Consider the following 187793-nt stretch of genomic DNA (forward strand, 5'->3'; position numbering starts at 1 on the left):
CACCCCGATGCAGGAGTTCAGCAGTCCGATCTGCGTGGGCGACCAGTCGACCGTGTCCATCGCCAGCACGCTGTAGTTGTTGACGAAGAAGCTGAACGGGATCGCCACGAGCAGCAGTCCGGTCAGCAGCATTCGCAGCGACGGACGGGCGAAGGCCTGCCGGAAGACGCGCAGCGGGTGGATCTGCCCCACGGTGAGCCGGTCCGTCCTGTTCTCCGGGGCGTGGCTCTCGGGCAGGGCGACGAGGGTGACCACGCCGACGGTCAACGCCACCGCGGCGGTGGCGAGGACGGGCAGGTCCACACTGTGCGCGGCGAGCAGACCGCCGAGGGCCGGCCCGATCATGAAGCCGATGCCGGTGAGGGCGCCGAGCATCCCGTAACGCTTCGCCCGCTGCTCGGCCGGGGTGATGTCGGCGACGTAGGCGAACAGGGCGGGCATGTCACCGGCGGTGACGCCCTGGACCACGCGTCCGAGCAGCAGCAGCCAGATCGCCCCGCTGAGTGAGCCGGCGAGGAACCCGCCGAGGGCGAAGATGAGGAATCCGGCGGCGGCGCCGAAGGCCCCGATCACGATGACGGGGCGTCGGCCCCACCGGTCCGATATCCCGCCGAGGACGGGGGCGGCGAGGAAGGCGCACAACGCGTTCACCGCCTCGAGCAGGCCGACCCACAGGGCCAGGGTGCCGAAGGACGGCATGGCGTCGCGCACGACGAAGGGGAGGATCGGCAGCACGATGGTCATGCCGATCACGTTGAGCATGGTGACGGTGACGAGCATGGGCCAGGCCCAGCGGGAGGTCGCCGCGGTGTCATTGGTTGTCATGGTTCGAAACTGTACTCGGTACAGTTTCGAAGTCAATCCAGTGTTGTATCAATTACACTTCCGGCGCTAGTGTGGTGCCCATGCCAGAAGACAGCAGAGGTACCGCCCCCACCCGTCGCGAGCGCAAGAAGGCCGCCACCCGACGCGCCATCGCCGACGCCGCCCTGGAGCTCTTCCTCGCCCGCGGCTTCGACAACGTCAGCGTCCGCGAGATCGCCGACGCCGCCGACGTCTCCCCCACCACCGTCTTCGCCCACTTCCCCTGCAAGGAGGCCATCGCCGTCGACGAGGACGACGAGATGCGCGAGAGTCTGATCGCCGCCGTCACCGACCGGCCGGACGGCACGAGCATCCCCGACGCATTGCGGCAGTTCTACCGCGACGACGCCTGGCACGACGACGCACCCGCCGGCTCCCACGAACGTTTCATCAAACTCATCGACGACTCCCCCTCCCTCAGCGAGTACGCCCAGCGGATGTGGCTGCGCCACGAGGACGCCCTCGCCGACGCCATCACCGCCGACCTCGGCCTCGACGGGCCGGACGACACCATCCGCGCCTTCTGCCGCTTCGTCCTGCAGGTCCAGCTCCTCAACGCCGAGTCCGGCGAGTCCACCTCCCTCACCGACGCCGCCTTCGACCTGCTGACCCCCGGCTGGGAACGCTACCTCGCGCGGTAGGGGCTGCGGCGACTGCGGTATCCCCGACCCCGCGCCGCGTGCCGGATTCGCGTCTGCGCTGCCACGAAAAGACCGTATCCGGCACGCGGGCACGGCCCCTGCCTGGCCGCCGCGCCCTCCCGTACGCTCGGGGTCACGCGAGACACCACCTCAAGACACCACCGCGAGACACCAGGGAGACCCGCCATGGGACAACTGATCTACTCGATGCTCGTCTCCGTCGACGGTTTCGTCGCCGACCGGGACGGCAACTTCGACTGGGCGGTGCCGGACGAGGAGGTCCTCGCCGCGATCAACGCCGACGCCGCGGACGTCACCACCTACATCCACGGCCGCAGAACGTACGAGATGATGCACGTCTGGGAGACCGACCCGGCGGCCGCCGCGCAGTCACCGCGCTCGGCGGAGTGGGCGCGGCTGTGGTGCGCGGCGCAGAAGGCCGTCTTCTCCACCACCCTGGATGACGTATGGACGAGCCGCACCCGCCTGGAACGCGATCTCCGCGCGCAGGACGTCCTGGCGTTGAAGGACGGTGCCGGCGACATCACCGTCGACGGTCCGACGTTGGCCGCCGAGGCGCTGCGCCTCGGCGTCGTCGACCAGGTCCACATGCTGGTCTGCCCGGTCACGGTGGGTGGTGGGTTGGCGATGCTGCCGGATCTCGCGATGGACCTGTCGTTGCGCTCGTCACGCAGCTTCGGCAACGGGATGGTGCAGCTCAAGTACGACGTCCGCGCTGTCGGGGGCGGCGATGACTGACCCGGTCCGCACCTTCATCGACCATCTCGAGGACTCGCCCACGCTCATGACGCTCGCCACGGTGGGCGAGGACGGCTACCCGCGCACCCGCACGGTGAACGTCAACGGCGTACGCGCCGACGGCGGAGTCCTGTTCCACACGGACGCCAGGTCACGCAAGGTGCGTGACCTTGACGCGCGCCAGAAGGCGTCGCTGACGGTGCTCACGCAGGACGCCTCACGCCAGGTCACCGTTGTCGGCGACGTGGTGCGCGCCGACGAGGAGACCGAGCGCGCGGTGTACGCCGGCCAGCCGCGCTACCTGCAGCTGCTGGCCTGGTTGAACGACCGGGGCCTGGCGTTGGAGGAGCGCGAGGAGCGGCGCCTGCGGTGGGCCGAGTTCGACCACGCGCACCCCGACCTGGCCGGACAGGACCCGCCGGACGCCTGGGCGGTGTTCGCGGTGGTGCCGCGCGAGTACCTGTTCTGGGAGGGCGACGACGAGGGGCCCTCGCGCCGCCTGCGGTACACCCGTACCAACGTCACCGACTGGCAGGTCGACGTCCTCCCCGGCTGAACGCCGCCCACACGAGGACGGCCACCAACGCGAACACCGCGCTGGTCACCAACGGTCCGCGCGGTCCTACGGCGTCAACCGCCACACCACCGGCCACCGGCCCCAGCACCGCACCCACGTTGAGCGCGACCGTGGCGAAGGAGCCTGCCATCGTCGGTGCGTCCTGCGCGGTGGCGATGATGCGGGTGATCAACGTGCTGCCCAGCGTGAACGACAGGATGCCCATCACCGGTACCATCACCCAGACGGCAGCCGGGGAGCCGGCACCCACACCGAAGACGATCCAGCCAACCACGAGCAACGGGCCCGCCACTGCGACGAGCAGGCGCCAGTGCGCGTCGGCGAGGGAACCGGTGAGGGCGACACCGGCGAAGGCCCCGGTACCGAAGAGCGCGAGCAGCACCGGAACCTGAGCCCCGCTGAGCCCGGCGGAGTCGTCGGCGACCACGGCGAGGTAGGTGAAGGAGCAGAAGGTCGCGGCGTTGACGAGCACCGCCAACGTCGCGAACAACTGGACGGGCCGATGCCGTAGGACGCCCAGCTCCGCGCGCAGCGTACCGGGTTCCCCGTCCCCGCCACCGGCAGGACGCACCGGCGTCGCGAGGAGCACGGCGACCAGCGCCGGCAGGCACGCCACGGCGATGGCGGCGAGGGTGACCCGCCAGCCCACCGCACCACCGACGAATGCGCCGGCGGGAACGCCGACGACCAGTGCGACCGTCGTGCCGCCGAGGATGACCGACAGGGCACGGGCCTGCCGTCCGGGTGCCACGATCCGGGAGACGGTGGACAGGGTGACCACGAGGAAGCCGGCGTTGGCCACCGCGGCGACGATCCTGGTGACCAGCAGCACCGCGAAACTACCGGTCAGCGCGGCGGTGACGTGCATGACGATGAACAGGAGGAGGAAGCCGGTGAGCGTGCGACGTGGGGACAACCGGCGCGTCACCGCGGCCATGGTGGGTGCGCCGATGATCATCCCGACCGCGAACGCCGCGGTCAGGAGGCCGGCCTGGCCGAGGGACACGTCGAGATCACCGGCAATGCCGGGCAACAGCCCGGCGAGGACGAATTCGGAGGTGCCCTGGGCGAACACGGCCAGGGCAAGGAGATAGAACAAGGCAGGCATGAACGAGCCTTCCGAAGAACAGGGGGTAGTGGACGCTGTGGAGCGGCACTACCGGCGCCTCGGATGCGCGGAAGCTGGTGGCATCGGGGCTACCGGCGTACCGGTAGCCCACCTCTGTCGGATTCGGGGGAGTTCACGTGGGGAATGCTAGCAATCACGGCGCCACGGCACCCACAACGGTTCTCACCTACGCGACGCGAGCACCCGCCCGGACTCGCGCGAGGTGTCGGCGGAGTTGGACTCCAGGGAGCGCGAGCCGCCGAGTTTGCGGGCCACGTGCTCTCCGACGGTCATCGGTTCGTAGCGTGCCGGATGGTCGTCGTCGACCATGCCGGGCAGGGGGCCGACGACGGCGTCGACGTTGCCGTCGTGGAAGAACGCCGCGGAACGTCGCCGCATGATCGTCCCGCCCACCACCGGCGGACGCACCCGGTGCAGCGTGGAGCGCCACCGGTCGTTGGTGAGCCGGGCGGTCACGTCCCCCAGGTTCACCAGCAGCGCACAGGGCTCCGGGAGCACGTCGTGCCAGCCGCCGTCCTCGCCGAGGACCTGCAGCCCGGCCACGCGGTCGGCCCACAGCACGGTGACGATGCCGTAGTCGGTGTGCTCGCCCATGCCGGTCAGCTCCCCGTCGAGTTCCACGGTCTGGCCGGGGTCGAGGGCGTAGTTGATGGTGCGCAGCACGTCGATGGAGTGGTCGGCGAGGCCGGTGATGGTGCCGCGCGGCACGTCCAGGGCGTCCTCGAAGATCACGGTGAGGGTCTCGGCGACGCGTTGCGCCTCGGCGAACCAGCGTTCCAGGTTGCCGCGGAAGGACGCCATGGCGTCCTGTGTCTCCTCCGGCCAGACGTTCTGCGGGTAGTCCGCCTCCGGCAGCGCCAGGGACGGGAAGTCACTGGCCTGTGCGCCGATGTTGAAGGCCTCGAAGAAGTCGTTCATGCCGGTGGCGGACTCCACACCGAGGGACAAGGACAGCCGTTCGGACTTCGGCGGCGAGTAGCCGCGGTTGACCTCGGGCGGGGTGACCACGCGTTTCTTGGTCTCCAGGTCGCGCAGGAAGAAGGCGTCGAGCGCATCGGCGAGCCCGTCCCAGGTGTCGGTGGCGATACCGTGGCCGGTGAGCTGGATGAAGCCGACGTCGCGGGCGGCGGCGCCGACCTGCCGGGCGACCGCGTCGCGTTCCCCCTCCCCAGAGTCCCCGGTGTAGGCCCCGGTATATGCGCTGATGTCGATGACGGGTACGTGGAGGTCGTTCACGGTGTTCTCCTTCGGGTGAGTGTGTCGGTGAGCTCGGTGGCGAGGCCGCGGGAGTCGGCGGTGAGCAGCACGCCGTCGCGCACGACCCAGCGTCCGGCGACCATCACGTCGCGGGGGCGTCGTCCAGGAGAGGCCCAGATCAGCCCGCCCTGCGGGTCGTGGACGCCGGCGTCGGCGACGTCGCCCATGTCCCAGACGCACAGGTCCGCGGGTGTGCCGGGGACCAGCGTGCCGAGTTCGGGACGCCCCAGGCCGGCGGCGGAACCGGCGGTGGCCATGGTGACCGCGTCGGACGCGGTGACGGGCGCACCAACCAGCCCCGAGACCTGGACGGCGAGGCGGGCGTCGGCGAGCAGGTGGCCGCCGTCGTTGCTGCCGCCGCCGGACGTCCCGAGCCCGACGTCGACCCCGCCGGCCAGCAGCTCGGCGACGGGGGCGACGCCCCAGCCCATGGGCACGTCGCAGCCGGGTGCGTGGGTCACGGCCGCCCCGGAGGCGATGACCGCGGCGATCTCGTCGGCGGTGACGTCGCAGAGGTGCGCCACGGTCACGCCGGGTTCCAGCCAGCCCCACTCGGCGAGCAGCTCGAGGGGCCGGCGGCCGTACTTCTGCGCGGCGACGGCGACGTCGACCTGCTCATTGGCCTGGGTGCGCCGCCGCAGGCCGAGGTCACGGGCGACCTCGGCGAGGGCGGCGAAGGTCTCGGGGCCGTCGGCGTGCACGCCGGACGGTCCGACGGCGAGCTGCAGGCGTCCTTCCCCGTAGGCGCCGGACGCACCGGACGCACTGAACGCGCGGTGGATCGCGCGCACGGAGTCGGCGGCGGCGTCCGGGGAGTCCCCGGCGGTGCCGCGCACGAAGCACAGCCGGGCGCCGAGGTCGTCGGCGGCGCGGGCGGTGGCCAGCGCCATCTCGACCGGGTCGACACCGGCGGGCCAGGTCAGGTGGTGGTCGGCGACGGTGGTCACCCCGCAGAGCAGGGACTCCGCCAGGCCCACCGAGGCCGCCTTGTGGGTGAGGTCGGGGTCGACGTCGTAGTCGCGGTAGGCCGTGGCCATGACCTGCAGCCAGCGGGCCATGGGCACGTCGCGGGTGCCGGGCAGGGTGCGGAACGCCGACTGCAGCAGGTGGTGGTGGGCGTTGACCAGGCCCGGGGTGACCAGGCAGCCGGAGACGTCGACGCTCTCTGGTGCCGGCGCGGCACGCTCGGCAGGCTCGGCGGTTTCGGCGGTTTCGGCGGTTTCGGCGGTTTCGGCGGTTTCGGCGGTTTCGGCGATCACGCCGTCGACCACCAGGACGTCCGGCCCCGCCAGGGCACCGCTCAGCAGCGTGGCGCTCACAGGTCGAGCACCAGACGCCCGGAGCGGCAGCGTGAGACGCACACCATCATCGACTCGTTCTCGGAGCGTTCCTCCGGGGTCAGCACGTTGTCGCGGTGGTCGACCTCCCCGGAAACCACGCCGACCTCGCAGGTGCCGCACACACCCTCGCGGCAGGACGACGCCAGCAGCGTCCCGTGGGCCTCGAGGGTGTCGAGCAGCGAGGCGTCCGGCGCGACGGTGACGGTCTCGCCGCTGGTGGCGAGGGTGACGTCGAAGGACGCCGCGGTGTCGTCCGACAGGTCGGGGGCGGTGAACTGCTCGGCGAAGACGTCGACGGCCGGCTGGTCGGCCACCGCCGTGGCGACGTCGTCGGCCAGGTGGCCCGGCCCGCACACGTATACGGCCGTACCACGGGGCAGGTCGGCCAGCGCCGCCGCGAGGTCGACGCGTCCGGCCTGCGCCGAACCGTGGAAGTTGATGCGCCCGGCAGCTGCGGAGCCGTATTCGTCACGCAGCTGCGCGAGGTACGGCATGTCCGCCTCGGTGCGCGCCAGGCACAGCATGCGCCACGGGCGTCCCGTACGCTGCGCCTCGGCGACGAGCGACACCATCGGCGTGACGCCGACACCGCCGGCGACGAAGACGTAGTTCAGCGCGCGGGTCAGCGGGAAGTGGTTACGTGGCGCGCCGACCAGCACCGGTGTGCCGGCGCCCGCGTCGCGGTGCAGGCCCGACGAACCGCCGCGGCCGCCACGGTTGACGTCCTGCCGGTCGACGGCGACGGTGTAGCTCGACGGGTCGGACGGCCGGGAGCACAGGGAGTACTGGCGGGTCAGCCCGGAGCCCGGGACGCTGACGTCCACGTGCGACCCGGGCGTCCAGCCGGGCAACGGCGCGCCGTCGGGCAGTGCCAGGGTGAACTCGTCGACCCGCGGGGTCAGGGACCGCCGGGCGACCACGGTCAATTTATTCATCATGCGGGGATACCTCCGTCGTGACGTACCCCAGCCCGGCGCGTACGCGGACCATCGTAGTGCACCGCCGAGCCCACGCGCAGCGTCCGGCGGGGCGGAACGCGGGAATTCACACGATCTTTCACCGGCCCGAAACATGCCCGTACCCCGGGGCTCCGCCGGGGCGTGAGGCGTCACCGAAGTGATCCTGGGGAGAAACAGCGGCGAAACACCCGGCCCATAATCTCCATTGGTGCACGACGAAAACCCTGAATACCCGCGGTGCACGACCGATGTCCCGATCCCCCACCTGGCCCCAGCCCGGCGAGGTACTCCCCTCGGAACGGAACACAAGAGAGCACTCCTGCACACCGCCGACCGACAGTTCCCCTGTCCCCGCACTCTGGGGACACACCAGACTGCTGCGCGCCGGCGATGACATCCCTCACGCAGCGGTCACGACCCTGACGAAGAGAGAGGAGGCTCCAGATGACCGTGACGAAGACGACGACGAAGATGACGACGATGAAGACGCAGACCGCCGGCATCGCCGGCGTGCTGCTCGACGGCGCTCCCGTCGACATCACCTTCGACGGCCCCCTGGTCGACGACGTCCGCCCCCACCAGGACGGCACCGTCCCGGTGGGCCACGTCGACCTGCGTGGCTACACGGTCCTGCCCGCCACCGCCGACCCGCACGCCCACCTGGACAAGTCCCGTTCCTGGGACCTCGTCGACCCGCCGGTCGGCGATCTGCCCGGCGCGGTGGCGGCGTGGGCGGCCGCGGCGTCCGGCTTCACCGAGGACGACATCCTCGCCCGCGCACGCGACACCGCCCTGAGCATGCTCGCCGCCGGCACCACCGCCGTACGCACCCACGTCGACGTCTACCCCGACACCACATCGGGCAGCGCCGGCCCGACCGGCACCACACCGGACGCCTTCCGGGGCGTGCGGGCACTGCACCGTCTGCGCTGGGAACTCTCCGGCGTGATGACGCTGCAGATCGTCGCGCTCGTCGCACCGTCCACCCCGGTCACGGCCGTCGGCACCCTGGTCGCCGGGGCGCTCGACGCCGGGGCGGACCTCGTCGGCGGTGCCCCGCACCTCGCCGGGGATCCGCTGGCGCAGACCGACGCGCTCGTCGACGCCGCCGAGACCCACCACGTCGGCTGCGACCTGCACATCGACGAGTACACCGGGACCCACCACCGCACCTCAACGATCCACCGCTACGCCGCGCGGGTCACCGGCTGGCCCGCCGGGCGCGACCGCGCCGCCGGGCACTGCTGCCACCTCGCCGACCTCGCAGAACTCGCCGACCCGAGTGAACTCGCCGCCACCACCGACGAGCTGCTCGCCGCGAACATGCCGGTCATCGCCCTGCCCGCCACCAACCTCTACCTGCAGGACGCCACCTCACGCGCGATCGCTCCCCTCTCCGTCCTGCGGGCGAAGGGTGTGCGCGTCGCCGCCGGCGGCGACAACGTCGCCGACCCGTTCAACCCCACCGGACGCGGCGACGCCCTGGAGACCGCGGCGCTGCTCGTCACCGCCGCCCACCAGACCCCCACCGAAGCCCTCGACCTGGTCACCAGCGACGCCAGAAACGTCATGGGCCTACCACCGGCCGGACCCACCACCGGAGCGGTCGCCGACCTGCTCTGCGTCCGGAACCCCACCGCACCCACCGCCACACCAACCACCACCTCCCTCATCGCCGCCGCACCGTGCGACCGCGTCGTCATCACCGCCGGCCGCCTCGTCGCGCGTACCACGTCCACGACAACCTTCCCCCACCTCCGGAGAACACCGTGACCACCACTGCACCGACTTCACCGACTGCACCTACCACCACTCCGCTGGTGAGCTTCAACGACACCGGCATGACCTTCAACACCGGCACCGACGGCGCCACCACCGCCCTGCACGGCGTGTCCTTCGACGTCGAACCGGGCGAGTTCATCAGCGTCGTCGGCCCGTCCGGCTGCGGCAAGTCCACCCTGCTGCGCCTGGCCTCCGGCCTGGAGACCTCCACCGAGGGCACGATGAGCACCTCCACCGACCGCATCGCCTACGTCTTCCAGGACGCCACGCTGCTGCCGTGGCGCACCGTGCGGGAGAACGTGATGCTCCTCGGCGAACTCGACGGCCTGTCCAAGGCCGACCGGCAGGCCCGCTGCGCCGACTCCCTGGCCACCGTCGGTCTCGACGGCTTCGAGGACCACCTCCCCCACCAGCTGTCCGGCGGCATGCGCATGCGCGTCTCCCTGGCGCGCGCCCTGACCATCGAACCGGAGCTCTTCCTGTTCGACGAACCCTTCGCCGCCCTCGACGAGATCACCCGCGAACGCCTCGGCGTGGAACTCACCGAACTCTTCGCCGAGAAACGCTTCGGCGGCCTGTTCATCACCCACTCCGTCACCGAGGCGGTGTTCCTGTCCACCACCGTGTCGGTGATGTCCGGGCGCCCCGGCACCGTCGTCGACGAGGTCGACGTCCCCTTCCCCTTCCCCCGCGACCCGAAGCTGCGGTTCTCCCCGGAGTTCACCGCCCTGACCGAACGCGTCTCGACCTCACTGATGGAGGCCCACTCATGACCGCACCGACCACCGCCAAGAAGAGCACCGGGAAGACCACCGCGCAGGACGCCACGGGCGCCGCCGCGGCGACGGTCGCCGGGCCGTCCGGCACGTCCGGTACCTCCGGTAGCGCAGCGCCCGTCGCAGCGTCCGGCACGTCCTCCCCGGCGCGCAGGACGCGGCGAGGCATTCCCTTCGCCGGCGTCGTCCTGCCCCTCCTCGTGTTCGGCGCGGTCATCGCCGCCTGGTACGCCGTGAGCTACCTGCTGCTCGACGAGTCGCGCCGCTTCCTCATGCCCCCGCCACACGAGGTCATCACCGACGGACTGCTCGGCGCCTCCGCCCCGGAGATGTGGCAGGGACTCATGCAGACCACCACCGTGGCGCTGACGGGCCTGGCCATCGCCGCGGTCGTCGGCATCACCTGGGCGATCGTGATGTCCCAGTCAAAGCGGGCCGAGGCCGCCCTGTTCCCCTACGCCGTGTTCCTGCAGTGCATCCCCGTGCTGGCCCTGGTGCCGCTCGTGGGCTTCTGGTTCGGCTTCGGCTTCTCCGCCCGCGTCTTCGTCTGCGTGCTCATCGCCCTGTTTCCCCTGGTGTCCAACACCCTGTTCGGCCTGAAGTCCGTGGACCCGGGCATGCGCGACCTCTTCGCACTGCACAAGCCCTCCCGGCTGACCGTGCTGCGAAAGCTCGAACTGCCCGCGGCGATGCCGTCCATCTTCGTCGGCCTGCGCACCTCCGCCGGACTGTCCGTGGTCGGCGCGATCGTCGGCGACTTCTTCTTCAAGCAGGGAACCCCCGGCATCGGCGTGCTGCTCGACAACTACCGTTCCCGCCTGCAGTCCCCCGAACTCTTCGCCGCGATCATCCTCGCCTCCCTGCTGGGCGTGGTCGTGTTCCTGATCTTCGGCTGGATCGGCAGGCGCGTCGTCGGCCGCTGGTACAACGCCTGATCCACTTCCTCTCACCTACACACCACCCCGGAGAACCCCATGAACAGCACCAACCGCACCGCCCGCACCGCCCGCACCGTTCTCGCCGCGTCCACCTCCCTGGCCACCCTCCTCGCCCTCGCCGCCTGTGGCGACGGTAACGGCGGCGCTGCGGCGTCCGACTACGACGGCGACATCGGCTCCACCGACCTCTCGTCGGTCTGCCCGGAGACCGTGGTCGTGCAGACCGACTGGTTCCCGGAGGCAGAGCACGGCCACCTCTACGAACAACTCGACTACGACGGGGAGGGGCGCGACGCGGTGAGCATCGACGCCGACGGCAAGGTCGTCAGCGGCCCCCTGTTCGACGGCGACAACGGCTACACCGGTGTTGACCTGGAGATCCGCTCCGGCGGCCCGGCGATCGGCAACCAGAACGTGACCTCCCAGCTGTACCAGGACCCCGACATCCTCCTCGGCTACGTCGACACCGACCAGTCCATCCAGAACTCCGACTCCATGCCCACCACCGGCGTGCTGTCCACCCTGGACAAGAGCCCGCAGATGATCATGTGGGACCCCGAGACCTACCCCGACGTCCACGAGATCGCCGACCTCAAGGACGAGGACGCCACCGTGCTGACCTTCTCCGACATGTCCTACATCAAGTACCTCACCGGTGCCGGCATCCTCGACCAGTCGCAGATCGACGAGAGCTACGACGGCTCACCGTCCACCTTCGTCGCCGCCGGCGGCGCGAACGCCCAGCAGGGCTACTCCTCCTCCGAACCGTACAACTACGAGAACGAGGTCCAGGGCTGGATGAAGCCGGTGGACTACCAGCTCATCCACGACGCCGGCTTCCCCACCTACAAGTCCGCGCTGGCCGCCCGGAGCGGGGACCTCGAGGACAGTGCGACCACCGACTGCCTGTCCGAGCTGGTCCCGGTGCTGCAGCGCGGCGAGAAGGACTACATGGAGGACCCGTCGGCGGCCAATGAGCTGATCGTGCAGGCCGTCGAGGACTTCAACGCCGGCTGGGTCTACGGCGACGGCAACGCCGAGTTCGGCCACGCCCGGATGCGCGACGAGGAGCTCGTCGCCAACGGTTCCGACGGTGTGCTCGGCTCCTTCGACGAGGCACGCGTCAGCGAGGTCCTCGACATCGTGACCCCCATCTTCGCCGAGCAGAACACCCCGGTGAAGGACGGCGTGGCCACCGACGAGCTCGCCACCAACGAGTTCCTCGACGAGAGCGTCGCGCTGTGACGGCCGCACCTGCCACTCCTGCCCGGCCACCTGCACAGCAGCTCGGCGTGCGCGTGGACACCGACGTCGACCACGTCTTCGCCACCGCCACGCAGGACACCCGCCCCGACTTCACCGCGGACGACGTCGACGCCCTGGTCGACGACCTCATCGGCGTCCTCGGCCCCCGCGGCGTGAGCCAGCTGCCCCGCGCGATCGGGCGGGCCTCTCGCGGCGGCTCCGGCATGAGCCCGGTGCTCTCGGCCCAGCTCGCCGCCGGTGAACTCGGCACCCCCGACGTGGTCTGCTACCCGCGCCACGTCGAGGAGGTCCCGCAGATCGTGCGCGCCGCGGTGCGCCACGGCGTCCCGGTCACCACCCGCGGCAAGGGCACCGGCAACTACGGCCAGGTGCTTCCCCGCTTCGGCGGCCTGGTGCTGGACATGACCTCGCTGACCACGATCCACGGCCTCGACCCCGCCACCGGCGAGATCACCGCCGACGCCGGGGCGCGCATGCTCACCCTCGAGCAGTACGCCTGGGAACACGACCACCAGCTGTGGATGTACCCCTCCACCGTGCAGTCCTCCCTCGGCGGGTTCCTCGGCGGCGGTTCGGCCGGCACCGGCACCATCGTGCACGGCCGCAACCACCAGGGTTTCGTCACCGCCGTGGACGTGGTCCCCGCCACCGCCGACGCCGAGATCATCCACCTGGAGGGCGAGGCGGCTCAGCCGTTCGTGCACACCTACGGCGTGGCCGGCGTCATCGTGCGCGCCACCGTGCGCGTGGAACCGTTGCAGGACTGGCGTTGCCTGTACGCGTCCTTCCCCACCACCCGCGGAGCCTTCGACGCCGCGCGTGCGGTGATGGAGGCCGGGCTGCGTCCCCGCCTGATGTCCGCCGACGGCCCCGAGGTCGTCGCCGCCCTGCCGGACGACCCGGCGCTGGTGCGCGGGCGCGCCAGCCTGCGCGGCATCGTCGACGCCGACGAGGTGGGGGATGTCACGGCGCTCGTGGCGTCCTACGGCGGGCACGTCGAGGACGTGCGCGAGGGCGCGGCGCAGTCCGTGCGGCTGTCCACGATCTCCTACAACCACCCCACCTGGTGGCTGCAACGCCGCCAGCCCGGCCACTGGTTCCACCTGGAGTGCCAGGGCAACGCGGTCGTGGAACGGCTCGAGGAGGTCGAGGCGGTGTTCGGTGGCGGCCTGTTCCACCTCGAGGTCGGCAACAACATGATGTTCGGCATGCTCAACGGGCCGATCGGTGAGCACGAGACGATCGACGAACTGCGCGCCCGCATCCTCGCCGGGGTGCCCGAACTCACGGCCCTGGGCGTGGGCGTGCACTCCCCGCACCAGTGGTACGTGGACCTGGAGCCCGAGCGGGTGCGCGCCCTTGCCGCGCGGACCGACCCGACCGGCATCCTCAACCCCGGGAGGTGGATGTGATCGGCGCGTCCCGGCGGTTCGCCGACCTGACCACCGCGGAGGTGGGCTCCGCACTGTCCAAGGACAGTGTGCTGGTGCTGCCCACCGGGGCGATCGAACCCCACGGCCCGCACCTGCCGCTGTCCACCGACCTGACCATGGCCGAGGCCGTGGCCGGTGCGGCGGTGACACAGGCCGCCACCGCGGGCACCGACGTGTGGCTGCTGCCGTCGCTGGCGTACACCAAGTCCGACGAGCACGCCCTGCTGCCCGGCACCATGTGGCTGCGTCCCGAGACGTTCCTGCAGACCGTGGTGGACCTGGGACGCTCCATCGCCGCCACCCCGGCGAAGCGGCTGCTGCTCGTGAACTGCCACGGCGGCAACTCCGCGCTGCTCGGCGTGGCCCTGCGCGAACTGCGCCGACGCTTCGACCTGCACACCTTCCTGGTGTCCGGGCCGGCGCTGCCCGGGGAGACCGAACGCGGCATCGGGGTGCACGCCGGATGGGCGGAGACCTCCATGATGCTGCACGTCGCCCCGGAGCTGGTGGACATGTCCGCCGCCGCCGAGCTGGGCCCGCAGGTCGCCGACGGTGTGGCCGACTGCTCCCACGTGGGCTTCGGCGCACCCGGGCGTCCGGCGACCTTCGGGTGGCTGTCCACCGACCTGGCGGAGTCCGGGGTGGTGGGCGACCCCACCGGGGCCACCGCCGAGGCCGGACGCGACCTGTTCGAGGCACGCGTCGCCGAGATCGTGGCAGCCCTGCCGGAGATCGCCACCTTCCTCCCGGGAGGCCGACGGTGACCCCGGCGCGTCTGTTCCTCGAGCACCTGACGCCTCCGCCCGAACCGCCGACGTTGATGACGCTGGCCACCGTCGGCGCCGACGGCTACCCGCGCACCCGCACCGTGATGGTGTCCGGTGTCGGCGCCGACGGGCGCGTGCGCTTCCACACCGACTCACGCTCACAGAAGGTACGGGACGTGGAGGGGTGCCCGAAGGCCTCGCTGACCGTGCTGACCCTCGACCGGCGACGGCAGGTCACCGTGGTCGGCGACGTGGTGGCCGACACCGCCGCCGGCTCACGTGAGGCCTTCGCCCGGCGTTCGCGGTACCTGCAGCTGCTGGCCTGGCTGAACGACGGGGGTCTGGCGGTGTCGGATGTCGGGGAACGGCGCCGCGTGTGGGCCGAGTTCGACGCCGCGCACCCCGACCTGGCCTCCGGCCCGCCGGACACGTGGGCCGGTTTCGCCGTGGTGCCGCGCGAGTACCTGTTCTGGACCGCCGACGACGCCGGACCGTCCCGCCGCGTGCGGTACACCCGTACCACTGGCGTGGGTAGGGTGGGTGCGGTGGGTGCGGGCGGTGCAGCTAGTGAGACTGAAGTGGGCGAATCGGGCGGTGAAGATGGCTGGGCCCGCGAGGTCCTGCCCGGATGAACCGCCCCGCCGGATAGCCCGGTCCTGAAACCCCACGCTGTTGTTGGTCTGCCCCAACCAGACCAACAATCGCGTGGGGTTCTGGGAACCGCGGACCGCGAGCAGCGACTCGCCTGCCGCGCACACCCCCGCGCCGCGCGGACTCGCCGAAGCAACACCGCGGAAACACCCGCGCCCTAGACTCAGGGCCGTTCCGCGGTGCACGACCGTTGCCGCGCGGGCGAGCGTCACTGTGACGTCCCCGCGCGGCACAAGAGAGCATTCCTGCACACCGCCGACTGACCACAGCCCAGCCGGACCAGGAGGTTCCACCCCGTCATGCCCACACTGTTCACCAACGCCGTCATCCTGCCCGTCAGCGCCGACCCCGACAGCCCCCGCTGGTTCACCGGTTGGCTCAGCGTCGACGACACCGGACGCATCAGCGGCCTCGGCGAAGGCACCCCGCCGGAGGACGCGGCGAGCGCAGCGTCCGACGCGGTGCGTGTCGTCGACCTCGACGGCGCCTTCCTCGCCCCCGGCTTCATCTCCGCGCACAGCCACATCTACACCGGCGGCATGCGCGGGGTGGAGCACTCATCGCCGCTGTACAAGTGGGTCACGCAGAACAGTGCGATGCTCGCCAACGCCGACCCGGAGACCATGTACTGGCTCTCGCGTGCCGGCGGGCTGGACCACCTGGCGTCCGGCATCACGTCGGTCTACAACTTCACCCAGTCGCGCGTGATCTGCCGCTTCGACTACGACACCTCCACCCTCAAGGCCGTGAAGGTGCACGAGCCGGACTTCGTGACCCGCCAGATCGACGGTGTCGCCGATGCCGGTATCCGCTTCGTCACCTCCGTGCGCGTCGACGACGAACAACTCCCCGAGCAGGACGCCTTCGACGCCTTCGGGGTCGCCATGACACACCTCGACAGCGTCGCACCCGGCCTCGACCTGGGCGGTTCGGTGTACGGCGCGGTGCAGTGGGCGTCCGACGCGGTCACCGCCGAACGCGAGAAGACCCTCATGGAGAAGTGGGGCGTCACCAACCAGGCGCACTTCGTGGAGACCGCCGAACAGATCGACATCCAGCAGTCCAAGTTCGACTGGTACGACGCCGCCGGTGTGCTCGGCGACGACTTCGCCTTCGGCCACTTCGTGCACCCCACCGAGAAGATGGTCGAGCGCGTCGTCGAGTCCGGCACCTCCGTGGTGTGGCAGGCCATGTCCAACGGCCGCCTGGGCTCCGGCATCGCCGACATCGTGACGCTTCTGGGGCGCGACGTGACCGTGGGCATGGGCGTGGACGACCAGTCCTGCACCGACACCTCCGACCCCTTCGAGAACATGCGCACCGGCCTGTTCACCCAGCGTGCCGTGCATTCCGATGCATCGATCATGGCGGTGGACGACGTCCTGCGCCTGCACACCCTCGGCTCCGCGCGCTCCATGGGCGTGGGCGACAAGGTGGGCTCGCTGGAGGTCGGCAAGTTCGCCGACCTCGTCGTGGTGGACCCCCGCGACCCGGCGACCGGGCCGGTGTGGGACCCGGTGGCGACCTACGTGCTGGCCTGCGGGCTGCGTCACCTGCGGCAGGTGTACGTCGGCGGCGAGGTGGTGTGGGACTCCTCTGCCGAGTCGCCGGCCGGCGCCGACTACGCCGAGGTCAACCGGATGGCGGACGAGGGCATGGTGCGCTCGGCGGCGGCGGGCGGGTTCACCCCGGCGCTGTAGGACGGCGCTGCAGGCCGACTACAGCTCGGCGATGAGCTCCACCACGCGCTCGGCGGTTCCCCACGACAGGGTCACGCCTGCGCCGCCGTGCCCGTAGGCGGCGACGACCGGCAGTGCCAGGCCGTCCACCCGCTCCAGACGCACCGTCGGACGTGACGGACGCAGCCCCACGCCATGCCCCAGGATCGGCAGCTCCCGCAGCTCCGGGACCAGCGCCTCCGCGCGCGCCAGGATCGCCTTGGCGGTCTCCTGGTCCGGGGCCTCGTCCCACGAGCCGGCCTGCGCCGTCCCGCCGACGACGATCTCGTCCTCACGCGGGAGGACGTAGGTGAGCTGGTCCGGGTCGTCGGAGTCCACGACCCAGTCGGTGAGACGCGGGCCGTCCTCCCCGCCGTCGCCGTTGGCCAGCAGCATCAGCTGGCCACGCACCGGGGTGAGCGAGTCGTCACCGCCGAGCAGCTCGCCGCCGCGCAGTCCCCCGGCGACGACGACAGCGTCCGCCGTGTCCGTCAGCTCGTCCAGGGACTCCACCTTGCGCCACCGGAACGTGACCCCGGCCATGCGGCAGGCGTCCATCAGCCAGGCGAGGTAGGCCGAGGTCATGATCATCGGCAGGGTCGCCTGCACCCCACCGTCGACCGGGCGGACGGCGTCCTCACCCAGCACCTTCACCACCGGCGCGACCCAGGAACGGTCCGGCGGGTCGAGGCGCTCGTGCAGCATGCCGGTGCGCATCTGCACCGGCGGGACGTCGTCGTCGAAGTCCTCCGGTGCGTCGGGATCCGCATCCTCCCCGTCGCCGAGGTCGCCGAGGGCCGCGAGCTCGGCGAAACGCACCAGCGAACGCTCCAGCACCTCGTCCGACACCCCGGTGCTGTACGGGAACCACAACGCCCCGGCCAGGGCGGAGACGGTGTCGCCCGGGCCGTGGTCGGCGAGGACCGTGACCTCGTGGCCGGCGTCGGCGAGTTCATGCGCGCAGGACAGGCCGGTGACGCCGGCACCGATGACGGTGATTCTGGAGGGGCTCGAAGACATGGGCCCATTGTGGCACCCGGCGGGTGGATTGGGTTGGGCTGGCAGGCTGGCGATGCAATCTGAGTCATGCCCCAGGGCAATTTCCGGCGGTTTTCTGCCCTGGGGCATGAGTCAGATGACATGTGGCGCCGACGACGGGTTCCTGGCACGGTGAGCATCATGAACAACTCCATGAACAGCACGCTCGGCACCGTGGGATTCGTCGGCGTCGGGTCCATCGCCGTCTCGATGGTCGAGGGGCTCCTGCGCAGCTCCGGTGCCGGTGACGACTCCACACCCGTCGTCCTGTCCCCGCGGGGCTCCGCCAACGTCGCCCGGCTGCGCGAGCGGTTCCCGCAGGCCAGCGTCGCAGCATCCAACGCCGAGGTCGTCGACCAGTCCGACGTTGTCGTCGTGGCCGTGCGCCCCGACCAGCTCGACGAGGCCCTGGCCGAGGCCCCCTTCCGCGACGGTCAGACCGTGGTCAGCGTGCTCGCCGGGGTGAGCATCGAGGCAGTGCGCCGCGCCGTCGGACGCGACGACATCCCGGTCGCCCGCGCGATCCCGCTCCCGCCGGTCGCCGAGCACGGCATCGAGGTGCCCGTCACCCCGGACGTCCCCGCCGCCGTCGAACTGTTCGACCGCATCGGCGGGGCGCTCGTGGTTCCGGATGAGTCGCAGATGGCCGTGCTCTCCGCCACCACCGGCGCGTGCACCGGACTGCTGCAGTACATCTCCTCACTGGTGGACTGGACCGTGGGACGTGGGCTGCCGCAGGACGTGGCCGAACCGTTCATCCGTGGCATGGCGGCGAGCCTCGCGCCGTCGTTGGTGGACACGGCGACGCCGATGCCTGAGGTGATCCGCTCCCACGAGACCCCGGGCGGGCTCAACGAGCAGCTGCGCACCACCTTCTTCGACGACGCCACCACCGGACGCCTCCATGACGCGTTGGACGGCACCTGGCGGCGCGCGGCACATGGGTGAGTTCGTCAGGGGAATGACACAGATGGCATGACGGGCGCAGAGCCCACCGGGCCGGTGAATGTAAACCCTCCGGCTCACCCTGATCCGTACCGGCCGGCCTGGCGCGGGACGTCGTCTACGGTTCGTCCACATGAGCATCCGGCCCCCTCTCCCCGGCACCCGATCCGTCGCGCGTCGGGTGTTGTCGTCGCTGGTCACCGTCACAACGGTCGGCGTCCTGGCGTCCGCCCCCGCCGTGGGGTCCGAGGATCCTGGCTCCCCGCGGCGCGGGCACGGAACCGCACTCATGCACCGTGACCTCGGTTCCACCGACAGTGTCCCCTGGTCAGGGCCCGGCGCGTCACCGTCCGTGGACTTCTCCGTGCCCGGTGGTGCCTGCTCGACGGTCTTCCAGGGCGCCGACGGCATGCCGGTCGCACTGTGCACCAGGTACCTCGGCACCGAGCACGGGCTGACACCGGTCGCACCGTCCGTCGTCCTCTTCGACCCGGCGACCGCCCGGCCCGTGGCGTCGTTGGAACTGAGGAAGACGGGGCTTCTCGGCGGGGTCTACGGGTATCTGGACGGCGAGGACCGCCTGGTCGTGGCCGAGGGGCACGCGATCCTGCGTATCGCGCACGTCCTGGAGGACGGGCGCTGGACGCTGCAGGTCGAGAAACGTACCGAGCTACCCGACCTCGGCACCGACGCCGCGATCGCCGGGCTCTCCCCCGACGAGAACGGCCGGACCTGGTTCGCCACCGAGGACGCCGTCACCGGATACCTCGACGACACCGGAGCCGACCCCACCGTCCGCACCGTGGCACTGGGCACGGACACACCGGGCGGCGAGACCATCGCCAACGGGCTCACACCACGGCGGGACGGGGTCAGCGTACTGACCAGCCACGGTCTCCACGACGTCCGCGCCGACGCGGCCGGTGACCCCACCGTCGCCTGGTCGCGCACCTACGACCGCGGCAGCGCGCGCAAGCCCGGGCAGCTGTCGTGGGGTTCCGGGACGACGCCCACCTTCTTCGGCACCGGCGCCGAGCGCGTGGCGATCGTCGACAACGCCGACGCCTCCCCCAACCTCCTGGTGCTCGACGCCGCCACCGGCGACACCGTCTGCTCACTCCCGGCGTTCGACCAGGCCGGCCCCGGCACGGAGAACTCCCTGCTCGCCGACGGCGACTCCCTGTGGATCCCCTCCACCTACGGCTACGACTACCCGGACCTCGCCGTGGACGGCGAGTCCGTCCCGCAGGACGCCGACTTTCGCGGCGGCCTGACCCGCGTCGACCTGCAGAAGGACGCCTCCGGACGCGAACGGTGCGTGCGGCAGTGGGAGACCGACACGGCGCTGGACACGCTCCCGGAGCTGACGAGGGAGGACGGCACCATCTGGGCGCTGTCCCGCGGGGACGACGACCGGACGGTGAGCGTGGTCGGCGTCGACGCGGACAGTGGCCGCGAGACCTCCCGCACCCCGGTCGGCATCCTGCCGTTCGACCAGCCGATGCAGCTCACCGGCATGATCGCCCCGGACGGAACACTGTGGCAGGCCACCGCCACCCGCATGCTCAAGGTCTCACCGGCCGGCTGACGGTTCGTGTTCCAGCGAGGCTGACCCGATCAGCGCATCTTCCTCGCCATGGCGCGGGTGATCACCTTGTCGTCGAACTCGGGGATGAAGGTGGAGCACACCACGCCGGTGATGAAGGCTGCCGGAGCGGCCAATGCCAGCCCCACGGCCACCGCGGAACTACCGCCGACCAGCATCGTCAGGTTCGCACCGATGAAGTACAGGGCCGCAGCCAGGCCCAGGAAGGCGAGTACCGGGGCCACCGTCCGCTTCCACGTCCCGACCGGCAGCGTCGGCCGTGAGCGGAAGTAGACGATCACCGCCACGGACACCAGCAGCATGAGGATGATGATGGTCAGCGTCGCCAACCCGGAGAACCAGGTGAAGATCTCGACCACCGGGTCCATGCCGAGCAGTGCGCACACCACGGTGAGCACGGCGACGGTCGCGGTCTGCACGATGGAGGACATGTGCGGTGACCGGTAGGTCAGGTGGACGGCGCGCAGGCGTCGGGGCAGTCCACGCTTGTGGGAGATGGCGTGCTGGTAGCGGGTGAGCACGTTGTGGAAGGACAAGACGCAGGCGAACAGGCTGGTCAGCAGGAGGACGTGGACCACGGGCCCGGACCAGGCGCCGAGGTAGTTGACGGCGGTGGTGGCGATCATCTCGTCGGGGTTCGAGACCGCGGCGTCGACCACGTTGTCGGTGCCCCACGCCTGGACCACGGCCCAGCCGGAGACGGTGTAGAAGATGCCGATCACGGCGACGGAAATGTACGTGGCGCGCGGCACGGTGCGGTCGGAGTCACGCGCCTCGGAACGGAACACGGTGGTGGACTCGAAACCGATGAAGCCGGCCATGGCCATCATCAGACCCACGCCCATCGCCCCGGAGAAGACGTTCTCCGGCAGGAAGGGGTCGGCGTTGAGCCCCTCGGCACCGCCACGTCCGACGATGACGACGTCGAGCAGCACGACGATGGCGATCTCGGCGACGAGCAGCACACCCAGCGCCCTGGAGCTCAGTTCGATGCTGCGGTAGCCGAGGTAGCCGACGACAGCGGCGGTGGCCAGGGAGAACACCCACCACGGCACGTCGGCGACCGGGGCGACGAGCAGGGTGAGCTGCTGGCCGAGGAAGCCGTAGACGGCGAACTGGATGGCGGTGTAGGTCAGCAGCGCGAGGTAGGCGGTGCCCATGCCGAGGCGGCGTCCGAAGGCGGTCTCGACGTAGGAGTAGAAGGCGCCTGGCTCGGAGATGTACTTCGACATGGTCGTCAGACCGACGGAGAACAGGACGAGGATCACCGCGCCGACGGCGTACATGGTGGGGTAGCCGGCTCCGTTTCCGGCGGCCATGCCGATGGGCAGGGCACCGCCGATGACGGTCAACGGTGCGGCGGCGGCGATGACCATGAAGACGATGGAGGTCGTGGTCAGCGACCCCTTCCGCAGCGTCGGGGCATCCTGCGTGGTGGTTGTGGTGACTGGTGTGGGCATGGTGCGTCCTCTCAGGACGTGCGGGCGGAGGTGGGGTAGTCGAAGGAGTCGGGACGTAGCGGCGAGGTGCCGTCGACGGCGAGGTCGGCGGCGATGCGCCCGTAGACGGGGGCGAACTTCATGCCGTTGCCGCTCATCCCCGTCGCCACGGTCACGGCGCCGTCGCTGCCGGGGGCGAGGCCGAGGACCGGGACGTGGTCGGCGGTGAAGCCGTCGTGATGGAGGGTCAGCCGGACGGGGTCGTCGAGCATGCCGTCGAAGAAGGCGGAGCTGCGTTCGGCGAAGAGGGTGGTGAGGATCTCGGGCAGCACGCCGGTGCGCAGTTCCTCGATGCCGTCGGGTGTGGACGCGCCGCCGGCGAAGTCTCCGTGGGAGATCTTCACGCTGTAGCCGTCGAGGCTGGGCGCGCCGTAGCAGTGCCAGACCTCGCCGGTGGAGGTGGTGACGTCGCGCATGAAGATCGGCAGGTTCTCCGGCAGGAAGTCGGTGATCTCCAACGGCAGGTACCAGGTCAGGGGGATCGCCTGCACGCTGATGTGCTCGGCGAGGTCGGGGTACAGGTCGGCGGCCCAGGAACCGTTGGCGACGATGACCTTGTCCGCCGTGACGGCGCCGACGGTACCGACGGTGCCGTCCTGCCGCGAGAGACGGATGAGCGTCGAGCCGTCCGGCCCCTCCCCCGGCTCGATCGCGAGCACGCGGGTGTGGTCGCGCAGCTCGGCGCCGGCGTCCAGCGCGAGCTGCTGGGAGAGGGCGACGGCGAGTTCGGGGCGGATCCCGCCGCCGGCGGGGTCGACGATGGCGACGTCGGGGGACGCCCCGGGCGCCGGCGCGGCGAACGCAGGGTAGCGTCCTGCGAGTTCGGTGGCGTCGAGGACCTCGTGCTCGAGGTCGTGTTCGGCGATGACCTCCATGGTCTGGCGCATGGTGGCGAAGTCCGCCGGGGCGACGCTGACCGCGCCGATGGGCAGGAAGACGTCGCGTCCGGTGCGTTCGTTGAGCTCCAGCCACATCTCGCGGGCGCGCTGCACCAGGGGGATGTAGATACCGCCCTCCTTCAGCGCCACGCGGAACAGGCGCGACTCACCGGAGTAGGAGCCCTTGGTGTGGATACGGCCGAAGCGTTCGAGGCCGAGGATGCGGGCCTCCGGGGCACGCTCGGTGAGCTGCCACAGGGCCATCGATCCGATGGATCCGCAGCCCACGACCACGTAGTCGTAATGTTCGAGGTGTTCGCTCATACCATCTCCGGGGTGTCCCAGACGGGCAGCGAGGTGCCGATGCTGCGCTCCAGGGCGCGCCGGTACAGGGTAGTGGCCCAGGCGACGTCCTCGACGGGCATGCCGCCGACGGAGTAGACCACGATGTCGTTCTCCGAGCGGCGCCCCACGGTGGTTCCGTTGATGACGTCCGCGATGTCGGCCACGCTGCCGTCCGGGATCTCGCCCGTCTTCTCCAGGGCGAGGAACTTGTTGCCGATGATGCCGACGGTCTCGAAGGCGTCCTCGCCGAACTCCTCGTGCCAGCACTCGTAGAGGCTGCGGTTGTCGAGGACCAGACTGGCGGCGTCGGAGGCGAGCCAGGCGTCGGGGATGTTGATGCACGACGGCAGGGACACGAACGCCCCCGGTGCCAGCCAGGACGGGTCGAGCACCGGGTAGTTGTCGGCGCCGATCGGTGCCGTGGTGGTGTAGGCGACGACCTCGGCGCCGTGCAGGGCCTCCTCAGCGGTGTCGGCGACCTCGACGGTGGTGAACTGCGGGAGGGTCTCGCGTACCCAGGCGGTGAAGTCGTCGATGCCGGCCTGGCTGCGCCCCTTCACCCGGACGGTGTGCAGCGTGGGGACGCCGGCGGCGAAGGCCTCCAGGGCGGTCTTGCCCATCACGCCCGGTCCGACGACCGCAGCGACCGTCGCACCCGGCTTCGCCAGGTGGCGGGCGCCGACGCCGGAGACTGCGCCGGTCCGGTAGGACGACAGCAGGTTGCCGTTCATGATCGCCAGGGGTGCACCCGAGTCGGCGTCGTTGAGCACGAAGGTGTGGATGGAGCGCGGCAGCCCGGAGCTGCGGTTCTCCGTGTTGGAGCCGTACCACTTCACCCCGGCGGTGTGGAAGGAGCCGCCGAGGTAGGCGGGCATGGCCATGAAGCGCCGGTCGGGCCCGTTCTTCGGCATGCGTGGGTGCGGGGATTCGTCGGGGAACAGGACCATGGAGCCGTGGGAGTTGTTGTTGGCCCCGCCCATCCGGTAGTCGCCGACGCCGAGGAGGGAGAACATCTCCTCCATCGTGTCCACGCAGGCGGGCATGTCCCTGACCCCGGCGGCGACCATGTCCGGTTCGCTGAGGTAGAGGGTGTCCAGACGGGGGTTGGTGGGAGCGGTGGTGGTTGCGGTGGTGGTTGCTGTCATATCGGCCATGGAACAGGCCGCGTGTTTCACGGCCGTTGCTGACCGGTGACCTTTTTGTACGCGTGGAGAAAAACTGTGGTCAGGACAGGAAGACGCGGTCGCAGAAGGCGTCCAGCTGCGCGCTGAGGCGCTGCGGGGACGCTTCGTCCTGGTTCAGCGCGGCCCACACCTGCGCGCCGGTGAGCATGGTGAGCAGCTCGTCGACGACCACTTCCCTGGCCTGCCGGTCAGTGACGTCCGGTCGGAGCCTGCCGTCCTGCGCAGCCTCGTCGAGCCGGTCGAGGAAACTCCGACGCCAGTTGGCCATGCGCTCGGCGAAGACCTCCGCCTCGTCGACGTGGTTGACGGCACGCTGCCAGAAGGCGGTGACGACGCGGGCCTCGGCCCGTCGGACGTCGTCCAGCGGAAGGATCTCGGCGGCGAGACGTTCCAGTCCGGGCCGGCCACGCTCGCCTCCGGGCACCTGTGCGCGCTCGTTGGTGGCCGCGTAGACGTACTCGAATGCGGCGGTGACCACCGCGTCCTTGCCGGGGAAGTAGTAGCGCAGCAGGCCGTTGGAGAAGCCCGTGGCGTCGGCGATACGGCGCGTGGTGACGGCGTCGAGGCCTTCATCGGCGATGATCCGCCAGACGGAGCCGATGATCTCCTGGCGACGTTGGTCGTGGTCTACGCGTCGGGGCACGTCAGAAGAGTCTAGTGGGTGGGCTAAACGGCCGGTGGTGGTTTTCTCCCGCTCAGCCCACCGCGCCGCGCAGGCCGACACCGTCGGTGGCACCGTCGTCGGCCCAGAGGAAGCGTTCGGTGCCGTCCGGCCCGACGTACCGGGCGTAACCCTCGTTGGCCAGGTTGTCGGTGCCGGCGGGCCGGGCGCTGATGCTGTCGTCCTTCGGCGAGAAATCCTCACCGTCACCGGCCACGAGGACCTGGGACTCGCCGTTGCAGGCCTCGTCGCACAGGATGGTCAGCTCGCCGGCGTCGGCGTCGTAGTCGCTGGCCATCACCCCGTCGAAGGGTGAGTCGTAGCGCTGCTCGAGGGTGGCGTCCTGACCGGCGTCCAGGGTCACGAAGAGGACCTCGCCGGTGTCCTCCACGCCGACGGCGAAGAGGGAGTCGGAGATCCAGGCGATGGTCTCCAGCCCGCCGTTCGCCTCGACGTCGCCGGTGAACTCGGCGAGGTTCCACTCGTCGGTCGCGGTGAGCTCGGCGTCCTCGTCGTCCGCGTCGTCCTCCGCCACCTCGTAGCGCAGGACGGAGGGGCGTGAGGTGTTATTGGTGTCGTCGGAGTTGTCGCGTTCGGTGGCGACGTAGACCGCGCCGTCCGCGCCCACGGTGACGCCCTCGGCGTCCGGCATGCCCGTGCCGTCCGGGTATCGCAGCTGGTGGCGGGCGTCCACGTGGTAGCTGTTGCCGTCCTGCGGGGTGAGGACGTAGAGGACGCCCTCGTCGTTGTTGACCACGTAGGCGGTGCCGTCGGCACCGAAGTCGACGCCGGACATGTCCTCGCCGGTGAAGTCCTCGGTGAACTCGCCGTCGTCATCGTCGGTCAGGGTGACCGGGGCGACGTCCTGCGGGTCGAAGGGCCACGGGTCGGTGTCCGACTGGGCGCCGTCCGTCTCGTCCGAGGCGACGTTGCGCAGGCCCTTGGTGGCTTCGCCGGTGGTGGTGAAATCGCCGGTCGTGTCGGGGACGCGGCCCCAGGTCGTGTCGGCGTGACCGGACCAGCTGGTTTCGTCGACGAGTGTGCCGGAGGAGTCGGAGAGGGTCACGGAATCGGTTCCGCCGAGGCCGAAGGAGTCGTCGGTGAAGACGACGAGGTAGCCGCCGGACTCGATCTCGGTGTCCTCGGGCAGGACGATGGGGTCGTGGGAGTCATCGTCGTCGATGATGGTCCAACCGGCGACGTCGACGGCGTTGTTGGGGTCGGTGTTGGCTAGTTCGACCCAGTCGCCCTCGGAGTCGCCGTCGGACTCCACCTCGTTGATCACGATGGTGGAGTCGGTGTCGCCGCTGCCGCCGGTGCCGTCGGTGGGCACCGGGGTGATGCTGGACGTGATGCCCGAGCCGGAGCCCGCGTCGGAGTCCGCCGCGCAGGCGACGGTTAGTGGGGCGAGCATCAGGGCGGGGACGACGGCCAGGGCCGCTCTACGGTAGGGAGACTTCACGGGAAGCGACGATAGAGTCCGGAGGTTGACGCAACCCGGACTGCAGGTGAACAGGAGCTGTCAGGTGGCGGGTGGAGGGCTCCGGGGTTCGAACGGGCACATTCTCGACGTCAACCCATTCCGGGGGTGTCCACCTGCTGGTTCGGCACAGGATGAGACGGTAAAAGTCCTGGTAATGGCAGCGGAATTCCAGTCGATCGCACGCACGATCGAACAGCCACACGGTTGCCACTTCAGGCGTCCTACCTGTCCTCTAATGTTTCATTGTGTAACCAGATGCAACGAGGAGGAGCACCGCATGGACACCGAGATCACCGCCGAGGAGAGGGCTGAATGGCTGGAGGAGGCTGCCGATGCGATCCGGGGCCGTATGAAACTCCTCGGGGCCACCCCCACTCAAGCCGCAGAGCACCTTTCGGGGCAGCGCAGTTGGCGGCCCCCCGATGCACGCATAATCCTGTGGGAAGCCCTGGCGGCGATCGAGAAGTTCATCGACGAAGTCCGTGAGCCGAAGACCTGGCCGATACTCGTCGACGACAGCACGAGGAAGGTGAGCAACGGCTGGTACGAGGGGCCCGACCTCGACCGGGACAAGTACTGGCCCCCCGTGCGTGAGGCGATCTCCGAGGACCTGGGCCCCGATGCCCTGGAGAAGATCGACGAGTCCAGCAACCAGGTGATCGCCAGCGCCGGCATGCCGACGATCCAGGACCTGAAGACCCGCGGGCTCGTCGTCGGCTTCGTCCAGAGTGGCAAAACCACCAACTTCCTCTCCGTCATCGCCAAGGCCGCCGACGAGGGCTACCGTCTCATCGTCGTCCTCGCCGGCATGACCAACAGCCTGCGGGAACAGACCCAGGAGCGACTGGAGAAGAGTCTGACCTCCTACACCCAGAAAGACTGGACCGTCCACACCCAGCCCGGTGAGGACTTCAGGCCCAACAAGAACGGCTACAAGCTGACGAACGACGATGAGCGCCAGCTGGTGGTGATCAAGAAGAACGGTCCCCGTCTGAAGAAGCTGAACAAATGGCTCGACGACGTCGCACGTCAGGAAGGCAGTCTCACCGCCCCGATCCTGGTTATCGACGACGAGGCCGACCAGGCCAGCGTCAACGTGATGACCTCCACCAAGGAAAAGAACCGTCGGAGCGCGATCAACGCCCAGATCAGCGACCTGCTCAACCGACGCAGGACCTCATACATCGCATACACGGCGACGCCTTTCGCCAACATCCTCATCGACCCGAACGATGAGGCTGACCTCTACCCGGACAACTACATCACCGTGCTCCCCCGCCCCGAAGGGTACTTCGGCGCAGCCCAACTCTTCGGTCGTGACGCCGTCATCGGTGAGGACCCCGCCGAGATCGACGACAAGATGGTGGACGTCATCCGGGACATCCCCGCCCACGAGGTCGACGACGTCCGTCCCCCCAGCAAGGGAATCGAGTCCTGGACCCCGGAGCTCCCCGATTCGCTCCGCGATGCCCTTCGCTGGTTCCTGCTCGCCAGCGCAGCTCGGCGGGCCCGAGGGCAGAGTGACAAGCACTCCTCCATGCTGATCCACAGCTCGCCCCGTGTACTCGCGCACCAGCACCTGGCCGACGCCGTCGAGGAGAGCGTCAATGAGTTCAGCCAGTCGCTGTCTGCACCTGCTTTCAAACAGGAGCTCGAGGAGTTCTGGGACCGGGAGAACTCGATCCAGGAACAGAACTCCAGCTACACCAACGTCACCTTCGAGCAGGTGTGGTCCCGGCTGCAGGAAGTCCTCGACGAGGTCCAGTTCATCGTCGACAACGGACAGTCGGACCAGCGTCTCGACTACAGCAACGGACCCCAGACCGTCATCGCCGTCGGCGGCAACACCCTGTCCCGTGGGCTGACCCTGGAGGGTCTCGTCTGCAGCTACTTCGCCCGGGTCTCACGTACCTACGACACACTGCTACAGATGGGACGCTGGTTCGGATTCCGTCACGGCTACGAGGACTTCGTCCGCATCTGGATGACCCCCGGCCTGGCGGAGTGGTTCAAGGATCTCGCGACCGTCGAGGAGGACCTGCGACGCGACCTCGGCAGGTACTCCGTCGAAGGAAAGACCCCGTCCGAGTTCCGCGCGAAGATCCGCCTCCACCCGGCCATGCAGGTGACCAGCGCAGCGAAGATGCGCAACCACAAGAAGGCCTCGATGAGTTTCTCGGGGGCACGGGCCCAGACGATCGTGTTCCACGAGAAGGACGAGGACTTCCTCGGGCACAACATCGAGACCACCCGCAGCTTCCTGGCCGGACTCCGTGAAACGGCCGGTCCCGGGAGGCGCCGGAGCGTGAACGGCTCCACCATCTACTCCGGGCTCAAGAACGATCAGGTCCTCGACTTCATCAACCAGTACCGGTTCATTGAGGACGTGGAGGACACTCCCCACGGCAACAAGTGGGACCTGCTCATGAAATACATCGAGAAGGAGGTGGAGAACGGAGGCCTCCACTCCTGGAACGTCTCGGTGATCGGGCAGAAGAACGACGTTCGAGGCACTATCGACCTGGGACTCGAGCAGCCTGTGAATCTGGTCAAGCGCACGCGGGTCAGCTCCTCAACGCCTGGTCGCGCCAGCATCAACACCCTCGTCGGACCGAAGGACCGCATCAACGACCTCCCGTTCGACGATGACCAGTGGAAGGCCCTCGACAACGAACTGCGTGATCTCGGATCCACCGACGCCGTGCTCATCCAGAAGCACGCCGAGTACACGGGAAGGGGTGTCGGCCATCTGACGATCTACGCCATCGACAAGAACTCGGCACCCGACCGCCCCCTCACCGAAGAAGAAGCATCGAAGGTTAAGGACACCGGGCGGATCAGGAAGTCGCTGGACGCGGCGGAGCACGTGATCGCCCTCGGCGTCTTCCTCCCCGAATCCGATAGTGAGTCCACCGTCGAGTACATCTGCGGCATCGACGAAGAATCACCGAGCGGCCTGACCCAGGAAGAGATCGACGAGGCCAAGGCCGACCAGGCCGAGATCGAAGACATCGTGAGCCGTGAGGAAGACGCCGACAGCCGCGAGGAGGAGAAAGATGAAGCTTAACCCCGGACACAACACGAGCCTCGAGCAGCTGAAGAACCTCGACGCCTACCGTGCGAGCCAACGGACACCTGAGGAGACCTACGAGATAGACCTCGGGCTCACCACCGGCACCCCGTATCTCGTGGCGAACATCGACCACTCCTACGGAGTCGCCGTCCCGGTTGGCAGCGAGTGGCTCGAGAACTACGACCGCCTTCCTCAGCACACCAGTCTCAAACTTGTCACCACCTCCACCTTCCACAGGTCTGGGGTCGACTACATCCAGGTGACCTTGTCAGACGAGAAACTCCTCCGCACGTTCGGGGACTTCGTCGACAATCTCTGCGATGCCCTGAGGGAAAACGAGAAGCAGGATCCCGGTGCCGTCACCGTCCAGCTGCTCACGGAAAGCCAGCGGCTCTTCCGCGCTGCGGGTACCGCTGTCCCCAGCAATGAGATCCAGGTCGGGCTCCTGTTGGAGCTCGAAACCCTCCGATCGGTATATGAGACGGTGGGGGCGGACGTACTCCGCCGGTGGACTGGACCGGACAACGAACGTCACGACTTCGAGCTGCAGGATTCTTCCATCGAATGCAAGGCGACCCTCTCCCGGGAGAACTTGGCGGTGACCATCCATGGAGCCCACCAGCTGTCCGACATGGGAGAGAAGCCTCTCGTACTCCTGGTCCGAAAATACGAGAAAACGATCGACGGTGGCACCTCCGTCCCCGACCTCATCCGGGAGATCTCGGCACTGGTAGGGATAGACACGGAGGAACTGCTGCGAAAGCTGGGCGAGTCCGGGCTATCCCCGGAGGTCCTCGAAAAGGACGCCGAATTCACCCGGTTCCTTCACCTCGAGACTCACGAATTCGACGTCGACGCAGAGTTCCCGCGTGTACCCGTGGAGAGCCTCTCAGACCGGATCAGCAGAGTCGCCTACACCGTTGACCTGCGTGACCCGTCAACCATCCCGGGTCATCGTCCCGAGCCGCAGATTCTGGAGAAAAACTGATGGGCGTCTACCCACTCTTCGCCGACCATGACGGCGGCTCAGCATCATCCTTCACGCACGGTCGCTCTGCCTCGACCGCCCTCGGTCGTCCGAACCTGACGAACTGGGAGCTCTTCGTCCGCGAGTCGCTCCAGAACAGCTGGGATGCCCGGGACCGGTCGAGCGCTGACGACGGGGTTACCTTCGCCATCGACTACCGCTTGCTCGACGACCACAGCAGCGACATCCTTCGTCGCCGAGTGTTCGGCCGAGGGACCGAGCATGTCCCGGGTCTGAAGAATGCACTCGAAAAGCCGAACATTCCGCTCCTCATCGTCTCCGACTCGGGGACGACCGGCCTTCGCGGCCCGACGAACGCAGCCGTCGCCGCGAAAGGACACTCGGACTTCAACAGCTTCGTCCGTGAGATCGGACGTAGCGCGAACAAGAAGGTGAAGGGTGGATCCTACGGATTCGGAAAGGGTGTGTTCTTCACGGCAGGGCACTCCCGAACCATCCTCGTCTACACCCGCACGACCGACGACTCCGGTAATCGGGTCCACCGTTTCATCGCCGTCGCGAACGACAACTCCTACGAGTACGAAGGCTTCAACTACACCGGCCGGCACTGGTGGGGCGTGGAGAAGGAGTTCAAGGATCCCCGATCGGGAAACGCCACCGTCTTCGCCGAACCGATGACCGGCGCCCAGGCGGACAACGCCGCCAAGTTCTTCGAGATGGACCGCCACTTCACCGAGGAGAAGCAGACCGGTACATCGATCGCAGTCATTGATCCTGCGTTCGAGGACTCGTCGAGCGAACAGATGGAGCAGATCGCCCGCGCCCTCACCCGCTGGGCATGGCCTCACATCGTCCACACCCCTGAAGGCGAGGATGAGCTGCACTTCGCGGTCACCCATAACTCGGAGGATGTCCCCCTGCCTGACCCTACGGCAGACCCCATCCTCAAAGAGTTCGTGACGGCATACAAGCACAGTCTCTCGGTCAACCCCTCTGATGCCGAAGGATTCAATTTCCACATCTCGACAGAGGTCTCCCCGGTGCGTTCCGGACGTCCCGTACACGGCCTCGGCCGACTCGGGATCAGGGAGATCCAAGGGCGCACGTCCGGTCAGAAGAGTGTCATCGAACACAACGGAGGGTCAATCGCCTTGATGCGCGGACCCCGAATGGTCGTGGAGTATCGCCCCGGCCCTGCAGACCGCTTCGGGCGGGACTACGCGGCCGTATTCTCCGCAGCCGATGACCTTGACCGGGAGTTCGCGCTCAGTGAGCCGACCACCCACGACGGCTGGCACCCGCGGACCCTCACCGACCAGGACCTCACCGGTTCGTGGAAGAGCCGGAACAATCCTGTCAAGATCGCACTGGACCACATGGACAACCTGATCCGGTCCTGGAGCAGCGACGGGGTGTCCGACCGGGACTCGCCTTACGAAAACGCGAGCCGTCAAATCGCGTCGATGCTCGGTGGAGCTCTGGGTAGCATCCCCGGCACGTCCATGACTACCAAGAGCCCACCGAAGACGAAGTCGGGAAGTCCTGGCGGAAAGAAGTCGCGGTCGAAGACGTCCACGCCCCGGACGGAACTCGCCAACCTCATTCCGGCCGGCGATGAACTCTACGCAGTTTTCCAGATCTCCACTGATCTTCCCGCCGGTAGCGCCCCGATGACGTTGGGTATCAACGCCCAGGTTGAGACCGACACCGGCCCAACCCAGAACTGGGATGAACTCGGGTTCAGGCCGGTGATCGAAGGATGGCGTCACATCGACGCCGAAAGCTCCCTTCGAGACCTGCGCCCGCCACGCCACGCTGCCGGCACCGGCGAATGGGACAGCGTCACCCTCGACCCCGAGAACAGCAGAGCCGTAGTTTTCGTGCGGCAACCGCGTCGTATCGCCGTCAGCCTGAAGATCGACCACATCCAGACCGAGAGCGCAGAGGACTGAGGCAATGGCCAACAACATAAGCTACGGTTTCCTGCGCCCGCGGCAGGAACGATTCTCGGATATCTCTCTGAACATCGATTGCGGCGGCGAGATCACTACGGTGGCCTTGGATTCCGGCGAGAAGCAGTCCACCGACCTCTCCTTATGGGGCCGTGGAAATGACATTGAGGTGAAAGCCGAGATGTCGATTGACCTCTCTGAGGTGATCGAAGACTGCGATCTTCCGCTCGCGGGTGCAGATCTCGGAGTCCTCATGCGTTGGCGTTGCCCAACTACATCGATCCGAGGTTTCGGCACGACCATTCCCGTTGTCGATGGAGCCAACCGTCCGAGTCTCCACATTCCAGGTGACCAGGTCGCGGGATCCGTGTCGGTGGAGCTCAACGTCGTGCTCCTGAGTAACCCGGTGGCCGACCCAGATTCCGTGGCCCCAGTGCAGCCTGGAAGCGTTCTCTGGTCGAGCGAACTCCGCATTCATCTGGAGGGAGTCGGATCTACAGTCCACACCAGCTCCTACAGCTTCGTGGACGCACTGGAGCTGGACCCCGGGGCCATGTGGAGGATCCATATGGAGTCGGACCCCGAGTTACACGTCACCCGAGCGGTGCGCGTCTGCCTGAACACCGCGAACAAGGTCACCAAGATCGCCCTCGACAACATCAACTCCGGAAAACCCCTCACCAAGGAGACCCAGATGTGGCAGAGGTTCCTCGATATCGACCTGCGCACACATATGGCGTGGTCGGCTCTGGGACTTTCACAGGAGCACCGCCTGAGCGAATTCGAGAACGACGAGGAGAGCCTCGGGCAGATGCTCCACGGAGTGCTACGGTCCTACTTCCCCGATGAAGATCCCAAAGCCCTGCTGCAGAAGGCGGCGGTCGACCCTGGGATGATTTCGGCACGCATCCAGAACAACTACGGCGACGAAGGGTAGTCGACCATGAAATCTTTCCCTATGCTCGACAACCGCTTCGCTGAGGACATAGTCCGCGCCTCCGTCGATGAGGCCAAGACGATCAGCACCCTCGCGGAAGAAGCCTCCACCAGCCATCCGAAAAGCCGCCTGTCCGAAACAGGACTGAAATGCGCCGGCGACGCCGACCTCCAGTCCCTGCGGGACGAAATTCTCACGGTGGCGGCAACCTACGGTTACCCGTACCGGACCAGTGAAAAGAGCAACGCGTTCTCCAAGTTCGACCGTGAGGCCACCCATGTCTTCCTGAAGCACGTGGATGCACCTGTCAACGATGCGCGTTCGACGGAACTGTGGAATTTCATCACCACAGTCCTTCTTCTCGACGTCGCCAGCTGGAGATTCCCGAACAACACCGGAAATCCCAAGTTCAACCGCTACCTCGGTTCCTCTCCGAAGAGCACATTCAAGAAGTTGTGGTGGCGTGGTCACGTTCTCGGTGAGCTCAGTGACCGTATCGGCGAGGATCAGTCGGTGGCGTTGCTGGAGCGCACCTCTGTCGCAGGCGACCCCCGTCTGCCCAAGGTGATCATCAGTGAGTTCACCGGCAGGACCGACACGAATTCCTCGTCGGGGAACCTCTCCGACCAGTTCCGCTCGACCATGCTCATCACCAAGGCACAGCTTGCCACCGTGTGTGTGGAGGCGCTCGACGATGATCAGGTCGCTCAACTGGTGCAGAATTGCGTGGACTCCGCCCTTGCCCGGTAACCTGGTCCCAGAGATCCCCGCCACCCACGGCGAGAACACCACACATGTCATTCTGTCAGCAGGTCAGAGGCAGTTTTGAACAGAGAGAAGAAGAAGATGTCGCCCGGAATCAAGGTCGCTCCCTCCGCCAGCCGTCTCACGGGTTCGCTGAGGGACATCGGCTACAGTTTCGAGTCCGCGGTGGCCGACCTCATCGACAACAGCATCGCCGCCGGCGCTGACAACGTGGACGTTCGCGTCAACTACGATGGCCGGAACTCCCGGGTCCTGATCATCGACAACGGTCGAGGCATGGACTCCGACGGACTCACGGAAGCTCTCCGCTTCGGGACGAAGCGGGACTACGGCACAGGTGAGCTGGGACGGTACGGCCTCGGTCTGAAGACCGCTTCGCTGTCCCAGTGCCGCCGAGTCGTTGTCTTTTCCCGGGACCCGAAGGACGGTCATCTCGGGGGGCTCTCGCTCGACCTGGACTTCATCGAGACCGTCGACGACTGGATGGTCACCTATCCGGAGGACAACGCCCTCGAGGAGTACGTCCACCAGCTTCTCCCCCACCCCACCGGAACCGTCGTCGTGTGGGAGAACCTCGACCGCCTGGTACCGGTGAAGAACCCGGACAGCAGCTGGGCCCGCCAGAAGTTCTCGAAGTTGTCCGACCGGCTGATCCAGCACCTTTCAATGGTCTTCCACCGTTTCCTCGCCGGCGACGGTGTCGACCAGGTTACGGTGACGGTGAATGGCGAGACACTCACCCCGTGGGACCCCTTCGCGACCGCTGAGGAACACACGCAACTCGTCAGTCGCGACGTCCACGACCTCCCGACCTCCACCGGGCAGCTCGGCAAGATCACCACACAGGCCTACTGCCTGCCCTCGCGGTCACAGTTCTCGACGCCTGAGGCATTCGAGGCAGCTGCGGGCCCCCGGAAATGGAACCGCCAGCAGGGGCTCTACATCTACCGTGCCAACCGGCTGGTCCAGTGGGGCGGCTGGGACGGAATCCGCACAATCGACGAGCACATCAAACTTGCCAGGGTCTCCCTGGACTTCGACACCGACCTTGACGACGAGTTCAACATCAACGTCGCCAAGATGCGGGTCACCATGCCCCACCAGCTGAAGAAGATGTTGGCGAGGACCATCGCCGACGTCTGCGCCCAGGCCGGTGCACGCTACCGGCGCGACCAGAACAAGGGAAACGGCGAGCAGGCGGACGGGCTAGACCGCCCCGCCGACTCGATCGGGATCTCCAACGGCACGGAAGTCGGCCTGGCACTGAAATCAGCAGCAGCGCAGTCCGGTCACTACGCCGCATTCCAGGAGATGTCAGAGGTCATCAAGAAGACCTCCCCCGAGCTCGCACGTCAGCTCGGCCTGTAGCCGGGGCCTTCAGCTGATCTCGTCCTCCGCCACGGAGAAGCGGTCGCACGAGGAGTAGAGCGGACACCCGCTGCAGAGCGGGTTCTTTATCTTGCAGTGGGCCTGCGCCACCTCGATGAGCCCCAGGTGCGCATCCCGTGAGCTGGTGCTCATCCCGAGCATCCGCGCCACGGAAATGCGTCCGTCGGTCAACTGGTTCCGTCGCTCCATCGGGATCGACTGGAACCGCGACGTCACCCGGAGTACTCCACGGGTGGTCACGACGGGTTCCTCGGAGGACTCCGCTCCCGACGCGTACGGTTTAATCAGGTCGATCATCTCGGCCTCCGCCTTGCCGATCGCCTTGATCACCGACCTGTCGATCTTCGGGCTCCAGAAGGCCTCGGGGTTCGAGGAGCACTGCAGGTGGAACTCACCGAGCTTCTTCGCACGGTTCTTCTGCCCGATTCCGTTGAGCATGTCCGTGAGCACAGCGACCGTCGTGTCACCTGCACCGGGGTCATCCCGGTCGGCCGGTGGCATTGACCGGATGACAGGCCAAAGCTGATCGACCAAGGTCTTCTTCATCCTTGACAGCACGATCTCGCCGACCGCGGCCTGCCACCGGTCGGAGCTCCACAACCAGGGAAGTACACGCTCGCTCGCCGGGCGGTCACGGAACCAGCGCCCGATCATCTCGGAGACCTCCCCCGACGAGAACTGTCGACGGACGTCCCTGTCGATGGCCTCCACCATCTTCTTCGCGATGGCGCCTGCCGCACGCGGGGGCACGGCATTCCCGATCTGCTTGAACGCAGCGCTCGGCGGTCCGTTGAAACGGAAGTCGTCCGGGAACGTCTGGATCCGAGCCGCCTCCCTGACCGTCAACGTCCGGGGCTGGCGCGGGTGGATGTACCCGTAACCGTCCTTGGCGATGTGGGCGGTGATCGTCCGGGACAGGTCGTGCTCGTCCAGTCGCTTGTACTTGTCGTCGTAGATGTCCGCACGGTAGCGCCGAAGGTGTTCCGGAAGGTCCGAGTACTTTGTGGAGGAATCCATCATCTCGAAGATCTGACGGTCGTCCTCACGAACCGGACGGGTGATGTGGTCGAAGACCTTGTGTGCGTCTTCGGGGAGAACCCGGCGACGGATGTAGTGCTGGAAGTCGGTCAGCGGCTCCCCGTACTCGGTCCAGCCGTCCGCACCTCCTTCGGGACGCCAGCCTCCCTCCACGTCCGGGAGATCACCGATGGCGTTCCACAGCGAGACCTTCTCCGGGTAGTCCGAGGGCCATTCGAACTCGAGCCGGTCACGGAAGGCGACAACGATCAAACGCTGGCGATGCTGGGGAACACCGTAACGCCAGGTCTCGATGACTTTCGCATAAACCGAATATCCCAGCTGCTCGAGCTCCTCGACCAACGAGCGGAAGATGAACATCTCGGCGTCCAGTGCCATGTCCGGCACGTTCTCCATGATGATCGCCTGCGGCCTGGCGCGGTCGACGATCTCAATGTAGGAACGCCAGAGCTCCCTGCGCTGGTCTCCGGGCTCACGCCGCCCTTCTTCCACGAGCTTCCGGATACCGTTGCGTCCGGCCTTCGAGAAGGGCTGGCACGGGGGGCCTCCGGCCAGTATCTCGATGCCGCAGTCCTTCATCAGTTCCGCCACCTCAATGATGGAATCTTCCGTGGAGAGGTCCCAGTCGACGGACATACCGGCGAAGTGGTGGGCGTGGGTCTTCACCGCCTCGGTGTAGTGGTCCACGCCGAGGACGACCTCGTACCCCGCCTCCTCCAGCCCCAGGGAGATTCCACCGGCACCCGAGAACAGGTCGGCTGCCAGGACCTGCCCCTGATTCCGCCGCCCACGGCAGTAGTCCCGGAGTTCATCCCGGGTGGCGCAGTGACCCGGATGCTTCGGCAACTTGAGGAACGGGCCCCTGATCTGCGTCACCGCATAGGGGTCCACGTCAGTTGCCTTCTCTTCGTCATCCAGAACTCCAGTCACCTCGCTTACCTTATGTGCTGCCCCGGACTCCACCTAGCTCGGGGAGACTTTTCGCTGCAGCAACAGCGTCGACCATCAGTGCCGCTAGCTGCGGACCCTCGCAGATTTCCTGTCGAATATAAGTTCGACCTACCGTGCCCTGAGATCCCTCCAGACCTCTTCGATCTCGTCGGCGACCTCCTCCACATCGTCATGTTCCCAGTAGTGCAGAGGAAGCCACCCCAATCGGCGGAGTTCAGCGTCCTTCTCAAGGTCCCGCTCCCGGTTGCGCGCCAGCTTCGTCTCCCACCACTCCCGATTGTTCTTGGGCAATGAACCGTGCACAGGGCAAAGGTGCCAGAAATAACCGTCCACGAATACAGCGACCTTCGCCCTCGTGAGCGCGATGTCGGGACGTCCGGGCAAGTATCCGTAGGAGACCCGGAACCGGAGGCCGCGGGCGTGGAGCTCCTGCCGCACCAGCAGTTCCGGTCGGGTGTCCTTCCTCGGCATACGTCGCATGGCGTCACGCACGTGGCGGTTCAGCGGCGCCGGGGAACCGCCGTTCGACGCTACCCCCGTCTCACCAGACTCCACCATAACCACCTCACCTACCTCGGTAACCTCATGCTAGACACCTCGCGGGCCCCACGCCCACCGCCGGTCTCCAAGAGCCGCGGTGCGAGGTCCCCTCCCCGACAACCCCTAGGAGCCGTCCCATGATCGTCACCACGACCAACAGCATCGAAGGCCGCGAGGTCGCCGAGTACCTCCGCGTCGTCTCCGGAGAGACCATCGCCGGCATCAACATGTTCAAGGACATCGGCGCCGGCTTCCGCAACCTCGTCGGCGGCCGGAGCAAGAGCTACGAGGGCGAGGTGACTCGGGCCCGGGAAACCGCAATCGGCGAGATGGTCCAGCGCGCCTCCGAGCTGGGCGCCCACGCCATCATCGGCGTCGACCTGGACTACGAGAACCTCGGCCAGGGCGGCATGATGATGGTCTGCGCCTCCGGCACTGCAGTGACACTGCGATAACCATCACCGACGGCGTCACGACATAGAGTGACAGTCGAGTTCGGAACACAGCCGCCCCGCGGCCTCAGCTCCGCACCCGCGTCGAGGCGGACATGACCCTCACGACCGCCCCTTCCTACGACGACGCCCCCGGCCCGCTCGACACGCTCGAGCCGCCGGCGCTCCCGGCGGCCGAGCCGTCCCCGGAACCGTCCTCCCCCAGCACCGCGTCCATGAAGCGGTGCGCACCGTCATCGTCCAGCGCCGCGCGGATCCACGTGTCCCAGTCGTGCGCGCCGAGGAGGTCGTAGCGGTAGTGCACGTTGTCCATGCCGCGCAATCTGGTGCGCAGCTCCAGTTCGCGGGTGAACACCATCGACCCGAACTCGAACGGACCACCCTCGAAGACCACCGCCAACGGGTCGGGCCCCAGGTTGCCCAGGTTCGGCACCCCGCTGGCGGCGTTGACCATCACCGGCATCGTCAGGTTCTCCAGGCGCAGCGTGGGATTGTTGTCCTTCACGCTGTCACCCGACGCCCACGGCACGGCGTGGTGTTCGGAGCGTCCGCGCGCGGAGATGTCCACTACCGCCTTCTGCGCGGGCATGCCGGGGTCGTAGAGCCCGCTCATCGCCCACACCGCGTTGTACTGCCCCGGGTACTTCGACGCCAGGTTCATCGCCCCGTACGCCCCGGAGCTCAGCCCGGACACACCGGTGCTGCCGCGTCCACCGTCCGGCACGCCGAAGGTGCCTTCCAGGTAGTCGGGCAGTTCCTCGGCGACGAAGGTCTCGTAGCGCACGGCGTCCACGTCGTCGAAGTCCTGCGTCCAGGTCCACGGGTCCATCACGGGGAAGACCAGGGTGGCGTCGTCGTCGGCGAGTTCGCGGTGCACCTTGATGGTGCTCAGCCAGCCGTTGGAACCGCTGTTGTTCGCCCCGTCGAGGAACGTGGCGACCTCCCTGCTCCCCGCCGTCAGTGACGGCCTGACCAACACAGGAATGTCCCTGTCCATGGCCTCGGAGTGGGCGGAGCAGCGTAGGGCCTCGGACGCCGCGATGCGCGTGCACCCGTCCGGCGAGATGCGCGGCGCGGCCGCCGCAGCGGCCGCAGCGTCCGACGTATCGGCGGCGGGGTCCGCCGCAACCGGCGGCGCGAGGGTGACGAACGCGGCGATCGACACGACCAGGGCGGAGAGGGACGTCCTGCGGGATGTCTTCATGGTGAGAGGCACAGTGAGGATCCTGGGGAAGAAGAGGAGAGGAGGAGAGTTACCCCAGGGATCCTACGAACGCCGCGGCACCGGCGCGACCGGAAGAGTCAGATTCGAGTCAGATCCGGTCCATGAAGGTGTACATGTTGCCCTGCTCGAAGGACGCCCGGCGCCAGGTGTCCCAGGCGTGGGCACCGATGATGTCGTAGTTGAACTCGATGTTGTCGCGTCCGGCCAGGGCGGCGCGGGCCTGAAACTCCGCGGTCATCACCATCGAGCCTGCCTCGAACGGTCCACCGCGCACCACCGTGGCCACGGGGTCGGGGCCCAGGTCGCCGGCGAAGTTCGTGATGCCGGTCGACGCACTCACGATGACCGGCATGGTCAACGCGTCGATGTTCAGCGTGGGGTTGTTCTCCGCGCGGACCTGTTCATTGGCCCACGGGGCCTCCTCGTTGCCGCTGTTCAGCGTGGAGGTGCCGTCGATCACGGCGCGCTGCACGGGCATGCCCGGGTCGTAGAGCCCGCTGAGCGCGTACACCGAGGAGTACATGTCCGGGTGCTTCGCGGCCAGGTTCATCGCCCCGTACGCCCCGGAACTCAGCCCCGTCACACCGGTGGTGCCGCGTCCACCGTTCGGCACGCCGAACTCGGACTCCAGGTAGTCGGGCAGTTCCTGGCTCATGAAGGTCTCGAACTGGGCGGCGGGCACGCCGTCCCAGTCCTGCACCCAGCTCCACGGGTCCATGGCGGGGAAGACCAGCGTGGCGTCCTCGCCGTCCAGGGCCTCCAGTGCCCCGCCGGCGGTGACCCAGCCGTTGGTGTCGGTGGAGTCCGCACCGTCGATGAACTGGGCGACCTTCGGGTTACCCTCGGTGTGGGAGGGGCGTACGACCACGTTGAAGTCGCGGTCCATCGACTCCGAGTGCACCGAGCACGACAGCGCGGCGGTGTCACCGTAGGGCGTGCAGCCCTCCGGGTCGGCGGCGGCGTTCGGCGCCACGACCACGGTCAGAGACGTCACCACGCCGGCGCTGAGGGCGAGGGCGGTGAGGCTCTTCTTCATGTTCTTCGGCTTCTGCAGCTTCTTCATTCGGGGAATCCTCCTGTCCGACGGCGACGCTACAAGGAGCCCTCGGGAAATAGCGATACCCCCGGGGGAATTGCCAGGGAACGCCAACATCATGCGTCACTGCAGTTCACAGCCATGACCATCAGTCACGGCACGGGTGATGCACGCGCCCCTACACTCGGGCCCATGAAGTTCCACGAGATCACCCTCCCGGTCCACGAGCCAGCGCGGTGGACCTCCTGGTTCGAAACCACCCTCCGCCGCCTCGGCGCCGCGCGTACCGGCGACACCGGCGACACCGTCCAGCTCGGCTGGACGGCACTGCGCTTCGCCGCCGGTGCGTCCGACCCCGCGGAACGGGGACACCACCTCGCCTTCGCGATCCCCACCGGCACCATCGGGGACGCCGCGTCCTCCATCGTGGCCGACACCGGGCGGCCCCTGCTCGAACTCGACGACGACGGCACCACCGTCAGCGAGCGCGGCGGGAACTGGGCCAGCCGTTCGGTCTACTTCGCCGGCCCGGAGAACTCCGTCCTCGAACTCATCGAGCACGCCGATCGACCTGTCCCACCCGCCCCGCAGGACGCGCAGGACGCCCCGACGCTGCTCGGCGTCGCCGAGATCGGCCGCGGCGTCACGGACGTGGCCGCCGCCGGCGACGACCTGGCAGGACGTCACGACGGGCGTCTCCCCCACGGTTTCGGGGATCCCGCACGCCGTGTGATCGCCGCCTACGGCGACATCGACGGCGCCGTCGTCCTCGCCCGCGACGACCGCCCGTGGTACCCGACCTCTGATGTTCTGCCCGCGACCGCCGAGGCGTCCTTCCGGGGAAGTAGCCCGGGGAAGTAGCCGGGGAATTAGATAAGGGAGAGAAAGAACCTCTGGACACCGGTCGGTAGCGTGCCCTACACTTCGCAGACATAAGCCACCCCTCACACGGAAGGATCCACCATGAGCATCTCCACCCGTCGTTTCACCCGCCTGTCGCGCACCGGCATCGCCGCCGTCGCCCTGGCCCCCGCCCTCGTTCTCGCCGCCCCGGCCGCCGTCGCCGACGAGACCGAGACCCCCACCACCGACTCCTCCGCCCCGGCACTCTCCGACGACAGCGGCGAGGACGAGGGCTCCTCCGAGGGCTCCAGCGAGGGTTCCGCCGAGGGCTCGCTGCCCGGCGACATCAGCTCCTCGGACGCCGCATCCTCGCTGGCCGACGCCGACTGGAAGGCCGTCGCCTCGATCCTGAGCGACGTGCTCGGCGGCGACGTGTCGCTGCAGACCATCCTCGACATCATCTCCGTGGTCAACGACGGTGACGCCACCGTCGGCGACGTGATCGGATCGGTCACCGGCTCCCTCGGCGGCGACGCCGGCGACAGCGACAGCGACAGCGACGCAGGAGACACCGACGCCGCCGAGTAGTCACCCGGCACGTCCTACCCCGCAGGGAGGTCACCGCACATGCGGTGTCCTCCCCTTTTCGTGCCCCGCACCGCCAGCGAGACCCCGACCAAAGCCACATAACGGTGCGATGTATTCTTTGATGCATGCATTACACACGCGAGAACCCGCCGGCGTGGATACCGGCGACACCAGAACGTTCGATCGCCGGCCGCGTCGCCGACGACCTCGCGTGCCAGATCGTCGAAGGAACCCTCGAGGCCGGGACCACCCTCACCGAGGTTGACGTCGCCGAACGCTGCGGTGTGAGTCGCACCCCCGTGCGCGAGTCCATGCTGCGCCTGCAGGCCTGGGGCCTGGTGCGCATCGCCCCGAAGAAGGGCGCCACCGTGACCGTGCCCACCGAACGCGAACGCCGTGAGCTGCTCACGGTGCGCTCCATGCTCGAGACCGACATCGTCCGACGCACCGCCGACGACCCGGCCGCCCGCACCCGCCTGGCCGGCCTGCTCGCCGACACCGTCGCCGAGCAGCGCGACAGCACCGACGACCCCGAGCGTTTCGCCGACCTGGACTTCGCCTTCCACTCGCACATCATCCACTTCGACGACAACCGGGTGGTCACCGAGATCTCCGGGCGGCTGGCCCCGCGTCTCGCACGGCTGACCTTCCTGGCCGTGCGCTCGATGGCCGGCAACCTCGACGCCGTCATCGACGAGCACACCGCCCTGACCGACGCGGTCTCCCGCGGCGACGTGAGCGCCTTCGAGGACCTCATCCAGGCGCACCTCACCGGGATGCACGGCCGTTACGAGGTGGCACGGTGAGCCCGAACCGCTTCTGGACGCTGCCCGTCCCCGCCGTCTTCCTCCTCGCGTGGGGCGGCAACCACTTCACCCCGCTGCTGCACCTCTACGAGAGCCTCGGCGGCTACGTCGCCTGGCAGGTCAACCTGCTGCTGGGCATGTACGTGTTCGGCCTGATCCCGGGCCTGCTCGTCGCCGCGGCGCTGTCCGACCGCTACGGTCGACGCCGCGTGATGCTCGTCGGTCTGGCCGCCGCCGCCCTCGGCAGCGTGATCCTGGCCTGCGGGATGACGTCCTTCACCGTCCTGTGCATCGGACGCCTGTTCGCCGGCGTCGGCGTGGGCGTGGGCATGTCCGTGGGCTCCAGCTGGATCAAGGAGCTCTCCGGCCGCGAGTACGACCCGGAGGCGAAGATCACCGCCGGCGCGCAACGCTCATCGTTGACGATCACCCTGGGCTTCGCCATCGGTGCCGGGGTGACCGGCTGCCTGGCGCAGTGGGGACCGTGGCCTGCGGAGACACCGTACGTGCTGCACCTGCTGCTCTGCCTGGTCGCCCTGGTGCCCACGCTGCGCTGCCCGGAGACGGTGCGGGCGCGTGCCGCGTCCGACGCGTCCGACACATCCGGGCAGGACGCCCCGTCGCGTCCCTGGTGGGCCGACCTGCGCCTGTCGCCGGACGCCCGGCGTCCGTTCCTGCGCATCATCGTGCCCGCCGCACCGTGGGTCTTCGCCGCGGCGGGCGTGGCCTACGCGGTGCTGCCGACCGTCTTCGAGCACCGTCTCGGCGACAACACCACCATCTTCGCCACCGTGCTGACGGTGCTCACCCTGGGTACCGGCTCGGCTGTCCAGCCCGCCGTCGGCTGGCTCAACCGGGTGACCCGCGGCCGTTCCCTGCCGACCGGACTGCTGCTGATCTTCCTGGGCATGGCGCTGGCCGCTGTGACGGCGGCGACGGGCAGTCTGCCGTTGGCCTTCGTCACCGCGGTGGTGCTGGGCGCGGCCTTCGGCATCTGCCTGGTGGCCGGGCTGCTGCTGGCCCAGGCGTTGGCCCGGCCGGACGAGCTGGCCGCGATGACCGGCATCTACCACTCGGTGGCCTACCCGGGGTTCCTGCTGCCCACGGTGCTCGCCGCGGTGACCGGCGGACAGGACTACGCGGTCTCGCTGGTCGTCGTCGCGGCCTGCGCCCTGGTGTGCGCCGGGGTGGTGGGGACGGGACTGTCCGCCTCGAGGCGCTAGGCGTACAACTGTGCGCTGCGGGTTTACCGTGGACGACGGTTTGGCGACACTGCTAGTCTGTGAACCCATCCACTTCACCGCATGAAAGTAGGGGCCATGACCCTCCCTCCCGTCTCCCGCCGCATCAAGGCGGGTCTCGCCGCCGTCGTCGTCACCCCCGCCCTCGTGTTCGCGCCCACCGCCGTGGCCGACACGCAGGACACCACCCCCACCTCCTCACTGCCCACCGACGTCACCGGAAGTCTGGGCGATCTGGGTGATCTGGGCAGCATCTCCGGCGGTCAGATCGGCACCGTGGTCACCGTCGTCACCGCCCTGCTGGACGCGGGCGTGAGCGTCGGCGACATCATCACCATTTTCACCGCCCTGCAGGATGCCGGGGTGAGCATCACCGACATCATCGCCGTATTCGCGTTCATCGCCAACACCCCGGGTGCCCTGGACCTCGTGCTGCGACTGATCGACGCCGACCTCGTCGGCACGATCGTCGACCTGATCCCCTGATCTGACAGATCCTGCCCGGGCCAGGGCCCAGCACAGAGCAACCCCGCAGGTTGGTTCGACCAACCTGCGGGGTTGCCGCGTCCGCGCCGCTCCACGCCCGACACCGCCCTGCCCCTAAAAATGGTGGCACCGGAACTAGTGGGTATGCCGCCAACTTATGCAGCGATGCTCTCAGGGAACTCTTGTTTCCCACATGAAAGTGACTCCCCATGAGCCTCTCTCACCGCGTCAAGATCAGCCTCACCGCAGCCGTCATCACCCCCACACTCGTCTTGGCCCCCAACGCCGTCGCCGCCGATCTCCCCGGCTCCGGCGACACCTCCGGAAGCCTCGGGTCACTCAGCTCGCTGGGTTCCCTGGGCAGCAGCGGATCCGGCACCACCCCGGAGGACCCCGACCAGACCACGTATCCCGACTGGATCGAGGACCTTCTCTCAGAACTCGACGGCTCACCGCTTCCGCCCCTGTACCTCATTGAGATCGTCAAACAGTTCAACGAACAGTTCGCCGCCTTGACCCCCGAAGAACAAGAAGAAGTCCTGGATCTCCTCCGCGAGTTGGGATACCTGGACTAACCCTCCCCCACACACACAGCAGCGGCGCCGGTGGTCAGTTGACCACCGGCGCCGCCGGTGACGGTCAGGCTTTCAGACTGTCGGCAGGAGCCGACTAGAAGTGGCGTCCCACGTGCGCTTCCTCGCGGGCCGTCTTCACCATGTGCGGGTAGTGCAGCTCGAAGGCCGGACGCTCCGAACGGATCTTCGGCATCGAGGTGAAGTTGTGGCGCGGCGGCGGGCAGGAGGTCGCCCACTCCAGGGAGTTGCCGTAGCCCCACGGATCGTCGACGGTGACGATCTCACCGTAGCGCCAGGACTTGAACACGTTCCACACGAACGGCAGGACCGAGATACCGAGCAGCAGCGCACCGATGGTGGAGATCTGGTTCAGCAGGGTGAAACCGTCCTGGTCCAGGTAGTCGGCGTACCGACGCGGCATGCCCATGCTGCCCAGCCAGTGCTGCACCAGGAAGGTCATGTGGAAGCCCACGAAGGTCAGCCAGAAGTGGATCTTGCCCAGACGCTCGTCCAGCATGCGGCCGGTCATCTTCGGGAACCAGAAGTAGATGCCGGCGTACGAGGCGAACACCAGGGTGCCGAACAGGGTGTAGTGGAAGTGCGCGACCACGAAGTAGGAGTCGGAGAGCTGGAAGTCCAGCGCCGGCGACGCCAGCATCACACCGGTCAGACCACCGAACAGGAAGGTGGCGAAGAAGCCGATGGCGAAGATCATCGGGGTCTCGAAGGAGATCCGGCCCTTCCACATCGTGCCCAGCCAGTTGAAGAACTTCATGCCGGTCGGCACGGCGATCAGGAAGGTCATGAAGCTGAAGAACGGCAGCAGCACAGCACCGGTGACGAACATGTGGTGCGCCCACACAGCCAGCGACAGTGCGGCGATCGACAGGGTGGCGAACACCAGTCCGACGTAGCCGAACATCGGCTTACGGGAGAAGACCGGGAAGATCTCCGAGACGATGCCGAAGAACGGCAGGGCCAGGACGTAGACCTCGGGGTGGCCGAAGAACCAGAACAGGTGCTGCCACAGGATCGCGCCGTCGTTGGCGGAGTCGTAGATGTGGCCACCCAGGATGCGGTCGTACAGCACGCCCAGCGCGGCGGCGGTCAGCAGCGGGAAGATGAGCAGCACGAGCAGGGACATGACCAGGATGTTCCAGGTGAACACCGGCATACGGAACATCGTCATGCCCGGTGCGCGCAGGCACAGGATGGTGGTGATCATGTTGATCGCCGAGGCGATCGTGCCCACACCACCGACACCGACACCGACGACCCACAGGTGCGAGCCGACGCCGGGCGAGTTCACCGCGTCGGCCAGCGGCATGTACATCGTCCAGCCGAAGTCGGCGGCACCGCCGGGGGTCAGGAAGCCGGACAGCATGATGATGCCGCCGAAGGTGGTCAGCCAGAAGCCGAGTGCGTTGAGTCGCGGGAAGGAGACGTCGGGGGCGCCGATCTGCAGCGGCATGATGTAGTTGCCGAAGCCGAAGACCAGCGGACTGCCGAACAGCAGCAGCATGATGGTGCCGTGCATCGTGAACAGCTGGTTGAACTGCTCGTTCGACAGGAACTGCAGGCCCGGGTGGAACAGCTCCACGCGGATCAGCAGCGCCATGAGGCCGCCGATCCCGAAGAAGATGAACGCCATCACGAGGTACATGATGCCGAGCTGTTTGTGGTCGGTCGTGGTCAGCATGCTCCATGCGTGACCACCCTTCTTCGACCGGCCGCCGTGTGGTTCTCCACGGTCAGGCCGGGCGTGCGGGGCGTGCGTCTCCTCGGACGGGACAACGGCAGTCAATGGTCCAAACCTCCTGAAGCGTCGGTGGCGGACTCATCTCCGGTCGTCAACCGGGGCCGTCACACGGTGTCGGTATTCCGACTATAGGTTTGGCGCATTTCCCCTGGTGAAGCCGTTGCGCTTATGGGGTGATCACTTGCCGTTATGCGACCACGACGACACCGTCGTGAGGTACTTCGCCAACGACTCCAGGTACACCGCGCTGGCGGAACCCGGGTCCCAGACCAGCTCGTAGAACATCTCGACCTGGGTGCCGTCCTCGCGCACGATGCGGCGTGAGGACATGCCCTCGCGCACGTGGCGCTCCGGCAGCACGACGGAGCCCATGCCCTTGTTCGCCCACCCCGGCAGGGCGGTGCAGTGGGTGACCTCCATCTCGGCACGCTTCAGCTCACGGCCGGCCTCGGCGAACATGTCCGAGACCATGCGGGTGATGCTGCAACCGTGACGGCACAGGATCAGCTCGCGCTCGGCGAGTTCGTCCACGGTGATCTCGTCGCCGTCTCCCTCATTGGGCTCCTCGACCAGGACGAGGTAGTCCGAATCGATCAACCGGTGGCTGTAGCCCGGCAGCGAACCCAGCGCGGGCACGATGATCATGTCCAGGCTGCCGGCCTGCAGGAACTCCTCCAGCGGGTCGAGCTCGGCCTCGAGCAGCATCGCGTCGTGACCCACGGCCAGGGCGTGCGGCCCGTGGATGGCGTCCTTGAGCTGTGCGACGATCTCCTTGTCGATCTTCGGGGAGATCCCGACCCGCACGGTGCCCGACCTGCTGGAGGTGAAGGACTCCGCCTCAACCTCCATGCGGGTGATGTCCGCGATGATCTGCTTGATCCGCGGCAGCAGCGCCGCGCCGAAGGCCGTCGGCGACGTGCCCCGCGGGTTACGCAGGAAGATACGTCCGCCGAGGTGTTCCTCGAGCTTGGCGATGCTGATGGACAAGGCCGGCTGAGTGACTCCGAAACGACGCGCGGCAGAGCTGAACGACCCTGCGTCCGCTACCGCGTCGGCGTAGCGAAGGGATTCGAGTGTAAGTCTGGCATTCATGGTGTTCTCATCCTATTGCCGCTGGCCAGCATCATAAAACATTGTCCATAAGGAATACCCCTCCGAATATAACGACGAGGGGTGATGTGCGCCTCAGGTGCGTATAATCCGGATGAATACTGCACCGGCGTGGGAGGCCGCCGCGGATGCGGCACCGCGGGCGTCACCGATCTCTAGGGCGCCGACGATCGCGCGGTGCTCCCGCACCGCCATCGAGACGTTCCACGGGTCGCTCCACGCGGTGGTCGGATACAGGAAACTCTGGACGTCCAACCTCTCGAGGACGTCGCACAGGGGACGGTTCCCCGAGGCCTCCCGGAGGCGGGTGTGGAACTCCAGGTTCACCCGTAGATCACGTACCGGGTCCGGCGGCGCCCCGAGGTTGGATTCCTGGACCTCCACGAGTGCCCGCAAAGCCGCGATCTGCGCGCTCGTTGCATTGCGTGTCGCCTGTTCAGAGGCCTGCGCGTCGAGAATCTGGTGCAACTCGAAGACCTGTCCGAGCGTGGCCGCGTCCATCTCCGCCACACGCGCGCCGGCACGTGGCCGGTACTCCGCCACGCCCTCCACCGTGAGTTGCTGGACGGCCTCGCGCACGGGACTGCGCGAGACCCCGTAGCGCGCCGCGATGCCGGGCACGCTCAGGGCGGTTCCCGGCGGCAGTGCGCCGGTGATGATCTCCTCGCGCAGGCGCTGTAGCACGGACTCCCCGAGCAGTGCACCGGCACCGCTCGCGTCCACTTGTTCCGTCATGCACTTCTCCTCTATATAGGGGCCCGCTGGCGATACTGCATGTAGGGCCCGACCCTCCCGGCCGGCCTCCGGTCGACAACTTCCCGCCCGCACTACCAAGGATGCCGGACGGCGCCGCCCCTGCCCACCCCCGAACTACATGCAATCTCCACGCGCGGCGGAAAATCAACCCCACCAGCACCATCAGCACCATGCGTACCGCGGTAACCGGCCCCGGGGGCACCGGCGAGAGCACCCGGAGGAGCCCCGAAGTGAGGGTAGCGGGGGGAGAATATCGGGGGTAGTGGGAATTTCATCGACAGTGAATAAAACTCCCCGTCAGACTCAGGCCTGGTCCGTCGGACGGATCATGACGGTGTCCACGTCCATGTGCGCCGGACGCCCCGCCACCCACCGCACGGTCTCGGCGACGTCCTGCGCGGTGAGGTTCAGCACGTCCTCGTAGACCTGCTGCGCGCGGTCGGCGTCGCCCTTGAACCGGTTGAGGCTGAAGTCCGTCGCCACGCGTCCCGGGTCGACCTGGCAGACGCGCACCCCCTTCTCGGCGAACTCCATGCGCATCACGTCGCTCAGCGCGGTCTCGCCGAACTTCGCGGCGTTGTAGCCGGCCCCGCCGCGGTAGGCGTTGCGTCCGGCGATGGAGACGATGTTGATCACCTGCGGCGCGGCGGTGCGCTGCAGCTCGGGGAACAACGCCTGGGTGACCTGCAGCGTGCCGATCACGTTCGCCTCGTACATCCACCGCCAGTCCTCGACGTCCCCGTCGAGCACCGTGTCGAGACCACGGGCACCGCCGGCGTTGTTGACCAGCAGGTCCGCCCCGCCGAGGTCGTGCACGGCGGACGCCAGGGCGTCCACGCTCACCCGGTCGGTGACGTCCACGGTCGCCACGTGGGTGGACACCTCCGGGGCGTCCGCGGCGATGCGAGCGGCGACCTGCTCCAGCCTCTCCGGACGCCGCGCGGCGAGGACGACGTCCCACCCGTCCGTGGCCAGGGCCACCGCGGTGGCCTCCCCGATGCCGGCGGACGCTCCGGTCACCACAGCGAGACGGCGTTCTGATGTCTGTTCTTTATCGCTCATACGCCAGAGCGTAGTACCTCCGACCGCATAGACTCATCCATTATGAAGCTCCCGAGCATGCTCAACGGCCCCGTGACCCGCGCCCAGATCAACCATCCCGTGGTCGCGGCGAAGGTGATCCGCCGGCTGACCGGCTCGAGCAGGAAGAAGGGTTCGGACGCGATAGATGCGACAGAGGAGGCTGTGTCCTCTATATCTTCCGCTGCTGCGCCACCGGTCCGTACCAACGGCATCGAGGCTGCGAAGCTTGCCGCCGGAATCCCCGCCGAGCACTGAGCCAGACACTGAGCCAGGCACACACCCGAACCTACGGCCGGGGCACCAGGTAGCGCCCGGCCCCGGGGACGACCTCGACCTCCATCGGCAGCGGGGCGAAGCGGTCACCGTCGGCGTAGCCGTTGATGTGCTGTCCGCCACGGTCGGTCATCTCGATGCGCACCCGGCGCGCCCGGTAGGTGTTCACGCCACGTTCCTCCACGAAGCTGCCGTCGAAGATCTTCATGAACTTCGTCGCCGCCTTCGCCCGTCCCATGCGTTCGAGCACGGTGACGTCGAGGATGCCGTCGTGGTGGTCGGCGTCCGGGCAGATGACCATGCCGCCGCCGTAGCTGCGTGTGTTGCCCATCGCCACCAGCGTCATGTTCTCCTCGACGACCCTCTCCTCGTCGGTGCCGGGGTCCAGAACCAGCCGGGTCGGGATGGAGTGGAAGTTGAGGAACTCCGCGACGATGGCCATGTTGTAGCGCATCTGCCCGCGCGGCCAGCGGATCCGGTTGGTACGGTCGGAGACCAGGGAGTCGAAGCCGGCGCAGGCGATGGTGCCGAACCAGTGCTCGTTGCCGGCGTCGTCGCGCATGCGGCCCAGGTCGGTGGTGGTGCAGAAACCACGGGCGATGACGTCGGCCGCCCGGCGCGGGTGGGTGGGGATGCCGTACTCGCGGGCGTGGTCGTTGCCGGTGCCGGCGGGGATGATGCCCAGCGGGGTGGACGTGCCGGCCTGTTCCTGCAGGGCGAGGTTGATCAGCCCGTCGCCGCCGCAGACGACGAGGGCGTCGATCCCCTCCTCGGCGACCATGCGTCCGGCGAGTTCGCGGGCGCCCTCGGGAGACGCCCCCTGGATGCTGACCACGTCGATGCCGTGGTCGGCGAAGCGGTCGCGGGCGATGTCGGCGGCCGCCCCCGCCCCGCCCTTGCCGGCGTGGGGGTTGGTCAGCAGGGCGATGCGCCGCAGGTCGACGTGGCCGACCTCGTAGGCGTGCCGGTGCTCACTCATCGTCGCCCCCGATCAGTGTGCCGGGGTTCATCACGCCGTCGGGGTCGAGGCGGTCCTTCACCGCGCGCAGGACGGCGACCCCCAGTTCGCCGATCTCGGCGGCCATGAAGGGGCGGTGGTCGGCGCCCACGGCGTGGTGGTGGGTGACGGTGCCGCCGTGCTCGGTCAGCGCTCGGGTCACCGCGGTCTTGGCGGTGCGCCACTGTGCCACCGGGTCACCCTTCTGCGCGGCGACCACGGTGAAGTACAACGAGCAGCCCTCGGCGTAGACGTGGGAGACGTGGCACATGATCAGCGCCATGGTGCCGGAGCCGTTCAGCGTGCCCGCCAGCGCCTCGCCCACGGCCTTCTTCAGCCGGGAGACGTTGGACCAGTCGGTGCAGGTCTCCAGGGTCTCGCACAGTGCGCCGGCGTCCAGCAGGGAGTCGCGCAGCACCGGGGCGTTGAACCGGCCCTGCTCCCAGTGCCGTGCGGGCTCCTCCCCCACGCTCGTGGCCCCCTTGGAGAGCAGCAGGTCGCGGGTCTCGGCGTGCCGGGAGGCGGTGTGCGCCTCGGTGCCCTCGTACATGGTGATGCACATGCACCCGGGCGGGGAGCTGGACTCGCCGGCCTTGTCGCCGGAGGACAGGTTGACCGAGGACTCGATCTCGTCGGACAGCCGGATCACCGTGGGCCCGGTGCCGGTCTGCTTCACGGCCCGCAACGCGGCCACACCGGTGGCGAAGTCGGGGAAGGTGAAGGCCTCGTAGCGTTTGACCTGCGGAACCGGGTGCACGCGCAGCCGCACGCGGGTGACCACGCCGAAGACCCCCTCCGAGCCCATCACCAGTTCGCGCAGGTCGGGCCCGGCGGCCGAGGCCGGGGAGGCGTGGCCCACGGTCATCACACCGACCGGGGTGACCAGGGTGAGTTCGCGGACCATGTCGTCGAAGCGTCCGTACCCGGCGGAGTTCTGCCCGGACGAGCGGGTCACCGCGTAGCCGCCGATCGTGGCGTAGGGGAAGGACTGCGGGTAGTGGCCGATCTGCAGGCCGTGGTCGGCGAGCAGCAGTTCGGCGGCCGGTCCGGTCAGCCCCGCCCCCAGGGTGGCCAGGCCGGACTCGGCGTCCACCTCGGACAGGCGATCGAAGCGCACCAGGTCGAGGCTGACCACCCCGCGGAAGCTGCGCGAGCCGTCGGTGTCGACCGGGGTCAGCCCGCCGACGACGGACGTGCCGCCGCCGAAGGGCACCACGGCGATCCCCTCGCGCGAACAGAACCGCAGGACGTCGAGGACCTCGTCCTCCGTGCCGGGCGCGAGCACCGCGTCCGGCGCGGAGACCACGTGGGACGCCCCGGCGCGCCATTCCAGCAGGTCCAGGGAGGACTTGCCGCGGGCGCGCGGCGCGCGCTGGGCGTCGTCGGTGGAGACGTGGGCGGCGCCCACGATATCGGCGAAGGCCTGCAGGTCGGCGTCCTGCAGCCGTACCGGGCTGAGCGTGACGGCGTCGAGGTCGACCTCGCGCGCGGCGGTCGCCCCGGCGTCCTCCCGCACGCCCATGAGGGTGCCGAGCATGGAGCGCGTCGAGGAGCCCAGGGGCTTCGCCTCGTCGACGGTGCCCCAGAGGTTGAACTTCATCGGCGGGATCGGCAACGTGTCCATGACCACACAAGATATCCGGTCCGCCGACTCCCCGACGCGGAATCCCGCACACCGATAGACTGCAGGTCATGACAACCTTCCGGCCGGACGCCACCCGACTCGACGCCGCCCGCCGCACCGGTGAGGTCACCGGCCTGCGCGACGGACACACCCATGTGGACCTCGTCGTCATCGGTGCCGGCGTCACCGGCGCCGGGGTGGCGTTGGACGCGGCGACCCGCGGACTGGACGTCCTGCTCGTCGACGCCCACGACATCGCCTTCGGCACCTCGCGCTGGTCCTCGAAACTCGCCCACGGCGGTCTGCGCTACCTCGCCACCGGCAACGTGGGCATCGCCCGGCGCTCCGCCGTGGAACGCGGCATCCTCATGGGCACCACCGCCCCGCACCTCACCCACGCCGTGACCCAGGTCGTGCCCGTGCAGGACCGCTACACCCGCGGGCAGAAGACCACCCCGCGCGTCGGGTTCCTCGCCGGCGACGCACTGCGTGTCGCCGCAGGTACCCCGGCGTCCACCCTGCCGGCCTCACGCACCGTCAGCGCCCGTACCGTCGCCGAACTGTGCCCCGCCGTCGACACGTCCGACCTGCGCTTCGGCTACGTCAACCACGACGGTCAACTCGTCGACGACGCCCGCCTGGTCACCGCCCTGGTCCGCACCGCCGCCGGCTACGGGGCACGTGTGGTGACCCACTGCCGCGCCGTGGAGGCCCACGGCGACCGGGTCGTCCTGCGCGACGAACTCTCGCCGGACGCCCCGACGTTCGGCGTGACCGCCGGGGCCGTCGTCAACGCCACCGGCGTGTGGGCCGGGCACCTGGACCCGCAGGTCACCGTGCGTCCCTCCCGCGGGACGCACCTGGTCATCGACGCCGCCGCCGTCGGCAACCCCACCGGCGCGCTGACCGTGCCCGTGCCCGGCCACAGCAGCCGGTTCTGCTTCATCCTGCCCGAGCAGCTCGGCCGCTGCTACGTGGGCATCACCGACGAGGACCTGGGCACGAAGACCATCCCGGACGTGCCCGAGGTGCCGGACTCCGACGTGCGCTGGATCCTCGACGTGGTCAACCAGGCCCTCGCCGTGGACCTCACCAACGACGACGTGCTCGGTGCGTTCGCCGGGCTGCGGCCGCTGGTGCAGTTCAACAGTGATTCTGGGGACTCTGCCGACTCGTCCACCGCGGACCTCTCGCGCGACCACGTGATTCTCACCGGCGAGGGGGGCGACGCCAACCTGGTCACCGTGACCGGCGGCAAGCTCACCGAGTACCGGCTGATGGCGGAGCAGACCATGGACCTCGTCGCCGGTATGCTGCGCGAGTCCGGGTCCACTCCGGGGCCGTGCGTGACCGCCACCACCCCCCTGGTCGGCGCGCCCGGCTCCCCCGGCGTGCAGTATGTGCGTTCCAGCGACCTCGCCGGGCTGCCCGCCTCGATGGTGGAACGCTTCGGCCACGAGGCCCCGGCCGTGCTGCGCACCTGCCCGGTGGAGCGACCGCTGGAGCCGGTGGCCCCGGGCATCGACACCGTGCGCGCCGAGTTCGCCTGGCACGTGACCCACGAGGGTGCGATGACGGTGGAGGACCTCATCGACCGCCGGTCCCGCATCGGCCTGGTCACCGCCGACCGGGACGTCTGCCTGCCCGCCGCCGAGGAGATCCTCGCCGCGGTGCGCTAGAAACAACCCGCGAAAGTACCCCCGAAGAACTGTCTGAACTGCACCGTTAGTCCGTTTGCGGCCTGCTGGATGCCGAGAAGCTCTTGCAGAGTTCTTTTGGAGTTGTGTGAAGAACCCTCAAAGAACCACCCGGCCACCGCGTGCGGCCCCACCACACCGGTCGACTGGCATACTGGTGGGCATGAGTCCGATCCAGCCCATGTCAGTACCGCCAGTACCGTCAGAACCCTCGCCTGAGCCCCAGTCCGGGACCGGCCCCGCGGGTAACGCGACCACCACCTGGGCGTCCGTCACCGGGGCGGACCCCGCCCACTCGCAGCGCTACATCGCCCGGTGGGAGGGCTTCGAGCACGAGGGCAAGGACATCGACGGTGAGGCCCGGCTGGTCGACGCGATGGCACCGCGCCACGCCCGCGTCCTCGACGCCGGCTCCGGCACCGGACGCGTCGCCGCCGCCCTGGCCGCCCGCGGCCACCTCGTCGCCGCCGTCGACATCGACCCGCAGCTCGTGGAGTACGCGCGCGGGCGCTACGTCGGCTCCGGCGTGGAGTGGGCGGTCGGCGACCTGGCGTCCGACGCGGAGGTGCCGTCCGGCCCGTTCGACATCATCGTCTCCGCCGGCAACGTCCTGGCGTTCATCCCCGACGCCGCGCACCGCCAGGCGCTCGGCGTCCTGGCGTCACGCCTGGCCCCGGCAGGACGCCTCGTCGTCGGCTTCGGCCTGTCGCGCGGGCGCTCCGTCGAGGAGTTCGCGCAGGACGTCACGGCCGCCGGCCTGCGTCTCGTCCAGCGGTTCTCCTCGTGGGAGCTGCAGCCGTTCACCGACGGCACAGAGGGAACCGACGCGAGCGACTTCATGGTCGCCGTGCTGCAGCTCGCCGAGCCCGCCGGAGGTGACCACGATGAGTGAGCCCACCCCCGTGTCGAACTCCGTGGCGCAGGTCGTGTTCCGCCACGACCCCACCACCGCGCCGCAGTGGACCTACTACGGCATCAACGCGCCGATGACCGGCAGCGCGCAGAAACTCTCCGAGGCGAAGTACGCCGCCAACCGTGACCTGCAGTTCCTCTCCGGCGAGGAGAAGCCGGCGATGCGCAGCTACGCCGAGTGGGCCGTGGACCAGGAGACCAGCCCCGAGGCCATGCCGCACGGCGGGTCCCACGGCGGGCCTGCCAGCGGGCCGGGCATGTTCGTGCGCTCCCTGCAGGACGAGGACACCAACCAGCGCCTTCACCGGCAGAACCTCGCGCAGGCCTACCTCGAGGGGATCCGTTCCACCCCGGAGATCCGCAGCACCCTGCCCGCGCTCGTCGCCGGCGACAGCGGTGAGGACGACGCAGGCGAGGACGCCACAGGTGCCGACGGGAACGACGGCGCCGAGGGCCCGTCCGACGTCATCCTCGTGACCCTGTTCCCCCACGACCTGCTCGGTGACGCGCTGCTGAACCTCACCGCGATGGACACCGTGATCTTCTGCCTGCCCGACGGAGACTCCCTCGGATTCCTGCCCGTCGCCGGCACCGAGGTGTGGCCGACCGACGGCTCCACCGGCATGCTGGAGCGCTTCGGCCTGGACGAGTTCGCCACCGTGCAGGACCTCATGGACGCCAGCGACGGCGACGGGGTCGTGGAGGGCTGAGCCCGCCGCGCCGCCGCGCCCCCGCGCCGTCCTACTTCGGCTCCCGGCTCCCCAGCCGGACCTTCTCGACCTCGCGCCCCTTGTCCACGTCGGAATCCTTGAACCCGAAGAACCAGGTCAGGGTGAACGCCACGGCGAGCGCCACGGCGGAGGCGATGAGGTAGCCCCAGAAGCTGGCGTCCACCCCGTCGTCGGGGTTGACGAAGGAGGTGAAGCCGATCAGCGACCCGGTGAAGCCCCACATGTTCACGTTGAACAGGCCGGTCAGCAGTCCACCGACCGCACCACCGACGGACGCCATGATGAACACGCGCCCGTACTTCAGGTTCACCCCGTACATCGCCGGCTCGGTGATGCCGCAGAACGCGGAGATCGCCGCCGGGCCGGACAGGGTCTTGATCTTCTCGATCCTGGTGCGCAGGAACACCGCCAGCACCGCGCCACCCTGGGCGACCATCGTCACGGAGATGATGGCGTGGAGGTAGGAGTTCCCGTTCGCCGCGATGTCCTGCGCCACCAGCGGGATCACCGCCCAGTGCAGCCCGAAGATCACCAGCGACTGGTACAGCGCACCGATGACCGTGCCGGACACCGTGGGCGAGAGGTCGTAGAGCCCCTGGATCAGGTTCGCGATGCCCGTGGACACGAACATGACCACCGGCCCCAGGATCAGCAGGATCGCCAGGGACACGATGACGACCTCGAACAACGGCACGAAGATCATGCGCACCATGTTCGGGATCACCCGCTTCAGCCACGGCTCGAGCACGGAGGCCAGCCAGGCGGCGACGATCATCGGGAAGATCGAGTACGAGTAGCTCGCCACGTGGAAGGGGATGCCGAAGAAGTCGGAGTTCAGCGACATGCCGAGCAGCGCGCTGTCGCCCTCGGTCTCGGACATGTCCACCAGGCTCGGGTAGCAGAGCACGCCGCCGATGATCGAGACGATGATCGGGTCCGCCCCCAGCCTGCGTGCGGCGGTGAACCCGACGAAGATCGGCAGGAAGAAGAACACCGCGTCGCTCATCGCGTTGATGATCTGGTAGGTGTTCGAGTCCTCGGCGACCAGGTCGAAGTTCAGCAGCAGCGACAGGACGCCCTTGATGATGCCGGACGCCGCGAGCAGCCCGATCACCGGGATCATCGACCCGGTGATCACGCCGATCAGCTCGGAGAACCCGTACTTCACCCACCCCACCGCGGTGGTGGGGCGTTCGCGCGGCTCCGCGTCGGGCGCACCGGCGCCTGTGTCTCCGCCGCCCGCGCCTCCCGCGCCGGACGCCTCGAGCCGCCGCTCGACGGCGTCGTAGACGTCCTCCACGTCGGCACCGATGACGACCTGGTACTGCCCGCCGGCGCGCACCACGTCGATGACCCCGTCGAGGTCCGCGACGGCGGTGTCGTCGGCGAGGTCGGCGTCCTTCAGGTAGAAGCGCACCCGCGTGATGCAGTGCGTGACGCTGCGGACGTTCTCCGCACCGCCGATGTTGTCCAGGATCTCCCACGCGGTGAGGTCGAAACCGTCCAGCCCCGCAGGACGCCCCGAGGCTTCCGGCGCTTCCGGCGCTTCCGCCGCCGGCGCGGCGGCCGGTGCGTCGGTCCCTGCGTCGGTCCCTGCATCGGCCGCGCCGGCGAGGAACACCTGTGCGACCACGTCGCCGCGCTCCGCCTCGCCGACGGTCACGTCGAGGTGGTCGACCATCTTCTTCGAGTTCGTCACCACCACCACGGTCGTGGTGGACTTGCCGGCCTCGGTGATCGCCGCGACGTCCATGGTGGCGATCTTCTGACCCGCGGTCACCGTGTCACCCTTGGCGACGTCGACGGTGAAGGGGCGGCCCTCCAGCTCCACGGTGTCCAGACCCAGGTGGACCAGGTACTGCAGGCCGGAGTCGGTCGCGATCCCCACCGCGTGGCCGGTCTTGGCCACCATCACCACCTCCCCGGTGACCGGGGAGCAGACCTCGCCGCCCGGGGTGTCGGTGATGCCGAAGCCGACCCCCATCGCCTCGCGGGCGAACACCGGGTCGGGGACCTCCGACATCTCGATGACGGTGCCCGCCAACGGGCACACCATCTCTTCCTGGCTCATCTCACACTCCTCATTGCACGCTCCTGGGGTAGCTACGGGATTGCACCAGGCTACGGCAACCGCGGCGTTCTACCGTCTGTGCCAGTCGTGCACGCTGCGGTCCGTGGGGATCTCCTCGACCCGTAACTTGCGGGTGCGCGGGTTGGCCAGGTTGAACAGCACGGTGTCGAGCACCTCCGCGCCTCCGGGATGACGATGTCGAAGTAGTAGCCACGGATCTGCGCGTTGACCTGCACGGTCACGTCCACCCCATCGAGGGCGCTCACGATGATGCACACGGCCTTGTACTCCAGTTCACTGGCGGTGCCGGTGATCACGCTGCCGGCGAGCTCCGCCGCCCGTGCCCTGCGCGGTGACGGCGGTGGCCAGCCCATTGAGGGTGGGCAGGCCGCGGCGGTACTCAGTGGTGCCGCGGCGCGCGGTGCTGAGCTGCAGCAACGTCCTGCCGTCCCGCGTTTCCCTCACGCTACCGGGCGACCCCGCGTGCCGTGCCGGATCCGGTGGTTCCGTGCCGCGGGAAGGACGGATCGGGCACGCGGCGCGGGGTCAGGCGGTCACCACTGGGGCGCGTAGCCGTACCCCGGGTCCACGTAGCCCGGATCCTGGTAGCCGTAGCCGGGATCCACGTAGCCGGGGTCCTGGTACCCGTACCCCGGATCGACGTAGCCGGGGTCGACCCAACCCTGGTCGGGAGCGGGGTCCGGCACGGGGTCGGACGCACCGCCGTCGCCGCCGTCGGCAGCACCGTCGCCGTCGGCGCCGTCGGCACCGTCCTCCTCGCCGGGCTTCGGCAGGCGGAAGACGTCCTTCTGCACCTCACCGTCCGGCGAGTCGGGTCCGGGGGACGCCTCCTGCTCACGCTCGGTCTCCTCCAGCGCCTCCGGGTCGTACATCTGCCGGGAGATCTCCGGGGCGAGCATCGCGGCGAAGAGGTTCGTGAAGTGCTGTGCGTCGCGGTAGACCAGCACGTTGCCGACCACGCCGGGGCAGCGTCCGTCGCGGCACACCGCGTCGGTGACGTCGATGTTGGTCAGGTCGAGCCCACGGTAGGCGGCCAGCGCCGGGTTCACCGGTGCCAGCGACTCCTCCTCGTCGACACCGCAGTCCTCGTCGCCGCGGTCCTCGGCCACGCACAGCCGCGCGTTGCCCTGCACCCCGGGGGAGTCCAGCACCCAGGGGGTGTCGCGCACGCCCCAGGTGTGGATGCCGGCGTCGGAGAGCTTGCGCACCATCTCCACGTACTCGTTCGGCACCTGGTCGGGCCCGTCGCCCTCGATGGTGGTCGGACGTGTCACCGTCATGAAGATGCCCTCGGACGGCGGGTTCTCGAAGATGAAGTCCTCGGCCTTCTTCTGCCACTCGCGGCACTCGGGGTAGTCCGAGCCGTCCCACTTGGGGATGTCCATGCCGATCACGCAGCCGAGCTTCAGGATCGGGACGATCTTGAAGTTGCGCTGCTTGGCGATGCGCTCCAGCGCCGGCAGGTAGTGCTCGGAGTGGGAACCGCCGACGAGGTACATCGTGCGGTCGGACTCCAGGTCACCGTAGGCGCAGGGCTCGTCCTCCTCGTTGAACCACTTGGTCATCACCAGGTCGGTGTGGCCGAAGTGGGCGAGGCAGCCGTCCTTCAGGGTGTTGGCGAGCATCGGTGCGTCGTCGGACGGGTCGGGCAGGACGGGCAGTCCGTCCGGCACGTCGGCGTCCTGCAGGAAGGCGTTGGGACCGGGGTACTCGGCGGGGTCGACGTCCTGCACGCCGAGCTCGCGGGCCCGGTTGTCGATGCGTGCCTGGGCGACGGGCCCGAAGGCGAACACCGCGCCGGTGACCAGGACGATGACCAGGGTGGCGACGACCTTGCCGCGCGAGCGCAGCGACGCCCGCCAGTAGCCGCGGTCGAAGAGCACCCACGAGTGGTGCGGCTTCTTCTTCTGACGCAGCGGGGTCTCCACGAAGCGGTGGGTGAGCCACGCCAGCAGCAGGGACAGGGCGATCACGCCGGTGCCGACGAGGGCACCGTTGAGCGGGCCGAGCGTGGCGGTGATGCCGCGCAGCCCGCCGGCCTGCGAGGCCGTCGAGGTGGAGAACCAGAACGTCGCCAGGGTCAGCAGCGGCCAGTGCCACAGGTACAGGCTGTAAGAGGTGCGCCCCAGGAACTGGAAGATCCGTCCGTCGAGCAGACGGCTCACGCCGGTGGACGGCGCGGGCAGCTTCTCCCCCGCTGCGGCGGACGGGTCAGACGCGTCGGACGTATCGGATTCCGGGTTGCCGGCGAAGATGACCAGCATCGCGCCGGCGAGCGGCAGCAGCGTCCAGGGGCCGGGGAACTGGGCCGCACCGTCGAGGAACAGGCCCGTGGCGATGATCAGGGCCAGGCCCGCCAGGCCGGCCGGCCAGCGCAGCCACCGCAGTGAGCGCGGGATGGCGATACCCAGCAGCCAGATACCGAACAGGCCACCCAGCCCGATCTCCCAGAAGCGGGAGAACGGCGAGTAGTAGTTCACGGCCTGGTCGTGCTGGCCCAGCCAGGTGGCGTAGCCGAAGCTGGCGGCGGTGCCGATGACCAGCAGCAGGTGCAGCAGGTTCGTGCCGGGTTTCGCCTTCTTGCGGAACAGGGTCGCCAGCAGGGCGATGACCAGCAACGACCCGAGGTAGATCTGCATCTGCACCGACATCGACCAGATGTGCTGGTAGAGGCTCACGTCCCGGTTGATGGCGGTGTACTCCTGGCCTTCACTGGCCAGGTGGAAGTTCTGGATGTAGAGCAGCGAGGCGGAGGCGTCGTTGCCGGCGTTGACCCACCGGACCTCGGCGTAGACCACCACGGCGAGCACCAGGGTGGCGGCGACGACGGTGATCAGGGCCGGGTACAGGCGGCGCAGGATGCGCAGGAACGACTGGACGACGGTGAGGCCTGCGGGGTTCAGCGCGTTGCGGATCTGCGGGGCGAAGAAGAAGATGCCGCCGACGAGGAGGAACACGTCCACGCCCGACGAGACCCGTCCGACGAAGACGTGGAAGACGACGACCAGTGCGATCGCCAGTCCACGGAGCCCGTCGATGTCCCGGCGGTGTGAGGCCCGGGGACGCCCTGTGGACGCGCTGGACGTCCCTGGCTGCGAGGAGGAAGAGTTCATGGCGCGCTACAGCATACCGCCCACCGACCCGGAATACTGAACACGCCAGGGCCCCGGAGCGTTACACGGGGGTGTCGGGCAAGGTAATGCTTCAGTAAGGCGGAGCGTAACCCGGGTCGACGTAGCCCGGGTCGACCCACCCGGGGTCCACGTAGCCCGGATCCACGTAGCCCGGATCCACGTAGCCCGGTTCCACGTAGCCGGGGTCGACCCATTCCTGCGCGGGCTCCGGCACAGGCTCCGGCACAGGCTCCGTCTCCGGGCGCGGCAGCACGAAGACGTCCTTCGGCGCCAGCGCCGGCGCGGTGGCTCCGCCCGAACTGCCGGAACCGCCGGACGCCGCGTCGCCGCTGGCGCGCACGGCGTCCGCCACCACGCGGCGTTGCTCGTCGGCCGGGGCGGGGTCGTACATCTGCCGTTCGATCTCGGGGGCCATCATCGCCGACCAGGTGGGCGTGAAGTGGTTGCCGTCTCGGTAGACCAGCACGTTGCCGACGACCGCGGGGCACACCCCGTCGTGGCAGTAGGCGGCGGTGAGGTCGAGGTGGGTGACGTCGAGCCCGCGGTAGGCGTCCTGCGCGGGGTTGGTCTCCAGCAGTTCGGCGGCAGAGGGGCCGCAGTCCTCCGGTGAGCCGCCGTCGGCGACGCAGAGCATGGAGTTGCCCAGCGACCCGTCGACCTGACGCCACGGGTTGTCGCGCACCGCCCAGGTGTGGATGCCGGCGTCGCTGAACCGGCGCACGGTGTCCACGTACCCGTCGGGCACCTGGTCGGGCCCGGCGCCGGTCCGCGCGGTGGGGCGGGTGGAGGTCATGAACACCCCGTCGGTGGGCGGGTTGTCGAGGATGTGGTCCTCGACCTTGTCCTGCCAGGCGTAGCACTCGTCGTAGTCCTCGCCGTTCATCCGCTCGATCCGCGCGCCGAGCACGCAGCCGACCTTGACCAGCGGCAGGATCCGGATGCCCCGCTCGCGCCCGATGGCGTCGAGGGCGGGCAGGTAGTGCTCGGAGTGCGAGCCGCCGGCGAGGTACATGGTGCGTGTCGAGTCCACGTCGCCGTAGGCGCAGGGCTCGTCGGAGGTGTTGTTATCCTTGGTCAGCACCAGGTCCTCGCCCTCGATGCCCACGAGGCAGCCGTCGAGGGAGGTCTCCGGCAGCATCACGGACTTGTCCCATACGGGTGCGGGACGCACCGGCACGTCGTCGGGGACGCCGGTGCCGTCGTCGAGAAAGGCGCGCGGCCCCGGGTAGTCGTCGGACGTGCCGTCGGTGGCGCCGGAGCCCACGTCCTCCGCGGCGAGGCTGGGCCCGATGACCCGGTCCTGCACGATGCGCTCCGACGAGAGCACGACCGCACTGGCCAGCACGATGGCGGTCACCGTGACCAGCTTCCCGCGGGAGCGCAGCAGCGACGCCCAGTATCGCCGGTCGGTCAGCATCCAGGAGCGTTCCGGTTTGCCGTGCTGGCGCAGCGGGGTCTCCACGAACCGGTGGGTGGCCCACGCCAGCAGCAGCGAGACGACCACCACGCCGGTACCGACGGCGACGCCGCGCCCGGTGCCCAACGTGGCGGTGATGCCGGCCAGGCCGTCCGACGCCGACTCACCGGTCCCGCCGGTCCCGCCGGTCTCCCCTGTGCCGGAGGTGCCGGCCGAGCCAGCCTCGGCGAAGAGGTAGGTCGCCAGCACCAGCAGCGGCCAGTGCCACAGGTACAGGCCGTAGGAGGTGCGCCCCAGGAACTGGAAGATCCGTCCGTCGAGCAGACGGGTGACCCCCACCGACGCGACGGTGCGCCCCTCCGCCGCCGCACGCGCCCGGTTGCCGTCCGGCTCGGCGACGGGCGTGCCGGCCACGATGACGAGCATCGCCCCGGTCAGCGGCACGAGCGTCCAGGGGCCGGGGAACTGGGCGGCGCCGTCGAGCAGCAGGCCGGTGGCCACGATCAGCACCAGGCCCACCACCCCGGCCGGCCAGCGCAGCCAGCGCCACACCCACGGGATGCTGCGGCCGACCATCCAGATGCCGAACAGGCCGCCCAGCCCGATCTCCCAGAAGCGCGACAACGGCGAGTAGTAGTTCAGCGCCTGGTCGTGCACGCCCAGCCACACCGCGTAGGCGAAGCTGGCCACCGTGGCCACCGACAGCGCGCGGTGCAGCAGCCGGGTGCCGGTGCGCGGGTGACGCCGGAACAGCGCCGCGAGCACCACGATGACCAGCAGCGACCCGAGGTAGATCTGCATCTGCACGGACATCGACCAGATGTGCTGGAACAGGCTCACGTCCCGGTTGATCGCCGAGTACTCCTTGCCTTCGGCGGCCAGGTGCAGGTTCTGGACGTAGAGCAGGGAGGACGCCGCGTCGCCCGCGGCCTGCGTCCACCGCGACACCGGGTAGACCGCCAACGCGAGCAGCATCACCAGGCAGACCACGGTGAGCAGTGCGGGGTAGAGGCGGCGCACGATGCGCGCCACCGACTGCACCAGGGTCAGACCGGCGGTGTTCAGCGCGTTGCGGATCTGCGGGGCGAAGAAGAAGATGCCGCCGATGAGCAGGAACACGTCCACCCCGGCGGACACCCGGCCCACGAACACGTGGAAGACGACCACCAGGGCGATGGCCAGGCCACGCAGCCCGTCGATGTCACGGCGGTGGGTACGCCGCGACGACCGCCGCCCGCCGAGCACGGGGGCGGGGCCTTGTGCTGGGGCGGGTGGGGGTCCTGGGGCTGGGGCGGGCGTCATCTCGTCGTCGATATTAAGTCGACTCTCAGCCCATTACCCCCACGACACACCGGTGGAGGTGTTCAGGCCCCGAACATCTGCCGGGTGATCTCCGGGGCGAGCATCCCGGCGAAGCGGTTGCTGAGGTGCTGGGAGTCACGGTAGACCAGCACGTTGCCGACCACCGCCGGGCACTGCCCGTCGCGGCACACCGCGGCGGTGAGGTCGAGGTGCGTCACGTCCAGCCCGGCGAGGGCGGACGTCGCCGGGTTGGACGCGGCGAGCGCCTCGTCCTGCGCGACGGCGCAGTCGGACGTCCCTGTGTCACCCTTGTCGCCGTCCTCGGCGACGCAGAGCCGCCCGTTGAGCTGCGTGCCCTGCTCCCGCCATCAGCCACGGGGTGTCGCGCACGCCCCAGGTGTGGATGCCGGCGGCGGTGAAGCGGGAGACCACGTCCACGTAGCCCTGCGGCACCTGGTCGGGCCCGTCGCCGGCGATGGTGGTGGGCCGGGTGGAGGTCATGAACACCCCGTCGGTCGGCGGGTTGTCCAGGATGTACTGCTCGGCGGCGACCTGCCACTGCGCGCACTCCGGGTAGGCCTCACCGGTGTCGCGGGTCAGCGGTTCGCCGAGCACGCAGCCCATCTTCACCAGCGGCACGACCCTGATGCCGCGCTCGGCGGCGATGCGGTCCAGGGCGGGCAGGTAGTGCTCGGAGTGCGAGCCGCCGGCCAGGTACATGGTGCGCGTCGAGTCCACGTCGCCGTAGGCGCAGGGCTCGTCGGACTCGTTGAACTCCCTGGTCAGCACCAGTCCGGTCTCGTCGAAGCCGGAGTAGCAGCCGTCGTCCTGGGTCTGCGGCATCATCGGATCGACCTCGGTGGTGCCCGGGACCACGTCGACGCCGTCGGGCACCGGGGCGTCCTCCAGGTAGGCGGCGGGGCCGGGGTAGTCGCGCGGGTCGACCGGTTCGGTGGCCAGGGTGGTCGCCCGGTCCTCGTTGTAGCGCTCGACGAGCGGGCCGAAGGCCATCACCGCGACGCTGGCGGCGACGATCACCATCGCCGCGGTCGTCTTGCCGCGGCTGCGCAGCGCGGCCCGCAGGTAGGCGTGGTCGCCGAGCACGAACGAGCGCGGCGGGCGCGCCGACTGCTGCAGCGGCACCTCGATGAACCGCAGCGTGAGCCAGGCCAGCACCACGGACGCGGCGATCACGCCGGCGCCGACCGCCGCGCCGGTGCCCATGCCGAGGGTGGCGGTGATGCCCTGCAGACCTGCGTCGGACGCCTCGGCGCCGGTCTCCTCCGCCGCGGCCTGCGTGGTGTCGGTGGCCAGGAACGTCGCCAGGGTCAGCAGCGGCCAGTGCCACAGGTACAGGCCGTAGGCGGTACGGCCGAGGAACTGCAGCGGCGCGGTGCGCAGCAGCGCCGTCACGCCGGACGTCGTGGACCGCGTGGTCGCGGCGTCCCGCTCGGCGACGGGGTTGCCGGCCAGCACCACGAGCATCGCGCCGGCCAGCGGCACGAGGGTCCAGGGTCCGGGGAACTGGGCGGCGCCGTCGAGCAGCAGGCCGGTGGCCACGATCAGCACCAGGCCGAGCACCCCGGCCGGCCAGCGCAGGCGTGCCCACGCGGCGGGCAGCGTACGGCCCAGCACGGCCATGCCGAACAGTCCGCCCAGGCCGATCTCCCAGAAACGCGACAGCGGCGAGTAGTAGTTCGCGCCCTGGTCCACCCCGCCGAGCCACACGGCGTAGCAGAAGCTGGCCACCGTGCCGATGAGCAGCAGCACCCGCAGCAGGGCCATCCCGACCCTCGGCCACCTGCGGTACATCGACCCGAGCAGGGCGATGACCAGCAGCGAGCCGAGGTAGACCTGCATCTGCACCGACATCGACCAGATGTGCTGGAACAGACTCACGTCCGCACTGATCGCGGCGTAGTCGTCGCCCTGGCGGGTGAGGTTCAGGTTCTGCACGTAGAGCAACGACGCCGCGGCGTCCTCCCCCGCATCCGACCAGCGCACCGGCGCGTACACCACCAGCGCGGCCACGAGCGACACCGTCACCACGGTGACCAGCGCCGGGTAGAGGCGACGCAGGATGCGCAGGAAGGACTGCACCACCGTGAGCCCGGCCGGGTTCAGGACGTTGCGGATCTGCGGGGCGAAGAAGAAGATGCCGCCGAGCAGCAGGAACACGTCCACCCCGGCGGACACCCGGCCCACGAAGACGTGGAAGACCACCACCAGCGCGATCGCCAGGCCACGCAGGCCGTCGATGTCGATGCGTCGGACGGTGCGTTTCTTCTCTGGTTTCAGTGCAGGTTTCGTTTCTGCCACGGCGATCAGGCGGCGTCGTACATCTGCCGGCTGATCTCGGGTGCCAGCAGGGAGGAGAACAGGGACGTGAAGTGCTGGCCGTCGCGGTAGACCAGCACGTTGCCGACCACCGCCGGGCAGCGCCCGTCACGGCACAGCGCCGCGGTGAGGTCGATGTTGGTGATGTCGAGGCCCTCGTAGGCCTCCGGCGCGGGGTTCACCGGCGACAGGCTGGCCTCCTCGGCGATGCCGCAGTCACCGCCGGCATCGTCCTCGGCGCCCTCGGCGACGCACAGGCGCGCATTGCCCTGCACGCCCGGGCCCGCCATGTGCCACGGGGTGTCGCGGACGCCCCAGGTGTGGATGCCGGCGTCGGTGAGACGCTGCACCATCTCCACGTACTCCGGCGGCACCACGTCCGGGCCGTCGCCCTCGATCATGGTGGGCCTGGTGGACGGCATGAACACCCCGTCGGTCGGCGGGTTGTCGAAGATGAACTGCTGCACGTTGTCGTTCCACTCCGCGCACTCCGGGTACGGGTCGCCGCTGAGGTGCGGCAGGTTCATGCCCAGCACGCAGCCCATCTTCAGCAGCGGCACGATCTTGAAGCCCTGCTGTTCGGCGACCTCCTCCAGGCCGGTGAGGTAGTGCTCGGAGTGCGAGCCGCCGGCGAGGTACATGGTGCGGTCGGAGTCCACGTCGCCGTATACGCAGGGTTCGTCGGAGGAGTTGAACTGCTTGGTGAAGATCACGTTGGATTCGGCGAAGCCGGAGAAGCAGCCGTCCTTCTGCGTCTGCGGCAGCATCTCCTCCTCCCCGACGGCGGGGTCGGGTTCGACGGGGACGTCGTCCGGGGCGGGAGCGTCGTCGAGGAAGGCGGCCGGGCCGGGGTACTCGGCGGGGTCGATGTCGTCGGCGTCCACGGCGGCGGCGAGCTGGTTACGGTGCTCGATCACCGGCCCGAAGGACACCACGGCGGCCGTGGCGACGACCATCACCAGCGCGCACACCGCGCCGACGGTGCCGCGGCGTCCCGCCACGGACGAGCGCACGTAGGACGCCGACAGCGCCGTCGCCCGTTCCGGCTTGGCCTGCTGGCGCAGCGGGGTCTCGATGAAGCGGTAGGTCGCCCACGCCAGGAGCACCGACACGACCACCACCACGGAGCCGACGAGGAAACCCTCCCCGTTGCCGAGGGTGGCGGTGATGCCGTTGAGGAAACCGGTGCCGCCGCCCGGGGCGGCGACCTCGGCACCCTGCGACATCAGGTAGGTGACCAGCACCAACGCCGGCCAGTGCCACAGGTACAGGCTGTAGGCGATGCGGCCGAGGAACTGGAACGGCGCGGCACACAGCATCGCCGTCACGCCGGACGCCGGGGCCTGCGAGGTCGCGGCGTCCTGCGTGCTCGCGGCGTCCTCCCCGGCGACGGGGTTGCCTGCGAGCACCACGAGCATCGCGCCGGCCAACGGCACGAGCGTCCAGGGGCCGGGGAACTGCGCGGCTCCGTCGAGGAACAGGCCGGTGCCGATGATCAGCACCAGGCCCACGATGCCGGCGCCCAGGCGCAGGCGTGCCCACACCGCCGGCAGCGCGCGGCCCAGCAGCCAGATGCCGAACAGCCCACCCAAGCCGATCTCCCAGAAGCGGGAGAACGGGGAGTAGTAGTTCGCGCCCTGGTCGTGGCCGCCGAGCCAGGTGGCGTAGCCGAAGCTGGCCACGGTGGCCACCACCAGACCCCAGTGCAGCACCTGCGAGCTGGAACGCACGTGACGCTGGAACATCGCCGCCACCGCCGCGATGACCAGCAGGGAGCCGAGGTAGATCTGCATCTGCACCGACATCGACCAGATGTGCTGGAACACACTGACCTCGCGGTTCACCGCCGTGTACTCCTGGCCGAGGTTCGCCAGGTGCAGGTTCTGCATGTAGAGCAGCGAGGCTCCGGCGTCCTCCCCGACCTCCGGCCAGCGCACCCGGTTGAAGATCAGCACCGAGGCGATGACAGCCACGGTGACGACCGTGATCAGCGCCGGGTAGAGGCGACGGAAGATACGCAGGAAGGACTGCACCACGGTGAGCCCGGCGGGGTTCAGCGCGTTGCGGATCTGCGGGGAGAAGAAGAAGATGCCGCCGAGCAGCAGGAACACGTCCACGCCGGAGGAGACCCGGCCGACGAAGACGTGGAAGATGACGACGAGCGCGATCGCCAGACCGCGCAGGCCGTCGATGTCCCTGCGGTGGCCCCGGTACCTGCTGCCGGACCGGGGGCCGGCCTGTGAACTGGCACCGGGCTGGCGTCGCGTGTGTGTCGAATCCATAGCGCTCACATGGTATCGCCGCCGGGGCCCTACGGCACGAAGGCCCGCCGGGGCGGGGTGGGACGGTGGGGGTCTGCCATCACCCGCTTAGGAGGTGAGCCACCCGGTGAGTTGCTCATCCGTGGACAGGTCGACCATCCGGACAAGATCCCGGTTGCCTTGGTGATTGTCGGCGAGGCGGAGGTGGTCGCCCCAGTCGATCGCTTAGGCCCGCAAGGGATCAACCATGTCTGCGACGGCGCCGTCGAATGAGTCGCTGTCGGCCACGAGCGGTAGCCCCGGAAGCATGGTGCTCCAGCCGTCATTCTCGGCGACGGCCTGGGCATGTGCCGGGCGGGCCTCCCCGAGCGTGCGACGCAACCGGTCACGGTCGATAGCGCCCGGTATCGCTGGTTCTTCAGTCATGTCGTCGGTCCTCTCTTGGACCTCTCGTTGACCTTCCAGCTACGACCCGAACGCGGGGTGGTAGCTCACCACCGCACGCGGGTAGGACGTTTCCCCGTCGAGCCGTAGCGCCTGGAAGTAGGGCGCGCTCTCCTGCGGCAGTCCCTCCATCACCAGGCCCTCGCGGGCGGCGAAACCGAAACGGTCGTAGTAGGTGGGGTCGCCGAGCAGGACCGCACCGGTGGCGTCCTTCGTGGTGTCGAGGAACTCCAGGGCGCTGCGCATCAGCGCCGCACCGATCCCCTCCCCCTGGTGCGCCGGGGACACCGACAGCGGGCCGATGCCGAACCAGCGCCCGGCGTCCTCCCCTGCCACGCCACCTGACGTGTCGCCCTCGAGCGTCACCGGCGACACCGCCACATGTCCGATCACCCAGCCGGAACGCACCGCGACCAGAGACAACGTGAGCGCATCGGCGGCGCGCAGGGCATCGACGATGGCAGGCTCGCGCCCGTCGGAGTGCTCGATACCCTCGAAGGCTGCCGCGGTGAGCGAGCGGATCTCGCCGGCGTCGCCACCGTCGGCGGCCTCCGGGCGGATCACCGGGAGGCCGTGCGTGTCATCCGTTCCGTTGCCTGCGCCGTGGTTCATGCCACGGATTCTACTCAGAAACTACTCGACGCGGCGTCCAGCGTGGCGACCTCGTCCTCGGTGAGCTCCAGGGTCGTCGCCGCGATCAGCGGGGCGACCTGCTCCGGGGTGCGCGCCGAGGCGATCGGGGCGGTGACGCCCTTGGCCAGCAGCCACGCCAGTGCCACCGACGCCGGCTCCACGGAATGCGCCTCAGCGACCGTGAGCACGGCCTCGACCACGCTGAACGGGTCGGCGTCCTTCTCGAAGTAACCGCCGGTCTGTCCCTCGCGGGCAGCACCCTCCAGATCCTCACGGCTGCGGTACTTACCGGTCAGCAGGCCGGACGCCAGGGAGAAGTAGCTGAACACACCCACCCCGTACTCCTCGGCGACCTGCATGTAGCCGTCTTCGTAGCCGGCGCGCGACAGCAGGCTGTACTGCGGCTGGATCGCCAGCGGGATGGCGTGGTCGAGCTCCAGCTCGCGGGCGGTCTCGAAGAACTCGCGCATGCGCTCGGTGGAGTAGTTGGACAGGCCGATGTAACGGACCTTGCCGGAGTCCACCAGGGCCGCGGCGGTGCGGACCTGGTCGGCGATCGCCACGGACTCGTCGTCGTAGTGGAAGTAGTAGAGGTCGATGACCTCGGTCTGCAGCCGCTTCAGCGAGTCGTCGAGGTTGGACACGACCGTGTCGTGCGCCAGGCCTTCGGCACCCTGGAGTGCGCCGACCTTCGTGGCCAGGACGACCTGGTCACGGTTGCCGCGCTCGGCGAACCACTGGCCGAGCACGGTCTCCGACTCGCCGCCGGAGTGGCCCTCGCCCCACTGCGAGTACATGTCGGCGGTGTCGATGAAGTTGCCGCCGGCGGCGAGAAACGCGTCGAGCACCGCGAAGGACTCCTCGGTGTCCGAGGTCCATCCGAAGGTGTTGCCGCCGAGGTTGAGCGGGGTGATCTCAAGATCGGTGCCGGGGACGGTAATACGCTTTGTCTCTGTCATGGCGACCACGGTACGCCCTACCGGAAGCGCGCCGGAAGTTCCGGTTCCCCGAGCGACAGCATCAACCGGTTGGCCCAGTTGAAGAACGCCGCACCGTTGATCACGTCGACAATGGAGGCGTCGTCCAGCCCGGCGGCGCGCAGCCGTTCCACGTGATCCCGACAGAAGTCCACGGGAGTGCTGGTCAGCGCCACGGAGGCCTCGGCGATGGCGTTCCACGCCTCGGATCCCAGGTCCGGCAGGGAGTCGGGGCCGACGGCCTCGTTGCAGAGCCGCTGGACGTCGTCCTCCCGGCCGGTGGACTCCTGCAGGGCGCGCCCGGTGTGCACCGAGGCACAGTAGACGCAGCCGTTGTAGCGGCTGGTCACCGCCGCGGAGATCTCGCGCTCGGCACGTCCGGCACCGTCGGTGACGTTGTAGAAGATGTCCTTGTCGGTCAGGGTGCGCGCCTCCAGCGCGTCCGGGTCGCGGGCGAGCAGGCGGAAGTAGGACGACTTCGCACGCATCGGGTCGACCAGGGCGGTGCGCTGCCGCTCGGTGAGCTCGTCCTCCTCCACCGGCGGCACCCACGGCTGCCAGCCCAGGCTGTGGCTGACGAACCGGGTGGGACGGTGCAGGTCCGGGTAGGTCAGGACGTCGAATGCGCCGCCGGTGAGCGGTGCGGGGCCGCCCGGTTCCTGTTCTCGCTCCTGTGCCTTCCCGCGGCGGCGGACGGGACCGGCGGCGAGCGGCATGTACATCGCGTCCGCCGCCTTCAGGGCGAACAGTCCCGCCGCGGCGCGTATCTGGAAGCAGAGGAAGGAGATCAGCTGCGCCAGGCTCACCACCTGCGTGGGCGTCCACCCCGACCAGGCCAGGGGAGCAAGGCGCTCCGGTCGACTATCGCGAGGGTGGAAGACTAGCAGGTGGGCGAACTCGAGGGCGGCGGTGAGTTTCTCGCCGAGCACCCCGCGCACGTGCGGGTCCACGCTGAACTCTGGGCCGGGCACGGACTCCCCGGCCAGGTCCGGCTCGCGGTAGGTGCCGTACGGCCCCACGGTGAGCCCGGCCTGCACGGACTCCGCCACCGCGGTGGCGACCGCGTCCTCCACCACGTCGCCGAGCAGGTCGGCGTAGAAGTCAGCGGCCTGGCCCTGGTGCAGCCCGGCGACGAAGGCGGCCACCACGTACCGCTCGGTGTCGGTGAAGCCAGAGCCGTCATCCTCGCCGTCGCCGGCCTCGAGCAGCACCCGGAAACTGTGCTGAGCGTTCGTCCGGGCCTGCGACCGGTTGCGCCGCAGTTCGGCGACGGGCTCCCCGGGGTTGATGCCGGCGAGGAGTTCGATGATGTCTGCGCTGTCTGTGCTGTCGCTCATAGTCCCAGGTTAAGTCCTCCGGAGCGGTAGCGCCGCCCCGGAATCGCGTCGAGTAGTCGGATGGTGAAGTCGCTGTTCGGACGCTCGAAGATGTCCTCGGTGCGCCCGGACTCCACCTGGCGGCCACCGGACATCACCGACACCGTGTCGGAGATCTCGCGCACCACCGCCAGGTCGTGGGAGATGAAGACGTACGTCAGCCCGAGCTCGCGCTGCAGCTCGTCGAGCAGGTGCAGGATCTGTGCCTGCACGGTGACGTCCAGGGCGGACACCGCCTCGTCGAGCACCACCAGCTCCGGGTCGAGGATCAGGGCGCGGGCGATCGCCACGCGCTGGCGTTGCCCGCCGGAGAGTTCCGCGGGACGCCGCTCTGCCATGCCGGAGCCCGGCGCGCCGAGGGCGACGCGGTCGAGCATCCCGTCCACCCGCTCACCGACCTGCGCCCGCGACAGGTCGGTGAGGTTCTGCAGCGGCTCACCGATGATGCGTCCGATGCTCTGGCGCGGGTCCAGCGAACTGTAGGGGTTCTGGTAGACCATCTGCACGCGTCGTCGCAGTTCACGGCATCCCTTCGCATCCAGGGTGTCCACGCGCGTGTCGCCGAGGCGCACCTCGCCGGATGTCGGACGCCGGAAGGCGGTCACCGCCCGGCCCACGGTGGACTTGCCCGAACCGGACTCCCCGACGATGGCGTGGGTGGTGCCCGGCAGGACGGAGAAGGAGACGTCGTCCACCGCGACGGCGTCCCCGAACTCCTGGCGCAGGCCGGTGACCTGCAGCAGCGCCGGGGTGCCGTCCTGCGGCGTCGCGGGACGGTAACTCGCCGCCTCCACGGCGCTGACCAGCGACGGGGCGTCCGCAAGCAGTCGGCGCGTGTAGTCGTCGCGCGGGTCGGTGAGCACGCGGTCGGTCGGGCCGTCCTCCCGCACCTCCCCGGAACGCATCACGACCAGCTCGTCGGCGCGGTCGCCGGCGACGGCGAGGTCGTGGGTGATGAACAGGACGCCCAGGCCCAGCTCGTCGCGCATGCGGTCGAGCAGGTCCAGGATGGTGCGCTGCACCGTGACGTCCAGCGCGCTGGTCGGTTCGTCGGCGATGAGCAGGTCCGGTTCCAGGGCCAGGGCCGCGGCGATGAGCGCGCGCTGCTTCATGCCGCCGGAGAGTTCGTGCGGGTACTGGGAGTAGCGGCGTTCCGGATCGTCGATGCCGACGGTGTCCAGCAACTCGACGACCTTGGCACGACGCTCTGACCGGGAGCTGCGGCCGTGGATGCGCAACCCCTCGCCCACCGACTCGCCGACGGTCTTCACCGGGTTCAACGAGTTGTTCGGGTCCTGCGGGATCAGCCCGATGCGCTTTCCGCGTACCGTGCGCCACTCGCGGCGACCCAGGTCGCGCAGGCTGCGTCCCTCCAGCAGGATCTCGCCGGACACCGTGGCGTTGTCCGGCAGCAGGCCGAGGGTGGCCATCGCCGAGGTCGACTTGCCGGAACCGGACTCCCCGACGATGGCGGTCACCCGCCCGCGCCGGACGGTGAGGTTGACGTCCTTCACGGCGTGCACCTCGCCGCGGCGCGTCCGGTAGGACACCGCCAGGTCGCGGATCTCCAGCAGCGGCGTCTCGGCAGGACGCGGCGCGCGTGCGCGCTCGTCGTGCCAGGAGCCGTCGTCCCAGTCCATTGCTTCCGTCATGTTCAGGACTCCTTCCGCAACGACTGGCTCAGATGGTTGGTGGCCAGCACGACCAGCACGATCGCCAGGCCCGGCAGCACCGTAAGCCACCAGGAGGTGGCGATGAAGTCGCGGCCCTCGGAGATGATCAGGCCCCACTCCGGCGTGGGCGGCGGCGCACCGTAGCCCAGGAAGCCCAGGGTGGACAGCTGCAGGATCGCGCTGCCGAACTGCAGTGCCGCCAGCGCGACCACCGGGGTCAGCGAGTTCGGCAGGATGTGGCGCCACAACACCTGCATGGCCGTGCCGCCGGAACCGTACGCCGCCTCGACGAAGTCACTTCCGGCCACGCTGAGCACCTGGGAGCGCGCCAGCCGGGCGAACACCGCCACGTTGGTGACACCCACCGCGACCGCGGCGTTGAAGGTGCCGTAACCCAGCAGGATGATCACCGCCAGGCTGAGCAGCAGCGACGGGATGGACAGCAGGACGTCGACCACGCGCATGACCAGGGCGTCCAGCCAGCCGCGGCGCGCGCCGGCGAGCAGGCCCAGCAGGGAGCCGGCGACCATGCCGACGAGCACGGCGAGCAGCGCGCCGGCCAGCGACTGGCGCGCACCCCACACCACCCGGGTGTAGAGGTCGCGTCCGACCGCGTCCGTGCCGAACCAGTGCTCAGCGGACGGGGCGAGCAGCGGCGCGGTCTCCCCGGAGGACGTCGGGTCGCCGGAGGCGAACACGCCCGGCACGAGTGCCCAGGCGACGGCGACGAGCACCACCGCGCCGGAGAGCCACACGCCGGGGCGGAGGGTTCTGAGGGTCTTCAGGTTCGTGCTCGTCATGCCGTCACCGTCCTGCGCAGTCGGGCGTCGAGGACCGGGTAGAGCAGGTCCACGATCAGGTTGACCAGGATGAACGCCGCGGCGGCGAGCACGACCACCGCCATGAGCACCGGGGTGTCCCGGGTGGAGACCGCGTCCACGGTGGCCGCGCCCAGACCCGCCCGGTCGAAGACGGCCTCGGTGACCACCGCGCCGCCGACGAGTTCACCGAAGGTCACCCCGGCGATGGTCAGGGCGGGCAGGGCGGCGTTGCGCATCACGTTGCGCCACAGGATCCACTGCTCCCCGGCACCGCGCGCCCGCACCACGGTCACGTAGGGCTGACGCGAGGCGTCGTCGATGCCGCGGATGAGCACCTGCGCGATCGGCGCGGACAACGGCAACGCCAACGCGATCGACGGCAGGATGAGTTCCTGCACCGCGCTGGCGTGGATCACCGGCACCCAGGTCAGCTGGAAGCTGAACGTCTGGATCAGGATGATGCCCAGCCAGAACGCCGGCAGGGAGATGAACAGCGGCGGCAGCGCGCGCAACGCGCCGCGCACCCAGCCGAACCGGGAGGACGTCGCGGCCACCGCAATCACCACGGCAACGACCACGGCCAGGACGAAGCCGGTGAGCGCCAGGGTCAGGGTGCTCGGCAGCGCCTCCCCCAGCATCGTGGACACCGGGGTGCCGGTCTCCATGGAGTAGCCGAAGTCGCCGCGCAGCATGCCGGTCAGCGAGTTCCAGTAGCGGGTGAGCACGGGTTCGTCCGCGCCGTAGGACTCGCGCATCTGCGCGATCTCCTGCGGCGACAGGCCGAGCTCCGGGTTGGCGTAGCGGGTCTGCACCGCGTCCCCCGGCAGGGCGGTGAGCAGGATGAACGCCAGGGTGAAGGTGGCCCAGAGGACCAGCAGGGACTGGCCGATGCGCCGCAGTACGGCGCCGGTGGTCAGGGAGTCCATGGTGTCTGTCAGCCCTCCTGCTCTTCTGTGGCACCGGTGTCGAGCGTGACCGGGTAGAACCACGGCCGCCCGATCGGGTCGGTGGTGAAGCCGTGCACGTAGTCCTGCACGCCGTAGACCTGCGGTTCCTCGAAGAAGGGCAGCACGTACGCCTGCTCGGTGAGGTAGTCCTGCACGTCACCGCTGGCCGCGGCGCGGTCCTCCTCGTTGACCGATCCGGACACCTTGAGCAGCAGTTCCTCGAGTTCCGGGTCGCCGACGGACTCGTCGTCGGCGTCGAAGTTGAGCAGCTGGTTGCGGTTCTGCGAGTAGTACTGGCTCTTGATCACGTCGTAGTCGGCGCGCCCGACCATGGTCACGTTGAGCTGGATGAGGTCCTGGTCGACCTGCGCTGCCTTCTGCGCGGCGACGTCACCGGGGTACAGGTTGACCTCCACGCCGATGTCGCGCAGCTGCTCCTGGACCATGGTCACCACCTCACGTGTCCGCGGCTGCTGCGCGGAGTCGTTGGCGGTGAGGCTGAGCCGCTGGCCGTCCTTGACGCGCACGCCGTCGGCACCCGGCACCCAGCCGGCCTCGTCGAGCAGGTCGCGGGCCCGCTCGGGGTCGAAGACGTAGGCGTCCTCCTGCTCGCGGTAGCCCGCCGCGGTGCTGGCCAGCGAGGAGGTCGCCTTGGTGTAGGAGTCGCTGAACAGGGAGTCCAGGATCCGGTCGCGGTTCACGCCGGCGATAATCGCCTGACGCACCCGGATGTCGCTGAGCAGCGGGTGCCGGAAACGCAGGGCGAGCTGGTTGTTCACCCCGTTCGTCGGCGCGGACAGCACCTCGATGCCCTCGTCGGCGAGGTGCTGCTCCTCCGGGGCCTCGATCTGGCGGGCCACGTCGCCCTGGGCGGTCTTGAGCCCGCCGACGCGCACGCTGTCCTCCTGGGTGACGACCACGCTGACCCGGTCGATCTGTGCCGCACCCTGCTGGTCGTCGGCGGCGTCACGGCCCTGCGGCGCCCAGTCGTAGTCGTCCCGGGCGTCCAGCGTGACCTCGGTGTTGAGCTGTTCGTCGGCGACCACGAACGGTCCGGAGCCGACGACGGACGTCGCGCTGCCCGGCGCGAAGCCCTCGTCGGACTGCGCCAGACTGGAGTCGGCGAGCAGCCCGGCGTTGAAGGAGCTCGTGGCCTGCGCGAAGCCGGGCTCCGGGTCGGTGAAGTGGAAGCGCACGGTGGTGTCGTCGAGGACCTCGCCGCGCTCGTAGCTGCTGATCTGCTCCGACGACGCCAGGCCGCGGTCCGGGTCGCCGAGCGCGAAGAGGTCGAAGTTGTCGACCACGTTCTGCGCGGTCAGCGGCGTGCCGTCGGAGTAGGTGACGTCGTCACGCAGGGAGAAGGTGTACTCGGTGGCGTCGTCGTTGACCTCGGGCAGGTCCGTGGCGATCCACGGGTGCAGCTCCAGGCTCTCCGGGTCCTGCCACAGCAGCCGGTCGGTGATGTTGTTGAGGATGCCGCCGTTGGGGTAGAAACCGGCGGCCGGCGGGTACAGGGAGGTGAACGGCAGGGACTCCAGGTACACCAGTTCCCGTGCGCCGGCGTCCCGGTCGCCGGACGACCCGCAGGCGACGAGGGACGCCGCGACGGCGACGGCGGTCACGGCGGCGGCAACCGGGGCGAGGATCGTGCGGTTCCTGCGGTTCGTGCGGGTGGTGCGGCGTGACGGGTGCAGCGGCGGCATGGGCGTTTTAGTGCTTTCAACAGAACTGAACAGATCTGTCTGTTCTTCCAGGGTGCGCCCACCGTAACACAACAGTTTGCGACCGATACCATGGTGGTCATGAACGCCTTAGCAGTCATCGGCGGGGGCCCGCGCGGCATCTCCGTCCTCGAACGGCTCAGCGCCCTGGTGCGCGACCGGCACGCAGCGTCCGGCACGTCCGGCACGTCCGAACCTGTCACGGTGCACCTCGTCGACGACGTCGCCGTCGGCACCGGCCGCGTCTGGCGCACCGACCAGACCCGCACGCTGTGCATGAACACCCTGGCCGACGCCGTCACCCTGTTCACCGAACCCGGCTCCACCGTGACCGCCCCCGTACTCGAGGGCCCCACCATGTACGAGTGGATCCGCCTGCTGCGCGGCGAGGAACTCACCGGGCCGGCCGGCACCGCGAAGTCCGAGCTCTTCCACGCCCACCCCGGCCTCGTGCCGGAGGAGGTCGGCGTCGACTTCGCCGCGGAGCTGGCGTCCAGCCGCCCGGAGTCCCACCCCTCGCGCGCGCTCTACGGCCACTACCTGCGGTGGGTGTACGACGTCGTCGTCGCCCGCCTGCCCGAGGGCCTCGTCCTGCGCACGCACACCACCCGCGCCACCGACGTGCGCGCCACGTCCGACGGCCGCGACCGCATCACCCTCGCCGACGGCACAACCCTCGACGTCGACGCCACCGTGCTCGCCCTCGGCTGGACCGACACCGAACCCGACGCCCTGGAGACCTTCACCGCCCAGTCCGTGGAGCACTACCCCGAGCTGACGTGGGTGCGCCCCGGAAACCCCGCCGACCAGGACGTCTCCGCGCTGCCTGCGGGGCAGGACGTGCTCGTCCGCGGCCTCGGCATGGGCCTGTTCGACCTCATGGCCATGGTCACCATCGACCGCGCAGGACGCTTCGTGCCGGACGCTTCGGCGCGTTCCGGCCTGCGCTACGAGGCCTCCGGCGACGAACCGCGCCTCATCGTCTCCTCCCACCACGGATACCCCTACCAGCCCAAACCCGTCTACGACGCGCTGCCGCCGGCAGCGCGCATGCCGCGCTTCCGCGCCGAGCTCGCCGCCGTACCGTCCGACGCGACCGCCGGCTCCGTCGACTTCGGCGAGCGCCTGTGGCCCGCGCTGCTGCGCGACGCCCACGAGGCCTACTACCGCATCCTGCTGCAGGACGCTCCGTCGGCACTCCAGCAGGTGAGCAGCGTCATCGATACCTCGGACGACCCCTGGAACCTGCACGAGGACCCCGCGCTCGCCACCCTCGTCCCCGACGCCGCCGACCGCTTCGACATTCCCGGCTACGCCGACCCCGTCGCCACCTACGTCCGCTCGCGCGACAGTGCCCCCACCATCGACGAACTCACCGCCCACATCGGCGACCGTCTCGCCACCGACCTGCACGAGGCGTCGCTCGGCACCGCCTCCGCGGTCAAGGCCGGACTGCAGGTCATCGGCTCCGCCCGCAAACCCGCCCAGGTTGCCGACCAGCCCGGACGCTTCACCCTGGAGTCCCGGCGCGGTGCCTACGCCGAACTACGACGCGTGGGCCAGATGGTCGGCTCCGGGCCGCCGGCGTTCCGCACCGCCGAACTGCTCTGCCTCGTCGACGCCGGCTACGTCCGCTTCCTCGGCGGCCACCCCACCGTGGTCGTCGACCCCGAGGCACCGGCGTTCCTCATGGCCTCCGAGACCACCGGGGACGTCAACGTCTCCTCCACCACGCTGGTCGACGCCTGGCTGCACAAACCCGCCGTGCGTGACACCGCCTCGCCCGTCACCGCCGCGCTGGTGCGCGACGCCCGGCTGCGCCCCTTCGTCTTCACCGGCGGCGCCGACGAGACCGGGCAACCCGCCGAGGTGGCGTCCAAGGCCCCGGAGGTCGACCTGGCGACCTCCCGGGTGGTGCATGTCGACGGCAGCCTGGACCCGCGGGTGCACATGCTCGGCATCCCGCTGCAGGAGGTCCGCGCCGACATGACCATCTCCCCCATGCCCCGCACCGACCCGCTGATGCTGCAGGAGACCGACGCCGCGGCCGTGTCGGCGCTGGGTGTGCTGGACTCCGCCGGGAAGTAGCCCATGGACATCGACTTCTCCCGGGCACCGGAAACCGTGGCCCCGCAGCTGCTCGGCGCCACCCTGCGACGCAGCACGGCCGAGGGCACCGTCGCCGTGGAGTTGACCGAGGTCGAGGCCTACCCCGGGGTGGGCGACCCCGCATCACACACCTACAACGGTCCGACCCCGCGGTGCGTGACCATGTTCGGCCCGCCCGGGCGGCTCTACGTGTACGCCAGCTACGGCATCCACCGCGCCGGCAACCTCGTGTGCCGCGATGAGGGCACCGGTGCGGGGATCCTGATGCGCGCAGGACGCGTCGTCGAGGGTCTTGACCTGGCGCGTTCCCGACGCGGCCCGAAACCCACCGACGACGGCCTGGCCCGTGGCCCCGGCAACCTCGGCTCTGTGCTCGGCCTCGACCTGGACCTCAACGGCTCGGAGATCAGGCAGGACGATGCGGAAGACGCTCCCGGCTTCACCCTCACCGCGGCGTCCTCCCCGGTCGAGCAGGTCGCCGGGCCGCGGATCGGGATCTCGAAGAACGTCGACGCACCACTGCGCTTCTGGATCCCCGGCGACCGCACGGTCACCACCCCGCGCAGCCGCCCACGCACCCCCTAGCGTCCGGCCACCTCCCCACCACCTCCCCACCACCTCCCCACCACCTCCCCACCGTGGAAATAGTCGCCCTCCCAGGAAGCACTTCGGCCCGAATCCCTACCTGGAAGGGTGAGGATCCTGCAGGGGTCCTTCTCCGACCATGACGCCGACCCCCCCCGGCGCGTACGTAGGCTGGATTCCACCATGACACCCACACCACGCTCCGCCTCAGCGAACACCGAGTCCCGCGACGGTTGGACGAGCGTCGACGGCCTCGCCGACGCCCACCCCGGCACGGTGAAGTCCGACTACGAGATCCCCCGCACCGACTACACGCAGGCGAAACCCGCGGTGGAACGGCTCGCCAGAGAGGACGGGGTCACCGTGGTCCGGTTGGCCTTCCGCGACGGCGACGTGATGGCCGACCACAGCGCCGCCGCCCCGATCCTCATCCTCGGGCAGGTCGGCACCGTCGAGGTCGAGATCCGGAACGAGGAGACGGAGAGCGACGTGGTCGTCGTGTCGCCCGGGTCGGCGGTCCACATCGAGGCCGGCCGCGTGCACGAACTCCGCGCCGCGGCCCCCGCCACCGTCACGCTCCTGGTGCTCCACGGCGAAGCCTGACACCGTCCGCGGCCACGTCGGCGGAGATACTGACGTCGACATCACAACATCGACACAGCTTTTCCTGTCCAGTGGGATCTTCCGGAACTCTTCCCCGGTTGACGTCCCGCCTCCACCCCCGCCTGCACCGCCGCCCACCCACACCGCAACCCCCACCACAGGGCCCCGGCAGCATCCCTCCTACCTGGACCGGGAGCGCCGGCCCCGCCTCCAGGCCCCTGGCGTGGCGCTCCCGCACCCCCGGGAGCATCCCCCCCGCTAAGCACGCCGTCGTACGGACCCCTGCCGCAACCACCTCTGTCGTTGTTAGCGTCCCCCACACCGCATCCCCGGAACGCCACCCGGGACGCCGATCTGTTTCTCGGCCTGGGACGCGGACCACCACACCCCACCGGAAGGGACCTACACCATGACCGACCAACTGCACGCCGCCGTCGTCGAGAAGTTCCACGACCCGCTCACCCTCAAGGACATCGACCGTCCGACCCCGGACCGCAACCAGGCGCTGGTGAAGCTCATCGCCTCGGGGGTCTGCCACACCGACCTCCACGCCGCCCACGGCGACTGGCCGGTCAAGCCGGAGCCCCCGTTCGTCCCCGGTCACGAAGGCGTCGGCGAAGTCGTCGAGCTCGGTCCCGGCGAGCATTCCGTCCAGGTCGGTGACACGGTCGGCAACGTGTGGCTGTGGTCGGCATGCGGGGAGTGCGAGTTCTGCCGTACCGGGTGGGAGACCCGTTGTCTGTCGGCGGAGTACGGCGGCTACACCGTCGACGGTTCGTTCGGCACCTACATGCTCGTCGACACCCGCTACTGCGCCCGTATCCCGGAGGGCTCGGACCCGGTCGAGGTCGCACCGGTCCTCTGCGCCGGGGTCACCGTCTACAAGGGGCTGAAGGTCTCGGAGACGAAGCCGGGCCAGTTCATGGTCGTCTCAGGTGTCGGCGGGTTGGGGCACGTGGCCGTGCAGTACGCGGTGGCCATGGGCATGCGTGTGATCGCCGTGGACATCGCCGAGGACAAGCTCGAACTCGCGAGGAAGTACGGCGCGGAGTTCACCGTCAATGCCAGGGACGGTGACCCCGCTGAGGCGATCCAGGATTTCACCGACGGCGGGGCGCACGGCGTACTCGTCACCGCGGTGCACCCGCAGGCGTTCGGCCAGGCGATCGGCATGGCCCGCCGCGGTGGGACGATCGTATTCAACGGGTTGCCTCCGGGGGAGTTCCCGGCGCCGATCTTCGACATCGTCCTCAAGGGGCTCACGATCCGCGGTTCACTGGTGGGCACGCGCCAGGATCTGGTGGAGGCGTTGGACTTCTACGCCCGGTGCCTGATCCACCCCACGGTCCACGAGTGCTCGCAGGAGGACATCAACACCGTCCTCGGGAACCTGGAGGAAGGCACGGTCGACGGTCGCATGGTCATCCGCTACTGACCGCGCACCCGCTCACCGGTGCTTGCAGCCGGGCCAGCAGCAGGGACGCCGCTTGCCCTCCTCGAGTTCCTCGCAGGTGCGGCGGATCCGACGCGTACGGGTCGGAGCCTGGCGGGCGTCCTCGACCCAGCAGATGAACTCGTTGCGCGCCAGCGGGGTGATGTCCTCCCACAGCGGCAGTACGCTGCGGGCGATCGCCGGGGCACCGTCGTCACCCGGGCCGCGGTCGCCGCCGAGAATGGCATCGCGCAGGTCATCGGGCAGATCATGGACCACGCCGCCGGAGACAGTTCCGGGGACGGCCGCGGTGTCGGTGGGGGTCGTGCCTGTGGTGTCGGTCATGGTCACTGACGCTACTCCGAGCAGCGCTCAACGAGTGAGCCGATCACGACCGATCACACGCGGAAGTCCTGCACCGCGGTCCAGGCCGGGTCGGGTTCGTCCGTCACGGCGGCGTCGCCGAGGTCCCAGGCGGAGGCGACGGTGCGCAGCGTGTTCAGCAACGAGCGGTCCGCCACGGTCGGCGCGGTGGAGTCCAGGTAGAAGTGCAGCGTGACCTGCGACTCCGTGGTCTCTGCGACGGCGAGCACGCCCGCGCCGTTCTCCTCGACGGTGGCGACCAGGGCGTCCTGCACGCCGGCGGCGAGGTCCTCGATCTGCGCCATCGTCAGGTCGGACGCCGCGAGCGGATCCGTACCCAACGTGACCGGGACGTGCAGGTCACAGCCGGGCGCGACCACGGGCGACAGCGGCAGGACGACCCGGGCGACGCCCTGGGTCCCGTCACGTTCCACACGCAGGACGCCCCGGGCGGGGCGCCCGTCCGGATCCAGCGCGGCCGCGGCCATGCCGTCCACGCGCCGGCGCAACTCGTCGACCGACACGGCCCCCTCGGGACTGTGGTCGGTGACGCTGACGCGTCCCAGCCAGGCGGCGGCGCGGTCGGCGCCGAGGACGTCGTCGAGCATGCGCGCGGCGGTCGCCACGTCCGGCACGTCCGGAGCGTCCTGCGTGGCCGGGGCGTCCTGCGCGGGGGCGTCGGCGCCGAACAGGGAACGGCGCATCGCCGCGGTGGCCACAGACCCCCAGTTCGGGTGCCACACCTGCACGTTGAGCACGGTGTGACCTGCGGTGACGCCGATGCGGCAGAGGGCGGGGTCGGGCGTCACAGGGCGTCCAGCGCCTGTTCGAGGTCGGCGAGGAGGTCGTCGATGTTCTCGATGCCGATGGAGATGCGCACCAGGTCGTCCGGCACCTCCAGGGCGGAGCCGGCGGCGGACTGGTGCGTCATCTTCGCCGGGTGCTCCAGCAGCGACTCCACCCCGCCGAGGGACTCCGCCAGGCAGATCAGGCGGGTGTTCTCGCAGAACTGCAGCGCCGGGGCCTCGCCGCCGGCGAAACGCACGGAGACCATCGCGCCGAAACCGTCCATCTGACGTGCGGCGACGTCGTGGCCGACGTGCCCGGGCAGACCCGGGTAGAGCACCTGGGAGATCTCCGGGCGTCCCTCCATGAACTCCGCGACGGCCTGGGCGTTGGCGCAGTGGCGGTCCATGCGCACGCCGAGGGTCTTGATGCCGCGGTAGGTGAGGTAGGCGTCGAAGGGGCTGGGCACGGCGCCCACGCCACCCTGCAGGAAGAGCAGCTCGCCGTCGAGGTCCTCGTCGTCGGTGACGATCACGCCGCCGACCACGTCCGAGTGCCCGCCGAGGTACTTCGTGGTGGAGTGCATGACCACGTCCGCACCCAGCGCCAGCGGGCGCTGCAGGTACGGGCTGGCGAAGGTGTTGTCCACGATCAGCTTCGCCGGGTGGTCCTCCATCCCCTCCGCGGTGACGGCGATGTCGGTGATACCCAGCAGCGGGTTGGTGGGGGTCTCCAGCCAGACCAGCGCGGTCTCCGGACGCAGCGCGGCGGTGACCTGCGCGGTGTCGGCGGTGTCGACCACGGACACCTCCACTCCCCAGTCGCGGTAGGTGGTGTCGAGCAGGCGGAAGGTGCCGCCGTAGGCGTCGTTGCCGAGGATCACGTGGGCGCCCGGACGCAGCAGTGCGCGCAGGACGGTGTCCGTGGCGGCCATGCCCGAGGAGAACGCACGGCCGAACTTCGCGCCCTCCAGCGCGGCGACGGTCTCCTCCAGGGCGGTGACCGTGGGGTTTCCGCACCGCGAGTACTCGAAGCCGCCACGCAGCTGCGCCACGCCGTCCTGCGCGTACGTCGTCGAGGCGTAGATCGGGGCGTTGATCGCACCGGTCTGACCGTCCGGCTCGTAGCCGGCGTGGATGGCGTTGGTGTCGAAGCCGAAGGGACGTCCCGTGGCGTCCGTCAGGCGGTCGCCGGCCTGCAGGGCAGCGGCGCGGCGTGCGGCGGTGCCGGCGTCCGCACGCGACTCGTGCTCGTGGGAGTGGTCGTCGCTGCTCATGGGTGCTCTCCTGTGCTGGTCGGCTGCTGAAAATATTTCGCGTGGCCATCCTATCGAACCGAGCGGTCTACCTCAGGACGCACCCCGGGGTGTGGCAGGCTGGGCAGATGAGTGACAGCACAGACGCCACAGCCACCACGGCCACTTCCCTGCGTGCCGCCGTCGACGCCGACCCGCGCAGCATGTGGGAACGCATGGTCGCCGGCGAGTACTACCTCGCCGACGAGCCGGACGTCGCCGCCGCGTCCGTCGCCGCACGCTCGGCGTGCTTCCGGCTGTCGCAGACCGACCCGGCGAACGCGGACTCCTGGGACGCGCAGGTCCGCGACCTGCTCAGCCACGTCGGCGAGCGGAGCCAGGTGTGGCCCGGGTTGCGCGTGGACTACGGCACGAACGTGCACCTCGGCGACGACGTCTTCATCAACGTGGACGCCACGATCCTCGACGTCTGCCCGGTGCGCATCGGCGACCACTGCCAGATCGGCCCCGGCGCACAGTTCCTCACCCCGCTGCACCCCCTGGAGGACCACGAACTGCGGGCGACCGGCTGGGAGTACGGCGCGCCGATCACCCTGGGGCGCAACGTGTGGTTCGGCGGCCGGGTGACGGTGTGCGCGGGCGTGACGATCGGCGACAACGTGGTGGTCGGGGCGGGTTCGGTGGTGACCCGCGACCTGCCGTCGGACGTGTTGGCCGTGGGGACGCCCGCCACGGTGGTGCGGAAGCTCTGAGCGTGCCCTGAGACCGGGCGAGGTCGGGTACCCACGGGGGTACCGGTGTTACCAGTGTTACTTATGTGACTTATATGACGTATGTTGCGTAGGAGAAACCTCCTCTCCTGCCGCATCCGTCCGTCCCCGCAGCCCCGAAGGCCCCACCGTGACCTGTCCCCGCCGCCCCCGCCCGTTGCGCCGCATCGCCGCAACCACCACCGCCGTCGCCACCGCGCTCGCGCTCGGCGCCGCCCTGCTCCCCACCGCCACCGCGCAGGACGCACCGGACGACCAGCAGGACGTCCGGGTCGACACGTCCAACGTGGACGTCGACCTCGGCGGTTTCCAGGACCTCCTCGAGAACGAGATGATCCTCGACTACGTCGAGCTCTGCCAGTCCGGCGACGAGACCGACGACGACGAGACCGACGACGAGGCGTCCGACGCGACCGAGGTGACCGCCGTCGCCGACTGCAGCCAGTCCACCGGCGACGGCATCGCCGTCGTCCTGCCCGAGAACATCGAGGTCGGCTCCGCCGCCGAGGAGATGACCATCGACCTCGGCGACGACATCTCCATCCTGGGAATGACCCTGGAGCTCGGTGAACGCAACCTCATCGAGATCCTGAGCGCCGTGGTCCTGGACCAGGACAGCCTCAGCCCCCTCGTCAGGCGGACCATCACGGCCCTCGGGTACCCCAACATCGAACCGCGACGGCTCGGCGCCTACAGCACCTACGCGCAGGTCCAGCAGGACGCCGCGCTGCCATACGAGGCCGCCTACCGCACCGAGAACGGCGCATGTAAGCGCCGCATCTTCGGGATCTGCGTCGAGTACGAGAAGGTCCAGGTCGAATACGACACCAACCTCGCCACGCGCACCGACGCGCTGAAGATCGCCGGGTACCTCACCGGCGAGACATACGACTACACGCAGCCCGTCGAGCTGCCGGAACGTCCTGCGCCGCGTGGCACGTCCACCGTGGCCGGGGACGGCACCCAGGTCGCCGCGTCCATGCGCGGCGGTGACGCCACCGCCGAGGCCAACGAACTCTTCGGCCTGCCCGGCATCGCCCTCGCCGCCGCCGACGAGGAGCGCAGCTCCATCGCCTACACCCGCCTCGGCTTCGCCTCCGCCATGAACATGGACACCGACGAGATCGGCCTGACCTGGTTCGGACGCGCCCTCGACTTCGACCGCCTGCGCGAGGACGGCATCGCCGACTTCGCCGGGGAGGACGTCGAGGACATGCTCGACACCGTCGACGACCTCGAGGTCCCCGCGCTCAAGGAGGTCAGCTGCTTCGGTCTGAACTCCCGCGCCACCGCCGAGGGACTCGGCAAGTGCACCAACATCCTCGGCACCGTCGACACCTACCAGGACCTGCGCGACCCCGAGGTCGGCGAGCACCGCCAGAGCCAGGTCGGCCTGACCGACGTGACCTCCCTCGTGCTCGGCAACGACGCCCTGTTCAAGCAGCTCACCGGCGAGACCGAGGACACCCCGTTCCTCGACGACCTGATGCACAACGTCACCTCCGAGGACGACCGTCTGAAGTTCGCCAAGGACTTCGTGCGTCTGACCTCCGACACCTACACCGACGAGGTCGAGACCCCCGTGCTCGACGACGACGGCAACCCCGTCCTCGACGACAACGGCGAGCCCGTCACCGAGATGACCACGCGCACCACCAGCGCCGCCTGGCTGACCAGCGACTACGGCTTCCGCGACCCGATCACCGTGGAATGGCTCGGACAGCGCGTGGTCTTCTTCCCCGCCGTCGAGGTCAACGGCGACGAGCGGCCCAACTACCTCAGCCTGCCGGAGATCGAGGCAGTCGCCGACGACGCCGACGCCGGACTACTCCCCAAGGTCAGCCTCGTCACCTGGGACAACGCCTTCGGTCTGGGCACCGTCGCACTGGACGACCTGACCCGCCCCGACCTCATCCTCGCCAACTGGCTCGACAGCGTCACCCTCGTCGACGACATCGTGTGGCTCAGCGAGCTGCTCGGCGGCGGGGACGGCGGTGCCGGCACAGACGTTGCGGAGGCGCTCGCGCCGTAACCGCCGACCCCGCTCGCGGCGTCCTACGCGGGACGTCCCGCGCGGGTCCGGGTACCAAGTTGGACCTGGGAGCGTTGAGTCGACCAACTCAGAGCTCCCAGGTCCAACTTGGTACCCCTGCACCGACAGCACAGGGGCCGAAATCGGGCCTACGAACTACGCGCCTACACGCCGTCCTTGACCGACTTGCCGGTCTTGTCGGCGATCATCTCGCACCGGTCGTGGGACCCGGGCGAGCACATCACGATCCAGTCGTCGTCGGAGACGGAGACCATGTCGTCGCGGGAGACCTCCTGGAAGACGCCCTGGTCCTCGAGCTCGTCGATGTCCATGTCGAAGGTGACCAGCACGGAGTCCAGTGCGCACCAGGCGGCCTGGCCGCCCGAGCCGCTGGCCTCCGAGCAGGCGAGGTCCCACGCGCTCAGCTGCTCCCTGGCCTGGGAGAGGTCGTCCCATCCGGAGTAGGTCTGCAGCTCGCGCTCCTTCTCCTCCTCTTCCTTCTTCCGCTTCTCCTCGGCCTCCTTGGCGTCGCGCTCCATCTCCTCGGCGAGGTTGGCCTTGAACTCCTCCTCGGTGATCGCGCCGTCCGGCAGCGTCGACTCCAGTCCGAGGGCTTCCGCGATGTCATCGCAATCGTCGTTGGACAGGTCGTTGCAGGATCCGACGACGTCGTCGCCGTCGAGCGCGCGGTATTTACCGCCCATGTCCTCGCGCGTCGCCGCGTACTCCTGGTCCGCGGAGAACTCCTCGAGCTCGTCGAGCTCCGCCTCGACAACCTCGCTGCCGGACTCCCGGTCCGCCTTGTCGAACAGCGAGATCTGCGGAAGGCCCGCCTGGACGCAGGCGAGCCGGATCGTGCTGAGGTCGCTACTGCTCGCCGGGGTCATCATGCAGCTGTCGTAGCCGTTCTCCTCGGCCTTGACCTGCATCGCCTGCAGCGCCTCGCTGCCATCGAGACCGGCGCCGGACGCTGCTGCCGCTGCGTCCGTTGCGCCCGCAGCGCCGGTGGCGTCCGACGCCTCGGCGTCGTCCCCGCCGCAGGCGGTGAGCGACCCGGCGCCGAGCACCAGGGCCGCGGCGAAGGCCGCGCCGCTGAGCTTCTTCTTCCTCATATTCATGAACGTCCACCCATTATCAAATCATATGGTTCTGAGTTCTTCAGCACCTGTCACCACCTGTTCACCTCAAGGGCCCTCGGATCTCACCGTGGATTCACCTCGGCTCCGTAGCGTCACGGTCTGTTCCTGACGTTTTCGTTTAGAGAGAGTTGACCGTGAACCACAACCGCACCGCCGTCGCCGTCCTGAAGACCGGACTGGGTCTCGTCGGCACCGTATCCCTCCTGGCCACCGCCGTCGCCTGCAGCGACAGCAACGCCGACGACAACGCCGACGGCGGCACCCCCGCCATCCAGCACCGCGAGGCCGACGGCGACCTGACCGCCAACGGCGGCGCCCGACGCCTCGACGGGGACCAGGGCGACTACGTCCGCGACGCCGTCGCCGCCACCGGCGCCAAGAACGTCATCCTGCTCATCGGCGACGGCATGGGCGACTCCGAGATCACCGCCGCCCGCAACTTCGCCGAGGGCGCGTCCGGCAGCTTCAAGGGCATCGACGCCCTCCCCGTCACCGGCCAGTACACCCACTACTCGCTGAACGAGGACGGCACGCCGAACTACGTCACCGACAGCGCCGCGTCCGGCACCGCCTGGGCCACCGGCACGAAGTCCTACAACGGCGCCATCGGCGTGGACGTCGAGGGCGAGAGCCAGCAGAACCTCATCGAGAAGGCCAAGTCCGCCGGCCTAGCCACCGGCAACGTGTCCACCGCCGAGATCCAGGACGCCACGCCCGCCGTGCAGGCCGCCCACGTCGCCAAGCGCAAGTGCTACGGCCCGGAGGACGCCGACGCCTGCGGCGACGACCTCCTCGACAAGGGTGGCGACGGCTCCATCTCCGAGCAGTACCTCGAGTCGCGCGCGGACGTCACCCTCGGCGGCGGCGCCGAGAGCTTCGCCCAGAAGGCCAAGGCCGGCGACTGGAAGGGCAAGACCCTGCTGGAGCAGGCCGAGGAACGCGGCTACCAGCTGCCCGCCAACGCCGCCGAGCTCGACGCCGTCTCCGAGGCCAACCAGGACTCCCCGGTCCTCGGCCTCTTCTCCGACGGCAACATGCCGGTGCGCTGGGACGGCGACACCGCCGAGAAGGAGGGCTACCTCAAGCCCGCGCAGGAGTGCACCGACAACCCCGAGCGCACCGAGGACATCCCCAAGCTCGCCGCGATGACCAACAAGGCCATCGACCTGCTGAGCAACAACGACGACGGGAAGGAGAACGGCTTCTTCCTGCAGGTCGAGGGCGCGTCCATCGACAAGGAGGACCACGCCGCGAACCCCTGCGGGCAGATCGGCGAGACCGTGGACCTCGACGAGGCCGTCCAGGAGGCGCTCTCCTTCGCCGAGGAGGACGGAGAGACCCTCGTGCTCGTCACCGCCGACCACGCGCACACCAGCCAGATCGTGGGCGGCGTCGACGAGGACGACATCAAGGAGATCGCCGAGGACAAGGACATCAGCGTGGAGGAGGCCCGTGCCACCGTGTACCCGGGCCTGTCGCGCAACCTGATCACCCGTGAGGGCGCGGAGATGACCATCGCCTACGCCACCTCCGACAACGTCGACACCGAGGCGCAGGGCCACACCGGCACCCAGCTGCGCATCGCCGCCTACGGGCCGTCCGCCGCGAACGTCTCCGGGCTGACCGACCAGACGGACCTGCACTTCACCATCGCCGACGCACTCGGCCTCTAGGTGCACCTGCCGGGGAGGTAGTTTCACCCCCCGCTATGCCGGGGGGGCGTGTGGTGGCATATCGTCACCACCATGACTTTCAAGAAGCTGGCGGGCTCCCTGTTGTTCCGGATCGTGGTGGCGATCGTCCTCGGCATCGTGTTCAGTCTCTTCTTCCCGGAGTGGCTGGCCAGGGTCTTCGTGACCTTCAACGGGCTGTTCGGCAACTTCCTGGACCTGTTCATCCCGGTGCTGATCTTCGCGCTGATCACCCCGGCGATCGCCGGGGTGGGCCGCGGGGCCGGGAAGTGGCTCGGGCTGACGGCCGGCATCGCCTACGGCTCGACCGTCATCTCCGGGCTCATCGCCTTCGCCGTCGCCACCGCCACCTACGGCTGGCTCCTGGGCGACCAGAAGATCAGCACGCTGATGGACATCGACGAGGGCGCGCTCTCGCCCTACTTCGAGATCGAGATGCCCGCGCCGTTCGAGGTGATGACCGCTCTGATCCTGGCCTTCTGCGTGGGCCTGGCGATGACCGCGGTGAAGTCGGACATCCTGCACGGCGCCGCCCGCGAGCTCGAGGGCGTGGTCATGAAGGTCATCAGCTCCTTCGTGATCCCCCTGCTGCCGGTGTTCGTCTTCGGCGTGTTCCTGTCGATGGGCATGAACGGCCACCTGCTGGACGTGATCTCCTCCTTCGCCAAGGTGCTGGTCCTCGCCGTGGTGATGACGGTCCTGCTGGTCATCGCCCAGTTCCTCGTCGCCGGTGCGCTCACCGGACGTAACCCGTTCAAGGCCCTGGTCACCATGCTGCCGGCCTACGCCACCGCGCTGGGCACCTCGTCCTCGGCGGCGACGATCCCGGTGACGCTGGCCAGCGCGAAGAAGAACGGTGTGCCGGACAACGTCGCCGGTTTCGTGGTCCCGCTGTGCGCGACGATCCACCTGGCCGGGTCGATGATGAAGATCGCCCTCTTCGCCCTCGCCGTGGTCCACATGTTCGACCTGGACGTGAACGCCGGGCAGGTCATCGGCTTCATCCTGCTGCTCGGCATCATGATGATCGCCGCCCCGGGCGTGCCCGGCGGCGCGATCATGGCGGCCGTCGGTGTGCTGCAGTCGAACCTCGGTTTCGACGCGGACCAGATCGCCCTGATGATCGCCGCCTACATCGCCATCGACTCCTTCGGTACCGCGGCGAACGTCACCGGCGACGGCGCGATCGCCATGGTCGTCAACAAGCTCTCCAAGGGCCGTATCGGCACCACCGACGACGAGATCGAGACCGAGGGTGTGCTGAACACCAGCGAGTCCTGATGCGCCGGCTCATCGTCGTCACCCACCCCGAGGCCACGCACCACGTGGACGGTCTGGTCGGCGGTTGGTTCGACTCGCGTCTCACCGCCCGCGGACGACAGGACGCCGCGCGCATCGCCGACGCCGTGGCGTCCTGCGTTGAAGGACGTGGCGGGGACGGCGGGGACGGCACAGCGCTCGTCGCGTCCGACCTGACGCGCTGCCGCGAGACCGCCGCGCCCGTCGCCGCGGCCCTGGGCGTGGAGGCCACGTTCCTGCCCGCGCTGCGGGAGAAGTCCTACGGCGAGGGGGAGGGACGCCCAGACGCATGGTTCCGCGAACGGTTCACCCCGCCGCCCGCCGTGGGCGAGCGGTTGGGGCACGACGAGGGGCTGGGCGCGGAGACCATGGGGGACTTCGCCCGGCGCGTCCACACGTGCATGGACGAGGTCCTCGCGGCGGGACGTCCCGACACTGTGGTGGTCACCCACGGCGGGACGGCGATGATGGTCGTCGCGCACTGGCTGCGCCTGCCCGTCGATACCCTGGGGTACGCGCGTTTCGGCGTGACGCCCGGCAGCATCAGCGTGCTGCGGGAGGACGACTACTTCCACAACCGCACCCTGGTCAGCCTCAACCAGACCGGGCACCTTGCCCGCTAGCTAGTTCACCGAGCCGATCCGGCTCAGGGGCCATACCTTGAACTGCACCTTGCCCACCACGTTGTCCAGCGGGACCATGCCCTCCTCCGGGTCACCGGCGAGGTTGTAGTAGCGCGAGTCCTTGGAGTTGGTGCGGTTGTCGCCCATGAGCCAGACCTTGTCGTCCGGCACGGTGACCGGGCCGAAGTACTCGCCCTGGCAGGCGTCCGAGCCGGTGGTCTGGTTCACGGGGTAGGCCATGGGCTCCTCGGTGAAGGAGTCGTCGACCTTCTCGCCGTCGACCATGATCCCGGGGTCACCTTCCTGGCACTGCACGGTCTGCCCGCCGGTGGCGACGACGCGCTTGACGAGGGTGAACTCGTCCGGGGCCAGGATGCCGATCTTCTCCAGGCCGGTCTGCAGACCCTTGACCAGCGGCTGGGACGAGCGGGTGGACACGTAGTCCTCCGACCACGCCTCGGTGCCGGTGAACACGACCACGTCGCCCTGGGAGACGTCGGTGAAGTGGTAGGACACCTTGTCCACGAAGATGCGGTCGTCCGTGCAGCCGTCGCAGCCGACGAGCGTGGGCTCCATCGACTCCGACGGGATCTGGTAGAGCCGTCCGACGAAGGTGTTGAACAGCCCGAGCAGCAGGATCGCGATGAGGAAGGTCACGAGGTACTCGAGCCACGCCGGACGCTTCTTCGTCGCGTCCGGTGCGTCCGTCGTTCCCGGCGTTTCCGCGGTTTCACTGGAGTCAGTCACCCTTGAGAGCCTATCCCACGGTCGGCGCCGCAGCCGGTCCTGCCACGGCGAACCAGCGTCCTGCGACGCGTTGCAACTGCACGGGCATGTCGTAGAGGACGCCCAGGTTCTGCGCGGTCATCGTCCGCTCCACCGGCCCGGCGTCCAGCACGCGGCCGTCCTTGACCATGAGCACGTCGGTGGTGGAGGCGGCGACCTCCTCGACGTGGTGGGTGATCAGCACCGTGGTGAGCCTGGGGTGGGAGGCGCGCAGGTCGTCGACGACACGCAGCAGCGTCTCGCGTCCGGGCAGGTCCAGGCCGGTGGACGGTTCGTCGAGCAGCAGCATCTCCGGGTCGGTGACCAACGCACGGGCGATGAGCGTGCGCGCCTTCTCCCCCTGGCTCATCTGGCTCCAGCGCCGGTCGGCCCTGTCCGCCATGCCCACCAGGTCGAGCAGTTCGGCGGCACGCGCGCGGTGCGGGGCGTAGTCGAAACGCTGGACGTAGCCGTTGGACGCCGACGCCCCGGACAGGACGGCCTCCTCGGGGGTGACGTCGTCGAGGCGCTGCTTCGGGTCGACGTAGCCGATGCGTTTCTGCAGCTCGCGGACGTCGGTGCGTCCGACCTGCTCGCCGAGGATGCGCACCTCACCGGTGGTGGGGTACAGCCGCGCGCCGGCGAGCTTGAGGATCGTGGACTTGCCGGCCCCGTTGGGGCCGAGCACGGCCCAGTGCGTGCCGGACGCCACGGCGAGGCGCACGTCCTCGACGAGGTGGCTGCCGCCGCGGCGGACGGTGACGTCGGTGATCTCGAGCGCGTTCATGGGTAGGCACCCTACGCCTGGCGCGTCCTCCCGGGCACAGCCGGCTACGGGGCCGACCGCCGCCTCTGCTAGGCGAACCCCCCTCCCCCCTTACCCCAATTCGGGAAGATACGCGCAGGTCACAGCCATCTGTAGCGCGCCATCCAGTTTTTTCTCGATAAACATTGTGCTCCTCGAATACATATTGTACTGTGAACCACACTTTACATAGTGTGTGTTCCACAACACACTTCGCGCCATTCAGATGGAGGTCGCCTAGTCATGACGACAACAAACAAGAAGACAGCACCCGCCGAGGGTGGTGTCACCGCAGAAGAGTCGTTCACCCCGGAAGAGAAGCAGTGGGTGGACAAGAAGAAGTACGCCTGGATCCTCAGCATGGTGCCCGGTGCCATGCCGCTGATCATCTGGGGCATCGTGGAGTGGATGCGGGCCATCAACGCTCCCGACGTCCTGGTCTCCGCGTCCTGGTTCCTCGGGCCCATCGCCGTGTTCATCATCGTCCCCATCGGGGACTGGGTCCTCGGCCGTGACGGCGAGAACGCCCCCGAGGAGTTCGTGCCCTGGCTGGAGGAGACGAAGTACTACCGGATCATCTCCTACCTGTACTTCCCGCTCATGCTGGCCAGCCTGATCCTGTGCTGCTGGCAGTGGACCTACGGCGGGCTCGAGTGGTACGACAAGATCGGCCTGGCCTGGACCATGGGCATGACCTCGGGTATCGGCATCGTCGCCGCCCACGAGCTCGGCCACAAGAAGGGCAGCTTCGAGCGCTGGCTCGGCAAGATCGTCCTGGCGGTCCCCGCCTACGGCCACTTCTACGTGGAGCACAACAAGGGCCACCACGTGAAGGTCGCCACCCCGGAGGATCCGGTCAGCTCGCGCATGGGTGAGAACGTCTACGCCTACCTGGTCCGTTCCATCCCCCGTCAGATCCCCCGCGCCTGGGACATCGAGAAGAAGCGTCTCGCCCGCGGCGGCAAGGGCCAGTTCAACCTGGACAACGACGTGCTCAACGCCTGGCTGATCACCGTCCTGATCTGGGGCGTGCTGCTCGCCGTGTTCGGCATCAACATCCTGCCGTACCTGCTGATCCAGGCGGTCATCGGTATCGCGCTGCTGGAGTTCGTCAACTACCTGGAGCACTACGGCCTGCTGCGCCAGAAGCTCGAGGACGGCCGCTACGAGCGTTGCTCCCCGGAGCACTCCTGGAACTCGGACAACCTCACCACGAACATCTTCCTGTACCAGCTGCAGCGCCACTCGGACCACCACGCCAACCCCACCCGGCGTTACCAGTCCCTGCGTTCGGACGTCTTCGCCCCGGAGCTGCCCGGCGGATACGCGACGATGATCGCCGTCGCCTCGTTCCCGCCCCTGTGGTTCAAGATCATGGACAAGCGCCTGATGCAGTACTACAACAACGACACCGAGCGTGCGAACCTCTACCCGGCGAAGGCCGCCAAGCTGCGTGCCAAGTGGGGTACGGCAGCACCGGCAGCCGCCACCAAGGAGGGCTGACCAATGACCGCGACCGCGAACAACGCATCGTCCGACGCCCCCGACATCGCCGCGATCCGCGCGACCGGCGGGGCCGACATCCCCGAGAACCAGGCTCCGCCGCAGAAGATGACGAACCCGAAGGTGCACTACATGCTCTGCACCGTGATCGCCGTCGTCGGCGCGGTGGCACTGGCCCTGGGCATCTTCGGGGCGTACGGCCTGGCCTACGTACACGCCGTGAGCCCGTGGCTCGTCCTGATCTCCCTGTTCTTCCTCCTGCCCGGCCTCGTCGGCCTGATCAGGGGCCCCGGGGTCCCGTCCACCCACGTGATCCCCCGGCCGAAGAACCGCAAGCCGATCGACTACGCCGCCGGCGCCGGTGGCGCCGCCGGCCCGGCCCCGGCGGCCTGACGAGTCCCCCTGCCCCACCCGTCGCCGTCGCCGGCGGCGGTTCCCTACTGCACACACCATTGAGAAGAGAAAGGACAGGTGACCACTGTGGCTGTCTACCAGTGCCCCCTGTGTGACTACCGTGTCGACACCGACGCAGGAGACGACGCCGAAGGGTTCTCCCCCGGATTCGACTGGGAGTCGGAGGTCCCCGAGGACTGGTTCTGCCCCGACTGCGGGGTCCGCGACAAGGTCGACTTCGACAAGGTCAGCTAGGTGCCGACCGCAACGGCAGCACCGGACACCAGCTCAGGAAAGGAGCTCACCATGGACGACTACAAAGTCTACGAATGCCTGCAGTGCGGGTACATCTACGACGAGGCTGAAGGAGACCCGGCGGAGGGCTTCCCCCCGGGCACCCTCTGGGACGACATCCCCGACGACTGGGAGTGCCCGGACTGCGGTGCGGCGAAGGCCGACTTCGAGATGGTCCAGATCAGCCGCAAGTAGCCGCACACCCTCACGTTGACGTACCACCGACTTCACAGACAGGATCCTGCTCATGACTGAACCCGACCACCAGCGCATCGCCGTCATCGGCGGCGGTGTGGCCGCCCACTCGGCGCTCAAGGCCTTCCTCGCTGCGGCCGGGGACACGGTCGGCTCCACCACCGTGGACATCTACACCCGGGAGGCGCACCGCCCGTACCGTCGCCCGTCCGTGAACAAGGACATCCTCATCGACGGCAAGGGCCCGCAGGACGTCTCCCTGCCCGGCGCGGTCTTCGACGGTTCCGACAACGTGGACGTCGAGCTGCACCTGTCCAGCGAGGTCACCGCCGTGGACACCACGGCCCGCACCCTCACCGTCGACGGCGAGGAGCGCCCCTGGGACCAGCTCGTGCTGACCACCGGGGCCTCCCCGCGTGAGCTCGACACCGCGTGGACCGCCGGACGCGACGTCCACTACATCCGCACCCCCGAGCACTCCACGTCGCTGCGCGGCTCCCTCCAGGGCCTGACCGCCGACGACAACGTCGTCATCGTCGGCGCGGGCATCCTCGGGCTCGAGGCGGCGGCCGCCGCGTCCTCCCTCACCGAGGCCAGCGTCACGGTGCTGGAGGCGCAGGACGACATCTGCCGGCGCATCCTGCCCGCCGCCGCGGCCGGCTGGCTGCGCCAGCGCCACACCGAGCACGGCATCGACATCCGCTGCGGTCTCAGCGACGAGCAGATCGACGCCGCGGTCAGTGAACTCGACCCGGCCGTCATGGTCGTCTCCGTCGGTCTCGACCGCGACGTCTCCCTGGCCCGCTCCGCCGGGCTGGAGGTCGGACGCGGCATCGTCACCGACGAGTTCGGCCGCACCTCCACCCCCGGCGTCTGGGCCGCCGGTGACTGCGTGGAGATCCGTGCCGAGGACGGGACCGTCAACCTCCCGGAGGACGAGGGGTCCGCCCGCCTGCTCGGCGGCATCGTCGGCGCCGCACTGGCCGGCAAGGACGCCGAGTCCTTCCTGCTCTCCCCGCCCAAGGGGTGGTCGCGCCAGTACGGTCTGATGCTCAACCTCGCCGGCGCCACCGGCCGACCGGTGCAGAGCGGCCAGCCCGGCCCGTCCGACACCCCGACGGACCACGAGCTCGTCCTGCTCAGCGAGGACGAGGAGCTCGTGGTGTTCAGCCTCGTCTCCCGCTCCGGCGGGGAGTCCGAGGTCTCCGGTGTCACCACCGTGGGCCGCAGCCCGGTCGTCCGCAAGGCGAAGAACGCCCTGGGCATGACCCTGCACGAGGTCGAGGCGGAGTTCTTCACCGACGGGGCGCTCATCTCCTCGGCGACCTGAGTCCCGCCCTCACGGGCCCACCGTGACCCACCGTCCTCAACGCCCGGCCACCCCACGCGGGGGCCGGGCGTTAGGCTTGTCGGCATGCACCAGGGACCCCGCACCGTCCGCACGACCGTCGCCGACCGGTGGACCGTCACCACGACCACCGGGAGGATCCGGGGCCACGCCGTGAACCACGGCGTGGCCTTCCGCGGCATCCCCTACGCCGAACCGCCCGTCGGTGACCTGCGCTTGCGCCGTGCACGCCCGAAGACCCCGTGGGACGGGACCTTCGTCGCCGACCGCCCCGGCGAGTACTGCAGCCAGTGGCGCGACGCCCGACACGGCCGGATCGGCTCCGAGGACTGCCTCTGGCTCAACGTCGTCGTCCCACACGGCGCGCCCCGCGACGGTGACGAGCAGCGTCCTGTCGTGGTCTACCTGCACGGCGGCTCGAACATCCACGGCTCCGCCCGCGAACCTCTGCTGTCCGGCGAGTACTTCGCCAACGCCACCGACGCTGTCTACGTGGCGGTGAACTACCGCCTGGGCATGCTCGGCCAACTCGCCCTCGGCCACGCCGACGGCCTCGACACCGACCGTTTCGAGACCAACGCCGGGCTGTCCGACATCGTCACCGCCGTCGAGTGGGTCCACGCCAACGCCCAGGCGTTCGGCGGCGCCCCGTCACGGATCACCGTGATGGGCGAGTCCAGCGGCGGCGCGATGGTCACCGCGCTGAGCGCCTCACCGCGGATGGACGGCCTGGTCGCCGGTTTCATCGCCCAGTCCCCCGCCGGCGCGATGGTGCACTCCCCCGCCCAGGCAGGGCAGCTGTCGGACGCGGCCCTGGAGCTGCTCGCCACCCGGACCGACGCCTCCCCGCTCGACGCCGACCACCGGGACCTCGCCTGGTTGACGGAGAAGCTCAACGCCGCGTCCTGGGGTGCGGCCGGGATCGCCGGCGCCTTCGCCCCGGTCGTCGACGACCTGCTGCCGCGCCACCCCCTGGAACCCGGCGCGCAGTTGGACGTGCCGCTGCTCGTCGGCACGAACCTCGACGAGTACGTGCTGATGCGCTGGAACCGGGTGTCGCGCAGGACGTTGCAGGGCCAGACCTGCGACTTCGCTGGCCTCATCGACGACGAACGAGGGCCGGACGTGCTGTCCACGTTCTACTCCGGCGGGCGGCGTCGCGGGGACGCCGGACGCTTCGTCGGCGACGCCCTGTTCACCGCCCCCTCCATGCGGCTGGCCGACCAGCACCCGTCCGGGCGCGCCTGGATGTACCGGCTGGACCTGACGACACCGTCGTTGAACATCTCCGGCATCGGTGCCACCCACGCCCTGGACCTGCCGATCCTCTTCGGACGCTACGACTCCGGACGCGGCCCCGGTGCCCTGGCCCTGGGCGGGCGCGACCGGATGTCGGCGACGACGGCGGTGATGCAGCAGCGCTGGCGCGAGTTCATCCACCGGGGTGACCCGGGCTGGACGCCCTACCGGGACGGTTTCGCCACCCAGGTCTTCGACGCCGGCGAGGAGACCGTCGACGACCCGGTGCCGGAGCTGCGTGAGGCGTGGTCGCGGGTGCGGCTCACCGGCTAGCGGCTGTTCGCTTTCCTCTGTTGCCCTGCCCCCTGTGACACCTTGAGCCCTCAGGTCGCGGATCGGGGTGATCGGGGCGACCTGAGGGCTCAAGGTGCGGTGCGTGTAGTGCGTGCCTGTCGGTCAGCCGCGCACGGTGGAACCGGTGAGCTCGGAGTCCTCGGGATCCTCGGCGCTCCCAGCGTTCTCAGTGCTCCCAGTGCTCTCAGCGTCCTCCGGCAGGTGCGCGCGGTGGCTGTCCTCACCGGCGGAGGCCTCGAACCCGCCCTCCTGGGCGGCGTCCCAGATCTCCTTGTCCCAGATGCCTGCCCGCTTGGCCACCACCGTGGCAGCCAGGGACTGACCGGTGACGTTGACCGCGGTACGGCCCATGTCGATGATCGGCTCGATGGCCAGCAGCAGGCCCACACCGGCGAGCGGCAGGCCCAGCGTGGACAGGGTCAGGGTCAGCATCACGGTCGCGCCGGTGGTGCCGGCGGTGGCGGCCGAACCGATGACCGAGACGAAGATGATCAGCAGGTAGTCGGTGAAGCCGAGGTCGATGCCGTAGAACTGGGCGACGAACAGGGCGGCGATCGCCGGGTAGACCGCGGCGCAACCGTCCATCTTCGTCGTCGCACCCAGCGGCACGGCGAAGGAGGCGTACTCGGTGGGCACACCCATGGAGCGTTCGGTGACACGCTGCGTCACCGGCATCACGCCCATCGAGGAACGGGTGATGAAGCCCAGGGAGGTGACCGGCCACACGCGGCGGTAGAAACCGACCACGGGCAGTCCGTTGAACGCGAGCACCGCCGGGTAGATGACCAGCATCACGATCGCCAGGCCGATGTAGATCGCCAGGACGAACTTGCCGAGGGAGCCCAGGGCGTCCCACCCGTAGTCGGAGACGGCGTGGCCGATCAGCGCACCGGTGCCGATCGGTGCCAGGCGGATGATCCACCACAGCACCTTCTGCACCACGGTGAGCAGTGACTCGGTGACCGCCAGGAACGGTTCGGCGGACTTGCCCGCCTTCACCGCGGCCACACCCAGCACGATGGAGATGACCAGCAGCTGCAGCACGTTGAAGCTCAGGCCGATGTCCCCCTCCGAGTTGGCGGAGGCCGCCAGGCCGAGGATGTTGTCCGGGACGATGGACTCGAGGAAGCCGAGCCACGAACCGGAGCTGGACGGCTCGGCGGCGCTGGTCGCGTCCACCGAGGTGCCCTCGCCCGGCTTCATCACCAGGCCGACGCCGATACCGACGAGCACGGAGAAGAAGGCGGTGATGGCGAACCAGATCAGGGTGCTCACCGCCAGGCGTGCGGCGTTGGCGACCTTGCGCAGGTTGGCCACCGAGGTGATCACCGCGGCGATGATCAGCGGCGGGATCATCAGCTTCAGCAGGCTGACGTAGGTGGAGCCGACCTCGTCGAGGAGGGTGCCGAGCCAGCTCTGGTCGTCCTCACCGAGGTCGGCGCCCTGGGCGCGGGCGATGAAGCCGAGGATGAGGCCGATGACGAGACCGGCGATGACCTGGGCGCCGAACCCGGTGAGCCAGCCCGGGATGCGGCTGCTCCGTTGGTCGTGTGTAGTCGACATGCGCGTGTTCCTGATTCTCTTCGCTGCACGGGTTACGGACAGACTCATCTGTCTATTCTTGGTGTCCATACTCTAACGCCACCGGCCCCCGAATCCATTCCCGGGTGGGTCCCGGCGGTGTCCCTGACCGTTGGCTGGCAGTGGCGTCCGGAGTCCATGTCGATCCGTCCACAGCCCGCCGATGAGCTCGCGGACCATGCCGCGGGCGGTATAACGTTGATCCGTAATGAGCCTGACCACCACACGATTCACCCCGTCCGCCCTGTTCCGGCGGCGTGCCACCGCCACTACCGCCACTACCGCCACTGTCGACACCGCCACCACCGCGCGCACCGCCGCCCCGTCGCGAGGCGTCCGCACGCGGGACGTCCTCAACGTCCTGGCGGTCGTCACCGCCCTGGCCGTGATCAACGTCACCGCGCACTTCTCCCAACTCGCCGCCGTCGCCACCACCGTCCCGGTGGGCGTGGCGATCCTGTTGGTCATCGCCCGCGCGAACGGGATGACCTGGCGGGACCTCGGGCTGGGACGCCACACCCACGGCAAGGGCCTGCTGTACGGTCTCGGCGCGGCCGGCCTGGTGGTGCTGGCCGTCAGCATCGGCCTGGCCATGCCGTTCACCAGGGAGTTCTTCTTCAACGAGTCCTACGCGAGCCTGCGTACCGCGCTGATCGCCGCATTGGTGATCATCCCGCTGCAGACCGTCCTGCCCGAGGAGCTGGCGTTCCGCGGCGTACTGCACGGCACCCTGGCACGCATGGGCGGCACGAAGCTGGTGTTCTTCGGCAGTTCGCTGCTGTTCGGTCTGTGGCACATCGCCAGCTCACTGAACCTGACGGCCAGCAATGCCGGCCTGACCGCCTTCCTGGGGTCCGGGACGGCGGCACAGTGGCTGGGCGTGGGCGCCGCCGTCGTCGCCACCGCCGGGGCCGGCGCCGGGCTGACCTGGCTGCGCCACCACACCGGCAGCGTGATCGCCCCGATCGGCCTGCACTGGGCACTCAACGCGGTGGGTGCGCTCGCCGCAGCCGCAGCCTGGCAGCTGCTCTAACCGGCGCCGGTACGAGGCTCACTCGCAGGCGACGCCGTCGTTGTCGCCGTCCATCTGCGCCCGGTAGCCCGGCTGGCCACGGTAGAGCGGAGCCGCTCCGGCCGCACGTGCCGCGGTGCAGTTCTGGTAGTACACCTCACCGCCGACCTCCCCCGCCGGCTCGGCGGCAGGGGCCTGCTCGGGGGCCTGCTCCGGGGCCTGTTCGGCGGCAGGTTCAGCGGCCTGCCCGGGAGCCTCCTCCACCGGGGCGAGGCCGGCGGAACCGTCCGAGTCGCAGTTGCCGAGTTCGCGGGCGATCGCGTCATGCTCGGCGGCGGTCACCCACAACGCGTACTTCGCCTTGACCTGCACCTGGGTGGCCACGTAGCTGCAGCGGAAGGCGCGGTTCGCCGGCAGCCAGGTCGCGGCGTCCCCGTCGCTCTTCTGCATGTTCGCCGGGCCGTCGACGGCCAGCAGGTTGAGGTGGTCGTTGGCGAGCTCCTCACGACGCTCCGACGACAGCTGCTGCGCACCCTTCTGCCACGCGTCCGACAAGGCCACGACGTGGTCGATGTGCACCGCGGTACTCGTGTCCGGGCCACGCACGAAATCGATCGTGGTCGCCGTGTACGGATCGTCCAGGGTGCCGGTCATCACCTTGCACGGGCCCTCCCGGTCGATGTCGGTCATGTCCCGGGCGAGGACGTCGTTGCGCTGGTCGCAGCCGTTGCGGTCGGTGTCCTTCCACCGCTGGCCGAACTCGTCGCGGCTGTAGCCGGTCTTCGGCGCCCGGCCCTTGACCTCCAGGGTGCCGAGCATGTCGACCATGTCCTGTACGGCGGGTTCGCCGGACGCGGCGTCGGCTCCGTCGCCGGCGTCCCCGGTCTCGGCCGCGTCCGTCGTCGGCTCCGGGGAGGACGCTTCGGACGACGCGCCGGACGCTGCCGCCGGCGCGGACGTCGCGGCGGACGTGGCGTCCTGCGTGGTGCCGGCGCAGCCGGCGAGGACCAGTGCGGTGGCGGTGACGGCGGCGAGTACGGACGCCCGGCCGGTGAAGCTCATGTGACCCCTGAGTCTGATGTGGTCGTTACGACTCACATACTAAGGGGACAACTCACACGGGTGTTACTCAGGCTCGTGGGCGGCAGCGCCACGCGGCCACCAGCAGCAGCACGAAACACACGATCCCGGCGATACCCTGCACGTTGCTGAGCAACCAGTTGCCCTCGAACGCCCGGTAGTACGGCTCCACCGTGGCCCCCACGCTCACGTCGTTGCGCGGCAGCACGTTCGCCGCCAGCAGCACGAACACCCCGACCAGGGTCACCCAGTCGCGCGAGGCACCCTCCCGGCCCAGCACCAGCGAGACCAGCAGCCCCACCGCCACGATGATGCCCGTCCAGTGGTGCGTGACCGCCACCGGCGCGGAGATGCTCACCGCCAGCACCATCAGCAGCAGCACCGACACCGGACGCCCCGCCCGGCCCAGCTGCCAGGCACCCCAGCCCGCCAGCACCGCGATGACCAGCAGCCCGGGCAGCATGATCGTCTGCGCCAGGTCGCCGTCCACCCCGGCGCGGGAGATCAGCCCGGTCAACGCCTGGTTCGCCTCGTAGTCCGGCGGGCCGCCACGGTCGCCGTTGAAGAACTCCTCCGTCCAGTAGAACAGGGACTCCGCCGGACGCATCGCCCAGCCGAGCGCCACCGTGACGAAGAACGTCCCGGCCGAACGCGCCAGGTCGCCCCAGCGTCGCGACACCAGGAAGACCAGCGCGTACGCCGCCGGGGTGATCTTGATCCCCGCGGCCAGGCCCACCCCGGCACCACGCAGCCACCGCGGCGTGTACCCCAGCAGGTCCGCGGTGACCAGCAGCACCAGGAACACGTTGATCTGCCCGTACATCAGGTGCGTCTGCAACGGCTCCAGGCACAGCGCGAAGCCCAGCATCGGCAGCGCCACCAGCAGCGGACGCCACAGGCGCAGCCGGTCGGCGACCATCGCCAGCACACCCCAGGCGGCCACCAGGCTCGTCGCCGTCCACAACGCCTCCATGAGGTTCTCGTCGAACCAGGTCAGCGGCACGAACAGCGCCGCCGCGAGAGGCGGGTAGATGAAGGCGAAACCGCTACGTGAGTCGAAGTCCTCGCCGTAGAGCCCGCCGCCCTCCACGACGGCACGTCCGGCGTCGCGGAACACGCCCACGTCCAGCAGGTAACTCGAACTGACGTGCCCGATGACGCCCACCAGCTGCCACACCAGCAAGACGACGCCCACCGCCGCGGCCGCGCCGGCGACGGTGCGTCCTGCGGTGGTCCGTGGCGTCCTGCGTGGCGTCCTGCGAGACAGCTGCCCCGGCAGCGTGTCCGACACCGTCCCCGGGTCACTGGTGGGCTCGGGACGCGACGGTGCGGCAGGGGTCATGGCAGATGGTCTCTTCCGTACGGGGCTCGGTTGGTCGGCTCAGGTGGTCAGGTCGGTGAACAAGCGTAGGGGACGGCGCTGGCCACGCCACCCCCGCACACTGTGAAACCGCTGTCAGCCCCGGTGGGACTGACAGCGGCTTCAGGAGAAAACGCGGCTGCCTGCTAGGCGCCGGAGGAGATGTTCCCGCTACCGTCCTCCAGGTGAGCCCGGATGAACCACTGGAACTTCTCCATCTCGCGCACCTGGCCCACGATCAGGTCCTCGGTGACCGGATCGAGCTGGTCCACGGCGGAGTCGGCCTCGCGGGTGTCCACGATGACCTTGTCGTAGATCTCGTTCAGGGCGGTGAGGTGCTGCTGCACCGTGCCCTTGTTGATCGGGTACTGCAGCGGGTCGCGGCCCGGTGCGTGCGAATCAGGGGTGCCGACCGGCTCGCCACCGAGCGCGGCGATGCGCTCGGCCACGTCGTCCGCGTCACCACGGACACGGTCGACCTCGGGGTCGAGCATCTCGTGGACACCGATGAACGTCGGACCAACGACGTTCCAGTGCGCGTGCTTGAGAATCAGGTGCAGGTCGTTGTACGCGGTGAGACGCTCCTGCAGGATGTCGATGACCTGCTTGGCGTCGCCCTCGGACAGGCCCGGAACAGTGAAGTTACTCATGATGTGAATCTCTCCTTTCACTAACTCAGAGTACGCGCGGGCGGCGGGGCCCGCCATGTTCACATAATTGTTCTCGCCGACCTCCCACGGAATGTAGTGTTACCGATATTATGACTTCACGAACGAATCCCTCCCGCGTACGACGTCTCGCCCGCCGGGCCCAGGGGCAGGTCATGAAGCGGGTCTTCTCCGGCCCCCAGGCCTTCGAACGCTCCCTGGACGTGTGGCCGCCGCTCGCCGGCGCCGGCGTGAAGGTGCGCGGCATCGCCGACGACTGGTCGCACGGCACCGTCGTCCTGCGACTCGGCCCGCTGAACCGCAACATGCACGGTGCGGCCTTCGGCGGCACGCTGTTCGCCATGACCGACATCCTCTTCGGCACCCTGGTGATGAAACGCCTCGGCTCCGACTACGAGGCCTGGACCCGCACGGGCAGCTTCCAGTACCTGAACCCGGGGCGCAACGGGGCCAAACTCCTCGTCGACGCGGACGACGCGATGATCGACGACATCATCTCCAAGGTGGAGCAGCACGGCTACTACAACGTGGCCTACACCTCGGTGATCCGTAACCCCGACGGCACCGTGGTGGGCATCGGCCAGCAGGACCTGCACGTACGCCCCCGCAAGGGCCGCGAGGCGCAGCGTCCCACCGCGCAGGACGGCTCGACGACCGCGCGCGGAGTCGAGGAGTCCGCCCCGCCGCTGGAGCCACGCGGCATCACGTTGGCGTCGCTGGTCACCGCCCTGGCGTGGCGGGCGTGGGGCAGTGAGGACGATGCGTCCGACCGTGGCGGGCAGCTCAACTCCGCGCTGAGCCACTCCCGCCGTATCCCCGATCCCGAGGACCAGGCGCGCTACGTGGCGGCCGAGGCGCTGAAGACCGGCGCACTGACCCGCGAGCAGATCCTGGAACTGCACATCCCCGAACGGCTGCTGCCGGTAAGGAACGAGGAATGAGCGCGACCACCCCACCCCACTCACCGCACTCCCCGCCCGAGCAGGCCGAGCGGGCTGGGCAGGCCGGGCGCGGCACCGGCCGGCGACGGTCCCTCCCGGTGCGGCTCTACCGCTCCGTGGAGAGCTACATCACCCGCTACGTGTTCTCCACCCCACGCGGGATGGAGCAGGTCACGCGCCTGTGGCCGCCGCTGGCGGGCTCCGGCATCCGGCTGCGCAACATCGCCGACGACTGGTCCCGCGGCGAGGTTGTCCTGCGGCTCAGCCCGATGACCCGCACCCCGAACAACGCCGCCTTCGGCGGCACCCTGTTCGCCATGACCGACATCCTCTTCGGCACCCTGGTGATGCGTCGTCTGGGTTCCGACTACGAGGCGTGGACGCGCACCGGCACCTTCCAGTTCCTCAACCCGGGGCAGAACGGTGCGTTGCTGCAGGTCGAGGTCGACGACGACATGGTCGCGATGATCCGCCAGCGGGTGCGTGACGACGGCTACCTCAACGTGGCCTACACCTCGGTGATCCGTAACCCCGACGGCACCGTGGTCGGCATCGGCCAGCAGGACCTGCACGTACGCCCCCGCAAGGGCCGCGAGGCCAGCCGCGAGTTCGCCACCGACGGATCCTCCACACCGCGCTCGGCCGACGAGTCCGCCCCGCCGTACGACCCGACCGGAATCACCCTGGCCTCCCTGGTCACCGCCGTGGCGTGGAAGGCGTGGGGCGGCCCCGAGGACCGGGCCAACGGCGACGGCCGGTTGAACTCGGTGCTCAGCCACGCCCGACGCATCCCGGTGCCCGAGGACCGCGCACGCTACGTGTGCGCCGAGGTCCTCGCCGACGGTGCGATGACCCGCGACGAGGTCATCGGCATGCGCATCCCCGAGTCGCTGCTGCCGTAGCCGGCGCTACTGCCCCTGCCCCGCCTCGCGCGGCAGGACGAACGCCAGGATCTCCGGCAGCGTGACGACCCGCGGCAGCAGGGTGCCTGTGCCGACTGTGCCGCCTGTGCCGCCGGCGCCACCGGACCCGCTCACGCCCACGAGCTGCTCGCTGGCCTCACGCATCCGGCGGAACGCCTCGTACACCGGCATCGACGCCGGCAGCACCAGCAGGTCCCGGGCCAACGGGGCGGCCGGGGCCGTCCGCGCCTCCGGCAGGGTGTCGCGCACGTGCAGCACCGACGTCGACGTACCGTCCGGCCCCTCCAGTAGGACGCGCATCTGCGCGGTGCGGCGGGCGGCGTCCTGCACCTCCCCGACCGTCGCCGCGGCCGTCAGGTGCGGGACCTGCGTGCCCGGCAGCTCACCGAGGGTTCGTTGCTGCAGGTCCAGGGCGCCGGCGATCTGGGACTGGAACTCCGCCTCCAGGGCACCCTCCTCGGCGGAGTGCTCCACGAGGTGGCGCAGGGTGGCGGCGTCGTGCCCGCCCGCGGCGGCCCGGTCGACCGGTTCCACCCCGGACATCTTCACCAGGCGGTTGGCCACCCGGTTCATCCACAGCAGCAGCGGACGCAGCACCCACGCCAGCGCCCTCGCCGGCACGGACACCAGACGGGCGGCGCGCTCCGGGAAGGCGATCGCCCACGACTTCGGCGCCATCTCGCCGAAAACCAGGTGCAGGAAGGTCACCACCAGCAGGGCCAGGACGAAGGACACGGTGTACGCCGCACCGTCCGGGATGCCCCAGGCGGTGAACAACGGCTTCAACCAGGCCGACACCGCCGGCTTGGTCACCGCGCCGAGGGCGAAGGTGCAGGCGGTGATGCCGAGCTGCGCGGCGGCGAGCATCACCGTCAGTTCATTGACGCCGCGCAGGGCGGCGCGGGCGGTGAGGCTCCGGTCCGCCGCGTCCTCCAGCCGGTGGCGCCGCACGCCCAGCAGGGCGAACTCGATCATCACGAAGAAGGCGCTGCCCACGAGCAGCAGCAGGGTCACCAGGACCACGGTGAGGTCACTCATCGTCGCTCACCTCCAGGTGGACGAGCAGTTCGGTGGGTACGTGGTTGCCGACCTCGGTCACCTCGGCGACCAGGACGCGGTCCTGCGGGCGGTCGTCGACGACCTCACGCGGGTCCCGCGGCAGGGCGACGGGCACGACCTCACCGACCTCCGGCAGGGAACCGAGCTCGTCGATGACCAGCCCGGCGAGGGTCTCGTACTCCCCGTCGGGCAGGCGCACGTCGAGCACGCGTGACACCTCGTCGAGGTGCTCGTCACCGGCGATACGCCAGCGCTGCACACCGTCGGAGGTGGTGACCTCCGCACTGATGTGGTGCTCGGGGGCGTCGTGCTCGTCGGTGAGTTCGCCGACGAGCTCCTCGGCCAGGTCCTCGGCGGTGAGCACGCCGGACACCCCGCCGTACTCGTCGACCACGCAGGCCAGCCGGTTGTCGGACTCCTGGAGTTCCACCAGGGCGTCCGGCAGGGCCATGACCTCGGGCAGCACCACCGGCTCACGCACCAGCGTGGCCACCGTGGTGGACGGGTCGAGGTCGGGGTCGAGGACGTCGTCCAGGTGCAGCACACCGTAGAGACGTTCCTCCTCCTCGTGGGACTCCTCGTCCTCCACCGAGCCGAGCACCGGGTAGCGGGTGTGGCCGCCGGCCATGCGCACGCGCGCCTCGGCCACGGTGGTGCCCGGGTCCATCTCGCCCAGGCGCGCCCGGGGCACCATCGCGTGCTCCACGGTGCGCTCGGGGAAGTCGAGGATGCGGTCGATCAGCATCGACAGCTCCCGGGGCAGGTCACCGGAGGCGCGCGAGTCGGCGACGATGCGTCCCAGGTCCTTGCGGTCGGCGGTGGAGTCCACGTCCTCCACCGGGGTCACGCCCACCAGGCGCAGCAACGCGTTGCTGGACCAGTCGAAGAAGGCGATGAGCCAGCCGAAGAGGAACAGGTAGGCCTGCGTGGACCGGGCCAGGGCACGGGCCAGCGGCTCCGGGGCGGCGATGGCGAGGTTCTTCGGGTACAGCTCGGCGAAGATCATCTGCACCACCGTGGCCACCAGCAGGGTGACCGTGGCGGCGACGGCGGCGGTGCCCGCCCCGCCGAGGATCTCCCCGACCGAGCCGCCGATCATCGGTTCGGCCAGCTCACCGACCAGCAGGCCGGTGACGGTGATGCCCAGCTGCGCGCCGGAGAGCATGAAGCTCGTCCTGCGGGTGACCGCCAGGGCACGTCCGGCCGCGGCGTCCCCGTCGGCGGCGAGGGCGCGCAGACGCGCCCGGTCCACCGACATGTACGCGAACTCCTGCGCCACGAAGTAGGCGTTGGCGACGATGAGGGCCAGGATGACGACGATGCCGAGCAGCAACGTCAGCAGCGGGCTCACCGGTCACCCCCTGAGGCCGGTGCGCTCCCTGCGCGGGGCGGGTGGCTGTGGCTGCTCCTGCAGTTTGTGCCACCCCTGGTACTCGGACACGGACCATCGTCCATGGTGGACGCTCAACTCCTTCATGCGGTGAATGTAAGTGATACGCAGGATACACGATCCCGGGTACCCTCGGCGCGCATGAGTACCGCAGAGTTCCCCGACGTCTACCGGGCCGCCGACGACCGCTACGCCACCATGCCCTACCGCCGCTCCGGCACCTCCGGACTGCAGCTGCCGGCGATCACCCTGGGCCTGTGGCACAACTTCGGCGACGACCGTCCACTGGACACCCAGCGGGCGATCCTGCGCCGCGCCTTCGACCGCGGCGTGACGCACTTCGACCTCGCCAACAACTACGGTCCGCCGCCCGGTGCGGCGGAGGAGAACGTGGGACGGCTCCTGGCGTCCGACTTCCGCCCGTACCGCGACGAACTCGTGGTCAGTTCGAAGGCGGGCTGGCGGATGCAGGACGGCCCGTACGGCTTCGGCGGCTCGCGCAAGTACCTCGTGGCCAGCTGCGACGCCTCACTGCGCAGGCTCGGGCTGGACTACGTGGACATCTTCTACCACCACCGTCCCGACCCGCAGACCCCCGTGGAGGAGACCGTGGCCGCCCTCGACCACCTGGTGCGCAGCGGGCGCGCCCTGTACGTGGGCATCAGCTCCTACTCCCCCGAGCTGACCCGTCGGGCGACCGCGGTGGCCCGGGACCTGGGGACCCCGCTGACCATCCACCAGCCCTCCTACTCGATGTTCAACCGGTGGGTGGAGGACGGTCTGCTCGCCGCCTGCGCCCACGAGGGCCTCGGCGTGATCGCCTTCTCCGCCCTGGCGCAGGGACTGCTGACCGGCAAGTACCTGGACGGTGTGCCGGAGGGGTCGCGGCTGGGCGCGGGGAAGATGTCGGAGTCCTTCCTCACCGACGAGACGGTCGAGGCGGTGCGCGCGCTGAACTCCGTCGCCGAGGCGCGGGGTCAGAGCCTGGCGCAGATGGCGATCGCGTGGGTGCTGCGCCGCCCGGAGGTGACGAGCGCGCTGATCGGTGCGTCCTCGGTGGCCCAGTTGGACGACTCGCTGGACGCCCTCGACAACCTGGACTTCACCGACGGCGAGCTCGCCGAGATCGACCGGTGGGCCGTGGACCGTGGCATCAACCAGTGGGCCGGTGCCACGGAGTCGACGGCGTAACCCGCGACCGGGTCAGGACGCGGCGAAGGCGGCGACGACCGCGTCGTTGAAGGCGGGCAGGTCGTCCGGGGTGCGCGAGGACACGATGGTGCCGGCGCCCTCGGGCCCCCCGCAGGTGTGCGCCTCCTCGTCGACCCAGGTGGCACCGGCGTTGACGAGGTCGGTGCGCAGGCTCGGGTAGGAGGTCAGCGTCCTGCCGGACAGGACGTCGGCGTCGGTGAGGATCCAGGCGCCGTGGCAGATCACGCCGAGCGGCTTGCCGCCGGTCACGACCTCGCGGACGAGGGCGACCGCGTCGGCGTCGAGCCGCAGCGCGTCGGCGTTGGACGTCCCGCCGGGCAGCAGGACGGCGTCCACCGTGGCCGCCTCGACGTCGGCGGTGCGGGCGTCCGCGGGCACCTCGGTGCCCTTCTTGCCGGTGATCGCCTTACCGCCGGGTGTGGCGATGACGACGTGCGCCCCGGCGTCCGAGACCGCGTCGCGCGGGGAGGTCAGCTCGGAGTCCTCGAACCCGTCGGTGGCGAGGACCACGACGGTGCGGCCGGTGAGCTTCTTCTGGTCGGACATGGGTGGTGTACCTCCTTGACGAGAGTCGTTCTCTGGCACCCACCCACGCTACGCCGGTGAATCAGAACAGGCCGTTCGGGTTCTCGTCGTAGGACCACAGCAGGTTCTTGGTCTGCTGGTAGTGGTCCAGCATCATCAGGTGCGTCTCGCGCCCGATGCCGGACTTCTTGTATCCGCCGAACGCCGCGTGCGCCGGGTAGGAGTGGTAGTTGTTCACCCACACGCGACCGGACTCGATGGCGCGGCCCGCCTGGTAGGCGGTGCGGCCGTCGCGGGCCCAGACGCCGGCGCCGAGACCGTAGTCGGTGTCGTTGGCGATCTGGATGGCCTCGTCGAAGTCCTTGAAGGTGGTCACGGCGAGGACCGGGCCGAAGATCTCCTCCTGGAAGCAGCGCATGGCGTTGTTTCCCTTGAGGATCGTGGGCTCCACGTACAGGCCGTTCTCCAGGCCGTCGACGGTGCGCACACCGCCGCCGATGAGGACCTCCGCGCCCTCCTCGGGACCGGACTTCAGGTAGCTGGTGATCTTGTCCATCTGCTCCAGCGAGGCCTGCGCGCCGATCATCGTGGCCGGGTCCAGCGGGTTGCCGGCCTTGATCGAGCGGACGCGCTCGACGGCGAGGTCGAGGAATTCGTCGGCGATGTCCTCCTGGATCAGCGCACGTGAGGGGCAGGTGCACACCTCACCCTGGTTCAGGGCGAACATGGCCAGACCCTCGAGGGTCTTCTCCCGGAAGGAGTCGTCGGCGTCCATGATGTCGCCGAAGAAGACGTTCGGCGACTTGCCGCCGAGCTCGAGGGTCACCGGGATGAGCTTGTCGGCGACGGCCTTGTTGATGATCTTGCCGACCTCGGTGGAACCGGTGAAGGCGATCTTGGCGATGCGGTCATTCTGCGTCAGCGCCGCACCAGCCTCCTCACCGAGACCGTTGACGATGTTGAGCACCCCGTCCGGCAGGATGTCGGAGATCAGCTCGGCGACCAGCAGGATCGACGCCGGGGTCTGCTCGGCGGGCTTGAGCACGATGGCGTTGCCCGCGGCGAGGGCGGGACAGATCTTCCACGCGGCCATGAGGATCGGGAAGTTCCAGGGGATGATCTGGCCGACCACGCCGAGCGGCTCGTGGAAGTGGTAGGCCACGGTGTTCTCGTCGATCTGCGAGAGCGAGCCCTCCTGGGCACGCAGCGCACCGGCGTAGTAGCGGAAGTGGTCGACAGCGAGCGGGAGGTCCGCGGCGAGCGTCTCACGCACGGACTTGCCGTTGTCCCAGGTCTCGGCGACGGCGAGCATCTCGAGGTTCTCCTCGATGACGTCGGCGATCTTGAGCAGGACGCGGGAGCGGTCCTGCACACTGGTCCTGCCCCAGGCGGGTGCCGCGGCGTGGGCGGCGTCCACCGCCTTGTCGACGTCGGCGGCCTGGGATCGTGCGACCTCGGTGAACACCTTGCCGTCGACCGGGCTGATGTTCTCGATGTACTGCCCGTCGACGGGGGCGACCCACTGGCCGCCGATGAAGTTCTCGTACCGAGGCTTGAAGGAGACGAGCGAGCCCTCGGTACCCGGGGCGGCGTAGGCGTTGCTGGCGGTGGCTGTGGTGGTCATGGTGCGGTGCCTCCCAATGCAGGGGTCGTCTGGTTGGTTCTCGTGCCACGACCAACCTAGCGCCTCCACCGCATGATGGCTACCACTATTTTTTTATAATGTGAGCTGGATCACATTACTCACTTCGCGACGCGACGGCGGCGCAGCAGGCCGTCGACGCCGTAGCGTCCTCCCGCAACCGCACCGACCAGCGCCGCGCCGGCGGCGAGCACGAGCACGAGCTCGTAGCCGCCGTCCGAGACGAAGATGGTGCCCGCGTCACTGTGGGCGTACCAGAACGCGCCGGCCATATCGGCGACGACGAGGACGGCGACCAGCGGCGTGAGCAGGCCGATAATCAGCAGGACACCACCGACGAGCTCCACGGCCGCGGCGAAGACCGCCGCCGCGGTCGCCGCGGGCACACCCATGGACTCGAAGCCCTGGGCGGTGGCGTCGATGCCGTTGGTGACGAACTTCTGCCAGCCGTGGGCGAAGAGGGTCACACCCAGGGCGATGCGGGCGAGCAGGATGACGATGTTGCTGACGACGTTGCTGACGGTGCTCGTGGAAGCGGTGGAGACGGTGGACATGAGGGGACCTCGCTACCGGTCGGAGAAGTGATTGACGTGTCCACGATAACGGAGGTGGTTGACGTGTCAACCTTTTCGTGACGTGCGCCTCACAACCGCCCGGCGCGCACCGCCACCGGCCACGACACCTGACGCGGGCGACCGTTGTCGCCCCAGATGTCCACCAGGTCCGAGGCGAAGTTCTGGAACAGGTCCGAGCGGCCCTGCCGCTCCGCCTTACGCACCGCCGACCACGTGCCCACATACCCCAGGAACGCCTCCCGGTCCAGGTCCGCGTCGATGCTGAGCTCCGGGACGTCCAGCTCCTCGAAGGGGAATGGCATCGTGCGGTACCCCTCGTCGACGTAGCGACGCTCCGGATCCCAGTACGGCCCGATCTCGTCGTAGTAGAACCGTCCGAACCGCTCCTGCACGTCCGCGTCGGAGATCCGCAGCACCCCGTAACTCACCAGCGCGATCAACGCGCCCTCCCGGCCGATACGCCGGGCCTCGGCGTAGAAGTCCGGCAGCGTGAACCAGTGCGCCGCCTGCGCCGCGGTGACCAGGTCCGCCGAGCCGTCCTCCACCGGCAGTTTCTCCGCCGACGCCACCCCGTAGGCGATGTTCGGGTGCTCCGTGGCCGACGCCAGCTGCGACTCGCTGGGGTCGAACGCCAGCACCCGGTCGAAGTAGTCCGCCAACTGCACCGACAGCTGCCCGGTACCGCAGCCCACGTCCACCGCCACACCCGTGCCCGGCGTGTGCTCCGCCAGGAACCCCGACACCTGCGTGGGGTAGGACGGACGGAAGGACGCGTACTCCGCGCCGCCGGTGAACCAGTTGCTGCGGGGCGCCTCAGGGTTGTCGCTCATGACACACAAGGCTACCGCCGATGTCATACCGCCGAAGTCATACCCGGGACTGACGACCCCGGGCACACGCTCCGGCATGCTCTAGGACGTGAAGAACGTGAAGAAACAGCAGAACCGCATCCTCGGGCTCGACATCGCCCGCGCCGTCGCCGTCGTCGGCATGACCGTCGACCACTTCGGCCCCGCCTCCTGGGCCACGTGGTTCACCGGGTGGCCGTCCATCCTCTTCGCCTTCCTCTCCGGCATGTCCACGGCGCTGATGACCTCCCACGGCCTGGCGTCCGGCGTGCCCGCCTCGCAGGTACGCCGACGCATCGCGATCCGCGGGGCGATCCTGCTGGTCATCGGCGTGCTGCTGGCGTCCGCCGGACCCAACATGATCGTCGTGCTCGCCACGCTCGGTGCGTCCTTCCTGATCTGCACCGCACTGGTGACGCTGCGCGGCACCACCCTGCTCGCCCTCGGCGCCGGCGGCATGCTCGTCCTGCCGCAACTGTCGTACTGGCTGCGGGACGTCCTGCCCGCCGCAGGCGGCGGCAGCGAGGGCGGCGAGATCGAACTCGCCGTGGTCCCCCGCCTCGACCACCTCACCTCGCTGGACGGCGTCGCCACCGCGCTGCGCGCGCTGCTGCTGGACGGCATGTACCCGGTGATCACCTGGCTGCCCGTCATCGTGCTCGGCATGGGCGTGATGACCGTGGGTGTGGACGGGGCGAGGCGCGTGGTGTGGCTGGTCACCGGGCTCGTCGCCGCACTCGGCTCGGCCGCGTTCACCTGGGTGATGGTCGCCCGTTTCGACGTTCAACCCCTGATCGTGGACCTCATGGGGATGGACCTGCGCGAGCTCGCCGAGGCCTCCGACATCTCCGTCTTCGCCGCCTGGCGGATGTACGGCATGTCCATGGGCACCACCTCCTCCCCGGGTGAGCTGCTGGTCGCCGGCGCGCACTCCGGCTCCACCCCGGACCTGCTGCTGAACACCGGCATCAGCCTGGTGGTCGTGACCCTGTGCCTGTGGCTCGGTGACCTGGCGGGACGGTGGCTGTTCCCCCTCGTCGCCCTGGGCTCCTGCGCCTTCACCGTGTACGTGGGCCAGGCGCTGGTGTCCGCCGGGATCAACCACTGGCTGCCGGACGTGGCGGACGAACCGGGCGTGTCCCTGGTGCCGCTGGCCTGCTACCTCGGCGTGGCCGTGGTGTTCTGCACGGTGTGGAAGCACTTCTTCCGCCGCGGGCCGCTGGAGCAGGCCATGTACACCGCGTCGACCTGGGGGTCCGGCCCCCGGGCGCCCGAGAAAACCGGGACGGCCGCACCGAGCGCTCACCGGTGAGCTCGCCGAGGCAACGTCAGGCACGCACGTCGAGACGGCGCCACGTGGCCCAATACGCCAAGGCTGAGAGTACGGAGCACCCGGTCGCCAGACTGTTCGCGGTGAGATACAAATTCCACTCGATAATAGGATCCCGCAGATCCTGAATTCCGGACGCCACACCGATAAACGTACCGACCGCGAGAGAAAAGGCGCCCACCACGGCCATCGCGACGACATAGACGACCCTCACCTTCGGACGTGACCTACTCACGGTGACGGCCCCACGGCGAAGCAGGAGCAGAGCGGCGACGGCCCCGCAGATCAGGGCCACCATATCCGCGCCGAACGTATCGGAGAAACGATGCCACTTCGCGGTCGTGGTGTATGCGCCGATACCCACCGCCCACGTCATGACCACGAACATCGCCACACCTCGCCACCGGTACGGAACCACGAGAAACAGGGCGACAAGCACGGTCATCGCGATCGTGGTGTGCCCGCTGGGAAAGGAATTATGCGCGTAGTGTCCGGAAACCTCGACCAGATCGGGCCGCGGCAGCACGAATCGTTTCAACACCTGGGTCACGATCTGCCCACCCACGATGACCGAGACCGCGACCACCGCCAGGAACACCTTACGGCGAAGGAGCCCGATCATTCCGACCAGCGCAGTTGCTATTGCAAGGGTCCATATCGTGATGTCACCGAGCGCAGACCATGCGCCATCCGATTCCGCGGCCGGTGCCTGGTCCGCCCCGCGCAACGCAGCGTTCTCCAGCTCCTGCCCGGTAGTCGTCAACACGGCGAGCCAGTAGACCGCAACGAGCAGAACGAGGCTGACCGTCAACAGGATTCACCATCGCCGCCCCGTTATCGCGTTCGGGCTGACTTGTTCACGGTCATTCTCGCCAACAGCATTCATCACACCTTCTCCTCACATATCCTTCGCCACCGCACCACATGAAAGATCGGGCGCATCGGCCAACCTGGGGTGAATGCCGACATCGCACAGGATAGCGCCGGTCGAGCCGGGGCATCGGAATCGAGGATTCTTCCGATAGACTGCCGTTGGCAATGCTCCCACCAGGTGGATTGTGACGGCCGACAATGAACAGAAGAAACTACGGGGCATTCCAATCCCCCTGACATCGCAGCAGGAGCTCAGATGACAATAGCGCCAGCGATCGTGGCCGGCGTCATCATCTTCGGGGCCGTAGTTCTGGCGGCCGGGATGATCGGCCTCATCCGCGACGGCAGACGCCTCGCGACACCGGTCTACGTGACCATGGGTCTCGGCCTGCTCGCCATCGGGGTGGGCCTGCTGCTGACCAACCAGGGACACCCGGGGCCACTGATCGTCGTCGGCATCACGACAATGGCCCTGTTCATCCTGGGCAACGTGGTCGGCTATCCGTTGCTGATGATCTTCCTGCTGTACTCCGGCGCCACCGTACTGCGCAAGGAGAGCCGCTCCCTGGGCAATGCGCTGGCGCTGCTCGCCGGGCTCGCGCTGCTGTTCCTCCCGACGACGCTGGGGATCCTGGCCCCACCGGAGACCCCTCGTACCGACCCCGCCTACATGTTCCGGTACGCCACACACCTCTCGGTCGTACTGGTGGTGTTCTACTTCGGCTTCGTCTTCGCCGCCTTCTTCGCAGCCTCCCTGCCCTACCGCTGGCGACGCATCCGTACCGCCCCAGAGGCCGTCATCGTCCTCGGGTCCGGTCTCATCGACGGCAACGTCCCACCGCTGCTCGCCGCCAGGCTGGACCGTGGACTGTCCGTCCAGCAGCAGTTCCACGGCGAGCCGGTGCTCATCCCCAGTGGCGGACAGGGTCCTGATGAACCGCGACCCGAGGGCGAGGCGATGCGCGATTACCTGGTCGCGCAGGGTGCCGACCCCGCCACGGTGACCGCGGAGACCGAGTCCCGCACCACCGAGGAGAACCTCCGCTACTCCCGGAAGCTGCTCTCCGACCCGTCCTCCCCGGTGGTCGTCGCCACCAGCAGCTACCACGTCTTCCGTGCCGCACTCCTCACGAGGACGCTGGGTATGCGCGCGCACGTCGTCGGCGCGCCCACCGCCTGGTACTATTTCCCCAGCGCGGTGCTCCGCGAGTTCGTCGGGGTGATCCGCGACCGGCTCCGGTTCACCGTCCTCAGCATCGCCGTCCTCATTGTCTTCGCCATCGCCTTCACCGTGGTCATCGTGCCGGCGACGGCGCCCGGGATGGGTTAGGTGTTCCCGCGTCCCGTGCCGGATTCGGCCTTTTCGTGCCGATGATCGGCCGAATCCGGCACGGGACGCGGGCACCGCCCGGCACACTCGAGGAGCGCCGTTGCTCCTCAGGCCGCACCTGGACGGCGTGTAGTCTCGACCAGACTAAGTTTTCATGAGGAACACGTTTCCCGCCTCCGAACGAAAGGACGGTCCCGATGAGAACGTCGACGACCATCACCGGCGTGATCGCACTCGGCACCATCGCCGCCCTGAGCGGATGCAGCAGTGAGGGGGACGCTGCTCCGTCAACGGAACCGCCGACATCGGCACCCGCGTCCGCATCAGCGTCCGACGCCTCGCAACCTTCGGGCGACCCGTCCGCCGGGGATCCCGAACGCTTCGCCGTCGACGGTGGCGGGTACATGTTCACCCTTCCCGACGGCGGGGTCTGCTCCGTCGACAGCGAGCTCAACGACAAGGTCGGCTCCGACTTCGCCTGCCTGCTCACCCTCGAGGAACCGATGCGGACGGAGGATGGCGAGGCGACCACCGGGCTCGAGTACCGGGACACCATGTTCGTCCCCAGCGCCGCGCTTACCGATCCCGACCTGCAGAAGGAGTTCACCGAGGCAGACGCCGAACCACTGGAGGCCGGCTCGCGAATCACCGCCGGGGACTACCAGGTGATGGCCGAGACGCAGGACGAGATCCTCATCGAGAACGACGTCATCGGTGGCAGCTTCTTCATCGCGGCACAGCAGCCGACCCGATTCTGGATGCCCCGGCCGGACTGGGTCCCGGAGCCGAACTTCCCGCCGATCGACTGAGTTCCTGCACACCGCACAGCGCCTACAGTTCCAGGCGCTCCCCTGCCCACCGTCGGCGCAGCCACCGGTCGTGCGAGGCGACCACGACCGCACCCGGGTAGGCGGGGATCGCCTCCTCCAACGCGGTGACCAGGGACAACGACAGATGGTTGTCGGGCTCGTCGAGCAGCAGCACGTCCGGCGGGTCGGCGAGCAGTACCGCCAGGGAGACGCGTCGTTGCTGGCCGAGACTCAGCTCAGCCAACGGCCGCGACTCGTCGCGCGGGTGGATCAGCCCGAACGTCGCCAGCGGCACGGCGTCCGCAAGTTCGTCACCGACGGCGTCGCGGTAGGCGCGCTCCACCGTGCGGCCCGGGCCGCGTCCCGCCGGGTCCGGCAGGACGACCTCCTGGGTCAGGTGCCCCACGCTCACGCCCGAGCCTGCACCGGAACCCACACCGCCGACCGTGCCCGCCGAGGGGGCCAATGTGCCCGCCAGCACCTCCAGCAGGGTCGATTTGCCCGAGCCGTTCGGCCCGGTGACCAGGAGTTTCTCGTCACCGTTCACGGTGACGCTGGTGCGCGGCAGCCGCCCGGCGACCTCGACGCCGGCGGCGATGAGCACCGGCCCCGTGCGTCCTGCGGTGTCGTCGCGTCCTGCGGCGGTGAGTCCGGCGAACGTCAGCTCGGCCGGCGGCTTGCGGACCTGCGACTCCTCGAGTTTCTCGAGCCGCGAGCGCGAGTCGTTCACCCGGCGCGACACGACCTTCGCATTGCGGTCGCCGTAGAACTTCTTCGTGATCTTGTTCTCCACCTGGATGTCGCGGTTGGTGTGCCCGACCTGGTGGTTGTCGCGCACCCCGGCACGCAGGCGTTTCAGCTCCGCCTGCTCGTCGCGGTACTGCCGCTCCCAGCGCTGCCGGACGTCCCGGCGCGCGGCGAGGTAGTCGGTGTAGTTGCCGGTGTAGCGGGTCACGCCGCCCTGCGCGCCGACCTGCGTCGGCGCGGGGTCCAGGTCCACCACGCAGGACGCCGCGAGGTCGAGGAACGCGCGGTCGTGGCTGGCGAACAGCACCGGCCCCTTCCACGCGTTCAACACGCTGACCAGGTACTCCGTCGCCGCGTCGTCGAGGTGGTTGGTGGGCTCGTCGAGCAGCAGCACGTCCGGGCGGTTGAGCAGCAGCCACGCCAACGACAGACGCGCCCGCTGGCCACCGGACAGCTCCCCGGCAGGACGCTCCGGCGGCACCGCGGCGAGGCCGAGGCCCGCGAGCGTCGCGGACATGCGCGCATCGGTGCCCCACACGTCGAGACGCTCGGCGCGGTCCAACGCCTCGCCGTAGGCCCCGGCGTCGTAGGGGTCGGCGGCGCGCTCCAGGTCGGACGCGGCGCGCCGCTCGGCGGCGACGGCGGACTCCAACGCGCCGGCGACGGTCTCGTCGTCGGCGAACGGTGCCTGCTGGTGGAGCAGGCCCACCCGCGACGAGCCGACGTCCACCGCACCGGCGGTGGTCGCCGCCTCCGGCAGCGAACCGTGGACGGCGTGCAGCAGGGTGGACTTGCCCGAGCCGTTCTCGCCGATCAGGCCGGCGCGCTGACCTGGCGGGACGACGAAGGACACGTCGGTGAGGACCCGGGTCCCGGCGATCTGGACGGAGAGGCCGTCGATCTGCAGCGGGGACTGTGACGCGGAGCCGGACATGGAGACGGGCGTGGGAATAGTAGACATGGGGGAACTCCCTGAGTGGAGATGATTAGGTGTCCCGCCGGGCGGTCGGCCGCCTCGGGCGCAGGACGATTCAGGGGTTCTACTTCCGCATGGGACCGAGCATAGCGTCACATGTGGGGAAGGTCCACCGCAGGCAACGAAACGATCTCGATACCTGCGATGAGGGCAGTTACCCGGGCGAAGAGGACTGGGTTGTCACGGAGTTCTTCTGCGATCCGGTCTCCGAGAACGCGACCATGCTCGCGTCCACCAGGATCTGATCGACGCTCCTGCGCGGTGGAGGCGGTGGCATCATCTCCTGCACCCTCCGGAGGGTAGCTGTCCCCGCCAGGTCGAAGAGACTCCCCACTCCGGTCAACAGCACCTCACCCCTCGAGGATCCCCTTAATCTTCTGGAGGGTCTCGGTGATGCCGTAGGTGGCGGCGTCCTTCCGGTCAGCCTCCTGCGCGGCGGCGTCGTCGCCGAACTTCTGCCGGAAGTACCGCTCGCCGTCGGCGGTGAAGGCGGTGTACTCGGTGAGCACCGTGGCGTCCTCCCGCCGGTTCACCGGCTCCATGCGGAACCCCCACCGCGTGCCGCTGGAGGTCACCCGCCAGGAGAACTCCTGGCCCGGACGTGCGGAGACGACCTCGGAGATTGTCGACCACTCCCTCTCCGCGGTGCGGTTGTGCCCGGTGAACGTCGCGCCGTCGCCCCGTGCGTCGGAGTCCCACTGTGCGCGGTGGCACTGGGCGCTCCACTCCCCCGTGCGCGTGACGTCGCTGACGAGGTCGAAGACCTCCGCGGGGGTCGCGTGGATGGTGACGGAGTCGCTGATCTCGTAGGCCATGGGATTCAGCGTAGTCGGACGCACGACGGGGCCGGCCAGACCCCGCGCACCTACACCGCGCCGCCGGCGGCGAACTGGCTGCGGTAGAGCTCCGCGTAGGAGCCGTCGGCGGCCAGGAGTTCGTCGTGGGACCCCTGCTCCACGATCGTGCCGTCGACCATCACCAGGATGCGGTCGGCGTCGCGGATGGTGGACAGCCGGTGGGCGATCACGAAGGACGTCCGCCGGGCGCGGATCGCGTTCATCGCCTTCTGCACCAGCACCTCGGTACGGGTGTCCACCGACGAGGTGGCCTCGTCCAGGATCAGGATCTCCGGTTCCGCGAGGAAGGCGCGCGCGATGGTGATCAGCTGGCGCTCACCTGCCGAGACCGATCCGCCGTCCTGGTCGATGACGGTGTCGTAGCCGTCCGGCAGGGCGTGGACGAAGCGGTCGACGTAGGCGGCCTTCGCCGCGTCCCTGACCTCCTCGTCGGTGGCGTCGAGCCGGCCGTAACGGATGTTCTCCAGGATGGTGCCGTCGAACAGGACGGCGTCCTGCAGGACCATGCCGGTGCGCGAGCGCAGCTCGGCGCGCCCCATGGCGCGCGAGTCGACACCGTCGACGTAGATCGCACCGCCGGTGACCTCGTAGAACCGCATGATCAGGTTCACCATCGTGGTCTTGCCGGCACCGGTGGGCCCGACGATCGCCACGGTCTGCCCGGGTTCCACGTCCAGGTTCAGGTGCTCGATCAGCGGGGTGGACGGCGAGTACCCGAAGGAGACGTCGCGGAACTCCACGCGGCCGCGCACGGCCTGCGGCGAGGCCGTGGCGGACGGGTCGGCGTCCTGCTCCTCGGCGTCGAGCAGCTCGAAGACGCGCTCGGCGGAGGCCACACCGGACTGCACCATCGTCATCATCCCGGCGAGCTCGCCGAGGGGCTGGTTGAACTCGCGGGAGTACTGGATGAACGCCGTCGCCGCACCCAGGCTCATCTGCCCGTTCGCCACGCGCAGGCCGCCGAACACGGCGATGACCACGTAGCTGAGGTAGTTGAGGAACTGCATCAGCGGCATCATCATGCCGGACAGGAACTGCGCCTTCGCGCTGGCCTGGTAGAGCTCCTCGTTGCGCTCGTCGTAGGTCACCGACATCTCGTCCTGCCGACCGTAGGCCACGACCAGTTCGTGGCCGGTGAAGGCCTCCTCGACATGCCCGTTGACCTTGCCGGTGCCGGCCCACTGCGCGCCGTACTGCTTCTGCGCCCGGGTGCCGACGATGCCGACGACGATGGCGGTCAGCGGCAGGGCCAGCAGCGCGACGATCGCGAGCTGCCAGGACACCCGGAACATCATCACGGTCACGCCGATGATCATCATGCCGGAGTAGGCGAACTGGCTCAGCGCCTGCTGGAGGGCCTGCTGGACGTTGTCCACGTCGTTGGTGGTGCGCGAGAGCAGGTCGCCCTTCTGCCGCGAGTCGTAGAAGCTCAGCGGCAGGCGGTGGACCTTGCGCTCCACGTCGGTGCGCAGCTCCACGATCACCGCGACGACGATCTTGTTGAGGATGAACCCCTGCGCCCAGTTGAACACGGAGGCCACCACGTACATGCCCAGCACGATGCCGATGAGCCGGCCGAGTTCGCCGAAGTCGATGCCGGCGCCGGGCTCACCGTTCCAGGTGGCGAGCACGCCGTCGTAGATCACGTCGACGGCGTCGCCGAGGACCTTCGGCGCGTAGACGGTCAGCACCACGCACACCACGAGCAGGACGAAGACCCACGTCAGCGCGATCTTGCGGGGCGCCATCAGCGCCACCATGCGCAGCGCCGAGGGCCAGAAGGCCTTCGCCGACCGCGGCGCGGACTCCGCGCCCCGGTCGGTAACTTCTGTGACCTCCGTCGATTCAGTCACTTCGGTGTCACTCATCGCTGTGCCTCCATCTGCGACTCGACGATCTCGCGGTAGGTGTCGCTGGACGCCAGCAGGTCGTCGTGCGTCCCGCGGGCGACGATGCGCCCCTTGTCCAGCACCAGGATCTGGTCGGCGTCACGCACCGTGGACACCCGCTGTGCGACGGTGACCACCGCCGCGTCCCTGGTCCCGGGGTGCAGTGCGGCGCGCAGCGCGGCGTCGGTGCGCACGTCCAGGGCGGAGAAGGAGTCGTCGAAGACGTACACCTTCGGCGCGGCGACGAGCGCGCGGGCGATGCACAGGCGCTGGCGCTGGCCGCCGGAGACGTCCGTGCCGCCCTGCGCCACCGGGGACGCCAGGCCTGCGGCCTCGCCGTCACCGCGGCTGCGCACGAAACCGTCGGCCTGCGCGACGCGCAGCGCGTCCCACAGTTCGTCGTCGGTGGCGTCGGTGCGTCCGAAACGCAGGTTGGACGCCACCGTCCCGGAGAACAGGAACGCCTTCTGCGGCACCAGGCCGACGGCGCGGGCGAGGTCCTTACGCGGCATCGCCGCGACGGGCACCTCGTCGATGAGCACCTCGCCGGACGTCGGCGCGAACAGGCGTGGGATGAGGTTGACCAGCGTGGACTTGCCGGAGCCGGTCGCCCCGATCACCGCGGTGGTCTGCCCGGGGCGCACCGTGAAGCTCACGTCGGTGAGCACCGGCTTGTCCGCGCCCGGGTAGGTGAAGGACACGTCGCGGAACTCCAGCTCGCCGCGCACCTGCGTCGGCGACACGGTCTCCACCGACGGATCGGCCTCCGGCTCGGTGATGGACGGTTCGTGGCCGAGGACGTCCTGGATGCGTCCGGCGCACACGATCGCGCGCGGCAGCATCATCGCCATGAACGAGCCCATCATCACCGCCACGAGGATCTGCAGCAGGTACTGCATGAACGCGGTCAGCGAGCCGACCTCGATCGCCCCGTCGGCCACGCGGTGGCCGCCGAACCACAGCACCGCCGCCGTCGCACCGTGCAGCACGACCATGATCACCGGGCCCATCAGGACGAACACGCGTCCCACGCGCTCGGAGACCCAGGCGACGGCCTGGTTGGCGTCCTCGAAACGCCTGGTCTCGAACTTCTCGCGGACGAAGGCGCGGATCACCCGGATGCCGGTGATCTGCTCACGCATCACGCCGTTGATGGCGTCGATGCGGTCCTGCATCGAGCCGAACAGCGGCACCAGACGGGCGACCATCGTGCCCACGACGACCAGCAGCACGGCGACGGAGACCCACACCAGCCACGACAGGCCGGCGTCCTCGCGCAGCGCCATGACGATGCCGCCGATGCACATGATCGGCATGGTGACCATGAAGCTCAGGAACATCACGAAGACCATCTGCACCTGCTGCACGTCGTTCGTGCCGCGGGTGATCAGCGTGGGCACCCCGAAGGTGCCCATGTCCTGGGCGCTGAAGCGGTCCACGCTGCGGTAGACGTCGCGCCGGACGTCGCGTCCGACGGACATCGCCAGACGCGCGGCGCACCAGGTCGCCGCAACGGCGGTGATGACCTGCACGAATGCCACGGCGACCATGATGCCGCCGGTGGACCAGATGTAGCCGATGTCGCCACGGGACACACCCTGGTCGATGATGTCGGCGTTGAGACGGGGGAGGTAGAGCGTCGCGAAGGTGGAGACGATCTGAAGAAGGAGGACTGCCACCAACAGCCCCGGGTACTGACGGGCGTACCTACCCACGAGGCGAAGAAGTTGCACCCCGACAGTGTAGGCGATTATGTACCTGACCTGCCAGGAAGCATGCCCTCAACAGGCGCCGAGCACCGCCGCGGAGGACGACAGGCCCAGGCGCGTGGCGCCGGCGGCGACCATCGCCTCGGCGGCGTCGCGGGTGCGGATCCCGCCGGACGCCTTGATGCCGAGGCGTCCCCCGACGGCCCCGTGCATCAGTTCCACGGCGTGCACGCTCGCCCCGCCCGCCGGGTGGAAGCCGGTGGACGTCTTCACGAAGTCGGCCCCGGCGTCCTCCGCGCAGCGGCAGGCGGTCAGGACCTCCCCGTCGGTCAGGGCCGCCGACTCGATGATGACCTTGAGCACGCCCGGTGCGGGCACCGCGGCGCGCACCACGGCGATCTCGTGGGCCAGCTCCTCGTCGCGCCCCTCCTTGAGCAGGGCGAGGTTGACGACCATGTCGACCTCGTCGGCACCGTCGGCGACCGCGCGTGCCGCCTCGGTGGCCTTGACCTCGGCCTTCACCGCACCGGACGGGAAGCCGACCACCGTGGCCACGCGCACGCCGTCCGGCGTGGCGACCGGCAGCTGGGACGGCGAGACGCAGATCGCGTACGTGCCCAGCTCCCCCGCCTCGTGCGCGAGGGCGGCGACGTCGGCGGGTGTGGCCTCCGGCTTGAGCAGGGTGTGGTCGATAAGGCGGGCGAGGTCGGTGCGCTGCATGTCCCGAAGCCTACCGCGCGGGGCGTGGGCCGACCGTGCACCCCTAACACAATCCGCAGGTCGCGCTACAGCTCGAGTCGTGTTCCCACGGAGGTGCTCAGGGCGCGGTCGTAGATCGCACGCCCAACGGTCACGTCGCATACCGCCATACCGATATTGCTGTTGACGATGAGCTGGTCGGAGTTCTCCCGACCCGGCTTCACACCGGCGAGGACCTCACCCGTCTCCGAGGTGATGGAGGGCAGTCCATCCGGGAAGTACCCCATCTGGTTGAACAGCTCATGTTCTTCGATGCTGTCGACGATGTACTTGTCCGCCAGGCGTGCGATGTCCGGATCCCAGAAGGTGTTCAGGTCGCAGGGCAGGATCGTCTGCCCTGCCCCGACCCAACCCCGCTTGACGACGGACATCGGCTCCTTCAGGATCACGGTGGCCGAACTGAGCACCTCGCAGCTCTTGGCGACCGCCTCAGGCGATTCTCCCTTGACCAGGGTGAAGGGAACCTCTCCCTGCAGCTCCGCGATCAGGGCGTCTGCTGCGGACTCGCGGTGGTCGTAGACGAAGACCTTCTTCAGGTCAGGCATCGCCTCGGCAGCGAAACGGATGTGCTCCTTGCCCTGCACCCCGCAGCCGAACATCCCGAAGGTCTCGGCCCCCGGGTGCAGGGTGGCTGCCGACAGGACCGTGACTGCAGGCGTGCGCATCGCTGTGACCCACGTCGAGTCCATGATCGCCAACGGAACACCCGATTCGACGTCGTTGATCACCATCAGTCCGGTCGTCTGCGGAAGGCCGAACTTCTGCGGGTTGTTCGGGTAGCACTCGATCCACTTGCATCCCACGGCGTTCATCTCGGGCACGTAGGCTGGCATCGCGTGGTAGAAGACCTCCGGGTACGGGTGCACGCCGATCTTCGCCGGCATCTCGTAGCGGTGGTTCCCGTGTTCGACCAAGGTGTCGCTGGTGATGTCGAGGATCTCCCGGCGATTGATGCCCAGGTCGAGGACGTCCTGTTTGGTGAGGTACAGGATGTCCTTGCCGAGCTCGAGACCGGCGGACTGGGAGGATGCGGTGGTTTCTGTCATGGCGTGCCCCTGACTCTCGATGTTCGGACGGCGAGGGTATCTCGCTCGTGAGATCCATCCTGGGGTGCCCCGCCCGCCGGGTCATCCGCGCTGGAGAGGAAGTTCAGCCTCTCCGTTCCTCATCCTGTGGAATGCGCTGGTCCACGGCATCGAGCAGACGTTCAACCTTGAGCGCTACGTGCATGATGAGGCGGTCATGCCCCGTGCTGAGGTCGAGCCCGGTCAACTTACCGATCTGATTCAGGCGGTAGTAGAGGGTGCTGCGGTGGATGAACAGGGCCGCAGAGGTCATGCCCCGGTCTCCGCCGCAGTCTAGGTAGGTCTCGGCGGTGGTCCTGAGGACGCCGTGCGACGGGTCAAGCAGAGGTGTGACCGCATCCGGAACGAGCGAAGCATGGTGGCGGTCGCTGGCGGCGTCAAGGATCAGGTTGTACGGGTAGAACGTTTCCCAGTCCGTGACCGGCCCGCAGGTGCCGACCACCGTGCCGGCGTGAGCGGCAAGTTCGCTGTGGCGGTGGAGTTTCCGCGCCTCAGCGAGGAGCCCCGTTTCACTCACCCCGACCTTCGGGGCATATTCGGCCAGTTCCTCTTGCAGACGGACGGCGAGGAGGGTCGTGTCGGTCGCGACTCCGTCCGGCATGTTCAGCAACACCACCGCGCCGTCTGCACGGTCGATGACGATCACATGACGGTCCGGCCCGTTCCACGCGCCCAATACCGGCGAACTGGCGGTAGGAGGAGCCTCGATCCCCTCAGGCAACAGCACGGTGATGATCTTGGTCGCCGTGCGCTCAGCTCCGACCCCGTGGTCGCGTAGTCCCCGCAGGGCCTCCCCGATGTCCTGGTGGGGGTCCAACAGTTGCGCCGCCAGACGCGAACGTTCGGCGTGTTCGCCAGCTGGCGAGGGACGTTGGCCGAGGATCCCGGCGATTCGTTCAACATACGGCCGGACGTCACCGTCGTTCACGTCCGGACCGATCAACCACAGGAAACCACCGAGCTTGCCCTGCCATCGCAAGGGGTAGCAGCACCGCGCACGCAGGCCGAGTTCCCGGTTCTCCGGGATCATGATCCTGCCTGTCGCGGTCCGTATCCCGAACGAATGGAGGTACCTGTGGACCCGTCGGTCCATGTCACGGGTCAGCACCACATTGACCCGTGGCCCGTCCTCGTCACCGAAATGACGGCTTGAGGCGATCAATCGTCCCTCTGGATCGTCGATGGCGATCGACCGACGCAATGTGTTGGCCAGTTGGTCGAGTAACGGCTGAACATCCGTCACGGTAATTGCCCTCCCGGTGCATCATCGGCGGACCGTCGGGGTGGTGCGATCCTCTGACCAGCGGGGCGCGGGTCGATCCGTACACACGACGGCGCACAAGCCAGGGATCACAGACTACCAGTCGCCCGCGACCTGAACTTCCACGCTCGGAGGCACGGTGTCCATGCTCGTGTGTCTCGCACTGACAGAAGCATCCTACCGGTGGGTGCCGCCGCGCTGGCGGCGAGGAAGACCCGATCGCGGCGATGGCGTCGGCGGGCGCGCTCGGCAAATACGTGGTGCTCGGTTCCGGCGCCAACGGGCAGGCCCTCGACAGTCAGCTGACCGCATCGTGGAAACCATCGAACCCGTTCACAAGTTCATTCTCGTGGTGCCCTACGGCTACGTCAGGGGCATCGTCCCGGCCGCGCAGTAGGCGATCGACTGCGCCGCCGCGACGCCGGCCGGTCCTACTACGCCAACGCGGTGGAGGAGGCCTGCGCCAGGCCGTCAGCTGCGGTACGTGACCCGTCCGGTCACTTCGCCGAGAGGCGGTCTCGCACCACGGCGAAGCCCTCGGCCCAGGCCAGGAGGTCGCGCAGCAGGCCGGCGAACGGGGCGGTGGAGGTCTCCTGCGGGGTGAACTCCCCGTCGGTGGCGTCGGTGAAGATGGAGAAGGAGGCGGTGTCGCGTACGGTGGCCGCCTTGAAGTTCGCGAAGACGGAGCGCCACGCCTCGACGGCGCGCACACCCTTGTCGGCCCCGTAGGAGACGAAGGCGACGGGCTTGTGGGCGAACTCGGAGCCCACGAAGTCGATGGCGTTCTTCAGCGGACCGGGCACGCAGTGGTTGTACTCGGGGGTCACCACGATGTAGCCGTCGAAGGGCTCCAGGGCCGCACCCCAGGCCTTGGTGTGCTCGTTGGCGTACTTGTGTGCGCCACCGGGGATCTCCTCGTCGAGGACGGGGAGGTCGTAGTCGGCGAAGTTGACCACGGTGCTGTCCACGTCGGCGGCGTCGAGCTGCTCCTTGACCCAGGCGACGACCTGGGGGTTGAAGGCGCCGGGACGGCTGGAACCTGCGATGATGCCGATGCTGGTCATGGTTGTGCTCCTTGGGTTCTTTCGGGGTTACCTACCCGCACGACGATATCATAGTTGACACGTCAACTACTTCTGAGCATAGTCCCGTGCGGCGCGCGAGCACACCCACCGGTACAGGCCCACGACGATGCCCACGAACAGCAGCACGCCGACCCAGTGAGAGGCGCCCTCCCAGCCCGCCGGCATGATCGCCAGGGCGTCGGAGTCGCCGGAGGCGGCGATGATGCCGGCGTTGAGCACACCGAAGAGGCTCTCGCCCACGATCAGGCCCGTGGCACCCAGCACACCCAGGCGCTTCGCCGACTCGGCGTTGGAGCGTCCGTCCGCCCAGCGGTTGTAGAACCAGCCGATGAACGCACCGATCGGGATGATCAGGGTGAGGCTGACCGGCAGGTACATGCCCATGCCGACGGCCAGCGGCGGCAGGCTGAAACGCTTGCCGGAGGTGCGGGTGAGCACCTCGTCGACGATGATCACGCCGATGCCGATCAACGCACCCAGGCCGATCAGGCCCCAGTCCAGCGAGTCACCGAAGATGCCCTCGGCGACCGAGGACAGCAGGCCGGCCTGCGGGGCGGCCAGGGCGTCCGGACCCGCACCCGGGGTGCCGGCGAAACCGAAGGCCGTGGCCATCAGGCCCATCACCGGCGGGATGATCAGGGAGCCGAAGACCACGCCGATGATCAGGGCGGTCTGCTGCTTCCACGGCGTCGCGCCGACGAGCTGACCGGTCTTGAGGTCCTGGAGGTTGTCGTTCGAGATCGTGGCGACACCGAAGACCACCGTGGCCGTGAACAGCGTGTAGGCCACCAGCGCGGTGGGGTTGCCGCCGTCGTCGTTGCCGGTGACCAGCTTGATCAGCAGCGCCGCGAGCAGCACCACGATCACGCCGACCCCGGAGATCGGACTGTTGGACGAACCGATCAGACCGGCCATGTAACCGCACACCGCGGCGATGACCAGGCCCAGGACCAGCACGAACAGGATGCTCAGGGTGATCAGCGGGCCGGTGTGGTGGCTCACGCCGGTGCCGCTGAGGAAGGACCACAGCAGCCAGCCGATCGGCAGCATCAGCGCCAGGACGGTGACCACGAGGACCTTCACCGGGATGTCGCGCTCCGCCAGGGCGACCTGCTCGCCCTGCTTCCGGGCGCGCGAGGCCGCCAACGAGGCGGTGATGCCGCGGATGACCGGGCCGATGATCTTCACCAGGGTCCAGACCGCGGCGATGGCCATCGCACCGGCGCCGACGAAACGCACGTCGCTGGCGAAGGTGTCGGAGACGACCTCGGAGATGTCACCGACCACGGGGACGTCCCCGCTGGTGAACACCGGCAGCAGCACGCCGAAGGAGATCACCAGGCCGACGATCATCGCGATACCCACCGTGGGGCCCACGAGGTGGCCCACGCCGATCAGCGCCAGCGACAGGCTGCCGCCGGCCATCGTGCCGCCCGCACCGATGCGGAAGGTCCCGGCGACCTCGGACGCACCGACCTTCAGCGCGGAGAGCAGGGACATGCCGGCCGACGCGAGCGCGCCGACGACGATGGCGCGCAGGCCGTCACGGTTGTCGGCGTTGTCGTCGTTGTCGTCGTTGTCGTCGGCACCTTCGCCGTGGCCGTGGGGGTCGTCCTCCCCCACCTTGAGCACCTCGGCCGCCGCCACGCCCTCGGGGAAGGGCAGGTCGGAGCCGGTGACCAGTGCACGACGCAGCGGGATGGAGTACATCACGCCCAGCACACCGCCGATGAGGCAGACCAGCATCGTCGTCCAGTAGGGGAAGCCCGTCCACCAGCCGATCATGATCAGGCCGGGGAGCACGAAGATGATCGCCGAGAGCGTGCCGGCGGCAGAGGCGATGGTCTGCACGATGTTGTTCTCGGTGATGCTGTGGTTCTGCATCCGCCGCAGCACCGCCATGGAGATCACCGCGGCCGGGATGGAGGTGGCGAAGGTCAGCCCGACCTTCAGGCCCAGGTAGACGTTCGCGGCGGTGAACACCAGGGTGATCAGACCACCGAGGATGACCGCACGCAGCGTCAGCTCCCGGATCGGGGAACGTGCGCTTTTCTGGGTCGTGGTCGAGGCGTTGTTGTCGTCGGCCATGTCGTTGGCTCGCTTTCACGGACGGCGCGGCAGCGTCGTTTCGTCGGAACGTCGGCCGCAGGCGTCATCGGTTCAGTTGTGGGACCTGTGAAACTCTAGTCCCCCGTACCACAGATAGAACAGCGGGCTATACATTCTTTCGCAACACTACTGGCCCACGGAGTCCCGGAATTCCTGCTCGATGGTCTCCAGTGTCTTGTCCTTGGTCTCAGGCACCACCCGGTACACCCACACCAGGGCGACGAGCTGCAGGCCGACGAAGATGAACACCGTCGGGCCGAAACCGATGGCGTCCATGAGGTAGGGGAAGAACAGGGCCACGCAGAAGTTCACCGACCACTGCACGCCCGCGGCCAGGCCCATCGCCTCGCCGCGCACGCGCATCGGGAAGATCTCCGACATGAACAGCCAGGTCATCGCGCCCACGGCACACTGCATGATGCCCACGAAGGCGACGATCGCGGCGAGGATGACCCACTTCTTCGCCTCGACGTCGTCCGGCACCACCATCGAGACCAGCGCCATGAGCGTCAGCGTGATCACCGTGCCGGTCAGCCCGCTCATCAGCATGCGCCGCCGGCGTACGCGCGTGTTCAGGAACATCGACAGCAGCATGCCGACCACCCCGGCCACACCGATCAGCAGGTTCACGGTGAAGGCGGTGTTGCCCTCGAACCCGGCCTGGGTGAGGATCGTCACGCCGTAATACTGGATCACGTTGATGCCGGAGATCTGGTTGATCACCGCCATGCCGAACCCGATGAGCATCACGCGCCTGATCCACGGTTCGGCGAAGAGGTCACGGAACCGGCGGGAGGACGCCCCGGCGTCGTGGTCGGCGAGCGAGCGCACGCCCTCGACGTCGCCGGCGACCGGGTGGGTGATCTCGTCACTGTCCGGCTGCGGGGAGTTGTCGTTGTAGCGCGAGGTCTCGTAGTCCGGGGAGCCGTAGACCTTCTCCCGGATGGTGCGCAGGGCGTCGAGCATCTCCTCGATACGTCCGTGGCCGGCGAGCCAGCGCGGGGACTCCGGGACGATGGTCATGCCGACCCACAGGGCGATGGCCGGGACGAGACACACCGCCAGCATCCAGCGCCACGTGCCGCCCTCCTCGGCACCACCGGCACGGGCGATCAACGCATTGAAGCTGAAGGCGAGGAACTGGCCGAAGACCACCATGAACTCGTTCTGGTTCACCACCCTGCCCCGCAGGTGGGTCGGCGCGAGTTCGGCGAGGCAGATCGGGATGATGCCGGACGCGGAACCCACGGCCACGCCCAGCACGATGCGGCACAGCATCAGCACCACCCAGGTCGGCGCGAGGACCGAGCCCAGGGAACCGAGGATGAAGACCACCGCGACCACGGCGATGGTGCGGTGTCGTCCGACGCGGTCGGCGACGCGCCCGCCGAAGATGGCGCCGAAAATCGCACCGAACTGCAGGGCCGAGGTGACGATCCCCTCGAAGCGTTCCTCCAGGCCCAGGTCGGCGGTCATCGACGGCAGCGCGCCGTTGATCACGCCGGTGTCGTAGCCGAAGAGCAGCCCACCGAGGGTCAGGACGGTGACCGCCGCCCAGAAGCGACGGTTCGGCGGTCCCGCCTTCGGTGGCGGCGGTGCGCTCGGCGCGGTGCGGTCTTTCACGGTGGCGTACTCCTCGTACCGCTCGGCGGCAGAACTGTTTCAGGAACTGATCCTTAACCTGCCACCGGCGGCGAGTATTCCACCAACCCCTCAGAACCGGTCAGTCGGCGATCGCCTCCAGCGGCCGCACCCGCGACGCCTTCACCGCCGGCCACGCCGCGGCCACCACCCCGACCACGCCCGAGGCGACGACCATGCCCACGACCTGGCCCCACGGCACCGCGGTCTCACTGAGCCCCTCGGCGGCGAGCACCTGGAGGAACGCCCAGCCCAGGCCCAGTCCGACGACCACGCCGAGCAGTGCGCCGTAGAGCGAGATCTGCACGGCCTCGAGGGTGATCATGCGCCGCACCTGGCCGCGCAGGGTGCCGACGGCGCGCAGCATGCCGATCTCCTGGCGGCGCTCGATGACGTTGAGCGCGAGGGTGTTGATGATGCCGAGCACCGCCACCACCACCGCGAGCGCCAGCAGCGCGTAGAGCACGTTGAGCATCTGGTCGACGAGCACGGCCTGCTGCCCGGCGTACTCCTCGGGCGTCATCACCTGGACCACGATCTGGTCGGCGGTGGCGTCCTCAAGCCGTTCGCGCAGGGTGTCGGTGCTGACCGAGCCGTCGCCGTCGACGAAGACGGCGTAGAGGTTCGGCGAGGCCCCGGCCCCGAGCTGGGAGGCCACCGGCTCCAACGCCGACCAGGACACCAGGTGTGCGCCGAAGAGCTCGTTGGGTTCGTAGGTGCCCTGCAGCGTGACCTCGCCGACCTCGCGTTCGGGGCCGTCCGGCATGCGGACGGTCAGCGGCAGGACGTCACCGACGTCCCACCCCTCGGACGCGGCGACGTCCTCGTCGGCGACGACGCCCGGGGCGTCCAACGTCACGTCGCCGGCGGTGCCGACGAGCCCGCCGGAGACCGTGGGGTCACCGTCGATGACGCCGGTGCCGCCGCTGTAGCCGCCGACGGTGACCGGCAGGAAGCCGAACCCGGCGGCGTCCGCCACACCGTCGACGTCCCGGACCGCGTCGAGCGCGGACTGCGGGACGGGGAAGGCGCCGTTGGACGGCCCGGCGAGCACGTAGTCCGAGGTCACCGAGTCGCCGATGAAGCCGCTGATCGAGGCCTTCATCGACGCGCCGAGCATGCCGATGCAGGCGACCAGCGCCACGCCCAGGGTGAGGGCAAACGCGGTCGTCGCCGTGCGGCGCGGGTTACGTCCCGAGTTCGTCGCCGCCAGGCGTCCGACCTGGCCGAACGGTGCACCGACGACCGCGCCGATGCCGCGCACCACCGGCACCGACAGCGCCGGGGACACCAGGAACGTACCCAGGATCACCGCCAACGCGCCGACGCCGACGAGCGAGGCGCGCGGGCCGGTGGACGCCCCGTCCAGCAGGACGCCGACCACCGCGGCGACCACGCCGACGGCCAGCACGACGGCCCCGGTGACCGTGCGCCCACGCAACGGCGAGCTGGACGACTGGTCGCCGGAGCGCATCGCCTCGACCGGACGCACCGAGCCCGCACGTCGGGCCGGGGCCCAGGCGGAGACCACCGTGACCAGCACGCCGAGGATCAGCGGCAGCACCACCGAACCCACCGTGACCTGCACACCGGTGTTCGGCAGGCCGGCACCGGTGGCGCCGATGACCGCGTAGATCGCCTGCGTCAGCCCCACCCCGGCGAGCACGCCGAGCAAGGAGCCGACGATGCCGACCACCACCGCCTCGAAGACCACCGAGACGGTCAGCTGGCCGGAGGCCACACCGAGGGAACGCAGCAGCGCGAACTCGCGCATGCGCTGCGCGACGATCATCGAGAAGGTGTTGGCGATGATGAACGTGCCCACCACCAGGGCGATCAGACCGAAGGCGACGAGGAAGTAGTTGACGAAGCTGAGCGCCTGGTCGATCTCGGCGGCCTGGTCAGCGGCGACCTGTTCGCCGGTCTTCACCTCGACGTCGCCCAACTCCGGGTGCTCGGCGGCGAGGTATGCGCCGACCTCGTCGGCCAGGGCGTCCGCACCGGTGCCGGACGCCGCGGCGAGCGAGAATCCGCCGGTCGTCGCGCCGTCGGTGAAGGTGTCGACGAACGCCGGTTCGTCCATCATCAGGCCGAGGAACCCGCCGCCGTCGATGTCGATGTCGTAGATGCCCGACACGGTCACCGGGTGTGAACCGGAGGTGTCGACCACGGTGAGTTCCTCACCGACGCTGAGACCGTGCTCCTCGGCGGCAGTGCTGTTGACGACGACCTCGCCGGGGCCCTGCGGTGCCTCGCCGTCGACGATGGCGGTGTCCGGGCCGACGGCGGCGTCCGGCGCGTACCAGGGCATGGCGAAGGCGGGCGCGCCGCCGGTCTGCAGGGTCTCCTGCGTGCCGTCCGCCCCGGCGGTGGCGACGACCACGGTGACCTCGTCGCTGACGGAGACCCGGTCGACGCCCGGGACGTCCTCCAGCCCGTCGGCGAGGTCCAGCGGCAGGGCCGTCCCCGACGGCGGGGCGGACACGACCACGTCGATGCCGCGGGTCGTGGACTCGGTGAGGGTGTCGAAGGTCTTCTGCAGCGAGGAGGTGAACATCAACGAGCCGGCGATGAACGCGGTGCCCAGCACCACGGCCAGCACCGTGAGCACGAGGCGGACCTTGTGGGCGGCGAGGTTGCGCAGCGAGACCCGGCGCATGGTGGTTGCTGAGGAGGAACGGGAGGACATGGCCCCTACAACCCCTCGATACCGGTCATGGTGCCCAGGATCTGCTCCACGTCCGGGTCGCGCAGCTCGTGCACGATGCGCCCGTCGGCGAGGAAGACGACACGGTCGGCGTAGGCGGCGGCCTTGGCGTCGTGGGTGACGATGACCACGGTCTGGCCGTCCCGGTCCACCGCGGTACGCAGGATGTCGAGGACCTCCGCCGAGGAGTTGGAGTCCAGGTTGCCGGTCGGCTCGTCACCGACGATGATCTCCGGACGCGCCACCAGGGCGCGGGCGCAGGCGACGCGCTGCTGTTGGCCGCCGGAGAGCTCGGAGGGGCGGTGCCCCAGCCGGTCGGTCAGGCCCAGCCGCGAGGTGATCTCGGCGAACCACTCCTTGTCCACCTTGTCCCCGGCGATGTCGATCGGCAGGGTGATGTTCTCCGCGGCGGTGAGGGTGGGGACCAGGTTGAAGGACTGGAAGATGAACCCCAGCCGGTCGCGGCGCAACCTGGTCAGGGCCTTGTCGCCGAGACCGGAGATGTCCGTGTCGCCGAGGAAGGCGGAGCCGGAGGTGGGGCTGTCCAGGCCGGCCATGCAGTGCATCAGCGTGGACTTGCCGGAGCCGGACGGCCCCATGATGGCGGTGAACTCGCCTGCGGTGAAGTCCACGCTGACGTCGTCGAGGGCGGTGACGCGGGTGTCGCCCGCCCCGTAGGTCTTGGTCAGGCCCTCTGCGCGGGCTGCCGAGTGTGCGGTTGCGGTTGCCACTGGGTCTTGTCCTCTCTCACGGTGCGGGGAGAACGGCTCTCCCTGTCGTTACCCCTTAGAGCGTAGGGCCTGGGACCGGCCGGCACCTCCGGGAAGACCCTGAGATGTGCCCCCGGTTACCGCCCGGCCTTCCGGGCGACACCCCACCCGGCGGCGCGCAGCAGGAGCAGGTACGGGATCCGGGTGAACCGCTTGGAGTACCACGAGAGGGTCGCCACCCCGTCCGGGGTCACCACGGTCCGGCGGGCCTCGACACCCTTCACCGCCCGGCGCGCGACGATCTCGGAGGTCAGCCAGGTCCGGCCGAGGAGGACGCGGGCCACGGCGTCCATCGCGTCGTCGTCCCCGACGAGCGAATCGGCGAGACCTGACCTGAAGAACTGCGGGCAGATCACCGTGGTGCTGATCCCCCGGTGCCTCAGTTCGGCGTCCAGTGTCTCCCCGAGCGCCACCACCGCGGCCTTCGTGGCGTTGTACGTCGACATCGCCGGGGCGTGGACGAGGCCGGCCGCGGACGCCGTGAGCACGATGCGTCCGCCGGTCGCGAGTTTCGGGACGAAGGCCCGGAGTCCGCGCACCGAGCCGAGGAGGTTGATGTCCAGGGCCTTCTGCCAGGTGTCCACCGTGGTCTCGGTGATCCGTCCGCCGACGGCGATGCCGGCGTTGCTGACGAGGATGTCCAACGAGTCCAGGTCAGCGGCCGCGGCCTGCCAGTCCTCGTCGCTGGTCACGTCGAGCCGGCGGTACGTCCAGTCCCCCGCCAGCGACCGGACCTCGGACGGGACGTCCTCGTGGAGGTCGGTGAGGATCACCCGGTCGCCCTTGCCCAGGAACTGCCGGGAGATCTCCAGACCCAGGCCCGAGGCCGCCCCGGTCACCAGCACGGTGCGCGGGCCGGCGTCCTTCTTCCTGGTCATCATCAGTTCCCCGTCCTGTCGCGCACGCCCGTGTCGGCGTCACCGTGGGTCGCCCACACGCCGAACAGGAAGCGCTGGTAGTGCTCGGCGAACTCCTGCGGGTACTCCAGCTGGGGCATGTGCCCGCAGTCGTCGAAGACCACCGCGTCCTGCACGTCGATCTGCTCGAGCCCCGCCCGGAAGTCGCGGTACGGCAGGATCGCGTCCTTGCTGCCCCAGGTCAGCATGACCGGGATGCGCCCTGCCGTGGCGTCGCTGAACCGTGCGAGCAGGTCGCGACGCCACCGTTCCGCGACACCCAGCGGGGAGCCCAGGTGCCGGACGAAGGAGTGGAATGTCGCGGAGCGGTGCGGGTGGCGGGCGATCCGGCGCTGCACCTCCAGACGGTGGCGGGTCACGGCACCAGGACGGCGCAGGACGACGTGCTCGACCGGCTGGTAGACCGCCCGCAGGCGGGTGGTCGCGGCGTTGAACCGTCCCAGCCCGGGGACGGCGATCAACCGGATCAGCGGTGTGGTGCTGTCGCCGAAGCCCACCGGGTCCGCCAGGGAGACGCTCGACACCTGGTCGGGACGTTGCGCGGTCATCTCCATCGACAGCGCCCCGCCCAGGGAGTTCCCGACCAGGTTGACCCGGGTCTCCCCGAGGTCGTCGAGGACCTTCCAGAGCAGTTCGGCGGTGTCGGCGAGGGTGACGCGTGCGGCAGGGTCGCTGAACCCGAAGCCGGGGACGTCGAGGGCGATGTAGCGACTGTTCTCCCCGACGAGGACTGCCTGGTCGTCCCAGTCCTCCAGGGAGCGTCCGATGCCGTGGATCATGACGATCACGTCCCGGCCGTCCTGCCGCGTGCCCGGCCCACCTCGGCGCAACCGCACCGTCCGGCCGCCCACGGTGACCGTCTCCGTCGGAGGGAGCGCCCGGAGGTCGGTCGCCACGAACGGGCCGTCGGCCTCGACGGTCTGGATCGCCGGACCGGGTCGGGACCGTCCCACGCGCGACAGGCAGCGGTCACCGAAGGCCATGTCCCGACGCTGGTCACCGAAGGCGAGGCCGGGCAGCTCGGTGAGGTAGTTCTGCGTGTACCGCCACGGTGAGGCGTCCCCCTGGGTGGGGAACCTGTGCACGCCGCGCCGGACGTAGCCCGCGTCGAAGTCGAGCAGCGGGCGGTCGCTGCGCCCCGGCGGCAGTTCCGGGCTGTAGTACTCCTCCCCGGTCTTCCACAGCTTCACCATGTAGCGCGACACCATGTCGGAACGCAGCGTCCAGGAGGCGTTCACGTAGCCGACGGTGAAGCTGAAGTTCGGCAGGCCGGCCAGCATGATCCCCCGGTAGAAGACCTGTTCGTCGAGCGCCAGTTCCCGCCCGTCGACGCTCAGCGTGCCACCGCCGAAGGCCTCGAGCTCCAGGCCGGTGGCGGTGACGATGACGTCGGCGGCCAGCTCCCTGCCCGAGTCCAGGCGGACACCGTCGGCGGTGACATGGTCGATGGTGTCGGTGACGACGAGGGCGTTGCGCTTCAGCGCGGAGAAGATGTCGCCGTTGGGCGCCTTGCAGACCCGCTGGTCCCACGGGTTGTACCGGGGAGTGAAGTGCTCGTCGATCTGGTCCCCGGACAGGTACGGGCGTTGCATCAGCCGCAGCGCGTTCCGGAACAGCCACGGGGCCCGCTGGGCGAGGACGTACTGTGCCATGTCACGGACGGCGTGGTTGAGTCGCGCGGCCCGGTGGGCGGGCCCGGCGGGCAGCAGTCTGCTCCAGATGCCGCTGATGACGTCGACGTCCGGCAGCGGGGCGACGTAGCTGGGGCTGCGCTGCAGCATGGTGACGTCCGCCCCGGCCTTCTCCAGCGCCGGGACCAGGGTGATCGCGGTGGCTCCGGAGCCGATGACCACGATCCTCGACCCCTCGACGTTGAGGTCCTCCGGCCACTCCTGCGGGTGGATGATCTGCCCGGTGAAGTCCTCCTCGCCGGGGAAGTCGGGCCGGAACCCCTTGTCGTGGGAGTAGTAGCCGGAGGCGTAGTGGATCCGGCGCGTGTAGATCGTGCGCTCCCCTTCCGTTCCCACGGCGGTGACGGCGTAGAGGTTCAGGTCGGTCCGCCAGTCCGCGTCCCTGATCCAGGATCCGGTGTGCAGCCGTTCCAGGGCGCCGCAGTCGCGGGCGACGTCGCGGATGTACTCCTTGATGTCCGCGCCCTGCCCCAGCGTTCCCTTGTGCGGCCAGGGGCGGAAGGGGAACCCAAAGGTGGCCATGTCGGAGTCCGAGCGGATGCCCGGGTAGGTGAAGGTGTGCCAGGTTCCGCCGAGGTCGTCGTGGGTGTCGTGGATCTCCCACGACCAGTGGGGGAAGTTCTGGGCGACGTGGTGGGCGAGGTCGATACCGGAGAGGCCCGCACCCACGATCAGCAGATCGAGGGGCTGGTCGACGGTGCCAGATTCTGTAGTCATGGCTACACCATAGTGATGTCTCCGAAACGATACCTGTTATCCGTTGAACTCGGCCGGGTGTGGCCCGGTGCGCATGCCCCGGTCCAGGGCGTCGATGCGGGCGAGGTCGGACGCCGTGAGGTGGACGTCGGTGGCCGCGAGGTTCTCCGCGATACGGGCCGGGGTGACGGACTTGGGGATCACCACGCGCCCCTGCTGCAGGTGCCACGCCAGGACGACCTGCGCGGCGGTGGCACCGTGGGCGGCGGCGATGTCGGTGACGACGGGGTCGGCGAGCGCCGCGCCCTGCCCGAGCGGACTCCACGCCTCGGTGACGATGCCGTGGGCCGCGTCGGCGGCGACGGTGTCGCGGTTCTGCAGCGCGGGGTGCAGCTCGACCTGGTTGACCGAGGGCACCGTCCCGCTGGAGTCATCCCGTTCGACCAGTCGCCGCAGGTGCTCGGGCAGGAAGTTCGAGACCCCGACCGAGCGGGTGAGCCCGGCGTCGCGCACCTCCCGCATGCCCTCCCAGGCCGCCAGGTAGTCGTCGGTGGCCGGTGCGGGCCAGTGGATGAGGAACAGGTCGACCTGGTCCAGGCCGAGTCGTTCGAGGCTGGCCTCCAGTGCGGGACGCACGCCGTCTCGCGACAGGCCGTCGAGCCAGAGCTTCGTGGTGACGAAGAGTTCCTCGCGGGGGAAGCCGGACGCTGCGACGGCGCGTCCGACGCCGGCCTCGTTGCCGTAGACCGCGGCGGTGTCGATGCTGCGGTAGCCGGTCTCCAGGGCGGTGGCGACGGCGCGGTGCGCGCCGTCGTCGGGCACCTGGAAGACGCCGAAGCCGAGCTGAGGCATGGCGGTGCCGTCGTTGAGGGTGATGGTGGGGATCATGGTGTTCTCCTTGAGATGGGTTAGACGTGTGCGGGGTCGGCGGGAACAGTGGCGTCGGTCGCAGCGGCACCGCCCGGCGTCCGTGCGAACTCGCCGCCACGGGCGCGGGACGCCACGACGAACAGGGCCAGGCCCGCCGCCGTGACGGCCGCGCCGACCCACAGCGGCGAGGTGTAGCCCAGGCCGGCGGCCAGGGCCAGGCCCGAGAGCCATGCGCCGACGGCGTTGCCGACGTTGAAGGCGGCGATGTTCGCCCCCGACGCCAACGTCGGGGCGTCCGACGCGTGGTTCATGATGCGCATCTGCAGGCCGGGCACGGTGGCGAACCCGACCCCGCCCATCAGCACCAGCGCGACGACGGTGGCGACCTGGCTGGTGGCGGTGAGCGCGAAGCCCACGAGGATCACCGTGAGCACGCCGAGCAGGACGGCGAGGGTCGCGCCGAGATTGCGGTCGGCGGCGCGTCCTCCCGCGAGGTTGCCGACGAACAGGCCGACCCCGAAGAGGACGAGCAGCCACGGCACCGTCGCCGGGGAGAACCCGGAGACCTCGGTGAGGGTGAAGGCGATGTAGGTGAAGGCTCCGAACATGCCGCCGTAGCCGAGCACCGTGACCGCCATCGACAGCCAGACCTGGCCGGAACGGAAGATCGCGAACTCCCCGCGCACGGAACCGCCTCCGGACGCAGCGGACGGCGCAGGCGACGCCGGCACCAGCGCGGCGATCGCGGCGAAGGCGACGAGGCCGACGGCGGTGATGGCCCAGAACGTGGCGCGCCAGCCGAAGGCCTGGCCGATGAAGGTGCCCAGGGGGACGCCGGCGACGTTGGCTACGGTGAGGCCGGCGAACATCATCGAGATCGCGCCGGCACGGCGGACCGGGGTGACCAGGTCGGCGGCGACGACGGCGCCGATGCCGAAGAAGGCACCGTGGCACAATGCGGCGACGACGCGTCCTGCCAGCATGAGGCCGTAGGTCGGGGCGAGGGCGGACATCATGTTTCCCACGATGAACAGGACGAGCAGGCCGAGCAGGGCGGTGCGGCGTTCCATGCGACGCAGCGCCACGGTGAGGATGATGCCGCCGACGGCGACGGAGAGTGCGTAGCCGGAGATCAGGTAGCCGGCGGTGGTGTCGGTGACGCCGAAGTCGGCGGCGACCTCGGGCAGCAGTCCCATGATCACGAATTCGGTGAGGCCGATGCCGAATCCTCCGAGGGCCAGCGCGTAGAGGGCTGCGGGCATGGCGGGGTCCTTTCATGTTGTTGCGTCTGCAGTAGTTGTGCGTGCATTAGTTGCACGCGCAATGTTCTAGATAGTTGCACACGCGGTATATGCGCGCAAGTCGGCTATAGTGGGGTCCATGAGCATCTCCGACGACGCCGTCGAGGTCCGCACCCGCGGCTGGCGCACCCTCGCGGCCCTGCACAGCGCGATCGACACCTCCCTGGAACGCGCGCTGAAGGACGGCCACGACCTGTCCGTCGTCGAGTTCGCCGTCATGGACTCCCTCGACCGGCAGGACGGCTGGCACATGCGCATGGCCCAGCTCGCCCGCGCCGCCGCCCTCTCCCCCAGCGCCACAACACGCCTGGTCAGCCGCCTGGAGAGCCGCGGCCTGCTGCGTCGCATCCTCTGCGACGACGACCGCCGCGGCATCTACACCGAACTCACCGACGACGGACGCGACCTGCTCAACGCCGCCCGCCCCACCCACGACCGCACGCTGGAGGACGCGCTGGACGCCGCCTCCGACGTCCCGGAGCTCGCCCCGCTCGCCGACGCGCTGCACGCCGGCAACTTCCGGTAGCGCGGCGCGCGGGGTGCGTCCGGCGCGAGCGGCGACCCCGCGTCGCGTACAGGATCCGGTCGATCCCTGGCGCGGGAGGACCGAATCCGGCACGCGACGCGGGGTTGGTGTGACCCTGAAGGGCGTCACCGTCCGCGATACAGTCAGTGCCCAATGACTGTAGAAACCTGGCGCATCACCCACCCCTCACTGGGGCGCATCGAGGTATCCACCGGCCCGGAGACTCAGCTTCGCGCCCTAGACCCGCACTTCCCGCAGGGCAAGAGCACCTCGGACTCTCCCCGGCTTCTCGTGCGGGTCGACGGCGTGGTCGTCGCGCGTCGAAAGTCCCTGAACAACACCAAGATCGATATCTCGGAGAAGACCGTCGCCGACCCGGACAAGCGCCCGGCGCCCGGCGAATACGGGCACCAGGAGACCGTCCTCAAACCTATGCTGGAGATCGAGTCGAACTGGGCGGACTCCTGGGTGCGCACCGTCACCCTCCGCTCCCGCGACACCGTCGTCCAGCTCGACGCCCCGGCCGGGTCGCGCGCGGCGAAACGACAGGACGCCATGGACCGCTCCCGGGTGAAACGCTGGGCGTACCCGCTGCTCGCCGGGGTGGGTAAGGGTGGCTGGGCGCTCGGCGTCATCGTGCTCGGCCCCCTGGTGGTGGGGCTGCTACGCCGGCTCTGGCGGTGGGTGTCGCAGTTCCTGCCGGACTGGGACATCACCCTCCCGTCCATCCCGTGGCCGGACATCAAGCTGCCATCGATCCCGTGGCCGGACATCACCCTGCCGAGCCTGCCGAGCTGGGACGCACCGTGGTGGATCGGGATCCTCGCGGAGTACTCCAAGGTGTGGGTGCCTGTCCTGATCGGCATCGGTATCGGGGTCGTGGCGATCCGCAACCACCGCCGCTCCGAACGCACGAAGCGGGAGTGGAGCGTCCGGCAGAACGTGCGGACGGACGCCGTCCGGCAGGACGTCGCGGCGGCGCTGCACGCCCCGGCGTCCCGCGCCGCGCAGGCGTTTCGCGCGAGGGTCACCGAGCTGGAGCGCCGTACCGGCCCACCATCGGCGTAGCGTGGCGTCATGTCGAACACCACCGCAGAACTCGCCCGGAAGGCCACCCGCCTCCTCGACCTCCACCACGACGACGCCCCCGTCGTCCTCCCCACCGTCTGGGACGCCTGGAGCGCCCGCCTCGCCGAGGACGCCGGCTTCACCGGACTGACCGTCGGCTCCCACCCCGTGGCCGACTCCCTCGGCTACGACGACGGGGAGAACACCCCCGTCGACCTCTACTTCCAGGCCGTCGCGCGCATCACCGGCGCCGTCGACGTCCCGGTGTCCGTCGACGTGGAGTCCGGCCTCGGCCTGCAGCCCGCCGAACTCGTCCGCAACGTGCTGGACGCCGGCGCCGTCGGCGTGAACATCGAGGACACCGTCCACACCGAGGACCGCTACCGCAGCCCCGAGGAGCACGCCGCCTACATCGCCGCGGTGCGCGCCGCCGCCGACGCGCAGGACGTCCACCTCGTCATCAACGGCCGCACCGACGCCTTCACGAAGGATGGTGAGGACGCCGCACTCCTCGACGACGCGCTCACCCGCCTGCGCCTGATGCAGGACGCCGGCGCGGACTCGCTCTACCCGGTGAAGATCCCGTCGCAGGACGTCCTCACGCAGATCCTCGACCAGGTCAGCGTGCCGCTCAACGTCACCGCCCACCCGCGGGACGGGGCAATCCCCGGGGCGATGAGCCTCGCGGACGCCGCGCGGGCCGGGGTGGGACGCATCTCCTTCGGGCCGCTGCTGCAGGCCGCGCTCGCCGACACCGCCGGCGAGCTCCTGAACGGCTGGCGCGGGTAACTACCCCGCCTTCGCCCGCGACAGCGGCCACGTCGTATGCAACAATGCACCCCATTCGCATATGACCACGGTCTGCGGCAGTTTCCTCAACGAACTGCGGTAGGCATCGATTACGCATGGAGTCCGGTGTGAAAAAAGCGAAACTCTCCCCCACGGTGGAACTATCCTTCATCGTGGTTGGCTTTGTCTGCCTGATCGTCGGGCTTCCGTTTGCGTCCAGCTCCCCACAGGCGTTTGTCATCGGTATCTGGGGCGTGCTGGTGGGGGCGATTGCTTTTGTGACCACCGCCGCGACGCGCAGTCTGTCCAGCGCTGTAGTGATGACGATCCTGGCAGTGTCCGCACTCGCCTTCATCGCCGGATTCATCTACGTCGCCAACAACAGGGACGGCATACTGACCGCGTACATTCCGATCATCGCGGCCGGAATCCTCCTGTCGAGCGGCACTCAGATGATCTCCCGGCGCCTTTCGACGAGCCGGTAGGAACACAGTTCGACGAAGCGCATCCGGCACGGCACGCGGGGGTTCGCCGGGCGGGGCGGCGACTACTACGCGGCGTCGGCCGCGTCAGTGTCGCTGGAGTCGCTGGAGTCGCTGGAGTCGCTGGGGTCGCTGGAGTCCGACTGGCCCGGCGCGCCGCTCGGCGGCTCGCCACCCATGTCATCCATGTCGCCGCCGGGGCCACCGCTCATGCCGCTGGCCTCCTGCTGCTCCACGCTGCCGGCGTAGTCGTTGGACGGGTCGCGGTAGATGGTGTGCACGTGGCCCCAGCCGGAGGTGCTGACCCCGTCGACGTCGGCGCCGGCGGAACCCTGCTGGGCCTCCAGGGCGACGTAGACGTTCGGGCCGGAGATCGAGAACGAGATGCCGTCGCCGGTGCTCATGTCGTAGGTCGTCTCACCGGACCAGGCGATCACCGTGTCGTCGAGGGTGGCCTCGATCTCGGCGCGGGTGGTGGCGTTGCTCTCGTCGTCGGCCATCTCGGACCAGTTCGCGATCAGGTCGAGCAGGAGTTCCTTCTGCTCGTCGGTGAGGTCGGCGCCGGTGAGTCCTTCGCCGGACTCGAAGTCGCAGGTGTCGCCGGGGGCGCACATGCTCACGTCGCCGGAGGTCAGCGTCTCCTGCTGTTCCTCGGTGAGGCTGTCGTAGAAGGCGAAGGCGTCGGCGTAGATGCCGTCGAAGGGCTGGACCTCGTTGCCGTCCTCGTCCTTGTACACGGCCGGCTGCACGCCGAGGTGCGTGGGGGCGAAGGTGATCGAGTCCGTCGAGCCGTCCAGGGTGGCGTTGATGCCCAGGTGGTGGCCGCCGAACTGGACCTCGAAGGCGCTGGTGTCGGAGGGGTCGCCGAAGAAGGCGATGTAGTACTGGCCGAGGGAGTCCTCGGTGGAGTCGCTGTTCTCGAGCAGGTACTCGTCGCCGCCCATGATGCCGGAGACGGTCTCGTAGGCCTCGTCGCTGAGCAGGTTCTCCAGCACGGCCAGTGCGGCGGTCTGCTGTTCCTCGGTGAGGTCGGTGAGGTTGAGTCCGGCACGGTCGACGAAGGTGACCGGGAAGTTGGACCAGGAGGTGGTCTTGGTCTCGTCGTCGTAGTCGTAGAGCACGGTCTCGCGCTCCTCGTCGGACAGGGTGTCGAGGAAGGCCTCGGCGGCGGTGGCGGTGTCCGAGATGGTGCCGGAGGTGGAGTCGGCGTCGGTGCTCGAGGCGTCGGTGGAGCTGCTCGCCGTGCTCACGGACGTGTTCGCGGTGGCAGAGGAACTGCCCGAGGCGCTGGTGGAGGCGTCCTCGGTGGAGCAGGCGCCGAGCACGAGGCCGGCGGACATGAGGGTCGCGGTGATCCAGGCGGTGTGGCGGCGCATCCTCGTGCGGCGTGTGGTGGGGGTGGTCATGGTGGTCCTCCTGTGGGGGGCGGGTTCTCGGGCGGGGCGGGCTGCTGCCCGATGTCGTGTCCACCATGTTCGTCGATCCCGCACCCGCCCACATCCCCCTGTCGTGGACACTGCGATACCACGCTCGTGGTATCACCCGGTACCGCCTGGCGCGGTGTCCTATAGTCGCACGAATGAGGATCATCGACGCGCGCGACTGGGTGCCGGAGGGCACCGTCACCACGTGGCTGCCGTCCGCGGCCATGAAGGACGAGGCGACCACGGCGCAGGACGACCCGACGCCGGCGTCGTTCCTGCAGTCCGACCACGTGCGCGGCGTGCTCGCGGCACGCGGGCAGGGCCGCACGCACCACGCCTACACCTGTTCGGTGGCCACGCTGCCCGGCGTGCCGGACGCGGTGCGCATGACGCGGGCGGTCAACGCCTTCGTCGCCGCGCACGAGGGGCTGCGTTCGGGGTTGTCCGTCGCCGGCGACGCACCGCAGGAACCGATCGAACGCAGGACGCTGCCCGCCGCGGCGGTCGACCTCGTCGCCACCGACGTCCCCGGCGTGCCCACCGACGCGATCACCGAGCTGCTGGCGTCCACCGCGGTCTTCGACCACGTCCCGGCGCTGGTGGTGGCCACGGTGGCGCGGGAGGACGCGGCGTCCTTCGACCTGCTGTTCGCCCTGGACCACGCCTCCGGCGACGGGCTCTCGCAGATGACGGGCATCCTGGAGCTCATCGAACGCTACGACGGGGCCACGCCGGATACCACCCCGAGCTTTTTGGACTACGTGCGCGACGAGTACGCCCGCGCCGCGACCGTGCACGACGACTCCCCCGGCGTGCGCGCGTGGCGCGACATGTTCGCCCTCACCGACGGACGGGTCCCCGGGTTCCCGCTGCCCACCGGCGTCGTCGACGGGGTACCGCAGCCGGCGGTCGGGTGGGCGTCCGACGGGATCCTGGCCGACCGGGACACCACCGCCCGGCTGCGCGACCTCGCGCGGGCCCACCAGGTCAGCTTCAGCACCGTGCTCTACGCCGCGCTCGGGGTCGCGCACGCACGGCTGACCGGGCAGGACCGCTACGCGACGGTGGTCGTCGCGGCCACGCGCGGGCGGACCTACGCCCACTCGCAGGGCTGGTTCTGCAACTTCACGCCGCTGTCCTTCCCCGTAGCTGCCGGTGGTGTGGCTGCCGTCCTGCCGGACGCCGCGGCCGCGCAGGCGCGCATGAAGGAGGCCCTCGACGAGCCGGTGCACGCCTCGCTGGGGCACCTGATCGGCACCGGGCAGGTCGACGCGTCGGTGATGGGCAGCCCGCAGATGGTGACCTACCTCGACCTCGGCTGGTTCGACGAGCCCGCCGACGCGGACGTGCGCCTGTTCACCGGCGTCGGCCGCACCGCCAACGCCAACCTGTGGATCTCCCGCAACGACGCCGGCCTCGGGCTCTCCTGCCAGGCGCCGGACAACCCCACCGCCCGGGAGTCCGTGCGCACCTACGTGGCCACCCTGCGCGAGGTACTCGCCGAGGCGGCCGTGGAGAGCGCACGGTAACGATGCACGTCACCTACCTCGACCACGTCGCCCTGACCGGACCGTTCACCGAACTGCGCGTCGACTGGCGCGGTGAGCCGGGCGGCACGGGCGCACCGCTCACCTTCAACCAGCGCAACCACCTGGCCGCCGCCGCGGCGTCCGGACGCTCCACGTGGATCGGCGGCACCCTGCCCGTGCCGTCCGATGCAGCGTCCGGTGCAGCGTCCGGTGCTGTTGCGTCCGACGTGGCGGAGGCCGTGCGCGCGGTGATCGCCGGGGCGGACGCGCTGCGCAGCGTCGCCCGCGGGGACCGGCAGCAGGCCTACGCGCCGGACGCCGTGAGCGTCACCGTGGGCCCCACCACGCAGGACGTCCCGGTGCCCGGCGCGCTCGAGGCGCTGATGGCCGAGCGCTGCCGGCCCGGCGCGGTGCCCGGCCTGTTCCTCGCCCTGTGCGGCGGGGAGCTGGTGGTCGGCGTGGACCACTTCCACGCCGACATGCTCAGCGTGTGGCTCCTGCTGCGCCGCATCCACGGCGAACTCACCGGGCGTCCCCTCGGCCCCGGGCCGTCCTACCTCGACACTGCGCCCGCCGAGACCTCCGACCCGGACGCGGCGTTGGACGTGTGGCGCGGTTTCCTCGGCACCACCGCCGGACGCGTCCCCGCCTTCCCCGTCGACCTCGGGGTGACTGGGCTGGTGGAGCCGGTGGAGCCCGTGCACGACGTCCGCCACCTGCTCGACGCCCCCGAGCTCACCGGGCAGCTGGACGCCCGGACCTTCGCCGTGGTGCTCACCGCGCTGGCCGGGGCGTTGGAACCGGTGACCGGTGCGTCCGAGTTCGCCACGGTGATCCCCGTGCACACCCGCGGCCGGCGCGCCGATCCGCGCCACGACGTGGTCGGGTGGATGGTCGGCAATGCCCCGGTCGTCGCCAGTGCCGGTGATGTGGACGCCACCCTGGGGTGGCTGCGCGACGCGGTGACCGTGGCCGGCCTGCCCCTGGAGACGATGATGGAGCAGCTCGCCCCCACCCTGCCGGACGGTGTGGTGCCGATGGTCTCCTACATGGACTTCCGTGACGGGAACGGTGGCGGCAGTGCCGGTGATGCTCCCCTGCTGCCGGAGGGGGCGCGCTACGTGTCCTCGTCCTCGCCTACGGACACGGTGCAGCTGTGGTTCTCCCGCTCAGACGCGGGCCTGGACCTGCGCGCGAAGTACCCGGACACCCCGGAAGCTCGCCGCGCGATGGACGGGGTATTCGGAGCACTACAAGAGGCCCTGCGAGCCAACCGACCAGCTGGATAAGAACCCACCCAAACTCGGGCGTTCGTTCTCCTGTCTCTGAAATACCCCACCGGTTGCAGGCCCCCCGACCTCGCGATAGCGTTGCTGAAGTACAAAAGTACGGCATCGTACAATTGGATCCATATCGGCGATGCCGTATGACGGAAACACCTGTTTCCCACGGCCCGGTCGAGGACAACAATGTTCTGGTCCACGATAAGGACAGCTGGTGGAAGAACTGGGGCAACCTGCCAAGAAGGGATCCTCAATGTTTGAAAAATGCCTTACACCTCGACGGATCATAATCTCTTCGATGACCTTGGCGGTCATGTCCGTCATTGTGGGCGCGATTGTGAGCGACCAGGGGATAGCAGGAACACTGCACTACTACCCCATCTGGTTCGTGGTACCTGCCGCGTTCCTGACAACAGTCGTTCAACTCGCCCTGATCAAGGGAGAAAAGACGTCAACTGTCGGAGATGGCAGCTCCGGCATTCAGCGACGGCCGCAGGGATAGACAACAATCCGATCCTTCCGGACAGGGCCGGGGTGATCTGCGAAGATCGTTGTCAAGGGCGCTCGAGTACTCCGGTACTGAGACAAGTTCCCCCGGGAATGACGCCGGCTACAGCCACCGCACCACGTCGCTGCCCCAGCGCAGACCCCACCGGTCCAGCTCCCCGGCCACCAGGTCGAGCAGATGCTCGGTGTCGCGGACGTGGACCGGGTCCAGGGAGGTGAAGGACAACGACAGCGTGTCCCCGTTGCGCACCGCCCAGGCGCTGATCCCGCCCCGTCGCGCCGCGAGTTCCCGGGCGGAGTCCGCCCGGATCACGGAACGCAGGGCCACGTCACAGGTAGCAGTTGACCCGGAGTCCAGTCCGGAGTCCAGTCCCAGGCGAGCGAAGGCGGCGTCGGGCTCGCCGAGGTTCGACGCGAGGCACAGCGGGGTGCTGGACCCTGCCGCGGCCCGACGCACCACGGCGTCCGGCAGCACCTGCGCGAGCTGCGCCATCGCCGCCACGCGGTCCAGGCCGCCTTGTTCCGCCCGGTCACCGACCTGTCGGTAGGCCACCTTCGCCGCCTCGCGCAGCGGACGCAGGTCACGGTAGCGTCCTGGGTCCACGGTGGTGTGCACCGTCGCCCCGGTGGTGACGTTGGCACGCAGGTCAACGCCTGAATCAGCAGGATCAGCCGGATCAGCCGGGCCGACACCACGCACCGACATCGGCACGGCGACGGGCACGGCGTCCCCCTCACCCACCCGCCCGGAGCCGGCGAGCACGCCGAGGGTCACGGCCTGGAACAGCGTGTTGGACGTCCCGTCGACCGCCGCGGCGACCTCGTCGAAGCGTGCGGTGTCCACCCGCACCGCCACGGTGGGCACCACGGCGGGGCCGTCCCCCACCATGTCCACTGGAGCGTCGGGAACGGCGCCGGACGCAGCGGGCACGGCACCGCTGCCGCCGCGCAGCAGGCCCACCGCGGCGCGTCCTGCGGCGCGGGTGAGGGAGAGGGCGTCGCGCAGTGTGTCGCCGGGCGCGCGGCGGGACCCGGCGGCGTGCTGTGTGCCGGTCACGGCCTCGGTGACGGCGCTGATCAGCGCGGCGCCGTCGGCGACGACGTGACTGCGCACCAGGGAGACGACCACGTCACCGTCGGTGGTGGGTCGGGCGCACAGTTCCCAGGCGGGGCCGTGCACGCTGTCGATGCCGGTGGTGAGCCGGTCGTCGAGCCACCCGGTGACGGCGTCGGGGGCCAGCGGGTCACGCTCGACGTGCACGCGTCCGGCCTCGGGGGTGAAGGTCCAACGGTCTCGCACCGGGCCGCGGGTGCGGGTGACCAGGCGGGAGAGGCGTCCGGCGCGCAGGTGACGTCCGACGTCGGCGACGTGGTCGAGCACCGCACCAGTGTTGCCGGACGCCTCAGTATTACCAGCCGCGCCGATCCGCCAGATCACCTGAGGCAGCACGGGCATGCCCGTCACCTGCTCCATGACCACGAAGAGGTGGTCGTCGGCGGTCAGACGCTCCACCGGCTCAGCCCTCCGACACTGCCACGGGGGTCGTCGGTACCTCGAAGGGCTCCGAGGAGGCGTCGCCGGTGTCGACCACGCTGTGCAGCACGGCGAAGTACTCGGCGATCAGGGCGCGCACGGCCTCGCGGGTCACCCGGTCGTCCGGGTAGCGCATGGAGATGTTCACCCCGGCGCGGGTGCGCACCACCCACACGTAGACGTCGCTGGCGCTGCGGGCGACGGCGCGCAGCGTCCTGTCGTGGGGCGTCCAGTCGTCGGCGCCGGGGATGAAGCGGGTGTCCACGTAGGACACCACGAACCGCGGCGGGCGGGTGACGCCGAGCAGCTCGGCGACGCGCGGGTACGGGTGGGCGACCACGTCACGGTTGGCCTTCACCGCCGCGGTGGTGGCGGCGACGGCCTCGGAGAAGTCCGCACCGCGCGGCATCGGGTCCTCCACCGGCATCAGCCCCACGAACCAGCCGGCGGACAGGGCGAACTCCGGGGAGGTGCGGGTGTGCATCGGCATCACGTAGCGCAGCGCGTCGCCGCAGACACCGGTGCGGTCGGCGCGCGCGACGGCGACCTTCAGCGCGGCGAGCAGGCCGGTGACCTGGCTGCCGCCGTAGCTCTTGGCGAGCTGGCCGAAGACCGTGGCGTCGACCTCGCCGAGCAGCCAGACGGACGTGCTGACCTGCAGGGGCTCAGGGGCGCCGGACGCTTCGGGCGCCGCAGGCGTCGCGGCGAGCGCCAGCGCCGGCGGCGTGCCGTCGCAGCGTCCCAGGAAGTCGCGCCACCGCTGCACCACGGGGTGCTCCACGGTGAGCTCGTCGGCCAGTTCGCGCTCGACGCGGCTGTAGTCCACGTGCGAGCCGGCGAGCGGCAGCTCGGGGCAACGTCCGGCGAGCTCGGCGGCGTAGATCTCACGCAGCTCGGCGATGGAGACGATCTGGGTGTAGGCGTCCATCACCGCGTGGTCGGCGGCGAAGACGACGGTGAACCAGGGGCCGTCCTGGCTGCCGAGGGAGTCGTCCGGCGCCTCGGCGTCCGGTCCGACGGTCGCCACGGTCAGGTGCGGCCACTGCAGGGCGGAGACCTCGGTGGCGAAGTGCCGTTCGAGGACCTCGCGCACGCTCGCCGCGTCCGCCAGGTGTCCGACGCTGCGGGACGTCACGTCGACGGCGTCGGCGGGCAGCGTCCTGCGGTGCAGGGCGGGGTCCTCCACCGCGGAGTCGCCGACGGTGCCCGCCACGGCGGTGGTGCGGTAGGCCTCGTGGCGGACCATCCACGCACGCAGGGTGGCGGCGAAGACCTCGGCGTCGAAGGTGTGGTGGATGCGGAAGGCGGTGCCGATCCAGTTGTCGCCGCGGGGGTCGGAGGCGTCGGACGAGGTGTCAGACGCGGCGGGGTTCGCGGCAGGGTTCGCGGCGGGGCCGGCGGCGAGCGCCTCGGCGACGTGCGCCTCGTGGTTGCAGGACAGGGGGCGGGGGTCCACGGCCCAGGCGTCGCCTGAATCGGCGGTGGAGGTCGTCGCTGTGGGGGTCCAGGTCGTGACATGTCCGGCGTGCAGCCGGTACGCCGCGAGTTCGGTGTACTCCATGGCAGGGTCCTTTCCGGGGGCAGAGGTGAGGGACGGAAGGGAGACGGGGCACGATCGGTGCCGTCTGTGCTGTCTGTGCTTGCTCTTGACGTGGATCTCTTTGATAGCACGGACGCGCGCGGCGCGCAGCTGGTGAACGCCGGTACGTGACCGATGCCACAGCGTCCGGCGCGGCGTCCGGCGTGACGTCCGGGCGTACCCCGCGCGCCGTGCCAGATCCGGTCGTCGCGTGCCACGATCCGAGCGGATCCTGCACGCAACGCGGGGTCGTCGCTTCAGGCGGCGTCCTTCGCGGCGAAACGCGGGTGGTCGAGCTTCCAGGTCACCGCGGCGATCACCGTGGTGATCACTGCCAGAGCGGCCAGGGAGTTGTGCGTGCCGATGGAGTGGAACACCGCCCCGCCGAGCACGATGCCCACGAGGAAGCCGGCGTAGGTCACCAGCTGGGCGACCCACACCCACCGCTGCACCCCGGACAGGTGCAGGGCGAACCCCTGGCCCATCTTCACCAGCGTGCCGGTCACGTACGACAGCGGCATCGCCACCTGGTTACCGCGGCTGATGGAGGTGTTCAACGCGCCCAGCCCGAAGGCCAGCGACAGGATCGGCACCACACCGAAGGACGCACCGGCCTCGTCGGTGAGGACGTCGAACAACCAGGCGACGTACGCGGCGACCATGGTGACCAACGTCGCGGCGTGCCGGGACTTCGTCCACCAGTAGATGCGGGCGAACGTGGCGACCATGACGCCCACCAGGAACGCCACCACCGTGGCCAGCGCGCCGAGGCCGAGCAGGTGGTTGCCCTTGAAGTGCTCCAGGATCATGCGCTCGGTGTTTCCGGTCATGAAGGTCACGTACCAGCCGGAGCTGTGCAGCCAGGCGGCCGCGCCCATGGCCCCGGCAAGTCCGGCGAGGACGATGCCGAGGTTCATCTCGCGACGGTCGTGGTACGGGCCGAGGGCCGGGTTGCGTGGAGGCATGCGGGGACTTTCCGTGAGGGGTCGGTTGAGCGGAGCCGCCGAGACTACCGCACCGCGATCTCCTGAACGGGTCTACCCTGGAGGCATAAGTTAAACCCGTGAGAGAGAACAGGTCGTAGATCATGTCAACACCAGTTCAGGCTGCAGTCGTCCGTGGAGTCGATGAGCCGTTCACTTTCGAGAATCTCACGCTCGGGGACCTGCGCCCCGACGAGATCCTCGTCAAGGTCACCTCGGTGGGGCTGTGCCACACCGACATCGCCGTGAGGCAGGGTGACATCGAGAGCCCGTACCCCATCGTCCTGGGCCACGAGGGCGCCGGGATCGTGGAGGAGGTCGGGGACGCCGTCCTCGGCGTGAAGGTGGGCGACGCCGTGGCGATGTCGTATGCGGCCTGCGGCCACTGCCGCAACTGCCGGAGCGGACGGGAGGCCTACTGCCTGAACTTCACCTTCCTGAACTTCGGCGGCGCCCGTGAGGACGGCTCGACCACGTTCGAGGACGACGGGGTGCACGGCAGCTTCTTCGGCCAGTCGTCCTTCGCCACGCACGCGATCGCCTCGGAGAAGAACGTGGTCGTGCTGCCCGAGGGGGCACCGGTGGAGATCGCCGGCCCGCTGGGCTGCGGCATCCAGACCGGCGCGGGGTCCGTCCTGAACACGCTGAACGTGCCCGCGGGCGAGTCGATCGTGGTCACCGGCACCGGCGCGGTGGGGCTGGCCGGGATCATGGCGGCCAGCGTCGCCGGGGCCACGACCATCATCGCCGTCGACATCATCGACGAGCGTCTGGAGTTCGCCCGTCGGCTGGGTGCCACGCACACCATCAACTCGAAGAACGAGGACCCGGTCGAGAAGATCCTGGAGATCACCGGTGGCGGGGCGGACTACGCGCTGGACACCACCGCCGTGCCGGGTGTGGTCTCCCAGCTCATCGACTCCACGTCCTTCGGCGCGAGGATCGCGCTCATCGGCGCGCCGAAGCCGGGGGCGATGATCGACCTCGAGCGCATCTCGGCGTCCGGCAAGCAGATCATCGGCGCCATCGAGGGCGACTCCGTCCCCCAGGTGTTCATCCCGCACCTGGTGGAGCTGTACAAGGCAGGTCGGTTCCCCTTCGACGAGCTGGTCACCACCTACCCCTTCGAGCAGATCGACCAGGCCATCGAGGACACCGTCAACGGAAAGACCGTCAAGGCCGTGCTGACAATGCCCTGAGACCGATTCCAGATACCGCACCTGAATAACCCTGAAGAACCAGAAGTACGAGAAGAAGGAGCACCCATGCGTGCAGTGACATTCACCGCCAAGGACACCGTCGAGGTCCAGGACCGGCCGGTGCCGGAGATCCAGGCCGACGAGGTCCTGCTGAAGGTGTCCGGGGCCGGACTCTGCCACTCCGACCTGCACATCATCGGCACCGACGACAGCCCGCTGATCGGCGCCACCCTGGGCCACGAGGTGGCCGGTGTAGTAGAAGACCGGCGAGGCCGTCACCGGCTGGGAGAAGGGCGACAGTGCCCTGGTGGCCCTGGTCCTGAGCTGCGGCGAGTGCAACAAGTGCCTCGCCGGACGCGACAACGAGTGCGAGGTGGCGAACCCGCGCGGCGCGATGGCCCCGGTGTCCCCCGGCATCGGCTCCCCTGGCGGCATGGCCGAGTACATCGCGGTGAAGACCCACCACCTCGACCCGCTGGGCGACCTGGACCCGACCACGTCCGCCCCGCTGGCGGACGCGGCGTTGACCCCGATGCACGCGGTCAACAGCATCCGTGACCGGCTCGTGGGTGGCGCCACGGTGGTCACCATCGGTCTCGGCGGGCTGGGTCACGTGGGCCTGCAGATCCTCGCGGCCACGACCGGTGCCCGGATCATCGCCCTGGACACCGACGCGTCCAAGGTGGAGTACGCCGCCTCCCACGGCGCGGACCTTGCGCTGCCCAGCGACGGCGACGCCGCGGCACGCATCCTGGAGGAGACCGGCGGGCGCGGCGCGGACGTGGTCCTGGACTTCGTCGGCGTGCAGCCGACCGTGGACCTGGCGTTGTCGGTGGTCGGCGTGGGCGGGGCGATCCGTTTCGTCGGCCTCGGCGGCGGCGAGTTCGGCTACAACACCGCGGCGTCCCCGCTCGAGTGGGGCGTGAACATCGAGCGCGCCTACGGCGGCACCCGCGCCGACATGCGCCAGGCGGTGGCGCTGGTCCAGCAGGGCAAGCTGCACGTGGAGACCACGACGTACCCGCTGGAGGACGCCGCGCGCGCCTTCGACGACCTGCGGGCAGGCACGGTCGCCGGACGCATCGTGCTGGTGCCGTAGCCGGCGTCCTTGGTGGCTGGGGCCCCGCGGTGTAGTGTGGACGTCGGTTACAGTTTCTGAGTTGTTTTTCCCTTTCGGTTCCCCGGAAGGAATCAAGTTCACGGAAGTTGTCTTTTGGACGCGAACTGATTCCTCCAGGAACATTCGGTCGACCCAGCGCACGGAATGATCCGGACGCTGACACTGAAGAAAGGATGATCTCATGATCAACGGAACTGTCAAGTGGTTCAACGCCGAAAAGGGCTTCGGCTTCATCTCCCCCGAGGACGGCTCCGCCGACGTCTTCGTCCACTACTCGGAGATCCAGGGCAACGGTTTCCGTAGCCTCGAGGAGAACCAGAAGGTCACCTTCGAGACCGAGGACGGCCGCAAGGGCCCGGCCGCTGTCTCCGTCACGGTGGTCTAGGAAGAACTTCCCGACCCCGGCACCGTCGTTCAGCGACGGTGCCGGGGTTTTCCTGTGCGTGCCCCAGGGTTAATGGTCAGAATGCGTGTCTGCCTCGGGCGCGTCATGACCAGCGCTCAGCCCGTCTCGACCTGCAGGCGACCGGGTCGTACGGGGCAAGTCCCGGGAAGCGGTGGCCTAGCGCCTCTGCTGCCCGGCGCAATCCCTGCATTTCGGTCCGGTCACTGCCAGTGATCGGACCGAAATGCAGGGATTGCGCCGGAGCCTCGGGACGAGCTGCTTCGGGTTACCCGGAGTCAGCGGGCGCAGCCTCCATGGGCCGGTACGTCGGAGCAATGGCAGCTCCGCGGCTCAGTAGATCCCGAAGAGCTATCCGAGCTCCCTTTCTCTAGCTTGACCTGCTGCGGAGCGCCGGTCCCGGACACACATTCTGTCGTTTAACCCGTGCCCCACCTGCGCGGGGTACGGGTTATGCGGCGTTCAGCACGATCATCCAGATGGCGATGTGGTGCAGGCCGGCGGCGATGATCGTGCCGGCGTGGAAGACCTCGTGGAAGCCGAACCAGTGTTCGCTGATCGTCGGCCACTTCAGCGCGTACCCCAGCGCGCCGACGCTGTAGATCACCCCGCCGAGGATGATGAGCACCAGCTCCGGTGCCGTGAGCCCGTGCCACAGGATGTTCATGCCGAACACGGCGATCCACCCGAGCACCAGGTAGATCGTGACGGACAACCACCGCGGGTGGGTGATCCACAGGATGTTGACCGCCACCGCGGCGATCGCCGTGACCCAGCACAGCACCAGGAGTGGCACCCGGTTTCCCGGTGCGTCGGCGCCGAGGAAGATCGGCCCGTAGGTGCCGGCGATGAAGATGGCGATCATGGAGTGGTCGGCCCGCCGCCAGCCCTGCACCGAACCCTCGCTCTTCCAGGGCACGCGGTGGTACAGGGCGGAGACCCCGAGCATGCCGGCGAGGCAGAGCGCGTAGACGGCGGTGGCCACGGCCAGCCAGGAGAACCCGGTGGTGGCGAACGCCAGGACGGTGAGGCTGGTGCCGGTGCCGAGGAAGAACCAGAACGCGAACAGGTGCAGGTAGCCGCGCAGCACGGGCCGCGGCCCGCGGTAGAACACGGTGCGCCGGGTGGGGGTACCGGGGTCGGTGGTCATGACACGCCCCTCACACCGCACCTGGCCCGCTGCCCGGCTCGCGACCCGGCTCATGACGAAGCCGCGGCTCGACCCGGGAGGCGGGGATGAACCCGGACTTGTCGCGGTAGAACTCGCGGATCCTCGCCATGTCGGCGGCGACGTCGCCGGTGACCTCGAAGGTGGGGCCGAGGCCGGTGGTCATGGTGGGACGGTCCACGTAGCCGAGCGTGAGCGGCAGGCCGGTCTGCTCGGCGAGGCGGTAGAAGCCGGACTTCCAGTACTCGTGCGCACCGCGGGTGCCGTCCGGCGTGATGACGATGGCCAGGCCCTTGTCGTCGTTGAGCTGGGAGACCAGGTCCCCCACGACCTCGCCGGGGGACTCCCGGTCGACGGCGATCCCCCCGAGCGCGCGCATCACCGGGCCCCGCAAGCCGTGGAAGAGGCTGGTCTTGCCCAGCCACCGCATCCTGATCCCCAGCTTCCACGCGATGGCGAGCATGAGGATGAAGTCCCAGTTGGACGTGTGCGGTGCGCCGATGAGGATCGTTGGACGCTGAGGCGCGGGCTGGGGTGCCAGCCGCCACCTGCTGACGAACCAAAACGCACTGGCGATGAGGCGTTTTATCATTGGCCCATATTACAACGACAGCGGCGTGGAGACGGGGTGGAGACGGGGCTACCAGGGGGCCTCCAGGTGGCCTTCAGGGGCCCTCCAGCAGCTCCCCGGCGACGCCTACGCCGCGTCCAGCAGATCGCGCGCGGTGCCCACCGCGGTGACGGCGGCGTCCGGGGAGACCCGGACGAGCACGGACGCGGAGATCACCAGCCCGGTGCAGGCGTCGGCCAGGGTCTCCTGGCGGGCCGGTTCCAGCTGCGGCCGGGCGGCGCGGATGCCGCGCAGGTAGGCGGCGCGCAGTTCGGCGCGGTAGTCGTCGACGACGCGGGCCATCGTCGCGTCCCTGCCGATGGGGGCGGTGGCGGCGTTGAGGATGAGGCACCCATCAGAACCATCAGCCGCGCTGGCGGCGTCCTGCGCGCCGAAGGCGTCCTTGAGCATGTCGAGGTAGCGCCCGAAGGCGTCCGGAGCGACGGTTTCGCCGGTCAGCGGGGTGAGGCTGGGGCGGATGACCTCGTCGAGGTAGTTGGTCACGGCGGCGTCGAACAGGCCGCGTTTGGAGCCGAAGGCGTGGTAGATGCTGGAGCGGCCCAGGCCGGTGGCGCGTTCGAGTTCGGGGAGCGGGGCGTTGTCGAAGCCGTGGCGCCAGAAGACCGCGCGCGCGTCGCGCACGGCGGTCTCGGTGCTGAATGTCTGTGGGCGTCCCATCGTCGGGCCTCGTCATCCTTCCGCAGTTGCGTACCGGTCGGTACAGTATATACTGTACTGGCCGGACTAAAACTCTGGCCGGGCTCCACATGACACCACCGGACCCGCCGCCACCAGCGTACCGAACCAGGAGAACCATGCCGCAGGCAACAAGCACCCAGATCCAGTTGGTCCACCGACCGACCGGCTGGCCCACGCACGACGACTTCCGCACCGTCACCGTCACCTACCCCGACCCCGCCCCCGGCGAGGTCCGCGTCGCCAACGAGTTCGTCTCCGTCGACCCCTACATGCGCGGCCGGATGAACGAGGGCCGCAGCTACGTCCCGCCCTTCGCACTCGGCGAGACCACCACCGGCGGCGCCGTCGGACGCGTCACCGCCTCGGCGTCCGACGCCCTGCCCGTCGGCACCGCGGTGCTCCACGAGCACGGGTGGACGGACGTCATCCAGGACGACGCGGCCACGTTCCGGCCCGTCCCCGACATCCCCGGCGCGCCGCTCTCCGCCCACCTGCACATCCTCGGCCTCACCGGGCTGACCGCCTACGTGGGTCTGACCCGGATCGCGTGGATGAAGCCGGGCGACACCGTCTTCGTCTCCGGGGCGGCCGGGGCCGTGGGCACCGCCGTCGGCCAGATCGCGCGCCTGCTCGGCGCCGGACGCGTCATCGGCTCCGCCGGCACCGACGCGAAGGTCGACCTGCTGACCGGGAGGTACGGCTACGACGCCGCGCTGAACTACCGCGACGCCCCCGTCCGCGAGCAGCTCCCCGCGCTCGCGCCGGACGGGGTGGACGTGTTCTTCGACAACGTCGGCGGCGACCACCTCGAGGCCGCGCTCGACGTGATGAACGACGCCGGACGCCTCGCCCTGTGCGGCGCGATCACCGGCTACAACACCACCGACCGCGTACCCGGCCCCGACAACCTGCAGAACATCATCACCCGCGGCCTCACCGTCGGCGGGTTCACCGTGGGCGCCCACCTCGACCTGGTCGAGGAGTTCACCACGCGCATGGCCGGCTGGATCGGCTCCGGCGAGATCGTGTGGGACGAGACCGTCGTCGACGGCATCGGCGACACCGTCGACGCCTTCCTCGACATGATGCGCGGCGCCAACACCGGAAAGATGCTCGTCAACGTCCAGAACACCCGAAACGGAGAAGCAGCATGAGCACCGACACCAATGCAGGACGCACCGCCGTCCTGGTCGTGGACCCCTACAACGACTTCCTCTCCGAGGGAGGCAAGGTCTGGCCGATGGTGCAGGACGTCGCCGAGGACGTCGGCCTCCTCGACAACCTGCGCACCCTCACCGACGCCGCGCGGCACCGCGACGTCCCCGTCGTCTTCGTGCCCCACCGCCGCTGGACGCCGACGAACATGCACGACTGGCGGTTCGTGAACCCGAACCAGGCCGCCGCCCTGGAGATGAGGCTGTTCGAGGCCGGTGAATGGGGCGGCGAGTTCCACCCGGACTTCCGGCCCGGCGGGGACGACGTGGTCGTCGCCGAGCACTGGGCGCAGAACGGCTTCGCCAACACCGACCTGGACCTTCAGCTCAAGCAGCACGGGGTGACGCACGTGGTGCTCGTCGGCATGCTGGCCAACACCTGCATCGAGGCCACCGGGCGCTACGCCATGGAGCTGGGCTACCACGTGACCCTCGTGCGCGACGCCACCGCGGCGTTCACCCCCGAGATGATGCACGCCGCCCACGGGCTCAACGGCCCGACCTACGCGCACCGCATCGCCACGACCGCGGAGGTGCTCGAGGGGCTCTGAGTCTCCTTCCGCGCCACGCTCCCCCGCCCTTTCCCCGGCGTACCCTCGGCGGGGAGAGCGCAGGCCCCACCGCCAGGAAGGCAACCTCAGCCATGACCCAGGACCGCCCGCAGGTCGAACTCAACCCGCTGTTCGCCCGTGTGGGCGAGACCACCAGCTTCCCCCGGAACCGCATCCCGGAGTCCGAGTCCCTCCCCGAGACCGCCTACCAGGTCATCCACGACGAGGCCATGCTGGACGGCAACGCCCGGATGAACCTGGCCACCTTCGTGGGTACGTGGATGGACGACTACGCCGACCGTCTCTACCGCGAGGCCTTCGACAAGAACATGGTCGACAAGGACGAGTACCCCGCCACCGCGGACATCGAGGAACGCTGCTGGCGCATGATCGCCGCCCTGTGGAACGCACCCGACCCAGACGGCACGGGCAGTGCAGACGGTACGGGCGGGGTCGTCGGCACCTCGACGATGGGCTCGTCCGAGGCCTGCATGCTGGGCGGACTGGCGTTGAAACGCCGCTGGCAGCACCGCCGCCGCGCCGCCGGCGCGTCCACCGCACGTCCGAACCTGGTGATGTCCTCGGCGGTGCAGGTGTGCTGGGAGAAGTTCTGCAACTTCTTCGACGTCGAACCGCGCTACGTGCCGATCAGCGAGGAGCACAAGGTCCTCGACGGTCACGACCTGGAACGGTACGTCGACGAGGACACCATCGGTGTGGTGGCGATCCTGGGGGTGACCTACACGGGCATGTACGAGCCGGTGGCCGACATCACCGCCGCACTCGACAGGATCGAGTCGGACACCGGACTGGACGTGCGCATCCACGTGGACGCCGCGTCCGGCGGCATGATCGCCCCGTTCCTGCAGCCGGAGATGGAGTGGGACTTCCGGCTGCCGCGGGTGGCGTCGATCAACGTGTCCGGCCACAAGTACGGGCTGGTCTACCCCGGGCTCGGGTGGGTCGTGTGGCGCCGGGCCGAGGACCTTCCGGAGGACCTGGTCTCCCGGGTGAGCTACCTCGGCGGGGACATGCCGACCTTCGCGCTGAACTTCTCCCGCCCCGGTGCGCAGGTGCTGCTGCAGTACTACCTGTTCCTGCAGCTCGGGATGGACGGGTACCGGCGGGTCCAGCAGAACACCATCGACGTGGCCCGGTACCTGGCCCGGGAGATCGGGGCGATGCCGGAGTTCGACCTGTGGAACGACGCGCAGGACGTCCCGGTGTTCGCCTGGCGCCTCGCGGGCGCCGCCGGCACCGGCGCCGCACGCGGCTGGACGCTCTACGACCTCTCCGACCGGCTGCGGATGAAGGGCTGGCAGGTGCCCGCCTACCCGATGCCCGACGACCTCTCCGACGTCACCGTCCAGCGCATCGTGGTGCGCAACGGCATGAGCCGCGACCTGGCGTCCTTCCTGGTGCGTGACCTACGTGCCTGCGTCGACCACCTCAATGCCCCGGACCCTGCCGCCGGGCAGTCGCATCCGGGCTTCCACCACTGAGCCGGTCCGCGGCGTAGCGTCGTGGCAACTGACCGTCGACGAAAGGTCTCCCCATCACGACAGGTATCCACGGCACGGTCGGCGGGACCCCCCTGGTCCTGCTCGACCGTCTCTTCCCCGGCACGGCACGGGTGTGGGCGAAACTCGAGGGGTTCAACCCCAGTGGCAGCGCCAAGGACCGCACGGCCGCCGCGTTGCTCGCCTCCGCACTGTCCACGGGCACCGTGCGGGCGGGCGGGTGCGTGGTGGAGTCCAGTTCCGGCAATCTCGGCGTGGCCCTGGCCAGGGACTGCGCACTGCACGACATCGACTTCCACTGCGTGGTGGACCCGCACGCGAACCGCCAGACGGTGGCGGTGATGACGGCCCTGGGCGCGACGGTGCACCACGTGGACTCCCCGGACCCGGCGACCGGCGACTGGCTCGCCGCCCGGCGCACCCGGGTCGCCGACCTGCTCCGTGAACTCCCGGGCGCGGTGAACCTCGACCAGTACTCCAACCGGGCGGCGTTCGACGCGCACTCCTCCGGGACGATGCGGGAGATCGTCGACCAGCTCGGACGCGCCCCGGACGCCCTGTTCGTGGCGGTGAGCACCACCGGGACGATCGGCGGGTGCGTCCGGCACCTGCGCGAGACCGGTGCGCGCACCCGGGTCACCGCGGTGGACGCGGAGGGGTCGGTGCTCTACGGCGGTCGGCGTGGGGAACGTCTGCTGCCAGGGTTCGGTGCCGGGGTGGTCCCGGACCTCGCCGGGCTCACGGACATCGGGGACGTCGTGCGGGTGTCCGCGGCAGACACGGTGGCCGGTGCCCGGGCGCTGGCGCGGCGGGAGGGGATCCTGCCCGGGGCGTCCGGCGGCGCGGTCGTCGCGGCGGCTGCGGGCCGTGCCCGTGAACACGGCCGGAGCCAGGATGCGGAACAGCGGACGGACACCGTGCTGGTGCTGCACGACTTCGGTACCGCCTACCTGGACACGCTCTACGACGACGACTGGGTCGCCGAACACATCGGGGTGGTGCCGTCATGGCGGTGAACTCTCCCGACCTGAGGGTCGCGATCATCGGGGCCGGCCCGCGGGGCCTGTGGGCCGCTGAGGAGCTCCTGGACCAGGCGCGGGCGCACGGGGTGAGGGTGGCCGTGGACGTGTGGGACGACCGGGCCCCCGGCGCCGGGTCGGCCTACGGCACGGAGCAGCCCGACCACTGGACGATGAACGTGTCCTCGCACATCGTCACCAGTGCCCTGGGCAGTTTCGACGGGTGGCGGCGGCAGTTCGGGCGTGGATCCGACGCCGACCCTTTCCCGCCGCGGTCGCTGGTGGGCCGGTTCTTCGCCGAGTCCTGGCAGGCCCTGCTCGACTCCACGCGGCAACCGGACTCGGGGTGCACGCTGCACATCGTGGCCGCCCGGGTCACCGACCTGGGCGAACTGGAGGGGTACGACGAAGTGCTGCTGGCAACCGGGCACGCCCGGACCTGGCCCGGGGCCCTGCCCCCGACCGTCGGGTCGGGGGACGTCCCCGCCGTACCGGTCGTCGGGGTCTATCCACCCGACGGGCTGCGCAGGATCGCCGCGGGCGCGGTGGTGGACGTGCGCGGCGCGGCGTTGACGTTCGTGGACGCCGCGCTGGAGCTCACCCTCGGTCGCGGCGGTTCCGTTGTCCCCGCCGACGGAGGGTGGGTCTACCGCCGCGGCGGGTCCGAGCCTGCGGCCATCCGGCCGCTCAGCCGCACCGGCCGGTTCATGACGGTGAAGCCGGAGCCGGGCAGTCCCCTGGCGGGTCTGCTGCCGTCGGACGGGTTGGCCGCCGAGGAGCGTCGGGTGCGGGTGAGTCGCGACCTCGGGGAGCTGCGGGAGGCGGTGGCGTGCGCGGCGGACCGTCTACTCGACATGGCCCGGGGCACGGAAGACAAGGAGCTCGTGCGCCGCGTCATCGCAGGTACCGATACCGGAGTGGATGCCGTGACCGAGCTCCGCAGCTCCCACGCGGTCGCCACCGGCGCCGCCACCCCCGACGCCGCCTGGGCCGTCGGCCACGCGTGGCGCTCGCTCTACCCCGCGATCGTGTGGCGTACGTCCCACGGTCGACGCAGCTCACTGCCCGGTTTCGCGGCGTTGGCCCGGACCCTGGAGCGCGTGGCGTTCGGGCTGCCGCCGCACAACGCCGCCCGGCTGCTGGCCCTCATCGACGCCGGGATCGTCCACGCCCCGGCACGCGCGGAGGTCGGGACGCTGACACCGCCGGCCGACGTGGTCGTGGACGCGGTCCTCGCCCCGCCCGGGGACGTCCCCGGCACCCTGTCGTCCGGCACCGGGTGGGTGGACGCCGAGGGGCAGGTGGTGGGCCGACCGGGCCTCTCCGTGGTCGGACGGGACGCCGACGCGTCACTGACCGGGGCCGACTCCCTCAACCGTTCCCTGCACGACGTGGTGCCACGGTGGGCACGGCGTGTGGTCAAGGCCCACGGCCCCCGACGTCCCGGGAACCCCGGCGCCGAGGGGACCGTACCGCTGCCCGCACGGCTGGAGCCGTGGATGGTGGAGCTGCTGGGTGACGCCGGGGCGTGCCGCGCGTTGCTGGAGGAACACGGGTCCCCGGTCAACGTCCTGCGCACCGCACCGATGGTGCGCAACATGGCGGAGCTGCGCGACGCCGGCGCCGACGCCGGTGTGGAGACCCGGGTGTTCTACGCCCGCAAGGCGAACAAGGCCCTGTGTTTCGTGGACACCGCGCTCCGGGCCGGCCACGGGGTCGACGTCGCCAGCGAACGCGAGCTGTGCCAGGTCCTCGACCGTGGTGTGCCCGGGGACCGCGTGATCCTCAGCGCGGCGGTGAAACCGGACCGGCTGCTGCAACTGGCGGTGGACAACGCGGTGACCGTGTCGGTGGACAACGTGGCCGAACTGCACCGACTCAGCCGTCTCAGCCGTCTCAGCGAGCAGGGTGACGGCGCTCCCGCGGTCCGGGCGCGCATCGCCCCGCGGGTGTCGCCGGACCCGGAGCGTCTGCCACCGACCCGCTTCGGGGAACGTCCGGCGATCTGGCGGGACGCGCTCGTGGAAGTTGGGGGCACGGTGGAGGTCGTCGGCGCGCACGTGCACCTGCACGGTTACTCCGCTGCGGACCGGCGGCTCGCCCTGGTCGACGCCCTGCAGGTCACCGATGCCGCGACGGAGCTGGGGCACCGTCCAGAATTCGTCGACCTGGGTGGCGGTGTGCCGATGAGCTACCTCGACGACGGGTCCCGGTGGGAGGCGTTCCTGGACGCCCGCCGCGCGATGGTCGACAGCACCGGGGCGTCCTTCACATGGAAGTCGGACCCGCTGGCGAACACCTACCCCTTCCACCAGTCGCCGGTGCGCGGCGACTGGTTGCGCGGACTGCTCGACGGATCCGTCGCCGACGCGCTGATCCGAAGGGGCCTGCGGCTGCACCTGGAACCGGGGCGCGCGGTGCTCGACGGTTGCGGGATGATCCTGGCACGGGTGGCCTTCCTCAAGGACCGTAGCGACGGTGTCCCCTTGGTCGGGGTGGAGATGAACCGTACGCAGTGCCGTACCACCTCCGACGACATCCTCGTCGACCCCCTGCTCGTCCGGCAGCGGACGCCTGGCACAGGTCGATCCGGCCGTCCGGAACGCGGTCCCGACGCGGAGGGTTTCCTCGTCGGCGCGTACTGCATCGAGGACGAGGTGATCATCCGCCGCCGGATGCGTTTCCCGGAGGGGATCTCGACGGGGGACACCCTGGTCGTCCCGAACACCGCCGGCTACTTCATGCACATCCTCGAGAGCGCCTCGCACCAGATCCCACTGGCACGCAACGTGGTCCGCGATGGGGCCCAAGTCGATGGGGCCCGGGTCGACGACATCGACCGCTGACGCACACAACGCCGATCCCCCTTCCTATCCACCCCGAATGGAAGGGGAACAATGCGCGCGCGGTGATGGTTGACTCTGGTCATGACACAGCGAACAGACCGCACAGCACCCACCGACGCCCCCGTCCTCGACGTCGTCGCCGGACGGTGGAGCCCGCGCATCTTCGACCGCTCCTCCCCCGTCGACGAGGACGCGCTGCGCAGCGCCCTGGAGGCCGCCCGGTGGGCGCCCTCGGCGTTCAACCGTCAGCCCTGGCGGTTCCTCCTCGCCCGCCGCGGCGGCCCCGCCCACGCCACGGTGCTGGACTCGCTCATCGAGTTCAACCGCGGGTGGGCGAAGGACGCCGCGGCGTTGGTGGTCATCGTCGCCGAGACCACCGACGCCGAGGGCAACGTCCTGCCCGAGGCGCGGTACGATGCCGGGCAGGCCGCGGCGTACTTCACCATCCAGGCGCACGCCAACGACCTGCTGGTCCACCAGATGAGCGGCTTCGACCCCGCCGCCGTCGCCGAGGCCTTCTCCCTGGACGAGGGGCTGGTGCCCCTCACCGTGGTCGCCGTCGGCGTCCTCGGTGACGTGACGGGTGACGGCGCCGACGGGGTGGACGCCGCCGTGCTGGAGCGGGAGAACGCGCCGCGTACCCGCCGGCCGCTGACGGACTCCGTGCTCGTCGACGGGTGAGCGGCTACCGGACGGACACCGCGGGCACAGCGGGCACAGAAGGCACAGCGGGCACGGCGGGCACAGCCGCAAGCAGCGTGCGGGTGTAGGGGTGCCGCGGACCGTCGAAGACCTGGTCGGCGGTCCCGGACTCCACGACCTCACCGTCGCGCATCACGATGATGTCGTCGCTGACGTGGTGGATCACCCCGAGGTCGTGGGAGATGAACAGCAGCGCCACCCCGGTCTCCGCCTGGAGGGTGGTGAGCAGGTCGAGGATGCGTGCCTGGACGGACACGTCGAGGGCGGAGACCGGTTCGTCGCAGACGATCACGTCCGGGTCGCTGGCCAGGGCACGGGCGATCGCCACGCGTTGGCGCTGTCCCCCGGACAGCCGGAGGGGACGCGACGGCCGGAAGTCGTCCGACAGTCCCACCTGGTCGAGCAGTTCGGTGACCCGCGCCTGCGCCGGGCCTCCGGTCAGCCCCGTCGTCGACACCGCGTCGAGCAGGATCCGGCCGACCGACCACCGCGGGTCGAAGGAGCTCAGCGGGTCCTGGTAGATCACGGAGACGTGCCGGCCGAGGAACTCCACGGACCCCTCGTCGGGGTCGGTGAGTCCGAGCACGATCCGGGCGGTGGTGGACTTGCCGGACCCGGACTCCCCCACGATGCCGAGGGTGCGTCCCCGGTGCAGCTCGAAGCTCACGTCGCGCACCGCCGGCACCGCAGACGCCCCAGACGCAGCAGCACCACCGCGTCGCCGCCTCCCCCGGAAGCTCTTCGCCAGCCCCGTCGCGCGCACCACCGGTTCGCCCACCGGGGCCGGGCGTCCGAACGGGACCGGTTCGCCCGAGGTCAGCAGCCTGCCGCGGGAACCCGCTGTCGGCACGGCGGCGAGCAGGCTGCGGGTGTAGCTGTGCCGCGGGTCGGCGAGGACCTCGGCGGCGGGCCCCTCCTCCACGACCTCGCCGTGGCGCACCACGGCCACCCGGTCGGCCAGACGGGCCACCACCGACAGGTCGTGGGAGATGAGGATCAGCGCCGTCCCGTCGTCGGTGGCGGCCTTGAGCACGTCGAGGACCTGCGCCTGCACCGTGGCGTCCAGTGCGGTGGTCGGTTCATCGGCGACGATGAGGTCGGGGCGGTTGGCCAGCGCCGAGGCGATGAGCGCACGCTGGCGTAGTCCGCCGGAGAGTTCGTCGGGACGTTGGCCGGCGCGCAGTGCCGGGCCCGGCACGCCGACCAGGTCGAGCAGTTCCAGCGTCCGGTCGCGGCGTGCCTGCCGGGAGAGCCGGGCCCGTCCCCGGTGGTGGGTGTCGAGCGCCTCCCCGATCTCCGCGCCGACGGTCCGGAGCGGGTCGAGGGCGACCAGGGCGTCCTGGAGCACCAGGCCGATGCGTCCCCCGCGGATCCGGCGCCACCGGCGCGCGCCGAACCCCCGGACGTCGGCCCCGTCGAACTCCAGGCGCCCGGCGCTGACCTGCGCCCCCGGGCCGGCGAGGCCGAGCAGGGAGCGCACGGACACGGACTTGCCCGACCCCGACTCGCCGACCACGGCGAGGGTCTCGCCGCGGTGCACGGACAGGGACACGCCACGCACGACCTCGTGCCCGCCGAAGGAGACGTGCAGGTCACGGATGTCGACCAGCGGGGCGTCCCCGGTGGTGTTGTCTTCAGTCATGGTCATCCTCGTTCGAGTCGGGGGCCAAGGGCACGGCCCAAGGTGGTGAAGGTGAGTGCGACGACGACGATCGCGAGCCCGGGGAACACCTCGAGCCACCAGGCGACCGTGATGTAGGTGCGCCCGGAGTCCAGCAGCGCACCCCACTCCGGGTCCGGCGGGGCCACGCCCAGGCCGAGGTAGGCCAGGCCGGACGCCCAGATCAGCGCCTGGCCGACGCCGAGGGTCACGGTCACGATGAGCGGACGCAGCGCGTTCGGCGCGACGTGCTGCCGCAGCGTCCTCCAGCGCGTGTGCCCCAGCACCGCCGCCGCCTCGACGTAGGCGGCGTTGCGCACGGCGAGCACCTGGCCGCGCACGATGCGCGCGTACCCGGGGGCGATGCCGATGCCGATGGCGACCACCAGGGTGGTGGCGCCCGGACCGAACGTCGAGGCGATGAGCAGGCCCAGCAGGACGGTCGGGAAGGCGAAGAGCAGCTCGATGGACCGGTTGGCCAGCATCCCCGCCACGGTGCGCGACAGGCCTGCGGCGGTGCCCAGCACCACGGCGAGCACCGTCGCCACCGCCACGGCGCCGAAACCGATGCGCAGGGAGGCGCCGGTGCCGGCGATGATCCGGCTGAGCAGGTCCCGCCCGGAGGTCGGTGCCGAAGGGGTGCGCCGGTCCCGGCGGTTGGAGGACGGCGTCGAGGTCGATCGCGTACGGGTCGTAGGGGGCCAGCACCCCCGGCGCGACGGCGGCGACGAAGAGAAGGAGGAGGACGCTTCCGGCGATCAGGGTGGGCAGGCCGGACGCGGCGCGGTGGGCCCGCTGCGACGGCAGCGGGTTCACCGTGCGCAGCCGTGCCAGCAGGCCGCGGGGCGTCTGTGTGGTGGACGGGGCGGACGGGGTGGACGGGGTGGACGGGGACTGGACGGCGGTGCTCACGGGACCTCGATCCTGGGGTCGATGACGGTGTAGAGGGCGTCCACCGCGAGGTTGGCCACGGTGTAGACGAGGGCGATGACGATCACGATGCCGCTGACCAGCGGGACGTCGCGGGACTCTGCCGCGGTCACGAGGGTCTGGCCGATGCCGGCGCGGGCGAAGACGGTCTCCGCGATCACCGCCCCGGAGAGCAGCGCGCCGAGGGCCCACCCGGACACCGACACCGCCGGCAGGACGGCGTGACGCAGCACGTGCCCGGCGCGGACCTGCAGGTCGGTGCGTCCCCTGGCGCGTGCGGTGAGCACGTAGGGTTCGTCCAGCGACGCGCGGAACTCGTCGCGCACCACCTGCCCGAGGTACCCGGCCAGCGGGACCGCGAGGGTGAGCACGGGCAGCACCAGCCCCACCGGCCGGTTACCGCTCTCCACCGGGAACCAGCCGAGTCCGACGGCGAACCCGACGAGCAGCAGCGAGCCCAGCCAGTACTGCGGCAGCCCCGCGGCGACGGTCTCCAGCAGGGAACCGAGCACCCCGACCGGCCCGGGGCGTCCGGCGGTCAGGGTGGTCACCAGGACCACGATGAGCCAGGCGACGACCAGGGAGCTGACGGTGAGCACGAGGGTGGGGCCGATCTGGGCGGCGATCACCTCCACGACCGGTTTCTTCAGCTGGTAGGACGTGCCGAGGTCGCCGCGCAGCAGACCGCCGAGGTAGTCGAGGTACTGGCGCCAGACGGGGTCGGTGAACCCGAACTCGGCGTTGACCGGTGCGGTCTCCTCCGGGGTGCGTTCCCGGCTCTCCCCGGAGGACAGGTTCAGCATGAGTGTGGCGCGGTCGCCGGGTGAGAGCACCTGGAGCAGGAAGGTCACCGTGGCCGCCGCCCAGAGGACCAGGGCGGCGGACGCCAGCCGGCCTGCCCAGCGGCGAACCTGGTCGGGGAGCTGTGGGAGCTGTGGGAGCTGCAGTAGCTGTGTCGGCGCCGTCATTTCACGAACCTCGCGTCATGGAAGACCGGCTCGCCCTGGGACTTCTCCGTCCACACGTCGTGCAGCTCCGGGGAGGCCGCCAGGGAGGTGGTCTGCGTGTAGAGCCCGATCGCCGAGGCCTCGTCCCCGATGACCTGCTGGGCCTGCGAGTACAACCGGGACCGGGTGGCGGGGTCGGGTTCGGAGTTGGCCTGCTCGATGACCTCCTGCAGCTGCGGGTCGTTGAGGAAGGCGGTGTTCTGCGGGTTGGGGCTGTCCTCGAGGCGTTGACGCCAGTTGATGTGCAGCAGTCCCGGGGTGGGGCTGGTCCAGTAGCCCACGTACGCCTCGTAGCTGTCTGCCGTGGAGTAGCGTCCGCCCTGCCAGTCCGCCCGGTTCACCGGGATGAGCTGCAGGTCGAATCCGGCGTCACGGGCCTGTTCCGCCACGTCCTGCAGCACCGCGGCACCCTCCGGGCCGACCACCGAGTCCGCGGCGTAGACCACGCGGGCGGACAGCCGTCGGCCGTCCTTCGTGCGCACGCCGTCGTCGTCGCGGCCCGTCCACCCCGCCTCGTCGAGCAGTCCGGCGGCCTTGGCGGGGTCGTGCCCCTGGTCGCCGGCGGTGGGGTCGTGGTCGGGGGTCGACTGGCTGAGTGCACCGTTCGGGTTGTAGGGAACCACCCCCAGGAACGCCGTCTCCACGGCCTTGCGCCGGTCCGCCGAGTACGCGAGCGCCTGTCGCACGCGCGGGTCGTCGAAGGGTGCGGTGGAGGCGTTGGGGATGATCGCGTTCGGCCGCCCACCGGTGATGTACCGGCTGGTCTGGAACCGGCGCGTGGCGTCCGCCCAGTCGACCGGCGGCACGTTGTAGATCACGTCGGACGATCCGCTGGTCAACGACCCGTAGCGCAACACCGGGTCCTTGAGGAACTTCCACCGGACCTCGTCAACGTAGGCGGGCCCCTGGTGCCGCGCGTTGGCAGGGGCGGAGTTGTAGTCGGGGTTGCGCACGAAGGTGATGGACCGGTTCCGGTCCCACCGTTGCAGGATGAAGGGCCCGGAACCCACGGGGTTCTCGCAGTTCGCGTCGGCGCCCCGGGCCAGGGCGGTGGGCGACTGGATGCCGAAGTAGCCCTGGGACAGCACCGGGAGCAGCGGCTCGTAGGGACGGTCGAGGGTGAGCCTGAAGGTCAGGTCGTCCAGGGCCTCGGTGGTCTCCACGTACTCCCCGATGTAGGCCAGCACCGTGGAGTTCGCCGTCGCCGGGTCGGGGCGGCCGAGGTAGAGGTCGAAGTTCGTCTTCACCGCCTCCGCGTCCAGCACCGTGCCGTCGGTGAAGTGCACGTCGGGCTTCAGGTGGAAGGTGTAGGAGAGCCGGTCGTCGGAGACGTCCCAGGACTCGGCGAGCCACGGGACGGGCCGGTCCTCGTCGTCGAGGGAGACCAGGCTGTCGAGGTACTGGCGGGCCAGGTAGCCGTTCTGCACCCACCCGCCGTGGGCGCAGGGTGGTTCCTGCTCATGTCCGTACTCCACGGTGCCGCCGTCGACGAACTCGCCGGACGCCGGCTCCACGCCGGTGTCCCGCCCGTCGCCGCGTTCCGGCGGGGCGCAGGACGCCAGGCTGAGGCAGGTTGCCGCGGTGGTCACCACGGCCACGAGTGTGCGGTGGTGTCTGGGTCGGCCGGGGCGGCGGGGTCGGGCTCGGCGTTGTCGGTGCACGGGTCTTCTCTCGGTTCGTCGGTCAGGCTGGACGCGTCGAGCCGACCCTAGGGTCGCCCTGTGGGCCTCCCCAACGATTCACCACGGGATGATTCCAATTCTTCCGGCCCGGACCAGCGCCCCCGTAGCCTCTCCCCGCATGACCTCACCCAACTCACCCAACTCACCCACCCAGCCACCACTCAAGTTCGCGGCCTTCGTCATGAACACCACCTCGCACATCCTCCACGGCGCGTGGCGGCGTCCCGAGGCACGCCAGCACGACTTCAACGACCTCGACCACTGGGTCGAGCTGGCCCGCACACTGGAGCAGGCCAGGTTCGACGCCATCTTCTTCGCCGACGTCGTCGGGCTCTACGGCGACTACCAGGGCGACTGGCGCAAGTTCGTGGACTCCGGCCTGCAGATCCCCAGCAACGACCCCACGGTCCTGGTGTCCGCACTCGCCGCCGCCACGGAGCATCTCGGCATCGCCGTGACCAGCTCCCCGATCCAGTCCCCGCCGTTCGAGTTCGCCCGCAAGATCTCCACCCTCGACCACCTCACCGGTGGGCGGATCGCCTGGAACGTCGTCACCAGCGCCTCGGAGAACGCGTGGCGCAACTTCGGCCACGACGGACTCACCGACCACGACGACCGCTACGCCCTCGCCGACGAGTACCTGGACGTGCTCTACAAACTCTGGGAGGGCTCCTGGGACGACGGCGCCCTGGTCCAGGACAAGGAGTCGGGGATCCACGCCGACCACACGAAGGTCCACAAGATCAACCACCACTCACCGCACTACTCCGTGGAGGGGCCGCACCTGGTCGCGCCGTCGCCGCAGCGCACACCCGTGCTGTTCCAGGCAGGCTCCTCCCCCACCGGGCGCCGCTTCGCCGCACGCCACGCGGAGGCCCAGTTCATCACCGCGCCCTCGCCGCAGGACGCCGCGACGCTGATCGCGGACACCCGCCGGCTGGTGTCCGCGGCCGGCCGCGCGCCGGAGGACCTGACCTTCTTCCAGGGACTGTCCTTCGTGGTCGGCGACACCGAGGAGGAGGCCAGACGCAAGGAACGCGAGCTCGACGAGAGCCTCGACCTGACCACGCTGCTCGCCCACGCCGCCGGCGGCACCGGCATCGACCTGGGTGCCGCCGACCTGGACACCCCGATCGGCGACCTGACCACCCAGGGGACCCAGTCGACGCTGCTCTGGTTGCGGCAGGCCGTCCAGGGACGCGAGCCGACGGTGCGCGACCTGGCGGAGAACCGTGCCCGCTCCGGGCGGGTGGTCGGCACCCCGGAACAGATCGCCGGGGAACTCTCACGCTGGCGCGACGCCGGTGTCGGCAGCGTGAACGTCATCAACGCCACCATCCCCGGCAGCTACGAGGAGTTCGCCGAGCATGTCCTCCCCGTCCTGCGGGAACGTGGTCTCGCCCGGTCGGAGCACACGCCGGGCACCCTGCGCGCCCGGCTGGGCGGCGGTGATCGCCTGCCGGACAGCCACCCGGCGTCCGGCTACCGCAACGCGTTCACTCCGAGCCGAACCCGGGCATAACCCGCAGAAATATGTTTCCATCGGTGGTGGTACCCCGGGCATCCGGGGCACACCACCAGACAACACCCACTCCTCAACTCTCCAAGGAGCGCATCATGGGACACACACGTGTCAGCAGGAAGTTCGTCACCGCAGCCCTGTCCGTGGGCATCGCGGGAACCGTCGCAGCAGGGGCAGCGTCCCCCGCGGTGGCGCAGGAGGCGCCGGCACCCGGCGTCGAGCAGAAGGTCGACGTCGGTGTCAGCATCGACCCGGTCACGGTGGTGGACTCCATCAGGGACGCCGTCAACGACCAGGACGACAGGGGCGGCGCGGTCCGCGCCGGCCTGGACATCGCCTACACGCAGACCGAGGGCAAGAACATCGACGGCCAGGGTCCCGTGACGGCCGTGGCGATCGCCAACAAGAACCAGGACATCAACTCCGAGGGCCAGATCTGGGCCGAACCGATCGACATCAAGGGCGGGAACTACGTCCTGTACTTCTACTCCAACGCCGGTTCCCTCACGAACGACGGTGACGGCGGATGGATCAACTGGGGTGCCCAGGGACAGATCAACCGGGAGGACAACGTCATCAGGTTCGACTGACGTGTCCTCCCGGTATCCCGGGACCTGCGCCTAGTGGTCGGCGAACCCGGACTCGTCGGCGAACAGGCGTGCTGCACGCACGGCCTCGCCCAGGTTCATGTTAAGCGGGCTGCCGTGGCCCGGCAGGATGGCCTCCGCCTCGATGCTCTCCAGTGCGTCCAGGGCGTCCAGTGCCTCGGAGCGCGAGTGGTTGAAGAACCACGGGCAGGGCTGGGGGCCGAACTGGCGTGAGCAGGCGTGACCGGTGACCAGCGCGTCGCCGGTGGCGATCGCACCGACCTCGGGCATCAGGAAGGCGCTGTGCCCGGAGGTGTGCCCGTGGGTGGGCACCGGCACCGGGCGTCCGGGGATGTCCATCGGGCCGTCGCCGACGGGCTGCACGTCGGTGATGGTGATGTCGGAGGCCGCGCCGACCTTCTTCACTTCCTCCCACCACTTCAGGACCTCGGGCTTCGGCCCGTGCAGGACCTCCTTCACCCCGGCCTGCTCCATGTAGTCGCGTGCGGCGTGGTGGACCTCGATCGGGTCGGAGTACACCGGGGTGCCGAAGCGGCGGTGGAAGGAGTCCACCGCACCGAGGTGGTCGATGTGGGCGTGGGTGAGCAGGATGGCGCGTACGTCCTCGGGCTTGTGCCCGATCGAACGGATCGCGTCCTCGATGGCCTCGACGTCGCCGGGCCAGCCACCGTCGATCATCGTGAGGTCGCTGCCCTCACGAAGGATGCCGACGTTGACCTCCGTACCGCTGAAACAGAAGACGTCTTTCGCGATTTCAGTCATTCTGGAACCTTTCTCGTGCAATGGGGTGCTGCGATGGAAGAGCTGGTACCAGTTCCGATCGTAGCCACATCCGGCACACAGGGTCGCCTGACCATACCCACGGTTAAGGAAACCTCATCGTCGCTTATGTGGTGGCGTCCGGTCCCCCGGCGGGCCCCGGCGCTTGTACGCTGTGTGCATGTCACCCCACCCCGGTACGCCGGAAAACCCCCTCGACCTGCTGATCGTCGGCGCAGGCCTGTCCGGCGTCGACCTCGCCCACCACGTCTCCCGCGCCTTCCCGACCTGGTCGTGGGAGATGCACGACGCCAACAGCGACCTCGGCGGAACGTGGCACACCTTCACCTACCCGGGCATCCGGTCGGACTCGGACATGGCGACCTACGGGTTCCCCTTCGCCCCGTGGCCGCACGAGGGCACGTTGGGGCAGGGCGCGGACATCAAGGAGTACATCCGCGACGTCGCCGCCGACTGCGGTGCCCTGGAGCACCTGCGCACCGGCTCCTGGGTGCGCGACGCCGACTGGCTCAGCGACCGCCGGATGTACCGGGTCACCACCGTGACCCAGGACGGTGAACGCACCGTCCACGCCCGGCGAGTGCACTACGCCTTCGGCTACTTCGTGCACGGCCGGGGCCACCGTCCGGCCTTCCCCGGCGAGGAGGACTTCACCGGCACCCTCATCCACCCGCAGCAGTGGCCGGAGGACCTGGACTGCGCAGGACGCCGCGTCGTGGTCATCGGTTCCGGCGCCACCGCCGTCACCCTGGTGCCCGCCCTGGAACGCGCCGGCGCGCACGTGACGATGCTGCAGCGCAGCCCCACCTACGTCGCCCCGATGGCGGCGGTGGACCGGATCAGCGCCTTCTGGCGCCGGGTGCTGCCCACCCGGGTGGCCTACCCGGTGTCGCGGCTGCACCACGCCACGCGCGACATCGTGCAGCACCTCGTCGGCCAGCGTGCCCCGGGGCTGTTCACCCGCGCGCTGCGCCGGATGCAGCGTGACTACCTGGACGAGGAGCAGATCGACCGGCACTTCACCCCGCACCACATGCCGTGGGAGAAGCGGGTGTGCAAGGCACCGGACGGCGACCTGTTCACCGCGCTGGGCGGCAACGCGCGCATCGTCACCGACACCGTCGAACGGTTCACCGCCGACGGTGTCCGGGTGGGTTCCGGCGAGGAGCTCGACGCCGACGTCATCGTGACCGCCACCGGCCTGGACCTCCAGGCGTTCGGCGGCGGCACCCTCAGCGTGGACGGGCGCCCCCTGCAGGTCAACGAGCAGGTCTTCTACCGGGGCATGATGCTCGCCGGCCTGCCGAACTTCAGCTTCACGGTCGGTTACATCAACGGCTCGTGGACGCTGCGCTCCGACCTGGTGTCGCGCTACATGGTGAAGCTGTGGAAGACCGGCGTGCAGGTCTACCGTCCCGCCACCCCGCCGCCGGACGCCGGACGCCCCCTGTTCGACTTCGCCGCCGCCTACCTGCGGCGCAGCGCCGACCGGTTCCCGACCCAGGGGTACTCGTCGCCGTGGGTGTACTCCCAGAACTACCTCCGCGAATTGGCCGAGTTCACCCTCGGCGACCAGCGCCGCGAGATGGTGTTCGGTGACTGACGGTGACTGAGTCCGCCGCGCCGGTGCCCCGGCCCGTCCCGGTCGCCGCCGCGGCGGCCGGAGCAGCCCTGCTGCTCTACGCCGCGCTGTGGGCGGGGTGGGTGCACCACTGGACGTGGGTGGACGTGCCGGACGCCCGGGCGCTGGACGCCGCCCAGGACATGGCCGCGCGCCATGGCTGGTGGGTGACGGCGTGGAACACCCTGAGCACCGTCCTCGCCCCCGCGGTGTGGCGGGTGCTGGTGATCGTCCCGGTGGGGCTGGTCCTGTTCCGACGGGACCTGCCGCTCGCCGCATTCCTGGCGGTGAGCGTGTGGGGCGGCGGGCTGGTCTCCCAGACGGCCAAGCACCTGGCAGACAGGGACCGGCCGGTCACCCGCATGGTCGAGGCGTCCGGCACCTCCTTCCCCTCCGGCCACGCCCTGGGCGTGCTGGTCGCCGTCGGCGCCCTGCTGGTCGCCTACCGGCACCTCGCCGGACGCAGCCGACGCGCCGCCGCCGCTGGCGGCGTCCTTCTGGTCCTGCTCGTCCTGCTCGTCGGCGTCTCACGCGTGGCGTTGAACGTGCACCACCCCTCGGACGTGCTGGCCGGCTGGGCGCTGGGGTTCGCCTGGCTGGTGCTGTGCCTGGTGTTCTACCGCTTCGCCGTGCGTGGGCGGTACACCGGCAGCACACGGTAGTGCAAGACGAAGTCGGCGTGGGAGATCTCCTCGCCCACCTCGCCGTCGTGCGCCACCGCGGACGGTCCGTCCACCAGGTCGAACCGGAACTCCGGCCGGTGCAGCTCGTGGTAGAACGGGCTGCGGCTCAACCGGCCGGTCAGCAGTGACGCGGTGATGCGCAGCCGGGCGAAGGGTTTGCCGATCTCCAGGATGCGCACGTCGATCAGGCCGTCGCAGATGGCGGACCGGTCGACCGGTGCGAAGCCGGTGGGCCGGTACAGGGAGTTGCCGAGGAAGAACAGGGACGTCTTCAGGGTCCTGTTGTCGTAGCGGATCTCCACGGCGTGCTCGTCCTTGAGCACCCGCCATGCGGCGACGACCGCGGCCAGGTTCTTGCCGATCTTGCCCTCGTAGCGTTCGCGGGTCTCCACGAAGCGGGGGTAGGCGCCGATACTGGCGGTGTTGAGCAGGGTGGTGTCGCCGTTCAGGGTGACCACGTCCACCATCTCCAGCGTGCCGGCGCGGAGGGCGGCGACGGTCTGGTCGGTGGTGGCGCAGCCGATCTGCTTGGCGAAGTGGTTGAACGTCCCGGCCGGGAACACCGCGAGCGGCTTGGACGCCGACAACGCGACGCTGGCGGCGGCCGCCACGGTCCCGTCACCACCGGCGATGCCCAGCACGTCCGCGCGCGACGCGGCGTCCTCCAAGACCCGGACGACATCGTCCTGCGGGGTCAGCGAGTCGATCTCCGCGGCCGGCAGGGCCTTCTCCACGCGCTTGAGGACGCGCTCCCCCGTCCCGCTGCCGGACGCCGGGTTGACCACGAGGACGAGCCCCTCCCCCTTCCCGCGGGGTGGTTCGTCCAGGTAGTAGTGCTCGGTCGTGGTGGTGGCGGGCGCGGTCACCGGGGGAACCAGTTTCCCGCCGAGCAGCGCGATGCCGGCCCCCAGGCCCCATCCGGCGAGGACGTCGCTGGGGTAGTGCGCGCCGGTGTAGACGCGCGAGAACCCGACGAGCCCGGCGAGTGTGCCGAGCACGGTGCCCGCCGGCGCGCTCTCCAGGGCCGCCCCGGTGGCGAAGGCGGCGGCGCTGGCGGAGTGACCGGAGGGGAAGGAACTGGACTTCGGGTAGCGCCGGATCCGGCGGGCGAGCGGGACGGAGGCGTGGCCGGGACGGTCACGCTTCCAGGAGCGTTTGGCGAACTGGTTGGCCACGAGGCTCGAGACCGCCAGGCTGGCCAGCCCGCGTGCGGCGGCGCGTTGCAGCGGTGACCTGCGGGTCAGCGCCATGGCGCCGGCGAGACCCATCCACAGCTTCGAGTTGTTCGCCGCGGTGGTCAGGCGCGGCAGCACGGCGTCCAGGGTGGGGTTGTCCGCCCCGGCGACCGATTCGAAGACATCGTGGTCCATCCGTTGCAGTCCACCGAGTACCTGGTCCGATGCCTGTGATCGGCGACGTTTTCCCATGGTCTGACCCTCCGTACGTCCGTGCGCTCATGTTTCGCTGACTGTCCGATGGGTACAGGCTACCCGGCGTTTCAGTTCCAGACCGCGCAGACGCAGGCTACTGCACAACCTCAACCAGCCCGGGGCTGACGCACGTGGGACGGGCGGCGGCGACCACGCCACGACGGGAGCAGCTTCCACACCCTGCGCCGCACCGGCCGAGTACGGCACAGGAGAGCTCGAGCGTGGGCTCTCATACCCCTCCCGTTACCTAACCGAAGACTTCGAGCTCACGCTTGACCACCTTACCGATGGGGTTCCGCGGCAGCGGCTCACTCATGAAGACCACGTCCCGCGGCACCGCGGGGGCCATGAAGGTATCCCGCACGTGATTGCGGATGTCGTCTCCGTCCAGATCCACGGAACCGTCCGTGACCACATATGCCTTGACCCGCTGGAATTTCTCGTCGTCCTCCACCCCGATGCAGTAGGACTCGAGCACACCGTCGGCCCGGTCGATTATGTCCGAGACCGATGTCGGCCAGATGTTCTCACCGCCGACGATGATCATGTCGTTGTTGCGTCCCAGGACACGCAGCCGCCCGCTTTCCGGGTCGATGACACCCTTGTCGCCAAGGCTCAACAGCCCACGCGAGGCGTCTTCACGATCCCGTCCACCGAGATAACCCTTCATGGACATCGCATTACGCGCGTGAACGACCCCCACCTCGCCCGCCGCCACTTCCTCCCCAGTTCCGGGATCAAGCACCTCCAGCCGGCCATTCCACACAGGGTGGCCCGCCGTAAGCGGATCCTCCTTAAGGTCCGACGGACTGGAGTACGAGACGAGCAGACCTTCCGTGGAGCCATAGCCAGAACCGACGATATAGCCGAACTGATCCTGCAGCCCGCGAACCAAGTCCTCACTCATCGCGTTTCCCGCATTGAGGACGAACTTGAGGGAAGAGGCGTCATACAGGCTCCGGTCAGCGTTATATACCGCAAGTTGTTCCTTGAGAAAGACCGCCGAACTGATCAACCCATCACACCGGTAATCATCGATCTGCCGAAGTACGTTCTCAGCATCGAAGACTCGTTGTGTCACGATGGTGCAGCCCGCGAACAATGCGATAGTTGACGCACCCCAACCGAGAACATGGAACATGCTTGCAGTCATCTGCAGCGTGCACCCCGCCTTCAGTCCGCAGGTTTCCACCGGCGGACCGAGTACGCCCAAGGGTACGTGCGGCTCTCCGTGTTGGACCGCCTTCGGCGTGCCACTCGTCCCCGAGGACATTAACACGACGCTTCCCTGTACAGGTCGGCGCTCGAAAGCAACCTCTTCGGCACCGGGGGTAGCCCAGAGTTCCTCGAAGGAAGGAAAAGTGATGTCTTCACGGGAGTCGGGGCCGACCCATGAATGACACACCTTCAATTTCTCCCCCCGCTCGGGGATAACGTTGTCGAACTCGGAGTCGACGAACAAGAACTCCAGATTGTGATCGTTCGCAAGGCCTCCGATCTGCGCCTTGCTCGCCCCGACATTGAGGAGAAACGCCGAGAATCCAACGTAACCCTTTGCCGCCAACGGGATGAGAAAACCCCGCCCGTTGCGCGCCATGATCCCGACTCGGCTGTCTGCGTCGACCCCGTTGACGACAAGGGCCTTCGCGGTGCGGATGGCAAGCTCACGCAATTCCGAGAAGGTCAGTTCACCTTCATCATCGACCAAGGCCACCCGATTGGGGTAACGGGATGCCGCTGCTTCCAGTAACCCGGAGAGGGATGCGCCGTAATGCACCAGGCTTTTGCCAGTGGCCAGGCCGTCCCTCGCTCGAAAATCCGTGAAGAATCCCGCAGCGATCGCTGCCCTGGCGCCCCGAAGTATGCCCTTCGTATCGAAAATTAACTGCTGTGCTGTAGTTCTCATCAGATCTGCACTTCCTTTCCCGAATTCAAGAATGTTGTTCTTTCTGATACTCGGATCAAAAATTACTGGCACGACCAGAACATAATCTTCCGTCTGCTGTTTCAGCCGTTCTCGATCTGTACGTCTGTTACCCCCTCCTGGAACCCAGCCTGTTGAAAACCCTCGGAGTCTTGGGCGAGGGGCTCCGACCAAGGAGGACACCCTTGCACTGTCGGCGCCCAGAGGAACTTCAGGATTGGCGTGGAAGTCGCGGCTGGCAGCGCCGTCGCAACTGCTTCCTCGTGGGAGGACGGCAGCGAACAGGGGCGGTAACTGATCAACCTCCCGGTCGGATAGGCCCTCTGCCCGCGCCACACTGCCAGCCCTTCCCCCCACATTTGACGACCGAGAAGATGAATCGACATCTCCCATTGCCTCACCCCCGGGTCCGAGAAGCTCCTCCGGATGTGGATCCTGACCGGACTGCATCCCGCGTGACGCCTCACGGAGGTCTCTGGCCCCTGGTTGGCGCAGCCAGCTACCGGCCCTCTCACCAACGTGTCAAGGCACTTCATTGCCTCTACCTGCTTTCTGACCCAGACGCTTGCCTCTCGTGTGTTGCGTGGGACACTAGCGCACCACCGAACTCCAGCGCAGCACAACCGCTCGAACGTTGTGTATTGGGCCTCCTGGACGGCCCGGTGTGGCGGCCGGTCCGGTTCGTGGAACGCCTAGACGATGGAAGTGCAGATCAACCGTAGGGTTCCCCTCCCGCCACGTGGCCTTGGCCAGGGAGCACAACTCCCACAACCAACCGAGCACCTCGTCCCCTCGGCTCCGGCCCACCCACCCCAGTGCACACCAGCGAGAACATCACCTACATACCCCGCGGCGTCCGCACCCGACTGGCCGGGGAGAGACTCATGTTCCCCGGCGACACAGCCTCGATCGACAAGCGCTGGCGAATCGAAGGACTCGACTTGTGGGCCGCAGAGAACATCACCGCCTGGCAGCGGCACTTCGACGCCCTCACCGGCAACCAGGGCGTCGACACCCTGCGCGGCCCACGCACGGCCGGGGCCACCAGTACGTTCTGGCCGACACCCGAACCACCCTCGGCGGGCCCGCCGAGGATGTGCTGGTGCTGCCGACCATGCTCGACTGGAGCGGCGGAGCCCGCACCTACGACCTGTCCGAACCGCCGCAGGTCGAGACGATGTACACCACCGTGCTGCGCGAGGCGCTGAACCAAGAGCACCTAGGCTTTCTGAACTGGGACATCCATGTCGATATCTGGCCGGCACTGCGCGTGCCCAACCGGGTACGCGACATGTGGGAGACGGCCTACCCGGAACTCAACAGCAACCCGGGACTGCGGGGACACCGCAGAATCTAGAAGGAGCCCCTGAATGACCGACACTGCTCGCACCAGACTGCTAGGCGGAACCCGACCGCTCAGCAGACATATTCATCTCGACGAACCTGTCACCGTCATCGCGAACCTACCACCACCTGCAGGACGGCACGGCGCTCCCGGAGTGCCGCGGACTCAAGGCTCGCGGTTTCGCCATGCTGCCACGAGGAGAGCACCCCGCGGAGTTCGTGACCGGCGCACACCGAAACCCTCGAGAGCTTCACCCCACCAGTCGGCGGCAGGGACGTCGCCCCACAACTCCCCCAACTGCCAATCTCAGGGGACCGGACACTCGGACAACGAAAAACCGGAGGTCACAAACCCTTTCGAGTTTGTGACCTCCGGTCCGTACGGTTCGTAAACCGCTCACTGTGGCCGGTCCCCGAAACCAGCTCAGCGGCCAGATTCAGGCCCCGGTTCCCGATCGTTTCCTCCCGAACTCCCGAGGGTTTTCACCGCCGGTCCGACCGACCGGACCACCCCGATAGCCCGCCCCCAGAGCCCACCTCACCGACACAGAACCCGCCACCGCCCCCGGTCATCCGTGGTCATCCCCGCCCCCAGGTACCTGTACAACCACATCGGGTCGAAACAGCGCCCGAAACTCCTGAGGGTTTTCGGCCCTTCACGCAACCCGAAGGGACCACCGGTCACATGACCGGTGGTCCCTTCATCCCCACCATCGAACAGTGGGACGTGACACTACTTACGTGCGCGGCGGGATCCTCGTCGGCGGATGACCCAGATCCTCGGCCAACTGACGCATCCGGTGCTTCACCGACGACTCCGCAGGGCCGCGAGCGATGAACGCATCCTCGGTGGCCATGTTCGTCGCGGCGAACCACAGTCCGATCAGGATGCTGATCGCCGGCTCACGCCGGGCCGACCATGTCAGGTGATCGAACCCACTGATGTGCGGGGACTTCAGTTTCGAGAACTGCCGTTCGGTCGCCGAGCGCACCGTCTCGTAGTACAAGGTGTGCTCCCACGACCCGGGTACCAGCCCACCCCACTGGGCCATGCGCCACTGATCCTTTGACAGGCTCAACGTTGGCTGTGACTCCTGACAACACCGGTAGCGATCTGCCGACCATGTCGGCTCCAGCAGCGGGACCTGCGGGTCGTCGTTGTCCAGCGAGGCCGGCTTGAGTGGACACCGCACTCGTCTCTGCACGGCAGGGCACACCAGATCCATGCGCACCGACTCCTCAGTATTGCTTTCCCCGTTTCTCGGGCGACCGAGTCGAGACCGCTTGCGATACGGCCGGGAGTTCCGCCCCATCAACAGCGGAAACATCCGCTCCAACAGCCGGTCATGCTTGTCGAACCCATCATTGTTGGCTTTCTGGATGTCCTCGGTCCGCTTAATCATCCTGTCGTTGCCCAATAATTTCTGGGCGACCGGACAGTAGAAATCCCCGGCGATCTGCACCGGCCCCGCAGTAGCTCCGCGATAGGTGTGCTCAGCACTATCGCTGGCCCACACGGTGCGGAAATGCGCCGGGTAGCGCACCACCGGCGCATACCCCGCGTCCAGCACCACATCATTGAAGCCGCGCTTGACGTTGTAGCCCATATCCACCACCAAGTACGGGGTGCGAGCCCGCTTACCGCGGTCCGGATCGAAACCATGCAGCTTGTGGTACTTGATCACCGTTTCCATGGCCTCAACGGACGCTGACGTCGGGTGGTCGATCGCCGCGGCGGTGAACAGCGCGGGAATCTTCGTCGGGTGGTGCGGTGATTCTCCCACACTCAGCGCGGTGATCCCGATCCCGAAACCATGCTTCTGGGTCTTCCTGACCTTGGCCCCATCGGTATGAACGGAGTTGTCCATCGCATCACGGACGTAGTATCGCCCCATCGACGCCGCACCCCGGTTCTTGTCGTCCCGGGACCCCAGATCCCGAGCGGGTCGGGCCAGATCCACTGTGGTCTCATCGACCATCCGGCAGATCTCGCCGTCCGTGGGGATGTCGATGGTGATTGACGCGGCGATCAGGGCGTTGACGATGTCGTGCAGACGCTGCCTGGCCAGCTCAGAGGCAGCCTGCTGCTCCTGACTGCGGCTGGCGATCTGCTCGCGGTGGGTCTTGTTGCTCACCCTCCTGGCCGGCAGATCCGCCCCCGGATCCACTGGCGCCAAGATACGCTCCAACCATCCCAGCATCGCCTTGTAGTCGTTTTTGACCAGGGACCGCTGGGACGGGTCCATTCCCACCCGCCGCTGCTGGGAATCACTGAGCACCTGGATCTGCCGGTAGGTCTCGGCATAACTGGGTACCCGCGCCAGCCCCGACAGTATCGCCAGCTGGGTGGCAAACACCGCCAACACAGTAAAGCGCCGCCCCCGTGGGATCCGGCCACCGGGCCCCCGGGAGATGCGGTGGTAGGTTTCGATCGTCTCGACGATCCCGGACCGCTCGATCACCTGCACGCACCGCTCGAAATGCTCGTCGCGAAAACCGTACGTCGCCGGCCTGTCACGCTCACTCATACCGCGTCCCCCTGCTCGTCGACAGCCACCAGGATCCCCGCGAGGTCCTCCAAGCTGTAGTCAGGCAGCAGGTCGGCCTGATCAGCCAGCGCACGCAGGTCACCGATACCGGCAAGCCGCAGCAGTGCCGCAGCCGGGATCCCGGGCTGGGAGCCCTTCTCGACGATCCACCGGTTGCGCAAACCCACCGCGTCGAAACCGAAATAGCCCAGCTTGCGCAGATCCTCGTTGATCCTGTTGAGCACGTTGCGACTCACCGCCCCGCTGGTGGTCACCGGCATCAGCGGTGCTGAGCCGACCTCGCCTGCCCGGGTGATCAGCCGGTGGCCTTTGGCCGGGTTGATCACCGGCACCCGGCGGTGCACCTCCCCGGAGCGGCGCACCGTGATCACCACCACGTCGTGACCCAGACCGATGCTCACCATGGAGACGTCTGTGCCACGGACCTGGCGGACCTCGTCGGGGCCCAGCCCGGCACCGGTGATCAGATCCAACGCCAACAGCAACCGGAGCCGCAGACCCTCCCGCAACGTTGAGGCGATGGTGTAGAGCTCGGCGGCGCGTTCGGCAGGCACCGCCACGGCCCTTTTGGTACGCGGCGCCGACATGCGACTGCGCGGCGAGAGTGGGAACTGCTGGGGGTACAACACCCGGCCCGCAGTCTCCAGCATCAGCCGGTAGGTCCTGACACTGTTGGCGGACAACTTGCCGGACTGCTTGTCCAGCCAGCGGGTCACCCCTCTATTGGTCAAGGTGCGTTCCTCGTCGACGACCTGCGAGTCCAGGGCATCGTCCAACAGCACCCGGGTGACCAGGCGGGTGGATTTGCGGTCATTGTACTCACCGACAAGCGGAGTATGGGCCCACACCAAAGCCGCACGTTGCACGGCCAGCGTCTTCAACGGAGTGTCAGGCCCATGAATACTCACCGTCGACAACGCCGCCAGGCGGGCTTCACCACCGTCGGGAAGCGTGCGTCGGGTGAGCTTACGCACCCGCGCCGGAGCGGCCTCAATGACAGGGCCATGGACATCATCGCGCGGGGCCGGTTCGCGGTGCTCTGGCTGGGCCGCAGCGCTCATCTTCTTGTGCCGGCCCATCAGTACCCCACCCCCACCGGAACGTGTGCGGGATTCTGCGCAGGGTGGCCTTCCCCGCAAATCGTGGACAGGTAACTAAGCTGCCTCAGATTCCTCAGCAGCAGGTTTGTTGAGCAGATTCATCTCGAACTCCACCGGCGGAACATAGCACAGCGCGGAGTGCAGTCGCCGACGGTTGTACCGGGACTCGATCCAGTCGCCGACCTTCAACCTGGCCTCCGCCCGGGTAGGCCACTTCCTCCGGTCGTAGAACTCGGTTTTCAGCGTCGCCCACACGCTCTCGGCCATCGCATTGTCTTAAGCCACACACCGGTCCGCCCGACCGACTGCAGGATCTCCAGGTCGCGGCAGACTGTGAACATGTCATCACTGGTGAATTCGGTACCCCGATCAGCATGGAACACCACACCCTCGGGAACTTCCCCACGCAGTGTGTGAGCCATTTTCAGCGCCTTGGCGACCAGGAAGGTGCCCATGCGTGAGTCCATCGCCCAGCCCAAAATCCGTCGGGAATGCGCATCGGTGACTGCCGCCAGGTACAGCCAGCCCTCGCCGGTGCGCAGGTAGGTGATGTCTGAAATCCAGACGCGGTTGAGCCCGCCCTGGTCCCAGCCTCTCTTGACCCGGTCAGGGATCTTGTAGGTGTCCACACCGGGGATCGTGGTCACCGGAGTGAACTTCTTCGGACTGATGCCCTCCAGGCCCTGGCGCAGCATCGATTTCGCGACGGTCTTCCGGTCAACGAAGGTCCCCTCACAGGCGAGCTGGGCGTGGACTCTGGGAGCTCCGTAGACGTCATCGGACTCGGCGAAGACCTTGCGGACCTTCACATCGAGTTCGTCGCGTGCACGGCGTTGTGTGCCGGGTTCTGCGGCCCGCCGTTTCGCCCAGGCGTAGAACCCTGACCGGGACACTCCCAGGAGTCGCGCCATGCGAGTGACCTCGTAGTTCGCCTTCTCCGCGGTCATCAGTTCGTACCGTTCGTCGGTCGTTGCTTGGCTGCGAAGAAGGCTGCTGCTTTTCCAAGGAACTCGTTGTCCTTGTGCAGCTCGGCGACCTGGCGGCGCAGGGCTTTGAGTTCGGCGCGTTCGTCCAGGGTCGGTTCGCCGGCCTCGGTGGCTCGTTCGGCGGCAACCCACTTGCCCAACGACTGGGAACCGACACCCAGCTCCCGGGCGACTTCGGCGATCGTGCGGCCGGTGTCGATGACCAGTCGGGCAGCCTCGTGCTTGTACTCGGGGCTGAAGGCTCTCCGGGGTCGTCTGCCGGGGGTCTTCTCGGTCATGGTGACATCCTCTCGTGCGGGACGGGTCCCGCTAAATCGGGTGTCCACTCAACGAGGGTAGGGCCAACACCGCTATCGGAGGTTCGACTCCCTCAGCGCGTGTTCACAACCTCACGGGGAACTACAGCTAGCATATAGTCATTGAGCAGGCAGCACCTGCATCTAGATCTAAAGAAATCCTGGTCCTAGGGGTAAACCCTAGGGCCGTTTTTCGTTTCAGGTGAGCAAGGGGGACGGTGCTGCGGGGCGTCGCAGCGAAGGCTATCTAGCTCTGCTTCTGAGCGATGACCTTGTGAACAGAGCCCACTGAGATATCAAGTCCACGTGCGACCTGCCGGATGGACTCTTTGTCGGCTCTGCGGCTGAGGATCAGCCGGCGGGTATCGTCGCTGAGTGCTGGTCGTCCTCCGACGTTGCCGCGTCTGCGGGCTGCTTCAAGCCCATTTTTCGTCTTGCATGAAATATCCCTGCGCCGATCTTCTGCCAGGGCGAGAGCCAGGTCGAGGATCAGGGAGCGCTCGGTGTGCTCGCCGGCGGCGATGCCCTCCAAGACCTTCACCGAGATCCCGCGGTTGAAGAGATCGTTGAGAACGAGGAGCCCCTCGAGGAGGTTGCGACCGAGACGGTCGACCTCCAGGACGGTGAGCATGTCGTCATCGCGGAGATAGTTGAGTGCTTCGCGGAGTCCGGGGCGACGATCGAGGGGAAGATTCCCGGAAAGTTTCTCCTCAAACACTTTGACACAGACTGGGTCGAGTGCATCATGCTGGCGGCGAACTTCTTGTGTGCTCGTCGAGACGCGCACTAGACCTACAAGTCCCATAGGGTCCCTCTATATTGTTCGAGAATCGTGTTCGTATAGTGGCTTTGAGTCTACCAGTAAACGAACGGGTTTATGAACATTTTATCTTGGGCCTATGAAGAATCGCACTTCTGGTCTTGCGAGTTCGTAAAACGATCGTTTTACGAACGTGCCGAGGCTGCTAGTTCCTGCCGCGGTGGTCTGGGGGGTGAACTCTATCGCTTCATGTTGTGTGACCTCGTCCGCTTCGCGTCATGCCTGCTGGTCGGTCAGCAGTGAAGAGATTCATATTCACTGCGCTTTGATTGCATGATCGAGGCTGTATCTAGACAGGCATCGTATTTACTAGGGCGTCTCCACGAATTGAGCTGGCCGGGCCTTGACGCCGGTCGGGAGCCCACTGCACTAACCTCTGAATTCTGCGGGCTGCAGGGTGTCAAGGTCTCGGGTTCTTTAGCTTCAACAGCCACTCGAGAAGTAGCCGTGTCTCCGCAGTTCCTAGAAACTCAGGATGCGCGGCCGCCTTCTCTGTGATCGTCGTCACAGCCTGATCCTCGTCCTGGCCTACTGTTCCAGTGATCGCGCTGATCACCCCGTCGCGCACCGCCGCGGAGATGTCAGGGTCGGGGGACCCCTGGATGATCTGGCGCAGCGTGACCCCGATGTTGGTGGCCACGATGTGGGCGGACGCCTGCTCCGGCGGGACGGCGAGGCGTCCCTGTTCTGCGGCTGTCGTGGTGAGTCCGAGCAGGATCTCGGCGGGACGGGACTGGGCCGCCGGGGCGTGACCGGGTTGCACCTTGCCGTACATCAGTGCGTAGAACCCGGGGTTGGCCAGGCCAAAGTCGACGTGAGCGTCCCAT

Annotated in this window: 160 protein-coding genes and 3 pseudogenes; 75 read left to right on the forward strand and 88 right to left on the reverse strand. The window is 69.1% G+C overall.

The features are described 5' to 3' along the window. Positions 1-825 (reverse strand): MFS transporter (locus tag ACT3UN_RS07445; RefSeq protein WP_444656830.1); only part of this gene is annotated, 825 nt, incomplete at its 3' end. A gap of 80 nt (positions 826-905) precedes the next feature. Here ACT3UN_RS07445 and ACT3UN_RS07450 point away from each other — a divergent pair. From ACT3UN_RS07450 to ACT3UN_RS07460, 3 genes are all read left to right on the forward strand, one after another. Then, positions 906-1505, forward strand: coding sequence for a TetR/AcrR family transcriptional regulator (locus ACT3UN_RS07450; protein WP_441582192.1), 600 nt, complete (start codon positions 906-908; stop codon positions 1503-1505). A 186-nt stretch (positions 1506-1691) separates the two neighbouring features. After that, positions 1692-2264 carry a dihydrofolate reductase family protein gene (locus ACT3UN_RS07455; RefSeq protein ID WP_441582191.1) on the forward strand — a complete coding sequence of 191 codons (573 nt, stop codon included), beginning with the start codon at positions 1692-1694 and terminating at the stop codon, positions 2262-2264. Further along, positions 2257-2820: a pyridoxamine 5'-phosphate oxidase family protein gene (locus ACT3UN_RS07460; RefSeq protein WP_441582190.1), complete on the forward strand. Its 564-nt coding sequence runs from the start codon at positions 2257-2259 to the stop codon at positions 2818-2820. Before ACT3UN_RS07455 ends, ACT3UN_RS07460 begins: the two co-directional genes overlap by 8 nt. Here ACT3UN_RS07460 and ACT3UN_RS07465 read toward each other — a convergent pair. The 4 genes from ACT3UN_RS07465 to ACT3UN_RS07480 all read right to left on the reverse strand — a co-directional run bounded on the left by ACT3UN_RS07465 (position 2786) and on the right by ACT3UN_RS07480 (position 7505). Further along, the gene (locus ACT3UN_RS07465) at positions 2786-3949 is read right to left on the reverse strand and encodes a Cmx/CmrA family chloramphenicol efflux MFS transporter (protein ID WP_441582189.1); all 1164 of its coding nucleotides are present in this window, start codon (positions 3947-3949) and stop codon (positions 2786-2788) included. The two genes, ACT3UN_RS07460 and ACT3UN_RS07465, sit on opposite strands and share 35 nt — an antisense overlap. 183 nt (positions 3950-4132) lie before the next feature. Further along, positions 4133-5206 carry an isopenicillin N synthase family dioxygenase gene (locus tag ACT3UN_RS07470; RefSeq protein ID WP_444656831.1) on the reverse strand — a complete coding sequence of 358 codons (1074 nt, stop codon included), beginning with the start codon at positions 5204-5206 and terminating at the stop codon, positions 4133-4135. Continuing rightward, entirely contained in the window at positions 5203-6546 is a 1344-nt protein-coding gene (locus ACT3UN_RS07475; RefSeq protein WP_444656832.1) for an amidohydrolase family protein, read from the reverse strand. The genes ACT3UN_RS07470 and ACT3UN_RS07475 overlap by 4 nt, the downstream gene beginning before the upstream one ends. Then, positions 6543-7505: a PDR/VanB family oxidoreductase gene (locus ACT3UN_RS07480; protein WP_441582186.1), complete on the reverse strand. Its 963-nt coding sequence runs from the start codon at positions 7503-7505 to the stop codon at positions 6543-6545. The genes ACT3UN_RS07475 and ACT3UN_RS07480 overlap by 4 nt, the downstream gene beginning before the upstream one ends. Positions 7506-7970: 465 nt before the next feature. On the opposite strand from ACT3UN_RS07480, the gene ACT3UN_RS07485 reads away from it, so the two are divergent. From ACT3UN_RS07485 to ACT3UN_RS07520, 8 genes are all read left to right on the forward strand, one after another. Further along, positions 7971-9299: an amidohydrolase family protein gene (locus tag ACT3UN_RS07485; protein ID WP_441582185.1), complete on the forward strand. Its 1329-nt coding sequence runs from the start codon at positions 7971-7973 to the stop codon at positions 9297-9299. Between the two features lie 68 nt (positions 9300-9367). Further along, on the forward strand, positions 9368-10081 hold the full coding sequence (locus ACT3UN_RS07490) for an ABC transporter ATP-binding protein (protein WP_441579290.1): 714 nt from the start codon (positions 9368-9370) through the stop codon (positions 10079-10081). Beyond that, the gene (locus ACT3UN_RS07495; RefSeq protein ID WP_441582184.1) at positions 10078-11019 is read left to right on the forward strand and encodes an ABC transporter permease; all 942 of its coding nucleotides are present in this window, start codon (positions 10078-10080) and stop codon (positions 11017-11019) included. The genes ACT3UN_RS07490 and ACT3UN_RS07495 overlap by 4 nt, the downstream gene beginning before the upstream one ends. Before the next feature lie 39 nt (positions 11020-11058). Next, on the forward strand, positions 11059-12267 hold the full coding sequence (locus ACT3UN_RS07500) for an ABC transporter substrate-binding protein (protein ID WP_444656833.1): 1209 nt from the start codon (positions 11059-11061) through the stop codon (positions 12265-12267). Between the two features lie 53 nt (positions 12268-12320). Beyond that, positions 12321-13700, forward strand: a complete 1380-nt coding sequence (locus tag ACT3UN_RS07505) for an FAD-binding oxidoreductase (protein WP_441582842.1) — start codon at positions 12321-12323, stop codon at positions 13698-13700. Continuing rightward, on the forward strand, positions 13697-14485 hold the full coding sequence (locus tag ACT3UN_RS07510; RefSeq protein ID WP_441582840.1) for a creatininase family protein: 789 nt from the start codon (positions 13697-13699) through the stop codon (positions 14483-14485). The genes ACT3UN_RS07505 and ACT3UN_RS07510 overlap by 4 nt, the downstream gene beginning before the upstream one ends. Beyond that, positions 14482-15120, forward strand: coding sequence for a pyridoxamine 5'-phosphate oxidase family protein (locus ACT3UN_RS07515; RefSeq protein WP_444656834.1), 639 nt, complete (start codon positions 14482-14484; stop codon positions 15118-15120). Before ACT3UN_RS07510 ends, ACT3UN_RS07515 begins: the two co-directional genes overlap by 4 nt. A 318-nt stretch (positions 15121-15438) precedes the next feature. Then, positions 15439-16839, forward strand: a complete 1401-nt coding sequence (locus ACT3UN_RS07520) for an amidohydrolase family protein (protein WP_441582838.1) — start codon at positions 15439-15441, stop codon at positions 16837-16839. An 18-nt stretch (positions 16840-16857) separates the two neighbouring features. Here ACT3UN_RS07520 and ACT3UN_RS07525 read toward each other — a convergent pair whose 3' ends face one another. Continuing rightward, complete coding sequence (locus ACT3UN_RS07525) at positions 16858-17877, reverse strand: FAD-dependent oxidoreductase (protein ID WP_441582837.1); 1020 nt, start codon at positions 17875-17877, stop codon at positions 16858-16860. A 159-nt stretch (positions 17878-18036) separates the two neighbouring features. Here ACT3UN_RS07525 and ACT3UN_RS07530 point away from each other — a divergent pair, with 159 nt between their 5' ends. Together ACT3UN_RS07530 and ACT3UN_RS07535 are read left to right on the forward strand one after the other, a co-directional pair. Continuing rightward, on the forward strand, positions 18037-18843 hold the full coding sequence (locus tag ACT3UN_RS07530; RefSeq protein ID WP_301442404.1) for an NAD(P)-binding domain-containing protein: 807 nt from the start codon (positions 18037-18039) through the stop codon (positions 18841-18843). 130 nt (positions 18844-18973) lie between these two features. Then, the gene (locus ACT3UN_RS07535) at positions 18974-20428 is read left to right on the forward strand and encodes a hypothetical protein (RefSeq protein ID WP_444656835.1); all 1455 of its coding nucleotides are present in this window, start codon (positions 18974-18976) and stop codon (positions 20426-20428) included. A gap of 29 nt (positions 20429-20457) precedes the next feature. Here ACT3UN_RS07535 and ACT3UN_RS07540 read toward each other — a convergent pair whose 3' ends face one another. The 5 genes from ACT3UN_RS07540 to ACT3UN_RS07560 form a co-directional block, all read right to left on the reverse strand. Continuing rightward, on the reverse strand, positions 20458-21906 hold the full coding sequence (locus ACT3UN_RS07540) for an APC family permease (protein WP_444656836.1): 1449 nt from the start codon (positions 21904-21906) through the stop codon (positions 20458-20460). A gap of 11 nt (positions 21907-21917) precedes the next feature. Next, positions 21918-23147: an FAD-dependent oxidoreductase gene (locus ACT3UN_RS07545; protein WP_441582834.1), complete on the reverse strand. Its 1230-nt coding sequence runs from the start codon at positions 23145-23147 to the stop codon at positions 21918-21920. Further along, complete coding sequence (locus tag ACT3UN_RS07550; RefSeq protein ID WP_441582833.1) at positions 23144-24313, reverse strand: tyramine oxidase subunit B; 1170 nt, start codon at positions 24311-24313, stop codon at positions 23144-23146. The genes ACT3UN_RS07545 and ACT3UN_RS07550 overlap by 4 nt, the downstream gene beginning before the upstream one ends. A 79-nt stretch (positions 24314-24392) precedes the next feature. Further along, complete coding sequence (locus ACT3UN_RS07555; RefSeq protein ID WP_444656837.1) at positions 24393-24995, reverse strand: TetR/AcrR family transcriptional regulator; 603 nt, start codon at positions 24993-24995, stop codon at positions 24393-24395. Positions 24996-25047: 52 nt separating this feature from the next. Next, positions 25048-26475 (reverse strand): lamin tail domain-containing protein, encoded by a 1428-nt coding sequence (locus ACT3UN_RS07560; RefSeq protein ID WP_444656838.1) that lies wholly within the window; start codon positions 26473-26475, stop codon positions 25048-25050. 298 nt (positions 26476-26773) lie between these two features. Between ACT3UN_RS07560 and ACT3UN_RS07565 the strand changes: the two genes are divergently transcribed. The 6 genes from ACT3UN_RS07565 to ACT3UN_RS07590 all read left to right on the forward strand — a co-directional run bounded on the left by ACT3UN_RS07565 (position 26774) and on the right by ACT3UN_RS07590 (position 35579). Continuing rightward, positions 26774-29563 carry a Z1 domain-containing protein gene (locus ACT3UN_RS07565; RefSeq protein ID WP_444656839.1) on the forward strand — a complete coding sequence of 930 codons (2790 nt, stop codon included), beginning with the start codon at positions 26774-26776 and terminating at the stop codon, positions 29561-29563. Further along, complete coding sequence (locus ACT3UN_RS07570; protein ID WP_441582829.1) at positions 29553-30557, forward strand: PD-(D/E)XK motif protein; 1005 nt, start codon at positions 29553-29555, stop codon at positions 30555-30557. Before ACT3UN_RS07565 ends, ACT3UN_RS07570 begins: the two co-directional genes overlap by 11 nt. Beyond that, complete coding sequence (locus ACT3UN_RS07575) at positions 30557-32509, forward strand: hypothetical protein (RefSeq protein ID WP_441582828.1); 1953 nt, start codon at positions 30557-30559, stop codon at positions 32507-32509. Before ACT3UN_RS07570 ends, ACT3UN_RS07575 begins: the two co-directional genes overlap by 1 nt. Before the next feature lie 4 nt (positions 32510-32513). Continuing rightward, positions 32514-33446 (forward strand): hypothetical protein, encoded by a 933-nt coding sequence (locus ACT3UN_RS07580; protein WP_441582827.1) that lies wholly within the window; start codon positions 32514-32516, stop codon positions 33444-33446. Positions 33447-33467: 21 nt separating this feature from the next. Beyond that, entirely contained in the window at positions 33468-34196 is a 729-nt protein-coding gene (locus ACT3UN_RS07585) for a hypothetical protein (RefSeq protein WP_444656840.1), read from the forward strand. 75 nt (positions 34197-34271) lie between these two features. Continuing rightward, positions 34272-35579 carry an ATP-binding protein gene (locus ACT3UN_RS07590; RefSeq protein ID WP_444656841.1) on the forward strand — a complete coding sequence of 436 codons (1308 nt, stop codon included), beginning with the start codon at positions 34272-34274 and terminating at the stop codon, positions 35577-35579. A gap of 9 nt (positions 35580-35588) precedes the next feature. Here the strand turns inward: ACT3UN_RS07590 and dcm are convergent, their stop codons facing one another. Continuing rightward, a complete protein-coding gene (gene dcm, locus ACT3UN_RS07595; protein ID WP_441582824.1) occupies positions 35589-37568 on the reverse strand; it encodes a DNA (cytosine-5-)-methyltransferase in 1980 nt (659 codons plus the stop codon). A gap of 129 nt (positions 37569-37697) precedes the next feature. Beyond that, on the reverse strand, positions 37698-38147 hold the full coding sequence (locus ACT3UN_RS07600) for a very short patch repair endonuclease (protein ID WP_441582823.1): 450 nt from the start codon (positions 38145-38147) through the stop codon (positions 37698-37700). Positions 38148-38266: 119 nt separating this feature from the next. Here ACT3UN_RS07600 and ACT3UN_RS07605 point away from each other — a divergent pair, with 119 nt between their 5' ends. After that, positions 38267-38584 carry a YbjQ family protein gene (locus ACT3UN_RS07605; protein ID WP_441579857.1) on the forward strand — a complete coding sequence of 106 codons (318 nt, stop codon included), beginning with the start codon at positions 38267-38269 and terminating at the stop codon, positions 38582-38584. Positions 38585-38699: 115 nt separating this feature from the next. Here ACT3UN_RS07605 and ACT3UN_RS07610 read toward each other — a convergent pair whose 3' ends face one another. Together ACT3UN_RS07610 and ACT3UN_RS07615 are read right to left on the reverse strand one after the other, a co-directional pair. Further along, positions 38700-39785: an alpha/beta hydrolase-fold protein gene (locus tag ACT3UN_RS07610; protein ID WP_444656842.1), complete on the reverse strand. Its 1086-nt coding sequence runs from the start codon at positions 39783-39785 to the stop codon at positions 38700-38702. 109 nt (positions 39786-39894) lie between these two features. Next, the gene (locus tag ACT3UN_RS07615) at positions 39895-40869 is read right to left on the reverse strand and encodes an alpha/beta hydrolase (protein ID WP_441582821.1); all 975 of its coding nucleotides are present in this window, start codon (positions 40867-40869) and stop codon (positions 39895-39897) included. A 165-nt stretch (positions 40870-41034) separates the two neighbouring features. Here ACT3UN_RS07615 and ACT3UN_RS07620 point away from each other — a divergent pair, with 165 nt between their 5' ends. The 6 genes from ACT3UN_RS07620 to ACT3UN_RS07645 all read left to right on the forward strand — a co-directional run bounded on the left by ACT3UN_RS07620 (position 41035) and on the right by ACT3UN_RS07645 (position 45381). After that, positions 41035-41703 carry a hypothetical protein gene (locus ACT3UN_RS07620; RefSeq protein WP_441582820.1) on the forward strand — a complete coding sequence of 223 codons (669 nt, stop codon included), beginning with the start codon at positions 41035-41037 and terminating at the stop codon, positions 41701-41703. Between the two features lie 102 nt (positions 41704-41805). Continuing rightward, positions 41806-42273, forward strand: coding sequence for a hypothetical protein (locus ACT3UN_RS07625; RefSeq protein WP_441582819.1), 468 nt, complete (start codon positions 41806-41808; stop codon positions 42271-42273). A 125-nt stretch (positions 42274-42398) separates the two neighbouring features. Further along, on the forward strand, positions 42399-43079 hold the full coding sequence (locus tag ACT3UN_RS07630) for a GntR family transcriptional regulator (protein ID WP_441582818.1): 681 nt from the start codon (positions 42399-42401) through the stop codon (positions 43077-43079). Further along, entirely contained in the window at positions 43076-44302 is a 1227-nt protein-coding gene (locus tag ACT3UN_RS07635) for an MFS transporter (RefSeq protein WP_444656843.1), read from the forward strand. The genes ACT3UN_RS07630 and ACT3UN_RS07635 overlap by 4 nt, the downstream gene beginning before the upstream one ends. A 96-nt stretch (positions 44303-44398) precedes the next feature. After that, positions 44399-44806: a hypothetical protein gene (locus ACT3UN_RS07640; protein WP_441582816.1), complete on the forward strand. Its 408-nt coding sequence runs from the start codon at positions 44399-44401 to the stop codon at positions 44804-44806. A gap of 209 nt (positions 44807-45015) precedes the next feature. Then, the gene (locus ACT3UN_RS07645) at positions 45016-45381 is read left to right on the forward strand and encodes a hypothetical protein (protein ID WP_441582815.1); all 366 of its coding nucleotides are present in this window, start codon (positions 45016-45018) and stop codon (positions 45379-45381) included. A gap of 94 nt (positions 45382-45475) precedes the next feature. Here the strand turns inward: ACT3UN_RS07645 and ctaD are convergent, their stop codons facing one another. The 4 genes from ctaD to ACT3UN_RS07665 all read right to left on the reverse strand — a co-directional run bounded on the left by ctaD (position 45476) and on the right by ACT3UN_RS07665 (position 50068). Beyond that, complete coding sequence (gene ctaD, locus ACT3UN_RS07650; protein WP_444656844.1) at positions 45476-47185, reverse strand: aa3-type cytochrome oxidase subunit I; 1710 nt, start codon at positions 47183-47185, stop codon at positions 45476-45478. A gap of 132 nt (positions 47186-47317) precedes the next feature. Further along, complete coding sequence (locus ACT3UN_RS07655; protein WP_444656845.1) at positions 47318-48232, reverse strand: LysR family transcriptional regulator; 915 nt, start codon at positions 48230-48232, stop codon at positions 47318-47320. A gap of 93 nt (positions 48233-48325) precedes the next feature. Then, positions 48326-48985 carry a GntR family transcriptional regulator gene (locus tag ACT3UN_RS07660; RefSeq protein WP_441582938.1) on the reverse strand — a complete coding sequence of 220 codons (660 nt, stop codon included), beginning with the start codon at positions 48983-48985 and terminating at the stop codon, positions 48326-48328. Between the two features lie 324 nt (positions 48986-49309). Continuing rightward, positions 49310-50068, reverse strand: coding sequence for an SDR family oxidoreductase (locus ACT3UN_RS07665; protein WP_441582939.1), 759 nt, complete (start codon positions 50066-50068; stop codon positions 49310-49312). Between the two features lie 42 nt (positions 50069-50110). On the opposite strand from ACT3UN_RS07665, the gene ACT3UN_RS07670 reads away from it, so the two are divergent. Continuing rightward, positions 50111-50344 (forward strand): hypothetical protein, encoded by a 234-nt coding sequence (locus ACT3UN_RS07670; RefSeq protein ID WP_444656846.1) that lies wholly within the window; start codon positions 50111-50113, stop codon positions 50342-50344. A gap of 31 nt (positions 50345-50375) precedes the next feature. Here the strand turns inward: ACT3UN_RS07670 and ACT3UN_RS07675 are convergent, their stop codons facing one another. After that, positions 50376-51341, reverse strand: a complete 966-nt coding sequence (locus ACT3UN_RS07675; protein WP_441582941.1) for a diacylglycerol kinase — start codon at positions 51339-51341, stop codon at positions 50376-50378. Further along, positions 51334-52983, reverse strand: a complete 1650-nt coding sequence (locus ACT3UN_RS07680) for an FAD-binding oxidoreductase (RefSeq protein WP_441582942.1) — start codon at positions 52981-52983, stop codon at positions 51334-51336. Before ACT3UN_RS07680 ends, ACT3UN_RS07675 begins: the two co-directional genes overlap by 8 nt. A 68-nt stretch (positions 52984-53051) precedes the next feature. Here ACT3UN_RS07680 and ACT3UN_RS07685 point away from each other — a divergent pair, with 68 nt between their 5' ends. The 3 genes from ACT3UN_RS07685 to ACT3UN_RS07695 all read left to right on the forward strand — a co-directional run bounded on the left by ACT3UN_RS07685 (position 53052) and on the right by ACT3UN_RS07695 (position 56302). Then, a complete protein-coding gene (locus ACT3UN_RS07685; protein ID WP_441582943.1) occupies positions 53052-54662 on the forward strand; it encodes an FAD-dependent oxidoreductase in 1611 nt (536 codons plus the stop codon). A gap of 181 nt (positions 54663-54843) precedes the next feature. Next, positions 54844-55572, forward strand: coding sequence for a class I SAM-dependent methyltransferase (locus ACT3UN_RS07690; protein WP_444656847.1), 729 nt, complete (start codon positions 54844-54846; stop codon positions 55570-55572). Continuing rightward, the gene (locus ACT3UN_RS07695; RefSeq protein ID WP_444656848.1) at positions 55565-56302 is read left to right on the forward strand and encodes a hypothetical protein; all 738 of its coding nucleotides are present in this window, start codon (positions 55565-55567) and stop codon (positions 56300-56302) included. Before ACT3UN_RS07690 ends, ACT3UN_RS07695 begins: the two co-directional genes overlap by 8 nt. Positions 56303-56333: 31 nt before the next feature. Here ACT3UN_RS07695 and ACT3UN_RS07700 read toward each other — a convergent pair whose 3' ends face one another. From ACT3UN_RS07700 to ACT3UN_RS07770, 15 genes and pseudogenes are all read right to left on the reverse strand, one after another. Next, positions 56334-58394, reverse strand: coding sequence for a glucose PTS transporter subunit IIA (locus ACT3UN_RS07700; protein ID WP_444656849.1), 2061 nt, complete (start codon positions 58392-58394; stop codon positions 56334-56336). A 294-nt stretch (positions 58395-58688) separates the two neighbouring features. Then, positions 58689-58859, reverse strand: a complete 171-nt coding sequence (locus ACT3UN_RS07705; protein ID WP_441582947.1) for a hypothetical protein — start codon at positions 58857-58859, stop codon at positions 58689-58691. A gap of 89 nt (positions 58860-58948) precedes the next feature. After that, complete coding sequence (locus ACT3UN_RS07710; RefSeq protein WP_444656850.1) at positions 58949-61528, reverse strand: acyltransferase family protein; 2580 nt, start codon at positions 61526-61528, stop codon at positions 58949-58951. A 91-nt stretch (positions 61529-61619) separates the two neighbouring features. Further along, a complete protein-coding gene (locus ACT3UN_RS07715; protein ID WP_444656851.1) occupies positions 61620-64268 on the reverse strand; it encodes an acyltransferase family protein in 2649 nt (882 codons plus the stop codon). Between the two features lie 62 nt (positions 64269-64330). Continuing rightward, positions 64331-64528, reverse strand: a pseudogene (locus ACT3UN_RS07720) (SGNH hydrolase domain-containing protein); the annotation flags it as partial. A gap of 43 nt (positions 64529-64571) precedes the next feature. Continuing rightward, positions 64572-66587, reverse strand: a complete 2016-nt coding sequence (locus ACT3UN_RS07725) for an acyltransferase family protein (protein WP_444656852.1) — start codon at positions 66585-66587, stop codon at positions 64572-64574. Between the two features lie 5 nt (positions 66588-66592). After that, complete coding sequence (locus ACT3UN_RS07730; RefSeq protein ID WP_441582850.1) at positions 66593-68887, reverse strand: acyltransferase family protein; 2295 nt, start codon at positions 68885-68887, stop codon at positions 66593-66595. 204 nt (positions 68888-69091) lie between these two features. Continuing rightward, entirely contained in the window at positions 69092-69292 is a 201-nt protein-coding gene (locus ACT3UN_RS07735; protein WP_444656853.1) for a hypothetical protein, read from the reverse strand. A gap of 39 nt (positions 69293-69331) precedes the next feature. Then, positions 69332-69922, reverse strand: a complete 591-nt coding sequence (locus ACT3UN_RS07740; RefSeq protein WP_441582852.1) for a GNAT family N-acetyltransferase — start codon at positions 69920-69922, stop codon at positions 69332-69334. A 14-nt stretch (positions 69923-69936) separates the two neighbouring features. Then, positions 69937-70902 carry an aldo/keto reductase gene (locus ACT3UN_RS07745; RefSeq protein ID WP_301442656.1) on the reverse strand — a complete coding sequence of 322 codons (966 nt, stop codon included), beginning with the start codon at positions 70900-70902 and terminating at the stop codon, positions 69937-69939. A 17-nt stretch (positions 70903-70919) separates the two neighbouring features. Next, entirely contained in the window at positions 70920-72257 is a 1338-nt protein-coding gene (locus tag ACT3UN_RS07750) for an alkylhydroperoxidase domain protein (protein ID WP_444656854.1), read from the reverse strand. After that, positions 72254-73936, reverse strand: a complete 1683-nt coding sequence (locus tag ACT3UN_RS07755) for a dipeptide ABC transporter ATP-binding protein (RefSeq protein ID WP_444656891.1) — start codon at positions 73934-73936, stop codon at positions 72254-72256. Before ACT3UN_RS07755 ends, ACT3UN_RS07750 begins: the two co-directional genes overlap by 4 nt. A gap of 14 nt (positions 73937-73950) precedes the next feature. Continuing rightward, positions 73951-74769 (reverse strand): ABC transporter permease, encoded by an 819-nt coding sequence (locus ACT3UN_RS07760; RefSeq protein ID WP_444656855.1) that lies wholly within the window; start codon positions 74767-74769, stop codon positions 73951-73953. Then, positions 74766-75707, reverse strand: coding sequence for an ABC transporter permease (locus ACT3UN_RS07765; RefSeq protein WP_301442661.1), 942 nt, complete (start codon positions 75705-75707; stop codon positions 74766-74768). The genes ACT3UN_RS07760 and ACT3UN_RS07765 overlap by 4 nt, the downstream gene beginning before the upstream one ends. Positions 75708-75724: 17 nt before the next feature. Then, positions 75725-77440, reverse strand: coding sequence for a TIGR04028 family ABC transporter substrate-binding protein (locus ACT3UN_RS07770; protein ID WP_444656856.1), 1716 nt, complete (start codon positions 77438-77440; stop codon positions 75725-75727). Positions 77441-77539: 99 nt separating this feature from the next. Between ACT3UN_RS07770 and ACT3UN_RS07775 the strand changes: the two genes are divergently transcribed. The 4 genes from ACT3UN_RS07775 (at position 77540) to ACT3UN_RS07790 (ending at position 82190) form a co-directional block, all read left to right on the forward strand. Beyond that, on the forward strand, positions 77540-79546 hold the full coding sequence (locus ACT3UN_RS07775) for an FAD/NAD(P)-binding protein (RefSeq protein WP_441582856.1): 2007 nt from the start codon (positions 77540-77542) through the stop codon (positions 79544-79546). 3 nt (positions 79547-79549) lie between these two features. Beyond that, positions 79550-80152, forward strand: coding sequence for a DNA-3-methyladenine glycosylase (locus tag ACT3UN_RS07780; RefSeq protein ID WP_441582857.1), 603 nt, complete (start codon positions 79550-79552; stop codon positions 80150-80152). A gap of 183 nt (positions 80153-80335) precedes the next feature. Next, positions 80336-80755 carry a hypothetical protein gene (locus tag ACT3UN_RS07785; RefSeq protein WP_301442651.1) on the forward strand — a complete coding sequence of 140 codons (420 nt, stop codon included), beginning with the start codon at positions 80336-80338 and terminating at the stop codon, positions 80753-80755. A 409-nt stretch (positions 80756-81164) separates the two neighbouring features. Then, entirely contained in the window at positions 81165-82190 is a 1026-nt protein-coding gene (locus ACT3UN_RS07790; protein ID WP_441582858.1) for a zinc-dependent alcohol dehydrogenase, read from the forward strand. Between the two features lie 12 nt (positions 82191-82202). On the opposite strand, the gene ACT3UN_RS07795 is transcribed toward ACT3UN_RS07790, so the two are convergent. Genes ACT3UN_RS07795 through ACT3UN_RS07805 form a run of 3 tightly spaced genes read right to left on the reverse strand, consistent with a single transcriptional unit; the run spans position 82203 to position 84612 of the window. Next, the gene (locus tag ACT3UN_RS07795; RefSeq protein ID WP_441582859.1) at positions 82203-82532 is read right to left on the reverse strand and encodes a YdeI/OmpD-associated family protein; all 330 of its coding nucleotides are present in this window, start codon (positions 82530-82532) and stop codon (positions 82203-82205) included. Between the two features lie 53 nt (positions 82533-82585). After that, on the reverse strand, positions 82586-83359 hold the full coding sequence (locus ACT3UN_RS07800) for a hypothetical protein (RefSeq protein WP_444656857.1): 774 nt from the start codon (positions 83357-83359) through the stop codon (positions 82586-82588). Beyond that, a complete protein-coding gene (locus tag ACT3UN_RS07805; protein WP_444656858.1) occupies positions 83356-84612 on the reverse strand; it encodes a cystathionine gamma-synthase in 1257 nt (418 codons plus the stop codon). The genes ACT3UN_RS07800 and ACT3UN_RS07805 overlap by 4 nt, the downstream gene beginning before the upstream one ends. A gap of 107 nt (positions 84613-84719) precedes the next feature. On the opposite strand from ACT3UN_RS07805, the gene ACT3UN_RS07810 reads away from it, so the two are divergent. After that, positions 84720-85343, forward strand: coding sequence for a sugar O-acetyltransferase (locus tag ACT3UN_RS07810; protein WP_444656859.1), 624 nt, complete (start codon positions 84720-84722; stop codon positions 85341-85343). 148 nt (positions 85344-85491) lie between these two features. Next, positions 85492-87393: a hypothetical protein gene (locus ACT3UN_RS07815; RefSeq protein ID WP_444656860.1), complete on the forward strand. Its 1902-nt coding sequence runs from the start codon at positions 85492-85494 to the stop codon at positions 87391-87393. A gap of 164 nt (positions 87394-87557) precedes the next feature. Here ACT3UN_RS07815 and ACT3UN_RS07820 read toward each other — a convergent pair whose 3' ends face one another. Continuing rightward, positions 87558-88505 (reverse strand): hypothetical protein, encoded by a 948-nt coding sequence (locus tag ACT3UN_RS07820; protein WP_441578974.1) that lies wholly within the window; start codon positions 88503-88505, stop codon positions 87558-87560. A gap of 161 nt (positions 88506-88666) precedes the next feature. Here ACT3UN_RS07820 and phoA point away from each other — a divergent pair, with 161 nt between their 5' ends. The 3 genes from phoA to ACT3UN_RS07835 all read left to right on the forward strand — a co-directional run bounded on the left by phoA (position 88667) and on the right by ACT3UN_RS07835 (position 92145). Continuing rightward, positions 88667-90205, forward strand: a complete 1539-nt coding sequence (gene phoA / locus ACT3UN_RS07825) for an alkaline phosphatase (protein ID WP_441582866.1) — start codon at positions 88667-88669, stop codon at positions 90203-90205. A 72-nt stretch (positions 90206-90277) separates the two neighbouring features. Next, positions 90278-91504 (forward strand): dicarboxylate/amino acid:cation symporter, encoded by a 1227-nt coding sequence (locus ACT3UN_RS07830; protein ID WP_301443025.1) that lies wholly within the window; start codon positions 90278-90280, stop codon positions 91502-91504. Next, positions 91504-92145 carry a histidine phosphatase family protein gene (locus ACT3UN_RS07835; RefSeq protein WP_441582867.1) on the forward strand — a complete coding sequence of 214 codons (642 nt, stop codon included), beginning with the start codon at positions 91504-91506 and terminating at the stop codon, positions 92143-92145. Before ACT3UN_RS07830 ends, ACT3UN_RS07835 begins: the two co-directional genes overlap by 1 nt. On the opposite strand, the gene lepB is transcribed toward ACT3UN_RS07835, so the two are convergent. Both lepB and ACT3UN_RS07845 read right to left on the reverse strand, forming a co-directional pair. Then, positions 92146-92892: a signal peptidase I gene (lepB, locus tag ACT3UN_RS07840; protein WP_301443023.1), complete on the reverse strand. Its 747-nt coding sequence runs from the start codon at positions 92890-92892 to the stop codon at positions 92146-92148. It abuts the gene before it with no gap. A 10-nt stretch (positions 92893-92902) separates the two neighbouring features. Then, the gene (locus ACT3UN_RS07845; RefSeq protein ID WP_444656861.1) at positions 92903-93697 is read right to left on the reverse strand and encodes an ABC transporter ATP-binding protein; all 795 of its coding nucleotides are present in this window, start codon (positions 93695-93697) and stop codon (positions 92903-92905) included. Between the two features lie 261 nt (positions 93698-93958). Here ACT3UN_RS07845 and ACT3UN_RS07850 point away from each other — a divergent pair, with 261 nt between their 5' ends. From ACT3UN_RS07850 to ACT3UN_RS07875, 6 genes are all read left to right on the forward strand, one after another. Continuing rightward, the gene (locus ACT3UN_RS07850) at positions 93959-95218 is read left to right on the forward strand and encodes an alkane 1-monooxygenase (RefSeq protein ID WP_441582870.1); all 1260 of its coding nucleotides are present in this window, start codon (positions 93959-93961) and stop codon (positions 95216-95218) included. Positions 95219-95221: 3 nt separating this feature from the next. Then, on the forward strand, positions 95222-95611 hold the full coding sequence (locus tag ACT3UN_RS07855) for a hypothetical protein (RefSeq protein WP_301443021.1): 390 nt from the start codon (positions 95222-95224) through the stop codon (positions 95609-95611). A 78-nt stretch (positions 95612-95689) separates the two neighbouring features. Continuing rightward, the gene (locus tag ACT3UN_RS07860) at positions 95690-95866 is read left to right on the forward strand and encodes a rubredoxin (protein WP_441579309.1); all 177 of its coding nucleotides are present in this window, start codon (positions 95690-95692) and stop codon (positions 95864-95866) included. Positions 95867-95917: 51 nt separating this feature from the next. Next, on the forward strand, positions 95918-96100 hold the full coding sequence (locus tag ACT3UN_RS07865; protein ID WP_075816283.1) for a rubredoxin: 183 nt from the start codon (positions 95918-95920) through the stop codon (positions 96098-96100). A 52-nt stretch (positions 96101-96152) separates the two neighbouring features. Continuing rightward, complete coding sequence (locus tag ACT3UN_RS07870; RefSeq protein WP_444656862.1) at positions 96153-97430, forward strand: NAD(P)/FAD-dependent oxidoreductase; 1278 nt, start codon at positions 96153-96155, stop codon at positions 97428-97430. 84 nt (positions 97431-97514) lie between these two features. Continuing rightward, entirely contained in the window at positions 97515-99020 is a 1506-nt protein-coding gene (locus tag ACT3UN_RS07875; RefSeq protein WP_444656863.1) for a carboxylesterase family protein, read from the forward strand. Between the two features lie 123 nt (positions 99021-99143). Here the strand turns inward: ACT3UN_RS07875 and ACT3UN_RS07880 are convergent, their stop codons facing one another. Further along, positions 99144-100604 carry a dicarboxylate/amino acid:cation symporter gene (locus ACT3UN_RS07880; protein WP_301444178.1) on the reverse strand — a complete coding sequence of 487 codons (1461 nt, stop codon included), beginning with the start codon at positions 100602-100604 and terminating at the stop codon, positions 99144-99146. A 226-nt stretch (positions 100605-100830) separates the two neighbouring features. Between ACT3UN_RS07880 and ACT3UN_RS07885 the strand changes: the two genes are divergently transcribed. After that, positions 100831-101655, forward strand: a complete 825-nt coding sequence (locus ACT3UN_RS07885) for a CPBP family intramembrane glutamic endopeptidase (RefSeq protein WP_444656864.1) — start codon at positions 100831-100833, stop codon at positions 101653-101655. A gap of 18 nt (positions 101656-101673) precedes the next feature. Here ACT3UN_RS07885 and ACT3UN_RS07890 read toward each other — a convergent pair whose 3' ends face one another. The 3 genes from ACT3UN_RS07890 to dps all read right to left on the reverse strand — a co-directional run bounded on the left by ACT3UN_RS07890 (position 101674) and on the right by dps (position 104724). After that, the gene (locus ACT3UN_RS07890) at positions 101674-102696 is read right to left on the reverse strand and encodes a GmrSD restriction endonuclease domain-containing protein (protein WP_441582322.1); all 1023 of its coding nucleotides are present in this window, start codon (positions 102694-102696) and stop codon (positions 101674-101676) included. A 67-nt stretch (positions 102697-102763) separates the two neighbouring features. After that, a complete protein-coding gene (locus ACT3UN_RS07895; RefSeq protein WP_301444185.1) occupies positions 102764-104056 on the reverse strand; it encodes a glycosyltransferase 87 family protein in 1293 nt (430 codons plus the stop codon). A 164-nt stretch (positions 104057-104220) separates the two neighbouring features. Beyond that, positions 104221-104724, reverse strand: coding sequence for a DNA starvation/stationary phase protection protein Dps (dps, locus tag ACT3UN_RS07900; protein ID WP_301444084.1), 504 nt, complete (start codon positions 104722-104724; stop codon positions 104221-104223). Positions 104725-104834: 110 nt separating this feature from the next. Here dps and ACT3UN_RS07905 point away from each other — a divergent pair, with 110 nt between their 5' ends. Together ACT3UN_RS07905 and ACT3UN_RS07910 are read left to right on the forward strand one after the other, a co-directional pair. After that, complete coding sequence (locus ACT3UN_RS07905; protein WP_444656865.1) at positions 104835-105683, forward strand: PaaI family thioesterase; 849 nt, start codon at positions 104835-104837, stop codon at positions 105681-105683. Then, positions 105680-106585 (forward strand): PaaI family thioesterase, encoded by a 906-nt coding sequence (locus ACT3UN_RS07910; protein WP_441582324.1) that lies wholly within the window; start codon positions 105680-105682, stop codon positions 106583-106585. Before ACT3UN_RS07905 ends, ACT3UN_RS07910 begins: the two co-directional genes overlap by 4 nt. 6 nt (positions 106586-106591) lie before the next feature. Here ACT3UN_RS07910 and ACT3UN_RS07915 read toward each other — a convergent pair whose 3' ends face one another. Both ACT3UN_RS07915 and ACT3UN_RS07920 read right to left on the reverse strand, forming a co-directional pair. After that, positions 106592-107644, reverse strand: coding sequence for a CNNM domain-containing protein (locus ACT3UN_RS07915; RefSeq protein WP_444656866.1), 1053 nt, complete (start codon positions 107642-107644; stop codon positions 106592-106594). Continuing rightward, a complete protein-coding gene (locus tag ACT3UN_RS07920; protein ID WP_301443843.1) occupies positions 107637-109007 on the reverse strand; it encodes a hemolysin family protein in 1371 nt (456 codons plus the stop codon). The genes ACT3UN_RS07915 and ACT3UN_RS07920 overlap by 8 nt, the downstream gene beginning before the upstream one ends. Positions 109008-109196: 189 nt before the next feature. Here ACT3UN_RS07920 and mgrA point away from each other — a divergent pair, with 189 nt between their 5' ends. Beyond that, positions 109197-110246, forward strand: a complete 1050-nt coding sequence (gene mgrA, locus ACT3UN_RS07925; RefSeq protein ID WP_441582325.1) for an L-glyceraldehyde 3-phosphate reductase — start codon at positions 109197-109199, stop codon at positions 110244-110246. A gap of 12 nt (positions 110247-110258) precedes the next feature. Here mgrA and ACT3UN_RS07930 read toward each other — a convergent pair whose 3' ends face one another. From ACT3UN_RS07930 to ACT3UN_RS07945, 4 genes are all read right to left on the reverse strand, one after another. After that, positions 110259-110813, reverse strand: coding sequence for a type 1 glutamine amidotransferase domain-containing protein (locus tag ACT3UN_RS07930; RefSeq protein WP_301443841.1), 555 nt, complete (start codon positions 110811-110813; stop codon positions 110259-110261). A 61-nt stretch (positions 110814-110874) separates the two neighbouring features. Continuing rightward, positions 110875-112416, reverse strand: coding sequence for an acetaldehyde dehydrogenase ExaC (exaC, locus tag ACT3UN_RS07935; protein ID WP_441579304.1), 1542 nt, complete (start codon positions 112414-112416; stop codon positions 110875-110877). A 119-nt stretch (positions 112417-112535) separates the two neighbouring features. Beyond that, positions 112536-112988, reverse strand: coding sequence for a DoxX family protein (locus ACT3UN_RS07940; RefSeq protein ID WP_301444211.1), 453 nt, complete (start codon positions 112986-112988; stop codon positions 112536-112538). Positions 112989-113077: 89 nt separating this feature from the next. After that, the gene (locus tag ACT3UN_RS07945) at positions 113078-113839 is read right to left on the reverse strand and encodes a class I SAM-dependent methyltransferase (RefSeq protein WP_441582326.1); all 762 of its coding nucleotides are present in this window, start codon (positions 113837-113839) and stop codon (positions 113078-113080) included. A gap of 88 nt (positions 113840-113927) precedes the next feature. On the opposite strand from ACT3UN_RS07945, the gene ACT3UN_RS07950 reads away from it, so the two are divergent. Further along, complete coding sequence (locus ACT3UN_RS07950) at positions 113928-115169, forward strand: DUF418 domain-containing protein (protein ID WP_444656867.1); 1242 nt, start codon at positions 113928-113930, stop codon at positions 115167-115169. 16 nt (positions 115170-115185) lie between these two features. Here the strand turns inward: ACT3UN_RS07950 and ACT3UN_RS07955 are convergent, their stop codons facing one another. Beyond that, positions 115186-115998 (reverse strand): phosphatase PAP2 family protein, encoded by an 813-nt coding sequence (locus ACT3UN_RS07955; protein WP_444656868.1) that lies wholly within the window; start codon positions 115996-115998, stop codon positions 115186-115188. Between the two features lie 318 nt (positions 115999-116316). On the opposite strand from ACT3UN_RS07955, the gene ACT3UN_RS07960 reads away from it, so the two are divergent. Further along, complete coding sequence (locus ACT3UN_RS07960; RefSeq protein WP_444656869.1) at positions 116317-117390, forward strand: YdcF family protein; 1074 nt, start codon at positions 116317-116319, stop codon at positions 117388-117390. 197 nt (positions 117391-117587) lie between these two features. Beyond that, a complete protein-coding gene (locus ACT3UN_RS07965) occupies positions 117588-118199 on the forward strand; it encodes a hypothetical protein (protein WP_301443254.1) in 612 nt (203 codons plus the stop codon). A gap of 22 nt (positions 118200-118221) precedes the next feature. Here the strand turns inward: ACT3UN_RS07965 and ACT3UN_RS07970 are convergent, their stop codons facing one another. From ACT3UN_RS07970 to ACT3UN_RS08045, 16 genes are all read right to left on the reverse strand, one after another. After that, positions 118222-119907 (reverse strand): ABC-F family ATP-binding cassette domain-containing protein, encoded by a 1686-nt coding sequence (locus ACT3UN_RS07970; protein WP_444656870.1) that lies wholly within the window; start codon positions 119905-119907, stop codon positions 118222-118224. Positions 119908-120272: 365 nt separating this feature from the next. Further along, complete coding sequence (locus ACT3UN_RS07975) at positions 120273-120737, reverse strand: SRPBCC family protein (RefSeq protein ID WP_441582330.1); 465 nt, start codon at positions 120735-120737, stop codon at positions 120273-120275. Between the two features lie 50 nt (positions 120738-120787). Further along, positions 120788-122647 (reverse strand): ABC transporter ATP-binding protein, encoded by a 1860-nt coding sequence (locus ACT3UN_RS07980; protein ID WP_441582331.1) that lies wholly within the window; start codon positions 122645-122647, stop codon positions 120788-120790. After that, positions 122644-124401: an ABC transporter ATP-binding protein gene (locus tag ACT3UN_RS07985; protein ID WP_441582332.1), complete on the reverse strand. Its 1758-nt coding sequence runs from the start codon at positions 124399-124401 to the stop codon at positions 122644-122646. The genes ACT3UN_RS07980 and ACT3UN_RS07985 overlap by 4 nt, the downstream gene beginning before the upstream one ends. Positions 124402-124449: 48 nt before the next feature. Then, entirely contained in the window at positions 124450-125097 is a 648-nt protein-coding gene (deoC, locus tag ACT3UN_RS07990) for a deoxyribose-phosphate aldolase (protein WP_301443015.1), read from the reverse strand. 65 nt (positions 125098-125162) lie between these two features. Then, positions 125163-126182, reverse strand: coding sequence for an ornithine cyclodeaminase family protein (locus tag ACT3UN_RS07995; RefSeq protein WP_441582334.1), 1020 nt, complete (start codon positions 126180-126182; stop codon positions 125163-125165). 103 nt (positions 126183-126285) lie between these two features. Then, positions 126286-127464: a PucR family transcriptional regulator gene (locus ACT3UN_RS08000; protein ID WP_441582335.1), complete on the reverse strand. Its 1179-nt coding sequence runs from the start codon at positions 127462-127464 to the stop codon at positions 126286-126288. 515 nt (positions 127465-127979) lie between these two features. Then, the gene (locus ACT3UN_RS08005) at positions 127980-128546 is read right to left on the reverse strand and encodes an NADPH-dependent FMN reductase (RefSeq protein ID WP_301443217.1); all 567 of its coding nucleotides are present in this window, start codon (positions 128544-128546) and stop codon (positions 127980-127982) included. 66 nt (positions 128547-128612) lie between these two features. Further along, on the reverse strand, positions 128613-130655 hold the full coding sequence (locus ACT3UN_RS08010) for an OPT family oligopeptide transporter (protein WP_444656871.1): 2043 nt from the start codon (positions 130653-130655) through the stop codon (positions 128613-128615). A gap of 147 nt (positions 130656-130802) precedes the next feature. Further along, entirely contained in the window at positions 130803-132299 is a 1497-nt protein-coding gene (locus ACT3UN_RS08015) for an MFS transporter (protein ID WP_444656872.1), read from the reverse strand. Positions 132300-132399: 100 nt separating this feature from the next. Next, positions 132400-135006 (reverse strand): ABC transporter permease, encoded by a 2607-nt coding sequence (locus ACT3UN_RS08020; RefSeq protein WP_441582338.1) that lies wholly within the window; start codon positions 135004-135006, stop codon positions 132400-132402. A 5-nt stretch (positions 135007-135011) separates the two neighbouring features. Further along, on the reverse strand, positions 135012-135755 hold the full coding sequence (locus ACT3UN_RS08025) for an ABC transporter ATP-binding protein (protein WP_441578855.1): 744 nt from the start codon (positions 135753-135755) through the stop codon (positions 135012-135014). Between the two features lie 116 nt (positions 135756-135871). Further along, positions 135872-136672 carry an SDR family NAD(P)-dependent oxidoreductase gene (locus tag ACT3UN_RS08030; RefSeq protein ID WP_441582339.1) on the reverse strand — a complete coding sequence of 267 codons (801 nt, stop codon included), beginning with the start codon at positions 136670-136672 and terminating at the stop codon, positions 135872-135874. Positions 136673-136674: 2 nt separating this feature from the next. Further along, positions 136675-139119, reverse strand: coding sequence for an alpha/beta fold hydrolase (locus ACT3UN_RS08035; protein WP_444656873.1), 2445 nt, complete (start codon positions 139117-139119; stop codon positions 136675-136677). 36 nt (positions 139120-139155) lie between these two features. Beyond that, positions 139156-139986, reverse strand: a complete 831-nt coding sequence (locus ACT3UN_RS08040; protein WP_441582341.1) for an aldo/keto reductase — start codon at positions 139984-139986, stop codon at positions 139156-139158. Positions 139987-140006: 20 nt separating this feature from the next. Continuing rightward, positions 140007-141230 carry an MFS transporter gene (locus ACT3UN_RS08045; protein ID WP_444656874.1) on the reverse strand — a complete coding sequence of 408 codons (1224 nt, stop codon included), beginning with the start codon at positions 141228-141230 and terminating at the stop codon, positions 140007-140009. A 118-nt stretch (positions 141231-141348) separates the two neighbouring features. Here ACT3UN_RS08045 and ACT3UN_RS08050 point away from each other — a divergent pair, with 118 nt between their 5' ends. The 4 genes from ACT3UN_RS08050 (at position 141349) to ACT3UN_RS08065 (ending at position 144137) form a co-directional block, all read left to right on the forward strand. Next, entirely contained in the window at positions 141349-141795 is a 447-nt protein-coding gene (locus tag ACT3UN_RS08050) for a MarR family winged helix-turn-helix transcriptional regulator (RefSeq protein ID WP_301443367.1), read from the forward strand. 153 nt (positions 141796-141948) lie between these two features. Continuing rightward, complete coding sequence (locus tag ACT3UN_RS08055) at positions 141949-142863, forward strand: hypothetical protein (protein ID WP_301443366.1); 915 nt, start codon at positions 141949-141951, stop codon at positions 142861-142863. A 9-nt stretch (positions 142864-142872) separates the two neighbouring features. Then, the gene (locus tag ACT3UN_RS08060; protein ID WP_441582344.1) at positions 142873-143652 is read left to right on the forward strand and encodes an isocitrate lyase/PEP mutase family protein; all 780 of its coding nucleotides are present in this window, start codon (positions 142873-142875) and stop codon (positions 143650-143652) included. Between the two features lie 128 nt (positions 143653-143780). Beyond that, positions 143781-144137, forward strand: a complete 357-nt coding sequence (locus tag ACT3UN_RS08065; protein WP_441578859.1) for a hypothetical protein — start codon at positions 143781-143783, stop codon at positions 144135-144137. 65 nt (positions 144138-144202) lie between these two features. On the opposite strand, the gene ACT3UN_RS08070 is transcribed toward ACT3UN_RS08065, so the two are convergent. Beyond that, on the reverse strand, positions 144203-145540 hold the full coding sequence (locus ACT3UN_RS08070; protein ID WP_444656875.1) for a DUF3500 domain-containing protein: 1338 nt from the start codon (positions 145538-145540) through the stop codon (positions 144203-144205). Between the two features lie 173 nt (positions 145541-145713). Between ACT3UN_RS08070 and ACT3UN_RS08075 the strand changes: the two genes are divergently transcribed. From ACT3UN_RS08075 to ACT3UN_RS08085, 3 genes are all read left to right on the forward strand, one after another. Further along, entirely contained in the window at positions 145714-147087 is a 1374-nt protein-coding gene (locus ACT3UN_RS08075; protein WP_301443960.1) for a condensation domain-containing protein, read from the forward strand. 2 nt (positions 147088-147089) lie between these two features. Continuing rightward, on the forward strand, positions 147090-148376 hold the full coding sequence (locus ACT3UN_RS08080; RefSeq protein ID WP_441582348.1) for a hypothetical protein: 1287 nt from the start codon (positions 147090-147092) through the stop codon (positions 148374-148376). Positions 148377-148584: 208 nt separating this feature from the next. Further along, a complete protein-coding gene (locus ACT3UN_RS08085) occupies positions 148585-148872 on the forward strand; it encodes a hypothetical protein (protein ID WP_301443958.1) in 288 nt (95 codons plus the stop codon). A gap of 108 nt (positions 148873-148980) precedes the next feature. On the opposite strand, the gene ACT3UN_RS08090 is transcribed toward ACT3UN_RS08085, so the two are convergent. The 3 genes from ACT3UN_RS08090 to ACT3UN_RS08100 all read right to left on the reverse strand — a co-directional run bounded on the left by ACT3UN_RS08090 (position 148981) and on the right by ACT3UN_RS08100 (position 152955). After that, on the reverse strand, positions 148981-150390 hold the full coding sequence (locus tag ACT3UN_RS08090; protein WP_441578861.1) for a hypothetical protein: 1410 nt from the start codon (positions 150388-150390) through the stop codon (positions 148981-148983). A 4-nt stretch (positions 150391-150394) separates the two neighbouring features. Further along, positions 150395-151972, reverse strand: a complete 1578-nt coding sequence (locus ACT3UN_RS08095) for a condensation domain-containing protein (RefSeq protein ID WP_444656876.1) — start codon at positions 151970-151972, stop codon at positions 150395-150397. A gap of 275 nt (positions 151973-152247) precedes the next feature. Continuing rightward, positions 152248-152955 (reverse strand): YoaK family protein, encoded by a 708-nt coding sequence (locus ACT3UN_RS08100; RefSeq protein ID WP_444656877.1) that lies wholly within the window; start codon positions 152953-152955, stop codon positions 152248-152250. A 122-nt stretch (positions 152956-153077) separates the two neighbouring features. On the opposite strand from ACT3UN_RS08100, the gene ACT3UN_RS08105 reads away from it, so the two are divergent. The 4 genes and pseudogenes from ACT3UN_RS08105 to ACT3UN_RS08120 all read left to right on the forward strand — a co-directional run bounded on the left by ACT3UN_RS08105 (position 153078) and on the right by ACT3UN_RS08120 (position 155677). Beyond that, positions 153078-154172 carry an NAD(P)-dependent alcohol dehydrogenase gene (locus ACT3UN_RS08105; RefSeq protein WP_441578863.1) on the forward strand — a complete coding sequence of 365 codons (1095 nt, stop codon included), beginning with the start codon at positions 153078-153080 and terminating at the stop codon, positions 154170-154172. Between the two features lie 66 nt (positions 154173-154238). After that, a pseudogene (locus tag ACT3UN_RS08110) lies at positions 154239-154587 on the forward strand (alcohol dehydrogenase catalytic domain-containing protein); the annotation flags it as partial. Positions 154588-154704: 117 nt separating this feature from the next. Continuing rightward, complete coding sequence (locus ACT3UN_RS08115) at positions 154705-155271, forward strand: zinc-binding dehydrogenase (RefSeq protein ID WP_441582357.1); 567 nt, start codon at positions 154705-154707, stop codon at positions 155269-155271. A 202-nt stretch (positions 155272-155473) separates the two neighbouring features. Next, complete coding sequence (locus ACT3UN_RS08120) at positions 155474-155677, forward strand: cold-shock protein (protein ID WP_301443614.1); 204 nt, start codon at positions 155474-155476, stop codon at positions 155675-155677. A 469-nt stretch (positions 155678-156146) separates the two neighbouring features. On the opposite strand, the gene trhA is transcribed toward ACT3UN_RS08120, so the two are convergent. From trhA to ACT3UN_RS08135, 3 genes are all read right to left on the reverse strand, one after another. Continuing rightward, complete coding sequence (gene trhA, locus ACT3UN_RS08125; protein WP_301442833.1) at positions 156147-156845, reverse strand: PAQR family membrane homeostasis protein TrhA; 699 nt, start codon at positions 156843-156845, stop codon at positions 156147-156149. A gap of 10 nt (positions 156846-156855) precedes the next feature. Beyond that, positions 156856-157455: a 1-acyl-sn-glycerol-3-phosphate acyltransferase gene (locus ACT3UN_RS08130; RefSeq protein ID WP_301442832.1), complete on the reverse strand. Its 600-nt coding sequence runs from the start codon at positions 157453-157455 to the stop codon at positions 156856-156858. Between the two features lie 105 nt (positions 157456-157560). Continuing rightward, positions 157561-158151, reverse strand: a complete 591-nt coding sequence (locus tag ACT3UN_RS08135) for a TetR/AcrR family transcriptional regulator (RefSeq protein ID WP_301442831.1) — start codon at positions 158149-158151, stop codon at positions 157561-157563. Between the two features lie 137 nt (positions 158152-158288). Between ACT3UN_RS08135 and ACT3UN_RS08140 the strand changes: the two genes are divergently transcribed. The 6 genes from ACT3UN_RS08140 to ACT3UN_RS08165 all read left to right on the forward strand — a co-directional run bounded on the left by ACT3UN_RS08140 (position 158289) and on the right by ACT3UN_RS08165 (position 166003). Next, positions 158289-159326, forward strand: a complete 1038-nt coding sequence (locus ACT3UN_RS08140; protein WP_441578865.1) for an NADP-dependent oxidoreductase — start codon at positions 158289-158291, stop codon at positions 159324-159326. Next, positions 159323-159937, forward strand: coding sequence for an isochorismatase family cysteine hydrolase (locus ACT3UN_RS08145; RefSeq protein ID WP_441582352.1), 615 nt, complete (start codon positions 159323-159325; stop codon positions 159935-159937). The genes ACT3UN_RS08140 and ACT3UN_RS08145 overlap by 4 nt, the downstream gene beginning before the upstream one ends. Before the next feature lie 92 nt (positions 159938-160029). Continuing rightward, positions 160030-161439, forward strand: a complete 1410-nt coding sequence (locus tag ACT3UN_RS08150; protein ID WP_444656878.1) for a glutamate decarboxylase — start codon at positions 160030-160032, stop codon at positions 161437-161439. Positions 161440-161492: 53 nt separating this feature from the next. Beyond that, the gene (locus ACT3UN_RS08155) at positions 161493-162473 is read left to right on the forward strand and encodes a pyridoxal-phosphate dependent enzyme (RefSeq protein ID WP_441582358.1); all 981 of its coding nucleotides are present in this window, start codon (positions 161493-161495) and stop codon (positions 162471-162473) included. Continuing rightward, a complete protein-coding gene (locus ACT3UN_RS08160; RefSeq protein WP_444656879.1) occupies positions 162464-165322 on the forward strand; it encodes an FAD/NAD(P)-binding protein in 2859 nt (952 codons plus the stop codon). The genes ACT3UN_RS08155 and ACT3UN_RS08160 overlap by 10 nt, the downstream gene beginning before the upstream one ends. 81 nt (positions 165323-165403) lie before the next feature. Then, positions 165404-166003 carry a nitroreductase family protein gene (locus tag ACT3UN_RS08165; protein ID WP_441582355.1) on the forward strand — a complete coding sequence of 200 codons (600 nt, stop codon included), beginning with the start codon at positions 165404-165406 and terminating at the stop codon, positions 166001-166003. Positions 166004-166007: 4 nt separating this feature from the next. Here ACT3UN_RS08165 and ACT3UN_RS08170 read toward each other — a convergent pair whose 3' ends face one another. Both ACT3UN_RS08170 and ACT3UN_RS08175 read right to left on the reverse strand, forming a co-directional pair. Then, positions 166008-167666 (reverse strand): dipeptide ABC transporter ATP-binding protein, encoded by a 1659-nt coding sequence (locus ACT3UN_RS08170; RefSeq protein WP_444656880.1) that lies wholly within the window; start codon positions 167664-167666, stop codon positions 166008-166010. Between the two features lie 2 nt (positions 167667-167668). Continuing rightward, a complete protein-coding gene (locus tag ACT3UN_RS08175; protein ID WP_444656881.1) occupies positions 167669-168238 on the reverse strand; it encodes an ABC transporter permease in 570 nt (189 codons plus the stop codon). Here ACT3UN_RS08175 and ACT3UN_RS08180 point away from each other — a divergent pair. After that, complete coding sequence (locus ACT3UN_RS08180) at positions 168201-168629, forward strand: hypothetical protein (RefSeq protein ID WP_444656882.1); 429 nt, start codon at positions 168201-168203, stop codon at positions 168627-168629. The genes ACT3UN_RS08175 and ACT3UN_RS08180 overlap by 38 nt on opposite strands. On the opposite strand, the gene ACT3UN_RS08185 is transcribed toward ACT3UN_RS08180, so the two are convergent. Both ACT3UN_RS08185 and ACT3UN_RS08190 read right to left on the reverse strand, forming a co-directional pair. Then, entirely contained in the window at positions 168593-169582 is a 990-nt protein-coding gene (locus ACT3UN_RS08185) for an ABC transporter permease (protein ID WP_301443734.1), read from the reverse strand. The genes ACT3UN_RS08180 and ACT3UN_RS08185 overlap by 37 nt on opposite strands. Further along, the gene (locus ACT3UN_RS08190) at positions 169579-171213 is read right to left on the reverse strand and encodes an ABC transporter substrate-binding protein (RefSeq protein ID WP_441582914.1); all 1635 of its coding nucleotides are present in this window, start codon (positions 171211-171213) and stop codon (positions 169579-169581) included. Before ACT3UN_RS08190 ends, ACT3UN_RS08185 begins: the two co-directional genes overlap by 4 nt. Before the next feature lie 208 nt (positions 171214-171421). Here ACT3UN_RS08190 and ACT3UN_RS08195 point away from each other — a divergent pair, with 208 nt between their 5' ends. Next, on the forward strand, positions 171422-172825 hold the full coding sequence (locus tag ACT3UN_RS08195; protein ID WP_444656883.1) for an LLM class flavin-dependent oxidoreductase: 1404 nt from the start codon (positions 171422-171424) through the stop codon (positions 172823-172825). 95 nt (positions 172826-172920) lie between these two features. Next, positions 172921-173415, forward strand: coding sequence for a hypothetical protein (locus ACT3UN_RS08200; RefSeq protein WP_441582912.1), 495 nt, complete (start codon positions 172921-172923; stop codon positions 173413-173415). A gap of 30 nt (positions 173416-173445) precedes the next feature. On the opposite strand, the gene ACT3UN_RS08205 is transcribed toward ACT3UN_RS08200, so the two are convergent. After that, positions 173446-174195 (reverse strand): MBL fold metallo-hydrolase, encoded by a 750-nt coding sequence (locus tag ACT3UN_RS08205; RefSeq protein ID WP_441582911.1) that lies wholly within the window; start codon positions 174193-174195, stop codon positions 173446-173448. A gap of 178 nt (positions 174196-174373) precedes the next feature. Between ACT3UN_RS08205 and ACT3UN_RS08210 the strand changes: the two genes are divergently transcribed. Continuing rightward, entirely contained in the window at positions 174374-175816 is a 1443-nt protein-coding gene (locus ACT3UN_RS08210; protein ID WP_444656884.1) for a flavin-containing monooxygenase, read from the forward strand. 2 nt (positions 175817-175818) lie between these two features. Beyond that, positions 175819-176496: a phosphatase PAP2 family protein gene (locus ACT3UN_RS08215; RefSeq protein WP_444656885.1), complete on the forward strand. Its 678-nt coding sequence runs from the start codon at positions 175819-175821 to the stop codon at positions 176494-176496. On the opposite strand, the gene ACT3UN_RS08220 is transcribed toward ACT3UN_RS08215, so the two are convergent. Both ACT3UN_RS08220 and ACT3UN_RS08225 read right to left on the reverse strand, forming a co-directional pair. Further along, positions 176451-177887 (reverse strand): diacylglycerol kinase family protein, encoded by a 1437-nt coding sequence (locus tag ACT3UN_RS08220; RefSeq protein WP_444656886.1) that lies wholly within the window; start codon positions 177885-177887, stop codon positions 176451-176453. The genes ACT3UN_RS08215 and ACT3UN_RS08220 overlap by 46 nt on opposite strands. 307 nt (positions 177888-178194) lie before the next feature. Further along, a complete protein-coding gene (locus tag ACT3UN_RS08225) occupies positions 178195-179853 on the reverse strand; it encodes an AMP-binding protein (RefSeq protein ID WP_441582907.1) in 1659 nt (552 codons plus the stop codon). A 1120-nt stretch (positions 179854-180973) separates the two neighbouring features. On the opposite strand from ACT3UN_RS08225, the gene ACT3UN_RS08230 reads away from it, so the two are divergent. Continuing rightward, a complete protein-coding gene (locus ACT3UN_RS08230; RefSeq protein ID WP_441582906.1) occupies positions 180974-181228 on the forward strand; it encodes a hypothetical protein in 255 nt (84 codons plus the stop codon). A gap of 724 nt (positions 181229-181952) precedes the next feature. Here ACT3UN_RS08230 and ACT3UN_RS08235 read toward each other — a convergent pair. From ACT3UN_RS08235 to ACT3UN_RS08255, 5 genes and pseudogenes are all read right to left on the reverse strand, one after another. Then, positions 181953-183743 carry a hypothetical protein gene (locus ACT3UN_RS08235; RefSeq protein WP_444656887.1) on the reverse strand — a complete coding sequence of 597 codons (1791 nt, stop codon included), beginning with the start codon at positions 183741-183743 and terminating at the stop codon, positions 181953-181955. Continuing rightward, a complete protein-coding gene (locus ACT3UN_RS08240) occupies positions 183740-184738 on the reverse strand; it encodes a hypothetical protein (RefSeq protein ID WP_444656888.1) in 999 nt (332 codons plus the stop codon). Before ACT3UN_RS08240 ends, ACT3UN_RS08235 begins: the two co-directional genes overlap by 4 nt. A gap of 180 nt (positions 184739-184918) precedes the next feature. After that, positions 184919-186128 (reverse strand): annotated as a pseudogene (locus ACT3UN_RS08245) (IS3 family transposase). Positions 186129-186393: 265 nt separating this feature from the next. Further along, positions 186394-186951, reverse strand: coding sequence for a recombinase family protein (locus tag ACT3UN_RS08250; RefSeq protein WP_444656889.1), 558 nt, complete (start codon positions 186949-186951; stop codon positions 186394-186396). A gap of 415 nt (positions 186952-187366) precedes the next feature. Next, positions 187367-187793: TetR-like C-terminal domain-containing protein (locus tag ACT3UN_RS08255; RefSeq protein WP_444656890.1), on the reverse strand; the 427-nt coding region annotated here is incomplete at its 5' end.

This window comes from Corynebacterium sp. AOP12-C2-36, assembly GCF_052379185.1.
Classification (GTDB): domain Bacteria; phylum Actinomycetota; class Actinomycetes; order Mycobacteriales; family Mycobacteriaceae; genus Corynebacterium.

What these genes read in the sequence shown, in the direction of transcription:
- ACT3UN_RS07450 (WP_441582192.1), top strand. Translation starts at nt 906, where the DNA reads ATGCCAGAAGACAGCAGAGGTACCGCCCCCACCCGTCGCGAGCGCAAG.
- ACT3UN_RS07455 (WP_441582191.1), top strand. Translation starts at nt 1,692, where the DNA reads ATGGGACAACTGATCTACTCGATGCTCGTCTCCGTCGACGGTTTCGTC.
- ACT3UN_RS07460 (WP_441582190.1), top strand. Translation starts at nt 2,257, where the DNA reads ATGACTGACCCGGTCCGCACCTTCATCGACCATCTCGAGGACTCGCCC.
- ACT3UN_RS07465 (WP_441582189.1), bottom strand. Translation starts at nt 3,949, where the DNA reads ATGCCTGCCTTGTTCTATCTCCTTGCCCTGGCCGTGTTCGCCCAGGGC.
- ACT3UN_RS07480 (WP_441582186.1), bottom strand. Translation starts at nt 7,505, where the DNA reads ATGATGAATAAATTGACCGTGGTCGCCCGGCGGTCCCTGACCCCGCGG.
- ACT3UN_RS07485 (WP_441582185.1), top strand. Translation starts at nt 7,971, where the DNA reads ATGACCGTGACGAAGACGACGACGAAGATGACGACGATGAAGACGCAG.
- ACT3UN_RS07490 (WP_441579290.1), top strand. Translation starts at nt 9,368, where the DNA reads ATGACCTTCAACACCGGCACCGACGGCGCCACCACCGCCCTGCACGGC.
- ACT3UN_RS07495 (WP_441582184.1), top strand. Translation starts at nt 10,078, where the DNA reads ATGACCGCACCGACCACCGCCAAGAAGAGCACCGGGAAGACCACCGCG.
- ACT3UN_RS07500 (WP_444656833.1), top strand. Translation starts at nt 11,059, where the DNA reads ATGAACAGCACCAACCGCACCGCCCGCACCGCCCGCACCGTTCTCGCC.
- ACT3UN_RS07520 (WP_441582838.1), top strand. Translation starts at nt 15,439, where the DNA reads ATGCCCACACTGTTCACCAACGCCGTCATCCTGCCCGTCAGCGCCGAC.
- ACT3UN_RS07525 (WP_441582837.1), bottom strand. Translation starts at nt 17,877, where the DNA reads ATGTCTTCGAGCCCCTCCAGAATCACCGTCATCGGTGCCGGCGTCACC.
- ACT3UN_RS07530 (WP_301442404.1), top strand. Translation starts at nt 18,037, where the DNA reads ATGAACAACTCCATGAACAGCACGCTCGGCACCGTGGGATTCGTCGGC.
- ACT3UN_RS07535 (WP_444656835.1), top strand. Translation starts at nt 18,974, where the DNA reads ATGAGCATCCGGCCCCCTCTCCCCGGCACCCGATCCGTCGCGCGTCGG.
- ACT3UN_RS07540 (WP_444656836.1), bottom strand. Translation starts at nt 21,906, where the DNA reads ATGCCCACACCAGTCACCACAACCACCACGCAGGATGCCCCGACGCTG.
- ACT3UN_RS07545 (WP_441582834.1), bottom strand. Translation starts at nt 23,147, where the DNA reads ATGAGCGAACACCTCGAACATTACGACTACGTGGTCGTGGGCTGCGGA.
- ACT3UN_RS07550 (WP_441582833.1), bottom strand. Translation starts at nt 24,313, where the DNA reads ATGACAGCAACCACCACCGCAACCACCACCGCTCCCACCAACCCCCGT.
- ACT3UN_RS07565 (WP_444656839.1), top strand. Translation starts at nt 26,774, where the DNA reads ATGGACACCGAGATCACCGCCGAGGAGAGGGCTGAATGGCTGGAGGAG.
- ACT3UN_RS07570 (WP_441582829.1), top strand. Translation starts at nt 29,553, where the DNA reads ATGAAGCTTAACCCCGGACACAACACGAGCCTCGAGCAGCTGAAGAAC.
- ACT3UN_RS07575 (WP_441582828.1), top strand. Translation starts at nt 30,557, where the DNA reads ATGGGCGTCTACCCACTCTTCGCCGACCATGACGGCGGCTCAGCATCA.
- ACT3UN_RS07580 (WP_441582827.1), top strand. Translation starts at nt 32,514, where the DNA reads ATGGCCAACAACATAAGCTACGGTTTCCTGCGCCCGCGGCAGGAACGA.
- ACT3UN_RS07585 (WP_444656840.1), top strand. Translation starts at nt 33,468, where the DNA reads ATGCTCGACAACCGCTTCGCTGAGGACATAGTCCGCGCCTCCGTCGAT.
- ACT3UN_RS07600 (WP_441582823.1), bottom strand. Translation starts at nt 38,147, where the DNA reads ATGGTGGAGTCTGGTGAGACGGGGGTAGCGTCGAACGGCGGTTCCCCG.
- ACT3UN_RS07605 (WP_441579857.1), top strand. Translation starts at nt 38,267, where the DNA reads ATGATCGTCACCACGACCAACAGCATCGAAGGCCGCGAGGTCGCCGAG.
- ACT3UN_RS07610 (WP_444656842.1), bottom strand. Translation starts at nt 39,785, where the DNA reads ATGAAGACATCCCGCAGGACGTCCCTCTCCGCCCTGGTCGTGTCGATC.
- ACT3UN_RS07615 (WP_441582821.1), bottom strand. Translation starts at nt 40,869, where the DNA reads ATGAAGAAGCTGCAGAAGCCGAAGAACATGAAGAAGAGCCTCACCGCC.
- ACT3UN_RS07620 (WP_441582820.1), top strand. Translation starts at nt 41,035, where the DNA reads ATGAAGTTCCACGAGATCACCCTCCCGGTCCACGAGCCAGCGCGGTGG.
- ACT3UN_RS07625 (WP_441582819.1), top strand. Translation starts at nt 41,806, where the DNA reads ATGAGCATCTCCACCCGTCGTTTCACCCGCCTGTCGCGCACCGGCATC.
- ACT3UN_RS07630 (WP_441582818.1), top strand. Translation starts at nt 42,399, where the DNA reads ATGCATTACACACGCGAGAACCCGCCGGCGTGGATACCGGCGACACCA.
- ACT3UN_RS07640 (WP_441582816.1), top strand. Translation starts at nt 44,399, where the DNA reads ATGACCCTCCCTCCCGTCTCCCGCCGCATCAAGGCGGGTCTCGCCGCC.
- ACT3UN_RS07645 (WP_441582815.1), top strand. Translation starts at nt 45,016, where the DNA reads ATGAGCCTCTCTCACCGCGTCAAGATCAGCCTCACCGCAGCCGTCATC.
- ACT3UN_RS07655 (WP_444656845.1), bottom strand. Translation starts at nt 48,232, where the DNA reads ATGAATGCCAGACTTACACTCGAATCCCTTCGCTACGCCGACGCGGTA.
- ACT3UN_RS07660 (WP_441582938.1), bottom strand. Translation starts at nt 48,985, where the DNA reads ATGACGGAACAAGTGGACGCGAGCGGTGCCGGTGCACTGCTCGGGGAG.
- ACT3UN_RS07665 (WP_441582939.1), bottom strand. Translation starts at nt 50,068, where the DNA reads ATGAGCGATAAAGAACAGACATCAGAACGCCGTCTCGCTGTGGTGACC.
- ACT3UN_RS07670 (WP_444656846.1), top strand. Translation starts at nt 50,111, where the DNA reads ATGAAGCTCCCGAGCATGCTCAACGGCCCCGTGACCCGCGCCCAGATC.
- ACT3UN_RS07675 (WP_441582941.1), bottom strand. Translation starts at nt 51,341, where the DNA reads ATGAGTGAGCACCGGCACGCCTACGAGGTCGGCCACGTCGACCTGCGG.
- ACT3UN_RS07680 (WP_441582942.1), bottom strand. Translation starts at nt 52,983, where the DNA reads ATGGACACGTTGCCGATCCCGCCGATGAAGTTCAACCTCTGGGGCACC.
- ACT3UN_RS07685 (WP_441582943.1), top strand. Translation starts at nt 53,052, where the DNA reads ATGACAACCTTCCGGCCGGACGCCACCCGACTCGACGCCGCCCGCCGC.
- ACT3UN_RS07690 (WP_444656847.1), top strand. Translation starts at nt 54,844, where the DNA reads ATGAGTCCGATCCAGCCCATGTCAGTACCGCCAGTACCGTCAGAACCC.
- ACT3UN_RS07695 (WP_444656848.1), top strand. Translation starts at nt 55,565, where the DNA reads ATGAGTGAGCCCACCCCCGTGTCGAACTCCGTGGCGCAGGTCGTGTTC.
- ACT3UN_RS07700 (WP_444656849.1), bottom strand. Translation starts at nt 58,394, where the DNA reads ATGAGCCAGGAAGAGATGGTGTGCCCGTTGGCGGGCACCGTCATCGAG.
- ACT3UN_RS07710 (WP_444656850.1), bottom strand. Translation starts at nt 61,528, where the DNA reads ATGAACTCTTCCTCCTCGCAGCCAGGGACGTCCAGCGCGTCCACAGGG.
- ACT3UN_RS07715 (WP_444656851.1), bottom strand. Translation starts at nt 64,268, where the DNA reads ATGACGCCCGCCCCAGCCCCAGGACCCCCACCCGCCCCAGCACAAGGC.
- ACT3UN_RS07730 (WP_441582850.1), bottom strand. Translation starts at nt 68,887, where the DNA reads ATGGATTCGACACACACGCGACGCCAGCCCGGTGCCAGTTCACAGGCC.
- ACT3UN_RS07735 (WP_444656853.1), bottom strand. Translation starts at nt 69,292, where the DNA reads ATGACTGAAGAACCAGCGATACCGGGCGCTATCGACCGTGACCGGTTG.
- ACT3UN_RS07740 (WP_441582852.1), bottom strand. Translation starts at nt 69,922, where the DNA reads ATGAACCACGGCGCAGGCAACGGAACGGATGACACGCACGGCCTCCCG.
- ACT3UN_RS07745 (WP_301442656.1), bottom strand. Translation starts at nt 70,902, where the DNA reads ATGACAGAGACAAAGCGTATTACCGTCCCCGGCACCGATCTTGAGATC.
- ACT3UN_RS07750 (WP_444656854.1), bottom strand. Translation starts at nt 72,257, where the DNA reads ATGAGCGACAGCACAGACAGCGCAGACATCATCGAACTCCTCGCCGGC.
- ACT3UN_RS07755 (WP_444656891.1), bottom strand. Translation starts at nt 73,936, where the DNA reads ATGGACTGGGACGACGGCTCCTGGCACGACGAGCGCGCACGCGCGCCG.
- ACT3UN_RS07760 (WP_444656855.1), bottom strand. Translation starts at nt 74,769, where the DNA reads ATGACGAGCACGAACCTGAAGACCCTCAGAACCCTCCGCCCCGGCGTG.
- ACT3UN_RS07770 (WP_444656856.1), bottom strand. Translation starts at nt 77,440, where the DNA reads ATGCCGCCGCTGCACCCGTCACGCCGCACCACCCGCACGAACCGCAGG.
- ACT3UN_RS07775 (WP_441582856.1), top strand. Translation starts at nt 77,540, where the DNA reads ATGAACGCCTTAGCAGTCATCGGCGGGGGCCCGCGCGGCATCTCCGTC.
- ACT3UN_RS07780 (WP_441582857.1), top strand. Translation starts at nt 79,550, where the DNA reads ATGGACATCGACTTCTCCCGGGCACCGGAAACCGTGGCCCCGCAGCTG.
- ACT3UN_RS07785 (WP_301442651.1), top strand. Translation starts at nt 80,336, where the DNA reads ATGACACCCACACCACGCTCCGCCTCAGCGAACACCGAGTCCCGCGAC.
- ACT3UN_RS07790 (WP_441582858.1), top strand. Translation starts at nt 81,165, where the DNA reads ATGACCGACCAACTGCACGCCGCCGTCGTCGAGAAGTTCCACGACCCG.
- ACT3UN_RS07795 (WP_441582859.1), bottom strand. Translation starts at nt 82,532, where the DNA reads ATGACCGACACCACAGGCACGACCCCCACCGACACCGCGGCCGTCCCC.
- ACT3UN_RS07805 (WP_444656858.1), bottom strand. Translation starts at nt 84,612, where the DNA reads ATGAGCAGCGACGACCACTCCCACGAGCACGAGTCGCGTGCGGACGCC.
- ACT3UN_RS07810 (WP_444656859.1), top strand. Translation starts at nt 84,720, where the DNA reads ATGAGTGACAGCACAGACGCCACAGCCACCACGGCCACTTCCCTGCGT.
- ACT3UN_RS07820 (WP_441578974.1), bottom strand. Translation starts at nt 88,505, where the DNA reads ATGAGGAAGAAGAAGCTCAGCGGCGCGGCCTTCGCCGCGGCCCTGGTG.
- ACT3UN_RS07830 (WP_301443025.1), top strand. Translation starts at nt 90,278, where the DNA reads ATGACTTTCAAGAAGCTGGCGGGCTCCCTGTTGTTCCGGATCGTGGTG.
- ACT3UN_RS07835 (WP_441582867.1), top strand. Translation starts at nt 91,504, where the DNA reads ATGCGCCGGCTCATCGTCGTCACCCACCCCGAGGCCACGCACCACGTG.
- ACT3UN_RS07845 (WP_444656861.1), bottom strand. Translation starts at nt 93,697, where the DNA reads ATGAACGCGCTCGAGATCACCGACGTCACCGTCCGCCGCGGCGGCAGC.
- ACT3UN_RS07850 (WP_441582870.1), top strand. Translation starts at nt 93,959, where the DNA reads ATGACGACAACAAACAAGAAGACAGCACCCGCCGAGGGTGGTGTCACC.
- ACT3UN_RS07855 (WP_301443021.1), top strand. Translation starts at nt 95,222, where the DNA reads ATGACCGCGACCGCGAACAACGCATCGTCCGACGCCCCCGACATCGCC.
- ACT3UN_RS07865 (WP_075816283.1), top strand. Translation starts at nt 95,918, where the DNA reads ATGGACGACTACAAAGTCTACGAATGCCTGCAGTGCGGGTACATCTAC.
- ACT3UN_RS07870 (WP_444656862.1), top strand. Translation starts at nt 96,153, where the DNA reads ATGACTGAACCCGACCACCAGCGCATCGCCGTCATCGGCGGCGGTGTG.
- ACT3UN_RS07875 (WP_444656863.1), top strand. Translation starts at nt 97,515, where the DNA reads ATGCACCAGGGACCCCGCACCGTCCGCACGACCGTCGCCGACCGGTGG.
- ACT3UN_RS07880 (WP_301444178.1), bottom strand. Translation starts at nt 100,604, where the DNA reads ATGTCGACTACACACGACCAACGGAGCAGCCGCATCCCGGGCTGGCTC.
- ACT3UN_RS07885 (WP_444656864.1), top strand. Translation starts at nt 100,831, where the DNA reads ATGAGCCTGACCACCACACGATTCACCCCGTCCGCCCTGTTCCGGCGG.
- ACT3UN_RS07890 (WP_441582322.1), bottom strand. Translation starts at nt 102,696, where the DNA reads ATGAGCTTCACCGGCCGGGCGTCCGTACTCGCCGCCGTCACCGCCACC.
- ACT3UN_RS07895 (WP_301444185.1), bottom strand. Translation starts at nt 104,056, where the DNA reads ATGACCCCTGCCGCACCGTCGCGTCCCGAGCCCACCAGTGACCCGGGG.
- dps (WP_301444084.1), bottom strand. Translation starts at nt 104,724, where the DNA reads ATGAGTAACTTCACTGTTCCGGGCCTGTCCGAGGGCGACGCCAAGCAG.
- ACT3UN_RS07905 (WP_444656865.1), top strand. Translation starts at nt 104,835, where the DNA reads ATGACTTCACGAACGAATCCCTCCCGCGTACGACGTCTCGCCCGCCGG.
- ACT3UN_RS07910 (WP_441582324.1), top strand. Translation starts at nt 105,680, where the DNA reads ATGAGCGCGACCACCCCACCCCACTCACCGCACTCCCCGCCCGAGCAG.
- ACT3UN_RS07915 (WP_444656866.1), bottom strand. Translation starts at nt 107,644, where the DNA reads ATGAGTGACCTCACCGTGGTCCTGGTGACCCTGCTGCTGCTCGTGGGC.
- mgrA (WP_441582325.1), top strand. Translation starts at nt 109,197, where the DNA reads ATGAGTACCGCAGAGTTCCCCGACGTCTACCGGGCCGCCGACGACCGC.
- ACT3UN_RS07930 (WP_301443841.1), bottom strand. Translation starts at nt 110,813, where the DNA reads ATGTCCGACCAGAAGAAGCTCACCGGCCGCACCGTCGTGGTCCTCGCC.
- exaC (WP_441579304.1), bottom strand. Translation starts at nt 112,416, where the DNA reads ATGACCACCACAGCCACCGCCAGCAACGCCTACGCCGCCCCGGGTACC.
- ACT3UN_RS07940 (WP_301444211.1), bottom strand. Translation starts at nt 112,988, where the DNA reads ATGTCCACCGTCTCCACCGCTTCCACGAGCACCGTCAGCAACGTCGTC.
- ACT3UN_RS07945 (WP_441582326.1), bottom strand. Translation starts at nt 113,839, where the DNA reads ATGAGCGACAACCCTGAGGCGCCCCGCAGCAACTGGTTCACCGGCGGC.
- ACT3UN_RS07960 (WP_444656869.1), top strand. Translation starts at nt 116,317, where the DNA reads ATGACAATAGCGCCAGCGATCGTGGCCGGCGTCATCATCTTCGGGGCC.
- ACT3UN_RS07965 (WP_301443254.1), top strand. Translation starts at nt 117,588, where the DNA reads ATGAGAACGTCGACGACCATCACCGGCGTGATCGCACTCGGCACCATC.
- ACT3UN_RS07970 (WP_444656870.1), bottom strand. Translation starts at nt 119,907, where the DNA reads ATGTCTACTATTCCCACGCCCGTCTCCATGTCCGGCTCCGCGTCACAG.
- ACT3UN_RS07975 (WP_441582330.1), bottom strand. Translation starts at nt 120,737, where the DNA reads ATGGCCTACGAGATCAGCGACTCCGTCACCATCCACGCGACCCCCGCG.
- ACT3UN_RS07980 (WP_441582331.1), bottom strand. Translation starts at nt 122,647, where the DNA reads ATGAGTGACACCGAAGTGACTGAATCGACGGAGGTCACAGAAGTTACC.
- deoC (WP_301443015.1), bottom strand. Translation starts at nt 125,097, where the DNA reads ATGCAGCGCACCGACCTCGCCCGCCTTATCGACCACACCCTGCTCAAG.
- ACT3UN_RS07995 (WP_441582334.1), bottom strand. Translation starts at nt 126,182, where the DNA reads ATGACAGAAACCACCGCATCCTCCCAGTCCGCCGGTCTCGAGCTCGGC.
- ACT3UN_RS08005 (WP_301443217.1), bottom strand. Translation starts at nt 128,546, where the DNA reads ATGACCAGCATCGGCATCATCGCAGGTTCCAGCCGTCCCGGCGCCTTC.
- ACT3UN_RS08010 (WP_444656871.1), bottom strand. Translation starts at nt 130,655, where the DNA reads ATGGCCGACGACAACAACGCCTCGACCACGACCCAGAAAAGCGCACGT.
- ACT3UN_RS08020 (WP_441582338.1), bottom strand. Translation starts at nt 135,006, where the DNA reads ATGTCCTCCCGTTCCTCCTCAGCAACCACCATGCGCCGGGTCTCGCTG.
- ACT3UN_RS08030 (WP_441582339.1), bottom strand. Translation starts at nt 136,672, where the DNA reads ATGACCAGGAAGAAGGACGCCGGCCCGCGCACCGTGCTGGTGACCGGG.
- ACT3UN_RS08035 (WP_444656873.1), bottom strand. Translation starts at nt 139,119, where the DNA reads ATGACTACAGAATCTGGCACCGTCGACCAGCCCCTCGATCTGCTGATC.
- ACT3UN_RS08040 (WP_441582341.1), bottom strand. Translation starts at nt 139,986, where the DNA reads ATGATCCCCACCATCACCCTCAACGACGGCACCGCCATGCCTCAGCTC.
- ACT3UN_RS08045 (WP_444656874.1), bottom strand. Translation starts at nt 141,230, where the DNA reads ATGCCCGCAGCCCTCTACGCGCTGGCCCTCGGAGGATTCGGCATCGGC.
- ACT3UN_RS08050 (WP_301443367.1), top strand. Translation starts at nt 141,349, where the DNA reads ATGAGCATCTCCGACGACGCCGTCGAGGTCCGCACCCGCGGCTGGCGC.
- ACT3UN_RS08055 (WP_301443366.1), top strand. Translation starts at nt 141,949, where the DNA reads ATGACTGTAGAAACCTGGCGCATCACCCACCCCTCACTGGGGCGCATC.
- ACT3UN_RS08060 (WP_441582344.1), top strand. Translation starts at nt 142,873, where the DNA reads ATGTCGAACACCACCGCAGAACTCGCCCGGAAGGCCACCCGCCTCCTC.
- ACT3UN_RS08070 (WP_444656875.1), bottom strand. Translation starts at nt 145,540, where the DNA reads ATGACCACCCCCACCACACGCCGCACGAGGATGCGCCGCCACACCGCC.
- ACT3UN_RS08075 (WP_301443960.1), top strand. Translation starts at nt 145,714, where the DNA reads ATGAGGATCATCGACGCGCGCGACTGGGTGCCGGAGGGCACCGTCACC.
- ACT3UN_RS08080 (WP_441582348.1), top strand. Translation starts at nt 147,090, where the DNA reads ATGCACGTCACCTACCTCGACCACGTCGCCCTGACCGGACCGTTCACC.
- ACT3UN_RS08095 (WP_444656876.1), bottom strand. Translation starts at nt 151,972, where the DNA reads ATGGAGTACACCGAACTCGCGGCGTACCGGCTGCACGCCGGACATGTC.
- ACT3UN_RS08100 (WP_444656877.1), bottom strand. Translation starts at nt 152,955, where the DNA reads ATGCCTCCACGCAACCCGGCCCTCGGCCCGTACCACGACCGTCGCGAG.
- ACT3UN_RS08105 (WP_441578863.1), top strand. Translation starts at nt 153,078, where the DNA reads ATGTCAACACCAGTTCAGGCTGCAGTCGTCCGTGGAGTCGATGAGCCG.
- ACT3UN_RS08115 (WP_441582357.1), top strand. Translation starts at nt 154,705, where the DNA reads ATGCACGCGGTCAACAGCATCCGTGACCGGCTCGTGGGTGGCGCCACG.
- ACT3UN_RS08120 (WP_301443614.1), top strand. Translation starts at nt 155,474, where the DNA reads ATGATCAACGGAACTGTCAAGTGGTTCAACGCCGAAAAGGGCTTCGGC.
- trhA (WP_301442833.1), bottom strand. Translation starts at nt 156,845, where the DNA reads ATGACCACCGACCCCGGTACCCCCACCCGGCGCACCGTGTTCTACCGC.
- ACT3UN_RS08130 (WP_301442832.1), bottom strand. Translation starts at nt 157,455, where the DNA reads ATGATAAAACGCCTCATCGCCAGTGCGTTTTGGTTCGTCAGCAGGTGG.
- ACT3UN_RS08135 (WP_301442831.1), bottom strand. Translation starts at nt 158,151, where the DNA reads ATGGGACGCCCACAGACATTCAGCACCGAGACCGCCGTGCGCGACGCG.
- ACT3UN_RS08140 (WP_441578865.1), top strand. Translation starts at nt 158,289, where the DNA reads ATGCCGCAGGCAACAAGCACCCAGATCCAGTTGGTCCACCGACCGACC.
- ACT3UN_RS08145 (WP_441582352.1), top strand. Translation starts at nt 159,323, where the DNA reads ATGAGCACCGACACCAATGCAGGACGCACCGCCGTCCTGGTCGTGGAC.
- ACT3UN_RS08150 (WP_444656878.1), top strand. Translation starts at nt 160,030, where the DNA reads ATGACCCAGGACCGCCCGCAGGTCGAACTCAACCCGCTGTTCGCCCGT.
- ACT3UN_RS08160 (WP_444656879.1), top strand. Translation starts at nt 162,464, where the DNA reads ATGGCGGTGAACTCTCCCGACCTGAGGGTCGCGATCATCGGGGCCGGC.
- ACT3UN_RS08165 (WP_441582355.1), top strand. Translation starts at nt 165,404, where the DNA reads ATGACACAGCGAACAGACCGCACAGCACCCACCGACGCCCCCGTCCTC.
- ACT3UN_RS08170 (WP_444656880.1), bottom strand. Translation starts at nt 167,666, where the DNA reads ATGACTGAAGACAACACCACCGGGGACGCCCCGCTGGTCGACATCCGT.
- ACT3UN_RS08185 (WP_301443734.1), bottom strand. Translation starts at nt 169,582, where the DNA reads ATGACGGCGCCGACACAGCTACTGCAGCTCCCACAGCTCCCACAGCTC.
- ACT3UN_RS08195 (WP_444656883.1), top strand. Translation starts at nt 171,422, where the DNA reads ATGACCTCACCCAACTCACCCAACTCACCCACCCAGCCACCACTCAAG.
- ACT3UN_RS08200 (WP_441582912.1), top strand. Translation starts at nt 172,921, where the DNA reads ATGGGACACACACGTGTCAGCAGGAAGTTCGTCACCGCAGCCCTGTCC.
- ACT3UN_RS08205 (WP_441582911.1), bottom strand. Translation starts at nt 174,195, where the DNA reads ATGACTGAAATCGCGAAAGACGTCTTCTGTTTCAGCGGTACGGAGGTC.
- ACT3UN_RS08210 (WP_444656884.1), top strand. Translation starts at nt 174,374, where the DNA reads ATGTCACCCCACCCCGGTACGCCGGAAAACCCCCTCGACCTGCTGATC.
- ACT3UN_RS08220 (WP_444656886.1), bottom strand. Translation starts at nt 177,887, where the DNA reads ATGGACCACGATGTCTTCGAATCGGTCGCCGGGGCGGACAACCCCACC.
- ACT3UN_RS08225 (WP_441582907.1), bottom strand. Translation starts at nt 179,853, where the DNA reads ATGAGAACTACAGCACAGCAGTTAATTTTCGATACGAAGGGCATACTT.
- ACT3UN_RS08235 (WP_444656887.1), bottom strand. Translation starts at nt 183,743, where the DNA reads ATGAGTGAGCGTGACAGGCCGGCGACGTACGGTTTTCGCGACGAGCAT.
- ACT3UN_RS08250 (WP_444656889.1), bottom strand. Translation starts at nt 186,951, where the DNA reads ATGGGACTTGTAGGTCTAGTGCGCGTCTCGACGAGCACACAAGAAGTT.